At 46.9% G+C, this 184,465-nt stretch carries 159 protein-coding genes, 1 pseudogene and 1 riboswitch (1 of these 161 running past the window's edge); of the genes and pseudogenes, 108 read left to right on the forward strand and 52 right to left on the reverse strand.

The genetic code is table 11. From position 1 onward, the window contains the following. The 6 genes from LRL21_RS24455 to LRL21_RS24480 form a co-directional block, all read left to right on the forward strand. Nucleotides 1-78: the final stretch of an aldo/keto reductase gene (locus LRL21_RS24455; RefSeq protein ID WP_240418397.1), read on the forward strand. It extends 873 nt beyond the left edge of the window; the window shows 78 of its 951 coding nt (coding positions 874-951); the start codon falls outside the window, past its left edge; its stop codon occupies nucleotides 76-78. Between the two features lie 18 nt (nucleotides 79-96). Next, on the forward strand, nucleotides 97-1,215 hold the full coding sequence (locus LRL21_RS24460; protein WP_240418398.1) for a Gfo/Idh/MocA family protein: 1,119 nt from the start codon (nucleotides 97-99) through the stop codon (nucleotides 1,213-1,215). 337 nt (nucleotides 1,216-1,552) lie between these two features. Beyond that, entirely contained in the window at nucleotides 1,553-2,881 is a 1,329-nt protein-coding gene (locus LRL21_RS24465) for an ABC transporter substrate-binding protein (RefSeq protein ID WP_240418399.1), read from the forward strand. 83 nt (nucleotides 2,882-2,964) lie between these two features. Continuing rightward, entirely contained in the window at nucleotides 2,965-3,837 is an 873-nt protein-coding gene (locus LRL21_RS24470; protein WP_240418400.1) for a carbohydrate ABC transporter permease, read from the forward strand. Between the two features lie 12 nt (nucleotides 3,838-3,849). After that, nucleotides 3,850-4,671, forward strand: a complete 822-nt coding sequence (locus tag LRL21_RS24475) for a carbohydrate ABC transporter permease (protein WP_240418401.1) — start codon at nucleotides 3,850-3,852, stop codon at nucleotides 4,669-4,671. A 16-nt stretch (nucleotides 4,672-4,687) separates the two neighbouring features. Further along, nucleotides 4,688-5,488, forward strand: coding sequence for an SDR family oxidoreductase (locus tag LRL21_RS24480; RefSeq protein ID WP_076230758.1), 801 nt, complete (start codon nucleotides 4,688-4,690; stop codon nucleotides 5,486-5,488). Here LRL21_RS24480 and LRL21_RS24485 read toward each other — a convergent pair. Further along, nucleotides 5,460-6,146: a FadR/GntR family transcriptional regulator gene (locus LRL21_RS24485; protein ID WP_240418402.1), complete on the reverse strand. Its 687-nt coding sequence runs from the start codon at nucleotides 6,144-6,146 to the stop codon at nucleotides 5,460-5,462. The genes LRL21_RS24480 and LRL21_RS24485 overlap by 29 nt on opposite strands. 244 nt (nucleotides 6,147-6,390) lie before the next feature. Between LRL21_RS24485 and LRL21_RS24490 the strand changes: the two genes are divergently transcribed. From LRL21_RS24490 to LRL21_RS24535, 10 genes are all read left to right on the forward strand, one after another. Continuing rightward, on the forward strand, nucleotides 6,391-7,068 hold the full coding sequence (locus LRL21_RS24490) for a FadR/GntR family transcriptional regulator (protein ID WP_240418403.1): 678 nt from the start codon (nucleotides 6,391-6,393) through the stop codon (nucleotides 7,066-7,068). Nucleotides 7,069-7,162: 94 nt separating this feature from the next. After that, nucleotides 7,163-8,413, forward strand: coding sequence for a pyridoxal-phosphate dependent enzyme (locus LRL21_RS24495; protein ID WP_240418404.1), 1,251 nt, complete (start codon nucleotides 7,163-7,165; stop codon nucleotides 8,411-8,413). A gap of 45 nt (nucleotides 8,414-8,458) precedes the next feature. Next, nucleotides 8,459-9,478, forward strand: coding sequence for a Gfo/Idh/MocA family oxidoreductase (locus LRL21_RS24500; RefSeq protein WP_240418405.1), 1,020 nt, complete (start codon nucleotides 8,459-8,461; stop codon nucleotides 9,476-9,478). Then, a complete protein-coding gene (locus tag LRL21_RS24505; protein WP_240418406.1) occupies nucleotides 9,475-10,209 on the forward strand; it encodes an MBL fold metallo-hydrolase in 735 nt (244 codons plus the stop codon). Before LRL21_RS24500 ends, LRL21_RS24505 begins: the two co-directional genes overlap by 4 nt. Nucleotides 10,210-10,270: 61 nt before the next feature. Next, the gene (locus tag LRL21_RS24510; RefSeq protein WP_240418407.1) at nucleotides 10,271-11,284 is read left to right on the forward strand and encodes a succinylglutamate desuccinylase/aspartoacylase family protein; all 1,014 of its coding nucleotides are present in this window, start codon (nucleotides 10,271-10,273) and stop codon (nucleotides 11,282-11,284) included. 77 nt (nucleotides 11,285-11,361) lie between these two features. After that, a complete protein-coding gene (locus LRL21_RS24515; RefSeq protein WP_240418408.1) occupies nucleotides 11,362-12,273 on the forward strand; it encodes a dihydrodipicolinate synthase family protein in 912 nt (303 codons plus the stop codon). A 159-nt stretch (nucleotides 12,274-12,432) separates the two neighbouring features. Further along, nucleotides 12,433-15,396 (forward strand): DUF2341 domain-containing protein, encoded by a 2,964-nt coding sequence (locus LRL21_RS24520; RefSeq protein WP_240418409.1) that lies wholly within the window; start codon nucleotides 12,433-12,435, stop codon nucleotides 15,394-15,396. Between the two features lie 116 nt (nucleotides 15,397-15,512). Further along, nucleotides 15,513-15,905 (forward strand): RidA family protein, encoded by a 393-nt coding sequence (locus tag LRL21_RS24525; protein WP_076230781.1) that lies wholly within the window; start codon nucleotides 15,513-15,515, stop codon nucleotides 15,903-15,905. A 26-nt stretch (nucleotides 15,906-15,931) separates the two neighbouring features. After that, nucleotides 15,932-17,404 (forward strand): M81 family metallopeptidase, encoded by a 1,473-nt coding sequence (locus LRL21_RS24530; RefSeq protein WP_240418410.1) that lies wholly within the window; start codon nucleotides 15,932-15,934, stop codon nucleotides 17,402-17,404. A 57-nt stretch (nucleotides 17,405-17,461) separates the two neighbouring features. Then, on the forward strand, nucleotides 17,462-18,772 hold the full coding sequence (locus LRL21_RS24535; RefSeq protein ID WP_240418411.1) for an aspartate aminotransferase family protein: 1,311 nt from the start codon (nucleotides 17,462-17,464) through the stop codon (nucleotides 18,770-18,772). A gap of 130 nt (nucleotides 18,773-18,902) precedes the next feature. On the opposite strand, the gene LRL21_RS24540 is transcribed toward LRL21_RS24535, so the two are convergent. After that, nucleotides 18,903-19,778 (reverse strand): aminoglycoside phosphotransferase family protein, encoded by an 876-nt coding sequence (locus LRL21_RS24540; protein ID WP_240418412.1) that lies wholly within the window; start codon nucleotides 19,776-19,778, stop codon nucleotides 18,903-18,905. A 221-nt stretch (nucleotides 19,779-19,999) separates the two neighbouring features. Here LRL21_RS24540 and LRL21_RS24545 point away from each other — a divergent pair, with 221 nt between their 5' ends. From LRL21_RS24545 to LRL21_RS24555, 3 genes are all read left to right on the forward strand, one after another. Then, a complete protein-coding gene (locus tag LRL21_RS24545) occupies nucleotides 20,000-20,731 on the forward strand; it encodes an MOSC domain-containing protein (protein WP_240418413.1) in 732 nt (243 codons plus the stop codon). A gap of 199 nt (nucleotides 20,732-20,930) precedes the next feature. After that, the gene (locus LRL21_RS24550; RefSeq protein ID WP_240418414.1) at nucleotides 20,931-21,260 is read left to right on the forward strand and encodes a DUF6054 family protein; all 330 of its coding nucleotides are present in this window, start codon (nucleotides 20,931-20,933) and stop codon (nucleotides 21,258-21,260) included. Nucleotides 21,261-21,327: 67 nt separating this feature from the next. Further along, the gene (locus LRL21_RS24555; RefSeq protein WP_240418415.1) at nucleotides 21,328-21,780 is read left to right on the forward strand and encodes a GNAT family N-acetyltransferase; all 453 of its coding nucleotides are present in this window, start codon (nucleotides 21,328-21,330) and stop codon (nucleotides 21,778-21,780) included. A gap of 75 nt (nucleotides 21,781-21,855) precedes the next feature. On the opposite strand, the gene dapA is transcribed toward LRL21_RS24555, so the two are convergent. Then, on the reverse strand, nucleotides 21,856-22,758 hold the full coding sequence (dapA, locus tag LRL21_RS24560) for a 4-hydroxy-tetrahydrodipicolinate synthase (protein WP_240418416.1): 903 nt from the start codon (nucleotides 22,756-22,758) through the stop codon (nucleotides 21,856-21,858). Between the two features lie 113 nt (nucleotides 22,759-22,871). Here dapA and LRL21_RS24565 point away from each other — a divergent pair, with 113 nt between their 5' ends. The 4 genes from LRL21_RS24565 to LRL21_RS24580 all read left to right on the forward strand — a co-directional run bounded on the left by LRL21_RS24565 (nucleotide 22,872) and on the right by LRL21_RS24580 (nucleotide 25,427). Beyond that, nucleotides 22,872-23,747, forward strand: a complete 876-nt coding sequence (locus tag LRL21_RS24565) for a LysR family transcriptional regulator (RefSeq protein WP_240418540.1) — start codon at nucleotides 22,872-22,874, stop codon at nucleotides 23,745-23,747. Between the two features lie 151 nt (nucleotides 23,748-23,898). Beyond that, nucleotides 23,899-24,060: a hypothetical protein gene (locus LRL21_RS24570; RefSeq protein WP_240418417.1), complete on the forward strand. Its 162-nt coding sequence runs from the start codon at nucleotides 23,899-23,901 to the stop codon at nucleotides 24,058-24,060. Continuing rightward, a complete protein-coding gene (locus LRL21_RS24575) occupies nucleotides 24,054-24,713 on the forward strand; it encodes an ankyrin repeat domain-containing protein (protein WP_240418418.1) in 660 nt (219 codons plus the stop codon). The genes LRL21_RS24570 and LRL21_RS24575 overlap by 7 nt, the downstream gene beginning before the upstream one ends. Nucleotides 24,714-24,926: 213 nt before the next feature. Beyond that, nucleotides 24,927-25,427, forward strand: a complete 501-nt coding sequence (locus LRL21_RS24580) for a GNAT family N-acetyltransferase (protein ID WP_240418419.1) — start codon at nucleotides 24,927-24,929, stop codon at nucleotides 25,425-25,427. Between the two features lie 191 nt (nucleotides 25,428-25,618). Here the strand turns inward: LRL21_RS24580 and LRL21_RS24585 are convergent, their stop codons facing one another. Then, nucleotides 25,619-26,725 carry a DNA alkylation repair protein gene (locus LRL21_RS24585; RefSeq protein WP_240418420.1) on the reverse strand — a complete coding sequence of 369 codons (1,107 nt, stop codon included), beginning with the start codon at nucleotides 26,723-26,725 and terminating at the stop codon, nucleotides 25,619-25,621. A 421-nt stretch (nucleotides 26,726-27,146) separates the two neighbouring features. On the opposite strand from LRL21_RS24585, the gene LRL21_RS24590 reads away from it, so the two are divergent. From LRL21_RS24590 to LRL21_RS24630, 9 genes are all read left to right on the forward strand, one after another. Further along, entirely contained in the window at nucleotides 27,147-27,920 is a 774-nt protein-coding gene (locus LRL21_RS24590; RefSeq protein ID WP_240418421.1) for an ABC transporter permease, read from the forward strand. Then, nucleotides 27,917-28,708 carry an ABC transporter permease gene (locus LRL21_RS24595; RefSeq protein WP_240418422.1) on the forward strand — a complete coding sequence of 264 codons (792 nt, stop codon included), beginning with the start codon at nucleotides 27,917-27,919 and terminating at the stop codon, nucleotides 28,706-28,708. The genes LRL21_RS24590 and LRL21_RS24595 overlap by 4 nt, the downstream gene beginning before the upstream one ends. A gap of 37 nt (nucleotides 28,709-28,745) precedes the next feature. Next, nucleotides 28,746-29,717, forward strand: coding sequence for an ABC transporter ATP-binding protein (locus LRL21_RS24600; RefSeq protein WP_240418423.1), 972 nt, complete (start codon nucleotides 28,746-28,748; stop codon nucleotides 29,715-29,717). A 64-nt stretch (nucleotides 29,718-29,781) separates the two neighbouring features. Continuing rightward, a complete protein-coding gene (locus tag LRL21_RS24605; protein ID WP_240418424.1) occupies nucleotides 29,782-30,570 on the forward strand; it encodes a class I SAM-dependent methyltransferase in 789 nt (262 codons plus the stop codon). Between the two features lie 98 nt (nucleotides 30,571-30,668). Beyond that, entirely contained in the window at nucleotides 30,669-31,499 is an 831-nt protein-coding gene (locus LRL21_RS24610; RefSeq protein WP_240418425.1) for a serine/threonine protein kinase, read from the forward strand. A 102-nt stretch (nucleotides 31,500-31,601) separates the two neighbouring features. Then, nucleotides 31,602-33,503 (forward strand): heparinase II/III domain-containing protein, encoded by a 1,902-nt coding sequence (locus LRL21_RS24615; RefSeq protein WP_240418426.1) that lies wholly within the window; start codon nucleotides 31,602-31,604, stop codon nucleotides 33,501-33,503. Between the two features lie 88 nt (nucleotides 33,504-33,591). Beyond that, nucleotides 33,592-34,470 carry a CHAD domain-containing protein gene (locus tag LRL21_RS24620; protein WP_240418427.1) on the forward strand — a complete coding sequence of 293 codons (879 nt, stop codon included), beginning with the start codon at nucleotides 33,592-33,594 and terminating at the stop codon, nucleotides 34,468-34,470. A 146-nt stretch (nucleotides 34,471-34,616) separates the two neighbouring features. Then, the gene (locus LRL21_RS24625; protein WP_240418428.1) at nucleotides 34,617-35,594 is read left to right on the forward strand and encodes an aldo/keto reductase; all 978 of its coding nucleotides are present in this window, start codon (nucleotides 34,617-34,619) and stop codon (nucleotides 35,592-35,594) included. A gap of 170 nt (nucleotides 35,595-35,764) precedes the next feature. Continuing rightward, nucleotides 35,765-37,129, forward strand: coding sequence for an MATE family efflux transporter (locus LRL21_RS24630; RefSeq protein ID WP_240418429.1), 1,365 nt, complete (start codon nucleotides 35,765-35,767; stop codon nucleotides 37,127-37,129). A 129-nt stretch (nucleotides 37,130-37,258) separates the two neighbouring features. On the opposite strand, the gene LRL21_RS24635 is transcribed toward LRL21_RS24630, so the two are convergent. Continuing rightward, nucleotides 37,259-38,296, reverse strand: coding sequence for a CapA family protein (locus LRL21_RS24635; protein WP_240418430.1), 1,038 nt, complete (start codon nucleotides 38,294-38,296; stop codon nucleotides 37,259-37,261). A gap of 134 nt (nucleotides 38,297-38,430) precedes the next feature. Here LRL21_RS24635 and LRL21_RS24640 point away from each other — a divergent pair, with 134 nt between their 5' ends. Then, nucleotides 38,431-38,727 (forward strand): DUF6509 family protein, encoded by a 297-nt coding sequence (locus LRL21_RS24640; RefSeq protein WP_240418431.1) that lies wholly within the window; start codon nucleotides 38,431-38,433, stop codon nucleotides 38,725-38,727. A 42-nt stretch (nucleotides 38,728-38,769) separates the two neighbouring features. On the opposite strand, the gene LRL21_RS24645 is transcribed toward LRL21_RS24640, so the two are convergent. Next, nucleotides 38,770-39,336, reverse strand: coding sequence for a GNAT family N-acetyltransferase (locus LRL21_RS24645; protein ID WP_240418432.1), 567 nt, complete (start codon nucleotides 39,334-39,336; stop codon nucleotides 38,770-38,772). A gap of 104 nt (nucleotides 39,337-39,440) precedes the next feature. Between LRL21_RS24645 and LRL21_RS24650 the strand changes: the two genes are divergently transcribed. The 3 genes from LRL21_RS24650 to srtB all read left to right on the forward strand — a co-directional run bounded on the left by LRL21_RS24650 (nucleotide 39,441) and on the right by srtB (nucleotide 48,942). Next, a complete protein-coding gene (locus LRL21_RS24650; RefSeq protein ID WP_240418433.1) occupies nucleotides 39,441-40,631 on the forward strand; it encodes a response regulator in 1,191 nt (396 codons plus the stop codon). 534 nt (nucleotides 40,632-41,165) lie between these two features. Further along, nucleotides 41,166-48,023 (forward strand): SdrD B-like domain-containing protein, encoded by a 6,858-nt coding sequence (locus tag LRL21_RS24655; protein ID WP_240418434.1) that lies wholly within the window; start codon nucleotides 41,166-41,168, stop codon nucleotides 48,021-48,023. Between the two features lie 91 nt (nucleotides 48,024-48,114). Further along, nucleotides 48,115-48,942, forward strand: a complete 828-nt coding sequence (gene srtB / locus LRL21_RS24660; RefSeq protein ID WP_240418435.1) for a class B sortase — start codon at nucleotides 48,115-48,117, stop codon at nucleotides 48,940-48,942. Nucleotides 48,943-48,952: 10 nt separating this feature from the next. Here srtB and LRL21_RS24665 read toward each other — a convergent pair whose 3' ends face one another. Continuing rightward, the gene (locus LRL21_RS24665) at nucleotides 48,953-49,774 is read right to left on the reverse strand and encodes a transglutaminase domain-containing protein (protein ID WP_240418436.1); all 822 of its coding nucleotides are present in this window, start codon (nucleotides 49,772-49,774) and stop codon (nucleotides 48,953-48,955) included. A 59-nt stretch (nucleotides 49,775-49,833) separates the two neighbouring features. After that, nucleotides 49,834-49,917, reverse strand: a riboswitch (cyclic di-GMP riboswitch). A gap of 190 nt (nucleotides 49,918-50,107) precedes the next feature. On the opposite strand from LRL21_RS24665, the gene LRL21_RS24670 reads away from it, so the two are divergent. Further along, a complete protein-coding gene (locus LRL21_RS24670; protein WP_240418437.1) occupies nucleotides 50,108-51,382 on the forward strand; it encodes an acetylornithine deacetylase in 1,275 nt (424 codons plus the stop codon). Nucleotides 51,383-51,414: 32 nt separating this feature from the next. Beyond that, a complete protein-coding gene (gene tenA, locus LRL21_RS24675; RefSeq protein WP_240418438.1) occupies nucleotides 51,415-52,086 on the forward strand; it encodes a thiaminase II in 672 nt (223 codons plus the stop codon). A gap of 94 nt (nucleotides 52,087-52,180) precedes the next feature. Here tenA and LRL21_RS24680 read toward each other — a convergent pair whose 3' ends face one another. From LRL21_RS24680 to LRL21_RS24695, 4 genes are all read right to left on the reverse strand, one after another. Next, complete coding sequence (locus tag LRL21_RS24680) at nucleotides 52,181-53,608, reverse strand: DHA2 family efflux MFS transporter permease subunit (protein WP_240418439.1); 1,428 nt, start codon at nucleotides 53,606-53,608, stop codon at nucleotides 52,181-52,183. Between the two features lie 73 nt (nucleotides 53,609-53,681). Further along, nucleotides 53,682-54,257 carry a TetR/AcrR family transcriptional regulator gene (locus LRL21_RS24685; RefSeq protein ID WP_240418440.1) on the reverse strand — a complete coding sequence of 192 codons (576 nt, stop codon included), beginning with the start codon at nucleotides 54,255-54,257 and terminating at the stop codon, nucleotides 53,682-53,684. Between the two features lie 165 nt (nucleotides 54,258-54,422). After that, entirely contained in the window at nucleotides 54,423-55,229 is an 807-nt protein-coding gene (locus tag LRL21_RS24690) for a DUF2935 domain-containing protein (RefSeq protein ID WP_338044669.1), read from the reverse strand. Nucleotides 55,230-55,281: 52 nt separating this feature from the next. Further along, the gene (locus LRL21_RS24695; RefSeq protein ID WP_240418441.1) at nucleotides 55,282-58,401 is read right to left on the reverse strand and encodes a hybrid sensor histidine kinase/response regulator; all 3,120 of its coding nucleotides are present in this window, start codon (nucleotides 58,399-58,401) and stop codon (nucleotides 55,282-55,284) included. Between the two features lie 249 nt (nucleotides 58,402-58,650). Here LRL21_RS24695 and LRL21_RS24700 point away from each other — a divergent pair, with 249 nt between their 5' ends. Continuing rightward, complete coding sequence (locus LRL21_RS24700; protein WP_240418442.1) at nucleotides 58,651-60,150, forward strand: IMP dehydrogenase; 1,500 nt, start codon at nucleotides 58,651-58,653, stop codon at nucleotides 60,148-60,150. Nucleotides 60,151-60,240: 90 nt separating this feature from the next. Here the strand turns inward: LRL21_RS24700 and LRL21_RS24705 are convergent, their stop codons facing one another. The 3 genes from LRL21_RS24705 to LRL21_RS24715 form a co-directional block, all read right to left on the reverse strand. After that, the gene (locus LRL21_RS24705; protein WP_240418443.1) at nucleotides 60,241-60,666 is read right to left on the reverse strand and encodes an NUDIX hydrolase; all 426 of its coding nucleotides are present in this window, start codon (nucleotides 60,664-60,666) and stop codon (nucleotides 60,241-60,243) included. Between the two features lie 111 nt (nucleotides 60,667-60,777). Continuing rightward, nucleotides 60,778-61,440 (reverse strand): pentapeptide repeat-containing protein, encoded by a 663-nt coding sequence (locus LRL21_RS24710; RefSeq protein WP_240418444.1) that lies wholly within the window; start codon nucleotides 61,438-61,440, stop codon nucleotides 60,778-60,780. 21 nt (nucleotides 61,441-61,461) lie between these two features. Then, on the reverse strand, nucleotides 61,462-62,352 hold the full coding sequence (locus LRL21_RS24715; protein WP_240418445.1) for an AraC family transcriptional regulator: 891 nt from the start codon (nucleotides 62,350-62,352) through the stop codon (nucleotides 61,462-61,464). 128 nt (nucleotides 62,353-62,480) lie between these two features. On the opposite strand from LRL21_RS24715, the gene yicI reads away from it, so the two are divergent. Beyond that, nucleotides 62,481-64,820: an alpha-xylosidase gene (gene yicI, locus LRL21_RS24720; protein WP_240418446.1), complete on the forward strand. Its 2,340-nt coding sequence runs from the start codon at nucleotides 62,481-62,483 to the stop codon at nucleotides 64,818-64,820. A 126-nt stretch (nucleotides 64,821-64,946) separates the two neighbouring features. On the opposite strand, the gene LRL21_RS24725 is transcribed toward yicI, so the two are convergent. Then, entirely contained in the window at nucleotides 64,947-65,204 is a 258-nt protein-coding gene (locus tag LRL21_RS24725; protein ID WP_240418447.1) for a GlsB/YeaQ/YmgE family stress response membrane protein, read from the reverse strand. Nucleotides 65,205-65,464: 260 nt separating this feature from the next. Here LRL21_RS24725 and LRL21_RS24730 point away from each other — a divergent pair, with 260 nt between their 5' ends. The 7 genes from LRL21_RS24730 (at nucleotide 65,465) to LRL21_RS24760 (ending at nucleotide 72,044) form a co-directional block, all read left to right on the forward strand. After that, nucleotides 65,465-65,779 carry an antibiotic biosynthesis monooxygenase family protein gene (locus LRL21_RS24730; protein WP_240418448.1) on the forward strand — a complete coding sequence of 105 codons (315 nt, stop codon included), beginning with the start codon at nucleotides 65,465-65,467 and terminating at the stop codon, nucleotides 65,777-65,779. Nucleotides 65,780-65,824: 45 nt separating this feature from the next. Then, nucleotides 65,825-66,418 (forward strand): nucleotidyltransferase family protein, encoded by a 594-nt coding sequence (locus LRL21_RS24735; RefSeq protein WP_420832484.1) that lies wholly within the window; start codon nucleotides 65,825-65,827, stop codon nucleotides 66,416-66,418. After that, a complete protein-coding gene (locus tag LRL21_RS24740) occupies nucleotides 66,388-68,055 on the forward strand; it encodes an AraC family transcriptional regulator (protein WP_240418449.1) in 1,668 nt (555 codons plus the stop codon). Before LRL21_RS24735 ends, LRL21_RS24740 begins: the two co-directional genes overlap by 31 nt. 81 nt (nucleotides 68,056-68,136) lie before the next feature. After that, entirely contained in the window at nucleotides 68,137-69,243 is a 1,107-nt protein-coding gene (locus tag LRL21_RS24745; protein WP_240418450.1) for an ABC transporter substrate-binding protein, read from the forward strand. A gap of 19 nt (nucleotides 69,244-69,262) precedes the next feature. Further along, nucleotides 69,263-70,282, forward strand: a complete 1,020-nt coding sequence (locus LRL21_RS24750) for a FecCD family ABC transporter permease (protein ID WP_240418451.1) — start codon at nucleotides 69,263-69,265, stop codon at nucleotides 70,280-70,282. Further along, nucleotides 70,283-71,269, forward strand: a complete 987-nt coding sequence (locus tag LRL21_RS24755) for a FecCD family ABC transporter permease (RefSeq protein WP_240418452.1) — start codon at nucleotides 70,283-70,285, stop codon at nucleotides 71,267-71,269. It begins immediately after the preceding gene. Nucleotides 71,270-71,324: 55 nt separating this feature from the next. Beyond that, on the forward strand, nucleotides 71,325-72,044 hold the full coding sequence (locus LRL21_RS24760; RefSeq protein ID WP_338044672.1) for a metallophosphoesterase: 720 nt from the start codon (nucleotides 71,325-71,327) through the stop codon (nucleotides 72,042-72,044). A gap of 64 nt (nucleotides 72,045-72,108) precedes the next feature. On the opposite strand, the gene LRL21_RS24765 is transcribed toward LRL21_RS24760, so the two are convergent. After that, a complete protein-coding gene (locus LRL21_RS24765; RefSeq protein WP_240418453.1) occupies nucleotides 72,109-72,966 on the reverse strand; it encodes a helix-turn-helix domain-containing protein in 858 nt (285 codons plus the stop codon). 213 nt (nucleotides 72,967-73,179) lie between these two features. Continuing rightward, nucleotides 73,180-74,046 (reverse strand): phytanoyl-CoA dioxygenase family protein, encoded by an 867-nt coding sequence (locus LRL21_RS24770; protein WP_240418454.1) that lies wholly within the window; start codon nucleotides 74,044-74,046, stop codon nucleotides 73,180-73,182. Nucleotides 74,047-74,487: 441 nt separating this feature from the next. On the opposite strand from LRL21_RS24770, the gene LRL21_RS24775 reads away from it, so the two are divergent. Next, entirely contained in the window at nucleotides 74,488-75,702 is a 1,215-nt protein-coding gene (locus LRL21_RS24775) for an MFS transporter (protein ID WP_240418455.1), read from the forward strand. Nucleotides 75,703-75,731: 29 nt separating this feature from the next. On the opposite strand, the gene LRL21_RS24780 is transcribed toward LRL21_RS24775, so the two are convergent. Then, entirely contained in the window at nucleotides 75,732-76,634 is a 903-nt protein-coding gene (locus LRL21_RS24780; RefSeq protein ID WP_240418456.1) for a helix-turn-helix transcriptional regulator, read from the reverse strand. Nucleotides 76,635-76,768: 134 nt separating this feature from the next. Here LRL21_RS24780 and LRL21_RS24785 point away from each other — a divergent pair, with 134 nt between their 5' ends. Continuing rightward, complete coding sequence (locus tag LRL21_RS24785) at nucleotides 76,769-77,776, forward strand: Gfo/Idh/MocA family protein (protein WP_240418457.1); 1,008 nt, start codon at nucleotides 76,769-76,771, stop codon at nucleotides 77,774-77,776. Next, nucleotides 77,773-78,762, forward strand: a complete 990-nt coding sequence (locus tag LRL21_RS24790) for a Gfo/Idh/MocA family protein (protein ID WP_240418458.1) — start codon at nucleotides 77,773-77,775, stop codon at nucleotides 78,760-78,762. The genes LRL21_RS24785 and LRL21_RS24790 overlap by 4 nt, the downstream gene beginning before the upstream one ends. Before the next feature lie 185 nt (nucleotides 78,763-78,947). Here the strand turns inward: LRL21_RS24790 and LRL21_RS24795 are convergent, their stop codons facing one another. Then, nucleotides 78,948-79,952 carry a hypothetical protein gene (locus LRL21_RS24795; RefSeq protein WP_240418459.1) on the reverse strand — a complete coding sequence of 335 codons (1,005 nt, stop codon included), beginning with the start codon at nucleotides 79,950-79,952 and terminating at the stop codon, nucleotides 78,948-78,950. A 182-nt stretch (nucleotides 79,953-80,134) separates the two neighbouring features. Here LRL21_RS24795 and LRL21_RS24800 point away from each other — a divergent pair, with 182 nt between their 5' ends. Further along, the gene (locus LRL21_RS24800) at nucleotides 80,135-81,685 is read left to right on the forward strand and encodes an FAD-dependent oxidoreductase (protein ID WP_240418460.1); all 1,551 of its coding nucleotides are present in this window, start codon (nucleotides 80,135-80,137) and stop codon (nucleotides 81,683-81,685) included. 55 nt (nucleotides 81,686-81,740) lie between these two features. Here LRL21_RS24800 and LRL21_RS24805 read toward each other — a convergent pair whose 3' ends face one another. Then, nucleotides 81,741-82,148, reverse strand: a complete 408-nt coding sequence (locus tag LRL21_RS24805; protein ID WP_240418461.1) for a DUF6855 family protein — start codon at nucleotides 82,146-82,148, stop codon at nucleotides 81,741-81,743. 20 nt (nucleotides 82,149-82,168) lie between these two features. Continuing rightward, the gene (locus tag LRL21_RS24810; protein ID WP_240418462.1) at nucleotides 82,169-83,095 is read right to left on the reverse strand and encodes a M15 family metallopeptidase; all 927 of its coding nucleotides are present in this window, start codon (nucleotides 83,093-83,095) and stop codon (nucleotides 82,169-82,171) included. Nucleotides 83,096-83,371: 276 nt separating this feature from the next. On the opposite strand from LRL21_RS24810, the gene LRL21_RS24815 reads away from it, so the two are divergent. From LRL21_RS24815 to LRL21_RS24830, 4 genes are all read left to right on the forward strand, one after another. Beyond that, complete coding sequence (locus tag LRL21_RS24815; protein WP_240418463.1) at nucleotides 83,372-84,145, forward strand: hypothetical protein; 774 nt, start codon at nucleotides 83,372-83,374, stop codon at nucleotides 84,143-84,145. A gap of 354 nt (nucleotides 84,146-84,499) precedes the next feature. Continuing rightward, nucleotides 84,500-85,285, forward strand: a complete 786-nt coding sequence (gene motA, locus LRL21_RS24820) for a flagellar motor stator protein MotA (RefSeq protein WP_076230964.1) — start codon at nucleotides 84,500-84,502, stop codon at nucleotides 85,283-85,285. Beyond that, nucleotides 85,282-86,088, forward strand: coding sequence for a flagellar motor protein MotB (motB, locus tag LRL21_RS24825; protein WP_240418464.1), 807 nt, complete (start codon nucleotides 85,282-85,284; stop codon nucleotides 86,086-86,088). The genes motA and motB overlap by 4 nt, the downstream gene beginning before the upstream one ends. A gap of 221 nt (nucleotides 86,089-86,309) precedes the next feature. After that, nucleotides 86,310-88,259: an ATP-dependent DNA helicase gene (locus LRL21_RS24830; RefSeq protein WP_240418465.1), complete on the forward strand. Its 1,950-nt coding sequence runs from the start codon at nucleotides 86,310-86,312 to the stop codon at nucleotides 88,257-88,259. 98 nt (nucleotides 88,260-88,357) lie between these two features. Here the strand turns inward: LRL21_RS24830 and LRL21_RS24835 are convergent, their stop codons facing one another. Next, complete coding sequence (locus LRL21_RS24835) at nucleotides 88,358-93,385, reverse strand: S-layer homology domain-containing protein (RefSeq protein WP_240418466.1); 5,028 nt, start codon at nucleotides 93,383-93,385, stop codon at nucleotides 88,358-88,360. 341 nt (nucleotides 93,386-93,726) lie between these two features. Between LRL21_RS24835 and LRL21_RS24840 the strand changes: the two genes are divergently transcribed. Continuing rightward, nucleotides 93,727-94,326 carry a nitroreductase family protein gene (locus LRL21_RS24840; protein ID WP_240418544.1) on the forward strand — a complete coding sequence of 200 codons (600 nt, stop codon included), beginning with the start codon at nucleotides 93,727-93,729 and terminating at the stop codon, nucleotides 94,324-94,326. 81 nt (nucleotides 94,327-94,407) lie between these two features. On the opposite strand, the gene LRL21_RS24845 is transcribed toward LRL21_RS24840, so the two are convergent. Further along, complete coding sequence (locus tag LRL21_RS24845) at nucleotides 94,408-95,931, reverse strand: CAP-associated domain-containing protein (RefSeq protein WP_240418467.1); 1,524 nt, start codon at nucleotides 95,929-95,931, stop codon at nucleotides 94,408-94,410. 513 nt (nucleotides 95,932-96,444) lie between these two features. Here LRL21_RS24845 and LRL21_RS24850 point away from each other — a divergent pair. The 5 genes from LRL21_RS24850 to LRL21_RS24870 all read left to right on the forward strand — a co-directional run bounded on the left by LRL21_RS24850 (nucleotide 96,445) and on the right by LRL21_RS24870 (nucleotide 100,855). After that, nucleotides 96,445-96,888 (forward strand): DUF2188 domain-containing protein, encoded by a 444-nt coding sequence (locus tag LRL21_RS24850; protein ID WP_240418468.1) that lies wholly within the window; start codon nucleotides 96,445-96,447, stop codon nucleotides 96,886-96,888. 108 nt (nucleotides 96,889-96,996) lie between these two features. Then, nucleotides 96,997-97,863: an SDR family oxidoreductase gene (locus LRL21_RS24855; protein ID WP_240418469.1), complete on the forward strand. Its 867-nt coding sequence runs from the start codon at nucleotides 96,997-96,999 to the stop codon at nucleotides 97,861-97,863. 401 nt (nucleotides 97,864-98,264) lie between these two features. Beyond that, nucleotides 98,265-98,741 (forward strand): NanQ anomerase/TabA/YiaL family protein, encoded by a 477-nt coding sequence (locus tag LRL21_RS24860; protein WP_240418470.1) that lies wholly within the window; start codon nucleotides 98,265-98,267, stop codon nucleotides 98,739-98,741. A 134-nt stretch (nucleotides 98,742-98,875) separates the two neighbouring features. Continuing rightward, nucleotides 98,876-99,778, forward strand: coding sequence for an alpha/beta fold hydrolase (locus LRL21_RS24865; protein WP_240418471.1), 903 nt, complete (start codon nucleotides 98,876-98,878; stop codon nucleotides 99,776-99,778). A 108-nt stretch (nucleotides 99,779-99,886) separates the two neighbouring features. Then, nucleotides 99,887-100,855, forward strand: coding sequence for a Gfo/Idh/MocA family protein (locus LRL21_RS24870; protein WP_240418472.1), 969 nt, complete (start codon nucleotides 99,887-99,889; stop codon nucleotides 100,853-100,855). A gap of 151 nt (nucleotides 100,856-101,006) precedes the next feature. Here LRL21_RS24870 and LRL21_RS24875 read toward each other — a convergent pair whose 3' ends face one another. The 8 genes and pseudogenes from LRL21_RS24875 to LRL21_RS24910 all read right to left on the reverse strand — a co-directional run bounded on the left by LRL21_RS24875 (nucleotide 101,007) and on the right by LRL21_RS24910 (nucleotide 108,422). Then, on the reverse strand, nucleotides 101,007-102,389 hold the full coding sequence (locus tag LRL21_RS24875; RefSeq protein ID WP_240418473.1) for an ABC transporter substrate-binding protein: 1,383 nt from the start codon (nucleotides 102,387-102,389) through the stop codon (nucleotides 101,007-101,009). Nucleotides 102,390-102,468: 79 nt separating this feature from the next. Beyond that, a complete protein-coding gene (locus tag LRL21_RS24880) occupies nucleotides 102,469-103,290 on the reverse strand; it encodes a carbohydrate ABC transporter permease (RefSeq protein WP_240418474.1) in 822 nt (273 codons plus the stop codon). Continuing rightward, nucleotides 103,287-104,246, reverse strand: coding sequence for a carbohydrate ABC transporter permease (locus LRL21_RS24885; protein WP_420832485.1), 960 nt, complete (start codon nucleotides 104,244-104,246; stop codon nucleotides 103,287-103,289). The genes LRL21_RS24880 and LRL21_RS24885 overlap by 4 nt, the downstream gene beginning before the upstream one ends. A 387-nt stretch (nucleotides 104,247-104,633) precedes the next feature. Then, the gene (locus LRL21_RS24890) at nucleotides 104,634-105,656 is read right to left on the reverse strand and encodes a DUF4871 domain-containing protein (RefSeq protein WP_240418475.1); all 1,023 of its coding nucleotides are present in this window, start codon (nucleotides 105,654-105,656) and stop codon (nucleotides 104,634-104,636) included. A 2-nt stretch (nucleotides 105,657-105,658) separates the two neighbouring features. Beyond that, nucleotides 105,659-106,207: an RNA polymerase sigma factor gene (locus LRL21_RS24895; RefSeq protein ID WP_240418476.1), complete on the reverse strand. Its 549-nt coding sequence runs from the start codon at nucleotides 106,205-106,207 to the stop codon at nucleotides 105,659-105,661. A 114-nt stretch (nucleotides 106,208-106,321) separates the two neighbouring features. Next, nucleotides 106,322-106,864: a GNAT family N-acetyltransferase gene (locus LRL21_RS24900; RefSeq protein WP_240418477.1), complete on the reverse strand. Its 543-nt coding sequence runs from the start codon at nucleotides 106,862-106,864 to the stop codon at nucleotides 106,322-106,324. 61 nt (nucleotides 106,865-106,925) lie between these two features. Next, nucleotides 106,926-107,915, reverse strand: a pseudogene (locus tag LRL21_RS24905) (amidase family protein); the annotation flags it as partial. Between the two features lie 18 nt (nucleotides 107,916-107,933). Next, the gene (locus LRL21_RS24910) at nucleotides 107,934-108,422 is read right to left on the reverse strand and encodes a VOC family protein (RefSeq protein WP_240418478.1); all 489 of its coding nucleotides are present in this window, start codon (nucleotides 108,420-108,422) and stop codon (nucleotides 107,934-107,936) included. Nucleotides 108,423-108,687: 265 nt separating this feature from the next. Here LRL21_RS24910 and LRL21_RS24915 point away from each other — a divergent pair, with 265 nt between their 5' ends. Together LRL21_RS24915 and LRL21_RS24920 are read left to right on the forward strand one after the other, a co-directional pair. Beyond that, nucleotides 108,688-110,517 carry a sensor histidine kinase gene (locus LRL21_RS24915; RefSeq protein WP_240418479.1) on the forward strand — a complete coding sequence of 610 codons (1,830 nt, stop codon included), beginning with the start codon at nucleotides 108,688-108,690 and terminating at the stop codon, nucleotides 110,515-110,517. Then, nucleotides 110,492-111,640, forward strand: coding sequence for a response regulator (locus tag LRL21_RS24920; RefSeq protein WP_240418480.1), 1,149 nt, complete (start codon nucleotides 110,492-110,494; stop codon nucleotides 111,638-111,640). Before LRL21_RS24915 ends, LRL21_RS24920 begins: the two co-directional genes overlap by 26 nt. 95 nt (nucleotides 111,641-111,735) lie before the next feature. Here the strand turns inward: LRL21_RS24920 and LRL21_RS24925 are convergent, their stop codons facing one another. Next, nucleotides 111,736-112,617, reverse strand: coding sequence for an SMP-30/gluconolactonase/LRE family protein (locus LRL21_RS24925; protein ID WP_240418481.1), 882 nt, complete (start codon nucleotides 112,615-112,617; stop codon nucleotides 111,736-111,738). Nucleotides 112,618-112,940: 323 nt separating this feature from the next. Here LRL21_RS24925 and LRL21_RS24930 point away from each other — a divergent pair, with 323 nt between their 5' ends. From LRL21_RS24930 to LRL21_RS24955, 6 genes are all read left to right on the forward strand, one after another. Beyond that, complete coding sequence (locus LRL21_RS24930) at nucleotides 112,941-114,185, forward strand: MFS transporter (RefSeq protein ID WP_240418546.1); 1,245 nt, start codon at nucleotides 112,941-112,943, stop codon at nucleotides 114,183-114,185. Nucleotides 114,186-114,426: 241 nt separating this feature from the next. Continuing rightward, nucleotides 114,427-114,786, forward strand: a complete 360-nt coding sequence (locus tag LRL21_RS24935) for a hypothetical protein (RefSeq protein WP_240418482.1) — start codon at nucleotides 114,427-114,429, stop codon at nucleotides 114,784-114,786. Between the two features lie 82 nt (nucleotides 114,787-114,868). After that, nucleotides 114,869-115,207 (forward strand): zinc-binding dehydrogenase, encoded by a 339-nt coding sequence (locus LRL21_RS24940; RefSeq protein ID WP_240418483.1) that lies wholly within the window; start codon nucleotides 114,869-114,871, stop codon nucleotides 115,205-115,207. A 233-nt stretch (nucleotides 115,208-115,440) separates the two neighbouring features. Next, entirely contained in the window at nucleotides 115,441-116,310 is an 870-nt protein-coding gene (locus LRL21_RS24945; protein ID WP_240418484.1) for a polysaccharide deacetylase family protein, read from the forward strand. A gap of 166 nt (nucleotides 116,311-116,476) precedes the next feature. Next, on the forward strand, nucleotides 116,477-116,857 hold the full coding sequence (locus LRL21_RS24950) for a VOC family protein (RefSeq protein ID WP_240418485.1): 381 nt from the start codon (nucleotides 116,477-116,479) through the stop codon (nucleotides 116,855-116,857). 154 nt (nucleotides 116,858-117,011) lie between these two features. After that, entirely contained in the window at nucleotides 117,012-117,521 is a 510-nt protein-coding gene (locus tag LRL21_RS24955) for a phosphoesterase (protein ID WP_240418486.1), read from the forward strand. A gap of 18 nt (nucleotides 117,522-117,539) precedes the next feature. Here the strand turns inward: LRL21_RS24955 and LRL21_RS24960 are convergent, their stop codons facing one another. Beyond that, the gene (locus LRL21_RS24960; protein WP_240418487.1) at nucleotides 117,540-117,842 is read right to left on the reverse strand and encodes a hypothetical protein; all 303 of its coding nucleotides are present in this window, start codon (nucleotides 117,840-117,842) and stop codon (nucleotides 117,540-117,542) included. 326 nt (nucleotides 117,843-118,168) lie between these two features. Between LRL21_RS24960 and LRL21_RS24965 the strand changes: the two genes are divergently transcribed. Beyond that, nucleotides 118,169-118,408 (forward strand): hypothetical protein, encoded by a 240-nt coding sequence (locus LRL21_RS24965; RefSeq protein WP_338044673.1) that lies wholly within the window; start codon nucleotides 118,169-118,171, stop codon nucleotides 118,406-118,408. Nucleotides 118,409-118,591: 183 nt separating this feature from the next. On the opposite strand, the gene LRL21_RS24970 is transcribed toward LRL21_RS24965, so the two are convergent. After that, nucleotides 118,592-119,383 (reverse strand): MBL fold metallo-hydrolase, encoded by a 792-nt coding sequence (locus tag LRL21_RS24970; protein ID WP_338044674.1) that lies wholly within the window; start codon nucleotides 119,381-119,383, stop codon nucleotides 118,592-118,594. A gap of 382 nt (nucleotides 119,384-119,765) precedes the next feature. On the opposite strand from LRL21_RS24970, the gene LRL21_RS24975 reads away from it, so the two are divergent. Then, nucleotides 119,766-121,253 (forward strand): sensor histidine kinase, encoded by a 1,488-nt coding sequence (locus LRL21_RS24975; RefSeq protein WP_240418488.1) that lies wholly within the window; start codon nucleotides 119,766-119,768, stop codon nucleotides 121,251-121,253. A 7-nt stretch (nucleotides 121,254-121,260) separates the two neighbouring features. After that, complete coding sequence (locus tag LRL21_RS24980) at nucleotides 121,261-121,956, forward strand: response regulator transcription factor (protein ID WP_240418489.1); 696 nt, start codon at nucleotides 121,261-121,263, stop codon at nucleotides 121,954-121,956. Nucleotides 121,957-122,018: 62 nt separating this feature from the next. Here LRL21_RS24980 and LRL21_RS24985 read toward each other — a convergent pair whose 3' ends face one another. The 5 genes from LRL21_RS24985 to LRL21_RS25005 form a co-directional block, all read right to left on the reverse strand. Beyond that, nucleotides 122,019-123,083: an ABC transporter substrate-binding protein gene (locus LRL21_RS24985; protein ID WP_240418490.1), complete on the reverse strand. Its 1,065-nt coding sequence runs from the start codon at nucleotides 123,081-123,083 to the stop codon at nucleotides 122,019-122,021. Between the two features lie 50 nt (nucleotides 123,084-123,133). Next, on the reverse strand, nucleotides 123,134-123,964 hold the full coding sequence (locus LRL21_RS24990; protein ID WP_240418491.1) for an ABC transporter ATP-binding protein: 831 nt from the start codon (nucleotides 123,962-123,964) through the stop codon (nucleotides 123,134-123,136). Next, nucleotides 123,940-124,701, reverse strand: coding sequence for an ABC transporter permease (locus LRL21_RS24995; RefSeq protein WP_240418492.1), 762 nt, complete (start codon nucleotides 124,699-124,701; stop codon nucleotides 123,940-123,942). Before LRL21_RS24995 ends, LRL21_RS24990 begins: the two co-directional genes overlap by 25 nt. Before the next feature lie 57 nt (nucleotides 124,702-124,758). Further along, complete coding sequence (locus LRL21_RS25000; protein ID WP_240418493.1) at nucleotides 124,759-126,219, reverse strand: sulfatase family protein; 1,461 nt, start codon at nucleotides 126,217-126,219, stop codon at nucleotides 124,759-124,761. Nucleotides 126,220-126,437: 218 nt separating this feature from the next. After that, entirely contained in the window at nucleotides 126,438-126,668 is a 231-nt protein-coding gene (locus LRL21_RS25005; protein WP_240418494.1) for a hypothetical protein, read from the reverse strand. A gap of 230 nt (nucleotides 126,669-126,898) precedes the next feature. On the opposite strand from LRL21_RS25005, the gene LRL21_RS25010 reads away from it, so the two are divergent. From LRL21_RS25010 to LRL21_RS25060, 11 genes are all read left to right on the forward strand, one after another. Beyond that, nucleotides 126,899-127,570: a GntR family transcriptional regulator gene (locus LRL21_RS25010; RefSeq protein ID WP_240418495.1), complete on the forward strand. Its 672-nt coding sequence runs from the start codon at nucleotides 126,899-126,901 to the stop codon at nucleotides 127,568-127,570. 191 nt (nucleotides 127,571-127,761) lie between these two features. Beyond that, nucleotides 127,762-128,718 (forward strand): 2-hydroxyacid dehydrogenase, encoded by a 957-nt coding sequence (locus LRL21_RS25015; protein WP_240418496.1) that lies wholly within the window; start codon nucleotides 127,762-127,764, stop codon nucleotides 128,716-128,718. Between the two features lie 61 nt (nucleotides 128,719-128,779). Then, nucleotides 128,780-129,799 carry a zinc-dependent alcohol dehydrogenase gene (locus tag LRL21_RS25020; RefSeq protein ID WP_240418497.1) on the forward strand — a complete coding sequence of 340 codons (1,020 nt, stop codon included), beginning with the start codon at nucleotides 128,780-128,782 and terminating at the stop codon, nucleotides 129,797-129,799. Between the two features lie 14 nt (nucleotides 129,800-129,813). Continuing rightward, on the forward strand, nucleotides 129,814-130,575 hold the full coding sequence (locus tag LRL21_RS25025) for an SDR family oxidoreductase (RefSeq protein ID WP_240418498.1): 762 nt from the start codon (nucleotides 129,814-129,816) through the stop codon (nucleotides 130,573-130,575). Between the two features lie 260 nt (nucleotides 130,576-130,835). Beyond that, nucleotides 130,836-132,209 (forward strand): extracellular solute-binding protein, encoded by a 1,374-nt coding sequence (locus tag LRL21_RS25030; RefSeq protein ID WP_240418499.1) that lies wholly within the window; start codon nucleotides 130,836-130,838, stop codon nucleotides 132,207-132,209. 85 nt (nucleotides 132,210-132,294) lie between these two features. Next, the gene (locus LRL21_RS25035) at nucleotides 132,295-132,993 is read left to right on the forward strand and encodes an RraA family protein (protein ID WP_240418500.1); all 699 of its coding nucleotides are present in this window, start codon (nucleotides 132,295-132,297) and stop codon (nucleotides 132,991-132,993) included. A 137-nt stretch (nucleotides 132,994-133,130) separates the two neighbouring features. Continuing rightward, a complete protein-coding gene (locus LRL21_RS25040; protein WP_076231080.1) occupies nucleotides 133,131-134,015 on the forward strand; it encodes a carbohydrate ABC transporter permease in 885 nt (294 codons plus the stop codon). A gap of 10 nt (nucleotides 134,016-134,025) precedes the next feature. Beyond that, nucleotides 134,026-134,859 (forward strand): carbohydrate ABC transporter permease, encoded by an 834-nt coding sequence (locus tag LRL21_RS25045; protein ID WP_240418501.1) that lies wholly within the window; start codon nucleotides 134,026-134,028, stop codon nucleotides 134,857-134,859. Between the two features lie 27 nt (nucleotides 134,860-134,886). Then, nucleotides 134,887-135,528: a fumarylacetoacetate hydrolase family protein gene (locus LRL21_RS25050; RefSeq protein WP_240418502.1), complete on the forward strand. Its 642-nt coding sequence runs from the start codon at nucleotides 134,887-134,889 to the stop codon at nucleotides 135,526-135,528. A 236-nt stretch (nucleotides 135,529-135,764) separates the two neighbouring features. Beyond that, nucleotides 135,765-137,141 (forward strand): ABC transporter substrate-binding protein, encoded by a 1,377-nt coding sequence (locus LRL21_RS25055; protein ID WP_240418503.1) that lies wholly within the window; start codon nucleotides 135,765-135,767, stop codon nucleotides 137,139-137,141. A 90-nt stretch (nucleotides 137,142-137,231) separates the two neighbouring features. After that, nucleotides 137,232-139,574 carry a helix-turn-helix domain-containing protein gene (locus tag LRL21_RS25060; protein WP_240418504.1) on the forward strand — a complete coding sequence of 781 codons (2,343 nt, stop codon included), beginning with the start codon at nucleotides 137,232-137,234 and terminating at the stop codon, nucleotides 139,572-139,574. 108 nt (nucleotides 139,575-139,682) lie between these two features. Here LRL21_RS25060 and LRL21_RS25065 read toward each other — a convergent pair whose 3' ends face one another. Further along, the gene (locus tag LRL21_RS25065) at nucleotides 139,683-140,279 is read right to left on the reverse strand and encodes a GerMN domain-containing protein (RefSeq protein ID WP_240418505.1); all 597 of its coding nucleotides are present in this window, start codon (nucleotides 140,277-140,279) and stop codon (nucleotides 139,683-139,685) included. Between the two features lie 37 nt (nucleotides 140,280-140,316). Further along, the gene (locus tag LRL21_RS25070) at nucleotides 140,317-141,741 is read right to left on the reverse strand and encodes an N-acetylmuramoyl-L-alanine amidase family protein (protein ID WP_240418506.1); all 1,425 of its coding nucleotides are present in this window, start codon (nucleotides 141,739-141,741) and stop codon (nucleotides 140,317-140,319) included. Between the two features lie 375 nt (nucleotides 141,742-142,116). On the opposite strand from LRL21_RS25070, the gene LRL21_RS25075 reads away from it, so the two are divergent. Then, nucleotides 142,117-143,193, forward strand: a complete 1,077-nt coding sequence (locus tag LRL21_RS25075) for an NAD(P)H-dependent flavin oxidoreductase (protein ID WP_240418507.1) — start codon at nucleotides 142,117-142,119, stop codon at nucleotides 143,191-143,193. A gap of 296 nt (nucleotides 143,194-143,489) precedes the next feature. Here LRL21_RS25075 and LRL21_RS25080 read toward each other — a convergent pair whose 3' ends face one another. Continuing rightward, nucleotides 143,490-143,750: a hypothetical protein gene (locus tag LRL21_RS25080; protein WP_240418508.1), complete on the reverse strand. Its 261-nt coding sequence runs from the start codon at nucleotides 143,748-143,750 to the stop codon at nucleotides 143,490-143,492. Between the two features lie 130 nt (nucleotides 143,751-143,880). Here LRL21_RS25080 and LRL21_RS25085 point away from each other — a divergent pair, with 130 nt between their 5' ends. After that, nucleotides 143,881-146,964: a hybrid sensor histidine kinase/response regulator gene (locus LRL21_RS25085; protein ID WP_240418509.1), complete on the forward strand. Its 3,084-nt coding sequence runs from the start codon at nucleotides 143,881-143,883 to the stop codon at nucleotides 146,962-146,964. A 137-nt stretch (nucleotides 146,965-147,101) separates the two neighbouring features. Here LRL21_RS25085 and LRL21_RS25090 read toward each other — a convergent pair whose 3' ends face one another. Further along, nucleotides 147,102-147,461, reverse strand: coding sequence for a hypothetical protein (locus LRL21_RS25090; protein ID WP_240418510.1), 360 nt, complete (start codon nucleotides 147,459-147,461; stop codon nucleotides 147,102-147,104). 166 nt (nucleotides 147,462-147,627) lie between these two features. Next, nucleotides 147,628-148,767, reverse strand: a complete 1,140-nt coding sequence (locus LRL21_RS25095; protein ID WP_240418511.1) for a response regulator — start codon at nucleotides 148,765-148,767, stop codon at nucleotides 147,628-147,630. Nucleotides 148,768-149,182: 415 nt separating this feature from the next. Here LRL21_RS25095 and LRL21_RS25100 point away from each other — a divergent pair, with 415 nt between their 5' ends. The 3 genes from LRL21_RS25100 to LRL21_RS45780 all read left to right on the forward strand — a co-directional run bounded on the left by LRL21_RS25100 (nucleotide 149,183) and on the right by LRL21_RS45780 (nucleotide 155,104). Continuing rightward, nucleotides 149,183-152,557: an S-layer homology domain-containing protein gene (locus tag LRL21_RS25100; protein WP_240418512.1), complete on the forward strand. Its 3,375-nt coding sequence runs from the start codon at nucleotides 149,183-149,185 to the stop codon at nucleotides 152,555-152,557. Between the two features lie 119 nt (nucleotides 152,558-152,676). Next, nucleotides 152,677-152,865: a GNAT family N-acetyltransferase gene (locus LRL21_RS25105; protein WP_240418513.1), complete on the forward strand. Its 189-nt coding sequence runs from the start codon at nucleotides 152,677-152,679 to the stop codon at nucleotides 152,863-152,865. Between the two features lie 709 nt (nucleotides 152,866-153,574). After that, a complete protein-coding gene (locus LRL21_RS45780) occupies nucleotides 153,575-155,104 on the forward strand; it encodes a DUF4183 domain-containing protein (RefSeq protein WP_476703987.1) in 1,530 nt (509 codons plus the stop codon). Nucleotides 155,105-155,207: 103 nt separating this feature from the next. Here the strand turns inward: LRL21_RS45780 and LRL21_RS25120 are convergent, their stop codons facing one another. Further along, a complete protein-coding gene (locus tag LRL21_RS25120; protein WP_240418514.1) occupies nucleotides 155,208-157,487 on the reverse strand; it encodes a helix-turn-helix domain-containing protein in 2,280 nt (759 codons plus the stop codon). A gap of 273 nt (nucleotides 157,488-157,760) precedes the next feature. On the opposite strand from LRL21_RS25120, the gene LRL21_RS25125 reads away from it, so the two are divergent. The 15 genes from LRL21_RS25125 (at nucleotide 157,761) to LRL21_RS25195 (ending at nucleotide 171,845) form a co-directional block, all read left to right on the forward strand. Then, entirely contained in the window at nucleotides 157,761-159,323 is a 1,563-nt protein-coding gene (locus LRL21_RS25125; RefSeq protein WP_240418515.1) for an extracellular solute-binding protein, read from the forward strand. A gap of 144 nt (nucleotides 159,324-159,467) precedes the next feature. Then, nucleotides 159,468-160,433, forward strand: a complete 966-nt coding sequence (locus LRL21_RS25130; protein WP_240418516.1) for an ABC transporter permease — start codon at nucleotides 159,468-159,470, stop codon at nucleotides 160,431-160,433. An 11-nt stretch (nucleotides 160,434-160,444) separates the two neighbouring features. After that, nucleotides 160,445-161,311, forward strand: coding sequence for a carbohydrate ABC transporter permease (locus LRL21_RS25135; protein ID WP_240418517.1), 867 nt, complete (start codon nucleotides 160,445-160,447; stop codon nucleotides 161,309-161,311). Between the two features lie 70 nt (nucleotides 161,312-161,381). Beyond that, complete coding sequence (locus LRL21_RS25140; protein ID WP_240418518.1) at nucleotides 161,382-161,696, forward strand: hypothetical protein; 315 nt, start codon at nucleotides 161,382-161,384, stop codon at nucleotides 161,694-161,696. After that, nucleotides 161,675-162,040, forward strand: coding sequence for a fibronectin type III domain-containing protein (locus LRL21_RS25145; protein ID WP_240418519.1), 366 nt, complete (start codon nucleotides 161,675-161,677; stop codon nucleotides 162,038-162,040). Before LRL21_RS25140 ends, LRL21_RS25145 begins: the two co-directional genes overlap by 22 nt. Next, complete coding sequence (locus tag LRL21_RS25150) at nucleotides 162,013-162,135, forward strand: S-layer homology domain-containing protein (RefSeq protein WP_240418520.1); 123 nt, start codon at nucleotides 162,013-162,015, stop codon at nucleotides 162,133-162,135. Before LRL21_RS25145 ends, LRL21_RS25150 begins: the two co-directional genes overlap by 28 nt. Nucleotides 162,136-162,401: 266 nt before the next feature. After that, on the forward strand, nucleotides 162,402-163,370 hold the full coding sequence (locus LRL21_RS25155; RefSeq protein ID WP_240418521.1) for an ABC transporter permease: 969 nt from the start codon (nucleotides 162,402-162,404) through the stop codon (nucleotides 163,368-163,370). A gap of 16 nt (nucleotides 163,371-163,386) precedes the next feature. Next, nucleotides 163,387-164,283 carry a carbohydrate ABC transporter permease gene (locus LRL21_RS25160; RefSeq protein WP_240418522.1) on the forward strand — a complete coding sequence of 299 codons (897 nt, stop codon included), beginning with the start codon at nucleotides 163,387-163,389 and terminating at the stop codon, nucleotides 164,281-164,283. A 117-nt stretch (nucleotides 164,284-164,400) separates the two neighbouring features. Beyond that, nucleotides 164,401-166,062, forward strand: a complete 1,662-nt coding sequence (locus tag LRL21_RS25165) for an extracellular solute-binding protein (RefSeq protein ID WP_240418523.1) — start codon at nucleotides 164,401-164,403, stop codon at nucleotides 166,060-166,062. 92 nt (nucleotides 166,063-166,154) lie between these two features. Further along, nucleotides 166,155-167,075 (forward strand): sugar phosphate isomerase/epimerase family protein, encoded by a 921-nt coding sequence (locus tag LRL21_RS25170; protein WP_240418551.1) that lies wholly within the window; start codon nucleotides 166,155-166,157, stop codon nucleotides 167,073-167,075. A gap of 4 nt (nucleotides 167,076-167,079) precedes the next feature. After that, entirely contained in the window at nucleotides 167,080-168,006 is a 927-nt protein-coding gene (locus tag LRL21_RS25175) for an NAD-dependent epimerase/dehydratase family protein (protein ID WP_240418524.1), read from the forward strand. A 16-nt stretch (nucleotides 168,007-168,022) separates the two neighbouring features. After that, nucleotides 168,023-168,916: a sugar phosphate isomerase/epimerase family protein gene (locus tag LRL21_RS25180; RefSeq protein ID WP_240418525.1), complete on the forward strand. Its 894-nt coding sequence runs from the start codon at nucleotides 168,023-168,025 to the stop codon at nucleotides 168,914-168,916. Nucleotides 168,917-169,079: 163 nt separating this feature from the next. Then, nucleotides 169,080-169,979, forward strand: a complete 900-nt coding sequence (locus LRL21_RS25185) for an AraC family transcriptional regulator (protein ID WP_240418526.1) — start codon at nucleotides 169,080-169,082, stop codon at nucleotides 169,977-169,979. A gap of 117 nt (nucleotides 169,980-170,096) precedes the next feature. Next, nucleotides 170,097-171,338, forward strand: a complete 1,242-nt coding sequence (locus tag LRL21_RS25190) for an MFS transporter (protein WP_240418527.1) — start codon at nucleotides 170,097-170,099, stop codon at nucleotides 171,336-171,338. Between the two features lie 45 nt (nucleotides 171,339-171,383). Next, entirely contained in the window at nucleotides 171,384-171,845 is a 462-nt protein-coding gene (locus tag LRL21_RS25195; protein ID WP_240418528.1) for a DinB family protein, read from the forward strand. An 8-nt stretch (nucleotides 171,846-171,853) separates the two neighbouring features. Here the strand turns inward: LRL21_RS25195 and LRL21_RS25200 are convergent, their stop codons facing one another. The 3 genes from LRL21_RS25200 to LRL21_RS25210 form a co-directional block, all read right to left on the reverse strand. Continuing rightward, the gene (locus LRL21_RS25200) at nucleotides 171,854-172,441 is read right to left on the reverse strand and encodes a YdcF family protein (RefSeq protein ID WP_240418529.1); all 588 of its coding nucleotides are present in this window, start codon (nucleotides 172,439-172,441) and stop codon (nucleotides 171,854-171,856) included. A gap of 371 nt (nucleotides 172,442-172,812) precedes the next feature. Next, nucleotides 172,813-174,876: an iron ABC transporter permease gene (locus LRL21_RS25205; RefSeq protein ID WP_240418530.1), complete on the reverse strand. Its 2,064-nt coding sequence runs from the start codon at nucleotides 174,874-174,876 to the stop codon at nucleotides 172,813-172,815. After that, nucleotides 174,873-175,871 (reverse strand): ABC transporter substrate-binding protein, encoded by a 999-nt coding sequence (locus LRL21_RS25210; protein ID WP_240418552.1) that lies wholly within the window; start codon nucleotides 175,869-175,871, stop codon nucleotides 174,873-174,875. Before LRL21_RS25210 ends, LRL21_RS25205 begins: the two co-directional genes overlap by 4 nt. Before the next feature lie 403 nt (nucleotides 175,872-176,274). Here LRL21_RS25210 and LRL21_RS25215 point away from each other — a divergent pair, with 403 nt between their 5' ends. From LRL21_RS25215 to LRL21_RS25225, 3 genes are all read left to right on the forward strand, one after another. Beyond that, nucleotides 176,275-176,928 carry a response regulator transcription factor gene (locus LRL21_RS25215; protein ID WP_240418531.1) on the forward strand — a complete coding sequence of 218 codons (654 nt, stop codon included), beginning with the start codon at nucleotides 176,275-176,277 and terminating at the stop codon, nucleotides 176,926-176,928. Between the two features lie 2 nt (nucleotides 176,929-176,930). Then, nucleotides 176,931-178,331 carry a sensor histidine kinase gene (locus LRL21_RS25220; RefSeq protein WP_240418532.1) on the forward strand — a complete coding sequence of 467 codons (1,401 nt, stop codon included), beginning with the start codon at nucleotides 176,931-176,933 and terminating at the stop codon, nucleotides 178,329-178,331. Nucleotides 178,332-178,418: 87 nt separating this feature from the next. Beyond that, nucleotides 178,419-179,297, forward strand: a complete 879-nt coding sequence (locus tag LRL21_RS25225) for a hypothetical protein (protein ID WP_240418533.1) — start codon at nucleotides 178,419-178,421, stop codon at nucleotides 179,295-179,297. A 295-nt stretch (nucleotides 179,298-179,592) separates the two neighbouring features. On the opposite strand, the gene LRL21_RS25230 is transcribed toward LRL21_RS25225, so the two are convergent. The 4 genes from LRL21_RS25230 to LRL21_RS25245 all read right to left on the reverse strand — a co-directional run bounded on the left by LRL21_RS25230 (nucleotide 179,593) and on the right by LRL21_RS25245 (nucleotide 182,438). Next, nucleotides 179,593-180,711 carry a YeeE/YedE family protein gene (locus tag LRL21_RS25230; protein ID WP_240418534.1) on the reverse strand — a complete coding sequence of 373 codons (1,119 nt, stop codon included), beginning with the start codon at nucleotides 180,709-180,711 and terminating at the stop codon, nucleotides 179,593-179,595. Nucleotides 180,712-180,780: 69 nt separating this feature from the next. Continuing rightward, on the reverse strand, nucleotides 180,781-181,035 hold the full coding sequence (locus tag LRL21_RS25235) for a sulfurtransferase TusA family protein (RefSeq protein ID WP_240418535.1): 255 nt from the start codon (nucleotides 181,033-181,035) through the stop codon (nucleotides 180,781-180,783). A gap of 5 nt (nucleotides 181,036-181,040) precedes the next feature. Further along, complete coding sequence (locus LRL21_RS25240; RefSeq protein ID WP_240418536.1) at nucleotides 181,041-181,436, reverse strand: rhodanese-like domain-containing protein; 396 nt, start codon at nucleotides 181,434-181,436, stop codon at nucleotides 181,041-181,043. Nucleotides 181,437-181,451: 15 nt separating this feature from the next. After that, the gene (locus tag LRL21_RS25245; protein WP_240418537.1) at nucleotides 181,452-182,438 is read right to left on the reverse strand and encodes a sulfurtransferase; all 987 of its coding nucleotides are present in this window, start codon (nucleotides 182,436-182,438) and stop codon (nucleotides 181,452-181,454) included. 133 nt (nucleotides 182,439-182,571) lie between these two features. Here LRL21_RS25245 and LRL21_RS25250 point away from each other — a divergent pair, with 133 nt between their 5' ends. After that, a complete protein-coding gene (locus LRL21_RS25250) occupies nucleotides 182,572-183,642 on the forward strand; it encodes a YVTN family beta-propeller repeat protein (RefSeq protein ID WP_240418538.1) in 1,071 nt (356 codons plus the stop codon). A 2-nt stretch (nucleotides 183,643-183,644) separates the two neighbouring features. Then, nucleotides 183,645-184,175: a TlpA family protein disulfide reductase gene (locus LRL21_RS25255; protein WP_240418539.1), complete on the forward strand. Its 531-nt coding sequence runs from the start codon at nucleotides 183,645-183,647 to the stop codon at nucleotides 184,173-184,175. Nucleotides 184,176-184,465 lie beyond the last annotated feature (290 nt).

Below are 184,465 nucleotides of genomic sequence, written 5' to 3' on the forward strand. Positions count from 1 at the left end.
CGGACGCGAGAGCGAGTTGAGAAAGCTTTTGCTGATATTCCTCATCAATTTGTTGATCCAACGCAATGGAATAAGTAGAGGAAAGGAAGCGTTTACATGAAAAATGTTGGTTTTGGTATTGTAGGCTGCGGTTTTTTTGGCGCTGAATTTGTGCGTATTTTGCATAAGCTGGAAGGAGCGACGGTTGCAGCGGTCTACGGAGGCAGCGGGGGCAGCACAGCGGCTCTTGCCATGGAGGTTGGTTGCAGGGTGGAGCAGCGTCTGGAGGACCTCGTTAGCAGTAAAGATGTGGATGCCATCATTGTATCGAGCCCCAATTATGCGCATAAGGAAGCGGTCATCGAGGCAGCCCGCTGCGGTAAGCATGTGTTCTGTGAAAAGCCTGCAGCACTAAGCCTGAGCGATTGCAAGGAAATGCTGGATGCTTGCAGAAAAGCAGGGGTACACATGATGGTCGGGCACATTTTGCATTTTTTTCCGGGAATTGAACAGGTGAAGCGCTGGATTCAACAGGGCGAGATCGGGCAGCTTGTCGTTGCCCACAGCGAACGAACAGGCTGGGAGAAAAGTAAGGAGGAGGTCAGCTGGAAGAAAAAGCAGGACTTATCAGGGGGGCATCTTTTCCACCATATTCATGAGCTGGATCTGGTATTGTCCATTCTGGGACCTGCAGTCAAAGTATCCATGATGGCCGATAATGTGGCTCATCGAGGAGACGGTTATGGGGATGAGGATGACGTGCTGCTGATCAGCCTGCAGTTTGCCACAGGGACCTATTGTACATTGCAGTATGGGTCAGGTTTCCAGTGGGGAGAGCATTATATGAAAATTAATGGCACACTTGGCGCCATCAAAATTGATTTTAGAAATTCTACGGTAGAGCTGCGCAAAGATGGTCGGACGGAGGCGATTATCGGATTGCATGGTGCTGATCTTGAGGACCAGGAGCGGATTCAAACGTATCAGCGCATGGATGGTGGAGTAATCTATGGAGATCCGCAGATGCGGCCGCCTGCTTTCCTGCGTACCCCGATGGAACGGGAAATGGATACGTTTCGCAAGGCGATTCTTCATCTGCCGATTGATGAGGATAAAAAATTGTTACTGGATGGTTCAGCGGCATATACTTCCATAGCTGTAGCAGAGGCATTACTGCTGTCAAGCAGGGAGCAAGCTATATTGAGCTTAAGTTTGCCTAACAACAATGTTACATAACATAACAAAAAAACCGTGATCACTTGAAAATAAGTTGTTTATTGAATATTACGTTAGATTATATAACATAAAATTACCAAAATATAAGAAAATGAATTGACAGAATAAACAGAAACAGGTAAGATCAACTTAAAGTATATTCTGGTCATACCATAATCTAGCTGTTGCTTAAATTCGTGTCACCGCCATCGGAATTGTGGTATGACCATACTATTCATAAGAATGGTGGTGTTGGAAGCTTGCGAGCTGAGGTACAATAAATCATTATCGGGTAGTAGTCAGGGGTAGTTCGGAGGCTTGAACGGAATTATTCATCAATCGAACAGGGGGACGAAATATGAGAAGGTCAAAAACCGCTTTGGCTGCATTATTATTATCCACGAGTTTGGCTGCAGGTTGTACAAATGGGGGGAGCTCCTCAACGCAGCAGAGCAATCCGAGCAATGAGGCTTCAAAGGCCAAGAAGGTTGCTCTGAACTGGTGGGTCGATTCCCGCGATGATATTCAGGCTACATATGAAGAGATCAAAAAGGATTTTGTAAAGGCGAACAGCAATGTCACGATTAACATCGTTAAAACGCCGGACGACAAGATCGGTGAAAGGATTAGTATCGCCATTAATACCTCGGAGCTCCCTGATGTACAGCAAGGCGCTATTGGCTGGCCGCTCACCTATGCCAAGAAGAACCTGCTGCTTCCCCTGAATGATATTGTCGATAAGCAGGACTTCGAAGAAAGCACGTTGAACTCATTATCTGTAGATAATAAATTGTATATTTTTCCTAATAGCATTACCTCTCCCGGGCTGCTGGTGAATAGGGATATTTTTAAAGCCAAAGGTGCACTGGACCTTTTACCGCAAAATATGTCCACATGGAGCTATGACAAGTTTCTGGAGGCTGCCAAAAAAGTAAACGATCCGGCGAAAGGAATTTACGGATTCGGTGTGTACGCTGGCGATACGGGAGGTGATCAGGGTCATCATATGTTCCTCTGGGGCTTCGGAGCCAAAACCTGGTCTGATGATAAAACAAAAGCGGTGCTCAACTCCCCTGAAGGCGTAGCCGGTTTGGAATATTTAATCAAAATCATTGACGAAGGCATCACTCCACCCGGCGTAGCAGGCTTGAAAGCAGGCTCTGTCATTAATGAGATGTTCCTGCAAGGGAAAATCGGAATGACCTTCGGCAGTCTGGGTAATGTCAGCGCGTTCGATAAAGCTTTTAAGGAAGGCTCTGCACCGAAATTCGAATACGACCTGATTCCTTATCCATCCAAAGACGGTAAAACGTCCAACTCGATCCTGTTCGGCAACGGAACCTGGGCATGGAACACCAAAAACGAAGATAAGATGAAATGGTCCAAGGAATTCGTAAAGTTCATTAACAGCAAAGAGAGCATGGAGAAAATGGCAAAGGTACCTTCCGTTCTCGCAGCACGTAAGTCGCTGTCCAAGATGTATCAGCCTGATTCGATACAAGGGAAAACTACCAAGCTGTTTCAATATTCCAGCGATATCGGTTTAGCCATTCCAGGTTATGCTGCAACCCGAAATGCCTTCTTTCCCGAGCTGCAGGCTGCCATCACCAAGAAGAAAACAGCGAAGCAGGCTTTGGATGACTGGGTGACAAAAGCCAATGAGATCATTACGCAAAATTCAAAGTAAGCAGAATTGAGTATTGTCATGCCGGTAGCTTGCCTGCTGCAAAAACTTCCGGATCAGTTCATCAAGAGAATTGGGGAATGTTTATGGCTTCAAGATGGTACAAGGAATTTTGGGGATTTTTTTTCATAGCGCCCTTTTTGGTCGTTTTTCTTGCTTTTGAAATATATCCGTTTCTGGATGCCTTGTATTTGAGCCTGTTTGACTATGGCATCGGACAAAAGGAGTGGGTAGGGCTCAGCAATTATACAGCCTTGCTCAAGGACGAAATATTTGTACGCTCGATTCTGAATACGTTTGGTCTGGTGTTGGGTGTAGTTCCTGTGTCTGTATTTTTTTCGATCGTTGCGGCCAGCCTTATTATTGGAAAATCTGCAGCCATAGCATCCTTCTTTCGGGCAAGCTTTTACTTGCCGATTGTCACTTCGCAGGTCATCTTGTCGGTAACTTGGCTGTGGATCTACAATCCGGTGAGCGGAATTGGAAATTATGGTTTGTCCCTGGTCGGGGTGAAGCCGGTAATGTGGCTGGCGGATTCGGATGTTTCCTTGATTGCTGTCATTATTGTGGTCATTACCTGGTGTGTCGGTCAACCGATTATTTTATATTTGGCGGCACTCGGCAATATTCCTTCTTCCTATTATGAAGCGGCTTCCATAGATGGAGCCTCACCTTGGAAGCAATTCTGGAATATGACGCTACCGCTGTTGAAGCCTACGACGCTGTATGTCATTGTGACCACAACGATCGGTGCTTTTCAAACGTTTGTTGTTGTGCAGCTGCTGACGGGTGGAGGACCCAACTACTCGACCACGACCATTATGTACCTGCTGTACGAGACGGCGTTTAAATACGGGAATTTGGGTCTTGCTTCGGCGATGGGTGTCGTGCTTGCAGTGCTGATCTCGATCTTCTCGGTGGTTCAATTCAAATTTTTCAAGACCGATGTCGAGTATTAGGAGGGCATGCGAATGCTGGCAAAACTGCTTGGATGGATCGCTGATGTGCTGTTATACGTATGTGCCATTTTTTTCTTGTTCCCACTCTATTGGATGATAACCGGTTCATTTAAGGATCAGTCCACGACGATCAAAATACCACCCGATCTCGTCCCGCTTAATCCGACGTTAGTGAATTACTTGCGATTGACAAAGGACAGTGAAATCTTTCAATGGTTGTTGAACAGTGTGCTCGTCGCTGGTATTGCTACGCTATTGGCCTGTGTGATAGCTACGATGGCCGGGTATGCGCTTACAAAACACAGATTCACTGGGCAAGCGCTCATATTTGGCGCCGTTGTCACGACCATGATGATTCCGAGGCAGCTGGGACTTGTGCCGATGTTCACATTAATGAGAGATCTTCATTTGGTCAACAACTTGGGCAGCGTCATATTACCGATTCTGGCCCTTCCTTTTGCGGTATTTTTGATGAAGCAATTCAGCCAGACAATTCCCCACGAGCTTCTGGAAGCGGGCAAAATCGATGGCTGCAGTGAGATTGGCCTATTTACCCGGATCTTTGTACCGGTCGTTAAGCCGGGTATCGGAGCTTTGGCTATATTCGTTTTTTCTTTTACCTGGAATGATTATTTGTGGCAGTTGATTATGCTGAGTGACAGTAAACAAATGACGATCAATGTAGGGATCTCTACACTGATTAGTGAATTTTCAGCTAATTACGGTGCTCAGATGGCGGCCGCTACCTTGGGCTTTGTCCCGATTTTCATCATTTTCATCATGTTTCAGCGTTATTTTGTCAAAGGCATCACGGTTGGCAGTGTGAAGGGTTGAGGAGGAAGAAGCAGCGATGCAGGTGCTGGATCAATTTCGATTGGATCACAAGGTAGCCATAGTAACCGGAGGCTCAGGTCTTTATGGCGCTCATATTTCGGAAGCTCTCGGGCAGGCTGGAGCCATGGTGATTGTGGCTTCACGCAATATCGACAAATGTGAGGAGCAGGTGGAAGCTTTAAGCAGGCAGGGCTGTCAAGCAGCGGCAATAGCACTAGACCTAAGTGATGAGGAGAGCATTACCGCATTGGCTGCGGAGGTGGTCAACCGCTTTGGCCGTATTGATATTCTTGTCAATAATTCGGTATCCCGTGAAGGCTTGGACGATATTGAGCATACGACAGCAGCGGGTTGGCTGCAGGCTCAGCAGGTGAATGGTCTTGGCGTGATGCTGCTATCCAAGGCAGTTGTGAAGGTGATGAGAGAGCAGAAGGAAGGCAGTATCATTAATATATCGTCGATTCAGGGTATATTGGGCCCCCATTTTCCGGTATATGGTGACAGCGGCATGACGAGTGGAATCGAGTACACGTACGCCAAGTGGGGAATGGTTGGTATGACCAAGTGGTTAGCCAATTATTACGGGAAATACAACGTGCGCGTGAATTGTATTAGTCCAGGAGGCTATAATCCTGTGGGAAGCGACAAGGAAATAGCTTCACAGCAGTTTCTGCGCAATTACGAGGAGCGGACTCCGCTCGGCCGAATGGCTGACGATGATGATATCAAGGGAGCCATTGTGTATCTGGCTTCACGGGCCTCGAAGTATGTGACCGGTCATAATCTGATTATAGACGGGGGATGGAGCTCCTGGTAGAGGAATTATCGGACAGATGCTCTAACAAAATTGCGGCGGCCAGCGTCATATCACCATTACGTACGGCCTCCAAATAACGCTTGTGCTCCTGGACGCTCTGTTCAATTCCATTCAGATCAAGCTCTTTCATAGGTACCTGTTGAATGAGTGGCTCTGCCAGGTAGACCAGGGTCTGGTTCCCGAGTGAACGGATTAGGGTAAGGTGGAACTTAGCATCCAGTGCGGCACGTTGAGTATGGCTCAGCTCAGGATTGGCATATTGATCTGCTAACTGTTCAAGCTCCGCCCATATGGCTGATGTAGGAGTAGGGTGGGCTGCAAGGGCAGCGGCCTCCAGCAAATAACGGATTTCGTGAATTTCGCGGACGGTTTTGGCATTCATTTGCACAATAAAGGATAGCTGCTCAAAGAGGGGATTCACAAAGTTGGTCGCCACATAGCTTCCTTCTCCGTGCTTGATCTCCAGAATACCGAAGCTTTCCAGTGACCGAAGTGCCTCACGAAGAATGGCGCGGCTGACACCGAGATTTAGCGACAGCTCTCTTTCGGCCGGCAGCTTGTCTCCAGGCTGCATGTTCCTGTCGAGAATGAATTGTTTTAGATTTTGAACGACTAATTGTGTAAGGGTATAACGTTCACTTTTATCAATCGGTTTCATAATAGCTGGCAGCTCCTCACTCTATTTATACAGGCCTGATATTGTATGGTCAGACCACTACGAAATCTTAGCTTTCTTTTCACATTTTGTCAATGAGGTTGCTCGGGATGCGCAGGGAAGTGGTGCTCAGAGCAAGGTGCGATACGTTGACAAGACACAATACGATGGAGTAGATTTAAGTTAAAACATAGAATGGTCATACCATAATCTAGGTTTGCCTATAGATACAGGAGGAGAGCTGGCAGTGGAAATCTCTGAAAAAATGAATTTGTCTCATATCGTCAGTGAACGGATCAAAAATCATATTATTGAAAATGAGCTCAAGGAAGGGGAACGACTGCCTTCTGAAAAGCAGCTAATCGATATGCTGGGCGTAAGCCGTACCGTCGTCAGGGAATCATTGAAGTCGCTGGAGATGATCGGTATTCTTAAAATCAAAACGGGTGATGGCATATATGTCAATGCGCTATCGCTCAAGCCCGTGATGGATCAGGTATCATTCCGGTGGCATCAGAATGAGCGCAAGATGAAGGAACTGCTGGCGACACGGCGCATACTGGAGCTGGGTGCCGTAGAAATGGCTATCGAGAAATACGATCTCAGCTTTATCGACCAAATGGATGTATGGAATGAAGCAATGGCAGCCAAGCTGGATAGCGGGCAAATGCCGCTCGAGGAGGATTTGCAATTTCATCAAACCTTGTTCAGAGCTACAGGTAACGAAACTTACTTTGAGCTCAGCGAATTAATTACCGATTTTTTCCTGAATATTCGGCAGCTGCATTTTGGCAATCTGGAGGATACAAAAAAATCGATTATAGAACATCAAAGGCTGGTTGCGTACATTCGTGCGAAGGATGTAAGTAAAGCGAAGAAAGAGATGGAGCTCCACCTCCGTCCGCTGAAAAAATATACGGATTGATGAAGCAGGATCGCTGAGAGTATTTCGAATGGGCAGTTTGAGAGTGCAGTTTGATGACCCATCAAGCCATATGGCTGTCCGGGAGGATGCTCCCTTGCTACAATGGTCATACCATCATATTCATTCAAAGGGGGTGCTTCTGATGAAGGCGGTTTGCAGCGAGTGTCATACAGGTGTTGAACAAGCATTATCTTATTCCTGCCCCTTATGCGGGGGTGTATGGCTGCTGGATTATGCAAAGCCACAGGGCTCCTGGATGGATCCGACTGAAAATGGAATTTGGAAATTTCATCAGCTGCTGCCAGAGGTACAGAAAGAAAACCGCTTGTATGCCGGTGAAGGGATGACCCCACTTATTAAGAGCGTAGCTATGGCCAAGCGGCTCGGGTTAAAAGAGCTTTATTTCAAATACGAGGGCGGTAATCCGACCGGCTCTTACAAGGATCGGATCGCTGCGATGGGGATATCGTGGGCATTGGACAACGGACGACAAGCATGTATAGGCACCTCCTCTGGCAATGCCGGGGCAGCGGTTGCTGCTTATGCAGCTAGAGCAGGCATTCCGTACCATCTGTATGCTTTGGAGCATATGGCAGAAGCCAAGCTGGAGCAGATGTTGGCCTACAATGCGCAGGTCCGCAAGGTAGCGGGATTCGGAGTCAGTCCTGAGGTTGGAGAGCGCGTCTTCAGCCATATTTTTGCAGCCGCACAGCGTAAGGATTGGGAGGTGATGATCACAGCTTTCCGATATAACCCTTATGCGATGGAGGGTGTGAAGACGATTGCCTTTGAGCTGGCTGACCAGATGGCGGCTATACCTTCTCATGTATATGCTCCAGCGGGTGGCGCCGGTTTATACCTGGGAATTTGGAAGGGGTTTACCGAGCTATTTCGATTCAGATATACCTCAGGCAAGCCGCAGATGGTTGCCGTACAGTCGAGTGGCTGCTCGAATATTGCTCGCGCTTATGCATTTGGGCAATCTGTTCCGGCACCTGGGGAATCGACTTCGCTGATTTCCGGTCTGCAGGTGCCGAATCCGCCAGACGGCAAGGCTGCACTGTCGGTAATGGCTGCAGGTGACGGCTCCGCAATGTCCGTGGAGGATGAGGGGATCTGGGAAGCGCAGCGAATGCTGGCTGCGGAGGAGGGCATCTTCTGCGAACCTGCCGGAGCAGCGTCTGTCGCCGGCTTGATTCAAGCATGTGCTAGAGGAGAGCAGCCTCATGGAAATTCCGTCGTTTGTATCATCAGTGGTGTCGGCTTCAAGGATGGGGCTCGTTTATCGGCGATGGTGAGCAATAAAGCAGTGCCAATACTGCAAGCTGAGAATCTGGATATTTAACAATGAGAGGTAGTTGTTCAATAAGTCAAGAGGGGACTGGTACCGATGAATCCCATACGGATTGGCCTCGTAGGCTTGGGGCGTTTCGCCGCACTGCATGGACGTATCTGGCAGCAGATGTCGAATGTACAGGTTACTGCTATATGTGACCGCAATCCTGAGCAATTTACGAAATTCAAAGCCTGGTTCCCACAGGCGGAGTGTTATACAGATTGGCGCGAAATGCTTCAACGACAGAAGCTGGATGCTGTCGATGTGCTCACACCGGAGCATTTGCATAAGGAGCCAGTAGCTGCAGCACTTGAAGCGGGCTTGCATGTATTCGTGGAGAAGCCGCTCGCCCACTCTCCTGAGGACGCAGCGCTGCTTATCGAGACGGCCATGAAGCATAATCGATTGCTGATGACAGGGCATGTGCTGCGCTTCGATCCTCGTTATGCAGCTGTAAAGATGAAGCTTTCCTCAGGAGAATATGGACCACTTCGTTCTATATATGCCAAACGAAATAATGGCAAGGCCTTTTTTTCGATGTATAACCGCGTTGCACCTGTCTATATACTCGGAATTCATGATATCGATTTGATGCATTGGTATATGGAGGATGAGGTGTGTGAGGTGTACGCGACCAGCCCGCCTGGAGCCGATGGAGCAGGCGATTTGAGCTGGGCGATGCTGACATTTTCCAGAGGGGGAATCGGCATATTGGAAAATAATTGGCTCCTCCCGGATGGTGCGTCATCCTTCGCAGATGTACGCATGGAAATAACGGCAGAGGAAGGTGCGATTCAAATTCATGATCCAGAGCAGAGTATCTCTTATATTGGGAACAACAAAATAGAAGTGCCCTCACTTATTGCTGGATTTGAATTACATGGGAAAATCGGCGGAGCACTCGCGAATGAGCTGGAACACTTTATAGCCTGCGTCACGGAAGGAAAGGCATCTGAAATCTTGCTTCCGCACGATGCGCTTCGTGCTGTCCGGGTAGCGGCTGCTATAGAGCAATCCGCGACAGAACGAAGGCCTGTTAGTTTGTCCATGTACGAGAGGACGGGCCAGGCATGAAACTATCGGAATCGGTGTATGCCATTGGCGGCGGCGATTTGGGTTACAAAATCAGCAATGCTTTCGATTGCAATATTTACTTGGTAGATGGCGGTGGTGAATATGTGGTTATCGACGCTGGCTCTGGAATGGACTCGAACGCAATTGTCGCCTGGATTCAACGGGACGGTATAGCCATAGAACAGATAAAAGCATTGATCTTGACCCATGCACATGCAGATCATGCGGGTGGTGCCTTCAATCTTCGTCATGATTTGTCCGTGCCGGTGCTGGCTGGCAGCCTGACAGCGGATATAGTTGCTTCCGGTGATGAAGCAAGGATTTCACTACCTGAAGCAAGGCGAAACGGGATTTATCCGGCTTGGTATCGCTTCAAGGCGTGTCCAATTGACCGGACACTGTGCATCGGGGAAACAATAGCAATAGGCAGCCTGACGCTGCAAGTGATTGCGGTCCCCGGACACAGCGCCGATATGATCGCCTTATACTGCCCTGAGCTTGGAGCTTTGTTTGCGGGTGACACTGTATTTAGCGGAGGCATGCTTGCGCTTCAAAGCAGCCCCGACTTTTCCTTAAGTCAATACCGCAGGACGATAGCCGATTTGTCATCGATGAACCTCAAGCAGCTATTCTCTGGTCATGGAACAGCAATTCTGGAGCATGCCAATGAACATATTATGTTGGCACATCGACGGTTTGAAGCCGGAGAGCCACCTGAAAGTATTGTATGATTCGCTTCATAGTACAGAGCGGATTTGGTTGATGAGGCTAGGAATAGAGGAGGCACAGGGAATGGCAGATGAACGATCACTGGAAACTGAACATCATTTTGACTGGAATCAGTATGAGCGTGGTACGAAAGGCAGCTCAAGCTTAACTTTTCAAGTACATCCTATTACAGATCTTACCCTGCCGGTACTTCAGATAACAGGAGAAAAGGAAGGCCCGTCACTGCTCGTATTTGCCAGTATCCATGGCGACGAATATGAGGGGATCGATACCATACTGCGATTGTATAACCAGTTGTCCCCGCAGGATGTGATCGGCAGGCTGGTCATGCTGCCTACAGCCAATCCGCTTGCTTACAGGCGAGGTACTCGAATCAGCCCGGACGATGATGTGAATTTGGCCCGTGCATTTCCCGGTGATCCAGAAGGCTCGATAACTCAGCAGCTCGCCTACGTACTGCACCACCAGTTTATTGTCCATGCGGATTTTCTGCTTGATCTGCACAGTGGGGGTACGCATTACGCTGTAGCAACGTTGGTTGGCTATTATCATGACGAGCATTCGGAGCTGGGCCAACGAAGCCGTGCTGCTGCCGTTGCTTTCGGTATGGATCTGCTCTGGGCACATTCCGCTATTGCCGCAGGCCGCAGTATTTCGTCTGCTCAATCGTTGGACATTCCGTGGTTATATACGGAAGCTTATGGAGGAAGAAGAATACGACAGCAGGATTCGGACAGCTTTTACACAGGCTCACTCAGGTTGATGAATCATCTGAAAATGCTCGCGGCCCCAGACGAATGGGAGCTGGGTGAGGCTCCTGCTTCAATACAGACTATTTATGGGGACGGCAACTTCGACGCTTCCGTTGTCTCTGAAGCAGAGGGCTTTTTTATCCCTCGAGTCAAGCTCATGTCTGAAGTGAGTCTTGGTGAACTTATCGGTACGATCTATGCTCTAAACGGTGAAAGCCTTCAGAAGGTTCGGGCCTACGCCGATGGTTTTCTTGTCATGATGGTAGGAACACCGATCGTCAAACGTGGTGAACCGATCTATTTGCTCGCTGCTTTACATGATTAATAGTTAACTACATGCAGGAACAGCTTTCAAGCAAGCTTGCCACTACAATCCCCTAAATATTGCAAGGAGGAACAACAATGTCAGCCAGTACAACAGACAAATTTAAAGGTGTGATCGTGGCGATGAATTCCTGCTACGACAGCGAGGGCAATATCAGCACGACTGCGGTGAAGAAGTTGACACGGTTTTTAATGGATAAAGGAGTAGACGGACTATATGTCGGCGGAAGCACGGGTGAAGGGCTGCTGCAAAGCAGTGATGAGCGTAAGCAGGTACTGGAGGCTGTGTTGGAGGAAAGCCAAAAAGCCGTCACGGTCATTGCCCATGTTGGGACATTAACGACAAAAGAAAGTGTGGATCTAGCCATCCATGCGGAGAAGGCAGGCGCGGATGCGCTGTCGGCTGTCTCACCATTCTATTACGGCTATCGTGAGGAAAGCGTTGGCAAGCATTGGATTAGGATTGTAGACAGCACCGAGCTTCCTTTTATCATTTATCATATCCCATCAACGACAGGGTTTAGCCTTACTCCAAGTCTACTGAAGGAAATGACCAAAAGTCCTAAAGTTATCGGTATTAAAATCACGACAGCCAGTACCTTCGAGCTGCAGCAATTTAAGGTTATGGGCGGACCGGGCTTCATGCTCTTTAATGGTCCTGATGAACAATTTCTGGCAGGACGGATCATGGGAGCAGATGCGGGTATTGGAGGAACCTACGGGATCATGCCTGAGTTGTTTGTGAGTCTGGAGCGTGAATACCGTGCCGGACGGATCGCTGAAGCACAGCAGCTGCAGTATACGATTAATGATATCATTGCTGACCTGTTGCAGCTGCCCATTTATGCGGCTTTAAAAGAATTGGTCAAAAAGCGGGGAGTTGATTGCGGAGATGTGAGAGAGCCGCTGCCCCAGCTGTCTGAGGTCCATGCCCCATTGATTGATGCTCTTTATCATAAAATTATGAATGCTGTTGGGGAGCTTAAATAACAGATCTATACTAAGTTATTATTAGTTTCCTATCACATGCTTGAGCTTCCAGACCGTTGACAGAAGTTAAGCAGCATCAGAATCCATACATCATCCGAGGATAATGGTCCTACCATCATATGAATGGATTCCTTTACCAATTATAAGGAGAGATGTTGAATGAGATCGAGGATTTGTCTAATGCTTGCCCTGCTTCTGTTAGCAGGTCTGCTTCCGAACACATGGAATGCTTCGATTGCATACGCAGGGAAATGGCAGGGAAGTGTAGGGTACTTAAATAATGACAGTTCTCCAGGAAGCGGTGTAATGGCGAACTTTGGTTACACCAATGCAGCGTATTTCGACTACTACAATCGTAGTATCGGCATCGACCTGCAATCGTCAAGGAGCTTCAATGAAATCAGGCTGATTGATGAGGACAGCACCAATCGCATTAACCACAGCTCGGATCTCACCATTTATGTGAGCAATGATAATGTAACCTATACACAGCTAACAGGTTGGAGCTTCTGGAAGTCAGGCCAGTCTGTTGTCTTGCATAATTTCTCGGCCAATGCACGATATGTTAAGGTCCATTCCAATTTCACTGATGCAGGTGCTGCGGGAACCTGGCTGAAGCAATCCAACCTGCAAGCCATGCTGGAAGTGCTGCTCGTCACTCCGCATTCCGGTGCATATACGGGAACGGTTGGTTACCTGAACCAGGACATGAATCCGACTAGCGGTTCGATCGCTAATTGGGGTGCAGCTGTGGCAGCAGCACTGGATTACAACTATCGAAGCCTTGGCATCGATTTGGGTGTTATCCGAACGTTCAATACAATCGAATTGGTTGAAAGCCAAGGGCCTTCCAGAATTGAGAAAACCGACTTGTCGGTATACGTCAGCAACGACAACATGAGTTATAGCAGGATAACCGACTGGGATTTTTTGAAGCTGGATCATACGCTTATTCTATATAATTTGTCCGGTTCAGGAAGATACGTAAAAATTCATAATCATATAGATGATTTGGATTTTACATTTTCCAATACGAACCTGCAAAGCATGGTGTATGTAACCAATCGTCCAGCCGGGGAATGGACAGCTGCGGGCGGGGGCACATGGGCTTATAAAAAGTCCGTGCAGGTGACTAATAGCACTGCAGCTTCTGTTGAAGACAGAGCTGTATATGTGACCAAAGCGGCTTTGGACACAAGTGGTCTGATTGCTGCCGGCAAGCTGCAGCAGGATTATCGCGACGTTCGCTTTGCTGATACAGCGAATCGGGAGCTGGCTTATTACATGGATAGCAGCGGATTTTATATTCGTATTCCGGCTCTGGCTTCAGGCAGTTCAACCATTACGATGTATTATGGTAATCCATCGGCCGAGTTTACAGGAGCGGGCCAGGAGGCTCTGCAGGTTGAATATGGGAATAAAACGTTGGTTGAGCATACGACCTCGCTGTTCAAGGATAATGTGAAGCCTGAAAAGCTGGCTAATGGAGACATCATGATGGTTGCCAATACGGTCGGTTCCACAACAAGTGGTATCTACTCCAAATATTCCACAGATGGCGGCCTTACTTGGACTGTTCCTTCGCCGATCATCAATCTTAATGATGCTGGACGGGATGAACCGGCAGCGCTATTTGTCGATCCGGCTACAGGCAATGTGTTCCTATATTTCTATTCCTACTATGGGTATACGACGACCAATTGCCTGACAGCCGGTAACGCGTGCCGGAACGATCTATATTATGCGAAATCAACGGACAACGGTCATACCTTTGCCCAGCCTGTAAAAATCGATACGGGTACGCTTGTTTACAATGGTGTTACCTATCCAATTAATTATAATGTCACTTATACGAATCCGATCAAGCTGGTGAATGGGGACTGGATCTTTCCTTTCGTTTACGTCAAAGCACCTGACGGATCGCTGGCAACCAGTGTACTCTATTCGACCGATCAGGGGGTCACGTGGACCAAGAGTGTCAGCCAGCTTTCTGTCACCTCAAGTGGCGGCGAAGGCGGACTTTCAGAGCCGTCTATTGTTCAACTGAATAATGGAAACTTATTGATGTATATGCGTCAGCAGGTCTCCGATAAATACAGACTGGCCCAAAGCACCTCGACGGATAATGGCCGGACGTGGTCTGCGCCAACCGATGCACCTGTATTTTCATCCAATACAATGTCGGTTATGACACGCCACACGAATCATGATATTTTGCTGCTATGGCCAGGCAACAACAGCTTTGGTGGAACCAGCTATCTGCGTAATCCACTTACACTAGCCTACAGTTCGGATGAAGCTGCAACGTGGAGAGGTATGCGTGATATTTTAGGTCGAACCCGTCTTTCCGAAGCCGCGGTTAATCCGACCAAACGTATAGCCACACAGCCATCTACGGTCAAGGTGGATTCGGATACGTATTTATTCGGCTGGTGGGGCAATTCATTAACGACAGCACAAACGATCAGAATCGAGGATTTCAATCGTTATTTGTACCGTTCGCATGGCGTCTTGGACGATTTTGAGTATACCGATTTAAAAAATGATTATTGGTGGAAACTGGGCGACACCGTGGAAGTCAGCAGTAATCAATCCCGGAGCGGAGCAAGCTCTTTACGGCTCTTCGATAACAATACTTCGACTTTGACAGCTGGCAGCCGACTTTTCCCTGCAATGAGAAAAGGGACCGTCAAATTCAGTGTATACGCGAACCAGCTTTCCAACCTGTTTAGCTTCTCGTTACGTGAACCGTATTCCTATGTTCACAACGCACCTGGAACCATATTCCAGTTTATGCTGGAAACCGATGGATCATTGAAGGTATACAATACCGCTGGCAGCCGTGTTGAGCTTCCGGTTCCGACAGATTTGGCAACAGGAGTCTGGTATGATATCGAATTGAGATTCGATGTGCCCGCCAAACAAATAGGGGTATGGGTGAACGGCAGCTTTAAAGGCAATGCAGCAAACTATTGGACGGGGGATCAAATCACCCATTTCAATATAGCTTCGGGAAGCACGGCGGGTACAGGCACGGATGTATATATCGATAATCTGAGCATACAGGATACAGAAATTGCCCTACCAACAGCAGGGACGATTGGACCGGAGCAAGCGATTTAAGTCTACGAGTTACTTCCTGATGGGCAGACGCGATGGGTAAAGCTAGAAAACTACAATACCGTAACACGGCGATGCTACTATTTTACATTTAACATTAGAAAGGACGATGTTATTTCATGTCCATTTCCATTCATGCGAGTAAAGCACCGCAATTTCCACTACCGTTCTCCCATGCCATTCGTGCCGGAGATTTCCTCTACGTGTCCGGTCAGGTAGGGGTTAATCCGGACACGCTTGAGGTGTCCGGTACGACAATAGAGGAACAGACGGAGCAGTGTATCCGTAATGTCGGCGCGATTCTGGAAGCGGCTGGCGTCAGCTTCGATCATGTTGTGAAGACGAATGCTTTTCTGTCCCGTGCAGAGGATATTCCTGCTTATAATCAAGCCTACAAGAAAATAGTAGCTGCCCCATATCCAGCGCGAACAACGGTTGTTAGCGGTATTGGATCTTACCTGATTGAGATTGATGTCATTGCTTATATTCCTTCCCCAAGAAGCAATGCCTGATCGGGATATGAAGGAGGTATCTGGAAGTGAAGCCAAGAGCTCTAAAAATAGCCGTTGCAGGCCTTTATCATGAGACCAATACGTTTGCTCCGGGAACGACCGGATTAACCGCTTTTTCTGCCGAGTACGTGTTGGGAAGCGAATTATTTTACCAGCGCTACGAGCATACTCAAACCTCAATGGGCGGTGTTATTGCAGCCGCCCGCAGTGTTGGGGCAGATTTAGCCGTTGGGTTGTATACGGCGGCTACACCAAGCGGCATGGTCGAAACGGCAGCGGCCGAAGCCTTGCTGAGTGATATCGTGCATTCGATAGACGATAACATAGACGGGCTGATCCTGATTTTACATGGAGCGATGGTTGGAGAAGCGATTCCGGATATGGAAGCCGAGCTGCTTGGACGCCTGCGAGAGCGTATGGGAGTCGGACTGCCGATTGCAGTTACGTTGGATTTACATGCGAATATCAGCGTCGAAATGACGGAAAAGACCGATATTCTGGTCGGTTACGATACGTACCCTCATGTGGATATGTTTGATAGGGCCGCAGAGGCCTTTCAATTGCTTGTGAGGATGATACAGGGCGAGATCAGGCCGGTGCGGGCATTCGGTGCCGCGAATATGCTGGTCATTCCTCAAGGAATGCTGACCGATCAAGGAATGATGAAAGAAGTAATGGGGCTGGCTTTTGCCATCGAAAATGATAATAAGGTATTAAACGTAACCGTAGCTGGAGGATTTCCCTACAGTGATGTACCTGCAGCCGGTATGTCCTTTGTCGTGACGACTGATGGTGACGAGGGGCTGGCTAAATATTATGCTGCTAGTCTTGTCCAGGCCGCATGGTCACGTCGGGAGGGTTTTACTGTAAGCTTCGTTCCTCCAGCAGATGCGGTGGCTTTAGCTGCGGTCAATCCAGAAGGCCCGGTAATTCTAACCGATGGATCTGACAATGTAGGTGGTGGGGCTCCAGGTGACGCCACGCATATCCTGCAGCACTTGACGAATTTGCCTTGTAAATCGCTCATCGTTATGTGTGACCCGCAGGCTGCGCAGCAAGCACATGAAATCGGTACAGGGGGCGTGTTCCATGGGCAAGTGGGCGGTAGGCATGACACGCTTCACGGACAGCCTGTTGAACTGAAGGGACAGATCCGTCTATTGTTCGATGGTCTTTATCATCATGTTGGTCCTTATATGACCGGCCAGCTTGCTGATATGGGACGAACGGCGGTTATAGTATGCGGTAATTTAACTGTAGTCGTAACGGAAAAGCGGACACCACCATGGGATTTGGGTCATCTGCGTTATATAGGTATATGGCCTGAGGATTACCATATTATTGTTGTTAAATCGGCAATTGCCTGGCAAACCGCGCTTGGGGCATTCGCCAAACGTGTTATTCATGTAGATACACCAGGCTGCTGCTCGGCTAATCTAAGCCATTTCGATTATCAATACGTGAAAAGACCGATCTATCCCCTGGATAAACAAGCATAAGGAAAACAAGACGCTAGATCATGATGCATAATGTAAAAATAAAGGAGGATACACGGCTTGAGTCCATATATAACGGAAAAATCGGCACAAAAATTTAACGAGTCCAAGCAATTTTTGGCGGGTGGGGTGGCCAGCTCATTGCGTGCTGCTATGAGGCCTGTACCGCTGTTTGTTGAAAAAGCATTCGGCTCCCGAATTGTCGATGTGGACGGTAACACCTATATCGACTATTTGCTTGCCTACGGTCCGCTTATACTTGGTCATGCACATCCTGCCCTGATTGCCAGCGTGAATGATGCTTCACAGCGCGGCGTAACCTACGGATTGCAGCATGACGGGGAAATTCAGTTGGCCAGAAGGCTGACACAAATATTACCATGCGCGGACAAGGTTGCACTTAGCGGCTCGGGAACGGAAGCCGTGATGCTGGCCCTTCGGCTTGCACGAGCCTATAACGGTAAACGGAAAATCGTTCGTTTTCACGGTCATTATCACGGCTGGTCGGACAGCATTTTCACCTCGTTTCCAAGCCCCGATATGCATACTCTAGCTAACAAAGCAGAGAATCTTACACCGCCTGGAACTGAAGGTCAAAGTGAAAACAGTCTGGAGGATATAATACTGCTGCCATGGAATGATGCTGAAGCTCTGGAATTGGTGCTCAGGCAGCAGCAGCACGAAATTGCTGCAGTCATTTCTGAGCCGGTTATGTGCAATTCAGGCTGCCTTATGCCCAAGCCTGGTTATCTGGAGCACATGCGTGCACTGACACAGGAGCTTGGCATCGTGATGATTCTCGATGAGGTCATCACGGGCTTCCGTGTCGGATTGGGTGGAGCGCACGGTCGATTCGGTCTGATGCCGGATCTTGTTACTATCGGCAAAGCGATGGGCTGTGGTATTGCAATTAGCGGCGTTGCTGGTTCGAGGGAGCTGCTTGAACAAATTGATCAGGGTAAGGTCAGTCATCTTGGGACCTTAAACGGTAATGGATTGGCGACAGCCGCCGCGCTGGCGACGATAACAGAGCTTTCTCGTGAAGAAGAGCAACACTACATCAAGCTGGAGCAAACCGGAACGGATCTGGCCAACGGGATTCGTGAGCTGCTTGCTTTGCATCAAATTCCAGGCGTTGTGAATCAACTCGGACCTGTATTTCATATGATGTTTACTCATGAACAGCAGGTGGAGGATTTCGACGCTTTTAACAAGCGCGATGCGGCCAAATATTCAAAGTTTGCCGAATTAATGCTGGAGGCAGGCGTACTTGTCCGCACCAGCGGTTTGTGGTACGTATCGACAGAGCATTCGGCTGTGGATGTACGCGATACACTGAAAGCTGTTGAGCAATCGCTTGTTAAATTGTAATCATGCTAGTTCTTCAAGCTTCCAGACCCATAGTAATGGGTTTAGGAAGCTTTTGTATGTAGGTAAAAAGCAGATTTGGATCATAGCTCAGAGACCGCCGCGGCAGTTTTTTTGAACGATTTTTATGTTCTTATTGAGCTTCCTTTTGAAGGGATTTCCAGTATTCCCACGCTTTTAAGTAATCTTCCAAATCATGTGGGTGGTGTTGTATACAAATCCCAATACGGCAATAAAGTTGAAAGATTACTTCTTTAATAAGCCTTGATCTCTCCACAGGTTCATAGTTAAGTGAAGAGTAAGCTGCGATCAAAGTTTCCAGATTCAAATCGTCAGGAGAGGAGCAAAAAGCGTAAGTGAAATCATATAACACAGGACCAATCATCGGTGAAGGATCAATAACACCTATTAACGAGTTGTCGTGAAATACAAAATTATGAACACCTGCATCTCCGTGCAGCAAAAACCTGGCTTCATGCTCTTCGCATGCCGAAATATGTTCAGCAATTGATTTTACTCTATTATAATCCTCAATACTTAAAAGGTTTCCCCAATTATTTCTCGTATCCTGCAGACTCCGATAATTCCATTCACGCCAAGAATGAATCGGCTTATGCAGTCTTCCCCACTGGTCCGTAAGTAGAGATTTTTCATAATGATTGAAAAACCTTTTGACTAAAAGAGTCAACCAGTCTATTTTTAAACCGCGATTATAATGAGTAGTCCCCGCTATATAGGAATACACAATATACGCTTTTTCAGGATCAGTATAGATGATTGTAGGTACAAGACCAATATGCCGATAAGTATAAAGAAATTGTTCAGACAAAGTAATTTGCTGTGGATGATCTATTTTCAGAACGTACTTTACCTCGTTGTGCTCTGACAGAATATAAACAAGCCCATCGGTAGTTCCTGTCTTATTATTCATTACAATATCCACGTTATTCAGTATGCCTTTTTCATGAAGACTAGAGATAATACTGTTAATATCCGGCTTATGCCACATCTTTCATTTCCCCTATCGATTAGATGACTCTGAAATTTGGATGAACGGAAATATTTCCCATTCTATTTGATGATAGGATTGATTTGAAGGGAGTTCAAGATAAAGTTCCGTTTTAATGAACTGTTTTTTAATGTGCCTTTCAATTATTGTTGTCAAATTATAACAATTTGTTTATTCTTAATTGCATAGCTATATTCATGTTAGGGAAAGAGGTGTTAACATTGGCAGCATCTTGTATTGGTGAACTACGTGAAATCCATCGATTTCCAGTAAAGTCATTCGCAGGCGAACGTTTAGAGAGTGGCACAATCGAGAGATACGGATTGTATGGCGACCGCTGTTATGCTTTTATAGATGAAACCAAGGAAGGATGGGATAGCTTTATTACCGCAAGAAGCATCCCTGAAATGCTCGGTTATAAGGCGGAGCTCATAGGTGAAGGATCGGAAAATGAGTTTCCTAATATTCATGTAACCTCACCGGTTGGGCGGCACTTTACATGGAATGAAGCTCTGCTGGATGAAATACAAAGGTTTTCCAAGAAAAAGATAACGATGCACAGCTATGATCCCCAGAAGTCCGACCTCTTGGCTGTTGATGCGAGCAGTATTCTGATTGTCACAACAACCTCATTACGTAAGCTTGAAGAGATCTGGGGCAATAGATTGGATTTGCGTCGGTTTAGAGCGAACTTCATTGTGGCCTTAGATGACGAATCAATCGATGAAAGCGACTGGATTGGAAAGCGATTAGTCGTGGGCGATACACATTTACAAGTAGATAAGTATTGTCGCCGTTGTTCCATGATTACAATTGATCCTGATACACTGAAGCATGATACTTCTCTATTGAGGAAAGTAAATGAGGAGATGAATTTGAACTTTGGCGTGTATGCTTCTGTAGCACAGGTGGGCCAGATTCATGTAGGTGATAAAGTATATCTAACTCATTGAAAATAGCGAGGAGTCACTCGTTGATGAAAATAAGAAAGTTTCAGGATTCCGATATCAATCAGATCGATTGGTGTTAAGTTGGTTAATTTTAAAATGACTAAACAATTCTCGAACTAAACGAATAAGTTGATTGCGTATAATTTAAGCATTTATAATGTAAGGATGATATACAGTCTTTCGTTAAGGGGAGATGGATACAATGAGTACAATTAGCTTTAATGTCAACATCGCGCCTTTGGCGGCTTTGAATTTAGTTAAAGACAACCAAAACGCTGATCTCGTACATGAAGAGTATCACAATGTGGGTCAGGATAAGCTTATCGGCACCCAGATTTATGAAAAATATTATTTTAGATCTAAAAATCGTGCGGCGCTTATTGTTATTATCGATAATTTAAAGGGTACTACCAACGTGAGGGCTATTGCTACAGGAAGCTCTGAAGGATTGATTTTCAATTTCGATTGGGGTGCTGCAGACGACTTTGCTTCTTCAGTAGAAAATATTTTAGATCCTTATATTATCGAATAAGGCTAAACAATGATTGCTCGATATCGATTATTTTAAATACGGCTGCCGTTTATAAAGGAGTACATCAATGGAAATCCGCATGTTAGGTGCTAATGAATCACCGCCTATGGAGCTGCTCTTATTAGCTGACCCTTCTGAACAAATTGTTAGAGACTATCTGGAACGAGGGCAATGTTACGTGGCGGAGCTGAGCGAAGCTGTTATCGCCGTTTATGTATTACTGCCAACAAGACCTAATACCATTGAGCTGGTGAATATAGCTGTCCATGAGGATCATCAAAGCAGAGGGATAGGAAAACAGTTAGTTCACCACGCTATTCATAACGCTAAATTACAGGGATATAAAACAATCGAGGTAGGCACAGGCAACTCTGGGATCGGGCAGCTGGCACTTTACCAAAAATGTGGGTTTAGAATGATTGGCATAGATAGAGATTTCTTTGTCAGACACTATGCGGAAGAAATTTTTGAAAACGGTATCGCCTGTAGAGACATGGTGCGATTATCTCAGGAATTATAAAGCCTTGTTCTTGAATGAAATGAAGAATAGGCTTACGGGAAAAAAGAAAAGCTGCCGCGAGGCAGCTTATTTATTTTAAGGGCAGAGAAGGTGATTAGTAACGAATTCTGGCATCATCTGCTCCAATTCCAGCTGTAATTGATTAGAAATCGGTCCCATCGGTAAACGCAGGGTGTCAGATGAGATGATACCATGTCGGGCAAGTATCCATTTTATAGGTGAGGGATTTGATTCCTGAAAAAGACTTCGAATCAATGGGACCAGTAGATCGAATGCCTGTTTGGCTTGAATAAAGTTACCCTTACTGGCAAGTTCAAAGACATGGATTAAAGCTTCTGGTATGACATTCGCTGATGCCAGCATGCCACCACTCGCCCCCTGACTTAACATGGCGTGGAAATAAAGGTCTTCCCCACAAAGAATCGGCTTCGTATCATAACGTGTCAGCTCCGAGATGAGCTCAATGCCTCCCGAGCTATCTTTTAAACCGATTACCTGGTCCAAATCCATTATTTTTCTTATCGTATCTGTGGTTAACCGAACTCCAGTACGGGAAGGAATTTCATAGGCTATAATCGGTACTCCAACCTGTGCGACCCTCCGAAAATGTTCAAGAATGCCCTCTTGCGAAGGCCGACTATAGTAGGGTGTCACAACTAGTACAGCATCTGCGCCTAATAATCCTGCCATTTCTGTTCGTTTTACTGTAGAAACGGTACTATTCGTTCCTGTGCCGATGACAATGGGTATTCGTTTCTGCTGCATACATGCCTGTGTCGTCTGTACGAGCTGAGCAACCTCTTCCCACATAACCGTCGGTGCTTCGCCGGTAGTACCGTTAATAACCAACCCTTGAATATTGTGTGCCAGCAGCTTCCCGATGTAATTCCGATACGAATCCAGATCTAACTGTTCATTCCCAGTGAAGGGGGCTATAACGGGTACATAAATACCTTTTACATCCGTTTCTTTCATCATAACGATTCCTCCTGTTTTTCTTTCGTGAATTTACTTTACCATGGAATATTACATCATAGTTATCTATAATAAGTGATAGATAGTATCAATAATATTGATGTGTGGGGGATATGATGGAGCTTATCTATTTGCAGACCTTCAGGGAAGTAGCGGTACGTCAAAGCTTTACCCGGGCAGCCGAAGAGCTTGGGTATGCACAATCCAGTGTGACCATGCAGATTCAGAAATTAGAAAAGGCTTATGAGGTCAAGCTATTTGAACGGTATGGCAGAGGGCTTCGTCTGACTTCGGCTGGAGAGGAGCTGCTGAAGGTCGCTATTCAAATGCTTGATCTATATCAGGAGTCTAAGGAAAAGCTGGCCAAGCAGGGAGGGGGGACTCTTTCAATCGGAACGATCGATTCATTGGCTTCATATTTCCTTCCACCTTGGATTCAGCAAATTCGGCAGCAATACCCGGATCTAGCCATCCGACTTCAACCTGATCGTGAAGCACACATTATTAACAAAGTTAGAGAAGGCGAAATTGATATCGGGCTTATCCTGGAAAATAAACCGTCAGATCCAACGCTTAGGTGGATCAAGATTAAAGAAGAGCCTCTGGTGCTGATCGCCAATCCGAATCATCCATTAGCAGCACATAATAAAATACAATTGGAGCATCTAAATGGTGTGGAGTGGATCATGGCAGAGGATAGCTGTAACTACCGGATCATGCTGGAAAAGGTACTGCGGACACATGGAATTTCGTATCGAATTGGATTGGAATTAGGCAACCCCGAAGCTATTAAAAGATGTGTCAGGGTCGGTTCAGGTATTTCCCTATTGCCGAAAATGGCAGCTGAAGAGGAGATAGCGAGAGGGGAATTAGCAGTCCTTCCATTCACACATCCCGACATACGGTTGGACCTGCAGCTAATGATTCACGCGAAAAAATGGATGTCACACGCACTGCTGGATTTTATCGAAATGCTCAAGTCGAGTTCATAAACGGGAAGATTGTAGTGCCTGATACTGAAATAATCGGTCGATCCTTATTTAGATTAAGGATGGATTATGATTTACTTGTGGTCAAATGTATAATACAATCTTTGCGGAGTATAAACCGATAGCATTTAATTATTTATGATTGTGTTGGGAGTTGTTAACGATTAAGCATTTAGCTGGTCTTATAGTAATAGTCATCATTTTATTTGTGGCTTGGAATCATTTTTCTAAATCTGAAGTTCAAGAAGAGCCGATCAAGCCTGTGCAAGTCCAGAAAAAAACGCATACTAAGGAAGAAAAAATGCAGCCATGCTAGCGATTATTAACGGGGAAACAGATAAAGTGCGAGCTGCACTGGAGGATGGGATGTCTCCTGACTCGATTGCACGTGTGCCTGGCGTAAAGATTGAATTGTCCTTTCTTGAGATCGCTGTCCGCAAGAACCGTCCGGATATCGTCAAGCTTTTGTTGGATAAAGGTGCTAGTGTTGACGTCCGAGTGAAAATTGACCCGAAGGATCCCGACAACACCTCGAACTTTCCTGTGATATATGAAGTTATTTACGGAGGAAACGTCGAAGTGGCCAGTATTATCCTTGAGCATCTAAGCCCATCGGATCAGAGCTATAAGGGTATCTTCGCTGGATTGTCCTGGGCGGTTGCCAAGAATGCAAACACAAAGCTGGTTCAATTGTTGATTGACAAAGGGGCCGATGTGAATTATTCGTGGAACGCACAAACACCTCTTATTCATGCGATAGATGAAAACAACATGGAAACCCTGCAGGTGCTTGTCAAAGCCGGAGCAGATCTTGATAGGCTGGCCCCATATGGGGAATATTGGGTTAACGAGAAAAAAAGATATATTCCCAAACAATTTACCGCTCTGGATGCGGCTACGATCTGGGAGCGTCGTAACATGTACGACTATTTGAAAAGTGCGGGTGGAAAGGGTGTGCTGTATCCGTAAAACAAGGTGAGGTTTCCCTAGACCAGCTTCACCCAACTAGAAACGCCACGTGGGCCGACAACCACAATGTGCGTCACAACCTACGCTCGGTATTAAAGGGCGTTTCCTATCGCAGCCATGTTCAAAACACCTTGTGGCCGCGATTACTGCGGCTTTTTCCAGTTCATGAGCAAGGCAATCCATAGCTGGATTCTGTATATAGGAGAGGAAACCATGATGATTCTTGAAACGTCCAGACTATACCTAAGACCTTATATAAATGAGGATATCCATGCGCTGCACCCCATGTTTTCGGACCCCGAAACGATGAAGTTTTATCCCTCTCACTTTAGTTTTGATCAAACCCAACAATGGATTTCGAGAAATATGATGAGATACGATAAGGATGGGTTTGGACTTTGGGCTGTATGCTTGAAGAAGACCGACGAATGTATTGGCGACTGTGGTCTTGTTAAACAGCAAATAAACGGTAAAACAGAAATTGAGATTGGTTACCACATTAGCAAGAGGTACTGGTCAAAAGGGTATGCATCGGAGGCTGCATTAGCTTGCAAGGAGTATGGGTTTAACCAAATCGGATTGAGCCGATTGATCAGCATCATAGCCCCGGGGAATATGGCATCTATTCGTGTGGCAGAGAAGATCGGGTTCAGCAAAGAAGAAGAAGCTATTGTATTTAATAGAAATCACTATATTTATTCAGGTGTAAAGTAATTGAAAACGCATAAACCAAAAAAGAGACAGAAGCGATGCTGGTCAACATCCTTTTGCCTCTTTTTCAAGATTATGGTCTATCCATTCATGGAGATTTAACGATTTGATCTGGTTGATAAATTCATGGCTAAATGGAGTCGAAAAGTCGAAACTCGGTGTTGAAAATGAATCATCGGCATGAGATCAACAGGTTAATTCTCTTCCAGCTGGATGCTCGTAAAAGCGACCTCGCGCCCATTCACCAGCAGGGCAATCCGGTGCTCCCCCGGATAATGACGACGGGTCGTAAGATCTGACCATCGGTGAGTTCGAGTGCCGTTCAGCGAGGTGCCGCCAGGCACTGTTTTATCCGACAGCAGGAACGATTTGCGCGAGCTGCGTCCATTAGCTTTTACAAAATCGATCCCGTATTCAATACGGACATGAGCGGGTTCGCCTTCCCGGATCCGCAGCTCATACCGCAGCTCACAGACTCCACCGATTGACAGCACAGACGGTTCTGCTGTGAATGCCTCGTTGCTTGTAAGTGCCTCGGACTCTGTTGCTTCCGCATATCCAAAAAGTGTCATCACCTCAGGATCTGCTTTACGAATCAAGGTCCTGCAGCCGTGACGTACAATCCAGTCTGTATTCGGGTCCATGCCCCTCCAGCGTCGGGCGGTATCAAGTACAACGGAGGGATGATCCTTGGCGATGTCGTTCAGGTTATTAGCAACGCTTTTGCGCACATAAAGCGAAGAGTCTGCCTTTAGCAGCTCCAACACCCGCAGCACTGGAGCCGGGTCGCGTTTGAATATCGGGAGTGCTTGTCCCCACGGCAGACGTGGCCGACATCCCTCGCTAGCAAGCCGTCTTACATGCTCATTCGGAGACTCGGACCAGACCTCCATCTGGGCCATCATTTTCTGGGGCTCACGGAGCAGAAACGGTCTTACGGCAAACTCCGCTGATGATTTTGGCGTAAAGCGTTCCAGTGCTTTCATGGAAAGCGCCCAGTGCTCCTCCGCTTGACCATACACCTCCACGAAATCGGGAAAGAACAAGTACGGAAAACCGATACAGGTCTCGTCGATTGCAAACAGAATCTCCAGCGCTTCTTCGTAACGTTCCGGCAGATGTGCTCCAAGCATCTGGGTGATCCGCCGCATCCGGGCTTTCAACTCCAGCCCATCCCATGTATCGTCAATCGCCGCAGCGATAAAACCTTCTGTATGGAAAGCCTCGTATGCGGTACGTATTTTCTCACCAAAGCTGCGCAAAAACTGTTCATTATACATGGCTTTTAAAGGTTCTCCCATTATGTAACTCCTCCTTCTGTTAACCATTATAACGGATCACTCCCGGCGTTTCACTGTGCTTCTGGTGAAATCATCATATCTCATTGCAAATGAGTATAGTGGATAATGTACGAAAAAAACCTTTGGAGCAGTGCCCAAAGGTGGATATAAATTGAATTGCTTCACGACTTTTAAACTTAAACTCCCATAAAACTAAAATAAACGACGCTCAATGGCCTCGTAGGTAAATTTTAACTAGAGTTGATTTTTTTCAAAATTCAACTAGAAATAGAACTGTAATCGCTGTCTATAATATTAGAATAACACACGGAAAAGAAACAGTCTAGTCTTTTTTTCCATTTTACTTTATATTTTACATGTTGCTTCGATTAGATCGTAAGTTTGCAAGCAGATCTCAGAACGAAAAGAGCTGGAGGTGCTCATGTTTTCCTTAACGTTAGCCCGCAAAGGTTATCTGAATCAACTGCAGTACCGGAAAGCGCACTTGCTTCGCATGCTCGCCAGTGTCGCGATCGGATACGTATACATGTCGATCTGGGCTGGTATCAGTCATGACCAATCACTTGGCGAATACGGGCTGCAGGGTATGCTCAGCTATATTGCATTCAATCAAGCTTGTATCTGGATTTTATTCCCGACAGCAGGTTTGGGAATTGACGGTATGGTTCGAACGGGACAAATCGCTCACGAGCTGATGAAGCCAATGCTGTTCTTCTGGTATTTACTCAGCCGGGAGTGGGGACAGTTGATCTATCAGTTTCTCTACAGTACCGTCCCGATATATCTCATCTATGTTATTTTTCTGCAGATTCAAATTCCTCAGCATCCGCTAACCTGGCTGTGGACCCTCATCGCCCTCATGTTATCTGCTTATATCGCCCTATGTATTTCCTACCTGGTTGGAATCACAGCCTTGTGGACCACTGAGTCACGTTGGCTGTGGCATGTGCATCATGCCCTGAATATGCTGCTCTCCGGTTTTTTCATTCCCGTAGCCTGGCTGCCCGGATGGCTTAAGACCATAAGCTTGCTCTCCCCTTACCCTTGTCTGCAATATTATCCGACGCGAATTTATCTTGAATTGGATCCGGTTACGGTTCTCGGCAATTCCCTGATCTGGTGCTGCTTGTTAACAACTGCAGCGATACTTATGACTCATACGATGCGTCGCAAGGTGGAGGTGCAGGGAGGATGAGCTGGATGCAACTGTATGCCCGGATGGCGGGAGCAAGTCTTCGCGGACAAATGCAGTACAAATTCAATTTTATTTTTTCATCGATGATGGCGTTATTCATGTTCTCTCTGGAATTTCTTACTGTGGCCACCGTCATTTATCGGTTCAATGGTATTCAAGGCTGGGGCGTGTACGAGATTGGGTATCTGTTTACCATCATGATGTTCACCAGAGCCTTTTACCGGATATTGGCCTCCGAAGTTAACGGCTTTGAAAAATATCTGGTGCAGGGGCTGCTCGATGGTCTGCTGATTCGTCCGGCGCCCGTGCTGCTGGTGCTGATGACGCGGAATTTTCGCCCGATGCTCGGTGAGCTGATTCTTGGCACGATTCTGGTTAGTATTTGTCTCCACCATCTGATGGCTAGCGGACAGGTGACCTGGTGGGCGATTCCGTTAACCTGCGTGGTTGTGGCGAGCGGGACGATGATTACGTTTTCGATCGGCTTGGCGACAGCGGCGGTAGGCTTCTGGACGCAACGGATCGATGATTTACAGCGGATCACAGATAATGCAGGCACGATCGCCGGGCAGTATCCTCTGACTATTTATCCGCAATGGATGCGCGTCGTTCTACTGACGATTGTACCGATGGGCTTTACTGCTTATGTACCATCGCTGTACGTGATTCGTGGCGAGCAGGGACCTTGGGTCGTGGTGGTCACCTTATTGGTAGCGATTGTGCTGCTGCTTGCGGCGCTGCGGTTGTGGCGGTACGGCATTTCTCATTATCAAAGCACGGGTACCTGACAAACGGATTCACCGGATTATTAAAAGGAGGAGACCTATGATTATTGCCAAAAGCTTGAACAAAACGTTCAGAATCCCTGTCGTCAAGCAAGGTCGATTGAAGGGGCTAAGAACTTTACTTACGCGGGATTACCGCTTGGTTGAGGCGGTGAGGGATATTAGCTTCGAGATTCCAAAAGGCGAATTTGTCGGTTATATCGGGCCAAACGGGGCAGGCAAATCGACCACGATCAAAATGCTCTGCGGCATTCTGCATCCCACCTCAGGTGAGGTAATGATTAACGGACGCAGTCCGCAAAAGCACCGGATGGAGCTGGTCAGACAACTCGGGGTGGTGTTTGGTCAGCGTACTCAACTGTGGTGGGATCTTCCCGTCAAGGATTCGTTCGAGATCCTCGCATCGCTGTACAAGATCGGTAAACCAGCGTACAGACGCCAGTTGGGTAAGCTGAGTGAGGTCTTGAATCTGCACGACTTTCTGAACACACCGGTACGGAAGCTGTCCCTTGGACAGCGAATGCGGGCTGATCTGGCGGCGTCTCTGCTCCACGACCCCGATTTATTGTTTCTGGATGAACCGACGATCGGATTGGATGTGCTCGCTAAAAAGCAAATTCGTGAGCACCTGCGGCTGTTAAATCGGGAATTGAACAAAACGATTTTGTTAACGACACACGATATGGACGATATTGAGCAGCTATGCAGCCGAGTCATCGTTATTAATCATGGTCAGGCGATCTATGATGGAACGCTGGAGCAGCTGAGGGGTAGAATCGGGCTTCCAACGCGGATGAAAATAACGTTTCGTGAAGCGATTGAACAGCCATCGGCCCACACATCACCTTTTGAGATTCAGATGATTGATTCGCGTATGATGTCCGTAGCCTGCAATCGGCAGGAAACAACAGCGATGGAGGTGCTTCAGGCGATGAGTGCCTGGGGTGTTATCGAGGATGTACACATGGAGGAACCGGACTTTGAAGAGATCATCCACCGTGTGTACGGATAGAAGTGACAATTAACGTGTCAAATGGTTAGTAACCTAAATCTAAACTAAAGAGGTGGAACTCAATATGTTTCCCGATATTACACAGCATCCTGAATGGCTGCGGGGACAAACGATAGCCTGGTGCAATCGACTTGCTGAGCAGACCGGTAAATATGAGTATCCGTGGACATCGATCGTTGAAGGGCAGACCGCGGAGGATATCTTCAGTGAGGAGCTGGCGAAGCTGGTGCGCGGTAAGGTTCTCGAGGTAGGCTGCGGTCATGGAGCTTTTGCGAATCGATGGGCGAGCCAGGCTGATGAGATCGTTGGTTATGATATGACGGAGGGCTTTTTACGTACAGCGGAACAGAACCGTGAACCGAACGTCTCATTTGTTCTGGGAAATACCCATGATGGCTTGCCCTTCAAGGATGATGAATTTGATCTTGCTTATACCAAAAAAGGTCCAACCAGCTGGTATCCCGAAGCAAACCGAATTCTCAAGCCGGGAGGAGATGTGCTGTCTTTGCATCCTGGCGATGGAAATGGTGAAGGTATCGAGCTGGGGAGCTATTTCCCCGGACTGTTTGCGTCACCTCAGCAAGGAACACCGATTCTGGATAAAATCAACCGCATGCTTTCACAAAGCAGTCTTGATGTGCTCTCCATTCGTAGATTACGCGAAACGACGTATCTGCCAACAGTGGAGGATATGCTCCAAATCATCGGATTTGGGCAAACCGAGGGCTTCAATCAATTTGTGCGAGAAAACTGCCTGGAAGGAATTTGCCGCCAGTTTGATCTGAACCGAAGTCAACAAGGATTAAAAACGATCAGCTATTATTATCTGGTTCAGGCAAAAGGAACCAACTGATCTATAGGAATCTTATAGCGTTGTTGACGCCAGCTGACAACGTGTTATTGAAGCTAAGCTGCGTGTCAGAGAGATGCGCAATATTGAGGAGGGCTCATATGTCAGAGGAAAACATTCTGCTGAAAGCAAGCCGATATGATGGTAATATCACCACTTTATTGTTGGAAGCGGGTCAAATATTTAAAGTATTCGATCAGCAAGACTCTGGTTGTATCTCCTATGGCATTGAGGCTATGGGTCAACGCTGGTTCGTCAAATATGCGGAACGAGCTGAAGCTATTGCTTTTATGCAAAATGCGGAACGGCTCCATCGCGCTGTTGCGCATCAGCGGCTCCCCAAGCTGCTCAACTCGATCCACACCTCTGAAGGTTTTGCTCTTGTGTATGAATGGGTAGACGGTGAGGTGCTCGGAACACCTGAATTCCCGGGCAAAGAGGGTAGAAGCTCGCCGCAATCGCCACACTACCGATTCAAACGGCTGCCTGTGCACAAGATCATAGCTGCTTTATCGGCAGTATATGAAGTGCACGCCTATCTGGAGAGTGAGGGTTATGTTGCGGTGGATTTTTATGACGGCAGTATGATTTACGATTTCGATCGGGATGAACTGCACTTGTGCGATTTGGATTGCTACACACAAGGTGCTTTTACGCTGGAGATGGATCGGTTATATGGCTCAAGCCGATTCATGGCACCGGAGGAATTCGTGAAGGGAAGCCGGATTGATCAGCTTACTAATGTGTTCACTATGGGAGCTGCGGCATTCGTCTTTTTGGCTGATGAGGGCAGTCGAGACCCGAAGGATTGGTTGGCATCTGAAACACTGTATCGGATTGCTTGCAAGGCTGCCTCTGCGGATCGAAATGATCGGTACGATAGTGTGACCGCTTTTTACCATGAATGGCTGGAGACAGCTAGCAAGAACTAATAAGGTATTCATCCTACTAGAAGATGTAGTTCTTCTCCCTTGAAAGGTGTATGATGGGCTTACAGCAAGTCCATTCTATACCTTAGAAGGAGATGATATGGGATGTTTGATCAATTTGCAAAAGAGCATAATTTGCGTGAGCTCTTGGTATCAGCGCAGCAGTTCCACCCGTACCCAAAAGCTTACGAGCGTGAGTTTTGGGAGAAGCTCCCGCAGGAAGCACGTGCGACCTGGATAGGCTGGGCGGAGGAGCGATTGGATTATACATGGCCGGCACTACCAGCCGTTCGTTATATGGATTATGTGCGTAATGGCAATCGTACGCATTATGAAGAGGCTTATTTTGAAAGAAGAAGAGTATTGGGCGATCTGCTGTTCGGAGAATGTGTTGAGGGGCAGGGTCGATTCTTCGAGCAAATCATGAATGGATTGTGGTGCTTATGTGAGGAATCGTATTGGGTTATTCCCGCTCATATGACGCTGTCCTCCCGGAGTGATGGTTATTCGCTGCCTGATGTTACGGAGCAGGTGATCGATTTATTTGCCGCGGATACCGGTGGTTTACTTGCCTGGGCGATATACTTGTTTAAAGACAAGCTGCAAGTGGAAAGTCCGATGATTTTGAAGCGGATTCATTATGAGATGAACAGACGTATTTTTGGACCTTATTTGGAACGCGAGGATTTTTGGTGGATGGGCTATACGCCAAAACGCGTCAACAACTGGAATCCATGGATTCATTCCAATTGTCTGGCAGCTTTTCTAATATTGGAGGAGGATGCATCAATCAGGAGCCGCGCCGTAGCGAAAGGCATGCAAAGTCTCGACAGCTTTATGGGAATCTATCATCCTGACGGCGGCTGTGATGAAGGGCCGGGTTATTGGGGGCGGGCAGGCGCATCCCTGTTCGATTGTTTGGAGCTTCTTTATGAAGGGTCAGCAGGACGCATCGACTTTTACAAGGAGACGCTTGTACAGGAAATGGGCAAATATATTTATCGGGTGCATATTGCCGGTAACGATTTTGTTAACTTTGCCGATGGCGATGCGCGGCTGAGCCTGTCTGCTGATGTGGTATATCGTTATGGGAAAAGAATTGATGATTCGCAAATGAGTGCGCTGGGTGCGTATACGTTTCAGGCTAATGGCATTACGCGTGATCGGATTTTTTCATGCCCAAGAATTCTGGGAGAATTCACGAATTACGCTGAGCTTATGGGGCAGCAGGCAACGGCACCTTTTGAACGGGATGTATGGTTGAAGGATACCCATATTTTTGTCGCAAGGGAGCATGAGGGGAGTTCGTCCGGACTGTATCTCGCTGCGAAAGGTGGTCATAACGAAGAGAGCCATAACCATAATGATGTCGGACATTACATTGTCTACTTCAACGGACATCCGTTTTTCATTGATGCAGGTACGGAAAGCTACACAGCCAAAACCTTCAGCGATCGGAGATACGAGATCTGGACGATGCAATCAGGCTACCACAGCCTACCGACCATCAATGGCGTGGAGCAGCAGAATGGTGAAGTCCACAGGGCAACCGATGTCGAATACGTGAACACAGATTCAGCGGCCAGCTTATCCTTAAGCCTGCAAGCTGCATACCCTGAGTCGGCAGGAATCGAATTCTGGAAACGAAGCATCACTCTGCACCGGGTACCAGGAGATCAGGCTTATGCTGAGATCAAGGATAGCTTTGAATTAAAAGAGGCTTCGGCTGATTTGGTGTTTAACTGCTTGGTGCTTCCAATGCCACAGCTGTTAGAGGATGGACGCATTGAGCTAACGAATGAGCACGGCGAACGGATCTGGATTCAATATGAAGCCAACCGGCTGCAAGCTATGGTGGAGACGATCACGGTTAGTGATGCCAGAATGCAGTCGATATGGGGAGATACGTTATATCGGTTACAGCTTCGTTTATTGGAGCCTGTGCGGGCCGGTGAAGTGGTTGTGACAATTGCAACAGCTGATGCGGGTACAACGCCTGCTGTGTGACTTGATAGCTTGATAGTGGAAGCTTTGTATAATCAGTTGTTTGGTTCCCGTTGCCTTGTCGTAATGATGAGTAAAGGAGAGATGCTGCATGGAGAGTACAGGTGCGCCGGATCATGATGCAAAACCTCATCAGGATGCATGGAAGCAGGCTTTGGATCGCTTATATGAGCAGTTTTTCGACTACGGCAGAAGGGCAAGCCATGGCTTTGATAGTGAGGATATTCATCAAGCGCGGGTCAACAGCCGGAAGCTGCTGACACTGCTGCGTATCCTCGACAAGCATGATCATTCCGGACTGTATCCATTAATCAAGCAAGCGCAAAAACGCCTCGGTAAAGTCAGGGATGCAGATGTGCTGATCGAGTCTTTTCAAGCGAGACGGAAAAATGCCAAGCGAAGCGGCAGACGCAAAGAGGCCGATTTGTTAAAGACGTTCATCCAGATTCAGAGAAAACAGCGGAGACGCAGCCGAGTAAAGCTGGCCGATAAGCTGCCGGAACTGATTAATCCTGCACTGGATGAGAAATGGGAGGCGTTTCTGAAGGAGTTGCCTGAGTTGGAATCGCCAAGTGCCGATATTAACGTAAATCAGGTGATGCGTGAGCTTGAAATTTCCTATGAACAGCATAAACAAGCCTATCGTCAGCTTAGCAGGCACAACGGCGCTGAAACGAAGGAAGCGTTCGACGCTCTGCATGATTTGAGAATCGCTGCCAAGGAGCTGAGATATACGGCATCTGCTGCATCCTTTGCGTTGGATCAGAAGTTTCATTCCCATGAACAGCTATATAAAGATATTCAAGAACAGCTGGGTCAAATCAATGATCGGCGAATATGGCTGGAAACGGTCCAAGCGATCGGTCAGGACAAGCTGGACGTTGGCAAGAAAACATGGAAAGCGTTCAAAGAAGGCCTTATGGGGGAAATACGCCAAGCGCTGGGTACCAGTCAGTTTGTAGGAGAGTAGCAGGATGGATGAATCAAATCAGCTTTGATACCAGATAAACATGCTCCCGACTGACTTGAACGCGCACATCTATGTACGGTCCTCCTTTTGGTTTATAATGGTTAAGACAAGCTGATGGTTATTAACAAAGGAGGATGACAGCAATCATGGGTAATAAATTGGCATTACATAAACATGGCTTCCAGGCCAGTCGTCTCGTTTTGGGCTGTATGGGTTTAGGTGGAGGATGGACGCGGGATGCTATCACGGCTGATGATATGAAAAAGGCGCATGCGGCTGTAGATGCAGCGCTTTCCGTGTCGATCAATATGTTCGACCATGCCAATATTTATGCCTACGGCAAGGCGGAGTCTGCATTCGGACAAGTACTGAAGGAGCGTCCGGAGCTGCGGGAGCAGATGATCATCCAATCCAAATGCGGTATTCGGATGGAGGAGGGTCCAGGGCTTCCAGCACGGTATGATTTTTCCGAGGAGCATATTATTTCCAGTGTAGACGGCATTTTGGATCGGCTTGGTTTGGAGTCTATCGATATTTTATTGCTTCATCGGCCGGATCCGTTAATGGAGCCGGAAGAGGTAGCAAGCGCTTTTGACAAGATTAAGAGGCAGGGGAAGGTCAAAAGCTTTGGCGTTTCCAATATGAGTCCTACGCAAATCCGTTGGCTCCAATCTTGCTTGGACGAGCCGTTGATCGTCAATCAGCTCGAATTGAATCTTGCCAAGCTGGATTGGATTGATGCAGGGATATCGGTCAATCAAAAAGCAGGCACACAGTTGTCATTTCCTGAAGGGCTGCTTGAATTTTGCCAGATGGAGCATATTCAGGTTCAATCGTGGGGGCCGCTTGCCAAGGGGCTGTTCAGCGGTAAGGATTTGACAGACAAGCCAGAAACAGTGCGCAAAACTGCTGAACTCGTTCGGCAATTAGCGGAGCAGAAGGGTACATCGCTGGAAGCTATAGTACTTGCTTGGCTCATGCGCCATCCATCAGGGATTCAGCCTGTGTTAGGCACAACGAGCCCGGATCGGATACGTGCCTGCGCGGAAGCAACTGGAATCGTGATCTCGCGCGAGGAATGGTACGATCTGTACGTGACATCCAGAGGTGTCAAAGTCCCATAGGTATTGCGTAACATCTTGAGCCGATCAAGATGTTTTTTTATGGGGATTAGTAGACATTAAGTCGCGGTAAGTGTTCTATAAATAAAGTAAGTGTGGTAATCTGTTATTAAAGCGCTCTCATTCATTGAGGGCTATCAGGATTTAAAATAATACAGAAGCTGGATGAACCCATGACCAATACTAACAAGCTGGCTTTATTTACGATTACATGGCCGTTATTTATTGAATCCTCTCTGCAAATGGCTATGCGGGCTGCAGACACCTTTATGGTCAGTAACGTATCGGATGGCGCGGTAGCTGCAGTAGGCGTGTCCAATCAACTCATTATTTTTACGTTTTTATTGCTGCAGGTGATCTCTGCGGGATCAGCTATCGTCATATCACAATATTTGGGCGCCAACAAATTAGAAGCAGTCCGCAGGTTTGCTGCCGGTGCGATTTTGCTGAATTTTATATCGGGCGTGGTCATTAGCATCGTGATGGTCATCTTCAGCAGGCCGCTGCTTGGACTGTTCGGGCTGCAGCAGGACCTGCTCGGAACGGCACAAACCTTTCTGTCTATTGTCGGAGGGGCGTTATTCATTCAGGCGCTCAATCTGACGATTTCGGCGATTGTTCAGGTGCATGGCTTCACCCGATATACGATGATGGTCGCCATTGGCATGAATCTAATTAATTTAACCGGCAATTATTTGTTCATTTTTGGTCCGTTGGGCTTTCCGAAGCTGGGTGTTCCGGGGGTGGCCATCTCGGCGGTCATCAGCCAATGCCTCGGGCTTGGCGTCTATATTCTGATATTACGGAAGGTCGTTAAGCTGGATCTGGGCTTGAAGGAGCTCGTGAGATGCAGGCTGGAGGATATGAAAAAGATTTTGTCGATCGGCATTCCCACAGCGGGCAATCAACTGTCGTATGCAGCTAGTCAAATCGTCACTACGTATTTCATTACATCGCTCGGTGCCGAGATGCTGTCGACTCGAATCTACACGCAAAATATTATGTATTTCATTATGGTGCTCTCCATTTCACTGGGCCGTGGCACGCAAATTATTATTGGCCGTCTCATCGGCGGCGGGGAAAAGGAAGAAGCCTATCGGCAGCTATTCCGCAGCCTTGCCTTAAGTCTGATGCTGTCGATGGGAGCTGTCATTGTAATCGCCATATTTAGAAAGCCGCTGCTTGGCTTATTTACGAGCGACCCTCATATTATCACTTTGGGTGCCGCGCTGCTGCTGTTGGGATTTGTGCTGGAGCCTGGCAGATGCTTGAATATTGTAATTGGCGAAGCGCTGCGAGCGGCGGGTGATGCGAGATTTTTGGTCATAACCGGTATTACGATTGTATGGGGAATGTGTATTCCTTTAACTTATCTTCTGGGTATTCATTTCGCTTATGGACTGATGGGAATTTGGATCGTGTTTATACTTGACGAATGGGTGAGGGGAATAATCATTTTGCACCGTTGGCGCAGCCGAGCCTGGGAGAAAAAGGTGCTGGTTCAGGCGGACGCTAAGGAAGCTCAAGCTACTGTGTAGACTTGCATGCTTTCTTAGAAAAACCGGATTTACTCAGCTACAATTACGCTGTAGTGATCCGGTTTTTTAAGCTTTTTCAAACAGGGGTATTCGCTTATTTGCACTCCAACTGCCAGCAGGATAGTAAGGCTATGGCTTATGATCGTGAGAGCTCAGTAAGTTCGAGGTATAAATCCGCATTTGTTCCATAAGCTTTCTCTGCCGGAGGGAGATTCCGGTTACTTTGCTTTGTATATTGGCTTTTGCTGTATTGGGGACGATACGGTAGATGGGCTGCTTTCTCCGAAAATTACGATAAGTCCACGTAGATACCCAGTCCACCCCGCTGATTGTGGTACGGGATCCATCCTTGCGTATGGTCAATTGAAGTATTAATCCATTATTGGTATAAGGGTTACCGTTTAAGCGAATCGATACAAAATTACCAAGCGAGTATATGGCCAACTTGTTGGAACGCGTCCTGAGGATTGGCTGCAGCACGTGAGGGTGCGAGCCAAGGATAACGTCTGCTCCATGGTGTAAAAGCTTGCGAACGAGCACTCGCTGCTCCGTGGTAGGTGCTGCCTGATACTCCTGTCCTACATGGAGACAAACAATATTCAGATCGGTTTTTGGTTTGATTTTGCGTAAATCTCTTACCATTTGAGCTTCGTTGATCAGATTGACTGACCCTCTCATGGCCGTAGGAAGGGGGATCCGGTTGGTCGTTTTGGTATAGGCGAGAATCCCGACCTTGATCCCTTTAACGTCCATGATCAGCGGCTGTCGAGTCTGCTCGGGAGCGGCATAAGTGCCTGTATGCGCCAGTTGATTGGCATCTAGAACCTGGAGGGTTCGCCGCAGTCCTTCGATTCCATTGTCAAGACAATGGTTGTTCGCCGTTACCAGCACATCAAAACCGTTTCGCTTTAACGCTGCGGCAAGCTGCTCAGGCCCATTGAACATAGGAAACCTTGTTCGCGGATTCTTTTTTTTAATAAAAGGCGTATCTCCTTTTAAGGGGACCTCCAGATTGCCTATAGTCAGATCTGCGTCCCGTAAAATAGGCGCAACTCCTTCAAAAATGGAGTCAAAATTATACAGGTTGGCGTCACGCTGCTTGACTGACATCGAAATAGCCCCATTGATTAAAATATCACCAACTGCAGCGATCGTTATTTCTTGCATCGGATCACCTCTTGCTACCAAGATATTCGTAACCCTGCTAGAGAGTGCGGGCAAGTGTCCGAGAGGCTTCCGTTTATGTGTTTGAGGAAGTATAATGAAATGATAAGAAGAAGAGAATTGGAAGGGATGATACCATGTTAACCATTACTGGTTATAGTGTGGAATTGATCAAGGACCCGTTCGGGATTTTGACAGGTAAGCGTTATGAACTGCTGCTGGATATCGAGGTGGCGGAGGATGACGAACTATACTCGGAAAATGGATTGTATGTGCGGGTCATTTATGTGGTGGAGGACAGCAGCTCCAGCATGGTGAAATATGCAATTCATGAGAAAACCAATGATAATTATGTGGATTTTGAGCTTGAGGATGACGAACTGGCAGTTATAGAAGCTTTTTGTAAAGAGCATTTGGTAGAAGCTGAGGAGTAGAAAAAGGTATCGTGCGGCATAGAATGAGAGCTGTTTACGCCTTTATACTTCCAGAAGAGCAAGCATAATCACATCGAAAAATACTTTGGTCACATCGTGCATTAAATATTGCTTCAGCAAACCTTCCTGTTTAAAGCCAAACTTCTCCAGGAGTCGTAATGAATTTTTGTTTTGGGGGATAACCTCCGCCTGCATGCGATGAACGCCAATACAGTCAAAGCCATGACGGATCACAGCTCCCAGTGCCTCGGACATAAACCCTTTGTTCCAATGGGCGTCTGTGAGCTCGAAGCCTACGGATACAGGAGATAACGGGCGATAATCGAACGTTCCGCGAACAGGCATGCACATGATGGTTCCTATTAATTTGTTGTCCGTATGCTGGGTTATCCCCCAAGGTAGAAGCCTATTCTCCTGAAACTGCTGATTCCAGGCGACGATCAGCTCACGGGCCTGCTCTATGGAGGAAGGTCCATGCCAATCGAGATACTTGATAATGGGAGAGCCTTCAGCATAGAAGCTATAAAGCTCATTAGCATCGTCCTGCGACATTTGTCTTAATAACAGACGTTCCGTAGATAAAATGGGAAAATTTGAATTATTATACATATATATAAATCCACACTTTCGTTAGAAGGTTAATATATAGAAATTATAGCCTATCTTTATGAAATTAATATGAAATCAATTTCAGGTGGAGGGTGACTCGTACGTTGAAGGCTCTATTGGTTGATGACGAAAGACTTGCGCTCATACAGCTGGAAAAAATGTTAAAAGAGCTTGCTGACATCCAAATTGTGGGTACAAGTATGAATCCGCTGCAAGCGATAGAGATGGCTGGAGAATTAATGCCGGACGTTATTTTCATGGATATCCAGATGCCGGAATTATCAGGTCTGCAGGCAGCCGAGCTGCTGCAGGATATTTGCCCGTCAGCCGAGATCGTTTTTGTCACTGCATTTGATGAGTATGCAATCCAGGCGTTTGAGCTTCAAGCTCTTGATTATGTTCTGAAACCACTGCAGCGGAAACGGTTATTAAAAACGCTGCACCGGTTAAAGCAGAAGCATGTTCCCACCCCCAGCGTCCCGACTCTTGGAGAGCCCGTATCGATTCGCTGTTTTCCATCGCTTCAAATCGAATACAAAGAAGATCAAGCTGAGGAGCTCATCAAATGGAGGACCACCAAGGGTCAGGAGCTATTCGCCTATTTGCTTCACCACCGTGGACAATTAGTGCGAAAGAGTGAGCTGCTAGATTTACTGTGGCCGGATATCGATCCCAAAAAAGCGACCACACTGCTGTATACGACCATTTATCAAATTCGTCAAAACCTCAAGCGCAATGCCATTGACATTCCCATCCAAAGCTTGAGTGCGGAGGAAGGCTATATGCTGGATGCCGGGCGGGTGCGGTTGGAGTCCGATGAATGGGAGCACAACCTTCGTATGCTGGAGCACGTGAACGTGAATAATCTAGCCGCTCATCAACGGGTGCTGGACATGTACAGAGGCGAATATTTGGGCAAACATGATTATTTATGGGCTGAGGGAGATCGTCAGCGAATGGCAATGCGCTGGCTGCACCATGCTCAACAGGTCGCAGAGTGCTATTCGCAAAATGGAATGTGGAGCGAGGCTGTGCAGGTGTATCATCGTATCCAACAGGAGCAGCCATTGTCGGAGGACAGTTTCTTTGCATTAATGAAATTGTATGATCTTATGGGCCAGCGGGCGTCTGTAGAGGAGCAGTATCAGCTGCTGTTGAAGATGCTGGAGCAGGAGCTCAACCTTGAACCTAAGGGGGAAATTACTCATTGGTTTGAGTGCTGGAGGCAGCAGGTTAGTGAAGCTAGAGCTCATGCTCCCATAGGGATGGCAAGTAAACGAAATTCATACGAATAGTCGTTCAAAAGACAGTTGTATTCGGACAAAGTTCGATACATGATGACTGTCTTTTTTTGTCATGTACGCACCCCTGTAATCCATTTGCCGAACAGAAGGCGAGAATTTTGGTGATTCACTGAATAATTTATCAGAAATACATATAATTGTTCAGAAGTTTTTCAGTTCTAATTGATATAAGTAAGATGATTCATCTTTAACACATAATCGATCTTTGGTTAGGTGTATTTAATTACCCATAATGGAAAATTTTTTGCCACAGGAGGTGGAAATAGGTACGGGGATTCTAGGATCATTCAAGCTGCTTCCTAACGGGCTTGATCAACAGTCATTGGATATACATAGAGGATACATACACCTGATTGCAGGGTTACTCGGCTTGAAATTAATCTGCAATACGGAAGTACGGTATATCTTAAACCCGTAGCAAGAATGAGAATTAGAAATTGAAAGATGTTTGAGGAACATGTAGTTGGAATATTACTTAATACAATACATTGCCAGCTCATGTAAACCAATTTGGGGGAGCGATGTATGGGGAATTTGAAACAATTATCAAAAAGAAGCCGATCCCTTTTGGAGCTTCCCAAAAGAGTGCTTTTCTTGTTTATGGCCTTATCGTTGGCCTTATTGCCTTACTACAATTTTGGTGTGATGGCGGCTATTACCTTATCTCTAGAGAAAACGGTAGACAAGACGACAGCATTTCCAGGGGAAACCATCACGTATACGATTAAATACGCGAACCCAAGCACGACTGAAGCAGCTCAGAATATGATTATCACCGACGTCTTGCCAAGTACTCTGGATTATGTGGGAGTCGACACCCCGGCAGATGTTAATTCTGTCGATACTTCAGTCGCGGGAACAGTGAAATTTAATATGGTTAGTCCTTTAGCAGCAGGTAAAACCGGCATTATAAAGCTTAAAGCCAAGTTCAAGGAAGGGGTAACCCTGGATGGCACCACTGCCCAAAATAGTGTGACAGCCAAAGCTGATAATAGCCCTTCGATTACGGTACCAGCACCGGTGGTCACCGCAAAGGTTAATGCTCACGATTGGTTGATATCCAAATCAAAAATCCTTCCGGCAGTTGATCCGGTTTTGAACAGCAATGTAACCTATCAGATCAAGCTGAAGGGAAACAGTGTACTGGGTGGCACTAATATCCAAAACGTTGGAGTTATGGATACTCTCCCAGTAGGGTCTACTTTTGTTTCCGCCACTGGGGGCGGTGTGTATGATGCCGTGTATGGAAAGGTCTCCTGGCCTTCATCAACTTTAAATGTCGGGCAGGAAAAAACCTATGAAGTCGTACTAAGTTATCCAAGTCCAACCTTTCATGTAGGCGATTCGGTTACGAATTCCGTCTATGCGGTCGGTACCAGTCTGACTGGAGCTGCTCTTAGGACGAATACGGCTAATGCTACACATCTGCTAGCTGCTCCTGACCCAGGAATTTATGGCATTAAAAAGGAAGCACGTCAAGCGAGCGATGAGTATTCCATTGGCCAGACCGTCAAGTATAAGATAAATGGCTTTGGAAACAAAGGTAATGTGCCCTTGGATAACTTTGTAGTTGAGGATGCTATACCGAAAGAAATTAATCTGACTCAGATTTCTACAGGCTCCTATAGTAATAATACGGGTGTTACCGTAAATGTGTATTACCAGAAAAATGGAGTTAATACCTGGTTGAGTTGGACTGGAGGCGTTAATCTCAGCAGCGGCAGCAGCCAGACCTTAAATGCAGCTTCTTTAGGACTTGGGGCTGGTGAATATGTTTCCAAAGTGAAGTTGGATTATGGAACAGTGCCAAGCAGTTTCCGTGTTGCCTCCGATATCCAGCTGCAGGGGACCCTGCTTAGTACGGATCATAACTCACTACCGGTTGTAGATAATCAACTAATTAACAACACGGCTGTGCTTACAGCTAATTATGGACCTACACCTTTTAATAGCAGCAGCTCAGTAGACATTAAGGTTGTACAGCCTATACCTTGGGTTGTCGCGAATAAATCGGTTGTAGGCAGTGCATCGGTGAAAGAAAACGATACGCTCACCTATAAGCTGCGGGTACAGAATCATGAGTTTGCTACGGGGGATATGACGCACCCGGAAATAGTGGAATTCTTTCCGAATGAGTTGGAGAATTTCACAGTGGTGGGTATAACAAATAACTCCAGCACACCTATTGGAACCCCTGTTTTTAACAGCTATAACAAGACGGTAAGTTCAGTAACGTATTCGGTCTATAGTTGGGAGTTCCCGACTGCCGTTCTGAAGCCAAACGAGTATATCGATGTTACCATTAGCGGTACTGTCAAGCATGCTACACCTAATGGGAATTTTGGCAATACGATGTACGCAACGACTACAGCTACAAATACCTATAAAGGTACAGTAGTGAGCGATGTACCGGAAGACCGGGATAATAATCCGGCTACGACACAATTCGTAAAGGCCACGGTTAACGCTTATGTGAAATTCACAGGCTCTCTGGAATCCATCAAATGGGTAAAAGGAGAAGTCGATAATGCGTTCACAAAGTACCCGGCTAACGGAGAGACGCTGCCTGGTGGTAAAGCGATGTATCAACTGGTCGTAAGTAATGTTACTTCCAATGGTCCTATTTCCAATATCGTTATTGTAGATAAGCTGCCTCGTATTACAGATACAGGTGTAGTTGATACAAATGCTCGTCTATCTGACTGGAGACCATATCTGGTAAATAACGTTACGGGACCAGGCGGAGCACCACTGGATCCACGAATTAAGGTATATTATTCAACAGATGTAAATCCGAATGTCAGTGATATATCCAAACCGTTGAACCCGACTCATACAGGTTGGAGTCTAACGCCTCCTGCAGACATTACGACTGTCACCGCGCTGGAATTCGACTTCGGCACTATTACCCTTAACCAAGGAGAATCAGTCACCTTGGAATGGGATATGCGTGCACCAGTAAATGCACCGAGAAACAAGATCGCCTGGAACTCATTTGGTTATGGAGCAACTTATCCCGATGAGGGCGGACCACAGTCTTTTTTACCTTCAGAGCCTATCAAGGTAGGTTTTTTGATTAAGGATACTGATCCTGCAGGTACCGGTAATATAGGCGACTTTATCTGGTTGGATACGAATGCGAATGGCATTCAGGAAGCGGGCGAGAAAGGGGTCAATGGGATTCTTGTGAATCTATACAAAACCAACGATCCCACTACCCGTATAGGCTACACAAGAACCGGAGATCGACATGGAACGAATGAGCCAGGTTATTATGAATTTCCTAATCTTCAAGCTGATGATTATACGGTAGAATTCGTAATGCCGACTGGCCATTATTTATCACCTCATAATCAGGGCTCAGATCGTGCCAATGATAGCGATTTTACTTTAAATCCATCAACATTAACATACCAGGTAAGCAAAAATCTTGGTTATGAAGAAACTGATATGACTCTGGATGCGGGTATCTATACCAAAGGCTCAATTGGAGATTTTGTGTGGGTGGATAAGAACGCCAATGGTATTCAGGATGCAGGTGAACCCGGTCTTGACGGGGTAACGGTAGAACTGTATGCTGCTAATCTTACAACTCCTTTGAAAAGCACGACGACTAGCGGAGGCGGTAGATACTTATTCGCTGACCTCGATCCAGGAAGCTATCGCGTGAAGTTCATTAAGCCTAACGGGTATAAGTCGACGCTTCAGGATCAGGGTAACAATGATGAAAAAGACTCTGACCGTGATGAAGCGAGTGGTTTAAGCCATATCGTGGTATTAAGTGCAGGCCAAAACGACATGTCGGTAGATGCAGGATTTTATCTCGGTGAAATCGGCGATCTGGTCTGGCATGACCGGAATGCCAACGGTATTCAGGATGCAGGAGAACCAGGTATACCTGGTGTATCGGTTATGCTCTATAAGGCAGCTGACCTTACAACTCCTATAGCAACTACTACGACTGATGCAAGCGGGATTTACAAATTCTCTGATTTGCTTCCAGGAGATTATGTAGTCAAGTTTACTCGTCCAGCGGCTTACAATTATTTTTCTCCTTCGAATCAGGGTTCCAATGATGCATTGGATAGCGACGCGACCTATACGGCTCGGACTGATGCAGAAGCTGTTGTCACTGGTATTACGCTGCTCGAAGGCGGTCGCAACTATACCTTCGATGCGGGTGTATTCAATCCAGCAAGTCTTGGAGATAAAGTCTTTCTCGATGCCAACAAAAACGGCATTCAAGACACTGGAGAAGTGGGAATTTCAGGCGTAACGGTTAAGCTGTATAAGACTTCTGCACCTAATACCCCTGTGGCTACAACGGTTACCGGTCTAACAGGTTTGTACGAGTTTACGAATCTGGATCCAGATAGCTATTTCGTTGAATTCATCAAACCGGCAGGGTATGCTATCACTTCCAAGAACCAAGGCGGTTCTGCCGCATTAGATTCGGATGCAGACCCGACTACTGGAAAAACAGCCAGTGTCACCCTATCATCAGGGGAAGCTAATATGACAATAGATGCCGGAATGTATATTCCCACGAATGGCTCCATTGGGGACTTGGTCTGGCATGATTTGAATGCAAACGGCATACAGGATCCAGGAGAGCCAGGCATTCCGGGTGTAACCGTTGAGCTGTATAATGCGGATACAAATGCACTGCTGGATACCAAAATCACAGATGCTGACGGAAACTATCTCTTCACTAATCTTCTGCTTACAGGTAACTATAAAGTGAAGTTCCTTAAACCAAACGGGTACAAGGAAAGTCCGGCAAATGTAGGGGCGGATGACAGCAAGGATTCGGATAGAGATATCGTAACAGGTTTCAGCCATACTCTTACATTAAGTACAACTATTAATGATTTAACAGTAGATGCCGGTTTTTATAAGCTGGCCAAGCTCGGCGACAAAGTGTTTAAAGATGTGAATGTTAACGGTATACAAGATGCGGGTGAAACTGGCGTAGCTAATGTTACAGTTAATCTGTATCGTTCCGACGCCCCGACAGCAATTATCGCAACAACCGTTACGGATACCAATGGCAACTATCTGTTTGAAAATTTGGAGCCAGGTTCCTATGTGGTAGGGTTTGTGCCTGTTAGCGGCCACAGCTTTACGTATAAGCACGTAGGGATCGACAATACAATTGATTCCGACGTTAATAGTTTAGGCTTTACGGATCCCATTGTATTGCGTTCCGGAGATGATAATCGAACGGTGGATGCCGGGATTTACGTTCCTAATGCAGGTGGCGGTGGTTCTATTGGAGACTTGGTCTGGCATGATTTGAATGCAAATGGCATTCAGGATCCAGGAGAGCCTGGCATACCGGGAGTAACGGTTGAGCTCTATAATGCGGATACGAATGTGCTGCTCGGTACCAAAACTACAGATGCCTTAGGACATTATTACTTTAATGACCTTCTGATTACAGGTAACTATAAGGTGAAATTCCTTAAACCAGACGGGTACAAGGAAAGTCCGGCAAATGTAGGATCCGATGACAGCAAGGATTCGGATAGAGACGTTACAACAGGTTTCAGTCACACTCTTACATTAAGCACAACTATTAATGATTTAACGGTGGATGCTGGTTTCTACAAGCTAGCTAAGCTTGGCGACAAAGTATTTAAGGATGTTAATGAAAATGGCATTCAGGATATGAACGAAGAAGGCGTTGCGAATGTAACGGTTAACCTGTATCGTTCTGATGCGTTGGCCGTAATTATAGCCACAACCGTCACGGATGCTAACGGCAACTATCTGTTTGAAGATCTGGAACCAGGCTCCTATGTAGTAGGGTTTACGGCTGTTAACGGCTATAGCTTTACTTTAAAGAATGCAGGGACAGATCGTACCATGGATTCGGATGTCAATAACTTAGGTTTTACGGATCCTGTTGTATTGCTTTCTGGAGACGATAATAGAACTGTGGATGCTGGCATTTATAATTCTACCAAGGGGTCTATCGGGGATATTGTCTGGCATGATTTGAATGCAAACGGCATACAGGATGCAGGAGAGCCTGGCATTCCGGGAGTAACCGTTGAGTTGTATGACGCAGATACGAATGTGCTGCTGGGTACCCAAACTACAGATGCAGGTGGACGCTATCTGTTTACAGACCTTATTCTCGTAGGTAACTATAAGGTGAAATTCCTTAAACCAGACGGGTACAAGGAAAGCCCGGCAAATGCAGGAACGGATGACAGCAAGGATTCGGATAGAGACGTCACAACAGGTTTCAGTCATACTCTTACATTAAGTACAACTATTAATGATTTAACCGTGGACGCTGGTTTCTACAAGCTAGCTAAACTCGGCGACAAAGTATTTAGAGATTTCAATGTGAACGGTATACAGGATGTGAACGATGAAGGTGTTGCGAATGTTACAGTTAACTTGTATCGTTCCGATGCGCCAGCTGTAATTATTGCAACAACCGTCACAGATGCTAACGGTAATTATCTGTTTGACAATCTGGAGCCAGGTTCTTATGTAGTAGGTTTCGTGGCCGGTAACGGTTATATATTTACACCTAAGAACATGGGAACGGACAAAACTATTGATTCAGATGTTAATAATTTAGGTTTTACTGATCCTATTATATTGCTTTCCGGAGACGATAATCGAACGGTAGATGCCGGGGTTTATATTCTTTACTCAGGTGGCGGCGGAGGAGGAGGCGGTGGTGGCGGTGGCAGTGGCAGTTCATCACCAGAGCCAACAACACCAGAACCGACTCCAGGGACAACCCCAGTACCGACACCAGAGCCGACTCCAGGAACAACGCCGGTACCAACACCGGTACCAACACCGGTACCAACACCGGTACCAACACCGGTACCAACACCGGAACCGACTCCAGGAACGATTCCAGTGCCAACACCAGAACCGACTCCAGGAACGATTCCAGTGCCAGCACCAGAGCCGACTCCAGTAACAGTTCCAGAGCCAACTCCAGCACAACCCGTAACTACGGATCAGGATACCCCCGTAGCAGGAGAAGTGCCGTCGATAGTGGATACGGGAAATATAACGGTTCCGAAGACGTATACGCTTGAAGTTGAGCCTCAAAATGGGATTGTTGAATTAACGGATGATGGAAAATGGGTGTATAAACCGAAGGAAGGCTTTAACGGCAAAGATACCTTTACCATCGGCATCAAAAATGAGAATGGAGATATTAATTTCCATGATGTTACGGTCAATGTACTTCCAAATAGTAATAAAAAGGCCTCTGAACCGGTAGTTTCCCTAGTACCGAAAACAGGCCAAGAGGCTTATAGCAGCTTATATCTGACAGGACTGGCTTTGGTATTTGCTGGACTTGGGATATTTGGTGCTACACGTTGGCAACAACGTAGAAAATAAAATTCTACAAGCAGGGGCACATTATGTGCCTCTGTTTCACTTCAACTGTATAAACAAGCTATTACGAGTTCATAGGAGAGAGGAGAATCTTATGACAAAGCAATTTCCCCAAGCTGCCGCTAGAAGTTATAGATTCTTTTATTGGGCAGCTTCCATCCTGGTATGTGCTGGAATCGTGTTCATAAGCATGGATGCCTACATACAACATACTGAAAGAAGCAATTCACTTCAGTTAAAAAATCAGATGTTACATCTATACCATACAAAAGCACAATCCAGCACAGAGCAAGCAAATGAGTTCACTGAACTAACCAAAGAAGCAAGCACTGCAGTCAAAAGCCCAACGGAAAATGAGCGATTCCAAAGCTTATTGGCTATTAATAAAGAAATCATTGGATGGCTCCGTGTTGAAGGCACTAGTGTTGATTATCCGGTCCTACAGCATAAAGACAATGATTATTACTTAAACAGAGATGCATCGGGTAAAAAGTCCATTTATGGCAGTGTGTTTATGGATTACCGCCTGGACACGAACCAAGAACAACGTAATCTAGTCATTTATGGACATAATATGATAGATGGCTCCATGTTCGGAAGCCTTGGTAACTATAAAAACAAAGATTTTTTTACGGAAAACCGCAAAATTAACTGGGGAATACAAGGAAAAACGAGCGATTGGGAAATATTTTCCGTTTATACGATAGACGCCAGAAAAGATACTGTCGATATTTCATATGAAAACGACGATGCCTTTCTTCTTGCTATAGACCAATATCGAAAAAAATCTATGTATCAGGCAGCCGTGACTTTGCAAAAGGATGATCAAATTCTTACACTGGTAACATGCAGCAATGAGACAGATGATACTCGTTTAGTCATACATGCAGTAAAAAAGGGGCCGAGGGCCCCTTTTTCTTAACCATCCTATTTTATTTTGCAATCGGATAATCGCTTTCCACCCAAGTATGACCCATTTTCAGAAGGGCTTCATTTGTTACATTAAAATATTTAGTAGATTGAACACCTGGGTGATCAGGTGTAGGGTCGTCGAAGACGGTATCGAGCATATACCAGCTGTTATCTATGTTCACTGCATTCCACATGTGGGTTTGCGCAGGATCATCATTTATGTAACCAACCACGAGCTGACTTGTTATCCCTGCTTTGTTAAGAAGCTTATTTGTTAGGATCGCATAGCCTTGGCAGACGGCTTTTTTGTTGAAGAGTGCTGAGTAAGCTGTATGTCCGATGTCGTCCAAATTTTCATAAGAGGTATTGGAGACCACATAGTCGTGAATGGCAGCTTCTTTTTCAAAATTGTTCATGTTTGGTGTCAGGATTTCATTCAGAATACGGTCAACCTCATTGTTTACGTATTGGTCTTGTTCTAATGATGTAAGATATTGCGGCTGTAGAGTGATCGTAATATTACCGATGCTTCCCTTCATATTCATAGACAGATCTTTCATGTTCCAGTACAGTTCTTCATCAAGATTCCGTTGCGCGTGGTCTATAGTATTTTTAATTGCTTGCACGTAGCTTTTGGAGTCTTCTGCATCTTTCGATGTGTAGGTGATTGTAATGGAGTCTGGTTTTTTAGCAAGCTCAGCCTGAATGGTTAGTTCCAGCTCTGTTAAATTACTAGCTTGCAGTGGTGCATTGGCGCTTGCAGTCCCTGCTTGTGCCAACGAAGAGAGAAGAAAAAGCACAATGGTGAGCAGAGCGGTGGAAACCTTCAATTTGGAATACATAGCAAAAACCTCCTTTGTCATTAAGCCATGCCAAAAGAGGGTACAATATAATGTTGCCTCTTGGCGACCCGACGATCATAGCAAAATGCTTTAGACTCGTGGCTTTGCGTCCCTGCCTTTCGACAGGTTTGCCTTTTTCAAAAGTTATTAGATTTGAGTTTATAATACCATAGGGTACTATGAAGTTCAACCTGTATTAGCCATGAAGGCTGGTATAAAACGAAAGACTCGATTGAGTAAACCCGTCCAGGTATGCTACTATTTGATCATTATGAACAGGGCTTCTTCCTTAAGAAGAAGCATCTTTGTATGTAACGGAAGGGAGCGGTAAGAGTGAAGACTCAGCTGGAAGCATTGCTTCAACAAGTAGACCAGCGGCAGATGGAGCTCATCGATCTGGTCGAGCGTTTGATCCGGTTTCAGACACCGGCACCACCAGCTCGCAATACGGAGGAAGCACAGCAGTTTGTCGCTGCATTTTTGCAGGATAAGGGCTTTGTTATTGATAAATGGGACGTATACCCAGGAGATCCGAATGTCGTTGGCGTGTTAAAAGGCAGTGAATCGGATACGCACAAAAGCTTGATTATTAACGGTCATATGGATGTGGCCGAGGTGAGCCCGAACGAGGCTTGGGAAACGACACCGTTCACTCCGATTGTCAGGGATGGTGCGATCATTGGCCGAGGTGCTGCTGATATGAAGGCAGGGCTTGCCGGAGCACTGTTTGCTACTCAGCTGCTGCATGACGCAGGCATCCGACTGCCCGGTGATCTTACATTCCAATCCGTGATTGGTGAGGAAGTGGGTGAAGCAGGAACACTGGAATGCTGCAAACGCGGGTACAGTGCGGATTTTGCCGTTGTTGTCGATACGAGTGATTTGCATATTCAAGGGCAGGGCGGCGTCATTACAGGCTGGATCACGGTGAAAAGCAAGCAAACCTTTCACGATGCGACGAGAAGGAGTATGATCCATGCCGGAGGCAAGCTGTTCGGTGCAAGCGCTATTGAGAAAATGGTGAAGCTGGTTCAAGGGCTGCAGGATTTGGAGCGTCACTGGTCCGTAATCAAAAGCTATCCGGATTGTCCACCAGGTGCAAGTACGATCAACCCTGCCGTTATTGAGGGAGGACGACATGCTGCGTTCATTGCCGATGAGTGCCGACTATGGATCACCGTACATTTTTATCCGAATGAGACCCATGAACAAGTGGCCCAAGAAATCGAGGAGCATATCAGATTGGTGGCTGCTGGAGATGTATGGCTTCGAGATAATCCCCCTGAGTTTACATGGGGTGGTTCGTCGATGATTGAAGATCGCGGCGAAATCTTCCCTTCATTGGAGGTGGACCCGCAGCATGCCGCTGTTCGTGCGTTAATGGGGGCTCACGAGCGTATTTTGAACCGCAGGCCTATTGTTGATGTATCACCGACTGTCACCGATGGGGGCTGGTTTGGGGCTGCAGGTATTCCCGCAGCTATTTATGGACCGGGCGATTTGGGCAATGCCCATGCTGTCAACGAGCAGGTATCGATTCAGCAGGTAGTAGATTTCACCAAAGTCATGCTTCAATTTATATACGAATGGGGACATACGAAGAAGTAACCTTACTTAATAAAGAAAAGAGGAAGTCATCTATGTCATTTTCAACTTACTTACATGAAAAGCTCCAGCGTGTCTGGAGGCAAAACCATACTCACCCTTTTGTACAGGAGCTGGGGCAGGGAACGCTCCCCATCGAAAAGTTTCGCTTCTATATGGTTCAGGACTATTTGTATTTAATCGATTATGCGAAGCTGTTTGCTCTGGGCGCTGTAAAAGCGAATGATATCGGGACGATGGGCAAGTTTGCTGCACTGCTGAACTCCACGATGAATGAGGAGATGTCTCTGCATCGCGACTACGCAGCTCGTTTTGGGATTTCGCTAGAGGAGTTGGAGCAGGCCGAACCCTCTCCCATCACGCTGGCTTACACACACTATATGCTTAACGCTGCACACAATGGGTCTTTGGCTGATCTGGTTGCGGCACTGCTTCCATGTATGTGGAGCTATTGGGAGATTGGGGTGGAGCTGAATCAAATACCAGGAGCGTCCGAGCATGAATGGTATGGAGAATGGGTGCGGATGTACAGCTCGGAGGAATTTGGCGATTTGGCTCGCTGGTGCCTGGATCTGTTCGATCAATTGACAGAGGGTAAGCCGCAGGCAGAGCTGGACCGGCTGGAAACGATTTTCTTGAACACGACCCGCTATGAAACGCTGTTCTGGGATATGGCTTATAATCAGGAAACATGGCCAACTCGTTAAAATAATGAAATAATGGACTGCAATTTGCTGACCCATATAGAAAAACAAGCCAGAAGAGGATGAATATACTCGCTCTCTGGCTTGTTTGGCGTTCTTATTTTACACGAGAAGATTTAATAAAGAGAGATATGACCATACCCACGATGGCAAGAATGAGACCGAAAATGAAGGAATCTTGAACGCCCGCAGTTAATGCGGCGCTAATTGCTGCTGGGTCAGCTGGATTTGTCACATGTTTCATATAACTGCTTTGGGAGGCTGACATAATGGTAATGGCAACAGCCGTACCGATAGCTCCCGACACCTGCTGCAGTGTATTCATTGTAGCAGTCCCATCGGGATACAGATCTTTGGGTAATTGATTCAGACCATTGGTCTGGGCAGGCATCATCACCATGGACACACCGATAAAAAGAAAGGAATGCAGCAAGACCACCGTTAGTATAGAAGTTTCAGTGTTGACAGTGGAAAGTATCCATAACATGACAATCATGATAGTAAATCCAGGAACAACCAGTCCCCGAGGTCCATATTTGTCAAAAATACGACCTGTTAATGGCGACATCAAACCATTCAATACGCCTCCTGGCAACAGCACAAGCCCTGCTGAGAATGCCGCTAATGCCAGCCCCGTTTGCAAGTATAAGGGTAGCAGAATCATAGAAGACAGAATGATCATAAAAGTGATAAATACAGCTAATAAACCTAAAGTAAACATGGGATATTTAAATACGCGTAAATCTATCATCGGCTTGCTCATTTTAAGCTGTCTCAACGAAAACAAGAGTAGTGCGGCCAAACCTACAACGATAGTTGAAATCACGATACTGCTGCCCCAACCACTTTCACCTGCACTGCTGAAGCCGTACACAATGCCGCCAAAGCCTATGGTCGATAAAATAATCGAAGGGACATCAATTTTGGGCTTGGTGATGGTCGAGACATTTTGCATGTAGGTAATGCCAGATAATAACGCGATGACAAGAAACGGTAACGAAACCCAGAAGATCCAATGCCAATTCAAATTCTCGATAATTAAACCGGAAACCGATGGACCAATAGCGGGCGCAAACATGATGACTAATCCCATCAGCCCCATGGTCGCTCCTCTTTTATGAATCGGAAAGATCAATAAGATTGTATTGAACATAAGAGGTAACAATAAACCGGTGCCGATGGCTTGTATAACACGGGCTAGCATGAGCATGCCGAAGCCTGGTGCTACTGCCGCGACGAGCGTTCCGATAATGGAGAAGACCAATGACGCTGTAAATAATTGACGAGTACTGAACCATTGAAGCAAGAGGCCAGAAACGGGAACCAGAATCCCCAAGGTTAGCAAATAACCTGTTGTCAGCCATTGTACCGTGGAAGAGCTAACCTGAAATACGTTGATTAAATCACCAAGTGCCATATTTAAAGCTGTCTCACTAAATAATCCAATGAACCCTGCAATTAAAAAGGAAATTAAAATAGGGGTTGTTCTAATGACTTGCTGCTGCGGTGATGCAAGTGTTGACATGCGATATTCCTCCAATAAAAGCTTTGATTGACCTGTGTTGATACTATTTTCTGAAGTTGTATGCGGTATGAAATTATTTTATAGATAATAATAACGGGATCTGTTCAGCAATGGCCCGGAGCGGAGCTCCGTTTGTGGCAGTTAATGAATAAACAATTCCGCCTTCTATTAAAGCGTTGATGACAATACTTAAATCCTTGGACTGCTTATCGCTGTAGCCTGCTCCTAATAGTTTCTTAGTGTACATAGATTGCCACTCCTCAAAAGCAGCATGACAGGCAATTCGTATAGGCTCACTCGTCGAATGCTTTTCACCTGCTATCGTTCCGATCGACAAGCCGGGAAATGCATTTGTTTTATCAAAAATTCCCTCGGACAATTGGTAAATATGAGTCTGAATCGCTTGCACAGGATCTTCAATGCTTGTAAATACCTCTTGAATTTCGCCAATAACGATCTCTTTCGTATAATGAATCGCCGCTATAGCTAATTCTTCCTTGCCTTTGGGAAAATAATGGTACAGTGACCCCTTAGGGATACCACTTTCCTCAATAATGTCATTAAGTCCTACACCATAGTAGCCATGTATTCGAAAAAGCCGGGAAGCGACTTCAATCAGAATGTCTCTGGAATTTTTTTTGTCTGCCATAGCTGAATCACCTTCCTGAAATTATAACAACCGGTCTATTAGTAGAATAGGGGTATATCCCGGATTTGTCAACTTTCCTTCACACAACAAGGCGACCACTCCCGGTACAATACCGTAAAGTGATCGCTGCTGAACATGCCCTTATGATGCAGTCTAATCTTGAAGTCATTCCCTTTTCTTGCTTGAGGCGGTCAAAACCGCATCAAACATATCGATAATTTCCAAAAACCGCTCCGCTTCCCGGAAAACGTGATCTGCCAATAAGGGGTGGATGATACTTTTAATTTTACATGCATAGATTAAATCTCTCGCCGTTTGTTTAAAATCGCGTAACGATTTCACGGAGACCCGATTCTGATCCAGAAATTGGTTTAATAGAGGCTGTGTTTGCGATTGCGGACGCATAGAGCTCAAATCCTGGGCCTGGAACAGCAATTGATCAAAATCCTGGCTGAACTCGCGTGCCTGATCTACCAGCTTACGTTCGGATGGATCAAGAAGATGCCCTATGAATTTGGCGTGGTCTGCCATGATTTTCAGGAAAAACACATTTTCATCAAGAATCGCATCCTGCAGCGGCTCCAGCTTGCCTTGGTTCAGTTCTTCCAGACGATTTCGAAAATAATTCGCTTCCCGACTAACATGATCGACCAATAGGGGGAAGTTGTTTTGCCCGGGAAGCTGACAGGTCAATATCAGCCCTAATATTTTTCTTTTGAACACCCATATATGTGAGACTGCTGTATGTACTTCCGTGTTGAATTGTCGTATAGAGGAAGGATCCGTATCCAAACCGAAAGCATGCGATTTGTGTTCAATGCCTTCAAACAATTTGTAAAAGTAATTCGCTTCATTAATGAGCTGAGTATCCTCGCAGCGAAAGCCCAGTCGCAAGAAAAATGAATGTTCTTTCATGATGCGGGACCAAAAGCGAATTTCATCAATAGAACGTACGACAAAAGCATCCGGCACATGAATAACCTCCCAAGGTATATTTGTAATACCATATGCGAGGCATTCATGATTATACATTATTTGAACGAAATGAAATGTTGGGAATGATGAAGCTAACCGTTGTGCCTTGGTCAACTTTGCTTTGAATCTGAAGTCCTGCACCATAAAGCTGCTTCAAGCGCTGATCTGTGTTGAACAGACCAATACCGCTCTTTTTGTCGTGGTGGCCGTCAAGTAATCCCTTCAGCTTCTGCTCATCCATACCGACACCATTATCTATGATCGATATTTCAATATAGTCTGCGATAGGGCGAATCCGAATCTGTACGGTTCCTCCATTAGCGCGTTTGAGAACACCGTGATTTAACGCATTTTCTACCAGCGTCTGGATGGACAATGGAGGCAGCTTGGCGTGAAGGTGTTGTTGAATTTCCCAGACAACCTGCAGCCGTTCATCGAACCTTTCCTTTTCTATATATAAATAGGAACGGACAAGCTCAATCTCGTTATCCAGGGTAACCTCCGGCTCCAGGTTTTGCAGGCTGAAGCTGGATCGCATATAAGTGCCAAATACCTCAAGGAGAAGCCTCATTCTTTCTATGTCCAGATCACCAAGAGCAGAAATCGAATTTAACGTGTTGAACAAAAAATGCGGCTTGATTTGGGCGTGCAGCCATGCAGCTTCCATCCGAAGCTGTTCACCTATCGATTTTTTTAAATCCGTCAGGGCACGCACTCGGGATTTTAATTCCAGCGCATCCATCGGTTTAATTACATAATCGTTGGCCCCTGCAAGGAAGCCGGTATAAATATCCTCTGAACGGCTGCGTGCGGTCAATAGCAGAATCGGCAGCTCTGATAAGGAGAAGCGCTCACGAATGAGACGCGACAATTCATAGCCAGACATGTGCGGCATCATAATGTCGGTGATGACCAGATCCCAATGCTCCCTTATAACACGTGCTATCGCTTCCTTGCCATTAGTTACCGTGACGATATCGTAATTTTCGATTTCCAGCATACTCTGAAGAATTTTCAGGTTAAGTGGATCATCGTCCACAGCCAGGATGCGTTGCTTGCTGCCGCTGCTCACAGCTATCGGTTCAGAAAAATGCTCTGACACTTCGCTTGATACGGCTGCGGCTGATTCTGAAATAACTTCTAAAGACCCATAGATGGAGCTGGAGGCATGGGGTTCCCTTTGATTCGCTTCCTGTTTCTCTGCGGGATTGAATAGCGGCAGGGTAAAGGTGAATACAGAGCCTTGGGATGATGTCGCGCTGACGTGGATATTACCTCCGTGTAATTCTACCAGCTGCTTGCAAATATTGAGTCCAAGTCCGAGACCGCCGCCTACAGCTGTGATACTGGAATCACCTTGCTCATATCGCTGAAAGATCCGCAGCCGCACCTCTTCATCCATACCCGTTCCTGTATCGGCAATATGAATGCTGGCCATTCCAGCCTCAACTTGAGCGGTAATGGTGACATAACCTTCGTTTGTATATTTGATAGCATTGTGAATCAGATTAAATAAAATTTGGACAAGCCGATTCTCGTCGGCATAGACACTCGGGAATGGCTCCGGGATATTCAGAATGAGCTGAATCGGCTTACCCTCGGTCATAAATTGCAGCATGTCGACAACACCTGAGGCCACGGAATGCAGGTCAATTCGGGTTCGCTGCAGATGAATCTTGTTCTCCTCAAGCCGATTCAAATCCAGCAGATCGTTCAGCAGGAAGGTCATACGACGACCTACATGGATCAGCAGCTCCATATTTCGCGTATTCGTGTCATTCATAGCTTTTCCATCGCTATCCAGAACCGTTTGGGCGATATTAATGATGCCATGAAGCGGGTTGCGTAATTCATGTGACGTATTCGCCAGAAAATCATCCTTCAGCTTGTCGACTTTTTTGAGCTTGTCCGCAAGCTTCACAATTTCAATAGAATTCCGGAAAGACCGTTTGAACCAGTAAATCGCAAACCCGAGGAAGTTAATAATCAGATCGAAGGGATAGTAGGTCATCTCGATCGAACCGGCATTACGGGTAATTCCCCATACGATATTGGTAATGATGCTTACAGACCCCAACAGTAAAAAGATGGCATCCATGTCCCCGTTGATTACTGCTCGAAGCAGAATTCCTGGAATAATCAGATTAGAGAGTAATAAAATAACGGCGAGCAAAAACCACGTCTTAATGATAGCTTCGGTATTAGCGCAAACAATAAATAAGCTGTAAAGACTGCAAAAATAGGGAAACCAGACAAAAACTTTCATTTTCGTATAATCAGGAAACAAATGCTTCATAAATTGCACGAAGAATGCAGTCAGACCAATATAAGCTATAAAAAAAACTTTTAAAGACCAATCCTGTTGAATGGGCATCCAGATCAGCAGCAATCGGTCGTCATCGACAACAACACTAAGGATCGTAAACAGGTTTAATAGAGCAAAGTAGATCAATGCCTTTTGACGAGTGCCTATAAAATACAACAAGATGGCATATACCGCGTGCAGTAATAGAACGACACACAGCAGGAGCTGCATGCTCATCGTAAATAAGGTTTCATGGTTGATGGCAGGCTGGAATCCAAATCGAATAGGCTGAATGATGCCTCCGGGACCAAAGCGGCTGGCATTGGATACCTGAATAACCACCTCGATCTCAGGCGTATCCGGTGTGAAAAATACGGAGTAAGGGATGTCAACAGCCATATACGCATCCGGGCTTTCTGCAGGAAGACCAGCGCCTCCGAGCAGCCGAGCGTTCACGAACAGCTGAGAAGCTGTTTGGATTTTGGGGATTCGTATGCCATAGGACTGATCCATCGTATGATTAGTCAAAATTCGCAGTCTATAAGTCCCGACGTTGAATGCAGCCTCAGAATCAAGCTGAGGATAGCTATCCCAGTTGGATGGTACTTGAATAAAGCTTTTTTCCTTAGTGGAAGAATGCGTTTGTATGGTATTTGGATGTAAAAGCGAATTCGGATAAAATTCCCACTGACCGTTTAATGAAATAGTATGCTCGGATGGCAGATCCCAATCTCGTAAGTCCAGCACCCCTGCTGTCACTTGAGGATGCTCGGGGGTCATATGGTAAACAAACCAAGTTAAGCGTAACCCGGTTACTACAATCAGGAAGATACCTATAAGGATGAGGATTTTTGTTTTTGACATAGTAATAAATATTTCGACACGGGTCTTATAAATCCTTCCTGGCATAATCCTCCTGTAAATTTTTACCTGCCCTAGTTCTCTGCTTGATTCCTACACAGGATGGAGCGTATGCGGAGGGTTACAAGGGCTGGCAGAATGCCAATCGTATCCAATAAAAAAAATAGGTTGACTCACCGTAGGTTGAATGATAAGATTGTAAAAATTTATCTGAAAATATGTGACCTAAACTTAAAAGAGGAGTGAGAAAAAGTGGCTAAGTACTACACGGAGCCTTCGCGAACGTTTACCGAGTATCTACTCATACCGAACTTGTCGACCAAGGATTGTACCCCTGCAAATGTAAGCTTACAAACCCCTCTCGTCAAATTCAAAAAGGGGGAGAAACCGGCAATCTCGCTGAATATCCCGTTTTCATCAGCAGTCATGCAGGCAGTATCGGATCATCATATGGCGGTTGCATTGGCCCGGAGCGGCGGTATTTCGTTCATTTTTGGATCTCAGCCGATTGAAGAAGAAGCGGAAATGGTGCGTAAAGTCAAAGGCTATAAGGCTGGCTTTGTCGTTAGCCGTTCGAACCTGACACCCGAGCATACGCTGGCGGATGTGCTCGATTTAAAAGAAAAAACGGGCCATTCGACTTTGGCTGTTACTGATGATGGAACTGCAAAGGGCAGGCTGCTGGGTATTGTGAAGGGCAGTGACTACCGGATTAGCCGTGACTCCCTGGATAAACCGATCAGCCAATTCATGACGCCCTTTTCTTCATTAATTTATGGCAAGCTGGGTATTACGCTGTCGGAAGCGAATGATCTGATCTGGGAGCATAAAATCAACTGTTTGCCGATTATTGGCGATGACCAGCGTCTGGAATATTTGGTTTTCCGCAAAGACTATGAGGCGCATAAAGATCATCCGAATGAGCTATTGGATGCCAATAAAAGCTACATTGTAGGTGCGGGCATTAACACTAGGGATTACAAGGAAAGAGTTCCGGCGCTTGTCGATGCTGGAGCCGACGTATTGGTCATTGATTCCTCCGATGGATACAGCGAATGGCAGCGGGATACGATTCAATATGTGAAAGCCAACTTCGATGTGAAAATCGGAGCCGGCAATGTTGTTGATCGCGAAGGCTTCCTCTATCTGGTAGAGTCGGGCGCCGACTTCGTGAAGATCGGAATTGGCGGCGGATCAATCTGTATTACTCGGGAACAAAAAGGAATCGGGCGCGGTCAGGCATCAGCTTTGATTGAGGTTACTGAAGCGCGGAACCAGTATTATGAAGAAACCGGTATTTATATCCCGATTTGCTCGGATGGCGGAATTGTCCACGATTACCATATTACCTTAGCTTTGGCAATGGGCGCGGATTTTGTCATGATGGGCCGGTATTTTGCGAGATTCGACGAGAGCCCAACTCGCAAGCTGAAAGTGAACAACAATTTCGTTAAGGAATTCTGGGGCGAAGGCTCCAATCGGGCACGCAACTGGGAACGGTATGATTCTGGCGGCAAGAGCGGCCTGATGTTTGAAGAGGGTGTAGACTCGTACGTACCGTATGCGGGCAGTCTGCAGGAAAACCTGGAGAAAACAACCAGCAAAATCAAATCGACCATGTGTAATTGCGGCTCCAAGTCGATTGCCGAGCTGCAGCGGGAAGCCAGAATAACGGTTGTATCGGCGACCAGCCTTGTTGAAGGCGGAGCGCATGATGTGATACTGAAGGAAAGCGGCTTATCCGGAGAATAAATAATTTCATACCAGGACGTGTCTTCTGCTAGTGCAGCGGAGCACGTCCTTTTTATTATATTAATAATTGCAAATAAAACGATCAATGCTTTATATTCCGCGTAAGCGTGTTCCTTCGAAAGCATAAAAAGCCGGGGATGGGTAAGCAGCATCAATGTGTAAATCTTCAAATAATGCTGGCATGAGTTGTCTGGCCGTCTGGAGGTCAACCCAACGCACCTCAGTGATGTCATCGTCAGGATCCTGAATAAGCATGTCCCCACCTGTAATATCGGCAAAGAAGGTGAAGATCAGGACATGGCTTCCTGCATCTGTGAACACAATTTCTCTGACCGAGCTTAAGCCTGTAATGCCAATGTCATATCCGGTTTCCTCCTTGACCTCACGTATTACCGCTTGCTCCAAGGTTTCCCCTTGTTCAACCTCGCCACCGGGAGGAGACCAATAGGAAGAGTTCCCTTTGACATTGTTAACAACCAACAGTTGACCCTGATCATTGTAGATTAAAGCTGACATTGACTCTTTTCACCCAAGCACCACCTGTACGAATTCAATTGTTTGATACATATATTACCACAAAAACTATGGAATGCAAACGCGTGTTCTTATTTGGTCATTCTGGCAAGTTTAATCTTTTACAACCAGCCCCATCAGATTGGCAAATACGGCCGCTTGCTCACGGGAAATGATACAGCCCGGTAAATCCTCGATGCCTACGCCTAAAGAGCTGAATTGACAATTGCTGAGATCGATGCCGTCAAGCTTGGTACCGGAATATTGTGCGAGATCGATAAGGCAGCTCTGAAACAGTGTCTTGAGCAAGGTGGAAGTGTAAAAATCCGCACTGCGTAAGGAGCAGTCCTCGAACAGCACCTGCTTGAAGTTGGCAAAACGAAACGTTGCATAATCACCGAGACATTGATGGAAGCGAATATTTCGAAGCGTAGCCCCAGTCAAATCCAGGCCGATAAGCTTACAGTTCCTAAACTCTGTCCTATGGATGGTTGCTTTCTGGAAATTGACATTGGATAGATCACAGCGTTCAAAAACAACATCAGTAAGCTCAAGTTCGGTCAATGCCGTCTCGGTGAAAGCGACGTTAGTCAAAATCATTTTATCAAAGGACACTTTGTGAGCAGTGCAATTATCGATAAAGCTATCCTGGACCCTGCCAAGTTCGATATTATCATGGGATTGCATATTAACCAGTGTAAGCTCTGGCAGATGAGCCGGCAGCTTGGGTGCCTCGAGTGCTGCAGGTGGCTTTTTTTTGTTCGCAGGTTTATTCATAGGATCTCCTTAGGTATCATATTATCGCAGCTCGGCTTGTCTGATTTTGCGGTAGTGGGATGGGGTATGACCGATATGCTGTTTAAATACACGAACAAAATAACTGATATTATCAAAGCCTGTATCAAGGGCGATAGCGGCTATTTGGTGGTCACTCTGCTCCAACTGAAAGGCTGCTTGCCGGATTCGATAACGATTGACGTAATCAATAGCACTTGTACGCATCATTTCACGGAAAAATCGGCAGAAGTGTCCTTCACTCATATTGGCTTGAACAGCTAATTCCTTGAGCCGGATCGGCTCCTGATAATGCTCGTGGATGTAATGGAGCACGGTTTTTAAGCGCTCCGTTTTCTCGCGGTTCATGTAGGCTTCTGTACCCTGAGACCGCTCGGCAGCATGGGAGAACAGCTCGGTAACAATAAGATACAGCCGCGCCTTGGTCGTCAGTTCGCGTAAGGACTCGACCTCCACATTGGAACGGATCATTTCCTGTAGCAGAGTCAACACGCGCTTTTCCCAATCCAGCTCGCCTTTCAAATGAATCGGTAGCATATACTGACGATTAAGCAGGGGAGCGATAAAATTCTCTTGAATGGAATCATAGGTGGAGCTGGCTACAAAATCGCTGTGGAACACAAAAGCATCAAAGCTGCAAGGACCCCCTTCTATCGGAAATCCGGCATGAATCTCGCCACTCGGGATGAACAGTGCTTGCCCTGAGCTCACCTCCATCATCTCGGTTCCTACCTGAAAGAGCGCTCGGCCGGAGGTCACGATAAGGAACTCTAATTCCTCATGCCAATGGCAATCCAGAATCGGCTCTCCAGCTGCGTATTGGAGCTTATAGACACTGACGGGATACATGGGGTGTCCGTGAATCCGATTTTCTTTCAAGGTATCTCGGTTCATCTCGGCGACCTCCATTGAATATCAGGATACTGTTAGTATTCGTCATAATAGTAGAAGAATTCCTTCAATCATATCAATATTATAGAAGTATAGGAAGCTCGAATAATTCATGTCTGGAGGGGACAATAATGAAGTTTACGGATGGTTATTGGCAAATCAGAGAAGGCGTAGAAGCGCATTATGCGGTAGAGGTGCGTGATATTCGTACAGATGCAGAATCCATTACGGTATATGCAGCGGATAAAAAGGTTCAGCGCAAGGGGGACACTCTGAATAGTCCGTTATTGACGCTGCGTTACAGCTCACCGATCCCTGATGTTATTCGTATTCAGCTCGTGCACCATAAAGGCAAGGCAGTGAAAGGGCCAGCGTTTGAGCTCAATACCGGGGAAACGCATGTTCAGCTTGTGAATAACGAACAGGGGGCAAGTCTGACCAGCGGCAAGCTCAAGGTGGATATTTCCAGAACCGATACTTGGAAAATCGATTACCATTATGACGGGAAACGTCTTACAGGAAATGGGAACCGCACATCCGCTTATATGCGGACGCTGGAGAACCGCGCATATATACGAGAGCAGCTTGATCTGGGCATCGGTGAATATATTTATGGCTTGGGCGAAAGGTTCACTCCATTTGTGAAAAATGGCCAGACGGTTGATATCTGGAACGAGGATGGAGGTACTAGCAGCGAGCAGGCTTATAAAAATATCCCCTTCTATTTGTCCAACCGCGGCTATGGCGTATTCGTGAACCATCCCGAAAAGGTATCGTTCGAGGTTGCATCGGAAAATGTATCGAAGGTGCAGTTCAGTGTCGAGGGAGAATCGCTTGACTATTTTATTATTGGGGGCGATACACTCAAGGATGTGCTGAATAACTATACGACCTTGACGGGCAAACCTGCATTACCGCCAGCGTGGACGTTTGGGCTCTGGCTGACGACTTCTTTCACGACCAGCTATGATGAGGAGACGGTCAATCATTTTATCGATGGGATGATCGAGCGTGAGGTGCCCTTGCACGTGTTCCATTTTGACTGCTTCTGGATGAAGGAATACCAATGGTGCGATTTTGAGTGGGATAAGGACGTATTTCCTGATCCAGAGGGCATGCTGAAGCGGCTGAAGAGCAAGGGTTTGAAAATCTGTGCTTGGATTAATCCGTATATCGCGCAAAAGTCGGCCCTGTTCGATGAAGGGATGGAGCAAGGTTATCTGGTGAAGACCAAGGAAGGCGATGTCTGGCAGTGGGATAAGTGGCAGGCGGGCATGGGGCTTGTCGATTTCACCAATCCGGCTGCGGTCAAATGGTATCAGGGTAAGCTGAAACGGCTCGTCGATATGGGCGTGGACAGCTTCAAAACCGATTTCGGTGAGCGGATTCCAACGGATGTCGTTTATTATGACGGCTCGGATCCGATGAAAATGCACAACTATTATACGCAGCTTTATAATAAAGCGACTTTCGAACTGCTGGAGCAAACATTGGGCAAGCATGAAGCCGCGGTATTTGCCCGTTCGGCGACAGCTGGCGGTCAGCAGTTCCCGGTTCATTGGGGCGGTGATTGCTCTGCCAATTATGCTTCGATGGCGGAGACACTGCGCGGTGGTCTGTCTCTTGGGCTGTGCGGTTTCGGTTTTTGGAGTCATGATATTAGCGGCTTTGAAAAAACGGCTCCACCTGATGTGTACAAGCGCTGGGTCGCCTTTGGACTGCTATCTTCACACAGTCGTTTGCACGGTAATGAATCGTACCGGGTGCCCTGGCTATTCGGGGATGAAGCGGTGGATGTGCTGCGTCATTTTACCCAGCTCAAATGCAGCTTAATGCCGTATTTGTACAGTGCTTCAGTGGAAGCAACAGTTCGAGGCTTACCCGTAATGCGTGCAATGGTGCTAGAATTCCCCGAGGACCGGGCAACGCATCCGCTTGATCTGCAATATATGTTAGGTGAATCGTTGCTGGTCGCACCGATCTTTAGTGAAATAGGAGAAGCTTCCTATTATTTACCGCTAGGAATCTGGACGAATTATTGGACTGGAGAGAGAAAAGAAGGCGGCTGCTGGATAACCGAGCGTCATGATTATTTTAGCTTGCCTTTGTGGGTCAGACCGAACCGTATGATTGCCGTTGGCAGTAATCAATTGCGTCCGGATTATGATTATGCTGATCATGTTGTTGTACATGCTTTTGAGCTGCAGGATCAGAGTGCGGCAGAAGCAGCCATTTACAGCACGAACGGTGAACTGGAGCTGACCGTTAAGGCTGAGCGAACGGGCTCAACGATTCATGTTCAGGCAGATGGTACTCATCTTGGTACCAAACCCTGGAGTCTCATTCTAAGAGGAATTACAGAGGTTGAAAGTGTGTTCGGCGCGGAATGGGAAGCTACAGAGCAAGGCATTCATTTGACTCCGGCAGCAGACACCTCGTCAGCCGTTACTATAGAGCTTATGCATAAATAAGCACTTTATTGAATAGGTATTGCGTATGGAAAGCAGCAGCGCCGTTAACCAGGAAATGGATTCCTGACTAACGGCGCTGTTTGCTTCGGTAATGCTTATGATATGACTAACGGGTTCGCTTATGTTTTAGGTTCGATTCTTGCCCATTGAACGCATAATCAAGCTAACAATGAACACGAGTACGATTGCGCCGATAAGCGCAGGTAATAGAGCAAATCCGCCCATTACAGGTCCCCAGCTTCCGAGCAGTAAACCACCCAGCCATGCACCGACGAAACCTGCAATAATATTTCCGATGATTCCACCTGGGATATCTTTCCCCATGATGAGACCTGCTAACCAACCGATAATACCACCAACAATTAAAGACCATAAGAAGCTCATTGTGTAATCCTCCTTTAATGTATGTTGCTTGATTTGCTGTAGTACTTGCTTGCTTTTTATTAACCTTTCCAGTTTGGTCTGAAACTATGAGCAGCGAGGTAAATTTTCTGGAATGGAACTCAAAATCAGTTTGATTTGTTGGAAATGTGGGTAGTTTATGCGACGTTTTCAACAAATATGTTATGATCATGAATGTACGTATTTGCCTCTACGGCTGGAGAGGATGGTACGGGCATATCCAACAAAGGGAGAGGATTGCGATGATTTTGGAGGTTGCTATTTTACAAGTAAAGCCCGGTTTGAGCAATGAATTCGAGAGCAATTTTAGAAAAGCATCCCGGATCATCTCCCAGATGAAAGGCTACATTAGCCATGAATTACAAAAATGTGTGGAAGTGGACAACAAATATATTTTGCAGGTCAAATGGGAGCTGCTGAAGGATCATACGGTTGGTTTTCGAACCTCACCGGAGTACGAGGAATGGAAAGCTTTATTGCATCATTTTTACGATCCATTTCCAGTTGTTGAGCATTATATTGATATTCCGCTTGGTTTGAAAGAAGAATCGAATTGACAGTGATGAACGAAGGGGATCATGAAGAGCTGAATGTACAGCTGAATGAATGCGAAGAACATAAATGGAATGGAGCGAAGCTGGTTGCCGAAGTATGATGAGCTGTTTATTGAACTAATGTCGAATAACGCTGAAATGATGCATGATTTGTCGGTCGTTCGATCACTTGAGCTGCCTTATGGGTACATTGCTGCGGGATATGTCCGTAATTATGTTTGGGATTATTTGCACGGGTATCAGACGCGAACGCCATTGAATGATATTGATGTGATTTATTATAATAAAGACGAGCTGGACGAAAAGGTCGAGAAAAAGCTGGAGCAGCAGCTAAGACAGACAACAGGAAATCCGCTCTGGTCCGTCAAAAATCAGGCCCGCATGCACATTCAGAACGGAGATAGGCCCTACCTATCTATCGAGGACGCAATCAGCTATTGGCCTGAGACGGCAACGGCTGTTGCGATTACTTTGGAAGCTGATAACCGAATAACCTATGTGTGTCCGCATGGTTTGGATGATATGTTTGAATGCAGGGTGATGCAAAGCCCGTTGTTCAAGGATCAAGCGTATTATCAAAAGAGAGTGCGCGGCAAGCAGTGGGAAGCCAGATGGCCGAAGCTAACTTTTATCGGGCTATGATGGAGAACTACATAAAGGAGGGCACGATGATCATACCGAATGATATCTTTTCCCAATTAAATGAGCTGGTTGTTCGTGTCACCGATGTGGATTACATCCGTCGATCCGAGCCATGGAGCCTGCAGTCTGAGATCCTTTCTTCTTATCAGGTTGTTTTTATACATAGAGGATCTGCAATTTTTGATATAGATGGAATTTCCACTCGTGTGGGACCGGGACATTTGTTGTTTTTGGCAAAAGGAAAAAAGGTTCAAGCCTCATCCGATTCCGCAGATCTATTGGTGATTTACAGGATCAGATTCAGTTATCTATCACCAATCCGTTCAACAGAAAAGGGGAATCTGTATCGGGAGGATGGTAGGGCCTTTCCTTTGGAAGGTGAATTTTATATACAGAGCCAACCACAGCTGCTCCTTCTGTGCGAGCAGCTTCACCATAGTATGAGCGAATTGGAGCATGGCCGCAGACACTATCGCCAAACTTGTCTCATACAGGAACTGTTGTATCTGGCTGCTTCAGAAATCGAAACAGGAGAGGAGCAGCAGCTGACGGCCATAGAGCGGACAGTAGAGTACCTGAATCACAATTATATGCTGCCCATTCAGCTCGATGCCTTATCGCGTCTTGCAGGCTTTAGCTCCAGCTACTACTCCCGCTTATTCAAGAAGCTCAAGGGAATCAGTCCAACCGCGTATATGACTATGCTGCGGATGAAGCGGGCGAAGGAACTGCTGATGGTTTCCCAAAGCTCCCTATCCGAAATTTCCAAGCATTTGGGATACAATGATGAATCGTATTTTAGCCGTGTATTCAAGAAGGAAACCGGCTATTCACCTGCCTATTATATCAAGCTGCACAGCCAAAAAATTGTGGTTATGAAGTGTACCTTTAATGGTGATTTGGTCGCACTGGGTATCACTCCATACGCATCGGTTCGGGTAGGTAGCAGTGGTGGAACTACTTTTGATGGGCTGCTGAATCATGTACCCCGAATATCTGCAGATGGCAAGGCATGCCAGAATGCTTTGATTCAGCTGCAGCCGGATATCATCGTATGTGACTCCCAGTGGGCCAAGTACAACAAAGATGCCATTCAGATTGCACCAACAGCGGTTATACCCTATTGGGACATTCCTTGGCGAGAGAGATTGAATCGAATTGCAGAGCTGGTAGGTAAGCGGAGGGAAGCGAAGGAATGGCTTCAGAATTACGACAGTCAGGCAGCGCTGGCGAGTCGAAAGCTCAAAAGCGTCATAGGGGAATCGACGGTCATCATTCTCAGAATCGTCTGCGGCAAGCTGAGAATATATGGAGTCGAGCGGAATATTGGCAGTGTGCTGTATCAGGATCTGAAGTTAAATGCGCCTGCCGAGGTGAGGCAGATCAAATGGAGACGAACCATATCGTTAGAGCTGCTGAGTGAATTAAGCGCTGACTATATACTGCTGATGGTATCCTCGCATAAAGCCGATCAGAAGCTGCTGCGCAAGCTGCGAGCCAGTCGGACGTGGAATAATTTGTCTGCTGTACGTCGGAGGCAATGCCTGGAGATAGATCTTTATCCGTGGATCGATTACTCGGCGATGAGTCATAAGCTGATGATAGATGCAGCCATCCGTTTATTTGTGAAGCCTTGAATGTCAGAATTGTCCAAGCTATTGAGCAAAAATGTTCATAGATTATTAACGACACCCCGGATATAATTTTATAGCGAGCCCATGCACAGTTTCATTGATAATGATATTCATTATCTGCATGAAGCCTTGTTAATCATGATGATATCGATATGGGGGAATACGACATTGTTTACTTTAAGAAAGTCGATGCTGGTTGTCAGTATGGTTGGATTAGTGAGTGCATTCGTTCTGTCGGGTTGTGGGTCCACTCCGGCAGCGGGTACAAATAAAGAGAAAACGGGTGCAGCGGCACCTGCAGGCAGTTCAGCTACTGCGAACCCTGCACCAAGTCCGGCAGCGAGTCCGTCTGCAGCAGAAAAAACGATCAAGCATGTATGGGGAGAAACCAAATTCAAAGAGGTTCCGCAAAAAATAGTCGTTCTCGATTTTGCCTATGTGGATATGGTAACAGCGCTTGATGTGAAGCCTGTAGCATCTGTAGGTATTGGCGATTCCGGTTTTCCTGAATATTTGAACGGCAAGTTCAGTCCGCAAAATGTGGCCAATGCCGGTCAGGCCAAGCAGCCTAATCTTGAAATCATTAAATCTGCGAAGCCCGATCTTATTATTGCGAGCCCTAACCGTCATGAAATGATAAAAAAACAACTGGGGGAGATTGGTCCGACCGTCGCGTTGGATGATGGCAGCTACCAGTCGATCCTTGCCAACTTTACTTCACTGGCTGATGTACTCGGCAAGAAAGAGCAAGCGGACAAAGTTGTGAAAAGCATTGAAGGCAAGATCAAATCCGGTAAGGAAAAATTGACGAACAAACCAAGCGTGCTCGTTGTTGGTGCCTTCGAGGATGATTCGACGGTATGGCTCAAAACCTCCTTCATTGGCTCATTGCTGAGCGAAGTTGGCACTAATTATTTGTTCGAAGGCAAAAAGGATTTGTCTGCTGCCGAAAGTAAAACAGACATTGCCAAGATGAATTTGGAGCGTTTGAACGAATACAACCCGGACTACCTGTTTCTATACGGAGAACCGAAAAAATGGGACAACAACCCACTCTATAAAAACTTAAAAGCGGTCAAAGAGAAAAAGGCACTTGAGGTTAGCCGTGATCTTTGGTCCAAAGGACGCGGGCCACTCGCTGCCGAGCTGATTCTGGATCAAGCTATACAAACCATGGCAGGCGGAAAATAAGATCAGGGGGTAGTTCACTGTGAATCGGCTGCAATCGAGCAGGAAGGGGCGGACTATGTCTGCCTCTTTTCTGTGTATCGGATTAATGACCCTGATGCTGGTTGTTGGCATTGCTGCCCTCACATCAGGTGTCAAAGGATTGGGGTGGCATAATCTCTCGGAATTGATGAGCCTGGATTCATCCAATCTGCTCGTGTATAAGGTTTGGTACGTACGACTGCCGCGTGCCGTGCTGGCTGTAATTGTGGGGGGCGGACTGGCCGTAGCCGGATGCCTGCTGCAGGGGATCACACGGAATCCCTTGTCAGATCCTGAAATTATGGGGATTAATCAGGGGGCTGTGTTATTTGTCGTGGCATCTCTGGCCTGGTTTGGATTGAAGGATGTAACGGCTACCATTCTGATAGCCGCCTTCCTGGGTGCAGCGGTTGGAGGCAGCATCGTTTATGGCTTGTCCCAGGTTTCCGGCTACACGGCCATAAGGCTGCTGCTGGCTGGGGTATCAGTCTCATTGTTCATGGGTGCGTTAACCACAGGACTTATTATTTTACACGATGACCGTTTGTCAGAAATTTTGTATTGGATGGCAGGCAAGCTGTCAGGAACGAACTGGATGGATGTGCAGCTAAGCTTGATCAGCATCATTCCAGCTATGATTGTCAGTCTATTTTTGGCTAATCAATTCAACATATTCGTGCTTGGTGAGGATGCGGCACGGGGGCTTGGACAGCACATCGTCTGGGTGCGCCGCGCGGCTTTTATTCTGGTTATTGTGCTTGTGGGTGGTGCGGTTGCCTTGTGCGGGCCAATTGGCTTCGTCGGCTTGATGATCCCTCATATCGTTAGGGCATGGGTAGGAACGGATTATCGGATGCTGATCCCGATCTCGGCGCTAACAGGTGCCTGCCTTCTGCTGGTGGCCGACACAGCCGGACAGTGGATTTTGTACCCTACCGATACACCTGTAGGTATTATAACAGCGCTGCTCGGAACCCCGTTTTTTCTGTATTTGATGCGCCGCAAAAGGGAGGAGGGTTAAATGCTGAAGCTGAATCCTCTGCGCAGATTTATCATTACCAGCATCGCTGGCTGCGTGCTTCTTCTGGTCTTTGCCGTATTATCTTTACGTCTTGGTGCTGTAGAAATACCTTTTGAGCAGGTAATGGAGGAGCTGATCTCGCATTCCGGTGTGGTTTACGATTATCGGATGCCCCGTTTGCTCATTGCGATGCTGATCGGCATCAATATGTCACTATCCGGGTCGATCCTGCAAGGAGTGGCACGGAATCCGTTGGCCGCACCGGATTTGATGGGAATTACAGCGGGTGGAGGTCTCGTTACTGTGCTGATGATACTGGCTGTGCCAAATTATTCGGTTGCTGCACTGCCATTGTTTGCTTTTACCGGGGCGGTGTGCGCCAGTATCCTGGTATACGGTTTGGCTTACAAAAATGGGATTCGTCCGGAACGACTCATTCTCTGTGGAGTGGCAGTTAGCGGCGGTTTGCATGCATTGATTACGCTGCTGGTTGTTAAATTTGCTCCGTCTGCGGCTCAGGCGCTGATTTGGCTAAAAGGAAGCCTGTATGCCCGTTCCTGGGAGCATGTGGATATGATATGGCCGTGGACAGTGATTGGCCTCCTGTTGGCATTGCTGAGCAGCCGGTATTTGAATACGCTGCTGCTGAGTGAAGAGACCGTTCGAGGACTCGGTATGCGTATCGAAACGGCGCGGCTGTTCCTGATTGCCGTCGCTGTTGCTTTGGCGGCGAGTGTAGTTGCCGTCGCTGGTGCCATAGGCTTTATCGGGTTGATTATCCCGCATCTGGCCCGTCTGCTGGTCGGCTCGAATTTCCGATATGTCCTGCCGGTTTCCGCTTTGCTTGGTGCTGTATTGGTGAGCGCCGCCGATACGGTCGGGCGCATTGTCATGCCCCCGGTAGAAATCCCCGTCGGGATTATGATATCTTTGATTGGAGCCCCGTATTTCCTGTATTTGCTGCTGCGCAGAAAGAAGAGGGTTTAGCGAAAGGTGCTGCCTGCAGGGGCTACATTGACGGTCGGATGAGAGGAGCGAATCCATGATGCAACGAACACTGGTGATCAGCGATATTCATGGCTGCTACGAGCCATTTAATCAGCTTTTGGATCTGATGAGCTACGAGCCCAAGGTGGACCAATTAATTTTGCTTGGGGATTATGTCGATCGCGGTCCGCACAGCAAAGAGGTTGTCGAGCAGATTAGGAAGATGGTTCAGGATGATGGCGTGATTGCGCTGCGGGGAAACCATGATCAGCGGTTCATCGATATCGTCCGGACTGAAGATCAGCTGGTCAGCTCCAAATTTGTTGACCATGGCGGTAAGCAAACGATGATGAGCTACCTGGATATCGATACAATCGATTATGCGATGATTCATGAAGAGCTGGAGACGTTCAAGCAGCTGGTTCGCACTGAGCATGCGGCACATGTAGCTTTTCTGGAGAGCTTGCCCTATTATTACGAAGCGGCTGCTCATATTTTCGTTCATGCGGGACTGGATCCGAAATATGTGGATTGGAAGAATCAGCCGACCCGAGAATTTATGTATATCAAGGACCCTTTTTTCAAAAACAAAACGGTGGTCAATAAAATCGTTGTATTCGGACATACGAAAACCGTCGATATTCAAGGAACGCCGGACATTTGGTTTGGTGGCGACAAGATTGGTATAGACGGTGGCTGTGCGTTTGGCATGCAGTTGAATGGCCTGGAAATCACAGATACCGATACGTACCGTACATTCAAGGTTCAGGCATAGAAGATTAGCGCTGTTCTTGGCGTGCTTGTATACTACGGTTCTGTAGCTTGCATGAATTGGTTGTCTATGAGTTCCCCTGTTCCTTTCCCCCGTGCGGCCTGGAGGCAACGCCTTTGAACTTGAAGTCGGAGGGGGGGCGGCCGTACTGCTCCTTAAACTGCCGGCTGAACAAATAAATATTGCCATAGCCGAGCGCCTCTGCGACCTGGGATACATTCATTGAGGTCTCCTGCAATAAGTGGAGCGCCCGTTCCAGCCGTGCCTCGGTCATATAATGCTTCAAGGACATCCCCATATTGCGCTTGAACAGCTTATTCAAATATTCAGGGGACATGCTGACTTGGTCAGCCAGCTCCTGATGACTGATCCGGTATCCCGGTACATCCTTGATAAGCGCAACGACACGGGAAACCAGCTGTCCGTGCTTATCCTCCCTCAGTCGGGTTTCCGGAACATTCGCCTGACAGCGGAGCAGCTGAAACCACAGCTGCTTCATAATCAGATCAAACTCCAGTTCTTTCCAAACGAATTTTCGCTCCTCCAGCTCCATAATCCGATTCAGCATCGTTTCAAAAGCATACGTTTCCGTGATAACCGTATGCCGCTCAGGTATGTATGCACGGCTTGCATCTTCTTCATCAGGGTGTGCATATTGAAAATGAATAAAAATCACCTGAAGCCGATCCTCGGACAGCTGTGTCGCCTGGGGAGTGTCGCCAGGACGAACGAGAAAGCAGCTGCCTTTACGGATCGGATAAGACTGCCCTTGAATACGCATTTCGCCTCTGCCTGAGAGTGCATACCACAAATCGTAGTCATGCAAAGGCGGCGGATTCCAGTTCCAGCCCTCCTCACAGCGTGCTTTTCCACTATTACCGGACGCAGTAAACATAATTTGCTCTTGAAGCTTGTTAATATCCATGGAATCTCCGCCATCCCGTCCAAGGTTCGTTGTAGATCATTCTCCAACTATTATAGCAAAATGTACGGCGAAATGACTGCTTATGAAACAAAGTCTGCGAGTCAATGGCGACATCTCAGCGGATGCGTACCGCGAGTCTAGAGCTTGACCGAAACAAAGCCTCCCAAACCACGTCTACCCGTGATTTAGGAGGCTTTGTGCTGTGCAGTTATTTCAGCACTCGGCTTTGGTCATTTCATTCGTAAACCAGCGTTTATATTCCTTCGGTGACATCTTGACAGCCGTTTCAGGTGCATAATGAAATTGCAGGGAGCGTCTGCGTTTCTCCGAGAAATTCGGTGGTGTACCGTGAAGCGTCATACCGTGAAAGATTAGAACACCGCCTGGCGCAAGCGGAACGATCACATCCTGCTCGACCTTTACGCTGGTGTCGCACACCTGCCAATCACGGACCGCATAATGGGGAACTGGACCCTCCATATGAGAGCGCGGAATCACGTGCATACAGCCGTTGTCCGCTCCTGCAGGATCAAGCGCAATCCATACGCCAATGACCGGTTTTTCGTAGGTCAGATTGCCGTACGCCATATCCTGATGCCAAGGCTTTTCGGCGCCGCCATGCGGAGGCTTCAATATTCCCTGCTGCTGCACAAGCTTCGGGGTGTCGGAGAACAGGCTGCTCAGCAATTGCATCATGCCCTCATGATAGGCAAGATGATGCAATCGCGGATCATGCTCGACAAAACGTTCGATTTTGCGAATCGCCAGTTCTTTCTCAAAGTCATTTTTCAGCTGATCGCGCGGCTTGACGAACTGCAGCTGGGGTCCCTTCACACGCTCCATAATAATGTCCATGATTGCATCAAGCGATGAGTTGACTTCTTCATGATTGAATACGTTATCAACAACCATATAACCCTGCTTCCAAAAGTCGGCGATATCAGCCTCGGTTACATTTGCCAACGAATCGATATGATTGGTTGCTGGATTGTCATAACGATACATCGTGGCATTGATACGTTCAGCAAGTGCGACTTCTTCTTCTGTTCCATAATTATAAAGCGCTGGTACGGTTTCCATGTTGATCACCTCTTGTTTGATTTGATAGTTGTATCTTAGCACCTGAGCATGTCCGCATTGAATGCATTGAAACTGATAATCTTTATACTGAAACGGACAAATGAAATAAGCTCTCCTGGGCAATCTGGCGCGCGCAGACGAAGAACAGCAAGGGCATTGTGGACGAATACCGCCGGCCGAAGCTGGCTTACGAGATTGTCCAAAAGCATTTTAAGAAGATGAGCGCGATAAGAGATTAACGATCCCAATCATTAGCCATCTAAATCATAAACATCCGCTAACCTTTTGTTCATTTCCTTAGTGGAAGGCAAAAGGTTATTTGGTGTGAAAAGAGTGCTAGCGGTATGAGATATGTATATTTCCGGGCGGTTTGATTGATGCTAAGCAAAGCCGATTGGTCCTATCGGAACCCTGAGATCACTCGAAAAGGCGGAATTTTACTTGAATCATACGAAGAAACTCGAACTCGCGGCTGTCGCATCGATTCCGATTATTATGACATTGGCCAATTCCATGCTGATCCCGTTGCTGCCGATCATGGAGAAAAAGCTGGGGATTTCCTCCGTCCAATCGAGTCTGATTATTACCGTGTATGCGGCAATTGCCATTATATGCATCCCGATAGCCGGTTATTTGTCTGATCGCTTCGGACGAAAAAAAATTATTATACCGAGTCTGATTCTCGCTGCGATTGGAGGAGGCGTATCCGGATCAGGAGCCTGGTTGATGGATGGTATGGCTGCCTATTGGGTCATACTGGCGGGTAGATTCGTGCAGGGGATTGGAGCCGCTGGAGCTTTTCCTATCGTGATACCGCTCGTAGGAGACATGTTCCAAAGCGAGGAGGAGGTTACAAGCGGATTGGGCATCGTTGAGACCTCGAATACATTCGGGAAGGTGCTCAGTCCCATACTGGGTTCTGCGCTGGCGCTGCTGGTGTGGTTTTTGCCTTTTCTTATTATTCCCTTCTTCTGTCTGATCTCGATTCTGGCCGTAGCTTTTCTGATCAAGGTCCCCGGCAATAAGCAGGGGGAAAAGGTGACGCTAAAAGCCTTTATTACTTCAATCAAACAAATTCTGCAGCAAAAGGGACGTTGGCTATATGCCATATTTGGCATTGGCGGGATCGGTATGTATATTTTGTTCGGATTTTTATTTTATCTGTCTACGATACTGGAAGAGCAATATCACATTGAAGGGATACGGAAGGGGCTACTGCTGGCGATTCCACTGTCAGCCGTCTGCTTATTTTCCTATGTAACGGGCAAGCTGGTAGGGGAGAACAAGCAGCGGATGAAATGGTTTACCTTCACAGGGCTCATTATTGTGACTGCAGCTATGCTGGTATGTGGATGGGTGCCTGCCAAGGGATTGCTGCTGCTGCTTTCCCTACTCTTTGCCGCCGGGCTGGGTATTGGAGCAGCCTTGCCTTGTCTGGATGCATTAATTACGGAAGGCATCGATAAAAAGCAGCGCGGCACGATTACTTCACTTTACAGCAGCATGCGATTTATTGGCGTTGCGGCTGGCCCGCCGGTCACTTCTCTGCTCCTGGCCAATGAGCCCTTGTTATTCTATACGTTCACCGCTATCGCAGGGATTGGCGGGTTATGTGTGCTCCTTGCGATTAAGCCCAAAACGTCATCGACGGGATAAAGAGTAACTGATGAATAACCCAGTTACTCTTATTTATGGATTATATTGGAAGTATCCATGCTCATTTTGAGTAAAAATTGCTTTGGCGTACAGCCATTAAATCGCTTGAACATCTCATAGAAGTGAGCCATGTTCTCGATTCCAATTGATTCAGCAATTTCCGTAATCGTCATAGGGCTGGTGAGCAGCAGCTGTTCAGCACGGGAAATCCGTTTTCGGTTAATATACTCCGTAAATGTTAGGCTCATCGTCTTTTTAAAAAACTTGGAAAAATAAGAGTAGCTCATATTCGCCAGCTTGCTCACTTCCTCCATATCGATTTTTTCGCATAAATGCTGGTCCACATACTCAAGTATGGGTCGTAATATGAGAGTGCCGTCCTCAATATTACCTTTCAGCAGATTTCTGTGGTCTCCCCGCAGCATCGTCAGCAATATGTGGCGGATATAAATGCTGGTTGCGATCTCATAGCCTTTGTCGCGTCCCATCATCTCTTCATGAATGCGGAGAATGTAGCCAGCTATTTCTTTTCTAAGGTGATCGTTTTCACGAAACATCACGTTTAGTGCTTCAAGAGGTTGGTGGACTTCTGAGAAATGCGGATAATACATCATCATCGTAGGATCAAAATAAGGCTGTAAATCCACATGAAGCACGATATATATGAGATCCTCATCACTAAGCTTGTTGCCCCAGTGCAGCTGGGAGGAGCCAATGACCATAAGATCGCCGGGATTCAGGATATATCGATTCGTAAGCGTATGCATACCATGAATACCTGAACGTACATAAATAAATTCGACTTCTGGATGATGGTGCCAGGTTAAGTTAACAGGAGGGTTGACGGCAATGCTGCCGCTCGAAGTAAACTCCCAGACTTTGATATGTAGAAGAGGATTCTGATAATGAATCGGTTCTTTATAAATGTTCATTGCTTCTCTCCTGTATGGCTACCAGCCGACAAATTAGGATAGTAATTCAGCAAAAGCGGTCATACAAGTCACCTTCATCTGGTTGTATCTTGAATGTAGAACTATTATACAACAATCAGAGAAGAGGGATACATATGAAAGTCGCTGTAGTTGGCTGTGGAGGCATGGGGAACATTCATGCTGAATGCTATGCGAACATTTCCGGAGTCACGGTTACAGGTGTTTGCGACTTGTTGGAGGAGCGTGCACAGCAATTGGCTGCCAAGGTGGATGCCAAAGCTTATGTGTCTCTTGCCGATATGTTGGCACACAGCGATTGTGAAATCGTGAGTATTACGCTTCCGAGCTATTTGCATAAATCGGCTGTAATAGAGGTGGCTAAAGCTGGTAAGCATGTGATTTGCGAAAAACCGATTGCACTCCATCTGGAGGATGCTGCAGCAATGATTGAGGCCTGCAGACGTCATAACGTCAGGCTGTTCGTCGGACATGTGGTCCGCTTTTTTCCGGAATATGTTCAGATGAAGCAGCAGATTGACGATGGCTCGATTGGTCGGCTTGGCGTTGCACATGCGAAGCGGATTGGTGTACATCCCGGTGACATTCGTCCTTGGTATCGGGAGGATGACAAGAGCGGTGGTGTGGTGTTGGATTTGATGGTGCACGATATCGATTACATGCGCTGGGTTGCTGGTGAAGTCCGCTCAGTGTACGCACAGCACAAGCATAATGATCAAGTGGACTATGCAACAGCAACGCTTGTATTCGAAAGCGAGGCTGTCGCTAATCTGGAAGCGTATTGGGGATATCCGGGAGCGTTCACGACAGCAGTGGAGTTTGCCGGAAGCGGCGGTGTCATTCGAAGTGACAGATCGACCTCCAAATCGCTGCAAGTACGTAAACCGGCTGCTTCGTTAAGCAAGGGACCTTTTGTGGAGGTGCCGGAAAGCCCCGGATATGAAACTCCGTATGAGAAGGAGCTGCGTCATTTTATCGAATGCGTTCGCGACAACCGGGAATCGATCGTTACTACTGAGGATGCTTATAAAGCGCTGGAAATCGCTCTAGCTGTTGTCGAGTCTGTACAAACCGGGAAGGTTGTCACAATAGGTCAGGACAAACGGGAGGTATCGCTGACATGAAACGTTTAAAAGTAGGTATGATCAGCTTTGCTCACGGACATGCCCATTCCTATCTGAAATCTCTTCTGGAGCTGCCCGAGGTTGAGATCGTCGGCATTGCCGATGAAAAGAGCAGCAGAGTGGAAGCTGTAGTAAGCAAGCATGGACTACGATATTTTGCCGATTATCGGGAATTGCTGAAGACGGATGCTGATGCTGTGGTCATCTGCTCGGAAAATGTGAACCATGCTGCGCAGGTTATTGCTGCCGCTGAAGCGGGCAAGCACGTTTTGTGTGAAAAACCGCTTGGGCTATCCGTTGCGGAGATGGAGCGTATGATCGAAGTTTGTGAAACGAACGGCGTTCAACTGATGACGGCGTTCCCGTGCCGCTATCTGGCGGCCGTAGCGAAGGCGAAGAGGGCTGTAGATCAGGGTGAAATCGGCGAGATTCTGGCGATTAAAGGGACGAATCGCGGAACCGCACCCGGTGGCTGGTTCACAGATCCCAGCTTATCGGGCGGGGGCGCGCTGCTGGACCATACCGTCCATGTGATGGATCTTATGAACTGGTTCACAGGGTCCAAAGTGACAGATGTTTACGCATATTGCAATACTCTGTTTCATGAGGGGCTGGAGGTTGACGATGCGGGGATGATTCATGTCAAGTTTGCGAATGGTACGATCGGTGTGCTGGACACAAGCTGGTCTAGACCTAAGTCGTTTCCAACATGGGGCGATGTGACGCTGGAAATCGTCGGATCGAAAGGTCATCTATCTATCGATGCCTTTGCCCAGAGCAACATGCTTTACAGCGATTCCTTGGGGAAAGGCGTAAGTACGTACTATGGCGATCCGATGGACTTTTACATGGTGAGAGCATTCGTCCATGCGCTGCTTGCAGGCGAGTCGGTACCGATTACGGGATTGGACGGCCTGCGTTCGACCGAAGTTGCCTTGGCTGGTTACCGATCCGTGAAGCAGGGAGAGTCCGTGGCGATATCATAGCAGAGGAAAGCTGATCCAGCTTTTTCTCGATTACACGACGCTGAATGGTGGAATCGAAATATACATTCGACACCCTTCAGCTCGTCTTCATACATCAAATCCAGCGACAACGAAAAGAAGCTTTGCCACTGAAGTACGATGGCAAAGCTTTTTTTGTACTTATTAAGGAAAGGTCGGCCTGCTGCTTATTTGGAAGCCTTCTCGACAGTATAGCGTAAAAGAATTTCATTATCGAGAACAAGATTATTCGTCCACACGAAGGAGCCTTTTTTGAATTCATTACTGAAATTTGTATATTCCCGCTTATTGTCGACTCCTACCGTTGCGGTTGAATAGGTTACAGCCTGTGGCCATGAAGAGTCATTGAAATCAACAGCGTACCAATTGTCAGGAATAGCAAAGTGGGCAGCATAGCAATTTGCCGCACATGAGGGAGCCTTAGAACCAGTGGGAGTGGATCTGACGATTCTTCCATTCTTCTCCTCGATTACCAAATCCGACTTGTTCATAAGGGGGGCGATATAGTAGTTTTGTGCCTTCCAGCGGTTATCGGTCACGGTACCATCGCTGAAGGTTGCAACAATACCGGCATCTCCGGGATGATATTTGTTGCCTTTATTATCCTCGGTACCGAGTCCAAGATTTTCTTCCCAATCGACAGCCTTGAACGCATAGGTCATCGGGTATGCAGCTTTGAAACGGACGACATGAGAGTTGAATGGTGTGAAAGGAACAGCGTCCTTGACCGCAGGCTTGCCATTGATATATAGCTCGAAATAGTTATCTGCAAAAATGTAACCGGTGATAATCGTACCGTCTGGATCGATTTCAATAACAGGAGCTTTGTTTAAGTCAACGGCTGCGAGATTTGGATGCAAAACATGTGTACATGGATTAAACAAGTCAGAAGCATCAGGAAGCTTACTGTTCACAGCAGTAGGGACTGTCCAGGTTTTGCCGTCCTCTGACTTGATCTCTCCAACGGCACTGACACGCCCTCCTTTGCAAGCAAGCAACCCGGGGTTAATGGTGGTGGCCAAACCCTTTGTGAAGCTTGCCTGCTCGGATGCAGTTGGCACTGATAGTGGCGGAGCCGTTGTCGTCGTTGCGGGCAAAATTGTTTCATTCGTGTTGGTGCAAGCACTGATGAGCAGCATAGCTGAAAGAAAAAATACATGAGCAAAATGCACAAGATCATCTCCACAGATTTAATTTATGTTTAGTGTACGATGGCAGTGTGTCAGGAGCATGTCAAAATAGTTGGATTTGCATGAAAATATCTTAGCTCTTTTCCATGCTGGTTTAGGTCAGGTCAATCGTGGTAATCATGAACAAAGAGAACCTAAACCGCAGAACGAAGGAGTGAAGTGAAATGAATGCTGATCAGCCATCCACCGGAGGCAAAATACCGGAATCCGCACAATCGTATTGGACCCTATCCGCTCCTCCAAGCTCATTCCCGCCGCTTAGCGAGAATATCGATGTCGATTATGCCATTGTTGGCGCCGGGATCACGGGTATTACGCTTGCCTATCTGTTGTCCGAAAAAGGGCATCGGGTCGCGTTATTTGAAGCTAATCAGATTATCCACGGAACTACAGGCAATACAACAGCCAAAATAACCGTGCAGCATGACCTTATCTACGATGAATTAATTAAAAATTTTGGCGTGGATCAGGCGCTGCTTTATTATAAAGCTAACAACGAGGCGATGAAGTTTATTCAGCGTACGGCAGCCGATCTGCACATCGATTGTGAGTGGTCCGAGGAGGACGCTTATTTATACGCCCAGACCGCCGAATCAGCCAATAAACTGGAGCTGGAGTATAAAGCCTACGAAAAGCTGGGGATACCCGGAGAGTTGGTCCAAAATATTCCGTTACCTATTGAGGTACGTGCGGCACTCAGGCTTCCTGGGCAGGCGCAATTCCACCCTGTGAAATTTATGAATGGATTGCTAGCCCGTTTTGTTAAAGCTGGGGGCGAGGTATACGAGCATACAAGGATCGATGGAAAAGTGGAACAAGGAGATCGCCAGAAAATCTGGACGATGGATGGAAAGCAGATTACTTGCCGTCATGTGATTGCAAGCTCCCACTTTCCGTTCTATGACGGACTTGGTCTGTATTTTACCCGACTCCACGCGGAACGCTCCTATATTATTGCCGTGAAGCCGATCACTGCCTATCCAGGCGGGATGTATCTGAGTGTGGACGAGCCTAAGCGCTCGTTGAGATCGGTAACGATTAAGGGTGAGCAGATGGTACTGATCGGTGGGGAGACGCATAAAACGGGACAAGGGGAGCCGACCTACGAGTATTATCAGAATCTTGAACGGTTCGGGGAGCAAACCTTCGGTATACAAGACATTCCGTACCGCTGGTCTGCGCAGGATTTGCTGACGTTGGACAAGGTTCCTTATATTGGTCAGATAACGGCAAGTCATCCCAATGTTTGGGTGGCTACCGGATATAAAAAATGGGGCATGACCACAGGGATAGCAGCTGCGCTGCTGCTGAAAGATCAGCTCATGGGACAAGAGAATCCTTATACCGAGCTGTTTACCCCTTCACGGTTTAAACCAGATCCTGGTATTAAAAATTTGGTCGTTGAAAATTTTGATGTGGCCAAGCAACTGATCGGTGGCAAGCTGGAAGCTGTTTCGAGGAAGGCCGATTCGTTAGGTTTGGATGAAGGCTCTGTAGTCCAAATAAACGGAAAGCGTGCGGGGGCGTATAGAGATACGGAAGGGAAGCTGCATCTTGTCGATACGACCTGTACCCATATGGGCTGCGAGGTCAAATGGAACAATGGGGATAGATCCTGGGATTGCCCATGTCACGGCTCACGCTTTAATTTTAAGGGTGAGGTCATTGAAGGTCCAGCCTTACAATCACTGCAAACAATCGATTATGATGGATAAGTAGTAAAAGGGAGAGCCCACGCTGAGTAGGCTCTCCCTTTGATTTGTGATGATACTATATGGCTCTGATGCGATTGTTCCTTGGATTGTGTTCAACCTCTGCAAGTCCCAGCTGTTCCATTAGAGGAGGCAGGTACATGCCGAAACGACCACGAAGCCCCTTTTTCAACCCGTACCAACCACCGACCGGATTTTCAGGTGAACGTCCCCAGGCTTCAACTGTGCCTTCTTTTGCAGGCTTCTGCTCATCGGCACTGCCAAGCTCCATCCAGTCACCATGCTGTTTGAGCATGGCATATAAGTCTTCTACACAACGATAGTCATAGTGTAAAACCGTCTTGCCTACTGTACAAACTAAAATGGCCTTTCCATCCTTTTCGTCCTTGTACATTTCGTAATCAGATGTCAATGGAGGAGTTTTTAATTGCCAAGGATTTTCTTTGGTCCCTTGTACTGTCGACATATCATAGCTCCTTTGGTTTTCTATTTGCGCGACTGCACGGGAACGGCGTTAAAATATTCCTCTAACGTTAAGTTTTTTTGCGCCAGCTCCTTGGACAGCTGTGTCCCTACGTAACGCAAATGCCAAGGTTCATATTGATAGCCCGTGATGGATTCCTTGCCATCGGGATAACGAATGATGAATCCATATTCAGCCGCATGGCTGTCCAGCCATTTCGCTTCTTTGGTGACAGCAAAGCAATTTTGTGCGGCGCATTTGCCGTTGCTGCCTGACACATCAATCGCAAGTCCGGTCTCATGCTCGCTGTGTCCGGGTAAGGCGCTGTAGGTCTTTGCCTTCTCCTCACCATCTTGTTTTACATAGTTGTTATATAACGTTTTTTGTGTAGCGTAGGATCTGTAAGCGGAAACTCCGGCCAAGCTGATCCCGTCCTTTTTGGCGCCTTCAAACAAGGTTTCCAGAGCCGCGGCGGCTTCCTTGCGCATCTTGCGTTTATCGATTTTTTCAGTGAATGTAAAAGGTACATTCGGATAGACCAAATCCTTCGGCTCATAGCTTTCAGGGAGAGCCTGCTGTTTATTAACGAGCACTGTGATGCTTTCCGGGCTGGTCACGACCTGAATGGCGCCTGGTTTGGACAGAGATGAATCCGCAGCTTTCCCCACGGTGCCTGGGGCAGCACCTGAGCTGCCGGATTGAGAACCGGTTTGGCTCACATTGGGAGCAGCGGTCTGATTGTTTGCTGGAGTGCCAGACTGCGTATTGGGTTGGTTGGCGTTATTAGCAGCAGACTTCATATCGGTTGCAGCTGCTGATGTGCCACTATTCGTTGATGAAGCGGCTGGTGGGGATTGAACGGTCGGAGTTTTAGGTTCTCCGCCGCATCCGCTGAATACAGATAGAGCTATTGTCAGGCATGCAACAGTGAGCATCGGTTTGTTTATCATGGTTCTCTCCTTGCTGATTCATTATGTAAAAATGGATCCTTCATGATTTAAACTCCAAATTGAGCAAAAAGGTTTCAGTCTATTGTATCTCAACTGATGGTAATAGTCTAAATATGTAACTAATCTGACACAGGTTATTGTTTTTACTGGAACAAAATGTAATCAGGCTTCGTCTATATGATATAAATGTCAGCTTCTGAAGCAAAATTCGTATTGAAATCGGAATGATGCTAACGAAACCAGCTCTCTGCTAAAGCTCATAGGAGGAAAAGAACAGTGAAAAGAGGACTTGTAGGTTTGTATACGCTTTTATTTGTATTTGCGACATTTATTGCGGTGCCGCAGCCTTCTCAGGCGTGCTCCTGTGCCAAGAAGCCATCCGTTCAGGAGGAGCTGGAGAGGAAGACAGCCATATTTGCTGGCAAGGTTGTAAAGCTCACTGAGCCGCAAAAGGGTTTCTTCAGCTCCTCGGCTGATCCTTTGACCGTGACATTTGCCGTGTCTAACGTTTGGAAAGGAGAGGTGCAAGCAGAATTGAACGTGAACACGCCTATGAGCGGTTCCAGCTGCGGCTACAGCTTTGAAATGAACCGGGAGTATTTGGTATATGCGAGCAGCGATGGCAGTGGTAAACAAACCACAATGCTGTGTGATGGCACGAAGCCATTAAGCGGTTCTGCGGACGATCTGGCCGTGCTTGGCGCAGGAGAGAAGCCCATAGCCATGTCGAAAGCTTTGGTACCTGTGGGGGGGATTCCGCTTTTTATTTATGTATCTGTGGTGGTTTCTTTTGTAATTGCCTTATTATTTTGCTTTTGGGGAATTCAGATCGGATATGGCATGTACCTCACTCGAAAGTATATTCACGAGCTGCCGGATATCGGTAAGTCGATGGATCGGGGTAAGCTGCCGTCTGAAGTGGAATTTGTTGTAAAGCGCAGTAGGGAAAAGATGGGGAAACGTATTGGGGTAGGCTTGATCAGTATCGCAGCAGCAGCCATAATCGCCACAATTGTGTATGCATTGTTGATGAGCATGTATACGAGCTGATGAAGTGTTATTACAAAAAAGAATGGGAGCGCTCTAGCGGTCTCGTTCTTTTTATTTTTATCAAAGGTCCGTGTAATCAAGTCGATCCAGACCGCTATTTCAATGGGTTGAGCTTTATCCCCTCATTTCTCCATCGTTGGAATCAGTTGTCTGTAACACCATCATACGTTGGTCCTAGTCCCTTCGACCTGTCTAAAAGCTAAAAACGGTATTTAGCTAAATTTGTATAAATTTTAATATTTTCAAGCAGGCTTCACGTCACAGGATGTCGAATAAATGTATGAAATGTAGAAATATAGGGATCAAGCACGATTAAGAAAGTTCAAATCATTTACAGCGGGGTGCTCATCGGGTATGGAAAAGGCAACAGTTATTGGATTAGTATTGGCGGTTATCGCCGTCGGTGTCGGCATGACGCTGAAGGGTGCAAGTGTCATGTCGTTATTGAATCCGGCAGCACTTCTTATTATTTTCGTAGGTACAGCGGCGACCTTGTTCGTTGGCTTTCAAATGAGTGAGCTTAAGAAGTTTCCCAAATTGATGAAAATTTTGTTCAAGCAGCAGCAATTAATCGAAAAAAAAGAATTGGTTCGCCGCTTTATGGATTGGGTTTCCATTACACGTCGTGAAGGTTTGCTTGCATTGGAAACTCAGGTAGATCAAATTGAAGATGCGTTTCTACGCAATGGCATGCGGATGATTATTGATGGTAACGATAGCGAATTTGTCAGGGATGTACTGCTGGAGGAAATCTCATCAACAGAGGAACGTCACCGTAACGGTGCACTGATCTTTACACAAGCAGGAACCTATGCGCCGACACTTGGGGTGCTTGGTGCGGTCGTTGGACTCATCGCAGCCTTGAGTAATCTGAACGATGTTGAGAACCTGGGTCACTTGATTTCCGCGGCTTTTGTCGCTACGCTGCTTGGTATTTTTTCTGGTTACGTGCTCTATCACCCGATGGCCAACAAGCTGAAGCAAATTTCCAAGAAGGAAATCGAAATCAAGCTCATTATGGTAGAAGGTCTGCTGTCCATTCAATCCGGTATTTCCACGATAGCTATGAAGCAAAAGCTGTCCGTCTATATTCCGCCCAATGAACGTCATTTACTTGATGAGGGAAGTGGCGCTGAATGAAAAAAAAGCGACATGAGCATCATGAGGAGCACATCGATGAGACCTGGCTTATTCCTTATGCCGATTTGCTGACTCTTTTGCTGGCTTTGTTCATCATATTGTTCGCTTCGAGTCAGATTGATTCCAAAAAGTTTGAGCAAATCATGAAGGGCCTGAATTCGGGCTTTAACGGCGGAACAGGTATGTTCGAGCAATCGAATATGGTACCTTTGACTGTTTCACCTAACATTGAGAAGAAAAAAGAAGATGAAAAGAAAAAAAATGAGCAGGAAAGTCAGCAAGAGCAGCAAATGAAGGCTCTGCATGATAAGGAAATGCAGGATCTCAAGGAGCTTCAACAGAAGCTGGATGGATACATCAAGGATAACGGTCTCCTTTCCCAGCTGGAAACCAAATTGAATGAGGATATGTTGAAAATTACGATTCGCGACAATGCCTTATTTCAATCCGGCTCGGCAGAGGTTAAGCAGGAATCGCAGGTGCTGGCACAAAGCATTACGAGTATGCTGAGCGGCTATAATCAATATAATGTGGAAGTGGCGGGCTTCACGGATAACGTGCCGATCAATACGAGAGAGTTCCAGAGCAACTGGGATTTGAGCGCCAAGCGGTCCTTGAATTTTATGAAGCTGCTCATGCAAAATGGCAAAATTGATCCGGCTCATTACCGTTCTATCGGCTATGGTGAATATCAACCGATTGATACGAATGATACGGCCGAGGGGCGTGCCAAAAACCGCCGAGTGGAAGTGAACATTATTCGTCAGATTAATTCTGCTGGCGCCAAATCGTTTATACCTTAAGTTATTTTTGAGCTAATCGGTGTAACAGTTAACTAAAGTATAAGAACAATCGTATTGTGAACAGCCCTCCGGCTAGCCGGGGGGTTCTTTGTGTACTGCCCACAAGTGGGTGAGTTCTCTTGAGCATTATTGAATGTTTGTAGCATTTATGTGATACTATAGCTTCAATGTAAAGGGGCTATGGGTGTACTGAAATCAGTCCCGATGGAGGCATATGCAGTATGGATCTGTATCCGTTTCATTATGATCGCACCCAGCCCTTCGTGAAGCAGGCATGCGAATGGATTGTGGATGTGTTATACGATATATTGCCGGAATCCGGCTTCGAGGTTCGTGATGAGCAGATTTTTATGGCGTTTCAGCTGGAACGGGCCTTTACCGGAAAAGAAACGATATTCGCGGAGGCCGGGGTCGGAACGGGCAAGACACTGGTGTATTTGCTGTATGCGATTTGTTACGCTCGTTATACCCGCAAACCCGCCATCATCGCTTGTGCGGATGAATCCTTGATTGAGCAGCTGGTCAAGCCGGAGGGAGATATCGCCAAGCTCACCCGATACTTGAATCTTGCGATAGACGCCAGATTAGCCAAATCTCCTGATCAATATGTGTGCTTGACAAAGCTGGACGAAGCGAGATTAGGTCATGAGGATGCGGGGCTGTACAGGGAGTTGTACGAGCATTTGCCGGAATTTGTTCGTTACCGTGAAACGCTGCAGTCGTTTCATGCTTATGGAGACCGCAAGCATTATCCGGATATGAACGATGAACAATGGGAAAAAATCAGCTGGGATGCTTTTCAGGACTGTTTTGTCTGCGAGCAGCGGCATCGGTGTGGACAAACGCTTTCCCGCGATCACTTTCGGCGTTCTGCCGATTTGATCATTTGCTCTCACGATTATTATATGGAGCATGTGTGGACCTATGAGGGGAGAAAGCGCGGAGGGCAGCTGCCGCTGCTGCCGGAGCACTGCACCGTCGTATTCGACGAAGGCCACCTGCTGGAGTCCGCGGCGCAGAAAGCCTTGACCTACAAAATCAAGCATATTGTGTTTGAAGAATTAATCGTTCGGCTGCTGAAGGGTCAGATTCGTCATTCACTAGCAGTATTGATCGACGAAGCGATCGATCGCAGTGAGGCGATGTTCGATCTGTTGGAGCGGCAGAACAGGGCGATACCGGGCTCGGATCGTAGACAGATTCTATTGAGTGAGCAGTTGCTGAACGAGATCAGCCTGTTCCGGGAGTCGCTCGCGATCATCGAGGAGGAGCTGGTGCTGGAGAGTGAGCTGTACTCTTTGAACCCGTACCATTCACGAATTGTCGAAGAGCACTTGGAAATGATGCAAAAGGCGCTGAGTCTTTTCCTGCAATCAGAAAGCTTTGTATGTTGGGTAACGGAGAGTATCACGGGATTGACCTTGGTCATCATGCCAAGGGCCGTAAAGGAAGTTCTGAAGAGACGGGTGTTCAGCGCGAATATGCCGATTGTATTTACTTCATCGACGCTGTCGGTTAACGGCTCCTTCGATTATGTGACAAAAAGTCTCGGAATTGAACATTACCTGTCGTTCAGTGTGGATTCTTCGTATGATTATGCACATCAGATGGAGATTATCGCGCCGCGGTGGTCATACCGAGGCACCTTTTCAGAAAAAATGAAAACGGCCATCCGTCTGCTGGTGCGAACGGGAGGAAGGGCTCTGATCTTGTTCCCGAACAAAGATACATTGCAGAGGTTCAAGCGAGACATTGTTCATTATCCGGAAGTTGCAGGGATGCGGTTCCGTTTTGAAGGTGATCGTGAAATTAGCGACTTGATCGCGGCTTTTCAGCGTGAGGAGACAAGCATTCTATGTGCGGTTACTTTATGGGAGGGGCTCGATGTGCCTGGTCCATCTCTATCCAACGTCATCATTTGGGCGCTGCCTTTCCCGCCGCAGGATCCGGTTTTTATGGCCAAACGCCAATCTGCGATTATGCCTTACGAGGAGGTTGACCTGCCTTACATGCTGCTGCGGCTTAAGCAGGGTATGGGGCGATTGATCCGTACTCGTGAGGATCATGGCCTTATCGCGATTCTCAGTGAGGAGCTGTATGGGGAGCCGGCTTTGAAAGCGCATGTTGAGGGGCTGCTGCCGTCAGGTGTTCATTTACAGGATTCGTTGTAAACAAGCGAAGGGTGCTGTTAAGTTTTAAAAATATAAAAAGCGGCTTATCGGATAAAACTGATAAGCCGCTTTTTTGGTATTATTTTACTTCGAAGATATTAAGGAGCAGCCAGGAGCGTAATGTGTACGGTATCGCTTGTTGCTTTTCCAAGTGATGTAGCATTGAGAGATAGTTGAACTCCAGGTTTGAATGAATTATATGGCCAATAGATAGTAAAATTGCCCTCAGCTGAAGCGGTAGCCGTGTATTTGTTTACACTCGAGTCTTTCATTAGAGTGACAATCGCACCGGGCTCTGCGCGTCCATTTAAGAAATTTGTATTTAATATGTCATCAAGAATAGTGGGTACGGCTGTTTGGCCGACAGTAGCTTGAACAATGATTTTAAAAGGTTCGCTTCTTTTCTTGCCTTTGGTTTGAGCCGTGACTAGCACCTCTTCCCCCGCAATCAGAGTTACGTATGATGATTGGATAAGCTGACTTGATGTGAAAGTACCATCCGACCATGTACCAAATGAGCTAACATACGAACCATCTTGCTTATTCAAGGTGATAGAGGCATATGTTGATCCAGAATCTACGGTTCCAGTTAGCATAAATCCATTTGTATATAAATTTCCTCTAACTATAGGCACCTCGGTTTTGGGTGATGCTTGTACGATAACATTGACAACATCGCTAGTTGCTTTTCCAAGTGTAATTGCTGTAATTGTCACTTGCTCTCCTGCATTAAACATACCATCCGGGAGCATTTCCATACTAAAGGAGCCGTCATATGTTGACGCACGAGTAGACATACTGATTCCCTTCAAGCTGGTTTTTATGCTGAGGATTGCACCGGGCTCTGCATATCCATTGATGGTAGCTTCAGAGACAGATGTAATCGTAGGTATCGCCGTTTGTCCGGTAACTGCCCGTACGATGATTTTTGCAGGATCACTCATCTTCTTACCATAAGCTTGAGATGTCAATAGAAGCTCTTCACCAGCAAAAATATTAACGTAGGAATTGTTAATTAAATCAGTATATGAAAATTGACCATCCATATTGACACCGAGCGAGATAATATGAGTACCATCTTGTTTAGACAAAATCAGGTCAGTCAATTTCTGTTCAATTCCGGGAACTGCTGTTCCCTCTATAGCGAATGCATTGGGATAGACATATCCTGAAATAGTTGGCTTTTCAGTTTTCGGAGCTGCTTCAACGATAGCATAAATCGGATCGCTAGTAGCTTTACCGATGAAGAAGGCAGTTATTGTCAGCCTGTCACCTATCTGGAAGGTTCCAGTCTGCATCCTAATGTTAAAAAAACCATCAATAGATGAAACATAAGTCACCATATTATCGCGATTCAAATCATTTTTTACACTAATAACCGAGCCAATTGGTCCCCAACCACTAATGGTGGATTCATTGATTATATCGGTCATAACGGGATCCGTTCGTCCAGTAGTTGCCTGTATGACAATGGATACAGGATCACTTTTCTTTTTGCCTTCAACTTGCGCGGTAAGAAAAAGCTCCTCACCTACAGTAAGCATCAGATCAAAAATGTATGGACTTGATTGAATGCTATATGTGCCATCTGATCTTACTCCGCCTCCGGCTACATAGGTGCCGTCTTTTTTAGTTATTGAAACTGATCCCCAGTTATTTGCAAACCCAGGTTCTGCTGTTCCGCTAAGTATGAATCCGTTGGTATATGCATTGCCGTTTACGGTAGGCATCTCGGTTTTCAAGGATGCTTTTACAGTCACACTAACAGGATCACTAGTAGCTTTACCGGGTACAGTGGCTGTAAACTGTAGTTGATCACCTACTCCAAATTGTCCATTAACATATATCTTATAGATCCCACTATTTGATTCCGTCGCGAAGATCAAATTGTAGCCTTTGGCATTTTCCTTTACGGTAATAAACGCATCTGGTTCCGCATTAACACTTATTACGTTTGTTGCCTCGTAGACATCACTTATAAAAGTAGGCGTTTTGGTTTGACCGTGGGGAACTTGTACGACCAATGTCACAGGATCACTCTGTTTCTTCCCTTCGGCCTGAGCAATAAGCAGCAATTCTTCGCCTTCCGAAATGACTAAATTACTATAGTAGTAACTAATGGGACTAATAATGAATGTGCCATCTTTGTTTGCACTGCTTCCAGAAAGATAGGTGCCGTCTTTTTTTGTTAATTTAATAGTAGTCCAAGTTTCCTCTGGTCCAACTTTTCCGCTGAGTAAAAATCCGTTGGTATATACATTGCCGGATACAGTAGGTTTTGCGGTTTTTTCTCTTGAATCGACCATTGGTATGGCACTCACTTCATTAGACGTGGTGATGACTCCATTCACTATAGCTTTAACAATAAAATAGTACTTCGTTCCGTTATCCAATCGGTTTACTGTATACGTAGTACCCGTTACCGTTGCAGGCGCTTGGGTATACGATCCGCTTGTCTTGGAGCTGTAAACCTGATAGGTTACGTTCGACCCTAATGTGTTCCAAGACAATGATACCTGGGCATCACCTGCGATTGGCTTTAATCCAAAAGGGTCTGTTGATCGAGAAGGTACATCCACAATAACAGGCACATTTGCCGTTTTTCCACCGTAGCTAATCGTAATGCTGGCTGTCCCGTTAGCTATAGCCGTCACGATACCTTCTTTACTTACTGAGGCTACAGTCGGCGTGCTGCTAGCATAAGAAGCTTCTTTCGTTATTGCTCGAACCGCAGCATCCGAGTACTTCGCAAAGATGCTCAATGGTTGGGTTGCACCCAAAGTCTTTAAGGAGAAATTGCTTGGTTCGACGGATAATGAGACCAAGGTGGGTTCTACAGGCTCAACTGGTACAGAAGTTCTTTGGGCTAATACTGTAATCGGATATTCAACATCCCGTACTTGACCATTTTTGGACATTAAAGCTGTTAAGGTAACTTTTACATCTGCTTGTCCTAGTACCGGGCGAGTCACCAGACCCGTGCTGCTTACAACCGATGTTTGGGAGGATTTCCAAGTTATGTTCACCCCACGTAAAGCATCAACTGTCGAAAGCACGATATTTTGCGTAACGGCCTGCAGCGTATCAGTTCCTGCAAAACCGATTCTCAAATCCAGATAAGCCGCTTCCAAAGCGAATGTGGTCATCAAGCGTTTGTATTCAACCAGCTTTGTTGAATAGCCTGTAATATCCGCTACAGCTACTCCAAGCAGGATCGCGTTATTCGCAATCGTCTCTGCTGCAGTAATTGCGGCATCCACTTCTGCAGAATATGAATTAAAGGGTTCAATGGCCGCAATAGCAGCAATGGCATTGGCCTTCAAAGTATTGATTAATGTTGGAGATGCCTCTACTTTAACTCCGGGACTAGCGGTAATGGGAATAGTCCCGATTACAGCGGCATCGCCTTCTAATTTAATATTTGCATTTAATTGAAGTCTTGAAATTTTGGTGCTCGCACTTGAAAGGTTCAAGGTTGTACCTTGGGCTTCCTTAGACACGGTAACCGAGCGAAATTCACCTTCACCATTTAGAGTAACCGAGGTGTTCGGCGCTGTGATGCTCAAGCTTCCTAAGGAGGTACCTGTGGCTGCACTGATCGTTGCGTTGGTGCCTATGTTCAAGTTGGCGATGGAAGAAGTGCCACCGTCTTTTGGGGCGGCAATCTTGATCTTCGCACCTTCACCTTGTACAGTTACATCACCTTTGATTGTGCCTCTTAATTCAATCTCTTGTCCTTGGGCACCTGATCCGATTGTGATCATTCCCAGGCTTCCGGCACTGGATTCCATGATTACCTTGGACTGGATATTGGTATTTGTTACTTCGGAACCGCTGAGGGACTCGATCCGAACAGGCTCTGATTGATTATTGGCAGCTACTCTTAACGTGGTAATGATCGTATTTTTCAATTTAATGGAGTTAGAGCTGCCTGAAGCCACTACAATATTGGCAGCCTCCACATTCTGCAGTAAAATCTCACCACCAGCACCAGGATTTAATGTCAACGTACCTGTAACAATCGTTTTAGCCGCACCGTCAGCAGGACCCACTGTTCCAGAAGATGTAATAGAGAGAGAATCGTATGTACCACCGCTATTCACTTTATCAAGATCGGACTTTGAAGGAGGATTTACAGTAGAGTTTTGTCCGCTTCCTCCACCTCCACCTCCACCTCCACCAGCAGCAAGTCCTGTAAAGGTTAAGCCGGTATCTTTACCTTTATAGCTCAGCTTATATACCGTTCCAGCTGATTGAACGCTCGTCGTTAATACTACGACAGTCTTACTGTCGGTTTTTAAAGCAGCTTTCGTTATATTCAACCCATTATCAAAGGTGAAATCCGCCTCATTAACGGTAATAACTTCTCTGTTGAAGGCAACTTCGACGCTGCTGTTGTTCACAGCCGACACCGAGCTAATATCAGACAAGCCCGTATTGGCAAGATCTTTCCCTTTGTTTATGTATGCTGCTTTGTTCGTATTGAACTCATAAGCTAACCGAGCCAAAGCCTGTCTTTCTGCATGATCCTTAGGGCTAAATTTTAAAGTACCATCGTGACTCTCGATTCCATTGACGAAACCGATTTTGAAAGCTAATGATACATGTGATTGAGCCCAGCTTGAAACTTGTTTCAAGTCAGACAAATTAGCATCTACTGCTATCTTTCCGGCTGCTTCCTCAAGACCCATAGCGCGAATAAAAAATACAATGAGTTCTTCTCTTGTCACTTTTGCGCTAGGCGAGAATGTGGTTGCCGATGTTCCTTGCGTTATCCCGGATTCAACCAACGCACCTACAAAACCTTGATACCAATCGTTTTTACCGACGTCTGTAAAAGCAGATGCCCGTTCCGTATTTTCTTTTAGACCGAGAGATAAAACGATGATTTTGGCCAATTCTGCACGACTCATCGCTTTAGCAGGTTGAAAGGACCCATCCTCATAGCCGCTGATCACACCGTTATCTACCAAATTTCGTATTTCTTTTTGAGCGTAAGAACCAGAGATATCCGTTAATTCTACTGGATCGGCTGCGCCGAATGCCCAAGTGGGTACCAGCATGCCAAATAACAGCATAAAAACCAGAAGTCCGCTGATTTTACTGTAACGATTTCTTAAAAACACATTTGTTCCTCCTTCTAAGGGCTGAATATGGATTCACTTCAGAGCTGCTTTTTACAAAATGTATAGGTATAAGGGACTATTCATGATGTAAAATACAGGAAAGTGCTATGGGCATTATAACATCATACTCTGAGAAAATCTTACAATTTAATGAAAAATAATACGAAATTTATATCTTCAGGTCTATAATCATGGAATATACAAAAATTGGTCATATTATAATCCGAAAAACAGAAACTTTCATATTCGAGTTAAGCCCGGAAGTAAGGTTATAATTTGGTGTCCAGTGGGTAACTATATAAAAGAATGTGAGCATTTATAAGATAATGGAGGTATCAATGATGGCAAAGGACTTTTTGACAGCGGTTAGAGAACGACGCAGTATGTATGCAATTAGCAAAAAATCTCCGATTTCGGATGAGCGTATTTTGGAAATTGTCGAAGATGCGGTTAAACACGTACCTTCTGCCTTTAATTCGCAAAGTACAAGAGTTGTGGTGCTATTAGCGGCCCAGCATGATAAGCTGTGGGATATCACGACTGATATTTTGAAAGCAATCGTTCCGGCGGAGCAGTTCGAATCGACCAAGCAACGCATGGATGGATTTCGCAACGGCTATGGGACCATCCTGTTCTTTGAAGATCAGCACGTGGTTACAGGCATGCAGGAGGCATTTGTGACTTATCAGGATCGGTTTCCTGTTTGGGCGCAGCATACGAATGCGATGCATCAGTTTGTGATCTGGACAGCGCTTGAGAGTGAAGGACTTGGCGCCAGTCTGCAGCATTATAATCCGCTGATTGACGAGAAGGTCAAGACAGAATGGAAATTGCCGGAGAACTGGCAGCTCGTAGCCCAAATGCCATTTGGGACACCGACTGCACCTCCGGGAGATAAAGAATTTAAACCGCTCAAGGAGCGGTTGCACGTGTTCAAATAAAGCAAAGCGTACCGGGCTGTTGGAGCCAGGTACGCTTTTTTTACATAATATGCTATATAGGATAATGGCAAGAAGGAAAATTTACGGCGTATAAAAATTTTCAGTATAATATATACTCATTTTCCCGCCAAATGCGACTCCTACACCGAGACGCTCAATATCGCTTAGCAGAGCCTTGCGATGGCCTTCCGAGTTCATCCAGCCATGATGCGCGAATATGGCGCTCGTCTGACCTGCGGCTATATTTTCTGATGCAGCACGTAGTTTCAAACCATCATCTTTCATTCGATCAAAAGGACTTTTGCCTTCCGGGGTTTCATGTGCAAAATAATTTCTGGCGGCCATATCCATACTATGCTTGCGGGCTGTGCCGGCGATGGTATCGTTCCATACCAGAATGGACTTTCCGAGCTTGGTGCGGTGTGCATTCGCCAGATCGAAAGCTTCCCGTTCGTAGGCTGTGATTAAAGCAGGGCTTTCTTTTGGATAAAATGATTCCAGAGCGAGCTCATTGGGTTTGGCGACTGCTTGTACCCCGGTTACGACATTATTCTGGAACAGGTCATAAAAGAAGGTCACGTAGACACCATCTATCTCATAGGTGCCGCTTTCACCGTTTCCATAATTGAATATAAATCGGGTATTGCCTTTTCTTATCGATTCCAGGGGATTGCCGTATTGATTGATTACCTCGGATTTGGCTGAACCGTCTTTGATACCCTTATTATTGGACCAGTTGGCAGACAGGGAATAGAGGGCAACGACTTTATTATCGCTGATTCCGATCTGCGCATAGCTGGAATAATCCTGATTGTACACATACCAGGTAAAGCCATACTCACTTGCATCCTTACGCTCGGGCTGGCCCAGCTTGCTAAGGGTTGCCTCCAGTGTGTCCCCAATATGCACATCCTTCAAGGTAATGACAGCAGAGGATGAGACTGAGCCTGTGGGTGCAGTTGGGCTGACTGGTACATCTGGTGCTGCTGGAGCAGGGACGATTGGAACAGGAATGGCAGCATCCTTGCTTGCGGAAAGCTGGAACTGCATTTGCTTCAGATTACGTATGAACTGTACAGCTTCGGCACGAGAAAGCTTATCGGCTGCCCGGTAGCCTTCGACTGTCGCGGCTGTTTTGCCTTTGGACAAGCCTTGGTTGAGTAAAAAGGAAATGGCGTCGTTTAAGCTCACGGTTCCTTTTTGTGTCGCGGCAATGATCAGAGCTACATGACCCCGGTTAAATTGGTCGCGGTTGCTGGCAGACAGTACTGGCCACTTCTGAGCCGCTGCTATGTCGTAATAAGGTGTATACCAAGGCAATCCAGCAGCGGCATCCGGCAATTTGATCTCAGGATAAGCCCGAAGCAGCATAGCGAGAAACTCCGGTTCAGAGACCGGATTATCTGGATGAAAGGTACCATCGGCATACCCATCCACAACCTTATTAAGCACAGCCCAGTCTACAGCATCGGCGCCCCAGTGACTTGCCGTATCGCTGAAGGTAACCGTATTGGCAGCATGAGTTATGGGGGATGAGGCCATGGGTATGATCAGCACGGTGACAACGAGCATCAAGGGAAACCAACATCTTGTCCATTTTTTCAAGGTATGAATCCTCCTTAAGGTTTTGCGAAGCAAAACTGGCATCGAAAGCATAAACTAGGTTTTGCGAAGCAAAACTGGCATCGAAAGCATAACGTGTTTTACACCTATATAATTTCGTTATACTTTTACTATATAAGTCCAGTAAGCGAATGTCCACGCAATCTATTCAGCATAAAGTGGAAAAGCAGCTTCAACATCAGGCAAACAGGTTTAGAATGTGAAGGGGAGAATCACTATAGGATTACTTTGTGAATATGGCGTGATACAATTTGCCTCATGATTGTAATCGAATTGAAACATACGCTTCATCTTCGTTTAATGTTCTTAGCCTATACTAATAGATGACCCCCTTTTAAAATATATAAATTTGAACCCCAGTTGCCGCGGTGGCAGCTGGGGTATTTTTTTGCGGAAAATTCGATGGTTTGATGTTAGAAGCATTGGATGAATGATTCAATTCAAGGCCAATTGGCTAATGAAGTAAGGTAATGACTCATTCCAGGAGGGACGACTATGCCATGGAAAAAGAATGATTACCCCGTTTCAATGAAAAATCTGGAGCCTCGCATCCGCAATAAGGCAGTCGAAATCGCCAACGCTTTGTTGGAGGATGGATATGAGGAAGGCAGAGCAATCGCTATCGCTACGGCCAAGGCAAAAGAGTGGGATGAAAATCATCCACTGCACATCCAAAACCATGAGGAACAGGAAGCATCCTCAACGCAAGGTCACCGCCAGTCGGCTCCTCATAACGAGCACAGCAGACACAATCTGCATGTGGTTCCCAACGGAGACGGATGGGCTGTTAAGGAAGAAGGCTTGCATGATGTACGCTTAAATGCCGAAACGAAGGCAGAAGCCGTCGAGAAAGCTAAGCAATGGGCATCGGATATGAACACCAGTGCAATTATTCACCGTAAGGACGGTACCGTTGAGACTTCACATAATTACACATAATCATAAAACATCAATAAGCCACATAAAAGCTTATCCATATGTACAAGCTAGCTTACAGCAACACATGATTGGGACATCATCACTTTAATAAGAAAAGGAGAGATACCCATGCCAACCAAATCACCCACACAAACGATGCCTCCACAGCATCAGAATCATCAGCCCGGACTGGAGAGTGAGATGAGTCCGAAGCCGAGCTCCGTAGATCGCCAATACAAGGGCAGTGGTAAGCTGCTTGGGAAGGTAGCTATTATTACTGGTGGAGATAGCGGTATAGGCAAGGCAGCGGCAGTATGCTTCGCGGCTGAAGGAGCGGACGTGGTGATCGTCTATCTGAATGAGCACGGCGATGCCAAGGAAACAATGCGGCTGATCGAAAAGGAAGGGCGCCGCTGTCTCCTGATTGCCGGGGATGTGGGCGAAGAAGCCTTCTGCCAGGAGGTTGTACGTAAAAGTATATCTACCTTTGGCAAGCTCGATATTTTGGTTAACAATGCAGCTGAGCAGCATCCACAGGAATCGATTGAAAATATTACACAGGAGCAGCTGGAAAAAACGTTCCGTACTAATATTTTCTCGTATTTTTATTTTACGAAGGCGGCTTTACCTCATTTGAAGTCAGGTGCGGCCATTATTAATACGGCTTCGATCACGGCTTATAAAGGTAATCCGCAGCTGATAGACTACTCTTCCACTAAAGGCGCTATCGTCGCTTTCACCCGGTCGTTGTCGATGAGCTTGGCGGATAAGGGCATACGGGTTAACGGTGTAGCACCGGGACCGATCTGGACACCACTGATTCCTTCAACCTTTGACGCCAAAAAAGTCAGCGAGTTTGGTGGAGATACACCCATGAAAAGACCGGGTCAGCCAGAGGAGCTCGGACCCTCTTACGTCTTTTTGGCATCGGATGATTCCTCCTACATGTCAGGACAATTCCTGCATATCAATGGTGGTGAAATCATTAATGGCTAACAGGATTAGCCTGATTAAATATTAGGCTATCTATCTAATATGCGTAGCAGTAGGTTCGAGGCTGGATTCCACGATATGGAATCCAGTTTTTTTGTTCCATGAATAGGTCGTTTTTAGTTAAGTTCTTTTAAAAGTCCGGTGAATAATGAGCGAAGCGGCCAAATAATCCTGTAGAAGCGTTAGCGTTCGCCTTTGTTTCCGTACTTTTACCGCTAAATCTCTAATAAAATCAAAAAATATGGAAACGACAGCGATCGAAAGGATATTTGGCCGCGCAGCAGGACTTATTCACCGAACCTCATCGGTCTTTTAAATGAATTCAAAGAAGCATATACTAAAAAGGGCAGATTCTGCACGGCAGCTATCTGTACAAACAACGATACGTTGGGGAGGCATCATTCATGATTTTCAGTGATTTGGCAACTTGGGAACGCGAGAAGGCACTTTATCCGAAAGCGCTTAACCGTGGACTGGAGTATATCCAGTCCACCGATTTTAGCACGATGGAACCGGGCAAGCATGATATTGAAGGTGATTTAATGTTTGTGATGGTTCAGGAGCCGACAACTCAAAGCTGGGAGAAGCAGCGTCCGGAATCACACCAAACCTACATCGATATTCAATACCTGATTGAAGGCGAAGAGCTGATCAAGGTGGCACGCCTAACATCGGAGGCGGTCATTTCCGAAGAAGATTTCGCATCGCGAGACATTGCGTTTTATGAATCAACAAGTGTGGAAAGCTCGATCCAGCTGCTTCCGGGCAGCTTTACTGTTTTTTATCCGAGCGATATTCATCGTCCAGTATGCAGTGTTAAAGAGGATCAGAAGATTAAAAAGGTTGTCATCAAGATACATAAGTCTTTACTGGAGCTATAGCCAAAGAGTCTCCTGCTGAACGAAGCCTCATTGTGACCCAATGAGGCTTTTTGTCGTATGAAATGGGACGATTCGGGTATTCTAACAGAACAGAAAACATAGACAAAAGCACAGTAGGAAAGGATGGGCACAGCATGCCATTTGTTGATGTGAATGGAACGACTCTCTATTATGAGAGCGTGGGTCAAGGAATACCGATTGTGTGCATACATCCGATTCTTTTAACGGGAGAAATCTTCAGCTATCAACGGGCCTCTTTATCCGACCGCTATCAAATTATTACCTTTGATATTCGTGGCCACGGTAAAAGCCGTTATTCGGAAGAGCCGCTTACCTATACAATGATCGCTGAAGATATAAGGCAGCTGCTGGATGCTTTAGGAATTGGCCAAGCCTATTTGTGCGGATACTCGGTAGGGGGCCAAATCGCTTTGCAAGCATTGCTGAGTAACCCGGACCGTTATCTGGGGGGAATACTGATAGGCCCAACATCGGAACTAACGGATCCGATTCACAGAGGTCTGGTATGGATCGCATATCTGTTATGTGGACTTCATGGAAAACGATTGTTATCGGCCCTTGACGCAGGAGGCAATGCGACTAATTTTCGTATATTTAAATCGATGTACGATAGCTGTAATTTAGGGAATGTGTTGAATATGGCCCAATATCATGAGCTAGTGCTCAGCTTCAACTGTACGGATCGGCTGTATGAGATTCAAGCACCGATCCTGCTGCTCTTTGGACAGAGAGATACCCGGTTCCATCAATATGCAAGGGTGATGCAGACTAGGCTGCCGCACAGTACTCTGCATTTTATTCGCGGTGCTCCGCATCAAATCCCAACAAAGCATGCTGCTGATGTGGATGGGCTATTACGTCTGTGGATTGAAAATCAACAGAACCAGCTAGCGCGTGAGCAGCATAAGCATAAGGAACAGGAGCTTGAAGAGCATCAGAAGAGCTTGCAAGCGCAAAGTACTCTTTTTGCACAGCCAGATCATCTGGAGCAGCCAAGTCAGCAGGAGCATCAATAAATTAGGAATCCCTTCGGATAAATAGTGCCATTAATGGTATGATGGGTGCATACTTAACTCTCATTGTGGTACATCCGATTATTATTTATCAGGAGGGATTATTTATCTATGCAAACCATTCGTTGGGGAATTATCGGCTGCGGTGATGTAACTGAAGTCAAAAGTGGTCCGGGCTTCCAAAAGGCTGAGCATTCTGAGCTGGTTGCTGTCATGCGAAGAGACGCCGCATTGGCGGAGGATTATGCCCGCAGGCATAACGTGCCGAAATGGTACAGTGATGCCGAGCAGCTCATCGAGGATCCGCAGGTAGACGCAGTCTATATCGCCACACCACCAGTCTTTCATAAAGAATATGCGATCAAAGCCATGAAAGAGGGAAAGCCGGTATATGTGGAAAAGCCGATGGCGATGAATGTAGCGGAATGCGAGGAGATGCTGGAGGCAAGCCGCCAAGCGGATGTGCCCCTGTTTGTTGCCTATTACAGGAGACAATTACCGAGGTTTCTGAAAGTGAAGGAGCTTCTTGAGAGCGGAATCATTGGTGAGGCTCGCTTGGTAACGACGATACATTTGGGGCAGTTTAAAAAAAGTTCCTGGAGGGTCCAGCCGGAAATATCCGGGGGTGGGCTGTTTGTAGATGTAGCCAGTCATACGCTCGATCTGCTTGATTATTTGTTAGGGCCTATTGCGAGTATACAAGGCTTTGCAGGCAATCAAGGCCATCATTACGAGGCAGAGGATATTGTAACGGGGACGTATCAGTTTGAGTCGGGCGTATACGGAACCGGAAATTGGTGTTTTACATCCTTCGAGGATATGGACAAAAACGAGATTATAGGGACCAAAGGGAAAATTACATTTTCTACCTTTCAGAATCATCCGATCGTTGTAGCTACCTCAGAAGGCGAGGAGCAGTACATGATCGAGCATCCGCACCATATCCAGCAGCCCTTGATTCAAACGGTCGTCGATGCCTTACGAGGCCAGGGGGATTGCCCGAGCACTGGCATTAGCGCGATTAGAACAAGTAAGGTTATGGACGACATTCTTAAAGCTTACTATTTAAAAGCTTGGTAAAAATGTGCTGATGTGAAGCCAGACTCAAAGGCTTTTTGTTGAAACTTAAGTATACATAGTGATGATAAGCAAAAGGGACTTCGGTATGTACCGAGGCCCCTTTTGTACGTGTATGGTGATTAATTGCGATGCAGCTTTTTGAAATGATCAATTACTTTACAGTTTTATTGTAAGTACCGAGCTTACCGGTAATTTCCTTGGCTGCACCATCAAGTGCCTCCTTCGGTTGTTTCTTGCCGTTAAGCACCTCTTCAATCGCACCTTCTGTAAGCTGGCGAGCTTCCGGGAATACGCCCATGACAGCGCCTTGTGTTGCCGTGTTGGCTTTGGTAGCGTGAAGCTGATCAACGGCTGTTTTCAGCTGAGGATACTTCACCAGATTGTCTTTTACGACTTGCTCGTCATAAGCTTTTTTGGTAATAGGGAAGTAGCCCGTGTTCACGTGCCAGTAAGCTTGCTGCTTAGGCTCAGCCAGAAATTTGATAAACTGCCAAGCGCCGTTTTGCTCGGCTTCACTGCGGTTGTTCAAAATATAGACGCTGGCGCCTCCGACAATAACTCCGCCATCCTTGGCGTCGGACGGTTTAGGCAGATTGCCTGTTCCCACTGCGAATTTGCCTTGTGCTCCGTCTACAATACCGCGAAGAGAGCCTGTGGTATCCAATGTCATAGCAACTTGTCCGGCAATAAAGGCTTTTTTGGTATCATCGGTTTTACGACCCAGATTCAGGGACGATTTATCATCCACCATTTGCTTCCACCAGGCAAGTGTCTTAACGCCTGCATCACTGTTCAACAAGGATTCAGTAGCCAGACCTTTGCGGCCGTTGCTGTTGTTCAACAGCTCGGCACCTTGATTGGCAAAAAATTGTTCCATAAACCAACCATAAATAGCGAAGGAATTGCCGTACTTGCCGTCTTTGGTTAATGCTTTGGACGCTGCTGCTACTTCTTCGTACGTAGCTGGCGGTTTCTCTGGGTCAAGACCCGCTGCTTTGAACATATCCTTGTTGTAATAGAGGATCGGGTTTGATGTGTTAAAAGGCATAGAGTTCAGCTTGCCGTCAATCCGATAATAATTAAGAATGTTTTCTTCAAGCTGGGACAAGTCATATTTGTCGACATCAATAAATTTTTGCATAGGGGTAATCGCCTTGGAATCAATCATAAAACGACTGCCGATTTCGAATACCTGAATCAGAGCAGGACCGCTTTTGGAATCCATTGACGTTTTCATTTTGTTCAGACTTTCATCGTAAGTACCTTGGAAAACCGCTTCTACGACAACATCTTTTTGCGATGCATTGAAGTCAGCAACAAGTTTATCTATCGCTTTGCCAAGCTCGCCGCTCATGGAATGCCACCATACAACCTTAACCGGTTCCTTGCTTGCAGCAGGCTTAGGGGCCATTTCTTTATTGTCTGTTCCCTTTGCTTCTGACGGTTGTGTTGGTGTACCGCCGCATGCTGCCATGAAGAGCATCACGATGGCCATACAAAGCGTCACTAAACCTTTTCTACTCCAGCTTATCATTTGTCGTCTTCGCTCCCTTAAAAAATGTTTTATTTATATAGAGCGTCTTGGGGACGCGCTATTTCCACCCAATGTAAAGCTAACCCTTCACAGCCCCGGCTGTAATGCCGCGAACCAACTGCTTGATCCCGAGCACGAGCAGCAGCAGCGATGGCAGCATAACCAGCGTAACGCCAGCTAATACGAGATTCCACGAAGTCATTTCTTCGAACTGCAGCATGCTGATTCCGATCTGCACGGTACGCATCTGCTCACCGTTCGTGATCAATAGCGGCCACAGGTACATATTCCAATGTGTCAGGAACGAGTAAACACCAAGTGTGGCGAGCGCAGGACGAGCCAAGGGCAGGACCATCTGGAAAAAGCTTCGTATATGACCGCAGCCATCGATCTTTGCTGCTTCGAACAGCTCGGCAGGAAGCTGCAGGAAAAATTGGCGCAGTAAAAACGTACCGAATGCCGTAGCCAGAAACGGTACAATCAGCCCTTCGTAGCTGTCCAGCCAGCCCCAGCTTTTGACGGTCAAGTAATTGGGAATCATCGTGACCTCCCAGGGAATCATCATCGTGGAGAGGAACAGTGCGAACAGAATGCTTTTGCCCGTGAATCTTAAAAAAGAGAAGGCATAGGCGGCCATGCTGGCGGTCAGCAGCTGCCCTATCATAATGGCAGTAGAAATCAGCAGACTGTTCATAATAAATGTGAATATCGGCACCATGTGCGTAACGGTGATGAAATTATCCCAGTACAATCCGCCAGGCAGCAGCTTGGGCGGGTAGGACGATGATTCCGCAGGGGTCATCAGTGATGCCGAGAACGTGAACAGCAGGGGATACAGCACCAATGCTGCGGCGATACCTAACAAGAGGTATACGACGGTATTTTGAAAGCGGGTGGTCATTGATAATGCACCTTCTTTTCAAAAAAGGTAAACTGCAGCACGGTCAAAATAAGAATGATGGCGAACAGAACAAGTGCCTGTGCGCTGCCGATACCGAAGCGGAAATTAACAAACGCGTCCTGATAAATGTTATAAACGACTACATCGGTCGTGTACATCGGACCACCCTTGGTCAAAATATGCATTTGTCCGAAGGATTGGAAGGCTCCAATTACCGATACGATAGCTACGAAAAATAGCGTTGGCGATACGAGCGGCAGCGTTAGCTGTACGAAGGTTCGGATCGGTCCCGATCCGTCGATTTTGGCGCTATCATATATTTCCTCAGGCACACCCTGCAGTCCGCTCAGCAGTACGATGTAATTAAAGCCAATCGTCATCCAGATCGTCATCATCGAGACAGAGATCAGCGCCCAGGCAGGATCGGTAAGCCAACCAACAGGTGAAACACCCGCGAGGCTCAAAAAATAATTAAGTGTACCGACGCTTGGATGGAACAGCATCATCCAGATCACAGAGCCGGTTCCGACAGAGATAGCGATGGGTAAAGAGAATATGAACTGGAATACGCGCATGCCGCGCAGTTTGGATTGCGTCAGTGCTGCCAGCAGCAGCGCCAACAAGATACAGGTAGGGACGGTCAGCAGGGTGAAGGACAACGTTACCTTCAAGCTTTGGTAAAAGCGCTCGGACAGGAACAGCTCCTGGAAGTTCTCCATGCCTACGAATTCGGCAATGCGTCCGCGCGGGTCGGTCAGATGCATACTCAGATAGATGGATTGCAGCAGTGGATAAAATAGAAATATGCCAAACAGCAGCAGAGAGGGGGCCAAAAATAAATAGGCAAGCAGATTTTCCTGCAGACGCAGCTTATGAAGGCTTTGGGTACGGCCTACGGCAGTGGACTTGGGTCTGTTAGCGGAAATGCTACTGAGTTGTTTTTCCATAAGGCTCATGCTTCAATCACTCCTGACGGTAACGGCTTGGTTAAGCGGTTAGCTTTTGATGTGGGAGCTGAGTTCTTCCTTGGCATCTTTGTCAGTATAAAGTGCATTTGTTAACCAGGGGTCAACTATATATAAAGGTTTTATGTAGATAAGGGTGTGGCTCAACAAACCATACATCTTGAATATTGCCAAGGGGTAATACTGGATGCTATAAGCCTTGTTTGTTGTTGAGAGGAATAAGGCGACATCTAATAATTACCATATAATGACGACATAACGTATCAAGCCAAAAAGTGCTCGAGCCAGTATGTGCCACAAATAAGGGAATATAAAAGAAACCTTTTCCGCTGCGGCAGAAAAGGTCATCTATCAACATTGTGGCTCCAGTAAGGCGGATTATGAATTGGATACGACATCCACAACGATACTGTTAAGCAAGCGGTCGTTGACATATGCCATGAGCCTCCACCGTCCAGGTTCAGGAAACGACATGGATGACACCGCCGTGCGATCAGCTCCATTCAGTCCTCCGCCTAACTGACTTGTCGAGAACACTTGTATGAGTTCAGTTGAACCCTGTTTGACGGCCATTACCTTAAATTCGCCCTCAAGCTCTTGCTCCGATCCCCACAAATGCCACATGTATTTGCTGCCCTTGCCTGCAAGGATAGGTTGCTGGTCTAGTTTCATACCCTTTTCATTTAGATAAGGACCTACAATAAAGCCAGCCTTTCCTTTCTCACCAACCAAAATATAGGAAGCGTTCTTGCCATCCCCGCTTATATAAGGCAGTTCAAAAGTAGGAGTTACCATCCAGGATGGTTCTGCTACGGATAATACCACATCACCGTATAATTGATTGTTTACAAGCACCTCGTATCGCCACATGCCACCAAGAGGAAGTGCAAACGTCGTTGTAAAACGCTCCAAACCCGGATACCCCGAGCTTGGCTGAGTAATTGTTTGTGGAGGGAGTGCAATTACACGCATACCGGTTTCTTGATGATAAGCGGAGATCGCTATCTGGTTACCTGCAAACGTATCAAAAGGCGCTGTAAAATGAATCATATACCCGAATGGTTTGCCTGCAGTAAGGTTAGGGTCAGGGAAAATAGTGAACAGTGTCTGGTTATGAAGTCGATATTCCATTCGAGCAGTCCAAGGGTCTGTCAATGCTGCTGACGTTGGATACGGTCCTTGCTCTGTAACACTTTTCGGCAAGAGGACGAATACTATGATTGCACTGACAACTACAAGGATGGCCATCGCCGGAATCCACAGGAACGACCTTTGTTCTTTTGCTTGCGGCCGCTGCTTTGTCTTGTTCATGATGTCCTGCTTCATTTGCTCCGTAAAGCGAGGCTTCATGAACGGGGATGAGTTGAACGCTTCGCTCCATTGTGGCGGTTGCTCTTTCATAGTCACTCTCCTCCTTGTTTATCGTTGCTCAGCATATCGGATAATTTTTTTCGTGCTCGATGAAGTCGGGTTTTGACGGTTGCTTCCGGTATTTCAAGCAGTATGGAAATTTCTTTGTTCGTTAGCTGATAATGAGCATTCAAAAGCAGTATTTCTCTGAATTTGCGGGGAATCCGCATAAGAGTTGCCCAAATATGGCGGGTCTCCAAGCGATCAAACAGCTCTGCTTCTGCTGACTGTGAGGAGCCTTTTCGAATGACATAATCAACCAAAGTCACTTTACGGATGAACGCGCTTTTCAAATAATTTAGCGACTTGTTGCGCGTGATCGTTAATAGCCAGCTTTTCACACTACATTCGCCTCGAAAGCTGTATAGCTTGTCGTATACGGATACAAACACATCCTGGGTAAGATCATCCGCTGCGTCAGCGTGACGGGTTAGAACAAACGCGAAGTTCCAAACGTCGTTTCCATATTGGGTCATCAGGTCCCGAAGTATAGCGTCTTTATCACTCCCGCCACTCAGATGCTGTAAATAATGTGGTTCCACGAAATCACCTCTACTATTAGACAGACAGCAAAGCGAATAGTTCCCGAAATATAAAAAAACGACCTCTTTTGATCAAAGAGACCGTTCATGGGTGCGTGTAATGAATTTACTTTACTATCTATGTGATGAGTATCCTTCACTTTCTTTTATGAGGGACTTGGTGAAATACAAGTTTAAGTCGTCATCCGCACAAACCTCGGTACCGGGGGTGACAGGCTGCTGCCTGTACATCAAACCCCTGCCATCAGGTATATATCCTCTTCTAGCATATAAGCGCTGTGCACTCCCATAGCTTTGATAAAGCCCAACACCTATGCCGACAATTCCGTATTTGTTCAAGGCTATGTTCTCGACGGCTTCCATGAGCGCATGACCGATTCCGAGCTTTCGCAATGGAGGGATCACATTAAAATCGTTGATTTCCGGTATGCCATTTTCTCTAAAATAAGGATATTCGGAGGTTGAGAGCAGATGCAGACTTCCTGCAAACTGACCGTCGTAAGAGGCCAATAACGTTATCCGTTGATTGGTTACATTTTCTTCCCAGCACTTCTCGATGTAATCCAAAGGCTTGTTAATCCTGTGTTCAGTAAAAATACGAAACACGGGTTCTATGTCTGCCTTCGTCATGGGTCCAACTTCAATCGAATTCGTCATAGTCACACCTCATTTCCCTCGATTGCCATTTTTCTTCGATAGGACGTAAATAAATGAACGTATTCCAGCTATTCTGTTCAACATGAAGCGTTACTGGATCAACGATAGTGGCGCCTTCATGGATCAAGGTCGCAATGGCCGCTTCCATAATAGCAAGCCTTTCCTCGTCCAAATGCCTGTAATAATATCGGGGAACTCCTATTCTTGCGCGACGCAAAAAGCTTGCATCCAAAAAGGGTGTATAGTCTGAAAAAGAATGGTGCTCACTCGTTAGCGTAGCCGAATCCTTCTCGTCAATTCCTGTACATGCACCCAATATTATCGCTGCATCCGTAACCGTTCTGGCTATAGGTCCCGGCGTATCCTGACTGCTGGAAATCGGTATAATTCCGGCGCGGCTGATCAATCCGACAGTCGGCTTGATCCCTACCAGAGAGGTTTGACACGCGGGTCCTACAATGGAGCCCGCCGTTTCTGTTCCGATCGCTGCTGCGCACAGATTTGCTGCAACAGCCGCAGCAGATCCTGAGCTGGAGCCGCTAATGAAGAGCTCGCCCGCACCATATGGATTTAGAACAAATCCGCCCCGTGAGCTGTATCCTGCCGGCATCCGGCTGGACATAAAGTTGGACCACTCCGTCATATTTGCTTTCCCGAGCAGAACGGCACCTGCCGAACGGAGCTTTGAGGCTATATAGGCATCCGCCGCTGCAAATGATCCAGCTAAAGCGACTGATCCGGCACTCGTGTGCATGTTATCCTGTGTATCGATATTATCCTTCAAAAGAACGGGAATGCCATGCAGGCTTCCCCGACTTCCTGTATCTATGCGTTCCTGATCTAAAGCCCGCGCGATATATAACGCATCTGGATTGATCTCCAGGATCGAATTGATACTGGGATCGTACTTATGGATTCGGTCCAAATAGGCTTGAACAAGCTCTTCCGAGGTTATGGAGCCGGATTCCATAGCTGTTTGCAGCTGTGTTAGGTCTGCTTCGATGATCCATTCATGCAGATTTATACTCACTGGGATAGTCCTCCTGAACATGAGGTAGTGGTGCATGACTTACATGGAATTGAGCCTGGACAAATAATCTTCTTCCATACTTTGGGTATAGAACTCGATGACATTATTTTCAGTGTCCTTGAAATAGACTCTTTTATGAATGCCTCTTGTGATGATCTTGTTGTCGATATGATGGCTCTCAAGCAAGTGAATCGCGGATTCAATTTGGTCTATTCCTATATATAACGCCAGATGCACATGAACACCGCCTTCATCAAATAACCCATTCCATAAAGAAACCGGGGAGGCCTTTTCCACAAGCTGCTGATTATCAAAATTGCGCGGCAGCCATAATCCTAATCTCGTCGGTCCACCCACATACAGCCATGTAGCCCAAATTTCATTGGCTTCTTCTGTAAATTGCTTGTCCTGATACCCCCATTGCTGCACAACAGGAAATCCTAACTGACCTGACCAAAAGTCAACGGCACGTTTCATATCGGTAACTTCCAACACGACCTCTGACACGCCTTGGGCTTTAATTTTCATATAGGCCTCCTTGATATAAGGAATATGTTTGAAACCACTTTCATTAAGAATATCGTTCCGCTGTGGCACGATCAAGGTTATGAATGAATAAAACCAATATATCCGGTCAAGGAAGCCCGTAGATCCTGCTCGTTAGTCGCTTGATAGAGGGGAGAGCCACCGTGGACACAATCTAGAAAGGATGATATCCTGATTTTACGCAGATTTTGTTGAACGGGTCCGTGGAAGCGGTTCGACAGTTATTAGAAACAAGGGAGACGCAGCCGTGGACACAAGACAATGGATGTCGGTAACACTTTTTCTCGCAGCGGCGCTGATGGTGTTCGTCTCGCTTTTGTCTTATCGAAAACGCCATCTGCCTGTTGCCAGAACGATGATTCTGATTATGCTGGCAGCAGCTTGTTATGCACTCGGTTACGCGTTTGAGGTGTTGAGCCGAGATTTAAATGAAGTGAAGCTGTCGCTCCAAATCCAATATTTGGGTATTCCCTTCGTTACTACACTATGGTTCTTTCAGGTCATTCAATTTACCGGGACGGCGGCTCGTTATCGCAAGCTTCTTGCGATCGTACTGTTCGTTATCCCCACAGCGGTCTTTGTTCTCCATCTAACGAATGATTGGCATCACCTGATCTATGAACGCTATGTACTCAATCAGGATGCTTCGGTTCCTTTGTACACAACGGATAAGGGACCTTGGTATAAGGTGCACACCGTCTATAATTATTCGGTGCTGCTGTGCGGCATGCTGTTGTTTATCCCGATGTATTGGCGGGCTTTGCCGATTGTGCGCAAGCAGATTGTCGTCCTCCTTTTGGGTGCGGCCGCACCGATGTTTTTCAATTTGTTTTTTTGGGCTGGCATTAAAGTTGATTTAACACCATTCGGATTCGCTGTATCGGGTGTCGTTTATACGTGGGGAATTCTCCGCTTTAACCTGCTTCGCTTAACGCCGCTGGCGATGGCCAAAGTGTTCGAAACGATTCGGGATGGGGTTATTTTGCTTGATTATGAAGATCAAATCGTCAGTTACAACAGCGCAGCTCAAGAGGTGCTTCCCGAGCTCGGATTGATAAAACAATCTCCTGTTGACATGGGAAAGGTTCTGTCAGGGAGTCCGGAGCTGCTTGAACGTATTCGCACCGCAAGTGATGGGGACGAACGCTTTCCGTTCCATAGATTTCATGCCAACCGGATCCAATATTACAACTGCAGTTTGTCACACATCTACGAATCGGGTGAAATTCTGATCGGTAAAATTCTGATGTTCAGCGATATTACGGAGTTGAAGGAGAGCGAAACCCGATTGCTTGAGAACGCCCGTCAGCTGTCCGAGTTGAACGCGTTCAAGGATAAGCTGTTCACTGTAGTGGCACACGATATTCGCGATCCGATCGCACTTCTTGTGAGCTTGACCGAGCTGCTGGGCGATGAACTGGCCGCAGCCGACTTTGAGCATGCCGAATTGGTGAGGGAGCTTAAAGGACAAGTGCAAAGCACGTTCCATCTTGTGGAAAATTTGCTCGATTGGTATCGCAGCCAGAAAGGAAAAGTTGTGTTTCGACCGTTGGGCTGGAATTTGCAGCAGGTCGTCCGGCAGGCTTTGATGTTATCTAATACAAAGGCGGCTATGAAGCAAATTCGGATGACAGAGGGAATTGACGAGAAGCTCACGGTCAGGGCCGATAAAGAGATGCTGGATCTCATTCTGCGAAATTTGCTTTCGAACGCCATCAAGTTTACTGGAATAGGCGGGTCAATTGAGATCGGGGCCGTTCTGGAGGGCGATCTGATTGTCGTGTCCATTCGCGACAACGGAGCGGGAATTGATGACCAGACATCGGAATTGCTGCGTCTGGAGGAGCCCTTCTTAAAGGCAATGGTTAACGAGAACGATTCCGGGGATACGAGATTCGGACTGGCACTGACCCGTGAATTCGTCCGCATCCATGGCGGTACCCTTTGGTTCGAGAGCGAGCCTGGAATTGGAACGATTTTCTCGTTCACCTTGCCAGGCTCGGCTGGCGTGCGAAACGCGTTCGACAATGGTGGAATGGAGGAGGAAGCTTATGAAAGTTATTTTGGTAGACGATGAGCCGACGATGCATCTGATTTTGCGTAAAATGCTGGTCAAGCTGCCTGGGATTGATGTGGCAGGGGCTTTTACGGATACGCAATCTGCAGCCTCCTTCCTAAGGGAGAACACCGGTATCGGACTCGCTTTCGTAGACATCTCCATGCCTGGCGAGAGCGGAGTAGAGTTTGCTGCCAAGTTGGAGGCTTCTGATCCTACGATGCAAGTCGTCTTTGTTACGTCGCACAAGGAATATGCCTTGAAGGCTTTTGAACTGTCTGTGTTGGATTACCTGGTCAAGCCCGTTTCCCAGGAGCGGCTGCAGCGGACGGTCAATCGTGCTCTGGCGAACCAGCAGGCTGTTCATTCGCCATTACTGTCAGTCCCGGCTTCCGCAGATTGTGGCAGGATCGTCTTAACGACACTTGGCGACGTTACTGTGAGTAATGAAGCGGGACGCGTCAAATGGATCTCGCGAAAATGTGTGGAGCTGTTCGCTTATTTGCTGCTTTATAGAGGCAAACGAATTCCCCGTTCCAGACTGGTAACGGATATTTTCGGAGGTATGTACCAAGTCAATGCGGAGAATTACTTGAATACGACCGTCTATCAATTGCGCAAGTCTTTGGAACTGTTGGGGATGCGTGACGTCGTACGCTCGGAGAACGATGGCTATGCGCTCGAACTAAAGGATTACATGATCGACTCCGTGGAATTCGAAAAGCAAGTTGAGAAGCTGCAAACCATAGATATCGAAAATGTGGAGAGTGCGCTGCAGATCGAACGGTTGTATACGGGCGATTTGTTCGGGGACAAGGCGTACGTGTGGGCCATTCACGAAACGGAGCGCTATGCGGAACTGTATGCCTCGTTCGTAAAGCGGCTTGCCGCCGTGCTGATTTCGCTGGGGGATACGACCACCGCCTCCAAGCTGCTGCTTAAGCTTAATGCACGCAATCCGTTGGATGAATCGGTTATTCGCCAGCTTATAACGATTCGCGAGATGACCGGGGACAAAAAAGGATTAATGGCTTTGTATACAGATTATGTTCGGCTTCTCAGCCGGGAGCTTGGGATACGACCGTCGGTGGATCTGATACATCTATATGACATGCTGCTAAAGCGGTTATCCGATAAAAAATAAAATATGTAGGCTTATACAATGAGAAGCAAGCTGCCGCACGTAAGTAGCGCGACAGCTTGCTTTTTTACTTATATGCTCTTCGTTTGATGGACCGACTAACCGGCAAAAAAGTGCGCTGGCATACCGGATACGCCAGGCTTCACACGAAATATGCCGCCTGCGTGCGGCTGCTTCTCCAACGCTTCGTCCGATTGGCGAACACGGGCCGTCGTAATGTATAGCTCATCCAGATTCGGTCCGCCAAATGTGCAGGATGAAACCTGGGCTACGGGGATCGGGATGGCAGTCAGCATTTCACCCGTATGCGGATTCCAGCGTGACACCTGCCAGCCGTCCCACTGCGCGATCCACAGCATGCCCTCTACATCAATCGTCATGCCATCGGGGAATCCGCCGCCCTCAGGGATTGTGATAATGGTACGCTGAGCGCTTATAGCACCTGTATCGATATCATAATCGTAGGCTACCACTCGTTTTGTCGGCGAATCAATATAATACATCGTGCGTCCATCGGGACTCCAGGCGAGTCCGTTGGAAACCGTCACTCCATCAACCATCTTGCGAATGGTATGATCGGCTTCAAGACAATATAACGAACCGACAGGCTGCTCTTCGAGATGACTTGTCGTACCCGCCCAGAACCGCCCTGCGGGATCACATTTTCCATCGTTAAACCGATTATCCTCGAGCTGCTTCTCGGGGGCATTGACCAATGTCAGCTGCTCTGTTTCCAGGTCCAACAGGAAGAGCCCATGCTGCAAGGCCAGCACGACACCGCCAGACTGTCTCGGTACGACAGCACCTACCATTTGGTCCAGCTGAATAGTACGGTTTTCCAAAGTTTGCGGATCCATAATATGTACCCTTTGTCCTTTAATGTCTACCCAGTAAAGCAGCCCGCTGCGGTGATCCCAGCAAGGGCCTTCTCCCAAAGTTGCCTGCGCCTCAACAATCAATTCTACTTGTAACGGGTCCAAATTTCTTTCCTCCAGCCTGCAGGGCAGTTATTGTTGTAATTGATTAGGACAAGCTTATTGTCACGATGACTGGTTATGAGCGGTAAGCAGCATTGAATTCAATAATATTGTGATCGGGTTCCAAAATGAGGCAGCCCTTCCCTCTTGGTATGTGGAAAGTAACTTCTTAGTTATTATAGCATTAGTCCAGAGGAATTGTTTGGCGATGCATGATATAAGTCAGGGAAAACATGGGTAAAGTGAGAGGAGAGGATTATACAGCATATATCCAAAGCGCTGGCTTGGATGGACGTGGTAACGGACTGGAAAAGGAGCTCATAACTATGAATCATATAGATCCTGCCGCTAAACGGAATCAAAGGAAGCTGCTGTTCGGTGTTGGCCTTAGCTGGCTGTTTGATGCGATGGATGTAGGGATTATTTCGTTTATTGCCGCTGCCCTGGCGGTGGAATGGAGCCTGGGGGCTGAACAGATCGGATTGTTAGCGGCGATCAATTCGATCGGCATGGCGGTGGGCGCAGCTGTCGCGGGATCGATGGCGGACAAGTACGGCCGCAGGTCGGTGCTGCTGTGGACGCTGCTCATCTTTTCCGTGTCCAGCGGACTGTCGGCGCTGGCATTCAGCTTTGTAATGCTGTGCGTGCTTCGCTTCACGGCAGGCTTCGGACTGGGCGGCGAGCTGCCGGTCGCTTCGACGCTGGTGTCCGAGTCCGTGCCACCGAAGGATAGAGGGCGCGCAGTCGTCCTGCTGGAGAGCTTCTGGGCATGCGGCTGGATCCTTGCAGCATTGATTGCCTACTTCATCATCCCCCACTATGGCTGGAGGATGGCATTTGCGATAGGGGCTGTACCGGCGCTGTACGCTTTATATTTGAGGCGGGCGATACAGGATTCGCCTCGCTTTACCGAGCAGCGCAGCCGCAGGCTGTCGTTCCGCGAACGAGTGGTGGCGGCCTGGTCGCCGAAGTATCGCAGATCGACGATAACCTTGTGGATTTTATGGTTCACTGTCGTATTTTCTTACTACGGCATGTTCCTGTGGCTGCCCACGGTGGTCATGCTTAAAGGCTTCGGGCTAGTAAAAAGCTTTCAATACGTGCTGATTATGACGCTGGCCCAGTTGCCCGGGTATTTTACCGCCGCCTATTTGATTGAAAGATTCGGCCGTAAGTTTGTGTTGGTTACTTATCTGCTATTGACGGCGGTGAGTGCGATAGGCTTTGGAAATGCTGATACTGTCGGCGTGCTGATCGCATCGGGCATCTGCCTTTCTTTCTTTAATCTTGGTGCCTGGGGAGCGATGTATGCTTACACGCCAGAGCTGTACCCGACCGCGGTTCGTTCCACTGGAGTAGGTCTTGCCGCTTCCTTCGGGAGAATCGGCGGTGTCGTCGGGCCCTATCTTGTAGGAATGCTCGTTGCTCGACATATACCGATCACGTCGATCTTCACCGTGTTTTGTATTGCGATCGTGATTGGTGCGGCTGCTGTGTTGTTTCTGGGCAAGGAAACGAAAGGAACGGACCCGGATCAAGAGACGACGGATAAAGAGATGAATGTTCAATAAAAGATCGTTAGAAGCTTACGAGAAGCCCATGATTCTGTTGCAGGAATCCTGGGTCTTTTTTTGCGTATAGCTTGCTGAAAATAAGAAACCGTTAAGAAATTCCCTTCTAAATTGTTAAGATTTTACTGCTACACTTATCTTATCGCCTATTTGAATAGAGTCGCTCGAAAAAAATAATTTCAGTTGACAGTAGGTGGGGGGATACCTATACAGTTCATGATCAGAAAGGGAGGCATTAGCTATGAGAAGCTTCATTATGAGTATGCTGCTCATCAGTTTATTGGGGCTAATAGGCTGCTCTGAGCAGCGGCAATTTAAAGGAGAAAGCATCAACTGGTCCGTTGCTTGCTCGGTGACGGCCAAAGACAAATCGTATGAGATACGATATATCGGACAGGAAAGTCAACCTGATACTATTGTTCAGTATGCTTTTAAGGAAAGCCGCAATTTTCAAAATAGCGGAGAAAGCAAGGGCAGCTTCAGGAACAAGATCATTAGTGGAAAATCTACGATAAATTCACCGTATTTTGACGAAGATCATTTTACGCTGCATATCCAATGGAACGATAAAGAGGAAACGATACGTGTTGTCAAACAATAAGCTTATACACGGTACGGCTACTTGGTATTGAACGACTGTCGAATACTATAACACAACCTGAGACATTGGATAATGGCTAGGGTTGGTTAGGCAGGAGCTGCAATTATATATGAAATTTGCCAAGCTTGCAGGCGCAAGGGGCATAGCGATGGATATTAACGAGGAACGTCTGGCTTATTGCTTGCGCTGGGCGCCGGTCGATGAAACGATCAATGCGCTGAATAATCCTTTGGACCGGCTGCTGGAGCTGACGCAGGGCGAACTGCCGACGGTTGTCTTTGAAAAGGTGATGCAAGCGATGGCCGCTGGTCATATTGATACCGATTCATATATTACACACCGCTGCCCGTTGGATGCGATGATCGTCGAATCGTGGCTGAAGCCGGAAACAGGTGTAATCAAGGCGATGGTGGAGCTGTAAGAGTGAGATTCAGCAGCTGCATACAGGTCCGTTAACAGACTGCTGGAGAATTCCCGGCAGTTTTCTTGCGCAGGCGCAGGCGACCGCTTGGCAATGTGCGCTTTACAACGTTCGTTTTCCCAAACAGCTAGCCCTTATGGTATAATCAAAATCGCTTCAATACTGTGCTTTTCTCTGGTGCTCGACTCTAAAGGTACTGGATCGCAGGTGTGAAGCCGGATATTGTACAGATAATGGTATTGCCCGAAGGGAGAGCGGAAGTCATCATTCGTTATTGGTTGACAGGCCTACTGATTTGCGTGATAGGCCTTACGATAGTTCAGCAATTCGATAAGCGTAATGCGCATTATACCGATCAGGTTGCTGTCCTCATGTATCATCATCTTCATGAAGAAGATACGAGCTCAAGTACGATCAAACCTGAGCTGTTCAGGCAGCAGCTTGCCTATTTGCAGAGCAAGGGACATCACTTCATTACCTTGGATCAATTCAAAAGGTTTCTCGGCGGTGCGGAGGTTCCAGATAATGCGGTACTGGTAACTTTTGACGATGGCTATGAGAGCTTTTATACATTGGGTGTTCCCATATTGAAGGAGCTGCAGATTCCGGCAGTCAATTTTATTATTACTGAGACGCTGGATCACCCGCAGGAGGATACTCCACCCAAAATGTCACGGGAGCAGATCACTGCCATGACCACAGGCTCCGATTTGATTGATGCCGAGTGCCATACGCATGCTTTTCATGGTAAACGCGAGGATGGAAAAGCTTATTTGGTTCAAGAAGCCGGCGAAACGGATCAGCAGTACATAGATAGAATGCTGGCGGATACCCGAACCTGCAAAGCAAATGTGGAGCAGGCCGATCCCCATCAGGTGGATACGATGGCTTACCCTTTTGGCATTTCTGATAAAAATACAGCTATTGCTGTACAAGCAGCCGGTATCCGCTATGGCTTTACGATTCGGCCCTTGATGGCGACGCGTGGTGTAGATCCATACCGGATACCGCGCATTAATGCGGGTGCTCCACAAGTGTCACCAGAGGGACTGGAAGCGATAATTGCTCAAAAGGTTGTTGCTGTGCGGAAAACGTCTCGTTGAGGATTGGCCAAATTGTGATAAAACCTTTAGGTGTGTGATACACGTCTGGAGGTTTTTTGTCATTTAACGAGCTTCCTGGGGACATGCAAAATAAATCTAATGACATACCCATATAATGGGATTATAATAATTGGAACAAGTGTTCTAATTGTGAGGAGCGATTGTAATGACTACAAGTCCGATAACAAATCGAATAGGTGCAGTATTTGTACATGTGACTGATATGCCAAAAGCGATCCAGTGGTACAGTGAGCTGCTTGGATTGCCAATTCACGCGGATAGTCATGAGGGAACCATTTATAGCTTGCATATGGATGGCGGGTCGGACCTGCTGCTGGACAGTAACCGTAGAGACGATAGCAGTCAGAACAATAAGACTCAATTATTTTTTGAAACGAAGAAACTTATGGATTCGTACCATTTTGTAAAAGAGAAGGGGATAGAAGTCGTAACGGAGATCGAAAAGCATGATAACATATCGTTCTTTACTTTCAAGGACCCCGATGGCAATATACTCATGATATGTGAGGATAAAAGGAAGCTATAAAACAGGTACATGTATGTCCGATTAACCGGGACAAGTACAGTCACCCTCTGGCTTAGGTCCCAGCGTGTACGTGAACATCAATTGTGATGATTCCATAGGTGCGGTTATAATAGAACAGACTACAATCCTATCGATCCCAAGGGAGCTGACATTGATGTCCAACGTATATGTGATTTCTGATCATCATTTTGGTCATAAGAATATTATAGACTTTGAATCAAGACCTTTCCGTGATGCTGATGAAATGACCGAAACGATGATTGAGAAATGGAATGCAGTCGTGACCAAGGAAGACAAAGTGCTCCATCTGGGCGATTTTTCATTTTTGAATAAGGACAAGACAGCAAGCATCGTGTCAAGGCTTAACGGCTACAAAACCTTGATTCTCGGAAACCATGATCGTGGTCGATCAAGAAGCTGGTGGCTGGATGCCGGTTTCGATGAGGTAAGTGAAAACCCCATTGTATATAACGGGTTTTATTTTCTGTCTCATGAGCCGATGTATATGAACAAGCATATGCCTTATGTGAACGTTCATGGCCATATTCATGGACAGAAATATGAAGGAAAGCAGTATATTAATGTTTCAGTCGAGCTGTGGGACTATACACCCATCTCGTTCGAACAAATCAAGGCGATGGTCGTTCCCAATGAGGAGCAGTGAAGAGAAAAGAAGTCCAGGTTACAACAGCTTGAATCTCTCGAGATGATGCCACAATTGCTCTTCTCTTAATATTTCTTTCTGTCTCGGACCGATCAGATCATAGTGGGGATAGGGCTGGCGTTGATGAATATAGTCCGGGTTCAATCCATGAGCTGTACACCAAGCCGCCAGCTTGCCCAGATCGGAGCAGCCTACTTTGGTGACGGTGCTCACATTTGGAAAGCGTGGATCGAGCCAATAATGGGTGAGAAAAGCGATATCGCCTCTTGCGACCGTGGTTTTCCATTGCTGAAGCTCAGCTCGTTTGATGCCGAATGCCATGATGTATGCTCCTTTGCTTGGGAATTCGGATAACCTTGCTCAGCTTATTATTATCTATATTATTTATCATAGCAGATTTCAGGTAGTCCCCCAAATCATATCGCGCTCGGAGATCAATCCGCATTCATTTTTCTTTGCCCCGTTATTAATTATTCATGCATAATTTCCTTCCTAATAAACCAGAATAATATGGGTGCTATACCAGACCTAACCATTCTAAGGAGGAGATTCACATCCATAACATCGTCCAACAAGCACGTCAATGCCAGCAAATCATTCAACAGCTGATTCAGCAAACTCAGCATTCGAATCAGACCTATCAAATTATGCTTCAGCAGGAGCAGCAAAACGCCCAACAGCTGGAGCAAATCGCCCAGCGTGAACGTCAAGCAGTGCAGGTTATCCAAAATGCGCTGCAAACTCATCAGGTTGCGCTTCAGCGCATGCAGGAATGCGCTCAATTGTGTTCGCAGCTGGAGATGGCTGTACAGGAAGCTACGAATGTTGCCTTTCAATCGCAGACCGGCAACCATCTGCAGTCCTTTAACCGCAGCTTATATCAGTAACAAGTAAGTACTGGCAGGCAGCGTTAACATTCATGCTAATGACCGCTGCGCTGTGAGCAAGCTCCGTTCACTATGACCAAAACCTCACGAAAAAGACTGTAAGCTCCTGAGCAGGGAGCTTATAGTCTTTTTCCATTTCATAGACTTGTTGAGCTGCCTCAGACAACATGCACAATCGAGCTATTATTCCAGCTCCAAAATCATGCCGGTTCGGGCCATTTCAACACTCGCAGGAAGGCCATACTGCTCAAGAACATCAACACCATGCGACATATGGGTAAATACTGTATGCTCAGGCTTCGTTTGTTGCAGCAGCTCAAGGGCTTCAGTCATATCGTAGACAGATCGTGTCTCGGTCGCAGATTCTTCCTTATAGAAATTAGTACCGATAATTAACAGCTGTAAGCCAAATAGGGGAGCTTTTTCCTCCTCATTCAGATTAATTGCATCTGAACAGTAGGCAAAGCGGTACGGCTGATCCGTATGCTTGTCAAAGCGATAAGCATAAGAGAAGCCATTCTTCCCATGGCATACCTTCCAAGGACGAATAACCCACTCATCCCATACCATACTGCTGCTGCAATCGTGATAGTCGAGCTGATTTTCCAGCCAGGGATACATTGTGCGAAGCTGGGCCAGCACATCGGCTGGTGCATATACATGACCCCTCATATGGCTGTAACGGCAGGCATCGGCCCATTCGGGAAGTCCCGCTATATGGTCAAAATGCGCATGAGTAATGAGCACATGCTCAAGACTCCTGAGTCCGTAATGCTCCATTTGGGTGCGCCACTCGGGACCGCAATCAATCAATAGCATGCCAACGGACGTATGCAGCAGAGCAGATGAACGGAATCGTCGGTTAGCGCCGCTCGTTCTGGCCTCGGTGCATACCACACAGGAGCAGTATACTCTGGGAACACCCATTGAATCGCCTGTACCCCATAAGGTCAAGGTATCTTTCACTGTTTCCACATTCTTTCCAGCTGATGATATAAGTAAAATAAATATAAACTACTTGGTGGGATTTGTACACTCGGAGAAACCGTTCGAGGAATGTAAAAAACCGGCCGCATGGACCGGTCATACGTATTTTTTGGTAAATTGGGTGTAATTACTTTTCACCATACATCCCGGCGGGCATCGAAAGCTGCTTGCCGGACATACTTTCTCTCATCTGCCGATAATAATGACGTTAACCGACCATGTAGCGCTCATGAAAAGAAAAGAGGTGGAGGCTTGGTTGCCGGGGCGGTTAAAGGTTAGCCTTATGTGAGATATATAACTGCGTAGTGTGGTATGATAAAGCTATACTGATGATGCGGGTGACAACTTGACGATTTTACTAATGGTCCTCATGGTAGCGGCTATTGCGCTGTTCATAACCAAAGCTCGAAACCCTTCTGCGTACTGGATGGGTTTTGTTCTGTTTGGCTGGTTCCTGAGTATAGCCGGTCTTATTTTGTTTATAGCCAAATACGGAGGCTTCTATTATAAGGTAAATATTGTCTTATTTTTCAATGATGACATTCGCAATCTGCTGTTGAACTCGCCTATCAAAATTGAAGGCATCAGCCGTATGATTACAGTGGGAAGATCGATGTTTATTTTCAGTCTCATCGGGTTATCCCTGTCGCTGTTATCTTCCAGAACGATTTGGAAGCAGTGGCATATCTACGCGCTGAGCTTGCTTTTGGCGCTTGCCAACATTATTTTCTATGATCCGGTTATATACAAAGAGGCGCTTACGGTCATGGAACGCCATTATACGTATATGGTTGGTTGGCTGACACGGGGTTGGATCGTCATCTCGGCTCTTACGGCGGTTTCCATCATGATCTGGAGCTATCGAAAAATAACGATACCTTGGGTGAAGCAGCAGAGCAGATTCATTATATTGGGCGTATGCTCGCTGGTTCTCTTTTATTTTTTCCTCGGTTTTATGGGACCTCTGCAAGTATTTGATGTACGGACGTTCTACGTCCTGTATTCGGATTTCTCGAATTTCAATCCACCGCTGACTCTCATCCAGTGGTACTTGAGCATCGTGTTTACGGGGGTGCTGTCACTCATTAGTATTGTGTCGATATGGAAATATGCGGAGATCGTAAACAAGATGGGTAAAAACGACCTGCACCTGCAAAGAAAGCTGAAAACGGCTAATATGGGTGCCCAGGTATTCACACATGCGATTAAAAATCAGTTGATTATGATGCAATTGCTTATTAGACAAGCAACAGATCAGCTCAACAGGCAAGAAGCACCTGGCTCTGTCGAGGCGTTGATCCCTTTAGAAAAAGCGGCACATATCGCTGATCACACGCTCGGACGGCTGGACCAGTTATATAAATCTTCGAAAAGCAATCATCTTCAATTAAAACCGTACGCTGTCCACAAGCTTATCGATCACACGCTCGACCGCACGACGGTGCCGGAGTCTATCGCGGTTGAGGTTGAAGTGCCAAGCGAAGAGACTTTTGTATTAATCGATGTGTATCACATGTCCGAAGCGATCCACAATTTGCTGGTAAATGCCATCGAAGCGATTGGAGACGATCCGAAAGGTCGAATCGGTCTGGTCAGCTATGTGGAGGAAAACTGGGTCATTATTAAAGTAACCGACAACGGCCCCGGTATTGCAAAAGAACTGCAGGAAGGCGTCTTTGACCCCTTTTATACGAGCAAGAACACGACTAGGAACTGGGGGGTGGGGTTATCATATGTTAAACATGTCGTGCTGGGCCATTACGGACATATTCATCTGGACAGCAAGGGGAATACCGGATGCACCTTCCAGGTCATCATACCGCTATACTTATTAAAACCATCAGCAAAGGAGGGATGAGGGCTCTATGACACCACCAATTCGTATTCTTGTAGCCGAGGATCTGGACGTATTGAGAGAACATTTTTGCTTACAAATCGAGCAGGCAGAGGGGATGATCCTCGTTGGACAAGCTTCCAGTGGCAAAGAGGTGCTAAATCTTGTTCCTGAGCTTAGACCGGATATTATTCTGATGGATATTGAGATGGATATGAAGCATGACGGTATTATTACCGCTCAAAAGGTACTCGCGCAATTTCCCGAGACGAAGATTATTTTCCTGACCGTTCATGAGGATGACGAAACCGTATTTAGCGCTTTTGAAACGGGGGCCGTTGATTATGTATTAAAAACAAGCTCGGTTGGAGAAATCATCAATAGCATCCGGACGGCCTATCAGGGCAAAGTCCAAATCCGGCCTGAGGTTGCCTATAAGATCAAAAATGAATTTACCCGTATTCGGCGCAACGAAGAAACCTTTCGCAAGTCCATTCAGATTTTGTACCAATTAACTCCCTCCGAGCTAGCCATTCTTGATTTGCTGTTAAAGGATATGAAAATCACAGAGATTGCCAAGGAAAGGCAGGTGGAGCTGTCCACCATCAAATCACAAATTAATCTTATTTTGAAAAAATTCAATAAAAAGCGAACAAAAGAAGTAACCGCCATGCTGCGTGATTCGGACATTATACCTTACATACATAAAATAAGAGAGGGGCTATAGAGCCCTTCTCTTATTTGGAGTCATCACAATTTATAGTTTCTGTGAACCTAAGCTTGAACTGCTTACGGGTTAACCGCTTTGATAGCCGGATCCGTCGTCATGAATTTTTCTGATGGCACGATGCTGTCCATTTTGCCGTTAGCGACAAACAGCTTTTGCAAATTGTCGAACCATTGCTTGGCTGTGCCGTCCTTGAATATGGTCGCCAGCTTCTTGCTATCGATCCAATCAATACTTTCCAGCTCTTGCTTTAGGCTATCCTCAGGCACCTGAGTATAGGCAGCTGTTAGTTTAACGGCTTCGTCACTGTGGCTTATTTTGTACTCGGTTGTTTTCGCCATAGCTTTCATGAATTTGTCAACCAATTCCGGTTTTTCCTTTAAGAATTTCGGATTCACGACCCAGCTGGACGGGAACGAATATTCAGGAAAGAAGCTGCTGTTATCCCCGAGCTTAACCATGTTTTCTTTGCCAATTTGTTTCTCGATCTCTGATGTGTACGGGGACCAGATGGCGACTGCATCGACCTTGCCTGCTACGTAAGCGGTAACAGCACCGGCAACATCCATGTTGACGATATTCACATCACTCAGCTTAAGTCCGGCTTTTTCTATACCCAGATTCAACACCATTTCACCTGAGGTTCCTTTGGGCACCCCAACGGTTTTACCTTTTAAATCTTTAAATTCTTTAATACCGGATTTTTTCGTAGCGAACACCATATCACTCTTGCCGAGACTGACGATCCCTATGATGTTGCCTTGACCTTGAGCAGACAGGAAGGTGGCTCCAGGTCCAATATAAGCAATATCGATTTCACCCGCTGCCATGGCTTGAAATTCCGGAGGGCCGCTAAGAAATTTGACGGCATTCATCTTAATGCCTGCTTCTTTGAAGAAGCCCTTTTCCTCACCAATCGCAATCGGTGCTGCTCCGCCCATGTTAGGCATATAAGCAAAATTAATGGTTTGTACTTTTTCCTCGACTTTGGTAGTAGGGGTTGGAGCTTGTGGTGCATTGGCATTCGTGGACCCGCTGCCTGAACCACAAGCACTGATAAGAAGTGTAAGACTGAGTGCAAGTGCTGCCAGTGGAAGCTTAATGACGGATTGTGATTTGTAAACCATGTTAAAAACCCTCCCTTTATTATGAGTAGTATAACGGTAATATATACCGATTACTTCGACACCTCGAGATATTCACGGTACACTTTGGACCATATCTCATTTTTGATACTGATATATCGTTCATCCAGCTTGGTTGACTGATCTCGAGGGTAAGGGATGTCTACATCTATAATTTCTTTGATACGGCCGGGACGTGCACTCATAATAATGACACGCTGGGCCAGGATGACAGCTTCCTCAACATCATGAGTAATAAAGAAGCACGTTTTCTTTTGCTTTTGCCAGGTCTTGAGCAGCTCCTCCTGCAGTTGGGCTCGCGTCTGGGCGTCTAACGCTCCGAACGGCTCATCCATAAGAAGTACTTCAGGCTCCACCGCATACGCTCTTGCAATCGCGACCCGCTGCTTCATCCCGCCTGACAATTCCTTCGGATACGCATGGGCAAAGTCCTTGAGCCCCACCAGCTCCAAATAAGACTCAGCCTTTTCCTTGCGTTCCTTCTGGTTTAATCCGCGCAGCTTCAGTCCAAATTCAACATTTTTTAATACGGTTTTCCACGGGAATAAGGCATATTGTTGAAACACAACACCACGTTCCCTGCCGGGGCCGTGAACCTCCTTGCCATCGACTCGCACCGAACCGGAGGTTGCGGCTTCAAGCCCACCAATAATATTGAGCAGGGTTGTTTTGCCGCAGCCGCTTGGGCCGACTACACACACAAATTCATTATTTTTGATCGTTAAATCCGTGTTTTGCAGAGCAATGGTATCACCATTTCGACCCTTGTATATTTTCGAAAGGCCGCTGATCTCAATTTTGTTAGCTTCTGTCGCTTGCTTATTGATGCTGTTCGCTTCTAGCTTTGACGAAGTTCCTGCCATCCCGTCAGCCTCCTCTCCAGAAACAATACAAATTTATCCATAGCCAAACCTATAATCCCGATAACGATGATACCGAGTATGACGATATCCATGCGGAAGTATAAGCTTGCTTCCATGATCATATTGCCAAGCCCTTTATTGGCACCCGTTAGTTCAGCAGCAACAAGTGTTGTCCACGCAGCAGCCAGACCAAGTCGCACCCCTACCAGAATATAAGGGAAGGAGGCAGGTACAATGACCTCGAAGAAAATGTCCCGGTCTCTGGCGCCAAGCACCCGGGCCGCACGGATTAAGGTTGGATCGACGTTGCGGATTCCTTGAAAGATCGTGATCACCATGACCAGAAAGGTAGCAACAAAAATAACGCTGATTTTCGCCGATTCGCCCACACCCTGTGAAACAATAACAAGAGGGATCAAAGCGATAGGAGGGATCGTCCGAAAAAATTGAATCCATGGATCCACGATGGAACGGATCAGAGAATACCATGCCATCAAAAATGCAACAGGTATAGCTACGATCAGCCCGAGTGAGAAGCCGCCAAGTACCCGGAGCAGGCTCGCCCATACGTTGGTCCACATCCGGCCGCTCCCAATCTCCGTGGAGAACGATTTCAGCACCTTGACCGGATTCGCTATAATAGCTCCTATAGCCGGAATCGACGATAGCAGGTACCAGAGAAGTATACCTACGATCAAGGAGATGATCGTCAGCATCCAGTTGGGGATTTTTTTCATAGTGTTAACCTCTTTTCATAGAGCTCAATTTAATTAATAGGACGGCAGCAGGGAGGCCTACCCATCATAGGCAGGCTGCAGCGCCTCACTGGAGTAGATGCTTCGCAATTCCGATGCCGCTTCATTCCAGCCGCTCTTTTCTAATTTACGAACCCAATCCTCAACCTTCAAATATTTCCATGGTCCGGTTTCGATGACTTTTTGCAGCGGGTCTACCTTATAGCCTGGCTTGCGTGCTTGCTCGTGCTGCCATTGGGACAAGCGATGGTCCATTTCTTTCACAATGTCCGGGAATTCCTCGGCCACATTGCGGGTTTGATTAGGATCGTTAACCATATCGTACAAAGTCACATCGTCAAAATGCAGCAGCAATCCCGGATGATACGTACGGATGAAATACCATTTCTCGTCCCGCACAGCGCGTTGGCAGACATACAAAGCATGATCCATCACCAGATAATCGCGTCCTTGCCAATGCTCGCCTGTTAGTGCTGGAAGAAAGGAGCGGCCGTCCCACCCTGATGGCACTTCTAGTCCAACCAAATCTGTAAGGGTAGCGATCACATCGACGTTGTAGATGAAGCCGTCAATGGCTTGCCCCGGCTGGGTTACCCCCGGAATGGTAACAATTAGCGGAATATGATGGACAGCCTCCGTCGCACTTGCGTGCTCGATGTAGATGCCTTGCTCCCCAAGGGATTCGGCATGATCGGCACTAATAATGAAGCATACTTCATCTTCGATGCCAAGCTCACGCAGCGTGTCCAGCAGCTCACCTACGTATTTGTCCATGTAGCTGATACCACCATCGTAGCCGTCAATCACATGCTTGAAATCGTCGCGATTGGCGATTTGTCCTGGCATGGTTGCCGGATACTTGTCACCCCAATGAAGGAAAGGAGCGGAACGTGGAAAGCTGTCCTTTTGTTGGGAAGCAATGGTTGCTTCATCAGGGAAATCCTTCAGAGGTGCGTCCTTCCATTGCTCCATATATTCGATGGGATACGTGTAGAACGTATGCGGGTCCCAATATTGAATGTGTAAAAAGAAGTTATCTTCTTTACCATGCTGCTTCAACCATGGGATTACGGAAGCGTTTACTTCGTCGGCATTTTCGTTGCCTTCTTTTAAAGAATGCGTATGAACTTCGTTCCAGCCGGCAAAATACCACCAAGCGTGATGGCGATCTCCGAAGGTCGAGAATGTAACCGTTTTATATCCAGCTTTGCGGATATGTCTCGTAAAGAAAGGAATGTCTTCGCTGTGCCCGTCGCCTTCTGGGTAATGAAATTCTCCGCCAGGTCCCCAATGCGTCAGCGCTCCGTGGTTAATACCGAATCGGCCTGACATAAAGCTGGCTCTCGATGGTACACATGGAGAGGAAGCGGTGTAGCAATTGTTGAATCTCATTCCCGCTGCGGCAATTTTATCAATGTTGGGTGTGGTATTGCGGTTGTAGCCGTAACAGCCCATATGATCGGGACGAAGAGAGTCGATGTCCAAATAAATAATTCGCATGTGTTGGCCTCCTGTGCTAAGTGATGTTTTCATTATATTTTTAATTTTCTGTAAACATAAGGTTGAACAATCTTCAACCCTTATTTGCCATATCCACAACAATATCCTCATAAAAAAAGCAAAAAAACTGCCTGTATGGGCAGCTCCTTTGCTTAATAATCAATGGAGATCATATGTGAAACTTTGAGATATAGCGATTCATTCATAGCTTCGATGATTTATGATTCGTTCTGGATCGGATCTGAGACCAAGCCTTCTTCATTAAGCTCTGCCTCGGTTTTCATATTTTTCATATCCTTGCCCAGCCGCCTGATTTCTTCCATATTGGGAGCCATGGATCCGTTCATAACTTCACTGATCGGGGTATCGGACCCTTTTTGTTCATCGAACTCTTCATGTGCCTTTACGCTCGTTTTCAAGTCTTCATTATTATAGGTATTGTTCGACATATCAGGTCGCCTCCAATGTTAGAATGCACTTGTGTATTATTATTAACCTGCTGGACATTAAATCAAACAGACTGAACCATTATTCAACCTGTTATTTGATGCTTAATATTATGCGCTTCCTTCGTCATCTTATCCGAAGTAACACGAGCGCTTAGTGACTGGCATGATGCGCTCATTTCAGGTATGATAAAAAGAGATGGTCGACAAGTACACAAGATGAGGTGAAACGGATGCAATTTCCGGCAATGTGGCTGAAGGGAGCTTCGCTGGGTGAAAAAATTTCCAGTGAGCTTCGTTTGCGGATTATTAATGGAACGATGGCTCCTGATACGGTGATAACGGAAAATGTGTTAGCCGCGGAATTTGGAACCAGCCGTTCACCGATTCGTGATGCACTCAAAATTTTATCGAATGAGGGCTTGATAAGGATGGAACGCATGGGTGCCGTGGTCATTGGTCTTAAATCCAAGGATATGGAAGAATTGAATGATGTCCGTTTTCTGTTCGAGGGGTTCGCGGTTCAGAAGCTTTCCAGCGTTTATGATGAGCTGAAGATCAAGGAGCTGCAGCAGATTGTGGATAAAATGCAGCTGGCTGAGAGCCATGATGATCCTGTGCAATTTGCCTATTATGATTTGCTGTTTCACGAAACGATTATTTTAAGCGCTCATCACAGCCGGATTTTATATTTGTGGAATAACATTCGTTATGTCATCCTCACGGTTCTATTAGTGGCAACGGAGCGGCGATTCTCGAAGCATAAGGAGGAAATCCAGCCGCTGATTCACCGGCATAAGCTGATCGTGGAGGCGCTTGTTTCACGCGATGCTTCCAATATGAGCAAGATCATTCAGGAGCATTTTATGGATACGAAGAAATCCGTGGATGAGAGCTTATTTTAAGGCTTACGTTACGATAATTGTATTTACAAGCCTTAAATAATTCTTTATACTTAAGTTGTCGACAAGTATACAAGTTATACAATCAAGATTGTAAGTCCAAGCTGCTCTATCATGCTTGCCGCTGATCTTCATGCATAAGGAATTTTAATTGATCAGGAAAGGGTTGATTCCTTCTGGGTAAATTTAAAGTCTTGCTAACAGGAAAAACCTGGCCTGCTGCACTGGAAGCCATTCAAAAGGAATGTGAAGTTAAAGTTTGGGAAGACAGCAGTCCGATCCCCCGCTCGTTGTTAATGGAATGGCTTCAGGAAGCGGAGGGCTTGTTTAGTACCGGGGATGTCCAAGTCAACGAGGAGCTGTTGGCTGCTGCTCCCAATTTGAGGGTAGTTGCGCAATCCTCCGTAGGTTATGACAATATTGACATCGAGGCTTGCACACGCAGAGGCATTCCTTTTGGCAATACACCTGGTGTTCTCGTTGAAGCGACAGCGGATCTGACCTTTGCCTTGCTGCTATCCTCAGCTCGACGCATTCATGAAGGCTGGGAATTTGTGAAATCGGGAAGCTGGAAGAATGGCGTCAATATTTCGCTTGGTGTCGATCTGTTCGGCAAAACGCTCGGTATTGTGGGTATGGGGGATATTGGCTGCGCAGTGGCAAGGAGAGCCAGGGCGTGCGGGCTGAAGCTTATTTACCATAACCGCTCACAGCGAGCGGATGATCAATTGCTGGAAGCGCAATATGTTTCCTTCGATGTCCTGTTGGAGCAGGCAGATTTTATTATTGTGCTAGTGCCTTTATCCAATAATAGCCGTGGGATGTTCGGCAGGAAAGAATTTGCCAAAATGAAATCATCCGCTTATTTTATCAATGCTTCTCGTGGTCCTATTGTTGATACAGAGGCTTTATACGAGTCATTGCGTACGAATCAAATTGCTTATGCAGCCCTTGATGTGACGGACCCGGAGCCCATCTCTGGCGATCATCCGCTGCTCAGTCTTTCGAACATCCTTATCACTCCGCATGTAGGCAGCGCGACCTACGAAACCAGAAACCGGATGGCCAATTTGGCTGCAAATAATTTATTGGCAGGGCTGAGGGGAGAGAAGCTTCCGGCTTGCGTAAATCCATCGGTTCAAGTCAAGTGAGCCCATATCAGTTAAATTAGTTAAGAAAGCTTCCCAAATGAACATAGAGGAGCGGAACCCAATGATGATGAAAGCAGGATTATATATTTCTGAAAAGAAGGTGATGGCCGGTCAAATTGAAGTGCCCGATCTACAACCTGGAGAGGCGCTGATCAAGGTAGCCTTTGCAGGGATTTGCGGAACTGATATGATGATCTATGCAGGCAAGCATCCAAGAGCCAAGGCCCCGCTTGCGATGGGACATGAGTTCTCTGGTAGGATCGAAAGGCTGCAGGGTGAGTCTGATTGGGCTGTAGGGGATCGTGTTGTTATAGAGCCAACTCTGAGCTGCGGCAAGTGTGAGGCATGTCTCGCCGGTGCGTCTCATGTGTGCAAAACCTTGAAGCTGATCGGTATCGACAAGCACGGCGGCTTCGCGGAATATGTAGCGGTTCCGTTCGACAGGCTTCACCGGATTCCTGAAGGTTTATCGGATGCTCATGCAGCACTTGCAGAGCCTGTAGCTATAGCTGTCCATACGGTTCGCCGTTCCAATCTGAAGGTCGGGGATCATGTGGTTGTATTGGGTGCGGGACCTATAGGTTTGCTCACCGGTATGATCGCCAAACAGGCGGGAGCAGATCAGGTGCTAATCTCCGATATCAGCTCGTATCGTCTGGCCAAAGCGGAGCAGCTTGGACTTACCGCCTTGAATGCTAAGGAAGTCAACGTGACTGAGGAGATATTGAAACGAACCGGCGGGAACGGCGCCGAAGTCGTGTTTGAGGTAGCAGGTAACCAAATCACAGCCAAGCAAATGATTGAAACGGTCAAAACTCAAGGGCAAATTGTGGTGGTCAGTGTATTCAAGCAAGCGCCTACGATTGATTTGGCAGCGATGCATTATAGAGAAATCTCATTAACGACGACGCGCTGCTGCAGCAAGAGTGATTTTGCCAAGGCGATCAACCTGTTGCATAGTGGAGCCATTGATGTAGCCCCGCTCATTTCCCATGAGCTACCGCTTGAGCAGATTGAGGAAGGCTTTCATTTGATGGAAAATCCTGATGTTTCGATTAAAGTGCTGTTCCATCCCAAGTGATAAGGAGAGAAGAAATGGGAATCCATTTATTTAGTTTGGAGGGCAAGGTAGCTGCAATAACGGGTGCGACAAGAGGAATCGGAAAATCAATGGCTTTGGCGTTGGCAGAGGCAGGCGCAGATATTGTTTTGCTCCAGCGAAACCCCGAGCAGACGGAGCTGCAGGAGCAGATTGAGAAGCTGGGGAGAAAGTGCCTGATTATTCCTTGCGATTTGGAAAATTCGGCTCAAGTTAAGTCCGCGGTACCTAATGTGGTCGAGCAATTCGGCAGTCTCGATATTCTGGTTAACAATGCGGGGATACAACGTCGCTCCCCGTCGGTTGATTTTCTCGAATCGGATTGGGACGATGTGCTGCAAATTAATTTGAAGGTCGTGTGGACCTTATGCCAGGAAGCAGGTCGCCATATGGTGCCCCGAGGTAAAGGGAAGATTATCAATACCGCGTCCCTGCTGTCATATCAGGGGGGGATTACGGTTCCGGCGTATGCAGCTGCCAAAGGTGGGGTAGCCCAACTGACCAAAGCACTGGCGAATGAGTGGGCCAAGCATCATGTGAATGTGAATGCCATTGTTCCCGGTTATATAGCGACAGATATGAATGTGGCATTAATGAATGATCCGGTCCGAAGTACACAAATCCTGAATCGGATTCCGGCAGAGCGGTGGGGCAACCCCGATGATTTTAAAGGTGCTGTTGTCTATCTGGCTTCAGAGGCATCCAACTACGTGCATGGTCACCTGTTGGCTGTGGATGGAGGCTGGTTGGGTCGATAAATTTTCTGCCTATAATACTCATATTTCAAGGCCAACCAGGCTGTTCTGGTTGGCCTTTTTGCTTGGACATACGCATGGACAGAGCAATTATGAGCAGAGACAAGAGAATCCAAGTGTGCAAGCGGTCAAAACCAACAATGTCTAATTGTCGGCAATCCATCGGGTCTTTATAGTCAGTGTGGAAAGGAGGAGGCGTTCAGCCATTGAGGTGATCGACATAGCAAGCAGTGATTCATAACTACCATTAGGGAGGCTTACCCATGTTCAGTTCGATATGGAAAATAGGAAAAAACAGTCTCATTCTCGCCTCGACTCTCAGTCTTGTAGTAAGCGGGTGCTCGACAGGCAACTCTACAAGCAGTACAACAGAGGCCACCAAAGGTGAAGCTGCCAAACCAGTGACGCTGGAATGGTGGAGCAGTGCCTCGCTTGGACTTTCACAGGAGGATGAGTTCAAGCAAATATTAGCGGAGTACAAGAAAGTCGCACCTCACGTAACGATTAATTATAATGCGATACCGACGACGGGACTCGATGAGAAAATGAACGTAGCAATTGCCTCTGGATCGTTCCCAGATCTGTATGTAGATGCCGTTAACCGTTTGGTGCCTTTATACATTCGTGGTGTAACGACCGGACTGGATTCTTATATTACAAGTGATTATAACCTGGGGGATTATGTAAGCAGCGCCAAAGATATTATGACCATCGATGGGAAGCTGGCGATGTTCCTGATGGAGGTTCGCAGCGAGGTGCTGCTGGTGAATAAGGATTTATTCGCCAAGGCTGGTGTGGAGAGCCTGCTGCCTGATGCGAAGACACAGACGTGGACGAGAGACAATTTTGCCAAAGCGGTAGAGGCCATCGGTAAGCTCGGTAATGGCGTGTACGGCATGGGTCTGGTGGCCAGCGAAGCTGCCAACGATAAATTCCTTGACGGTTATGTATACAGTGACGGGGATGAGTGGACGAATAAGGAATACACCAAGATGACTTACAATTCGCCGGGAAATGTGAAAAAACTCGAATGGATTATTAAGCTGGCGAATTCTCCGTATGCGGTTCCCGGTGCGGCAGGCACTAAAGTAACGGATATGTATGAGCTGTTCAAGCAAGGCAAGGTAGCGGTCATCATGAATGATAGAGGCGATTTCCGTAGAGAGACGAATGAAGGTACGGTTACGAACAAAATCAATTATATGAATGCGCATTATCCAACCGATGACGGTTCCAAGGGCAAGCTGTTCGTGAATGGATCGGGAATTGTCGTGAAGAAGCAGGACGATAAGGCTAGAGAAAAAGAAGCCGCCAACTTTGCGCTGTGGTTCTCAAGCGGTAAGTCCGAGATTGTGAACAAATTGCTATACCAGAAATACTCAAAGCTCCCATCGAGAAAATCACTGCAAAGCTTTATTACAGATGAACAGGGTAAGGCTTGGTTGGCAATGCCTGAAAAATCGATCAATAATCCTGTAGCTATCCCGAATTACCTGCAAATTCGTAAAGTATGGTTCAACTACTTCCAGCAGGCAATGCTAGGTGACGGTAAAATGCCAGCAAAGGAAGCATTAGCGGCCTACGAGAAGGAAGGACAAAAACTGCTGGATGAAGGCAACAAGCAGTTGAAAAAGTAAGTATACCGTCAACGAACCGAGAAGATGCAACCATTCATAACTATTGCAATCACCCATTTTAATATCATCCGAAGGAGACCCTTTTATGGAAAATATAGGATTCAGAATTATTCCGCGCAGCCAGTATCCCGATCTTGAACTGATAGCACAATTTCAGAATGTCGTGACGCCTCATCTTAGTGATAATATGAATCGAATCTTTGCCAGCTGCCCGCAGCTGAGGCCTTATCACTCTGGCAAGAAGCTGGTAGGATCAGCATTAACGGTGAAAACCAGACCGGGAGATAATCTGATGATCCATAAGGCCATCGAGATGGCGCTTCCCGGAGAAGTGATCGTGGTGGATGGAGACGGAGATTTGACGAATTCCCTGATTGGTGAAATTATGACCCGGTTGGCGGAAAAGCAAGGAGTGGCAGGCTTCGTGCTGAATGGCGCCATCCGCGATTCCGGTGCGATTGCCAGCAGAGATTTCCCGGTGTATGCCAGAGGTGTTACCCATCGCGGACCTTATAAGGATGGTCCCGGGGAAATCAATGTGCCGGTATCCATCGGCGGTATGATCGTCAACCCTGGCGATATCATCGTTGGGGATGAAGACGGTCTGGTCTCCATCCCAGCACAGTATGCGGGATTATTATTGGACAAAGCCCGTCAAACTCAGCAAATTGAGGATGGCATCATCGAAACCCTGGAGCAGGGCGGATCGATAAATCGTGATTGGATTGATCAGTTCCTTCAGCAAAAGGGCTGCTCATTGGACGATGAAGACGCGCGTAAATAGAGGACTCACATTAAGGAATTTGCAGCAGTACAGTGCCTCCAAGGTATCTCTGAACGCAGGGTTACTTTCCTACCATGTCTGTTCTGGAGGCACTCTGCTCATTTGTACCTTGTTTAGGAGAGGAGCATGTATACATCATGATTTTACTGTGCAGGGAAATATACAAAAATCGGGTCAACTATTTATTTTTGGCCCCCATGTATTTGCTGTTGACCTTGTTTCTGATCGTTCCGGCGCTGCAGGGGCTGTATTACTCGGTATTTGATTTTACAATAGGTTCTCCCAGAGTATTTGTTGGCTTCAATAATTTCACGAAATTGTTTCATGAAGAGGTCTTTTGGATCGCTTTGAAAAACACGTTTATTTTGGTTCTGATCATCGTGCCGGTGAGTATATTCGCGGCTTTGTTCATATCGGTCTCCGTGTACCGTGGCTCGCAGGGAGTAAAAACGTTTGTCAGAGGAGCCTTTTATTTGCCGCTTGTCGTATCCAGTGTTTCACTGACTTTGGTCTGGGGCTTCATCTTCAATCCGGTAGTTGGATTAGCCAATCAAATACTGCGGACGGTCGGCTTGTCTCCGGTCACTTGGCTGGGCGACCCGAAGTATGCGTTCCTTGCCATCATTATTGTGCTGTTCACGTTCGTGCTTGGCAAACCGGTCATCTTATATCTGGCATCTCTCGGCAATATACCGGATACCTTCTATGAAGCGGCCAAAATTGACGGGGCCAACGCACTGCATCAGTTTTGGCATGTAACGCTTCCACTCCTGAAGCCGACCACGCTATATCTGGTCATCACCGGAACGATTCAGGTGTTTAATGTGTTCGTACTGATCAAAATTATGACGAGTGGAGGACCTGGGAATTCCACTCAGACACTGGCTTATTTGCTATATGAAAAAGCATTTGTTTTTGGACAATACGGAACGGCTTCCGCAGTTGGGGCGGTGCTTGTTTTCATCGTGACGATCATTGCGATTATCCAATACAAATTTTTATCAACCGACATCGAGTATTAAGGGGAATCTTATGAATACAACGGGTCTATCTCTGCAAGGGATTGTGCAAAAGTCGTTCGTCGTGCTGGTCATAGTGCTGGCTATACTCAGTCTGGTACCGCTTTATTTCGGTGTGCTGACCTCATTCAAGCCCAATAGTACGGGTGTAAGTGTCAGCCTGATCCCCGAGAATGTAACCTTGTCCAATTACACACACTTGTTTACGCAAACGAAGATCATCCGCTGGTTTTTCAACAGCTTGTTCACGTCCACCATAGCCGCGGCGATTATTGTATACTTATCGGCATTGGCCGGATTCCCGCTTGCGAAGAAAAAATTTCCGGGTGTGAAGTGGTTGTTCTGGATCATTATTGTGTTCATGACGATTCCAAAGGAAGCTCTCCTCCTGCCGCTCTTTATTATGATGAAGGAATACAATTTATTTAATACGTATTACGGTATTATTCTTCCGGCATTGGCTTGGCCGTTTGCCGTCTTCCTGATGAAGCAGTTTATCAGCACGATTCCTTCCGACTTGTTTGATGCCGCCGAGATTGATGGATGCGGACCGTTCAGACTGTTCCATTCGATCCTGATGCCTATCATTCAGCCTGCTTTGGGTGCATTGTCGATCTTTGCTTTTGTGTACGTTTGGAACGATTATATGTGGCAGTTGATCGTCATTACTTCAGTGGACATGAAGACACTCCCTCTGGGCGTGGCAGGCTTACAGGAGGAGTCTGCAGCCAACTTCGGACGGTTGATGGCGGGGGCTACATTGGGTGCAATTCCTTTATTGACCGTATTTCTGTTCTTCCAAAAGTATTTTACCTCCGGTATTACGATGGGAGCGGTTAAAGGGTAGGAACATCATTCAGAAAGAGGCGCAGCTATGCATGGCATTCGAAATATTTATTGTGTTGGCCGAAATTACAGGCTTCCTGCCAAAGCTCATGAAGAAACTGCATCAGACCTTGAAATCCCGATGTCTCCACTCTTGTTTTCTAAGCCAACGCATGCGTTTGTAGAAGTACAAGGACAGGAGCTTGTTCTTCCTGGCAATCGCGGCGTTGTGGAGTATGAGGTCGAATTGGTGATCCGGATAGGCCAGCTCTATAAACCGGGAATCCAGATCGATGAGCTGGTGGACGGGCTGGCTGTAGGTATTGATTTTACGCTTGGCGATATCCACCGTGAACTGAAGGCGATGAGCTATCCGTGGCTGTTGGCCAAAGGCTTCCCTAGTTCAGCGGCAGCCAGCCCGTTCATGCCGTTCACTGGTGTCGAGGCATGCAGGAAGCTTGATTTCTCTCTTGTCCATAACGGGAAGCGGGTCCAGACCGGCAATATTCGCAATATGATTTTTGATCTTCAGACTATTATTGATTTCACGGCGCTTCACTTTGGACTTGGAGCAGGGGATGTGATATTCACAGGCACGCCGGGCGGGGCGGGGGCCGTTACAGATGGGGTTCATATGTCCCTTTGTTGGGGGGAGCAGCAGGTAGGAGATTGCAGGCTTCGTTTGTCTTAAGTGCTCAACCGTCATACAGATGTACCTTAGTCCGGGTTATCGGGTTAAGGTTATTTGTGTTGACAGCAATAAACAAGAAAGTCCAAGTGTGTAAGAGAGCGATACCAACAAAATCTAATTGATGGAAACGGGACTGTTCTTTATAGTGGAGGGAGAGCCTGTGATTATTGAAAACCACAGGTATCAGATTCGAAGTATGCCAATATGCCAAGGCTTCAAGAGGAGGTTGATTCAAGATGGCTTCGAAGTGGAAAAAAAGCAGGCATTTGTTAGCAGTCAGTGCGATCCTCATGGTACTTTTAAGCGGCTGTTCGTTCAGTCCCCTACCTAACAGCACCTCATCTCCGAAAAAAGAAGAAGCTGTGAAATTCAATCCTGTAACGCTTGAATGGTGGAGCAGTCCTTCGATAGGTCTTGTAGAAGAAGAAGATTTCAGGCTGATCGTAGCTGAATATAAAAAGGTCGCTCCCTATGTTACTCTTAACTACAGCTCGATTCCGACTACGGGTCTGGATGAGAAGCTGAACGTAGCGATTGCCTCGGGATCATTTCCTGATCTGTATGTGGATGCCGTTAACCGTCTGGTCCCTTTATATAAGCGCGGTGTTACTGCAGGCCTGGATGCCTATATCACTGCGGACTACAATTTGCCCGATTACATGAGCAGTGCCATCGATTTAATGACGATTGACGGCAAGCTGGCGATGCTCCTGATGGAAATCCGCAGTGAGGTGCTGTTGGTCAATAAGGATTTGTTCCTAAAGGCAGGCGTCGAGCAGTTGCTTCCTGATCCCAGAACCAAAACCTGGTCGCGTGACTCGTTTGCCAAAGCCGTTGAAGCGATTGGTAAACTGGGAAATGGGGTGTACGGTCTCGGCATGGTAGCAGGCGATATTGCTTATGACAAGTTCGTTGACGGGTACATTTACAGCGATGGTGATGAATATACGAATAAGGATTACACCCAAATTACCTATAACTCACCGGGGAATATTAAGAAGCTCGAATGGTTGGTACAACTGACAACCTCTCCGTATGCGCTTCCAGGAGCTGCAGGCAATAAAATTCCGAACCTGTACGAATTATTCAAGCAGGGAAAAGTCGGCATTATGATGAACGACAGAGGGGACCTACGCAGAGAGATCAACGACGGTGTCATTCCCAGGAAATTTGATTTCATGCTGGCCCATTATCCAACCGATAACGGTGGCAAAAGCAAGTTGTTCGTGAACGGGTCGGGTATTGTCATCAAGAAGCAGCAGGATAAGACGAGGGAGGAGGAGGCCGCCAAATTCGCACTGTGGCTTTCAAGCGGCAAATCCGAGGCGGTCAACAAACTAATTTATCAGAAATACGCCAAGCTTCCGTCAAGAAAATCATTGCAGTCTCTGGTTACCGATGAACCGGGCAAGGATTGGGCGGCAATGCCCGATAAAGCGATTAATAATCCGGTAGCGATGCCCAATTACCAGCAAATCCGCAAGGTCTGGTTCAACTATTTTCAACAGGCCATGCTCAATAACGGGAAAATGACAGCCAGGGACGCTCTGGCCGGATATGAGAAAGAAGCGCAACGATTGCTGGATGAGGGCAATAAAGCGTTGAAAAAATAAATATCATGAATCAGTTGTGGGGCGACCCCACTCGTAATCCCGTCTGAATTTATATCAAGCGTATTCAACCTCACCAGGGGAGGCAACTGTATGGGATTATTCACCAAGCTATTCGGCATTATGGATAAAAGGAGGACCTGGTTTCGGAGAAGTCTGCTGCTGCTGCTTACGGTCATTATACTGCCGCCGATGCTGCTATCCATCAGTATCAATGTCATTGCGACGAAAGAGCTTAAGGAGCAGATTAACCAAACACATGGGCTGCTGATCCAGCAGATGACACAGCGTGTGAACCAGCAGCTTACCCAGTTTGAATTTACGGTACGAAATTGGGCGGTCAATCAGATTTTTGGCGATTATTTGGAGCATGTAGATTTTTATCAGGAATTATCCACGATAAGATCTATCATGAACGCTTTGGGGGCTATGGAAAATTCAATCTCCTTCATTAAAAATATTGAAATCTACATTGCGGATCAGGATTTGCTCATTTCCAATATGAACGGAGTTTCCCGTATTTACAATACCGAGAAGCGTGATCGTTACCGGGATGCCTTCAAACGGCCAGGTGATATGTACTGGAGCTACGGTCTGAATGAATCCAGCAACGTCCTTAATAAAGATATGGCCTTAATGCATAAAATCCCGGCAGAATCCTCCCATCCTTTTGGAGCTATTATTGTTGAGGTTGACCCGGTGAAATTTTCATCGTTTATCGGTCAAATTAATCCTTACCGCGAAGGCTATACATTGCTGATGAATGAAAATCAGGAGCTGTTGTCTGCCGGTACGTTTGAGAAACGTGAGGATGCCGCACTGCTCGCGTCTGGTTTGAAGGGTCATGATGGAGAAGGGAATTATGTGTTCTCCTGGAACGGGAATGAATACCTCATTTCCAATGGAATCGTCCCCCGAATGAAGTGGAAATTTTTACTGGCAACGCCGATTTACAAATTAACCGAGCCTGTCGTGCTCGTCACGAGGATTATTGCGGGTATTACAGCTGTAACCTTCATTATACTGCTTATTCTTGCTTGGGTAGCCTCAAGAAGGCTGTACTCTCCTATATCGCGGATGATGTCCTTATTTGTTCCCGAGAAATCCGAATCCGAATCAGAACCTCCTGTTCATCAGGATGAGATCGAATTTATCGAATCCCGCTGGGCTCAGCTGACGACGGAAAGCCTTATTTTGCAGGACAGGCTGGAGACGCAGATGCCATCGCTATGTGAAGGCTTTTTGTATCAGCTAATATACGGACATTATTATCATTTGAGTGAAGCGGATATCCGCAAGAGGCTGAAAAACTACAGTCTGGATCTCGGCAGCGTCCGTGTACAGTTTGTACTAATCCAAATTTCCGGCATATCTAGGCTTCAGGGAAAATTTAGCGAGGACGATGAGCAGTTGATCACCTTCGCCGCCTACAACATCATTCAGGAGCTGATAGGGGTCACGGGCCATGGCGTCTCCGTATTCAATTTTCAGGATTTAAAGGTAGGTTTTTTGCTGAAGTTCCCAGCAGGTATGTCTGTGGAGGAAGAGAAGCAAACGACGATGAAGCTTTCAAGTGAAATGATCCAGACACTGGAGCGCTTATTAAAGATGGATGTGACTGTGGTAATCGGTCAGCCTGAGGACGAGCTGCGGGCCATGCACGCGAGCTATGAGCAGACCGAGCAGGCTTTGCGTTATCGCAGCGTGCATGAAACGGCGCAAATATTGTATTTGGAGGATCTGATCATTCAGGGCGAGGGTGCGGCCTTTTATCCATTTGAGCTGGAGAAGGAACTGCTGCAGGCATTGCGTATCGGCAATGTCGAGGAATCGACTGCCTTATTCAAGCAATTCGTCGCGGCATTCAGACAAAATGCCGATATCGAAACGGTGCTGCACCAAGGCATGCTGCAGCTGCTGGGCAGTGTACTGCATGTTGTATATCAAACCGGTCACAGTCCGCAAAAGGTATTCGGTCTCAGCAACCTGTACGAGGAGCTGCTGCAGCATAATGAGCTTCAGCAAATGTGTGATTGCTTTGAGAAGCTGGTGATGGAGCCGTTCATCGAGCATATCGTCGAGTCGCAAAATGTGAAGCTGGTGCAGTTGGCGGAGGATGTCAAAGCCACGATTCACAGCAAATATATGACCGACCTGTCACTGGAAATGTGCGCCGATCTGCATCATGTCGATCCGTTCCGGCTGAGTAAAGCGTTTAAAGAAGTGACTGGAATTAATTTTATCGACTATGTGACGGATTACCGGATCAAGAAATCCAAGGAGCTGCTCAAGAACTCGAATCTGCGCATCAACGAAATTGCCGAGATGGTTGGCTATCAATCAACCTATTTCAATCGGATTTTTAAGAAAAAAGAAAATATGACCCCAGGTCAATTCCGGGAAAAGGAAGAAAGCTCTCCGCTGTGGCCCGGTTAGGTCCAGCGCTCCATTATAAAATGGACATTAGCAACAACAGAACAAGGCTTCGCTATCCCATCGGGACGGCGAGGCCTTGTGTGTAGGGTAACACTTACCCTTGAAGTTCTACTTTACTCGTTTCATCGGATGAGGCAGGTCCATATGACCCATTAGCGATTCAACCGGCTTGCCGTCCACCAGGATATCGATGGAATCGACTTCGGGGAATTGAAATAGGGTTTTCTGGATAGCCTGCAGCAGCATAGCCTCTCCGGGAGCGCCGAGACGCCCTTCTCCGGAAACCGTGATGTCCAGCGTCAGCTTTTTATCTTTTAATACAGCAGATTTAAAGCCAAGTGCATCAGCCAAAGGGACCAGCTTACTGTCAGCAGGAGCTTTTTTCAACGTCCATAGCGCGGTTGTGTACTTTTCCTTGTCCTCCGGATAGTTGATGGTTACTTCCTTCTCCACCAGCTTGGTCGCCTGCTCGTCACCATAATAAGCTTTGATATGGGCTTGGATGGGCTGTTTACTCTCCACCGGCGTGGGTGTAGGAGTCTTCTCCGGTTTCGGAGTGGAAGGTACTTCACTGCTGCTTACCGGATTCTGTCCACTCGAGCCTTGAGAGGTCATCCCGCTGCTCGCAGGCTTTTGTCCGCAGCCGGATAAGGCCATGGCAATTGCTCCTGTTAATACGAATCCGATGATTGTATGTTTGTTCATCAAGACCACCACCTTTTTCTACACGTACGATTCTGACTTACTTGATGTTAAGCTGTTCCTTGATACCTGCAACAATCGACCCAGCAACCTTGTTCTGAAAATCCTCGTTAAACATCAACGCGGTATCCGTTGGATTGGACAAATAACCAACCTCCAGCAGTACAGCCGGCATATTAGTTACTTTAACCACACGGAAGGGCTCTTGACGCACACCGCGATCAGCAAGTCCCGTTGCCGCTGCTAAATGCTTGTGCATAATTTTGGCGAATTCGGTACTATCGGATTTGTAATAATAGGTTTCAGTTCCTGTAGATGTCGCCAAATAGCTGTTCCCGTGAATGGAAACAAAAACGTGGGCATTCAGGTCATTCGCAAACTTGGCGCGATCATCCAACGGGATAAAGGTATCATCATTCCGCGTCATATAAGGTTGAATATTGGCCTCCTGCTGGAGCAGCTTGTACACCTTCAGCCCCATAGAAAGATTAAAGGTTTTTTCATTGCTGCCATTAGCGGCCTTCGCACCGGGATCCTGATCTCCATGACCAGGGTCAATGACAACTCGATATTTGGCTGGTTTCTGGATGGTGCCGACTAAAGAGGCTGTACCCATTCCGGAAACCCAGTTCAAATCCATCGAGTCCTTCATATCCAATACGATCCGAACTGTAGAGGGACTGGTCGCATAGAGGGAGTAGCGCACATTGCTCACATACACATTGGCGGACACAGTTGTACCGCTTTTGTTAGCTTCATCTTTATAGAGGGTCGGATCGAGCGTCGCATTGGGAATATCCAGAACAATCCGTTCAGGATTTTTCAAAGTAAACAGCGTGGGCTTTAATTCCCCCGTGTCCGCTTTGATCAGCAATTGAGAAGCCGTCATATCGATCTTCTTGATTGTGGCCAAGGAAGAGTTGCCATTGGCAACCGAAACCGGCTTATCCGTAGCAGGCTTGTCCGTCACATCAACAGGTTGGCCCGGTGTACCAGGCGTTGGTGTAGTCTGAGCGACTTTTTCGTTCAAGTAGACAGCTCTCTTGACGTCGTTCCAGCTCACGTCGATGCCCATATTCTCGGCAATAAAACGAACGGGCAGCAAAGTATTTCCTTCAATTAGCAAAGGGGCTGAATCCAGCTTGTATTTGTCCCCGTTGACGGTAGCTGTGAGTTGATTAATGACCATTTCGATTTTTTGCGTATTTTTGGTTATCGTTACTTTTTGAGCTTCCTGATTCCAGGTTACCTTGGAGCCCAGCTCCTCAGCAATAATTCGGACAGGCACCATGGTGACATCCTTAATAATGCGCGGGGCCACCTCAGGCTTCAGTTCTTTTCCATTAAAAAATAAAGGGACGCCAGCGGCGGAATTTACAGGAGCAGGGGCAGCAGATGCCATAGCAGGAAGCGTAAATGCGATGAGCAGCAACAAAAGGGTATACATCCACTTCAATTTCATCATTCACCTCTAAAAAAACTTTCATAGTTGGTTGTGACGCTATACCATCATCAGATACGGACAATTCGACAGTTACGAGCATTTCCTTCATTATGAATTCGAGTGAGTATTGAAACGTTGATTTGCCGGCATGACCTCCTATTCGACAGCAAGCGTTATATCATTAGACTCCATTTATCGAGAAACGTTGCATTTTTTTTGAAAGAAATTCCGGTATGAAGTCGAAAAGAGAGGCTGAGAGGGGATAAAGCCGCTTGGCTGCGCCGATTTCAACGAATTGAATTTATAAAAAATTTACTTGTAATACTTTTCGTTCTATACTAGCGATGTTGACGATAGGAGCGTTTTGCCGTAATCAGATTGTGAGGAGGAAGCACATTGAGCATTCAATTGAAGACAGAGGTTTGTCAGTTGTTTAATATCCGTTACCCGATCTTTCTGGCAGGTATGGCAGGAGGTCCTACAACGGTTACATTGGTGGCCGCCGTGTCAAACGCAGGTGGATTGGGAACGCTGGGAGCGGCTTACATGGAGCCGAAGGCGATTCGTGAAGCGATTCGAGTAATTCGCCAGCTAACGGATGCACCTTTTGCCGTTAACCTGTTTGCGATACAAGTGCCGGATAACAATACCCGAATAGGGGAAGTGCAAGGGGAGCTCAACCGGCTGCGTAATGTGCTTGGTGTTACTCATGCAGCTCAAGAACCCGTAAGCACACCCGATCATTTTCAGGAGCAGCTGGCTGTTGTGTTGGAGGAAAAGGTTCCTGTCATCAGCACAGCGTTCGGTGTACTCTCAGAACCGTTCGTTCAGCAAGCGAAATCTGCTGGTATACGCATTGTCACGATGGTCACGACAGTGCGTGAAGCTATATTGGCTGAGCAGGCCGGCTGCGATTGTATTGTCGCTCAAGGTAGCGAAGCGGGCGGACATCGGGGAACGTTCGATGTGAAGGAGCATCCCGTAGGTGCCAATATCGGTACTTTTGCTTTAACACCGCAAATAGTTGATCACGTTAAGATTCCGGTTATTGCTGCTGGAGGTATTATGGATGGACGGGGGCTTGTCGCCGCGCTTGCTCTTGGTGCTCAGGGTGTGCAGATGGGCACGCGTTTTCTAACGGCTGTCGAATCTGGGGCGCATGATTCCTACAAGCAAGCTCTACTAGCTAGCACGGAAGAAAGCACTGTGATCACCAAGGCCTTCTCGGGCCGTCCGGCAAGGGGAATACGTAATTTGTTTATTAGACAATGGGATGCTAGCGGCATCGAGCCGCTTCCTTTTCCAACGCAAAATACGGTGACGAGGGATATCAGGAATGCCGCTGCCAAGCACAACAACGCTGACTATATGTCCTTGTGGGCAGGACAAGGGACAAGACTGCTGACTTCCGGGCAACGGGCTGAGGATATTGTCGCCGAAACGGTCCAACAAGCCATGTCCATCTTGTCTTAAGTATAAGTTCTGTAATCAAAATGAAATCTAATTTTCATCTTGGATTAAGGATTCCCGCTTATACTACATGTATCCCCCCTTATTGATATATATAATGAAGACCCACATCCCGTTGATGTGGGTCTCTTTTTGGGATATAAAAGAAAAAACTAAAGTGACGATAGTATATTATTCCCAGGTATTAAACCGAGTCCAGGGTGAGCTGGTTGCTTTAAATAAAGAAGAGCATTTGGAGCTTTTACATAAACGTGTTGCTATGCTTCAGGAGCTTAAGGATTATTTTATTTTAACAAATATTAATTTGCATATTCATTCATGATATCTTGTAATGTTGAGCTACTCATAGGATATATCGTATCTGTGTACGAATGGCTCCAACCTCCATGAACGATTAAATTTTGCTGTCCGCTGCTATTTTCCTGATAACCCACTCCTGTTATTGCATGATCTCCATACAACCAGAGTATTGCCCCCATGGTTCTTCCAATGATGGAATCGGGCAGATTTACAAGGAACCATTGGCGATTGAAACCTTCTTCAAATGGATAAAGCAGCATGTCATAGCAAACTATTTTAATATTTCAGTAGATTCTGGCACAACGTCTCTTGAACATGCTCTATTTCATAATCATATTTCAAAGTTATATCCAAAGGAATACCATGATTTTTGTCGAAGTAAGTGGAACTATGATGACAAAAAGAAAAGCAATCTTTATTACTGGATCATTCTTTATCGCCTTATTTCTAATTCGTATCATCTGGGCTACTTTTCAAGCGCCGCCAGTTCATCCTCTTGCGGTTCGTGGCGATTTGGATTTGAGCGGTTTCGACTTCGCCAATGATCGTACAGTTGCATTAGACGGTGATTGGGAGTTTTATCCCGGCAGGTTTGTAATGCAAAGTGAGTCAAACACAATCTCATCAGATGAGAGGAGAACATTCATTCATGTCCCAGGAGATTGGAGATCGGCTTTATCGGTTAACAACTCGCCGTATGGCTACGGCTCCTATCACTTGCGCATCAAGGTCAACCCGGATAATGAGTTAACCTATGGCATCCGTGTCTCAAGCGTACGCACTTCGTCCGAACTGTACGTGAACGGCCGTCTACTGGCGAAGGCTGGGCAGCCAGCAGAGACCAAGAAGGAGTATTCTGCACAAAGTATGCCCTACACTGCTATTTTCAAAGCCAATACTGGAGAAATCGATGTTGTCGTTCAAGTTGCGAACTATGACAATAGTAAACTAGGCGGTATGGTCGGATCGTTTAAATTTGGCAGTGATCATGCGGTGCATAATGAAACATGGTTTTCCATCAATATGCAGATCATTGTGTGTGTCGTTCTCATGATCCATGCCTTGTATGCACTTATTCTTTACGTGATCGGAACCAGGCATAAAGTAATGTTCTCTTTCTTTATGCTCGTTGTTTGCGCCGTATTCATGACGATGCTTGACGATGATAAACTGTTGCTTGTATGGCTGCCGACCATCAGTTATGAGTGGTCCACTAAATTGATTTTGCTGTCTTTTATTGGAGTTGGCGCATTTCTGTTACAGCTTGCGAAGGGTCTCTTACCGGAACATGTGGAGAACAGAGTGTTCCATTGGTTCCTTTTGTTCTGTGTAATTGCGGCAATATCGGTTGTGCTTTTGCCGGCCAGAGATGCACTAAGTGCAATGTCTGTATATTACGCCATAGATTTATTCGCTAGTTTGTTTGTTCTCACGCTCTCGTTTCGTACGACCATAAAGAGTGATAAGGACGCTATATATTTGGTGCTTGGTCTAGTCAGCATCATCTCTAATGTAATTGGAGGTTATCTTAAGGGTCTACTGGGTACAGGCTATTACCCGATCGACCTAATAATCGCGTTCCTCGCGTTTGCAACGTTCTGGTTCAAACGCTATTTCCGCATTTCCGCTCAGACGGCAAAGCTCGTACAGAAGCTGCAAGAAACAGACAAGATAAAAGACGATTTTCTAAACAACACATCTCATGAATTACGGAATCCACTGCACGGCATGCTTAACATCGCCCAAATTGTTTTGGATACCGGAATTAACGATCAGGACGTCAAAAACAGAGAAAACATGAAGCTTCTTATTACTGTAGGCAAGCGAATGTCGTACATGCTCAACGATCTGCTTGACATGACGCGGCTTCAGGAGAATGGCTTACGATTACAGACGGGGAGTATCGGAGTTCAAGGAGTCGTATCTGGTGTAACCGATATGCTTCGTTTCATGACGGAGGGCAAGCCAATTTGCATCGTCAACGACATCCCGGCTAACTTCCCTAATGTCATTGCAGATGAAAACCGTCTTACACAAATTTTATTCAATCTGATTCACAACGCGGTGAAATATACAAATCAAGGACAAATCGTAATAAAGGCCGAGATCAAGGATGATAAGGCGAGCATTGTCGTCGCCGATACCGGCATCGGAATGGACCAAGAGACACAACAAAGGATATTTGCACCTTACGAACAGGGAGACTCCAGCATTACTGCGATTGGAGGCGGATTCGGGCTCGGGTTAAGCATATGCAAGCAATTGGTGGAGCTGCACGGAGGCAGGTTGGAGGTCCACTCCATTCCAGGGCAAGGTTCGGTATTTAGTTTTACCTTGCGGCTATCCGATCCCAACATCGCGCAAAATGAGACGGAAATCATCGCCGCGGTTTCGGCCGATACAGAAGTAGCGGTTTCCGTTGTCTCCGTACCTCATGGTGTCATTTCTCAACCGAAATCGGATGCCGGTACGGATCGGCCAAACATTCTGGTCATAGATGATGATGTTGTCAATTTAAATATATTGAGCAACCTCCTTGTTTTGGAAAATTATAATGTCGTAACGGCTGTAAGTGGTCGTGATGCACTTGCCATTCTGGATACAAGGGAATGGGATTTGATCGTTACCGACATCATGATGCCACACATGTCTGGATATGAAGTGTCCCGTATCATTCGAGAACGCTTCTCCGTTTCCGAGCTACCCATTCTGCACTTGACTGCTCGTAGCCGACCGGAAGATATAGACGCCGGATTCCGGTCAGGCGCGAACGATTATGTGACGAAACCGGTAGATGCTATGGAATTAAAGTCCCGGGTACGGGCATTGACTGTATTAAAGCAATCGGTACGTGAAAAGCTGCGCATGGAAGCAGCATGGCTTCAGGCACAGATTCAACCGCATTTTCTGCACAATACCCTTAATTCGATAGCCGCGCTTAGCGAAATCGATAACGAGAAAATGAGCGAGATGCTTGTAGCATTCGGCCATTACTTGCGGGCAAGCTTCGACTTTCGGAATTTGGAGCGACTCGTTCCTCTTGAGCATGAACTTGGTCTTGTTCGCTCATATCTGTATATCGAAAAGGAACGTTTTGAGGACAGATTACGCATTCGATGGGAGGTGGACGCCAAGTTTCGTTTTCAAGTCCCTCCGCTCTCCGTCCAGCCTCTTGTCGAAAACGCAATACGTCATGGCATATTAAGTCTAGATGATGGCGGGGAAATTCATATTCGGATTACCGCGAACGAACATGAGGCGGAAATTTCGGTCACTGATAACGGAGTGGGGATGGATGAGGAAACGGTAAAGCGTGTATTCGAAAGACGCATGGGAGAGAGGACAGGAGTGGGCTTGTTCAATACGGATCGGAGATTAAAACAAATATACGGCAAAGGTTTGCAAATCCGGAGTGTTCCAAATCAAGGTACTATCGTCAGCTTTGTAGTTTCAAAAAATGAGAGGGGAGCTTAAATTATGATAATTAACGCAAAGTTACCTTCCTTATCCATTATAGACTGAACGGCGCTGTTATCAAGATTCAATTTAACTGGCCGACAAATTGCTGTCGGTCGGCTAGACGCCGTTTTAGTGTTACTTTCGATCATCGTTTAGCAGAGACGGAAGCTCTCCGTTCGTTCACTAAAGTATAATGTTGCTTCCCATTCGTCTATATACGATTCCAGTTCAATCGTCAGAAGCTTCTCCCAATCTTCATTTTGGGGTAAATTCTCGAGCCGGATTTTCAATTTATCGCTCAGTTCCTCAACTAATGTGGCGGAATAATTGCCACTCGACAAATTCACCGGAATCCATCGGTTGCCTATTAAAATACGAAGAAACATGATCTTACCCCCTTTTTTTGCCGTGAACGGAGCGCTGTTACCTGACGAAGGGGCTGCTTGCTTCTGATCTGTCGGGAGGCTGTTCGTATACAAGGTATCGTCGCTCAACGTTTGGTTCCAATTCACCAGGTATCGGATACCAAGGCACTGTGGTAATACATTCTTTGTATTCTTACGGGCCCGACCGTTTTCAATAAGTGATTAATGAAATTATAAACAATCTGTCTAACCAATGGCTAACCACATCAGATTAATACTTCCCAAAAAACAGCTCTCATCGAGAAACTGCCGTTTAGAGGGGACACGCTTTTGTATCATTTTTCCACCGTGCGTACCATTCCAATATTGCAGGACTGGGATCGACCCCAGCTTCCTGCTCCAATATTCGAATCATAAATTGATACTGCTTATCGACAGAATCTGTGTCATTCAATCGGGCATATATATTCATAAGCGCGAGATAACTATCTTCATTCAGAGGATCTCGCTCTTGTATTCGATGTAAAACTCTAAGTGCCTCCATACTCATGTCATGTGAAGAATAAAATTGCCCCAACTGTCGGGCATGTTGCAACCATAGTGCCTTGAGTCTTTGGCGTTCCCCCTCCGCCCACACATAATTATCCTCTTCGTAGAAATTTCCACGATACATATCGAGCAGTCGCTGATGTTCTAAGACATGTTTGATTGAAACAGGGTTTAATTGACGAAACTGTTGCTCCCATTCTTCAGCATCGATTCGCAGTTCTTTCGACTCAAGGATATACCCATACTGTGAATATCGGATCGAGATATAACCGTCTCCAAATGTGTTTTTCCATGTGCTGCGAATTCGATTAATACTTGTATGCAGGTTGGCAAGCCCCTGGGGATCATCCAGTTCCGGCCAGAGTAATTCCAGCAAAGTATTCTTATTAATTACTTTCCCCCGATGAAATAGCAAGTAGGCAAACAGTTCTTTCGCTTTCGTCGTCCTCCACTTCAGGAATTCCAATTCTCCGTCCGTCTTCCGGATCTGCATGGCTCCTAAGCAATGATATAATAAACCTTCTTCATTTGGAGGCTTCAGACTCGAAATACGTTCCCGTAGACGCTCTATTGTTTTGCCCAATCGTTCGCGTCTTAACGGCTTCACTAAGTAATCAGTTGCCCCTAGTTCGAATGCCTCAACTGCGTGTTCGTCATAGGCTGTCACATAAACGATTTTCGTGTTCGGAGAGATCGTGTGTATTCGCTCTGTCGCCTTCAAGCCATTCAATCCAGGCATGTGAATATCCAAAAAGACGGCATCAGGCTGGAGCTCGCCGATATGATTGACCGCTAACTCTGCCCTTGAGAATGAACCGATTACTTTGCAATCCCGATACTCCCCAAGCATGTTTTCTAATCTGACTAACGCCAGCCGCTCGTCGTCTACCAACATGACTTTCATTCGATCGCAGCCTCCATTCATCTTGTATCTTTATTTCATATCTATATCGGCAAGACAGCTTTCTTATTATATAGGAAAAATTGTTATCAATAACAAATTGATATAGAGAGGGTGACGGTGTGCTTCAATCCAACTCTATTAATTATGGTTAGAGTTTGGTTAGAAGGCTTGTCTATAATATAGTTCAGAGCAAACCTCTTTACGGTCTCTTCACTATTGTTGTCTTGTTGCATTAACAGATATAAGAGTATTGCCCTAATGACAAGGATAACGATAGAAATATACACATTGTGGGAGAGGTGATGCAACTGAAAAAATTGCAGCTAACAATAAACAAAAGGATACAGTGTTAAATAGAAAAAAGTCCGCAAATATGAAATTTCTATATGCTTTCAATGGGAGGAATTAACAAAAAATGAAATTAAGAAATCGAGGAATGTTATCGTTACTAATGGCAATCGTTATTGTATTGACGATGATCCCTTTTCATCCGTTAGAAGTAAAAGCAGCGGCAACACCAACACTTGATCTCGGTAATCCAGTTAGGGTAACCGGAGCAACATACCAGCTTCCCAATGCTGCAATTGGAAGCACAGGCGCCGTTCATGCAGCGGGCGGATACTTTACTGTAGCTGTAAATAGTGGCACAATTGCTGTTGGAACTCATTCAAGCAGTATTACCGAGTTGACCTATGGCATAAAAATTAGTGGCATTGATACTGATATATCTACACCTACAAATAGAGTGTTTAATTTTTCAAGTAGCACTACTTATGAAGACATTCAAGCTGCTATTCGCAATATGACATTCAATCAAGTTCCAGGGCAAACTGTCACAGTCAATGTAACGCCAGGGGCACCATTGGTCAATGGAAAAACTTCTGTTCGTACCTACAAGGGACGCTATTTTACATATGTGGAAAGACAGAATACCATGACTTTTAAAGACGCTGTGACTACTGCAACGTACAATAACGGACATCTTGTAGAGCCAGCAGCAGGTAATGCTGGTGCTGCAGAAATGTTGGCGATCGCCAGTATGTTTAACGAATTTAAGAGTTTATGGTCAGGAAGCAGCTGGTACTTTATAAGCTTTATTGGCGCTACCAAAACTTACACACCTAATTGGGACACTTCTGTTGGTAGCTCTACAAGGTATGTATCAAATGGATACCAAACAGGTCTTGAGACCTCGAATGAGTTTGTACCTAATGGACCCTTGGACCATCTTACACTTGTGCTAAACACCAGTAATACTGCAGTAGGTTACTTAGGCGTAACTAATGTACACGGTAGCGGCACATATAAAGACCCAGGAGTTATTGTCGAATATAATTCCGGTTTCATTAGTAACATCATCACTGCCACCAAAGTTATCGAGCTTCCGGTCATGGGAGGCAGCGTAACCATCAATGGAGTTGCCAAGATAGGTCAGGCGTTGACGGCGAACGTAACGGGAGTCACGTATACGAACACGATAGGTAATGTGCCTACTTACCAGTGGTACCGAAACGGAGTCCCCATCACGAATGCGACGGGTTCAAGCTTCGCGTTAACCGTAGATGACATAGGCGCGGCCATCACCGTGAAGGTTATCGCAGACGGCGTACACGCGACAGGCAGCGTAACGAGCACAGCGACTGTACCGGTTATAGCTGTAGATAAAACACTGCTGCAAGCAACGGTCGATAAGATCAATCAAGAGAACTTGCAGACAACCGACTATACTCCGGAAAGCTGGCAGGCACTGCAGGATGCGTTGAAGCAGGCCCAGAAGGTACTAAGCGATCCTAACGCTGCGCAAGCAGAGGTTGACACGGCGTTAGCGGCTTTGAACGATGCGCGCAATCGTCTGGCTTCGGCGAATGTCGGACTCGTCTCGCTCAGTGTAGGCGATGGGAACGGGAAACCGATTGGATTGACTCCGGCTTTCGACGGCCAGCAGTTGAATTACAAGGCGGTCGTATCGAACGAAGTGTCTACGGTCGGTATCGACCCGCAAGCTCTCCAGCTGGGCAGCAAGGTCGCCGTTACCTTGAACGGCTACCCGGTCAACGCCTCCGATTGGAAGAACTTGCCGCTCAAGGAAGGCCTGAATACGATTCAGGTGGAAGTGACCGGACCGGACGGCAAGCGGGCGACCTATACGCTGGAAATCGTTCGGACCACGAATAAGCTGGTATCGCTCACTCCTTCCATCGGCAGCTTGAGCCCGGCCTTCGATCCGAACACGGAAGCTTATACGATGACCGTATCCAAAAACGTATATCAGCTGCAATGGACGCCACTAGCGCTCGATCCGAGTGTGAAGATCGAGATCGGCGTCAATGGAGGAGCTTATAACGAAGTGACCAGCGGCGCAACAAGCGTGGAGCTTCCACTCAATGTCGGTTATAACACCGTAACGGTGAAGGTGACGGACCGAGATGGCCATATTAAGGTATATACGATCACCGTAAACAGATTCTCTGGAAACAGTCAGGCAACGGGCGGTGGTGGTGGAGGTGGAGGCGGAAGTACTTCCAATTCCGGTGATATCATCACAACGGTGGACAATAACAAGTCCTCGTTTGCAACACAAACAACGGAGCAATCTGGAGACCGCACGGTCACGAACGTGAAGATCGATAGTGACAAGCTTACCGGCATCTTGTCACAAGGGGGCGCACAAAACCTGGCGATTCGTGTTCCGGGAGACAGAGATGTTCAGGTACAAGGCCTTACAATAGCAATGGTCAAGCAGCTGAAGGATACCGGGTCGAGCCTGGAAATCGGGAACTTGCTGGCGATCTATCCGGTGCCTAGCGGCCAACTGGACCTCGGTGCGATCACGAAGCAGTTTAGCGATACAGCGCTTGGCGATATTACCGTGAATATCCGCATTCAGCGTTCGGAACAAGCATTAATCGACAATGCGCGCAGCCGTGCAACGGCTAATGGCTATGAACTGCTGGTGAATCCGGTCGATCTGGATATGACCTTCTCCCATGCAGGACAGACCGTCCGTGCGGAGCAATTGAACGGGTATGCGGCAAGATACATTGCGCTTCCCGAAGGCATCGACCCGAACCGGATTACGACCGGGGTGATCGTCAACCCGGACGGAACCGTGTACCATGTACCGACCGTCGTTACGAAAATCAGTGACAGGTATTTTGCAAAGATTCAAGATATGCGCAGCCATGGCAGCTACTCCGTCATTTGGAATCCGCAGGACTTCAACGATGTTAAGAGTCACTGGGCGCATAAGACGGTCAACAATGTTGCCGCCAGACTCATTCTTGCCGGAACCGGGAACAACGTATTCTCGCCGGATCGTAATATCACCCGTTCGGAATTTGCGATTATGTCAGCAATGGGCATGGGGTTAATGGGTCAGGAATCCGCACAGAACACATTCCATGACGTTGATTCCACCGCTTGGTATCGCGCTGGCGTATCTGTAGTCAGCGAATTCGGTATCGTGGAGGGCTATGAGGACGGCACGTTCCGCGGCGAACAGCAGATTACCCGGGAGCAGGGGATCGCGATGGTCGCCCGGGCTTACAACCTGATTAAGCCGCAAAGTACGGCGATGAGCCAGACCGAGATCGCAGCAGCGCTTTTGGTGTACGGCGATGCAGCGGATATTTCCGATTGGGCGCGCGAGATAGTTGCCAGGATGGTTCGCGACGGCATCGTAGAAGGAAGCGCCAGCAAATTGCTGAAGCCGAAAGATAGCATAACGCGGGCAGAAGCAGCAGCGCTGATCGAAAGAATGCTCAAAACAACCGATTTGATCGATAAGTAACAATTATTCGAACAACCATTGCCGACTTTCATGTCGTCGATGGTTGTTTTTTTAAAACCGTTAAGCTGAGCCATAACCATAAAATTATGGCTAATTAATCGAGCAGATAGGACATAAAGGTGTATCTGTCTGCGGCAGCAGCACAGTATTGGGTAGGTCAACCATTTTGTGGGCAAGGTTTTGCAACAGAAGCTGCCCAAAGGGTACTTAAATTTGGGTTCGACGATTTGGAGTTTAACCGTGTTTTCGCATGCAAACAATGCTGCCGCTCCTGCGTGAAGCGCCGGCGGGACGCATCGTCAACCTAGAGAGCACTGGCGGATTGTCACGTGGAATTCGAACCCGTCGAACCTGTACCGCGCAATGTTCGGCACCTACTCTACATTGAGATGGCTTGCCAGGTCATTACTTCAATGGCTTCTTTCGCGGACTCATCCAGCGCAAGCCATTCAACAAGCGTTTCTACACTGCGCTAATCGACGCCATTCTCCTGCCTGCTCTCAAAAACCCGCGAACAGCTCCAAATGCCATGGACCAATGATGACTAGGCCCTTACCAGAAGAATCTGATCATTATTTCGAGTAACCGGATATTCAGTTGATAGACACAAGGCAGGGTATCTATGACACGCTGGTCCAACCTTATTCTGGTCATGAAAGCAGAAAATCACTGAAAGTGTATTCAAAAGCCGATGCACACAATGGATATAACCAAGTTATTAATAAATTACCGATTTAATCTATGTGTTTACGGGTTGTGTCAGCCCCTAAATGCAAACAATAGACACTAATCCTCTATGGATAGTGTCTATTGTTTATTATAAAGTCGCACAGTGCCACTCAATGATCCCGACAATATCTATTAAGGAACATTTATAGTTAATCATCCGAACTTGATGAAATGAGTATCGTTTTTTCATGGTCAGGTATTGTGCAATCGAGTCATTTACCGTTCCAGGTTAAATTTATTTTTCATATACTTTTAATAATTTGAAAAAACAAACAGGGGGGAGGGATTATGATGGATGATCAGACAGGTCAACCGGGGCAAACTGGTCTAACAGGTCAGACAGGAAAGACAGGCCAGACGGGTAAGACAGGGCTAACAGGAAAGACAGGTAAGACGGGTGAGAGAGGAAAAAGAGGCAAAACAGGCAAAACAGGTAAGACTGGTCCAAGGGGAGAGACAGGAGCAGCCGGATCGACAGGTGCGACTGGAGAGACAGGACCGACCGGGGCGACGGGTGCGTACGGAGAGACAGGACCGACCGGGGCGACGGGTGCGTACGGAGAGACAGGAGCAACCGGAGTAGCGGGTGTGACAGGAGCAACGGGACTACCGGGAGAAACAGGAGCGACTGGGTCGACGGGTGCGGCGGGATCGACAGGTGTGACAGGAGCAACGGGACTGCCGGGAGAAACAGGAGCGACTGGGTCGACGGGTGCGACGGGTGCGGCGGGATCGACAGGTGTGACAGGAGCAACGGGACTGCCGGGAGAGACGGGATCAGCCGGAGCAACGGGTCCGACGGGAGAAACTGGTGCGACCGGAACAGCGGGTGTGACAGGAGCGACTGGGTCGACGGGTGCGACGGGATCGACAGGTGTGACAGGAGCAACGGGACTACCGGGAGAGACGGGATTAGCCGGAGCAACAGGGCCGACGGGAGAGTCGGGTGCGACAGGTGTGACAGGAGCAACGGGACTGCCGGGAGAGACGGGATCAACTGGAGCAACGGGTGTGACGGGAGAGACAGGTAGCACCGGAGTGACGGGTCCAACGGGAGATACAGGAGCAACCGGAACGGCAGGTGCGACGGGATCGACAGGTGTGACAGGAGCAACGGGACTGCCGGGAGAGACGGGATCAGCCGGAGCAACGGGTCCGACGGGAGAAACTGGTGCGACCGGAACAGTGGGTGTGATAGGAGCGACCGGGTCGACAGGTGCGACGGGATCGACTGGTGTAACAGGAGCAACGGGACTGCCGGGAGAAACAGGAGCGACCGGGTCGACGGGAGTGACGGGAGAAACAGGAGCGACTGGGTCGACGGGAGTGACGGGAGAAACAGGAGCGACTGGGTCGACGGGAGTGACGGGAGAAACAGGAGCGACTGGGCTGACGGGTGTGACAGGAGAAACAGGAGCGACTGGGTCGACGGGAGTGACGGGAGAAACAGGAGCGACTGGGTCGACGGGTGTGACAGGAGAAACCGGAGCAACCGGCCCAACTGGTCCTCTCCCGATCGTAACCATCATACCTGTTGCCAATCGTTATTATTATATAGTAACCTCAGATTTAGTACTTACGGACCCTGCTGTGCTTCCGGCTAATTTGTTCACGGACGATGCAGGGAATTTGATCAACACTTTTTCAGGCATGGGTACCAATAGCTATAATAATCTTTTCATCAACGGGTTGCTGCAAGAAGGCAATGCATACAGCGTAACTCCCCATACATTGACCCTATTGGCAGATGGCAGCACAATATATGCAGGGACACCGATTACACTTGAGACCCTGCAGTTTATTGCCCAGGTCTCGTAGGATAAGGTTAGCAATGAGCGTAACAAAAGCAGCTCGTATTCCAATGCGGAACGGGCTGCTTTTGTTTGTGTCCATCATGGTTTCTTCATTCATCACCGGGATTCTAAATTCCGTTCGACTGCTCCCTTTTCTCCTTACGATATTGCCCCGGGGGGACACCGACGGTTTTCTTAAATGTACGCGAAAAATTTTGCGCGTTGCTGTACTGCAGCCGCGAAGCCATCTCGTCCACGCTCATGTCACTGTGAAGCAGCCAATTTTGAGCTTTGACAATGCGACTGTGCAGCAGGTAATCCGAGAATGTCGTATCGTGAACCTCCTTCAACGCTTGCTTGCCGATTGAGGTTGGCACATTCAGTGCTTTGCAGCAGCCCTCCAGTCGCAGATCGGCTTCATTATGCTCGTGAATGTAGATGGAGAGCTGGCTCGCCACTTTATGCATATGCTCCATATGCTCCTGCTGCAGATCGGCACAGAGCAGGTCGATGACGTTGATCTTGAACCAGCCGATCCATTCTTCAAGCGTAGAGAGCTGCATCAGCTCAGCCATTAACGGCTCGGCAGGGGGCTTGCGCAGTGAGTTGCCAATTGTTCTGTAAATGGAGAACACCATTTCTGCCAGCTGGCTTTGCAGCCATTGATAGTTAAGGGTTCGCAAGCCTTGGAGCGTACTTAGCTGATCCGTATAACGATAAGCCAGCGTTGGGTCGAGTGAACGAATAGCATAGATGATGTCATTTTCCAGCTCGCGGAAGGAGACTGGCAGTGCGGTGGTTTGACTCTCGTTATCCTCCTGTTGAAACTCATCGATAGGGATAACCTCGTTCGTGCCGGTTACAAGCTTATGCTTCAGCGCTTCTTCTGCTTCCTGTGACGATAAGCTCAAATAAGCATACTCCTTGCGCACCAGACTGATTCCGATAGAAACCGTGAACGGAAAGTACTGCTCGATAAAATCGCGTATTGTAATCGCTGCTTCCTGCACGGAAGCTTTTACCACACCTTGACCTAGACCATCGTCCGGCAAGGAAATCAGAGCCAGAAATCTGCCCTCACCACTGCTGCTAACGACCCCTTTGCCCTTCCCGTCTATAACCTCTTGGATCACCATGGACAACCCATAGCCAAAATAATACAAATCCACCTCTGAATAGAGACCGGTCATACTTTTATACTGATCGATCTCAACGCACAAGCAACCATAGCCGCCCGCCAGCAGCGGAATTTGATACCTTTCACATTTGTCCAGATCCTCTTGGGAACGAAGTCCTTTGTGCAGCATGTTACGAATAAAGGCCTCGCGGATTTCGGGTGTCAGCACCTTAACCTGCTCCTTGAGCTCATCCCGTGTCTCTTTAATATGCTGCATTTTATCGTAAATTGACCGGAATTCATCATCCCGAGGTGCACGCTTGCTTGCCCCTGCTTCTTTGTCCGATTGAACTGTGGCATCATCCAGTAAGGTCACAATATCACTCCAGCCCCGCCACAGCCGATTGGTGGAAAGAATCGTTACAAGGGCAGCCATGGCTAGTAAAATCCCCGCCAAAATAAACACGACATTACGAATCCGATTGATTTTAGTGAACAGCTCATCGTTAGGAATCGCAAAGCCAAAGACCCAACCCTTATAAGAGGGAGGCAGGTGAGCGACGAACAGCTCTCTGGAGGTGGCTTGCCCTTGTGTAATTTCCGGCACCACATTCAACATTAGACTTGTACTGTCAAGCGTGCCGCGATTTTGCAGCATTTGACCGGATTCATCGAGAATAAAATAATTGCCTTTCACTTCGTCCGTTGACCCCAGTATGTGATCGAAAAACTGCTGATTCAGATGTAGGATCATATAAAGCGGCTTCGATGCTTGAAAAATCGGCAGCTTGCGAATATAGACAGCAGTAGGTGCCTTCTTGACGATTGTATTGAAAAAGGCTGTATCCTTGTTCATCGCTTCAAACTTGCCGATTATGGCTTCGTAATCATTCTGAAAGTCGCTAACCTGATGATTGGTGCTGTACAGCCGTTTGTTGCTGAGACGGTAAAGCGCAATATTATCGACATCGTCAATCGACGTTTGGATGCGGAGCATCGTTTCGAGAAGGGTCAATATTTCAAGATTGTTTTCTTCCTTCCCAGGTGTGATAAGCGATTGAAGAGCAGGAAGCTTTTCAAATTGAAGGACGGATTGATCGATCTGTCGAAAATAGCTTTCGACCCGATCCTGTGTGCGCTGCAAAGATACATGGTAGGCACTCTGCACCTCTTGTGTTAACGTGTTAGTGGCAACAACGTACACGGTGTAACCCATAGCCGTGATGCAGAGGGAGGCTAACAGCAGCATGATGATCAGCGTTTGAACCTTCTTGGAGCGTTGCAGCTGCATAGGGTTCTCCCCTTTCTATTAAAAATATAACCGTAAAATTATAGCATGGAAAGTGTCATTTCGCGTAAAAAGTGGATTTAGGCATAAAGATACCCGCCAGCAATTGGCAGGAAAACACCGATATCAATAGCTTTTTAATGGTCATTTGCTCAAATTCGATTGATTTGATCGTAATGATCATTGCTTGAGCAATACACACAGCTGTACATTGTTAACGAAGCAGCACCAGATCCACAGCCAATCGAATAGTTAACGAAAAGGGGAATAACAACGATGACTAAAGGGATTAACACGAATAATCGTTTTTTGAAACGTACGGCAAGCACCATGCTCGTGACTGCATTAGTAGGGGTAACGGCAGCCTGCGGCAGCAATCCACCCGCTCCAGCTGCTAATGGTAGTACGTCGACACCGGCTAAAGCGTCAAGCGGTCCAGTAAAGCTGAAGCTGGCGTATGACGTAGGTAATGCAATTCCAAGCACCTCTGCCGACAGCAATGAAGCGATGAAGTATTTGCAGGACAAATTGGGCGTCCAGTTCGAATTCAATGTGAATGCTTACGAGATCTACAAGGAAAAAATCCGCGTACAAATCGCCTCAGGTGATATTCCGGATGCGTTCGCTTGGCGGACGATGGACGATTTTATTGTTGGTATGATCAAAGCCGGTGAAATCGTTCCGCTAGATGATTACATTGATAAATACCCGAACCTGAAAAAGCAAAAGGATCTGGATATCACGAGGTATCAAAATAAGATCTGGGCCGTGACCAACGTCCGAAACCCTGTAGCCTCAGGCGATGCGCCGTTGATTCGTCAGGACTGGCTCGATAATCTGGGCCTGCAGACTCCCAAAACTCTGGATGATCTCTACAATGTTGCTAAAGCCTTCACCTTTAACGACCCTGATAAAAATGGTAAAAAAGATACCTATGGCATACAGCTTGGCTATGCGAACAATGCTTTTGTCGGAATAGGCGGCTTGCAGAAGCCTTTTGGCATTCAGGATAAATGGGTAAAGCAGCCTGATGGCAAATATGTGCCGAACTTTGCGACACCGGCTTTTAAGGAATATTTAACATGGATGAACAAAGCGTTCAAGGACGGTCTGATCGACCCCGACTTCGCGGTAACCGATGGCCGAACAGCTGAATCGAAGGTAGTCGGCAAAGGACAGGCGGGGATTTTCTTCCATTATATGTCCCGTGTTAATGATTTTGAGGATAATTTCAAAAAAGCGAACCCTGCTGCAAAGCTGCTGCCGTTTGAACCTGTCAAAGGTACTACAGGCCTGCAAGGAGCTACAGGTCGTGTAAATTATGGCGGTATGTTCGTATCCAAAAAAGCAGGTCAAGACCCGGCCAAAATGCAAAAGCTGATGGAATGGTTTGATTTCGGAGCAAGCCCAGAGGGACAAAACTTTAGTTTATATGGGGTGGAAGGCATCCACTCTGTGAAGAAAGACGGCAAAACTGAAGTGAAAAGCGACCTGATATCCCGCGATATGCCAGGTACATTCATTGCTACACTGCCGCTGCAGCCGACAGAAGAAGTATTCGTCAGCAAGAAAAACTCTGAGGAAGCACAAAAAATTGTCGCTGATGGCAATAAAATGCTGGAGAAATTTTTGAAAATTCCAAAACCACTCGATTTTGCTTTCTCACCGACTGGTGCGAAGTACAATGCGGAAGCAGAGGCTTTTATTAACACAAGTATTGTTAAAGTGATCATGGGCAACATCAACGTGTCGGAATGGGATGGTATCGTGAAGCAGTGGTATGACCGTTTCGAGGGCGCGAAGTGGATTGAGGAAATTGCTGCGACTGACGGAAAATAGCTCAACATGGTGAATGTGGCTGCATTATTCGTAATGTTGCAGTCACAGTTATAGTAACAACGAGGAATGGAATGCATAGCAAGATGACAAGCGGGTACGTTCTGGATCATCGGGACGTACCCGAGCTTTCTACAGGGAGTGATTATGATGTCAATGAGAACGGAATCGATTCCAACCAGCAGGCGTCCCCAAGCAGCAGTCCGTTCCGGCAGCAAGCTAAGAAAGAAATTATGGTCGGATCGCTATATGTATTTGCTGGCACTGCCTGGCATGGCGTTTATTTTATTATTCGATTACGTCCCGATGTACGGGATTGTATTGGCTTTTCAGGACTACAACCCGTTCGGAGGTATCCTTCATAGTGATTGGGTGGGGTTTGCACATTTTGCGAGATTGTTTAAGCATCCGGATTTTTGGCTGGTGCTGCGCAATACACTCGTGATCAGCCTGCTCAATCTGGTGTTGTTTTTCCCTACACCGATCGTGCTTGCTTTACTGCTGAATGAGGTGCGTTCCCATTGGTTTCAACGGACGGTGCAGACAATTGTTTATTTACCGCATTTTGTATCTTGGGTCGTCATCTGCTCGCTGACGATAACACTGATGAACTCGGAGGGACTCGTTACCCAACTGGTTCATTTCCTTGGGTTTCCGAAGGTACAGCTGCTGTTGGACATCAAGCTGTTCTGGGGGATGATTACGCTGCAAAGCATCTGGAAGGAAGCGGGCTGGGGTACGATCATATTTCTCGCCGCGCTGGCCGGAATTAATCCTGAGCTGTACGAAGCAGCGCGAGTAGATGGTGCCAACCGCTGGCAGCAGATGAGATCGATCACCATTCCGGCTCTGATGAGTACGGTAGTTGTGCTGCTGCTGCTGCGGATTGGACATATTATGAGCCTGTCATTCGATCAGCTGTACATTATGGGTAACCCGATGGTCAACAGTGTGGCCGAAGTATTCGATACGTACGTGTTCAAGGCGGGTGTGCTTCAGGGCAATTTCAGCTTTGCTGCCGCTGTCGGATTGTTTAAATCGGTTGTAGGGCTGGTGCTCATACTGGGATCGAATTATTTGGCTAAAAAAACAAGCGACAATTATTTGTTTTAAGGAGATTGCACATGAAATCACAAACAAAAATAGGGTTCGAGCTAGTGAACTATGTGCTGCTTGGCTTGATGGCGCTGATGATGGTGTTTCCATTCTGGAACGTGCTGGTGATGTCATTCTCCACACCGCATCTGGTTTACGAGGGGCAGCTGTTATTTTGGCCCAAGCAGTGGACGACAGTAGCCTACAACGCCGTATTTCAAAACCGTCAATTCATTCAAACCTTTCAAAATACGGTCTTCATTACTATAGTCGGTACGGCAGTAAGCATGCTGCTCACCACGACGCTTGCGTATCCGCTCTCCAAAAGGACGATCAAGGGTACGGGCGTCATGCTGTTTATTGCTTTTTTTACGATGCTGTTCAATGGGGGAATCATTCCGTCTTATTTGCTGGTCAAGGAGCTTGGGATGTTGAACTCCTTGTGGTCGTTGATCATTCCGAGTGCGCTGAGCGTGTTCAATTTGATGATTATGGTCAGCTTTTTCCGATCTTTGCCAACGGAGCTGGAGGAATCGGCCAAAATCGATGGCTGTAACGATATCGGCGTATTGCTGCGTATTGTCATTCCGATCTCGCTGCCAGTTATCGCGACGTTGACGCTGTTTTATGCGGTGTCCAAGTGGAATATGTTTTTTCAAGCGGTTATGTACAACAGTGATATTAGCAAAATGACGATGCAGGTGTTATTGCGGCAAATATTGATGCAAATGACCAGCGATGCCGTTGATGCGGCAATGGCCGGAGAAGTTCCGAAAATTGGCGTTACCGTAAAAATGGCGATGATCATTATTGCAACGGTTCCGATTTTGCTGATTTACCCTTTCCTGCAAAAATATTTCGCCAAAGGCGCGATGATCGGCTCGGTTAAGGGTTAATGGATGAACGTTTGATGATGTACCGTGAATATAAGAGCTTGCCGTAAATGGTGAGAGGTGGATCTCAAGGATGGATACCCAGAAGCTGTTGGACAAAGCGCAGCAGGTTTATGCGTACATGGTAAAGGCCCCGGAGAACGATTGGCAGCGCAATATGGGCAATTGGGACTGGAAGCCTGGCGTCGTTCTCATTGCTGCCGTTGCCTACGATGAAGCGATAGGCTCGGATGAGGTAGATGAGTACTTATGGCGTTGGATGAGGGATAATCGACATAAGGCGGCACAACAGCGCGTTCTTAATTCGACGGCACCGTTCGCAGCGCTGACCGAGCTGCTGCGCAAGCAGCCGGAAGCGGCAGCAGAGTGGTTGATGAGGCCCCGATAAATCCGCCCGATACGTCGGCTCCGAGTGATCCGATTGTTAACGTAACAGGAAGGACGCCGAACAGTATAACTTTGAGTTGGACAGCAGCGACGGATAACGTCGGCGTTACAGGATATGATGTTTACAATGGAAACAACAAGCTGGTTTCTCTGACAGCAAATGCTAATCTCGGCTACGCAGTAACCGGGTTATATCCGAATACAACGTATATCCTCGCCGTAAAAGCCAGAGATGCCGCTGGCAATATGTTAAGCCATCGACAGTTGATGTTTCATTATCGGACCTTAACAGCGTATCGGGCTGGGCTCTTGGCTCTGTGCAGGCTGCGGCCTCCATCGGGTTAATGAATGGAAGAGGAAATAACGAGTTCCAGCCCAATCAGCTGGCGAACCGCGCAGAAACCGCACAAGCTGTATATAACCTGCAGCATCTGCTATAACGTTAATAGCCAACCATACAGAAGCTACGAAACATCCCTTGCCAGTCATGGCGAGGGATGTTTGCATTTGCAGTGAAGAATAGGGGAGAGCTTGATCAAGCCACTTTTTAACTAGTATCGATTTGGGTAAATTTGGAATTCGATTTGGATATGTTGCCTTTCCCGAAATGGGTATAAACTGATAATTAATTAGGACGGTTGGACTTAGTATTCAACAATGTAAACGCTTTAATATTAAATGTCCTGTTAAGGAGTGGTTAATTATTATGCAATCTACAACCGTGAAGCCTGCAGTCAGAGCCATGTCCACAGCCCGAAGAGATTATAGGATAAGGCTCAGACAAATGCGTCATGATTATCAATTGTACGTCATCATTCTTTTACCGGTTGCCTGGTTAATTCTTTTCCACTATGTGCCGATGTTTGGTCTTCAGCTGGCCTTCAAAAATTTCAGGATTATGGATGGTATATGGGGAAGTCCTTGGGCTGGATTTGAATATTTCGAAAAGTTCTTTTATTCCTACCAATTCACCAAAATTATCGGGAATACGTTAATTATTAGCTTTTATGAGCTGCTTGCCGGATTTCCGCTTCCAATTATACTGGCGCTTGCGCTCAATGCAACGCTCCGAACCAAATTCAAGCAAACCGTACAGTTTGTCACCTATATGCCCTTCTTTATATCTACAGTCGTAATGGTTGGTATGGTCCTGCAGTTCTTAAATCCGAGAGTAGGGATCGTGAACACGGGCATTGGCTTATTCGGCATGGACGCGATCAATTTCATGGGTGACCCGAATTGGTTCAAATCGATTTATGTGTGGTCAGGCATCTGGCAAACGACGGGCTGGGGGACGATCATTTATTTGGCGGCGTTATCGGGAATCAGTCCAGAAATCCATGAGGCTGCCACTATTGATGGAGCCACCCGGCTGCAGCGAATCCGGCATGTGGATATTCCTGGTATTTTGCCGACGATCGTGACGCTTTTGATCCTGCATGCCGGATCGATTATGGGCATCGGCTTTGAAAAAATTTATTTAATGCAAAATCCATTGAACATTTCTTCCTCAGAGGTTATTTCCACTTATGTATATTCAGTCAGTCTAGCTTCCAGTGCCCCTAATTATTCTTATGCGACAGCTATCGGCCTATTTAACTCGGTCGTGAATATGATCATCATTTTAACCGTCAACCAGATTGCCAAAAAAGTAGGACAAACCAGCTTGTGGTAACCAAGGAGGCTGCACAATGAAATCCAATCGAGTAGGGTTAACGAATGCGGACAAAATATTTTATATGCTGAACGACTTCATCCTGTTGCTTGCGCTGCTGGTTGTGCTGTATCCGCTCATATATATTTTCAGCGCTTCCTTCAGTGATAGACTGGCTGTCGTGTCAGGCAAAGTGTTTTTATGGCCTGTCAATTTCTCCTTTGAAGGCTATACGGCAATACTGAAGGACCCAAGAATACTCCCTTCTTATGCAAACACGATATTGTATACAGTTGTGGGTACCACCATCAATGTAGTCCTCACGATCATGGCTGCCTATCCTTTATCCCGAAGGACGATGATTGGCCGCAACCTCATTATGTATGCATTCGCTTTTACGATGATCTTTCAAGGCGGCTTGATTCCGAACTACCTGTTGATTAAACAGCTGGGGATGATTGATACGAGATGGGCCCTGATCATTCCGGGTGCACTTGCTGTCTGGAATATGATTATTGCCCGGACTTTTTTTCAATCGACGATCAGCCATGAGCTTTTCGAAGCCGCTTCCATGGACGGGTGCTCGCACCTGAGATTTTTGTGGAGCATCGTGCTGCCTTTGTCCAAAGCAATTATCGCGGTGCTGGTGCTCTTTTATGGAGTGTCCCATTGGAATGCTTACTTTAACGCGTTTATTTACTTGAAGAGCAAGGAGCTTTTTCCGTTACAAATCATTCTGCGGGATATTCTGATTCAAAATGAGGTGGATCCCACTTCAATTACAGATCCGGAATCAATGACCAAAAAGCAAGGGCTGGCCGATCTGCTCAAATATTCGATTATCATTGTAGCCAGCTTACCTGTGTGGCTTGTGTATCCGTTCGTGCAAAAGCATTTTGTCAAAGGCGTCATGATTGGATCGATCAAAGGATAAACGGTTGTACATCGGCCCTTGAAGTGGTCCTCAGAGAGATTCAGGTAAAAGGCCGATTTGATTGTATAAAGATAGATAGAGGGGTACGAAGGAACAAAAATCGAAGGGAGAATGTTTATGCGAGGAAGGTTGTATAACCGTATGGTCGTAGTCTTTCTGTGTATGGCAATCGTGTTAAGCGCATGCAGCACAGAGAAACCGGCGGATACGGCAAAGAAAGAATCGACGGACACCAACTTATCGGCTGAAGGGGTACTGCCTATTTCCAAGGAAAAGGTCACGGTCACGATAACCGTCCCCTCAAGCCCATACGTCTTATCCTGGGAATATGGCAAAAATGAGCTGACTACATGGCTGGAGGATCAGACCAACGTTCATATCAAATGGAATTTTTACCCAGCGGCTGATGCCAAAACAAAGCTGAATCTGGAGCTTTCGTCGGGTGGTGATCTCGGTGATCTGATCATGGGCAACTTTTCTCTGGACAATTCTTCGCTTGCCACCTATGGATCACAAGGCATTATTCGGAAAATGGAGGATCTGATCGACAAGCATGGCTCCAATATTAAAAAAATGTATGCCGAATACCCTAATATCAAACAGGCTACCTCAGCACCTGATGGTCATATTTATGGACTCCCTCAGGCGGGCATATGCTATAACTGTGACCGCGCCATGCGGTTCTGGGTTAATAAATCGTTTCTGAAAAGCCTGAATATGTCCGTGCCGACAACGACGGAGGAGCTGTACCAATATTTGAAGGCTGCCAAGGAAAAGGACCCGAATGGCAATGGCAAAAAAGATGAAATCGGAATTGTCGGTGCAAAAACGAGCTGGTTCGCCAAGGCCGATCAATTTATTATGAACGCGTTCACCTACCAGGACGCCAATGGTCTGTATGTGAAGGATGATAAGGTTATTGCTGCGTATACGACACCTGCGTGGAGGGATGGCATTCGCTATCTGAACAAGCTCTCCAAGGAGGGCTTGATCGATCAGACCTCATTCACTAACGATGAGGCGCAGCTGAAGCAAATTGTCGAGTTGAACAACGGCAATAATGTGGCTGCGGTTCCGAGTGGCGGTCCTCATGCCTTTGCGGCTAATGATGCAACCAGATTAAATTATGAGATTGTGCCCCCGTTAAAAGGACCTAATGGGTTCCAAACCTCGTATTTCAATGAGTTTGGCGTTGTCGGTTCCTACCAATTCGCCATACCAGCCAATGGCAAGAATGCGGATGTTGTGATGAAATTGGTCGATTTTATGTATTCCAAGGAAGCCTATTTGCGAAGCCGCTATGGTGTAGAGGGTGTGAACTGGGAAGTGCCGAAGGGTACGCTTGCGGCGAATGGAGAACCGGCCAAATTCAAGCTTGTAGGCAAGGATTTATGGGGGGAGCCGCAAAATGCGCACTGGTCAGGGGCGAACTCCACATGGCCTCCGTTCGGATCGGATTCAAGGGAAGTGCTCCCAGACGGCAAATTCGACCTGGAAAAGGTGCTGTTCAATGCAGCGAAGCTGTACGACAAGACGGCTGGCAAGGTTTCAGTGCCGAAGTTCTTCTTTGAACCGAAGACGGCAACCCGATTTAATGAATTAAAGACGGAGATTTCTAAAAAGCTGGAAGCCGATATCGCGGATTTTATTGTAGGCAACCGGGACATTGAGAAGGACTGGGATAAGTTCCAGGCCGAGCTGAAGAATATGGGCAACGATGAATACATCTCTATCATGCAAAAGGAATACGATGCCAAATGGAAAGGAAGCAAGAAATAAGCAAAGCGTCTGAATCGAAAATCAAGGATCATAGGCAGCGGGGAAAGGTTTCCTTATCCCCGTTGTTCATTTAAAAGGGGATGAGCCTATTGGTGCTACCATCGGATACAGCCATCAGCTCTGCAGTACGTTCGATGAAAATCGGGATGCAGGGGGGCTTTTATCCCGTTCCCACGGAAGTGGGAACGGAATGTTCCGCTGAGTGGCTGCTGCGCAGATCAGCAGAGCTCGGATGTACGGTGCTGCAAACTCGTCATCTTCCCAAAAACCTAGAGTTATTGAAGGCAGTGGGAAAGCTGTCAGAGACACTGGGAATTGAGCTGGAGACATCTGTTCCCGGCGTATTTCAATTGGCTGGCGTGAACGTTGATCATGAGGCTAAAGCCCAATTTCTGCAGGCTATTGAAACTGCCAAGCTGCTGAACATGCCTGTCGTTCGAACGGGTTATGGACGGTTGAAGATTGCTAGCAGTCGTTTCAATCGAAGTGTGCATATCCACGATCATATTGAGTCTTTGCTCCCCTCGTTACAGGAAGCAGCTGCCATCGCAAAGGATGCAGATATATTGCTGGCTGTGGAAAATCATTGTGATTTTACCGGTCGCGAAATGGCCCGGCTGCTCGATAAGATTGACTCCAATCATGTCGGCGCTGCGCTGGATACAGCAAATGGGTTTACGGTATTTTGCGATCCGAATGAAGATATTGAAGCACTGACACCCTATGCCTTTACTACGCACATGAAGGACATGGTTGTGGTCGATTGTCCGATAAGAGGCCATATCCCGTTTACGGCATTCGGCTGTGCCTTTGGTGAAGGGCATGTTGATTTGCCCAGAGCAGTTCAGCTGTTGGCTGAGCGCAGCCCTCGTGCCGAAGGCTTGCATCTGATTATAGAGCCCGGCTGGATGAGGTGGGACCCGGAGCGAGATGTCAGTGTACAGGAAGCTGAATTTTATGCGCAAAGCGTAGCTTATTTGAAAGAGTTGCAAAATCAAACAGGGAGAGGGTAGGCAGATGAAGAATATTCTGGTAACAGGTGGAAGCGGTAGACTGGCGCGGTATGTCATTGAGTATTTAGTGGAACGGGATTACCGGGTAACCGGCTTTGATTGTGCTGCACCGAATGCAGCTGATTATCCCAAGGGCGTGCAGTTTGTCAAAGGCGATTTGACAACTCTTGAGGATTGCATGCGGGCGATTTCCTTATCCGAAGCGGAAGCGATCATTCATCTGGCTGCCATTCCTTATGATACCGAGCTTCATCCGGGCCAGTCGCGAATTCAAAACCTGCCGGAGGACGAGTGCATGAAGGTCAATACAATGGGAACGTATTACTTGATGGACGCCGCACGCCGATTCAAGCATGTGAAGACTGTTGCGTTTGCCTCATCCTACTATGCTCTGGGTATGGGACGAAGACTGAGCGGAACTCCTTTCCAGGTCGATTATTTGCCGATTGATGAGGAACATCCGAATCGACCTGAGGATTCGTACGCGTTGTCCAAGGTGTTCGGTGAAGAAATATTGCGCGCCTATAGCAGAGCGTATGGGATTCGTGCGGTCGCTTTTCGCCTGCAGGGGATTGATTGGCCGTTTCGCAAGGATGACTACAAATATGGAATTACGCTGGAAGCACGGCCCAACCATGTTGGCGGTCCTGTAGGTACCACCTATCAATATGTCGATCCGCGTGATGCAGCGCAAGCTTTTACGTTGGCTATTGAGGCTGAGCATCTGGAGATGTTCGAGGTTTTTCATTTATTGACCGACAGCCGTCATGTAGAGGATACGAAGGATGTAGTCGCTAAGGTGTGGCCCGATCTGGTCGAAATGGCAGCGGATTTGGAAGGGACGGAAGGACTCATTACAGCCCATAAGCTTCGGACCAAGCTCGGCTACAAGCCGCAGTTCTCTTGGCGCAACCAATCGGGTCGGGAATAGAGAGGATGGATGTTGAATGGACAAAATAGATATAATGGATAAGCAAATACGATTTGGACACACGGCTATTACTTGGGCCAATGAAGATATTGCAACGGCCGTTCCAGCCATTGCAGCTTGCGGTTACTGGGGGACAGAGACGTTTGGCTGGGTGTTGGAGGAGTGGGAGGCAGCGAATCGAGATCTATTGGAGGTTTTCGAGCGCAATCAGCTTCAACTGACGTCCCTGTACTGCCATTTGGATTTATTAAATCCGGATCATCGCAAGGCTGAAATCAATAAGGTGATGGAATGGGTAAAGCTGTATACAAAATATAACGGACCTGCGGTTATTATCGGAGGTAAAATGCTGAATCGGCAGCAATTTTCTTTGACAGAGCATATCCCACAAGTGATCTCAACCCTCAATGAGCTGGCTGAGCGGATCACGGATCACGGATTGCTATGCTGTTTTCATCCGCACACGGGCACGCCTGTAGAAACCGAAGAGGAAATTCACCGCACGATGGATGCTGTGGATGGACGTGTTGTCGGCTTTGCGCCTGATCTGGGTCAAATAGCCAAGGGCGGCTCTGATCCGTTGACTATCGTCAAAGCTTACCATGAACTGATCGGGATTGTTCACGTAAAGGATTATAGCGGAGGGCCTGTCGAGCAGGATGCCGAAGGCAGGGAAATCGATACCACCGGATTCCTGGGATACACCCCTCTTGGAGAAGGGACGGTGGACATCAAGGGGATTCTCGAGTACTTGGAGGAGATCGGGTACAAGGGCTATGCTCATGTAGAATTAGACGGAAATCAGTGGAGCCAGACCCGTAAGGGTCGTCCGATGTATCCTTCTTTGGACGCTGTGCAAATAAGCAAAAAGTATTTGCAGCAGCTAGGCTATAATAACTTTAAAGCTTGAGCGAAGCGGCCAAATGATCCTGTATAAGTGAAATATTCACCTTTGGAGTCGTGAATAATCGGAAGGATATTTGGCCACACTTCGGTCGCGCAGCGGGACGTATTCACCGCAATTTGAGGTGAACAAACCGTACTATTAATCCATAAGGCGGTGAAGCAGCTTGGTGAATTCGGCAAGACCGCAAACGAGTGATTTTACATTGGAGGAATATTTCGCCAAGGATGTTCAAACCAACCTGCATTTATTCAGCATGCATGTACGCCATGTCAAAGGAACGTGGTTTTTTCCATCGCACGAGCACTTTCAATATGAGATCAATTACTTGATAGAAGGTTGCCAGGAATTTACAATAAATGGTAATACCTATAATCAACAGGCTGGTGATCTGCTGTTGATTCAACCGGGTGAAGTTCACTTTAATCGCTCAGGCAACGAAAAGGAATTTACTTATTTTTGTCTGCATTTTCAGATCGATGATGGTCAACTGCTTCCAGTGCTTAACGGCTCTAATCAAACATATTATCCTTGTGATTCGCCAATGACCAGCAAAGTGCTGCCCCACCTGAACCGCCTGATCGAGTTTTCCAAAAAAAACGTTTCCTTGCAGGTAAGTGACCGTATGTTCATGCTTTCCGAGCTGTTTCAATTGTTTGGGACATTAGCCGACGAGCTGACTAAGGAGAAAGAAAGACAAATTGATCCGAAAATGAACGAGCAGTTGGCTTTTCATATTGCCGAAAAGATCGAGAAACTCGTCAAAAATACGCATATACATGGTCCTGTCGATGAGGACAGAATAGGCATCGACGATATTGCGGCAGAGCTGGGCATCAGTCCCGCTTATTGCAACCGGATCTTTAAAAAACGTTATCAGATCTCTCCGCGTCAATATTTATCCTCCTTAATGCTTCAAAAGGCCAAGCATCTGCTCATGCAGAAGGAGCTTTCCATTGATCATGTCGCTGAGCTGATCGGATACCGGGAGCTCGCTCATTTCAGCAGGCAGTTCAAGCGTTGGACAGGAGCCTCACCAGCCTGCTATAGAAAATCGATTACGGATTAGGCACATCCTGATACTTAATCGTCGTGTTTATATTGCGGTAATGAACCTGAAAGCGTAGTATACTAATAAAAGGTTTAATAGCCGAAGTAAACGATGAATGGGATGAGCATAACGGTTATGAGTGAACTAGCAATGGAAACCAGGGAACAATCCAGCAAGCCGATAATGACAAAAGCACTTATTCTTTTAATGGCTGTGGCCTGCGGATTGTCTGTAGCTAATTTGTATTATAATCAACCGCTGCTTGCTGACATAGGCCGTACCTTTCATGCAACGGCGAGGGAAGTCGGAAGCGTTTCCATGTTAACGCAGATCGGTTATGCAGTGGGGATGTTTATATTCGTGCCGCTCGGAGATATGAAGGAGCGCCGCGGATTGATTGTGACGATACTGCTTGCCGAGATGATTGCGCTTATCGGAGTAGCAACTTCTCAAACGATCCTATGGATTAATATCGCCAGCCTGGCCGTCGGTTTCACAGCTGTCACTACACAGATTATCATTCCGCTTGCTGCACATTTGGCTCCTCCCGCAGAGCGTGGCAAAGTGATCGGCACAGTTATGAGTGGACTGTTGATCGGTATTTTATTGGCAAGGACGGTATCCGGTGTAATCGGCGGCTTTATGGGCTGGCGTTCCATGTACGGGATTGCCGCGGCTCTTATGTTAATTCTGGCGATTGTGCTATGGAAGGTGCTGCCCAAAGCCGAGCCGCAGGTCGCTATCACCTATAAGCAGCTAATGAAGTCGATTGCCGAGCTGATCCGGACACAGCCTGTCCTTCGTGAAGCCTCATTACTGGGGGCTTTATTGTTTGGCGGCTTTAGTGTGTTCTGGACGGCACTTGCTTTTTATGTAGAGGGGAGCCCTTATCATTATGGCAGCGAGATCGCGGGCTTGTTTGGATTGGTGGGCGTATTGGGAGCTGCTGCTGCTCCGGCCGCAGGCCGTTTAACCGACCGGTTCAGTGCGACGGGGATGGTAGGTATCTTTATTGGTTTGGCCTTATTATCCTACCTTTCCTTCTGGACAGTGGGCTCTCATCTATGGGGCTTGATCGTGGGTGTGATTTTGCTTGATCTGGGTGTGCAAGGCTCCCAAATTTCCAATCAAGCGAGAATTTATGCTTTGGTTCCAGAGGCCAGAAGCCGGATTAATACGGTATTTATGGTTAGTACCTTTATTGGTGGATCCATTGGCTCGGCGCTTGGCAGCTATGCCTGGAGTATCGGGGAATGGAATGGGGTTTGCATTGCAGGAGGCTGCATGGTTGGAGTCGGTGCTGTTGTATGGGCTGTTCAGCGTATGAAGAAAAATTCCGTTAGACCTGCTTGCTCCTCCGAAATTTCAAAGCTATGATAAGGTGTATGTGTAAAATATGCGCAAAATTTGGGAGGCTAATTGATGAGAGAAACTTTTATGTTTGATGCGGTGGACAAATACCGTAACCGCCTGCTGCAGCTGGTGGATAAATGTCCAGCAGAGCAGCGTAATGTGGTCCCGACGGGATTTAACAATTCGATCTTATGGCAGATCGGTCATATTCTAACGATAACGGAAGGCCTTGTCTTTGGATTTTCGGGAGAAGCTGTCCACATTCCTGCGGAGTACCGTGCCTTCTTTGGTAGTGGCACGAAGCCTGCCGATTGGACGGAGGAGCCGCCCACGTGGGAAGCGATCATTGAGCAATTGAAGCAGCAGCCAATTCGGATACGTGAAGTTTTTGCAGGAAAATTGCAAGCTCCGGTAAAAGAAAACTTTGCCAAAGCTGACAATGTGGAAGAGATTCTACTGACCAATCTGCTTCATGAGAACAACCATGCAGGAATGATCCAGGCGATGCTCAAGGTGCTGGTGAAAGGGTAAGAGGACTACTAACATTCAAAATCACGAATTTGGCCTTGTCTAATATATTTGACAAGGCTATTGATCTCCTGTCGAACCCGTTTGGTGCCCGTTTCATGCAGCCACCAATTGTCAGCCCGGGTCACTTTATCATCTACGCTGCATATGGTGTATTCGATCCAGTCCGGCATATAGGTTTGCAGCGTGAGCAGGCAGCGTCTCATATGATAATTGGTCGTGACGACAAGCAGTCTTTTGATCTTATGGAGTCCGATCGCCCGATCAAGCACGAATAACGCGGCCAGTACATTTTCCTTCGTATGCTTGGAGCGGGTTTCAATAATAATATCCTTTTCTAATACACCGGCCTGAATGGCGCTGCTTTTCATCGTCTTGGCCTCAGGGGTGTCGAATACGCCACCTGTGAACAGGATTTTATTGGCGCGTCCCTGCTTGTACAGCTCGACGGCTTTGGGAACCCGGTAGGTGACGGCATTGCGGCTTCCGAATACGAAGATACAATCCCCCTGTTTCCCGTCATCGTCCATATTAGCGTAGAGCAGCTTATGTATGTGTTCCTTGGTCAGTTGATCTGTATGGATTTGCGAGACAAGCATGTCAGTTCCTCCTTTTATAAATATAGTAAGCTTCTTTGATATGCCGAGGCTCCATTTTTTTAAGAGATAAGAATGTATATGTTTTCAGCAAAGCTGAACGATTCTTATCTCGCAAGAAAAGCTACATTTAAAACACGGATGTATCTTCATAGAATAGGCTTCGATCAGAAGCTCTTCTTATTACCCAGATTGCTTCTGTTTATCCACTCATACCGTATTTTTGTTGAAAAAAATGTAAAAACCGCTTGGACGTCACTGAATCAAGTGCCGTAACAGCGGTTTTTTGAAGTTTGGTTAATCAAAAACGGAAGAGACGAAATTGTGCTGAAGCACAGAGCCGAGCCAAGCACTACGATTAACAGGGTTAATGATTAGCGTCTTACAGCACTTCGGTACATGAGTATTAGCAAATACGGAGTTCCCAATAGCGCTACAATGATTCCAGATGGAATTTCCTTGGGAGCCAAAACCAATTTGCCAATCATATCGGCTCCGACGAGCAATAAGGCGCCGACCATCGCGGCCAGTATAACAGAGTGACGATGATGTTGACCGGTAAACAAACGTACGGCATGAGGGGCAAGCAATCCGATAAAGCCCACAGTCCCTACACTGGCTACTGCAGCTGCGGCAAGTGCCACTCCGATCGCGGCTGTGATCAGTCGCGTACGTTGCAGCTTAAGGCCAAGACCCAACGATACCTGATCTCCAAATGCGAGTAGATCGACCCTGCGACCCAGCAGCCAGGCGAGCGGCAGCAGGATAACATTGGCAATTGTGAGTCCGATGAGATCCTCCCAGCCTTTGGCATACGTGCTTCCTGCCAACCAGGCAATAGCTCCGGCGGCAGTAACCCCCGATTTAATGACAAGGAATTGGATAACGGCCGAGCCTATGGCGGAGATAGCGATACCGACAAGCACGACAACAACCGGATTCAATCCTTTTTTCCAGGCAAGCACATATACCGCTGCGGCTGCGGCAAAAGCTCCAGCCAACGCAGCGACAGGAAGCCACGCTGCCGAAGCCTGCGGCCAGGCGACCAGCAGCAGCAGTGCGCCGCAGCCTGCACCGGCGGTAACGCCGACAATCGACGAATCGGCCAGCGGATTGCGCAGTGCGCCTTGCATCATCACGCCGGCGACAGCGAGCGCTGCACCGGCCATCGCAGCAACAAGGATACGCGGCAGCCGCAGGTTAAAAACAATATTACGGGCAAGCTCCGTACCCCTACCGCTCCAGATCGACCACACCTCCAAGAAAGACAGCCTCATCGAGCCAGCCATCACACTGACTGTGATCAGCAGGACGAGTGCCACACTGACGGTCAGGACAAGCACACTGTACGGAATCTTTCTATTCAGATTGCCGACACTCATAGACGAAGAGCCTTCTGCCGACCGCTGTACGCGAATACCCCGAATAGCGAGCCAAATGAGCCATGGCCCGCCAAGCAATGCCGTCACCGCACCTGCCGGAAGCTCGCCGAGCGTGCTGTGAAACATGCGGGCTAACGTGTCAGCGCCCACCAGTATGACCGCGCCCCATAGGGCGCTTGCAGGCAGCAGCATACGATGGCGGAGCAGCCCGATCAATCGTACAAGATGTGGGGCCATCAAACCGATAAAGCCAATCGGTCCGACTACGCTGACCGTCACACCTGCCAGCAGAACAGCAAGACCTAAAGCAGCAAACCGGGTAAAGGTGACACTTTGACCGAGTGAAGCCGATGTTTCTTCATTCAGCTCCAGCAGGTCGAGTGGACGGGCAAACCATATAGCACCAGCTATACCAAGCGTGACCCATGGCCAAGCATAACGGACACCGACCCAGTCATTCTGTACAAGTGAGCCGGACCCCCAGACGAACAGGCCAGAGGTTTGGTTCTCATAGATGAGCTGCAGCGCGCTGGTGAACGAGGACAACACGAGGGAAACAATCAGTCCCGCGAGTGCCATCCGTACCGGTGTGCTTCTGCGGCCTCCACCCATCAGATACGCCATAGTAGCCGCGCCGCAAGCGCCAATGAGCGCGAGCAGCAGCGGCATACTGGCTTTTAAGCCCGGAAAAAAAACGGCAGCCAATACGATAATGAAATAGGCGCCTGCATTAAGTCCAAGTGTAGAGGCCGAAGCGAGTGGATTGCGTGTTACAGTTTGCAGCAAAGCTCCGGCCACAGCCAATGCGGCACCTGCAAGCATTCCGATACAGGCCCGGGGCATACGAAGACCGAGTACCAAGTGGTGGGAAGGGATATCCTGCGGATGCAGCAGCGCATCGATGACCGTGTGCATCGTGACGCTGGCTTCACCTTGGGTCAGACTGGCGAACAGGAGCACGATCAGCGCAAGAAAGCCGCCTCCGAATACAAGGACCGGCTTCCAGCCTACCGTGTTTGTCGATGTCAGAGGTGCGGCGATTTCACGGGTTGTCATTTCGCAATGGCCTTGGTCGCAAGCTGGACGAATACTTGAGCAGATAGTGGACCGCCAAATATCCAAGTAGTTCCAGGCAGCATGTAAGAACGGTTTTCTTTTACAAAGTTGAGCCCCTTCCACACGGCGTTGTCCTTCAGCTGCTTCTCGAATACATTATCTTCCGGCTGAACAATGTATAGAAAGTTGGCGTTTTGTACAGAAGGCAGCAGTTCAACCGAGCCAGTCGTAAAACCGAAGCTTTCAAATTTACTTGATTTGAATGCATTTTTCATACCGGCCCGCTGCAAAATTTGTACAGCCATCGAATTGTCAGTGAACAACCGCAGCTGTGCCGCATTCTGGTTGCTGTAGGCTTGGGTTAATACGAACTCGGCACCTTCCTTATTCGCTGCTTTCAGCTTTTCTTTGGAGTCGGCATACGTTTTTTGCAAATCGCCTAATACTTTGTCGGCTTCACTTGTTTTACCGGTGAGGTCGGCGATTGTTTTGAAGGTCGTTTCCATCTCCGTATATTGATCACCCGCACCTTCAGCCGGATACGAGTCAAATACGATCGTGGGAGCGATCTTTTTTAGCTGCTCGTAATTTTGCTTGGCACGGTTGGCAGAGGTAATGATAAGGTCAGGCTTAAGACCGGCAATAGCCTCCAGATTCGATTCTTGTCGTGTTCCGACATCTACGGTTTCGGCGGCCAGCTGTGGCTGAATACTGAAATTCCTTTTATATCCGGCAATGTCGGCCACGCCTGTTGGCTGAACACCAAGTGCCAGCAGATCCTCTGCATAAACCCATTCCAGGGTTACGATACGCTTCGGTGTACCTTTAATTTCTGCAGTACCCATCGCATGCTTGATCGTCTTGGTGGCAGCTGAGGCGGCAGGGGGTTGAGCGGCTGGAGCGGAAGCTGGTTCTCCCGGAGTTTGGGCAGAGCCGCATGCTGAGATCAGGAATAAGAGGGTCAAACTTAATATAGCTGAAACTGACTTGAACATATTTTGCACAATGACAACTCCTTATTGAGAATTAGGAACGTTGTTCAACAACGTACCATAACAATCATGATAATGATTATCAAGATCATTTAAACGATAATGATTATCAGGGGAATTGTCAAGAAAAAAAGCTATTATTTAACCTTTTTTGTTAGGGCATGTCTCAACTTGTCTAGGTAGAAAGGGGTATAAGCGAGTGCTCATCGTGGTGTGTCTGCAGCAGCGCATTTATAGCCGTCTGGAATGACTGGTCCTTCTCTTGTACGTCCGCCATCGACTTGTACAGCTGTTTCTTCGCTGATGCATCGTCGAAGCAGTCGGATGGTAGATAATCGCCTCCTTAGAACGTGTTTTTACAACTCTATTATAACGCTATGATAAGCTAATGGAGAGGTGATCCCATTTGGCAACAATCCTAATTGTTGAGGATGAAATTCCAATCAATGAGTTAATCAGAAGGAGTCTGCAATCGGTTGGACATACTTGTATTTCTGTTTTTGATGGCAGGGAAGCCATTCGAATTCATGATTCTGAAGAACATGACATAGATCTCGTATTGCTGGATGTTATGCTCCCTGAGCTTAACGGGTATGAGGTTTTTCAGCACATACGAGGGACGCCTACGATCTTCCTGACGGCACGAAGCAGCTTATCGGATAAGGTGAAGGGCTTGACCCTTGGCGCGGATGATTATCTGGTCAAGCCATTCGAGATGTTGGAGCTGCTGGCGCGGGTAGATGCGGTATTAAGACGCACCAAGAAGGGAAGCAAGGAGTTTGAAGTAGATGGGGTGAAAATCGATTTTGAGAGCAGGCAAGTATTTCTGAACGGATATCCGGTAGACTGTACACCCAAAGAAATCGATCTGCTTGAGGCGCTGGTCAACAATCGAAATATTGCTTTATCTCGGGACAAGTTGTTGGAGTTGGCTTGGGACTATGATTATGCAGGGGATACAAGGACGGTTGATGTTCATATTCAAAAGCTAAGAAAAAAGCTGGATATGGAAGATAGAATTAAAACGGTCTATAAAATTGGATATCGTCTGGAGGTATAGGGATGAAGTCGCGAACCTTCTTGCTTACGTTTATTTTATTCCTATTATTTTTTTACAGCGGTATTTTATTAGCTTCGGCTGTAACGCTCAAGAATAATTTGGATAGCTCCAAGGAACGCAGCCTTAGAGAACATTATTTTATCGTCTCGTCCTATGCGAAGGATTTGAATGCCCTGGAAAATAGGGGGGCGTCCATGGATGAAGGAATTCGATCCCTTTACCGCTCTTACTTTGACTTTTATAGCAAACAAAAAGTGATTCTCACCCTTTCCAGGGAAGGGCAACAGCTGTATACGGATTCGATGATACAGTCCGATCAATTCCCGGCAGCACCTCTTATTTCGAAGGCAAGCGATCGTCTGGTTTCGACAGAAAAGCTTGCAGAAATGAAATACATCAGAGTAGCAGGTGCTATGCCTGTACCATACGATATTTATGTGCTCGCCTATTATTATGATGTATCAGATATTTACTCTTCATGGAACAAAATGACGTTTATGTTGTTTGCGAGCGGGATGCTATTCTGTGGATTGCTGGCAGTGTGCTTATTACTTGTATTGAATCGCGTGTTCAAGCCGCTTCAGCAAATTTCGTCTGCTTCGAGAAGTATTGCGCAGGGACAGTATGAGGACAGGATTGAGTTGAAAGGTCATGACGAGCTTGCTGAGATGGCGGTAAGCTTCAACCATATGGCAGAAGAAATTCAAAGTCAAATGCGGCAATTGGGTGAAGCCGCGGAACAGAAGCAGCAGTTCATAGATAATTTGGCTCATGAGCTCAGAACGCCTTTAACCGCCATCTACGGATATGCGGAATATATTCAGAAGGTTGCCCGCACAGAAGAGGACAAGCTCGTTGCCACCCACTATATTATGTCTGAGAGCCGCAGGCTTCAGAATATCGCTTATCGTTTGCTGGATATGGCAACCCTGCGCGGAAATAAGATGGAGCTGAGCAACGTTCACATGGGAGACTTGGTTGGTGGAGTTGAGCAAGCTTTGTCCATGAAGGCGGCAGATCAAGACATTCAGATCACCTATGAGTATCATTTCGACACGTTGTTGTGCGATGCGGATCTGATGCATGTACTACTCGTCAATTTAATGGATAATGCCATGAAAGCATGTGGTTCGAATGGAAGCATCAAGCTGGTCGCGGATATGGAGAACGAGCATAAGGTCATCTCTGTTCAAGATAATGGCAGAGGGATGACAGAGGAGCACCTCGTTCATATTACAGAAGCGTTCTATCGGGTAGATTCCTCCCGCAGTCGCTCAGATGGTGGAGCAGGATTAGGCTTGACGCTTTGCAAGCAGATTGCCGTTCATCATGAGGCAGAGCTGAGCTTTGCATCAGTGCAAGGCTTGGGCACAACAGCCAAACTTACTTTTACATCTCCATAACAAGTTCGTGATGGTTTGATAACTTGGCGTTTATATACTTACAACTGTGATCATAACATACTTTAAAACCAGAGGAGATGGAATCAAATGAGCATTGTTAAAGGAAATGAAGTGAAAAAAATCGTCCTTGGATCTGTAGCGGCAATCGCAGCTGTTACATTAGTATTCGGCGGTATTACTCAAATGGTAAGCGCGGCAGAAGTCGGTAAAACGCAAGTGGTCCCTACCAGCTATAGTATACCTTATAAGAGTGCCGTCAACAGCAGCATACCTGCAGATTATGTGAAGAAGAATTACAAGGTAAAGGTTGTCGGCAAGGATCAGCCAACCGCGAATGATTTGCAGGGTAAAGAGGCGGCGGAGCTTGCCAGCCAAAATTGGTGGCAGATCTTCGATGTAGATCTTGACGGACAAACGCTGGAATTGACTTATAATCCAATCAGCACAACACAGCCGCGCGCAATATGGAATGTCCATGCCAAGGTTAACGATACACTGTCGTATGATTTTACACTGGATGCAGTAACAGGAGATCATTATTCGATAGCGAAGCGGATTTACCACAAGACAGACTTTCCGGTAGAAATGGATAAAAATTTACTTAAAGACAATCAGGAATATCAAGCTCTAGCGAAAGCAGAAGCGGAAAAATATCAATTTGTAGCTGGTAAAGTAAACTTTGTCGAGTACATTTCGCAAGGATTCCAGCAAAATGAAGCAGGTGCGAAAAATTCGGATATTACCCTCCAGGTAAAATCGGACAAGGGTGAAGCAGCTCAACTGAACTTCTCCAGATACAACAAGGAATTGCTCTCCGTGGAGTATAATAACTGGCTTCAAGAAACGGAGCGTTATCAAAAGCTGCTAGAACAAGAAAAGAAGACACAAACGACAGATGTGTTCCTTACAGATGAAGTCATTAAGGAAGTTCAAGAGAAGGGGGCACCAATCATGATTAAAAAATAGCAGGAATTCATAATGACAATGCCAAGACGCTCCCGAAAGGGGCGTTTCTTTATTTAACAGGAGACCTCCATGCCGCCTGCCTGTCAAAAGATGTAGACCGATTTCAACGCTTGAAAGAGTCGGAAATATGTTGTTTGAAGGTCAAAAGCTTGGCGGCAGCGAGGTTCCAGGTTCATTGAAATTGGAGCATTTTTAAGCAGATTGGTTATGGCTACATGGATGTTGGAACAGAAAAAAACGTCTAGCCCCGAGTAATAAGAGGTTAGACGTTTTTAGGTTGTTCACCTGCAGGTGGTCAGTCATCCAAAGCATCACTACGCTGGAACAGCATCAGCGGCATTTTGAACACTAGTGCGACGACGATGACAATTCCGATGATCATGCCAATGACGACAATCACACTGCTCAAGGATAACCCGCCAATTCCCGTAATGACGTTGGCAATATTGCAGCCAGGTGCAATCCGTGAGGAAACACCCATCAACAGACCGCCACCAATGGCAAAAGGTAGCCTCGACGCTCTCGGGATACGGAATTTGAAGCTGCCGCTTAGAAGAGATGCGACAAATGAGCCGATAACCAGAAATATAACCAGGGTTTCTTCTGGACCAAGTCCAACCCGAGGGAAATCGGCAAACATCGCATTCAGGTACGTATTGTTAAATACAAAATCATTTCCAAGCAGCTGCGCGAGTGCAACCGCTCCGATTCTCGTTTCAGGCCCGGTAATACTGACATTGGACATCAATGCGAACTGAATGGTAGCTACCACCCCGATCAGGAAAGCAACCAACCGGATATCCCAGTGGGACTGCTTCAAAGGGCTTCCTTCCCAATCCGTCAAGGACGACTTGATGCCGCCAACAAAACCTTTCAGCCCGAAGCGATAAATCGCTATAGCCAGCATAACCGCAACGATAACTACAGGAAGTAAATAATAGGGCAAAGGCCATGAGAACAGCGTATATCCACCTTCTAGTACAGTAAGAGGTTTAAGCGCATCGCGCGCCCAAGGATCATAAATGAGTGCAAATAGCAGATTACCGGCAATGGCAAACAACAGCACGATCCAAAATTGGATATAGCCCATGCCGCAGCGGTACAGCGTTCCGGAGCCGCAGCCGCCGGCAATTGTCATACCGATACCGAACAAAATGCCGCCGAGCAGGTTAGCGCCGCCAAGCGGTACCGTCCAGATGTCGGACACACTTTTGATATCAAGGGTCAGCACGAGTCCCCAGCCAAGTAAAGCTGTTGCAATTAGTACAAGCACGCCATTCAGGATTCGGGTATCTTTGACGCTGATCCAGTCACGAATCGAGGCCACAAAGCAGAAGTCCGCCTTTTGCAGCAGAAACCCGTACAGAAATCCAAAGATAGCAGCCATTAAAAAGACATCCCAAGTATAAGCCATGATGTAAACCGTCCTAACCTTTAATAAATTAAGAAGCAAATCCGCATCAGGATTTGCTCATCGTGCAGCTTAAGCTTTTTTGATAAAAATGTGATAGTTTCCGCCTTTTTTGGCGACACCGAGGAATTCTCCGTATTTATTCATTTTCACGGCTGCTGGAATGGTTTTGGTTGCAATTGAATGATCGGTAATTTCAACGACAATTTCTCCAGACTTGGCTTTTTTCAAGCCAGCCAGCGCCAGATTTAAGGTATGAGGGCATACTTCGCCGATAGCATCGACAATATGATCCGGTTTGATTTCAAGTAGTTGCTGTTCGTTCAAGCTCATTATCCACGCTTCCTTTCCAATTGCTCAGGTTTGAAGTTCTCGATGATATCTTCGGCAGGCCCAAACGCAATATCGTGTCCCTGCTGCTGCCAATTCAGCATGCCGCCCAAGTGGTTATGCACCCGTTCGAAGCCGTTATTGCCAAAAAACTTGGCGACCTCATAGCTGCGGCGACCGCTCCGGCAGACGAAGATATACTCCTTGCTCGGGTCCAAACGATCCATCAGGTCCGCGATCTCACCCATCGGAATTAAGGGAAGTCCATCAATATGACCTGCTTCGTATTCCTCAGGCTCACGAACATCAATGATGATGACAGAGCTGTCTGGATCGGATACAATATCCTGCAGCTCCTGTGAGCTAATGTGGGATACACCTTCAATAATTTGTGCCATGGAGTTGACTCCTTTCTATTTTACAACAGTTGTATCAGCGGCATTGCCCCACTCTGCAAACGCACCTTCATAAGGACGAATATCCGTATATCCGAGCAGACGAAGCGTAAAGTAAGTGTGTGCTCCACGGATATTGGTTTGGCAATAAGGAATAACGGTTTTGCTCTTATCCTTGTCAACACCGGTTTGCTCGAATGCTTTAGTCAAATCCAGATAGTTTTTAAACACAGGCACGCCGTCCTTGGCGTTAGCATCGATAGCATCGCTCCACTCCCGATTGACAGCTTTATCGATATGACCGCCTTTTTGGTTGCCGCGCAGGTCATCGCCGGAGAATTCCTTGGCAGAGCGTACATCAAGCAGCGTGCATTGTTGAATATCCAATGCTTTTAGTTGCTCCTTTGTAGTAATTAGCTTATCATTAGGAGCGGCTGCAAAATTACCCTTGGCAGGTGCAGCAGGGGTGTCGGTTGATACTTCCTTGGAGGCTGCAGCCCAAGCAGCATAACCACCATTTAGTATTTTAACATGATCCTTGTGTCCGTAATACTCCAATGCGTAAAAAACACGTGCAGCATTCAAGGAATTGCCTTCGTCATAAATAAGAACAGTGGTGTCGCTGTTGACACCGACATTTTGAAGCAGCTCAGTAAATTTATCTTTAGCTACAATGGTGTTATTCGCGGCATCTTTCAATAAACCGGAATTCAGCGATAATGCACCAGGAATATGTCCTTGCTCAAAGCCTTTGGCACGAGCGTCTAGTATTTTCACTTTAGCATCCTTCAGATGCTCCTCAGTCCATTTCACATCAGCCAACAGCTGTGCGTTCGGATACGGGTCTGTTGCCTTGATGGAAGCAGAGGCTGCAGCAGCTTCAGGCTTCGCGGCCGCGGTAGTTGCTGGTGTGCTGGCTGCTGGTTTGGCGGCATCTTTACTTCCGCATGCTGCGGATACAATGGCTAAAGCTAATAATGTAATCATAACGACTGGTTTTTTCATTCTTTAATTTCCCCCCATGATGAAATGAATTGTTGATTTTAAAGCTTTTCTTCCTGTATAATATCACTAATTCCGATATAAATACAATGATTTATTTATATATAAATTGCCCAAGTTGTGAGGAGAGCCTGCAATGATACACTCAAAAAAGATGATGATTATCGCGATTGCCATGTCGGTCTTATTAGGCGGCTGCGCGATGGAGACGAAGGAGGAGGCCGCACAGCGCCTGCAAACCAAACCCGCAGCTGGTGGTGAATCGGTGAATATCGAGCAATCCTCTGCCGGCAAATTAACGAGTATCCAATTTTATGTGCCCAGTGAAAAAACCAACAACCTGTCGGTGATTGATGTCGTATCGAGTAAGGTGGTCGGCAAGATTCCGCTTGCAGAAGCTCCGTCTACCGTTATTTTTTCTTCAACTATGCGTGAAGCCTATGCCGCGAATATGAACAGCAGCACAGTTTCCTTCATTAATACACAGACACTGAAAGTGACCAAGGAAGTTCCGGTTGGACCGATGCCGCACGGTATGGTGCTGTCGCCAGACAATAAAATGCTGTATGTGGCAGCTGTTGCCGATCAATTTATTTATTTGGTCGATACGAAGGAAGGCAAGGAGGCCGGAACGATTGATTTGGGGGCAGGTGCCAAAACCAATTATCTCGTGCTCTTCGGCGACAAATTGTATGTGAGCGATCATGAAAACCATAAAGTATATGTAGTCAATGTCAAAACCAAGCAGCTGCAGCAGACGATTCCTACAGGCAAAGTGCCGCGTGCGATCAAGGTCAGCGATGACGGGAAAAAGCTGTACGTTCCGAGCGCAGGCGATAACACGCTGGAGATTTACAATACTGCTGACGGCAAGCAGTTGAGTAAAATTAGCATAGCCCCGGGTGCGACAGATGTTGTTGTTACGGAAGATGGTTTAACCGCTGTTGTAACCAGTATGGAAGGCAATGCGGTCAGCTTTGTGGATTTGGCAAGCGGCAAGGTGATCAAATCGTTAACGGGCTTGTCCGGTGCCAGACATATCTCCTTTAATCGTCAGCAAAGCAAAGCTTATGTGACGCTGAGCGGCTCCGATGAGGTTGTCGTTATCGATACCGTCAAGCAGGAGGTTGTGGAGCATATTAAAGTCGGGGCGCAGCCGCACGGTATTCAGCTCAAAGCGCTGCCAGGTATCGGGGGAAGCTGCTAGTTATGAAGCGTAACTGGATCATTATGGGCGTTATCCTGATTATGGCCGGATTTGCTGTGTTTCAGGCAGTTCAAACTAGGCAGAATAAGGCTGCTGTGCCGGAGGGAGTCGGCCCTCAGCCCGGTCTGGCTGCTCCAGCGCTGGAGCTTCCTGCCTTTGACGGACAGACCTATAAGGTGGGGGGCAAGCGGGATAAGCCCTTGCTGTTGAATTTCTGGGCCTCCTGGTGCACGCCCTGCCGTGATGAGGCTCCCGATTTAGCACGCTTGTATAACCAATATAAGGATCGCTTTGATGTGTACGCAGTGAATGTCACCGTGCAGGATGAGATTGCTAACGCCCGGGATATGGTCAAGGAATTTGATTTTAAATTTCCGGTAATGCTGGATTACCAGGGAAGAAGCATGGATGCCTACCAATATAAGGCGATTCCGACGAACTATCTGATTGACAAGGACGGAACCGTGCTGGAAGTGCTCCATGTCATAGAGCCGAAGTATTTGGAAAAAAGAATTATTGAGCTCAGTAAATAAATGATTGTACAAGTGCCCGCCCCGTAGTGCAACTAACGATCCAGTTGGCTTATTACGGGGCTTGTTGCGTCTGCTTTATGCGGAGCCTATGGTCCACTCGGGATGGGATTCCATTGAAACAAGAGCACATTCATTTCCCAAAAAAAAAGCCCAGCATACATTCAAGGCCACTGAAGAACTTACTGTTTTTTTCTTCGGCGGTAAGATCAAAATGAACGAAGACATCTACCCCGCTTTTTTTGAGGGAGATGTCTTCTTTTTTTGGTCTTTTCGGGGATTTTTCCTTACAT

The organism is Paenibacillus periandrae (genome assembly GCF_022458865.1).
GTDB classification, from domain to species: domain Bacteria; phylum Bacillota; class Bacilli; order Paenibacillales; family NBRC-103111; genus Paenibacillus_S; species Paenibacillus_S periandrae.

What these genes read in the sequence shown, in the direction of transcription:
- LRL21_RS25230 (WP_240418534.1), bottom strand. Translation starts at nt 180,711, where the DNA reads ATGGCTTATACTTGGGATGTCTTTTTAATGGCTGCTATCTTTGGATTT.
- LRL21_RS24625 (WP_240418428.1), top strand. Translation starts at nt 34,617, where the DNA reads ATGGGTAATAAATTGGCATTACATAAACATGGCTTCCAGGCCAGTCGT.
- LRL21_RS24780 (WP_240418456.1), bottom strand. Translation starts at nt 76,634, where the DNA reads ATGAACATTTATAAAGAACCGATTCATTATCAGAATCCTCTTCTACAT.
- LRL21_RS24515 (WP_240418408.1), top strand. Translation starts at nt 11,362, where the DNA reads ATGTCAGCCAGTACAACAGACAAATTTAAAGGTGTGATCGTGGCGATG.
- LRL21_RS45780 (WP_476703987.1), top strand. Translation starts at nt 153,575, where the DNA reads ATGATGGATGATCAGACAGGTCAACCGGGGCAAACTGGTCTAACAGGT.
- LRL21_RS24745 (WP_240418450.1), top strand. Translation starts at nt 68,137, where the DNA reads ATGCACAGTTTCATTGATAATGATATTCATTATCTGCATGAAGCCTTG.
- LRL21_RS24695 (WP_240418441.1), bottom strand. Translation starts at nt 58,401, where the DNA reads ATGTCAAAAACAAAAATCCTCATCCTTATAGGTATCTTCCTGATTGTA.
- LRL21_RS25085 (WP_240418509.1), top strand. Translation starts at nt 143,881, where the DNA reads ATGATGACAAAAAGAAAAGCAATCTTTATTACTGGATCATTCTTTATC.
- LRL21_RS24980 (WP_240418489.1), top strand. Translation starts at nt 121,261, where the DNA reads ATGACACCACCAATTCGTATTCTTGTAGCCGAGGATCTGGACGTATTG.
- LRL21_RS24975 (WP_240418488.1), top strand. Translation starts at nt 119,766, where the DNA reads ATGGTAGCGGCTATTGCGCTGTTCATAACCAAAGCTCGAAACCCTTCT.
- srtB (WP_240418435.1), top strand. Translation starts at nt 48,115, where the DNA reads ATGACAAAGCAATTTCCCCAAGCTGCCGCTAGAAGTTATAGATTCTTT.
- LRL21_RS24960 (WP_240418487.1), bottom strand. Translation starts at nt 117,842, where the DNA reads ATGGCATTCGGCATCAAACGAGCTGAGCTTCAGCAATGGAAAACCACG.
- LRL21_RS24995 (WP_240418492.1), bottom strand. Translation starts at nt 124,701, where the DNA reads ATGAAAAAAATCCCCAACTGGATGCTGACGATCATCTCCTTGATCGTA.
- LRL21_RS24725 (WP_240418447.1), bottom strand. Translation starts at nt 65,204, where the DNA reads ATGAGCTTCTTATGGTCTTTAATTGTTGGTGGTATTATCGGTTGGTTA.
- LRL21_RS25040 (WP_076231080.1), top strand. Translation starts at nt 133,131, where the DNA reads ATGATTTTACTGTGCAGGGAAATATACAAAAATCGGGTCAACTATTTA.
- LRL21_RS24525 (WP_076230781.1), top strand. Translation starts at nt 15,513, where the DNA reads ATGTCCATTTCCATTCATGCGAGTAAAGCACCGCAATTTCCACTACCG.
- LRL21_RS25220 (WP_240418532.1), top strand. Translation starts at nt 176,931, where the DNA reads ATGAAGTCGCGAACCTTCTTGCTTACGTTTATTTTATTCCTATTATTT.
- LRL21_RS25095 (WP_240418511.1), bottom strand. Translation starts at nt 148,767, where the DNA reads ATGAAAGTCATGTTGGTAGACGACGAGCGGCTGGCGTTAGTCAGATTA.
- LRL21_RS25250 (WP_240418538.1), top strand. Translation starts at nt 182,572, where the DNA reads ATGATACACTCAAAAAAGATGATGATTATCGCGATTGCCATGTCGGTC.
- LRL21_RS25080 (WP_240418508.1), bottom strand. Translation starts at nt 143,750, where the DNA reads ATGCTGCTTTATCCATTTGAAGAAGGTTTCAATCGCCAATGGTTCCTT.
- LRL21_RS24985 (WP_240418490.1), bottom strand. Translation starts at nt 123,083, where the DNA reads ATGGTTTACAAATCACAATCCGTCATTAAGCTTCCACTGGCAGCACTT.
- LRL21_RS24540 (WP_240418412.1), bottom strand. Translation starts at nt 19,778, where the DNA reads ATGTGGCATAAGCCGGATATTAACAGTATTATCTCTAGTCTTCATGAA.
- LRL21_RS25050 (WP_240418502.1), top strand. Translation starts at nt 134,887, where the DNA reads ATGCATGGCATTCGAAATATTTATTGTGTTGGCCGAAATTACAGGCTT.
- LRL21_RS24920 (WP_240418480.1), top strand. Translation starts at nt 110,492, where the DNA reads ATGAAAGTTATTTTGGTAGACGATGAGCCGACGATGCATCTGATTTTG.
- LRL21_RS24615 (WP_240418426.1), top strand. Translation starts at nt 31,602, where the DNA reads ATGTTTGATCAATTTGCAAAAGAGCATAATTTGCGTGAGCTCTTGGTA.
- LRL21_RS25180 (WP_240418525.1), top strand. Translation starts at nt 168,023, where the DNA reads ATGGACAAAATAGATATAATGGATAAGCAAATACGATTTGGACACACG.
- LRL21_RS24880 (WP_240418474.1), bottom strand. Translation starts at nt 103,290, where the DNA reads ATGACCACCCGCTTTCAAAATACCGTCGTATACCTCTTGTTAGGTATC.
- motB (WP_240418464.1), top strand. Translation starts at nt 85,282, where the DNA reads ATGAAAAAAAAGCGACATGAGCATCATGAGGAGCACATCGATGAGACC.
- LRL21_RS24565 (WP_240418540.1), top strand. Translation starts at nt 22,872, where the DNA reads ATGGAGCTTATCTATTTGCAGACCTTCAGGGAAGTAGCGGTACGTCAA.
- LRL21_RS24480 (WP_076230758.1), top strand. Translation starts at nt 4,688, where the DNA reads ATGCAGGTGCTGGATCAATTTCGATTGGATCACAAGGTAGCCATAGTA.
- LRL21_RS24885 (WP_420832485.1), bottom strand. Translation starts at nt 104,246, where the DNA reads ATGAGCCTTATGGAAAAACAACTCAGTAGCATTTCCGCTAACAGACCC.
- LRL21_RS24500 (WP_240418405.1), top strand. Translation starts at nt 8,459, where the DNA reads ATGAATCCCATACGGATTGGCCTCGTAGGCTTGGGGCGTTTCGCCGCA.
- LRL21_RS24930 (WP_240418546.1), top strand. Translation starts at nt 112,941, where the DNA reads ATGAATCATATAGATCCTGCCGCTAAACGGAATCAAAGGAAGCTGCTG.
- LRL21_RS25255 (WP_240418539.1), top strand. Translation starts at nt 183,645, where the DNA reads ATGAAGCGTAACTGGATCATTATGGGCGTTATCCTGATTATGGCCGGA.
- LRL21_RS25000 (WP_240418493.1), bottom strand. Translation starts at nt 126,219, where the DNA reads ATGCGAATTATTTATTTGGACATCGACTCTCTTCGTCCCGATCATATG.
- LRL21_RS24640 (WP_240418431.1), top strand. Translation starts at nt 38,431, where the DNA reads ATGTTAACCATTACTGGTTATAGTGTGGAATTGATCAAGGACCCGTTC.
- LRL21_RS25030 (WP_240418499.1), top strand. Translation starts at nt 130,836, where the DNA reads ATGTTCAGTTCGATATGGAAAATAGGAAAAAACAGTCTCATTCTCGCC.
- LRL21_RS25165 (WP_240418523.1), top strand. Translation starts at nt 164,401, where the DNA reads ATGCGAGGAAGGTTGTATAACCGTATGGTCGTAGTCTTTCTGTGTATG.
- LRL21_RS24785 (WP_240418457.1), top strand. Translation starts at nt 76,769, where the DNA reads ATGAAAGTCGCTGTAGTTGGCTGTGGAGGCATGGGGAACATTCATGCT.
- LRL21_RS24865 (WP_240418471.1), top strand. Translation starts at nt 98,876, where the DNA reads ATGCCATTTGTTGATGTGAATGGAACGACTCTCTATTATGAGAGCGTG.
- LRL21_RS24735 (WP_420832484.1), top strand. Translation starts at nt 65,825, where the DNA reads ATGAATGCGAAGAACATAAATGGAATGGAGCGAAGCTGGTTGCCGAAG.
- LRL21_RS24465 (WP_240418399.1), top strand. Translation starts at nt 1,553, where the DNA reads ATGAGAAGGTCAAAAACCGCTTTGGCTGCATTATTATTATCCACGAGT.
- LRL21_RS25100 (WP_240418512.1), top strand. Translation starts at nt 149,183, where the DNA reads ATGAAATTAAGAAATCGAGGAATGTTATCGTTACTAATGGCAATCGTT.
- LRL21_RS25035 (WP_240418500.1), top strand. Translation starts at nt 132,295, where the DNA reads ATGGAAAATATAGGATTCAGAATTATTCCGCGCAGCCAGTATCCCGAT.
- LRL21_RS24605 (WP_240418424.1), top strand. Translation starts at nt 29,782, where the DNA reads ATGTTTCCCGATATTACACAGCATCCTGAATGGCTGCGGGGACAAACG.
- LRL21_RS25240 (WP_240418536.1), bottom strand. Translation starts at nt 181,436, where the DNA reads ATGGCACAAATTATTGAAGGTGTATCCCACATTAGCTCACAGGAGCTG.
- LRL21_RS24635 (WP_240418430.1), bottom strand. Translation starts at nt 38,296, where the DNA reads ATGCAAGAAATAACGATCGCTGCAGTTGGTGATATTTTAATCAATGGG.
- dapA (WP_240418416.1), bottom strand. Translation starts at nt 22,758, where the DNA reads ATGATGAAAGAAACGGATGTAAAAGGTATTTATGTACCCGTTATAGCC.
- LRL21_RS24840 (WP_240418544.1), top strand. Translation starts at nt 93,727, where the DNA reads ATGGCAAAGGACTTTTTGACAGCGGTTAGAGAACGACGCAGTATGTAT.
- motA (WP_076230964.1), top strand. Translation starts at nt 84,500, where the DNA reads ATGGAAAAGGCAACAGTTATTGGATTAGTATTGGCGGTTATCGCCGTC.
- LRL21_RS25205 (WP_240418530.1), bottom strand. Translation starts at nt 174,876, where the DNA reads ATGACAACCCGTGAAATCGCCGCACCTCTGACATCGACAAACACGGTA.
- LRL21_RS24585 (WP_240418420.1), bottom strand. Translation starts at nt 26,725, where the DNA reads ATGGGAGAACCTTTAAAAGCCATGTATAATGAACAGTTTTTGCGCAGC.
- LRL21_RS24575 (WP_240418418.1), top strand. Translation starts at nt 24,054, where the DNA reads ATGCTAGCGATTATTAACGGGGAAACAGATAAAGTGCGAGCTGCACTG.
- LRL21_RS25055 (WP_240418503.1), top strand. Translation starts at nt 135,765, where the DNA reads ATGGCTTCGAAGTGGAAAAAAAGCAGGCATTTGTTAGCAGTCAGTGCG.
- LRL21_RS24595 (WP_240418422.1), top strand. Translation starts at nt 27,917, where the DNA reads ATGAGCTGGATGCAACTGTATGCCCGGATGGCGGGAGCAAGTCTTCGC.
- LRL21_RS24810 (WP_240418462.1), bottom strand. Translation starts at nt 83,095, where the DNA reads ATGATAAACAAACCGATGCTCACTGTTGCATGCCTGACAATAGCTCTA.
- LRL21_RS25005 (WP_240418494.1), bottom strand. Translation starts at nt 126,668, where the DNA reads ATGTCGAACAATACCTATAATAATGAAGACTTGAAAACGAGCGTAAAG.
- LRL21_RS24715 (WP_240418445.1), bottom strand. Translation starts at nt 62,352, where the DNA reads ATGAACCGAGATACCTTGAAAGAAAATCGGATTCACGGACACCCCATG.
- LRL21_RS24730 (WP_240418448.1), top strand. Translation starts at nt 65,465, where the DNA reads ATGATTTTGGAGGTTGCTATTTTACAAGTAAAGCCCGGTTTGAGCAAT.
- LRL21_RS24760 (WP_338044672.1), top strand. Translation starts at nt 71,325, where the DNA reads ATGATGCAACGAACACTGGTGATCAGCGATATTCATGGCTGCTACGAG.
- LRL21_RS24875 (WP_240418473.1), bottom strand. Translation starts at nt 102,389, where the DNA reads ATGATAAGCTGGAGTAGAAAAGGTTTAGTGACGCTTTGTATGGCCATC.
- LRL21_RS24805 (WP_240418461.1), bottom strand. Translation starts at nt 82,148, where the DNA reads ATGTCGACAGTACAAGGGACCAAAGAAAATCCTTGGCAATTAAAAACT.
- LRL21_RS24475 (WP_240418401.1), top strand. Translation starts at nt 3,850, where the DNA reads ATGCTGGCAAAACTGCTTGGATGGATCGCTGATGTGCTGTTATACGTA.
- LRL21_RS25130 (WP_240418516.1), top strand. Translation starts at nt 159,468, where the DNA reads ATGATGTCAATGAGAACGGAATCGATTCCAACCAGCAGGCGTCCCCAA.
- LRL21_RS25045 (WP_240418501.1), top strand. Translation starts at nt 134,026, where the DNA reads ATGAATACAACGGGTCTATCTCTGCAAGGGATTGTGCAAAAGTCGTTC.
- LRL21_RS24935 (WP_240418482.1), top strand. Translation starts at nt 114,427, where the DNA reads ATGAGAAGCTTCATTATGAGTATGCTGCTCATCAGTTTATTGGGGCTA.
- LRL21_RS24645 (WP_240418432.1), bottom strand. Translation starts at nt 39,336, where the DNA reads ATGTATAATAATTCAAATTTTCCCATTTTATCTACGGAACGTCTGTTA.
- LRL21_RS24510 (WP_240418407.1), top strand. Translation starts at nt 10,271, where the DNA reads ATGGCAGATGAACGATCACTGGAAACTGAACATCATTTTGACTGGAAT.
- LRL21_RS24855 (WP_240418469.1), top strand. Translation starts at nt 96,997, where the DNA reads ATGCCAACCAAATCACCCACACAAACGATGCCTCCACAGCATCAGAAT.
- LRL21_RS24950 (WP_240418485.1), top strand. Translation starts at nt 116,477, where the DNA reads ATGACTACAAGTCCGATAACAAATCGAATAGGTGCAGTATTTGTACAT.
- LRL21_RS24945 (WP_240418484.1), top strand. Translation starts at nt 115,441, where the DNA reads ATGGTATTGCCCGAAGGGAGAGCGGAAGTCATCATTCGTTATTGGTTG.
- LRL21_RS25125 (WP_240418515.1), top strand. Translation starts at nt 157,761, where the DNA reads ATGACTAAAGGGATTAACACGAATAATCGTTTTTTGAAACGTACGGCA.
- LRL21_RS24765 (WP_240418453.1), bottom strand. Translation starts at nt 72,966, where the DNA reads ATGGATATTAACAAGCTTCAAGAGCAAATTATGTTTACTGCGTCCGGT.
- LRL21_RS24620 (WP_240418427.1), top strand. Translation starts at nt 33,592, where the DNA reads ATGGAGAGTACAGGTGCGCCGGATCATGATGCAAAACCTCATCAGGAT.
- yicI (WP_240418446.1), top strand. Translation starts at nt 62,481, where the DNA reads ATGAAGTTTACGGATGGTTATTGGCAAATCAGAGAAGGCGTAGAAGCG.
- LRL21_RS25065 (WP_240418505.1), bottom strand. Translation starts at nt 140,279, where the DNA reads ATGAACAAACATACAATCATCGGATTCGTATTAACAGGAGCAATTGCC.
- LRL21_RS24630 (WP_240418429.1), top strand. Translation starts at nt 35,765, where the DNA reads ATGACCAATACTAACAAGCTGGCTTTATTTACGATTACATGGCCGTTA.
- LRL21_RS24665 (WP_240418436.1), bottom strand. Translation starts at nt 49,774, where the DNA reads ATGTATTCCAAATTGAAGGTTTCCACCGCTCTGCTCACCATTGTGCTT.
- LRL21_RS25025 (WP_240418498.1), top strand. Translation starts at nt 129,814, where the DNA reads ATGGGAATCCATTTATTTAGTTTGGAGGGCAAGGTAGCTGCAATAACG.
- LRL21_RS25135 (WP_240418517.1), top strand. Translation starts at nt 160,445, where the DNA reads ATGAAATCACAAACAAAAATAGGGTTCGAGCTAGTGAACTATGTGCTG.
- LRL21_RS25245 (WP_240418537.1), bottom strand. Translation starts at nt 182,438, where the DNA reads ATGAAAAAACCAGTCGTTATGATTACATTATTAGCTTTAGCCATTGTA.
- LRL21_RS24710 (WP_240418444.1), bottom strand. Translation starts at nt 61,440, where the DNA reads ATGAATAAACCTGCGAACAAAAAAAAGCCACCTGCAGCACTCGAGGCA.
- LRL21_RS25140 (WP_240418518.1), top strand. Translation starts at nt 161,382, where the DNA reads ATGGATACCCAGAAGCTGTTGGACAAAGCGCAGCAGGTTTATGCGTAC.
- LRL21_RS24580 (WP_240418419.1), top strand. Translation starts at nt 24,927, where the DNA reads ATGATGATTCTTGAAACGTCCAGACTATACCTAAGACCTTATATAAAT.
- LRL21_RS24900 (WP_240418477.1), bottom strand. Translation starts at nt 106,864, where the DNA reads ATGACGAATTCGATTGAAGTTGGACCCATGACGAAGGCAGACATAGAA.
- tenA (WP_240418438.1), top strand. Translation starts at nt 51,415, where the DNA reads ATGTCATTTTCAACTTACTTACATGAAAAGCTCCAGCGTGTCTGGAGG.
- LRL21_RS25060 (WP_240418504.1), top strand. Translation starts at nt 137,232, where the DNA reads ATGGGATTATTCACCAAGCTATTCGGCATTATGGATAAAAGGAGGACC.
- LRL21_RS24955 (WP_240418486.1), top strand. Translation starts at nt 117,012, where the DNA reads ATGTCCAACGTATATGTGATTTCTGATCATCATTTTGGTCATAAGAAT.
- LRL21_RS25010 (WP_240418495.1), top strand. Translation starts at nt 126,899, where the DNA reads ATGCAATTTCCGGCAATGTGGCTGAAGGGAGCTTCGCTGGGTGAAAAA.
- LRL21_RS24890 (WP_240418475.1), bottom strand. Translation starts at nt 105,656, where the DNA reads ATGAAAGAGCAACCGCCACAATGGAGCGAAGCGTTCAACTCATCCCCG.
- LRL21_RS25200 (WP_240418529.1), bottom strand. Translation starts at nt 172,441, where the DNA reads ATGCTTGTCTCGCAAATCCATACAGATCAACTGACCAAGGAACACATA.
- LRL21_RS24685 (WP_240418440.1), bottom strand. Translation starts at nt 54,257, where the DNA reads ATGGCAGACAAAAAAAATTCCAGAGACATTCTGATTGAAGTCGCTTCC.
- LRL21_RS24860 (WP_240418470.1), top strand. Translation starts at nt 98,265, where the DNA reads ATGATTTTCAGTGATTTGGCAACTTGGGAACGCGAGAAGGCACTTTAT.
- LRL21_RS24800 (WP_240418460.1), top strand. Translation starts at nt 80,135, where the DNA reads ATGAATGCTGATCAGCCATCCACCGGAGGCAAAATACCGGAATCCGCA.
- LRL21_RS24850 (WP_240418468.1), top strand. Translation starts at nt 96,445, where the DNA reads ATGCCATGGAAAAAGAATGATTACCCCGTTTCAATGAAAAATCTGGAG.
- LRL21_RS24505 (WP_240418406.1), top strand. Translation starts at nt 9,475, where the DNA reads ATGAAACTATCGGAATCGGTGTATGCCATTGGCGGCGGCGATTTGGGT.
- LRL21_RS24790 (WP_240418458.1), top strand. Translation starts at nt 77,773, where the DNA reads ATGAAACGTTTAAAAGTAGGTATGATCAGCTTTGCTCACGGACATGCC.
- LRL21_RS25175 (WP_240418524.1), top strand. Translation starts at nt 167,080, where the DNA reads ATGAAGAATATTCTGGTAACAGGTGGAAGCGGTAGACTGGCGCGGTAT.
- LRL21_RS24965 (WP_338044673.1), top strand. Translation starts at nt 118,169, where the DNA reads ATGCTTCAGCAGGAGCAGCAAAACGCCCAACAGCTGGAGCAAATCGCC.
- LRL21_RS24830 (WP_240418465.1), top strand. Translation starts at nt 86,310, where the DNA reads ATGGATCTGTATCCGTTTCATTATGATCGCACCCAGCCCTTCGTGAAG.
- LRL21_RS25225 (WP_240418533.1), top strand. Translation starts at nt 178,419, where the DNA reads ATGAGCATTGTTAAAGGAAATGAAGTGAAAAAAATCGTCCTTGGATCT.
- LRL21_RS24755 (WP_240418452.1), top strand. Translation starts at nt 70,283, where the DNA reads ATGCTGAAGCTGAATCCTCTGCGCAGATTTATCATTACCAGCATCGCT.
- LRL21_RS25190 (WP_240418527.1), top strand. Translation starts at nt 170,097, where the DNA reads ATGAGTGAACTAGCAATGGAAACCAGGGAACAATCCAGCAAGCCGATA.
- LRL21_RS24770 (WP_240418454.1), bottom strand. Translation starts at nt 74,046, where the DNA reads ATGGAAACCGTACCAGCGCTTTATAATTATGGAACAGAAGAAGAAGTC.
- LRL21_RS25020 (WP_240418497.1), top strand. Translation starts at nt 128,780, where the DNA reads ATGATGATGAAAGCAGGATTATATATTTCTGAAAAGAAGGTGATGGCC.
- LRL21_RS24610 (WP_240418425.1), top strand. Translation starts at nt 30,669, where the DNA reads ATGTCAGAGGAAAACATTCTGCTGAAAGCAAGCCGATATGATGGTAAT.
- LRL21_RS24590 (WP_240418421.1), top strand. Translation starts at nt 27,147, where the DNA reads ATGTTTTCCTTAACGTTAGCCCGCAAAGGTTATCTGAATCAACTGCAG.
- LRL21_RS25195 (WP_240418528.1), top strand. Translation starts at nt 171,384, where the DNA reads ATGAGAGAAACTTTTATGTTTGATGCGGTGGACAAATACCGTAACCGC.
- LRL21_RS24555 (WP_240418415.1), top strand. Translation starts at nt 21,328, where the DNA reads ATGGAAATCCGCATGTTAGGTGCTAATGAATCACCGCCTATGGAGCTG.
- LRL21_RS24520 (WP_240418409.1), top strand. Translation starts at nt 12,433, where the DNA reads ATGAGATCGAGGATTTGTCTAATGCTTGCCCTGCTTCTGTTAGCAGGT.
- LRL21_RS24990 (WP_240418491.1), bottom strand. Translation starts at nt 123,964, where the DNA reads ATGGCAGGAACTTCGTCAAAGCTAGAAGCGAACAGCATCAATAAGCAA.
- LRL21_RS25070 (WP_240418506.1), bottom strand. Translation starts at nt 141,741, where the DNA reads ATGATGAAATTGAAGTGGATGTATACCCTTTTGTTGCTGCTCATCGCA.
- LRL21_RS24870 (WP_240418472.1), top strand. Translation starts at nt 99,887, where the DNA reads ATGCAAACCATTCGTTGGGGAATTATCGGCTGCGGTGATGTAACTGAA.
- LRL21_RS25155 (WP_240418521.1), top strand. Translation starts at nt 162,402, where the DNA reads ATGCAATCTACAACCGTGAAGCCTGCAGTCAGAGCCATGTCCACAGCC.
- LRL21_RS24705 (WP_240418443.1), bottom strand. Translation starts at nt 60,666, where the DNA reads ATGTCAGCTTTAATCTACAATGATCAGGGTCAACTGTTGGTTGTTAAC.
- LRL21_RS24485 (WP_240418402.1), bottom strand. Translation starts at nt 6,146, where the DNA reads ATGAAACCGATTGATAAAAGTGAACGTTATACCCTTACACAATTAGTC.
- LRL21_RS25160 (WP_240418522.1), top strand. Translation starts at nt 163,387, where the DNA reads ATGAAATCCAATCGAGTAGGGTTAACGAATGCGGACAAAATATTTTAT.
- LRL21_RS25120 (WP_240418514.1), bottom strand. Translation starts at nt 157,487, where the DNA reads ATGCAGCTGCAACGCTCCAAGAAGGTTCAAACGCTGATCATCATGCTG.
- LRL21_RS24655 (WP_240418434.1), top strand. Translation starts at nt 41,166, where the DNA reads ATGGGGAATTTGAAACAATTATCAAAAAGAAGCCGATCCCTTTTGGAG.
- LRL21_RS24910 (WP_240418478.1), bottom strand. Translation starts at nt 108,422, where the DNA reads ATGAAAATTAAAGCCCAAGGCGTGTCAGAGGTCGTGTTGGAAGTTACC.
- LRL21_RS24470 (WP_240418400.1), top strand. Translation starts at nt 2,965, where the DNA reads ATGGCTTCAAGATGGTACAAGGAATTTTGGGGATTTTTTTTCATAGCG.
- LRL21_RS25210 (WP_240418552.1), bottom strand. Translation starts at nt 175,871, where the DNA reads ATGTTCAAGTCAGTTTCAGCTATATTAAGTTTGACCCTCTTATTCCTG.
- LRL21_RS24550 (WP_240418414.1), top strand. Translation starts at nt 20,931, where the DNA reads ATGAGTACAATTAGCTTTAATGTCAACATCGCGCCTTTGGCGGCTTTG.
- LRL21_RS24740 (WP_240418449.1), top strand. Translation starts at nt 66,388, where the DNA reads ATGGCCGAAGCTAACTTTTATCGGGCTATGATGGAGAACTACATAAAG.
- LRL21_RS24600 (WP_240418423.1), top strand. Translation starts at nt 28,746, where the DNA reads ATGATTATTGCCAAAAGCTTGAACAAAACGTTCAGAATCCCTGTCGTC.
- LRL21_RS24460 (WP_240418398.1), top strand. Translation starts at nt 97, where the DNA reads ATGAAAAATGTTGGTTTTGGTATTGTAGGCTGCGGTTTTTTTGGCGCT.
- LRL21_RS24680 (WP_240418439.1), bottom strand. Translation starts at nt 53,608, where the DNA reads ATGTCAACACTTGCATCACCGCAGCAGCAAGTCATTAGAACAACCCCT.